This is a genomic window from Parabacteroides chinchillae (assembly GCF_900108035.1).
In the GTDB taxonomy this organism is placed as follows: Bacteria; Bacteroidota; Bacteroidia; order Bacteroidales; family Tannerellaceae; genus Parabacteroides; species Parabacteroides chinchillae.
Genome location: NZ_FNVS01000007.1, coordinates 1 through 189,916, shown reverse-complemented (window position 1 = coordinate 189,916; position 189,916 = coordinate 1). Strand labels below are relative to the sequence as shown.

The window sequence follows — 189,916 nt, the reverse complement described above, 5'->3', positions numbered from 1 at the left end:
CGAATCATTTGTAGAGTTGATACTACAAAGGTAACTTCAGCTTAACTATTTTCATTCTCTTTGGCGAGTTTTTTTTATCTCATGGGGATTTCATAATGGAATACTTTTCAAAGCATTTAATATCATTTTATTCTCTTCCGGCGTACCAACCGTAATGCGTAAACAGCCCCGGCACATGGTTACATTATTGCGATTACGTACAACTATGCCTTGTTTTACTAAATAATTATATGCATTATTGGCATTTCCTACTTCCACCAATAAAAAGTTGGCATCCGAAGGATAAACCTTAAACATATAAGGAGGTTCTACCAAAGCTTTCTCCAAGCGTGCACGTTCATAAAGAATCACCCGCAATTCCTCACGCATGTTTTTCTCATTTTCCAACACGGCCAATGCTGCTTCCTGTGAAGGTTTACTCACGTTATACGGATACTTTATTTTATTAAAGACACCTATAATTTCAGGAGAAGCAAATGCCATACCCAAACGAATTGCAGCCGCTCCCCAAGCTTTTGATAAGGTCTGCAGAACAATTAAATTGGGATATTTATCTAATTCCGAAAGAAACGAAGGCTGGGAAGAAAAATCTATATATGCTTCATCTATCACAACAAGTCCCTGAAACCTATCCAGTATTTTACATATTTCATTCCGGTTTAAACTATTTCCGGTAGGATTATTCGGAGAACACAGAAAAACAACTTTAGTCCAATTGTCATCCAACTCTATTATTTTATCCGCATCCAGATCAAAGTTGCTATTTAATAAGACCTTTTTACATTCCACATTATTCAAATTGGCACATACTTCATACATGCCATACGAAGGATCGATCATAATTGCACAATCCATCCCGGGTTCGCAAAACGCCCTGAATATTAAATCGATAGCCTCATCACTTCCGTTTCCCAAAAATATAGAAGATGTCTCAACACCTTTTAGTTTCGAAATACGTTCTTTCAATTGTATTTGCAAAGGATCCGGATAACGGTTATATGCTGTATTCCATGGATTCTCGTTTGCATCCAGAAATACGGAAGCTTCCCCATGAAATTCATTTCTTGCAGACGAATATGGCTTCATGTTCCATACATTTCGCCTTACCAATTTTTCCAAACTAATCATAATGTCTTCAGTCTAACAGTTACAGCATTACGGTGTGCATCCAGCAACTCATTTGCAGCCATCGTCTGAATTGCGCCACCTAAGTTACGTATTCCCTCGGAAGTAATCTCCTGGAAAGTGATCTTTTTGATGAAACTATCCAGATTCACGCCACTATAAGCTTTTGCATAACCATTAGTAGGCAATGTATGATTTGTCCCCGAAGCATAGTCGCCGGCACTTTCCGGCGTATAAGCACCCATGAAAACACTTCCCGCATTCTCTACTTTTTCGGCTACATCAGAATAGTTTTCCATTTGAATGATCAAATGTTCCGGGGCATATTGGTTCGTAAAATCAATCACTTCCTGTTCATTGTCCAAAACAATAATACGGCTATGGGATAACGATTTCTCTGTAATTTCTTTACGACTCAGCTTTTCCAACTGACCTTCGATAGCCCGTACGACTTTGTCTACAATATACTCCGATGTTGTAACCAATATGGCCTGGCTATCCACACCATGTTCTGCCTGCGATAAAAAATCGGCAGCAATAAAATCGGGATTAGCTTTTTCATCAGCAATCACTTCCACCTCAGATGGACCGGCAGGCATATCTATTGCCACATCTTTCAAACTTACAAGTTGTTTCGCAGCCGTCACATATTGATTTCCCGGACCAAATATCTTATACACCTTTGGTACAGACTCCGTACCATAAGCCATTGCAGCAATAGCTTGTATTCCTCCTATCTTAAATATTTTATTCACACCCGCAACTTCTGCCGCAAATAATATGGCAGGATGTACTCTACCGTCTTTATCCGGCGGCGTACATAATACTACCTCTTTACATCCGGCAATACGCGCCGGAACAGCCAACATTAATACTGTGGAAAACAATGGCGCCGTTCCTCCCGGAATATACAAACCGACTTTCTCTATGGCAACTGCTTTTTGCCAACATGTCACGCCAGTAGTCGTTTCCACCTTCTGGCCTGTAAAACGCTGTGAAGCATGGAATTTCTCTATATTTCCCTTTGCCGTACGGATTGCCTGTTGCAATTCGTCTGACACCAGATTCTTAGCTTCGTTAATTTCTTCTTCGGAAACCTGTAAATCAGAAAGCGTTACATTGTCAAACTTTTCTTCGTATCGTCTTACTGCCGCATCACCTTCTGCGCGTACTTCATTCAAAACCGGACGAACCGTATCAAATAACATACTTACATTCAATGCCGGTCTGGTCAATAATAAAGGCCATTCTTCCCTTGACGGATATTTAATGATTTCCATAGCTATAATATCATTTTCTCAATAGGGATAACCAAAATGCCTTCTGCCCCCAATGATTTAAGTTTACCAATAATTTCCCAAAAATGTTTCTCTGCTATAACAGATTGAACAGAAACCCAATCTCCATTAGCTAAAGGAGTCACCGTCGGACTTTTCATTCCCGGTAATACTTCTATAATCTCATTCAGTTTTTCCTTTGGAGCATTTAATAATACGTATTTCTTGCCTTCCGCTACTTGAATTGCCTCAAAACGGAACAATAGTTCATCCAAAATAGCTTGCTTTTCTTCCGACAATTCATTATTTGCAATCAGCAAAGCTTCGCTCTGCATAATTACTTCAACTTCTTTCAATTGGTTGCTCACCAAAGTACTGCCAGAACTTACAATATCAAAAATGGCATCTGCCAGACCAATGCCCGGAGCTATTTCTACCGAACCGCTGATAACATGAAATTCGGCTTTTACTTTTTTTTCGGCCAGATAAGCTTTCAAAATCTCCGGATATGATGTAGCAATCGTTTTTCCTTCAAACCATTCGATGCCCTTATATTCTTCCTCTTTCGGAATAGCCAGAGATAAACGGCACTTACTGAATCCCAGACGTTTTATCAGTTTGGCTTCCCCACCCTTTTCTACGTATTCATTTTCTCCAACGATGCCTATATCTGCCACGCCATTGGCTACAGACTGTGGTATATCGTCGTCACGCAGAAATAATACTTCTACAGGAAAGCCTTTTGCCGATAAAAGCAGAATACGTTTCCCCCGGTTCAACTTGATGCCGGCTTCTTCCAGCAATAACATGGTTTCGTCGTATAAACGACCTTTTGATTGTACTGCAATTCGTAACATAAGTATTTTGTTTTAAAATTATCATCTTAAAAACAAAATAAGGCTTACCGTATAAACGGCAAGCCTTACTTGTTTATTGCGAATCTTTACTATCACACAGCCCACCGAACTATTGCCCGTTGTAATGATGATGGCGATGATGTAAAGCTATTCTTTTCATTTATTTCATTATTTACGTCACAAAGTTACAATAATTATTCATTTAACAAATAAATCTGTCAAAATATTATCTATTCCAGCTTAATTTTTCACGATGCTAATTTCAAACCTATTATTCCGGCAATAATTAAGAAGGCCGATAGCAAACGCCAAATACTTGCCGAGTCATGAAAAAAGAAAATACCGATCAACAAAGTTCCTACGGCACCAATGCCTGTCCACACAACATAAGCCGTACCAATAGGGATCGTTCGTTGAGCCATATACAAAAAATAACCGCTCAGTCCCATCGATACAACGGCTAAGGCTAGATACAGAAAACGCAATCCCGTTGTCTGTGCCAGTTTCATACCAACCGGCCATCCTATTTCAAAGAAGCCTCCCAGCAATAAATAAATCCATCCCATTTCCTTACTTATTATTTATACCATTAAGTGTGGCTATAAATCTCATTTTATATTAATCAATATTAGTTTACGCGGACAGTCACACTTGTGTAAACATTGCCCAAACGAATATAGACCTCATATGTACCCGATATACCGTTAAATTCAGTAGATGTTCTATTTAAAGTCATTCGCAATACACCATCACCGGCAGAAATATCGAATACTTCAGAAACGCCGCCATACCAAAAACATTCCGTATTTTTAGGCAATTCCATTGAAACCGTTTCACCAACATAAGTTACCGTTCCGAGAGATTTTCCATACTCAGGCAGACCTTGTGCATCAGGATAAACAGAAACATATTTCACAATAGCTCCGGTTTGAACATCATCAACTGCAATCGGAGCTACGACATAAAAACGATAATAGGCAGCCCCGGCCATTATCGCCCTGGTTCCCGAAGGAAAATCAAAGACAGTTTCCGCATCAAAAACCTGATACATATTTCCTGTTGCCACAGCAACCTCACGTACAAGGTTATTTAATCTTGGTTCAACCTCTTTTCCTATTCCGCCAACATTACCAATTTCGGAAATCAGACACGAATTGGTATAGAAATTATTCGCTTTATTTATATAAACATCAGATGTTCCAAGTCGTGTCTTTCCGTTTTGCTCGTTAAGCATATTAAGAGAAACCGTTCCTTCCGGATCATCTGGCACATCATCTTTAGAACAAGATGTTCCTAAAAACAAAACTCCAGCAAACAAAAGCTGGAACAACACATTTTTCTTCATTTTTATTATTTTGTAGTTATAATAGACAAAAGTACGACAAAAACCTTTACTCTCTCAGATACTCAGCAATCTTCATAAAATTTCTTTCTAATAAATACATCTGGCGCGACATAAAAGAAAAGAATTCGCCCCAATGCTCCCGACGATGAAAGTCTATACCTTCTTTTGCCGTATAAATACGTGCTACTTCATTTCCGGCTTCACGTGTATAACAAATATCCCAGATAAGTCCGTTTGGAAAATCTTTTTCCAGAACTTCTTTGTACCAGGTCAGTTTTTCAAACATCTCAAGACGTTGGTCTTCCTGACGATGAGCAACCTCCAATATCACATAAGCACCGTTTCGTGTAGCGTCGAACTTCAACTCCACTCCTTTTACTTTCGTATTCAACGTCCAAACTTTTTTCCTTCCGCGTAGATAAGGCTGAACTTCACAAAAAGCAGCAAAACTTTCCCAAAACTCTACTTTCAGGTTCTTTAATTCGTCTTTACTATACATTTATTATTTATAGATGTCTTTTCTTTTTACTTTGACGATCGTTCCGAACGATGCCAGTTTTTTCATATCAATATGCTTAGAACTTCCTACAATAGCATATACAACCGGACGTCCTGCCACATGTTTTTCATAGAAACCGGAAATATCTTTCATGTGCATATTCTCAATATCCGCCAATAACTCCCGGTTCGGATCTGTATTATATCCATTACGCAAAGCGGTATATATTTTAGGAGAAATCTGTCTGAATGAAGGATATTCATTATTCACAGAGTTTAATATCGATTGCTTAACTGCATCGACACGCGCTTCCGGACGTTCGGGCATTTTCTTTATCAACGAATCGAGTACAGTCATTGCATCCAATGTTTTGTCTCCCTGCGTAGAAAGCATAGTAACAAATGTAGCAGGCTTGTCCGGCAACTTAGCCGACGGTTGATTAATACGGGCATTTACACGATATGCAAATGAACGGAATTCCCTTATCTCCTGAAACATCAACGAAGACATATCTCCACCAAAATATCCGGTAAAGAGTTTTGCAGCATGACGCGTCTCCTCATCCTTCAACGCATCTCCCGGTATATATCCGTAAACTATACTTTGCGACACATCCGGCATATCGAAAAAGTAGACAACCGGTTCGTCATAAGACAATGTTTCCCGATAATACGGATAAGCAGAAGGAACATTAATTTCCTGAACCGGCAAATTCTCTTTTAACAAAGAAATCACCTCATCCATAGAATGTGAACCGCAATAATGGATAGAGCATTCTACTTTACGAGCCTCGTTAAAAGCGTCTACCAACTCCTGGCCTTTCAATTTCTTTATCCGGGACAACGGCAATTTCGTCCAGAAACGGGACTGTTCACCATACATCACTTTTTCCAACAATGCTTTTGCCAAACTTTCACTGGATTTCGCAAACGCTTTATTGCTTACCTTCGCATCGTCAACAATTTGGCCTAGCTTTTTATTATCAGCTTTAGCATGACGCATAAAATCACCTACTAAAGTAAGTGTTTCTTGTAAATTTGCCTCAAAACCACTCACCTTAACATCAAAATCCGTATCGCTCACCTCAAAAGCCAACGTACTTCCCAATGTCTGCAAACGATTACGAAAATCATTGAAAGACAAAGAATCCGTACCGATAAAATGCAAATAACCGGCTGTCTGGTTCAATATAGGCCGTTCCAATGCACCTATACCAAAAACCAAATGCAAAGAAAATATATCATTTACCGGATTAGGAGAAGCATACAGAGTTGCCAATGAAGTAACCGGCCGTATTTTTATATCTTTCTCGAAATCAAGCAAACGTGGTTCCAGCTCTTTTTCCGGCATTTCCTGTAATTGCTTCACATAATTGGAAGTAGCATCTTTATTCCTCGGTACTACCGGAGTATAATCCGGCTTAGGAAGATTATCCTTCGGATATTTACCCGTTTTCTTCGTTACATATAAATAGTTTTCATTGAAATATTTACGCGCCACGTCCATAACATCTTCTTTTGAAAGATCATCAATGCGGGCAACTTCATCCAAATAATCGTTCCAGCTTTTCCCTTGTGAAAAGATACGCATCATAGCTTGTGCACGCACACTTATATCTTCTAATCCGGAATCATATTCACGCTTTTGTTCAAGTTTCAGGCTCTGGAAAGTCTCTTCACTAAAATCTCCGGTTTTAATACGGTTTATTTCCTTCCAAACCAATTTTTCGGCAGCCGAATAAGATTGGACAAACAATTTCGGGACAACAAGAATTCCCAGAATGCCTGCCTCGTTCATACTCTCATTCACAGCCATAGAAGCCATAACTTTATGCTCCACTGTCAGTTTATCCAGGTAGCCGGTTCCGTTTGAATTGTTCAGAAGCGCCATTGCTATATTCAAAGCCACCTTATCTTTATGATTGGCCGGTACGCCTCTGAACCCCAATGCCATTGCTTTCACAAATGGTATCGGAACCTTTATTTTCATCTTTTCCTTACCTTTAAAAGGAGGGATCTCTACAATCTCCCTCTGAGGTGCTTCACCTTTACGGATACGCGAAAAGGCAGATTCTAAAATAGGTAAAACGGTTTTGGCATCAAAGTCGCCACTTAATATCAATCCCATATTAGATCCCACATAATACGTTTCAAAGAATTTCTGCATTTCGGATAAACGAGGATTCTTCAAACTTTCGGTACTCCCTATAATCGGATAAGCATACGGATGCGGATAAAAATAGCGCTCAGTCAATTTTTCAATTGCCTGGCTACCGATCATATCGCTATACATGTTCTTCTCTTCATATACTGTTTCCAGTTCACTCTGAAAAAGACGAAAAACCGGATTCAACAAACGTTCGCTGTTTATTTCTGCCCATTGCGTAATATATTGCGGAGAGAAAGTATTGAAATAAACAGTAAAATCGTAAGAAGTCCCGGCATTTAATTTAGTGCCGCCATATCTGGAAATCAAACGGTCGAACTCATTCGGGATAACATATTCTGCGGCCCGGACACTCATTTCATTAATCTCTTTTTGAATAGACGAGCGTAATTTGCTGTCTTGAGTAGCAGCCAATTCATCATATTTTGCGGCAATAGAATCCAATACTACCTTTTCGGCATCATAATCTGTCGTGCCGATTTTATCGGTACCTTTAAACATCATATGCTCAAAATAATGGGCAATGCCCGTATTCGGACAATCTTTAGAACCGGCTTTCACCACAACAGCACCAAAGACTTTGGGTTGTGTATGATCTTCATTCAGCCAAACGGTTAAACCATTGCTCAACGTATGCTCATAAACTTTGAGCGATTCCGGTATCTGAGCAGATAGGATATTTGTATAACATGTAAGTGCCATGATTTGCAATAGATGTTTCATCAGAACTTCATAAGTTCGTAAATATTGCAACAAATATACAATTTTCCGGACGAACAAAATAAACTAAATAGCGATTCGTATGTTATCTCATTAAGATGAAAACGATTATTATGATAAATTTAGGAACTTGGATGAACAAACTGCTTATCGGATGGGGAATAGATCCCAAAATTGCCAACACATTCGATGAGTCGATTATTGCTGTCTTAATGGTAGCCGTTGCAATAGGTTTAGATTATATTTTCCAGGCTATTTTCGTAGGTAGTGTACGAAAAATAGCCCAGAAAACCCACTATACATGGGACACTTTGATGATTAAACGGAAAGTTGTACATAATCTGGTACACGCAATTCCCGCATTCTTAGTGTACAATTTATTACCAATGGCATTTGTTAACGGCAAAGAATTATTAGTCATTTCCCAAAAAATATGTTCAATTTATATTGTCATTTCCCTACTATTAGCAATTAACGGTCTTTTGCTAATGATGCTGGATATGTCCACACTCAAGAAATCCATGAAGAACCGCCCGATGAAAGGATTTATACAAGTGCTTCAGGTATTGGTATTTTTTATTGGAGGTATTATTATTATAGCCATTATAGTCAACAAATCGCCGGCAACTTTATTTGCAGGATTAGGCGCCTCTGCCGCTATCTTAATGTTAGTATTTAAAGATACGATTCTGGGATTTGTTGCCGGAATCCAATTATCGGCCAATGATATGCTCAGGCCCGGAGACTGGATAACCATACCAGCAGCCAATGCGAACGGAATTGTGCAGGAAATTACGTTGAATACAGTAAAAATTCAGAACTTCGACAATACAATTTCGACGGTTCCTCCTTATACATTGGTCAACAATTCCTTCCAGAACTGGCGTGGTATGACAGAATCGGGAGGCCGGCGAGTAATGAAATCTATTTTTCTGGACTTGAATACGATCAAATTTTGCACACCGGAAATGCTGGATTCCTTAAAAAAAGATGTTCCTCTTTTATCCGATTATAACCCGGCCGAAGGTGTTATTCCTACAAACTCACAGGTATTTCGCGTATACATAGAACGTTATTTAACCAGTTTACCAATAGTTAACACCGAGCTGGATTTAATAATCAGCCAGCTGCAATCCACCGAATATGGTGTTCCTATCCAAATTTATTTCTTTTCACGTAACAAAGTATGGAAAGATTATGAACGCATCCAGTCAGACATCTTTGACCACTTTTTTGCTATGGTTCCCAAATTCGAACTGAAGGTATATCAATATTCAGACTAATACTCTTATAAAAAACATCAGGATCATTTTCTAAAAAGATACCGATGTTTTTAGAAAATGATCCTGATGTTTTAGTAAAATGTAAAACTCTCTACATTTATTATTATCTTTGATAACCGGAATAGACAATCAAATAAAATAACCAGATATGCACACAATTCAAGAATGGATAACCGAACGTCTGACAGACCTAGGTCTTGTTAATGATGCAGCCAGCCAATTAGACAATACTATTGTACTCTTGTTTATCATTCTTATTACAATAGCTATCGATTACACTTGCCGCTATATTTTCCTCGGCATGTTTAAAAAGCTGGCCAAAAGGACAAAAAACCAATGGGATGATCTGATTGTGGAACGGAAAATCATTAATAAAATGATGCATATCATTCCGGCCATACTGGTATATATACTGGTTCCCTTTGCTTTTCCTCCCGAAGAATTTCCTAAACTATTAATTTTCCTACAAAAAGTATGTGCTATTTATATCATAGCCGTATCTCTCCGTTTCATCAGTGCATCACTGAACGTTATTCATGAAATTTACAATCAGAAAGAAACATTTAAGGATAAGCCTTTAAAAGGATTCATACAGATTATTCAGGTAACTATATTCTTTATCGGATTCATCTTCATTATCAGTATTCTGATTAATAAATCCCCTGTTACATTATTTGCCGGTTTAGGAGCCTCGGCTGCTATCCTGATGCTAGTATTCAAAGATACAATATTAGGTTTTGTTGCCGGCATACAATTGTCGGCAAACGATATGCTACGCGCAGGGGATTGGATTACCATGGATAAATACGGTGCAAACGGAACAGTAATAGAAGTTACCCTAAATGCCGTAAAAGTAAAAAACTTCGACAATACCATTACAACAATTCCTCCTTATGCTCTCGTTACAGATGCTTTCCAAAACTGGCGAGGTATGAGTGAATCTCCCGGACGCCGTATCAAACGCTCCATAAATATAGATATGAACAGTGTATGTTTCTGTAATCAGGAAATGCTTGATAAATTCCGTAAAATATCTCTAATAACAGATTATATCGATGGGAAAGAAGAAGAATTGCACCGTTATAATGAAGAACATCACATAGATAATTCCATATGGGTAAACGGCAGAAGACAAACTAACTTAGGAGTCTTCCGGGCTTATCTTGTACGTTACCTGCAAAGTCTGCCTGATGTAAACAAAGAACTTACTTACATGGTACGTCATTTACAACCTACTGAAACAGGAATACCTATTGAACTCTATTTCTTTTCATCTATCAAAGATTGGGTTCCTTATGAGGGTGTACAAGCCGACGTCTTCGATCATATCTTAGCCGTCATTCCGGAATTCGGTCTAAGTGTATTCCAGAATGTATCAGGATCGGATCTGCGGAACTTAACCTTTAGAATTGGAAATAAATAAACGGCTGTACTCCCGCACTTTTAAATTGTACCACAATAAAAATAGCAGTAGCTAAAATAGCAGCCTGGAGTAACAAAGGAGAACGGGTAACAACTCCCTGCAACCAGTTTTCCGTTTTTTTCGGCATGAAATGCAGTATATATCCAATTACCATAAGTATAAATACACCTTTATATCCCATAACAAACTGCATAAATACTTCGGGATGAAAGTTTGTAAAAATCTGGGTAAGTACCTCTCCTACTACTTTCATCGAGCTTGCACGGAATAATATCCACCCGAAACATACCAGGTGAAAAGTAATCAATATACCTGCTATCCTATTCAGGGGCTTCATTTCGGCACCCAGTTGTTTGAAACCAAAATTACCGATAAAAAATTTATCGACCGCTAATGCAATCCCATGCAATGCGCCCCATAATATAAAGCTAACGGATGCCCCATGCCATAGACCGCCCAAAAGCATCGTAATAAGCAAATTAATATAAGTCCGCACCCTTCCTTTACGGTTTCCACCCAACGATATGTACAAATAATCCTTCAACCAAGAAGATAATGAAATATGCCAACGCCTCCAAAACTCGGTAATAGAAGCCGACTGATACGGAGAATCAAAGTTCATATTAAAACGGAAACCCAATAGCAAAGCTATACCGATTGCCATATCCGAATATCCTGAAAAATCGCAATAGATCTGTAAAGCATAACCATATACACCCATCAGATTTTCCAAGCCGGTATAAAGCAACGGAGCATCGAATATACGGTCTACAAAATTCATGCTGATATAATCGGATATAACTGTCTTCTTAAATAATCCGCATAAAACAAGGAAAAGGCCTTCGCCAAACTCTGAACGGGTAACCTGCGGAGTTTTATAAATCTGAGGGATAAAGTCGCGTGCACGCACGATAGGACCAGCTACCAACTGAGGAAAGAACGAAACATAAAACACATAATCGATCCATCGGTTAAGAGGTTGTATGCGTCCTCTGTAGACATCCATAACATAGCTGATGCTCTGGAACGTAAAAAACGAAATGCCTACCGGCAAGAAAATATCCAACGGTTGGTAGTTTATACTCTGCATAGCTGTATTTCCCAAATGATAACCCAATTCATGGCCGATAGAAGCTATCACTTCCCGTAAAAAGTTGAAATACTTAAAATAGCCCAGCATTCCCAGATTAACACATAAACTTAATGTCACAAATAATTTCTTCCTCAACTTCGATGAAGTATGGAAAATTCCCTGTGCTATACAAAAATCGGAAGTTGCAGTAAAAACTAATAACCCGAACCACAATCCACTACTTTTATAATAAAAATAAAGGGAGAACAGAGTAACATAAATTATACGTGCCAACAAATGTTTCCTGAGAGACATGTAAACTATCAGGAATCCTATAAACAAGAAAAAGAATAAACCGCTACTAAACAGTATCGGCGCATTATGATGGTAAACAAACAGTTCTCCTAACTTTTCCAATGAAAACATACTATCCATTGCATTTACAATTTTCAATTCTCACTTTTATTCTCTCTCGTTTGATTATATGTATCCATCAAAGCACGGAATAAAAGTATTCCTTGTTCCTGATAACCTTCTTTTGTAAAATGAATCCGGTCACGTCCGAACATCTGCTTTTCTTGCCACTTACGTGACGATTTTTTACCTCCTGTAGCACTAAACAAATCCCAACAAGCAATTCCTTCCTTACGGGCTACATCAACCAAAGCTTTTGCGGCACGTTGGGTATTGTCATTACGGACAAAAGTACGTTTCTTATTCACCCTAACCCGTTTATAACATTCGGGAGGCGTAGTAAGCAGTATGCAAACATCCGGCATATACTTTTTTACAAGCCGGATAAAATCTTTTGCCTGTCCTTCAAATTCCTGTGACGTAAAATTACGTCCGAAAGTCTCATTCGTTCCCAAGGAAATAATGAGCAACGAAGGATTAAGTAACGCCAGCTGGCGTACATAATTCTCATCTGTATAATTTACAAACATAGCTCCGTTTACTCCTATTGAATGGTAAAGAATACCCGGTTTACCGTTCGTCAGGTTAAATCCGTAATATACGGAATTAAAAGAAGAAGCAGGCAGCAACGTATCTGTCCCCTGTTTACGACGCGTACTATGCAATTGCAGAGTATCTGTCAAAAAAGAAATATGGAATGTATCGGCAAGTATTCCGGGAATGTGAATCCCCTTATCAAAAGATACATGAGCAGATTCTTTTGACTTCCCGGCAGGAAGCATCGGCATGGATTTATCGCCTCTGTATAAAACAGCTTGGTTAAAGGAATATCCGGCTCCATTATTAGGAGCAATACTAATATCAAAGTTTACAGAAGGTGATTCTGTCTGAATTCCTATTCCACCAATGCCAAGAGACGTTTTCTTCACCTTTTGTATGCATCTCCCTGCAATCCATTCTTTAACGACTGACGAAATAAAATAGTCATCCGGTTCGTTTGTCTTGCTCAGCTTCAATGGTGAAATCCACCCTCGTCCCGCATTACCGAACTGTTGCTGTAAAAGGCGCATTGCCTGTCCGCTATAGTGCCCCGCCTGAATATGCGAATCGCCTAAATGCACGACCGAGATAACAGTATCCTTTCCGGCCCGCAAAGAATCCAATGCTACAAAAAACGATTCTATAGAATGGGTATCATCCGTAATACGACATAAAGAATCTGTAACAGGTATTGTCGTTGCCGGCCAGGAAACAGGGACAAAAGAAGTTGTCAGTGTATCTCCTTCTGATAATGGTAGCATATTATCATCTATAACTCCTTTCGTAAAACGGGGAGTAAGTAATGCCGATATCCATATCAGTAAAAGAATGCCAATACTAGTATATTGTTTTTTCTGCTTCATCATAAAATTCTTTTTCCAACAATATGGCTTCATATAGAAAAGAAGCTATCTCTTTTCCTCCTCTGAAACTAAGGTGTGTATAATCCTTGCTTGCCCAGTTTTTTTCTACATAACGAACCATGCTATTCTCTCCTCCCATTGCTCCAAACACATTCCAGAATGGAACACCTGCCCGTTTTGCTGCCTGACGTTGTGCATGCAACAAAGCTAAAACAGCCGGCATCGTCTCAAATTCGCCATCTTCTTGTTTACTCCGGTCCGAAACACCCAACATTAATATATCTGCCTGGGGAAAGCACAACTGCAAATGGCGAATAACACCTACCATTCGTTGCGTATACCAGCCATATTGTAAAACATCTTCGCTCACTACGTTCAGACCATATTGCAGTATAATCAAATCATACGGACGTATTTTATTCAATGCCTGGCAACGGGGAATATCCATACGCTCCAATATCAGTCCAGAATTACCCCGTAAAGAAAAATTATCTACCACAACACCGGTATTATCTTCCAAAGCTACACCCAAAGCCCGTAAATCCGATGCATCCGTAAACACAAAATCGGCCTTATTAAATGCACCTGTCAATTCATACTGAGTGACAATAGCAGTAGGCGGCAACACCACATGCAAGGTATCAGTTTCTCCATTACAAACAACACTCATTTTTGTATTTTTGCTTTGTTCATAAATGAACTTTAATGAAGATACATTCTGAAGCTCCGGATAACGGTTGGTTGTTTTCATCGAAACAGAAGCTTTTTCTCCCCGGGATTCAAACATCATACCGGAAAGGGTATATGCGTGTTCATGGTCTGTAAGCATCGACCACATTGTCCAACCATCACTATGTTGTTCAATCGTCGGACGGAATTGTGCAGCAACAGAATTTACAGGAACAAAACCTACACCTCTTCCACCGAATCGTTTCTGCATATTCGAACGAAAATCTGCAACCATAATATCGCCTTCGATAAAAGAGTCACCCAAGAAAGCGATCCTCACAGGACGCTTGGTTTGTTGCCGGTTATTCAATGCTGCAAAAAAACGTTTTAAACCGATATGGCCGGCCGAATAATCTTCAATATGCATACCTAACGAATCTGCACCTTGTACTGCATAAACGGCTTTATATAAGGAATCACGTATTACCAAAGCCATCGAATCAATATTAGCAACTTTCAATATAGAATCGCGAAAAGCAGCCGAGTCTACCGGCACCATCTTCTCTGCTTCCAATTGCTGCCTCAATGAGTCGAGAGAAAGCGACCGTGGTTTTACACGTATATCGGCCAGCAAATCAACCTTCTTTATTTTATACCCAAACAACCGATCCGGCAACCGGTACATGCCAAGACACATTACAAATGTGATCAGGAGCAGTATCAGTAATCTACCGAAATTATTATCTTTATCCATCTGCTTTTTCTTTCGGAGCTGCAAAGGTAAGGATTACAATCCAAAGTGTGAAAGAAACATATTCAGCAATGAAGGTTCCAGTAACATCGGAAAAACAAAACCGTAAACTGCTCCATAGAAATGGGCATTATGATTAATATTATCTCCGGCCTTTCTTGCCATATACTGGCAATATATCAAATAGAGCACTCCAAATAAAATACCCGGTATCGGTAAGATTGCAAAAAACAGGATTTTACCCCACGGATCAAAAAATATAGAAGAAAACAGAACTGCAGAAACTGCACCCGAAGCACCTATAGATATATAATACGGATCATTACGATGCTTAATAAGGTCATAAACCGAAGCAATAATCATCCCTCCAAAATATAAAGCCAGGTAAGCTCCGTTTCCAAAGCCCATATACTTGAATGTTTGCTCCATATATACGCCAAAAGACCAGAAGGTAAACATGTTTACCAATAAATGTGTCATATCTGCATGTATGAAGCCATGAGTAACCAACCGATACCATTCATGGTTCTTAACCGTACGGTAAGGGATAAATGCCAATTTCATAAACAACTCCCTGTTTCCGAAACATATAAAGGAGAGAACAACTGTTATGCCAATAATTATGTATGTAATCATATCTATCTCAAATTAAGGGTGCAAAGTTATATAAAATAATGATACGAAAAAGCCGGTTGAAGAATAACTTCACGCCGGCCTTTTTATAACATAACATGTATATAACTGACTATCTTAAAATAGCTTTTAATTGCTCCATATGATAACATAATGTATTCATATAAGGTTTAACCGTATTGTGATACATAATAGCTTTCGCATGCATATCTTCCAGCTCGTTCAATTTGCGATTGGCTTTACGCATTTCGCAAGCATTGTAACGAATACCGGAAATATGCCCTTTAATATTTTCAATAACCCGGTTGCCTTCGTTAAAGACCTTTTCAGCTTCTTCCGGAGCATATACTGAATAAGCTTGCAACGAATTATCAAGCAGACTTTGTTGGTAAACTCCAGCCATAGGTAAAAGTTGGTGAATAGCATGGTGGCACAATGAATGTACTTCTTCCTGAAGCTTCCGCAATTCTGTTTCCCATTTCGACTCACTCAATCCGTCTTTATCAGATTCCACGCGGCTGTTAAAGATGCCGGACATAACCTTTTCCCATACTTCTGCTACTACCGATTTAGTAGCGATCGTTACCAAACTAAATCTTACTGTTGACATAATACCCAATCTTACATAAATTATACTTCTATCATCATCCCAATCGCCTCATCTTTCTTTTTATCACACAAAGACGATTTATTATTTCTTTTTAATATCATCACGACACAAAATTAAACAAATTATCACATACACAACAACAGGACAGCAATTTTATAATTCTTTAATACTAAAACAATCAAAATGTATCATTTTTGCCAACTCCAGTAAGCAAAAAGACTTATTTATGACACATAAACCTATCAACATAAAGTCAAATTAATCAATTTTATTACCACAAATCCAAAATAAAAGATAAAAACATTCTATCTACCGATAACAAACCTTATCATCTATCTTTTTGTTATTAAATTAAAAATCACTTATTTTGTTTACATTTTAAACTGACATTACACATGAAATCGGACATTGAAATTGCACGGGAAGTTTCTCTGTGCAAAATAAAAGAGGTTGCTTCAGGACTTGGTATTCCCCGGGAGGAAGTACAAAACTACGGCAGATATATTGCCAAAATTCCCAATCATCTCATCAATGAGCAAAAAATAAAGGAACACAACCTTATTTTAGTAACAGCCATCACTCCCAATAAAGCAGGTGTCGGTAAAACAACAGTCTCAATCGGCCTTGCCCTTGGATTGAATAAAATAGGTAAAAAAGCGATTGTGGCATTACGTGAGCCATCTTTAGGCCCGTGTTTCGGGATGAAAGGCGGAGCGGCCGGCGGAGGCTATTCGCAAGTGCTGCCTATGGAAAACATCAACCTTCACTTCACCGGAGATTTCCATGCTATTACTTCAGCCCACAACATGATAACGGCTTTACTGGATAATTACATTTATCAAACCCGCAATAGCTGTGAAGGGCTTAAAGAGATTAAATGGAAACGTGTATTGGATGTTAACGACCGTAGCCTGCGAAATATAGTATCCGGACTGGGTGGTTCGGCAAACGGAATACCGACTGAAACCGGATTCGACATTACTCCCGCATCTGAAATAATGGCAATTCTTTGTCTGGCAACAGACCTGGAAGACCTGAAACGCCGCATAGGCAATATATTATTGGGCTATACTTATGACGACAAACCCTTTACTGTAAGAGATTTGGGAGTAGCCGGAGCCATCACTGTCCTGCTGAAAGACGCGTTACTGCCAAACTTGGTGCAAACAACCGAAAATACAGCAGCATTCGTTCATGGCGGCCCGTTTGCCAATATTGCCCATGGTTGCAACTCCATCCTTGCAACAAAAATGGCTTTGACCTACGGAGATTATGTAATTACAGAAGCCGGATTCGGCGCTGATTTAGGAGCCGAAAAGTTTTTCAATATCAAATGCCGTAAAGCCGGGCTAAACCCCAAGCTAACTGTTATCGTAGCAACAGCACAAAGCCTGAAACTGCACGGCGGTGTGCCAGAAGACAAAATAAAAGAACAAAACATAGAAGGATTAAAAAACGGCCTAGCCAATTTAGACAAACACATCCGGAACATACAAGGTTTCGGCCAGCAAGTAATCGTCACTTTTAACCGTTTTGCTTCTGATACGGACGAAGAAATTGAACTTGTCTCACAGCATTGTAAACAAATGGGTGTAGGATTTGCCATGAATACGGTCTTTGCCGAAGGAGGTGAAGGAGGTATTGAACTTGCCAAGCTGGTAGCAGATACAATAGAAAACTATCCATCCGAACCTTTGAAATATACTTACGAAGAAACAGACAGTGTACGTACAAAAGTGAAAAAAGTAGCTGAAAATATATACGGAGCTTCTTCAGTTGTATATACTACGTTGGCCGACAAAAAGATAAAACAGATAGAAAGCCTGGGAATTTCCCACTATCCTATCTGTATTGCCAAAACGCAATACTCTTTCTCATCCGACCCAAAAGCCTATGGTGTCGCCAAAGATTTTGAGTTAAAGGTTCGCGACATTATCATCAACAACGGAGCTGAAATGATCGTCGTTATAATGGGTGAGATTATGCGTATGCCGGGGTTGCCCAAAGAACCCCAAGCCAAAAATATAGATATTGTTAATGGTATGGTTGAAGGGCTAAGTTAAAATCCGAACCTATAAAACAGACAAAAAAACAGCCGCTGAAACATTTCAACGGCTGTTTTTTATATACATTCATTTTTTCTTGTTCCTGTCAAAAAAGTTCTTGAAGAATAATATCTGGTAGCCAATAGCATTCTTCCAGTATTCGTTGGTATGACCTCCGGGACGGACAATAAAATCATGACCAATTTTATATTTTAAAAGTTTCTTATGAAAATCATTGTTCACTTCAAAAAAGAAATCGTCATAGCCACAATCAAAAATTAAAGCTAAATCGCCGCTTCGCAAACGATCAATCTGATTGATTGCAGTGTGAGCTTCCCATATTTCACGATTTTCGGATTCTGTTCCTAACTTCTCCGCCATTTCCCAGTTATTAGGGAACGGACGGATATCCAACCCTCCACTTGTACTGCCTGCAGCGCCAAACACGTCTTTATGGCGCAAAGAAAGCCACATAGCTCCATGTCCACCCATACTCAGGCCGGTAATGGCACGAGCCGAACGATCTTCGATTGTAGAATAATGAGAATCTATGTACTTTATCAATTCGCCGGAAACAAAAGTTTCATACCGTAAAGAAGGATCTTTCGGGCTATCCCAATACCAGCTATTGCGGTTACCGTCGGGGCAAACAAACATAATTCCATACTGATCGGCCAACTGGGGCAAATCCGGCCGTATTGTAACCCACGTTTTTGCATTACCACCATGACCATGCAGCAAATAAACAACCGGAACGGGAGTTTTACTCTTTTCAGGAATAACAACAACAACCTGAATATCTTTTTTCATTGAAGGGCTGTAAACTTTTATCGTATCTACAACTCCTGCCCTTACTGAAAAAGCGATTAATAACAGCAATACAAACAAAATACTTTTGGTCTTTCTCATAACGTTATTTGATATTAATAAGCTCTTGCAAACAATACGCGACGGGCCGAAGGCTTTCCTGTTACCATACATTTGCCGGGGGTCATGTCACCTTCCAAAGGCAGGCAGCGTATCGTGGCTTTCGTTTCATTCTTTATCTGCTCTTCCGTTTCGGGTGTACCGTCCCAATGAGCAAGAATGAAGTTGCCATCTTCAATCTTTTCTTTGAACTCGTCATACGTATCAACCGTAATGGTATTGGCCGTACGATGATCCAGCGCTTTCTTAAAGATATTCTGCTGGATTTCTTCCAAGAGGTTCTTTACATATTCTTCTATGCCGTCGCAAGTGATGGTTTCCTTTTCCAACGTATCACGGCGCATAATTTCTATCGTGTTGTTTTCAAGATCGCGGCCACCCATAGCCAGACGTACCGGAACACCTTTCAGTTCATATTCGGCAAACTTCCATCCCGGCTTTTTGTTATCGGAATCGTCATACTTAACAGAGATGCCCATCGATTTCAATGTAGCCATAATACCGTTTACCTTTTCACTGATCTGAGCCAATTGTTCTTCACTGCGATAGATAGGAACAATCACCACCTGAATAGGAGCCAGATGCGGAGGCAATACCAAACCGTTGTCATCCGAATGCGACATGATAAGCGCACCTATCAGACGGGTCGAAACCCCCCACGAAGTAGCCCAGGCATAATCCGTCTTACCATTTTTATCAATAAAGGTTACATCAAATGCCTTACCAAAATTCTGTCCGAGGAAGTGGGAAGTACCGGCCTGAAGGGCTTTTCCGTCTTGCATCATTGCTTCAATCGTATAAGTATCGAGTGCACCTGCAAAACGTTCGCTTTCAGACTTCACCCCTTTGATAACCGGCATAGCCATATAGTTTTCGGCAAAGTTGGCATACACATCCTGCATCTTCTTTGCTTCAATTTCTGCTTCTTCGCGCGTAGCATGGGCCGTATGCCCTTCCTGCCACAAGAACTCGGCTGTACGAAGGAACAAACGGGTACGCATCTCCCAACGCATAACGTTAGCCCACTGGTTACACAGGATAGGCAGATCGCGATAAGACTGAATCCAGTTCTTATACGTATTCCAGATGATAGTTTCCGAAGTAGGACGGATAATCAGTTCTTCTTCCAGTTTGGCAGCCGGGTCTACAACCACACCTGTCCCATCGTGATTTGTTTTCAGACGATAATGCGTCACAACGGCACATTCCTTAGCAAATCCTTCTACGTGTTCGGCTTCTCTGCTCAAGAACGACTTGGGGATTAAGAGCGGGAAGTAAGCATTTACGTGACCGGTTTCCTTGAACATATCGTCCAATATACGTTGCATCTTTTCCCAGATTGCATAACCGTATGGTTTGATCACCATACAACCGCGTACGGCAGAGTTTTCCGCCAAGTCCGCTTTAATTACCAAATCCTGATACCACTGTGAATAGTTCACACTTCTAGGAGTAAGTTCCTTCAGCTCTTTTGCCATTTCTTTATAATTATAGTATTCTTAATTTTTATATTTTATAACGGGAGGCAAAGGTATAAAATTATCGTTTATCATTGTACACCATAACAGAAATACTATAACACAAAACAGCACTCTTTTACTCACATCCTTTTACTCTCTCGGACAAAACGGAGAACCTTTGCGACTGGCAGTTGCCGGTGTATCGCCTCCCCCTCCCCCTTTGCCTTAGCCTCCTGCCTTGTCCGGCGTCCCGATCTCTCCTGTCAGACCAATCTCCCTACTTAGGGAGATTGGTCTGACAGGAGAGTGTCAATGGTTCCGCCAGGGGAGTGTCAATGCCTCCTGCAGTCGGTAGCGGGCCGCCGCCGCTTTTGGTTGAAAGAGATAGCCTCCCCCCCCCGAATTTGTGTTACCGGACGCAGAACGCGCAGACGAACCTTTAGAACACTTCTTTCCAATGCTTTAAATTTGTCTCTATCGTATCGCGCACTTCCTGCGAACGGCCTTCCATCATTAACTTGTACATTGTCTGGGCAAAACCAAACATCTGATTAAACTCAATCTTAGGAGGCATAGCCAATGCGTTCGGGTCTGTCATGATATTAACAAGAACCGGAGCTTTAAGTATCTGAGATAGTTCAACTAATTCCTTATGAGCTTCTTGTGCTCCTATTCCGCAGTAAATAGTTACCTTATCCGCTTTATTCAGCAAACCGGCCAATTCTTCAATTTCTTTTTGAGAAGGGCAAACACGCTGGCGTGTAGCAAATGGTTGTGAAGAAGAAAGAGGAGCTTGTGCATCCTCTGCTGCCAAATCGCCAGGCAGACCGATTACACCTACACCACGTGAAGAAATAGCCGCCTGAATAGCACCCTGCAACATACGGGGAAACTGGTCTGCTGTTGTAGCTACCTGATTATAATAGCTGCAATCGTCAAATAACTTTATGGTATTCGTTTCCTGAAAATATTGCGTACCGAATTCATAAGAAGGTAATGTAGAAGCTATAGCCAGAACCGGAGCACCGGAACGGTGAGCATCATATAATCCATTAATCAGATGAACATGTCCGGGTCCGCTACTTCTACCAATTGATCCGCAACTTTCTTTGCCATGATAATTCGCTTTTTGTTTTCGTTATTATGTTTTATAAAAACTATATCCGAAACAAAAAAGTTTTGCGGAAGCCGGTAAAGATTTCCAGTTGCTCTAGTCAGTTTGATAACCGTCTGTCAATGTCTTCATAAAAGCAACGATAGCTGCTTCTTCTTCAACTGTAAGACCCAGATTTCCAAGTTCATCTTTATTAACCGTAGCCGGATATTCGGCAGGAGGAAAATCTTCGATATCACGCACATTATAAAAATGCACTATTTCTTCCAGCGTTCTGAAATATCCGTTATGTCCGTACGGAGCAGTCAATGCTATATTCCGTAAAGTAGGAACACGGAATTTACCATATTGGGCACTATCTTTCAGGAAAGACCCCAATCCTAAATCAATCGTATCACGGCCATGAACGTTATAAGGTTCTGATATCATATAAAATGGATTCTCAGGGTTACAAGGTATTCCCAGGTTATCATATGTATGATCGGTAAACAATATACGGCCGGCACGTTCGTCTTTATCCAATATATGGCATTCGGCACAAAGGCCTTTATCTTTAAATAATTTATACCCTTTTTTTTCTTGCTTGGTAAGTTTACATTTTCCCTCTTTCCATGCATCAAATTTAGATGTAAACGGACTTACTTCAGCAGAACGCTCATAAACAGATAAAGCATTATTAATACATTTGTAAATCGAATCATCAGATAATGGCTCTCCATAAATTTTTACAAACTGCGGATAATAGGGTGCTTTTTTCACTTTCTCCACAACCACCAGATAATCTTTATTCGCCATTTCCAAAGGGTTAACAAATGGTTGAGCAGCCTGTTCTTCCAGTGTATTAACGCGGCCGTCCCAGAAAAGGCCACCTATATATGTATCTTCCTCTTCATCATAATACAACGGAGGAACGAAGGATGAATAAGCGCAAGTCATTGAATTCCGGTTACTGAACCGTCCTTTAACAGCGCCTTCGGAAGTAATACGTGAATACTTATCAGCAAAACCAACTTCGGGAGTATGGCAAGTTGCACACGATTCCCCTGCCGGTTCCGATAAATTCTCATCGAAAAAGATCGCTTTACCAAGCAATTCTTTTTCATTCAAAACCGCTTCTTGTTTCAAAGAACAAGAAACAAGCCCAGACACAACAAAAACAGTTAAAACAACGAATCGCATCTTATATCCAAAATAGTATTACAAACTTTTGCTACATATATCAGGCGAAGATACGATTTATTTATTTATCCTCTGCTTCCCAGGCTATCTTTATCAGGATTTACCTCTTTAACAGCTTCTTCAATCTCCTTGTCTGTTACTTTATGAGCATTTTCAGTAGCAAATTGCTCTACAGGATATTTATTTTCCAAACGCTCTATGTTTTCATTTTCTTTTGTATCCTTTGCTTTCATAATCTCTACAGTTTAATCGGTTTATATGGCCTCTAACAGGGCTAATTGCTATATGGTTCACACATTAAACCCGAAAGCTGCAACATTCAATAATTTTTTCAATTTATTATTGAGCTTTATAGCGTTTTTTCTGTTTATCCAAAATACGAATAACCTATTAAAGTAACAGCAGAAAAAGACTTTACAATTTGGGGAATCGTTACATATTCCATAAAGAATCACATTCAAAAGAAACGGTAAGCATAAAATAATAAATGATGTATATGGTTGCCCAGTTTAAAGAAAACTTTTTTGACAATTATTCTACGGAAGATGTCCGGATAGAAGCAACGCTGCGTGCCATCGCCATAGAAAACGAATCAAAAAAGGTAAAAATTAACTGGAATTGCTAAGAGTTATTGTAAATTTTTCAACTTACTGAAATAAGGTTGTCTCAACCAAATCGCCCCATCTCCCACAGCCACAAACCGTTGCTTGGCACGTGTTAAGGCCACATTTAATAAGTTAGGTTTGGATGAAGCCCAGGAAGCAGCCCCTTTAGACTTCTCATCCAGCCCCAGACATAAAATTACACCTGCTGCTTGCTTACCTTGAAACGTATGGACTGTTCCGATGTGGGCGTCCAACCACTTTTTTAGTTCGTTGTCTTCTATTGATTTATAAGTAGCCAGTGCTTGCTTAATAGGCTGACGTAATTCTTTTTTCAAGATGGATGGTATTTCCGAGAATGGAGAGATCACGAACAAATCGGGCAGATCCTGTTGGTGGCATATCTCATCAATGATCATTTGCCTGATCAGAGCACCTTGTTCCGGTACGTAATGCCGTCCACTCACCTTGCCCTCCACCTGCACAAATCCATTCTGCATAAACAGTAGAGAACTATCTGCCAAAGTAGAGTTATACATCATGCCATTATATGCGATCTCATTGGCTATGGAAAACATCGGGTCGACACAGCGGCGATGCACCCGTAGCGGAGAGCCGGTCCAAATATCATTCGTTATCCAACCATACGGATTGGCACGATCGACCATTGACTGAACAGAAAGAGAAGTCTGTATCTGTGTTTTATCCAATCCGAAATGACGGCTGATATTATTGACAATCTGCTCAGGTATTGTAACAACGGGTTCTATCTGAAAAGGATCTCCTACGATAACAGCCCGTTTAGAGCGCCAGATAGCTCCTGCCGCCGCTTGTGGAACAGCCTGCCCTGCCTCGTCTACAAATAGCCAGGGGATTGTTCCTGTTCCCATTTGACTAAACATGCGTTGAATGGAAGCAAATGTGGAAGAAATAACAGGGACTATCAGCCAAAATGTATTCCACATCGCCTGTATTTCTTTTTCCGTAAGATCTCCTCCTGTTTTAAGAAAACTGAAGAAACCCTCCAGCGTTGTTTTTATGCGGCTCGACATGACATTGGCTCGCAGTATAAACAACTCGTTCACTTTCATTGCTTCAATGAACAACTCGGATTGCAATTGTTTAAGTCTCTTCGAATACCAAGGAGAGGTTTCCTGTACCTCCTTTGATTCGATCCGTTGCCAGTATGAAGCATCGGCGTAGGCTCCTTTCAATTCCTGACGGGCGGCTTCAATCGATTTCGACAACTGGGCATAGTCGCCATTTAGTCTGTTATATTCCTTTTGGCTTTGTTCTTGTATTTTTCTTTGTTTTTCTGTACGTAAGCCAAGTGTTTGCAACAAGGCTTTCTGCTTGGTTATCTCTTCAGATAATTGATTATATTCCGAGAAAGCAGCAGTTAAGACCTTTTTATATTGGGTTCGCACCGCCTTATTAAACCAATAGATAAAAAAGCCAGGGCGATTAGATTGCAATAGTTTCAATTCCACCATAGCATCTTCTTTTTGTTGTTTACCTCTTTCTATCTCAGCAGACAATAAACCTTTCTCCTCAAGCAGTCCATCCAGTTCCTCACTGACATGAGATAAATAGCTTTCAGCTTCTTCAAGCCGAATACGAAGTTTTTCTAAGTTTTCCGCATCTTTCATAAAACCAGTTAGACGGAATTTCTCAGTCTCCACCTCTTCAAGTTTATTTTTAAAAGACGCGACAATATTCAGCCATTCTTCTTTTGTTGGTTTATGGTTCTTCAGATGCTGTTTTAAAGTATAGGTTTCCTTCTCCGAGTCACCATCCCAAATGCTGTATATCAATTTTCGTTGATTCTCTTTATTGCCCATTACAGCGGCAATTAGTCCCCAACTCTCTTCACCCAAGCATTCCTCACTCACTTGCCGGAAATAGCCAACCTGATCCGAATAGCCTTTTGCCTCTTTTTTTAAAGGAAGCTCTTTCGATATATTTTCTACCGCACCGTTATTGGATGAAGCGACAACTATACCTCCGTCACAAATTGATGAATCCGGCGCATAAATAAACGCCCGATATGTTCCACTACTCACTTGCACTTCACCTATCTTGCGGAATGCTTTTGCCGGATCAATAAAGTTTACCATCTTTTTGGCTCGTTTCACCAGAATAGCGGCGATGATATCTCTTAGTAAAGTAGTCTTTCCAGTGCCCGGAGGTCCGTTTACCGAGAATATACCCTCCTGTTTTTCCCCTGATAACTCTTTACAGACAGTATTCACGGCAAACTGTTGCATCAAACTCGCTGCATAGGGAGATGGCCAACAACCATCTGGATAATTCTCCGGGATCAAGCATTCTCTTAATATCTCTGGATGAAGCGACAGATCGGAATGAACAAAGTCTTTATTCAAGCAGGCATTCAGATAATTACGGAAAGCGGTATTGTAACTTCCTTTTTCGGATGAAGTAATTATTCGCTCCAAATCATCGATGTAGAAACTGTTTAATAGGTCTGCATTCGCTTCTTCCTTATCTGAAGTATTGTTTTTCTTGTATATTTCTTCTATTCGAACATATATTTCAGTATCTGGCGAAGTGCTCCACTTTAAGTCTTGTATGATTAAAGTTTGTATCTGTTGAAGATTTTCCAACGTCTGGATCTTCGACAAATAACTTGAGTAATCTTCCGCAAGTTCCTTCCTATTCTCGCCCAATCGCTCTAACAAGTTCTTTCTCAATTTATCAAAATCTTCCGACCAGGAATCGGTATTCACTTTACCTGCCTCCAACTGTCTCAAAGCCCATGGCATAGTAGAAAATCCTAATGTGCTTTGTATATATACTCCTTGATTATCCAATTTAAGAGAAGCATAGCATACTTTGGCATTTGTTACGTTCGGATTATTACTTTCATCTTTAAAGAAATCTTTCACGAAATCAGAAACAGACATTTGAGAAAACACCCCTATATAGATAGTGTATTGAATTGTTTTTTTCGGGTCTTTGGATTCCAAAGGGAGCATCCAAGGAAGTTCCTTCAGTGGCTTTATACTTTTATCTTTGGGTAAAAGAGCTGGAGAAAAATGTTCTAACTTATGCCAGCAAGAGAGTATCTGCATATAATCCATATTATTTTTATCTTATTGACTTTTTATTCATCTATGATGTAACTTATTACAAATCAATACATCTTCGATAAAATACAACAGTAGCCATTGATTTATACATAAACAAATTGTATCAGATCTATTTTTCCATCACCTTACCATTCAAAATCTCATTAGCAGGCATTATACATCCAACTCAGATGGCAGTAAATGTCACTTTTGGGCAATTATTCAACAGTTGATTAACCAATGGCCTCATAATTATATTTTGATTTCTATTTTGTTTCTTGAGTGTTTGTTGTATAGAATCTTCTTCTGTTTTATTAGAATTAACATGCGTGTAAATTTAGGTGGTTACAATACTGCTATGCCTTAGTAGACTTTGAATATACTTGATATCGACATCTTCTTCTAATAAACAATATGGCATAGCTATGACGGCTCACATAAGTAATATTTAGAAATGCAATAAAAAACAGAATGACGATAATTAAACGTAAAACGTTTATAATTAAGTATTTTGCAAGAATTGCAGAACAGACAGACCTGCAAAAGAAAACAAAATATTGCAGCGTTTCAGTTACCAGACTGTTAGCCGCCTGTTTCGGAAACAACGGCAGGTAACCGAATTTTTACCGATAGGAACAAAGCGGATTTGTATTCACTGTTTATCAATGTTTTGCATGCCAAAGGACGCTTTTCAAAGGAGTATTTTTACAACCTAAAAAAGAGCGTTATGAAAGTAGAAAAATTCAAGGTGCTGCTCTACCTGAAAAAGAGCGAGCCGGACAAGACCGGCAAGGCCCCGATCATGGGACGGATCACCCTCAACCGCACGATGGTGCAGTTCAGCTGCAAGCTCTCCTGTACCCCTGGGCTATGGAACGCGCGTGAGAGCCGATTGAATGGCAAGAGCCGGGAAGCGGTGGAGACCAATGAAAAGATAGAGAGGCTGCTGCTTGCCGTACACTCGGCCTTCAATTCCCTCATGGAAAGGAAAAAGGATTTCGATGCCGCCGCGGTCAGGGACATGTTCCAGGGTAACGCGGGCATGCAGATGACCCTGCTCAAACTTCTCGACCGGCACAACGAGGAGATGAAGACCCGTGTCGGCGTGGACCGTGCGCCGACGACAATGTCGACCTACGTGTACACCCGGCGCACCCTTGCCGAATTCATCAAAACGGAATTCAAGGTCTCGGACCTCGCCTTCGGACAGCTCAACGAGCAGTTCATCCGTGACTATCAGGACTTCTGCCTGGAAAGGAAGAAACTGGCTATGGAGACGGTGCGCCATTACCTGTCCATCCTAAAAAAGATCTGCCGCATCGCCTACAAGGAAGGGCACTCGGAGAAATACCATTTCTGCCACTTCAAGCTGCCCAAGCAGAAGGAGACAACACCGAAAGCACTCAGCCGTGAGAATTTCGAGAAGCTGCGTGATCTGGAGATACCGGAAAAACGCAGGTCACATGTCATCACCCGAGACCTCTTCCTCTTTGCCTGTTACACCGGCACTGCCTATGCCGATGCGGTAAGCATCACCCGGGAGAACCTCTTCACGGATGACGAGGGCAGCCTCTGGCTGAAATACCGGCGAAAGAAGACCGACTACCTCGGACGCGTCAAGCTGCTGCCGGAAGCACTCGCGTTGATCGAGAAGTACCGTGACAATACCCGCACCACCCTCTTCCCGCCGCAGGACTACCACACGCTCAGGGCAAACATGAAATCCCTGCGCCTGATGGCGGGGCTGAGCCAGGACCTTGTCTACCACATGGGAAGGCATTCTTTCGCCTCATTGGTCACGCTCGAGGAGGGAGTGCCGATCGAGACCATCAGCAAAATGCTGGGACACTCCAACATAAAGACTACCCAGATATATGCCCGTGTAACCCCGAAGCGACTGTTCGAGGACATGGACAGGTTCGTCGAGGCAACCCGCGATTTGAAACTTATTCTTTAATCCTTAAACAATTATTATCATGCGCAGTACATTCAAGCTTTTATTCTACATCAACCGTAACAAGGTAAAATCGGACGGCACGACCGCCGTCCTCTGCCGGATCAGCATCGACGGAAAGAAATCGGCTGTCACGACAGGCATCTATTGCAAACCCGGAGACTGGGACAGCAAGAAGTGTGAAATCAAAACAGCCAGGGAGAACAACCGCCTTGCCGCCTTCCGAAGCCGGCTGGAAGAGGCGTACGGGAACCTGCTGAGGAACCAGGGAGTGGTCACGGCCGAGCTGCTCAAGACCACCGTATCCGGTGCCAATTCCGTGCCGGAATACCTCCTGCAGGCCGGAGAGGTGGAACGCGAACGGCTTAGGGTCCGCTCCAAGGAGATCAATTCCACCTCCACCTACCGCCAGTCGAAGACCACGCAGCTTAACCTCAGGCAGTTCATCGAATCCCGCGGGATGAAGGACATCGCCTTTTCGGATATCACCGAAGAGTTCGCCGAATCGTTCAAGGTCTTTCTCAAGAAGGAGCTGGGACACAGGAACGGACACGTGAACCACTGCCTGTGCTGGCTCAACCGGCTCATCTACATCGCCGTGGACCGGGAAGTATTGCGTGCCAACCCGATAGAGGACGTGGCATACGAGAGGAAAGAAGCACCTAAACTAAGGCATATCAGCCGCAGTGAACTGAAGCGGATGATGGAAACCCCGCTGCCCGACCCGATGATGGAGCTGGCGCGCAGGACGTTCATCTTCTCCTCGCTGACCGGTCTGGCCTACGCGGATACGAGGGCTCTCCATCCCCGTCACATCGGAACGACCTCGGAAGGAAGAAGGTATATCCGCATCCGCCGCGCCAAAACGGACGTGGAGGCGTTCATCCCGCTGCATCCCATAGCCGGACAGATACTGGATCTTTACAACACCACGGATGACGACAGGCCGGTATTCCCGCTGCCGGTCCGCGATGTCCTCTGGTACGAGGTACATGGAATGGGCGTGGCATTAGGCATGAAAGAGAACCTGTCCTACCACATGGCCCGGCATTCGTTCGGGACCCTGACACTGACCGCGGGCATTCCGATAGAGAGCATCGCCAGGATAATGGGCCATACGAATATCGACAGCACGCAGGTCTACGCCCAGGTCACCGACCGGAAGATATCCTCGGACATGGACCGGCTGATGGAAAGAAGAAAGCCTGCGGCCGGCAAGGAAGCCGCAGGCTAAATAAAAAAATTGCCGCCGGAATTGTATTTACGATTCCGGCGGCAATCCTTAAACTTGAATACGATATTATACCAATGCTGCGTGATAGTTCTCCTCCAACAGCTTCTCGATGTCCGACTGCCTGTACAGGATCTTCCCGCCAAGCTGGATATAGGGAATCCGCCCTTGGTCCCTGTAATCCTGCAGGCACCTGCGGCTGATCCTCAACGTTCCGGAAAGCTCCCTGTCAGTCAGGAACCGTTCCCCGTTGAAGGGAGGACGGTTGTCACGGGCAAGACGCTCCACTTTTTCTCCATGTTGTCCAGCAGGGCAAAGAACCTGCGGACACGTTCGTTCTCCTTGTCGATAATGCCTTCCATCTCTTCCGCTCTTTAAAGGTTTCCGTTCTTCCTTCCTTCTCTCATTGCCTTCTCCTTGCGTCTGATGCCGACGTAGGCCATCAGCTTCTCCACATCCTCTGGCTTGTAATAGAACTTGCGCTGGAGGCGGGTGAACGCCAGCCGTCCGGTATCGCGGAGTGTCTGCAGGGTACGTGGCGAGATGTCAAGGCGCAGGCAGACATCCTGGCCGTCCAGTCACTCTCCGGGTTCCTTACAGCGGTTTCTCTCATACAGTCTGTCCACATGTGCGGACAGGTTCTCGGCGCGTGCCAGCATCCTCTCAAGGACACAGACTTCAATGTAGTATATTTCCATACGCTCAATTTTTAATGTTCGTTGATGCGAATGTAAAGAAAGAAACGATATCTGCCAAACAGAACCAGTCCGTTGGCAGGAATAGTCATGGATATTCAGTTTTTGTCATATGGAGCGTGAGAGGAAAAAGATTTTGCAAGCAGGTCGGTATTCCCGTCCCCCTCATGGAAAGTCGGCAGGACGGGAATACTACGGTAGTGAAAAGAAAAATCCCTGCCGATCCATATGAAACCGGCAGGGAGAATAACAATTGGAGGAGGCACCCCTGATGTAACTGTACTTTTTCAAGTCTGCCATGAACTACTCGGTGGTATCGATCTTGACCGTCCCCCGTACAGTTTTCCCTGTGCTGCCCGGAAAAATTCACCATGCTCATCAGTCATGATTGAAACAACGATCCTTGCACAGGATATATGCACAAACTCACCAGTGTTAACAGCGGCTATCAGGTCACGTCTGACAATTCATATCTCTTTTCGATTCATACGGTTAATAATTTAGTTCTTAATTTATGGAATGACTTTAGTTTTTCGTCCAGGAACGGAAGGTTGTTCGGAGTCGGATACTCTGTGAAGTTCCGGGCTATCAGTTCATGGGGGGGGGACAGCGCCAAAGATTTCTTTTGACCGAACGACGTGTTTGATATTCATTGTGATAAAAAAAGTCATCGAATGGGTACATGGGCAGGCTGATGGTTACAATAAAGACTTGAAAATTATATCCGACTGTTTGATGCAAAAAGATTCAAAAGTAGGACAAATGAAGGGTAGCAATAAAAAAAGTAAGGTCAATGATATGTATAAAACGATTGATACGGTCTTCATAGACATGATTATGCTATAATAATATACTTATAAAGAAAGATTCTTGCTAACATTTTGTTCGTTCTCATAGGTAATCACTACCTTTGCAAATATCATCAATCTATTATCGCATACTTGCAATACAAACTGAATATGGGAACAGAAAAGATAAACAGGCTAAAAATTGTATTGGTAGAACAAGCTAAAACAGGAAAGTGGTTAGCCGGACAGTTGGGAAAGAACGAGTATTCCGGTCGAAGCTTACGAATATGCGGCAAGCGAAAAATCGGCTGTTGAGTGGATTATGGAACATTATACTGTAACCACAGATAGGAAAAGTGACATCACCAATGCTCCGAATGATTGGGCGCGTAAACATAAAGACGAGAAATATATCTTCAATCTGCAGCCTCAAATGATCAGTGTGTTGGTGCAAACAGCGGATATTGTGAAAAAATTACCTAAATTAAAGTTTAAAGAATAATATGAAAGAGAACCAGTTTTTTGAACAGCAAACCATGTCTTCAAGAATTAAGGCTAGTATTGTTTCTGAGTATTTTCCTAAGTATTGTAATATTATAATTAATAAACATAAACCAAAAGAATTAAGATATATAGACCTATTCGCTGGTCCTGGAAAGTACGAAGACGGAAACGAATCAACCCCTTTATTAGTTGCACGAAACTGCTTGAAAAATAGTTTTTTGCAACAACACGTTCGATTCATATTTAATGATAATACTTATAAAGAACAATTAGAGACAAATTTCATGACGGAATTTCCACTAGGAACTTTTACTATTAATCCATTTTTTTCTAACCGTACAGTCGGAGAATGGAAACCAATAACGCAATATTTGATTAAAAGTACTCACGTGGGGCGTTGCAATGAATCTCCCGCACTACTCTTTATAGACCCTTTTGGATATAAAGGTATTGAAACAAATGTACTTGCTCAATTTTTGCAAAATTGGGGGAATGAAATTTTTTTATTCATAAATACTAAAAGAATACATCCTGCATTAGAAAATGAAAAATTTGAGCCCTTAATGCGTGATTTGTTCCCAACAACCTATGAAACAATTAAATCAGATCGAAAGTTTAAACAATCCGTATCTGAAAGGCTTCAACTTATTATAGATAACTTAGGTTTAGAATATCAAAAGATATTAGGTACAAGAGTATATTACACTGCATTTCGTTTTCAAGAAGAAGATATAGATACCGCCAGTCATTATATTGTACATCTAACAAAAGGTAAAAGAGGATTTGATTTGATAAAAACGATCTACAATGATTTCGCTAATGTTGGTACTATTTTCGATGGCATAAATACTTATACTTTTGATGTAAAGAAAATAATCAATCCTATCACTGAATTGTTCGATATAGGAGAGCAAAATATAGACAATTTAAAGCAAGCCATTTATACCTCATATTGCGGAAAAAGCATTTCAGCTTTTAATCTATTTGAGGAACATCAAATAACAGGTAACTATTGTAGGTCTCATTATTCTAAAGCTTTAAGAAAATTAGTATCTGAAGGATTATTAGAGGCTTCATTTACTGATAACAAGAATCATCTTGTTTCTGTTCTTATTTCAAAAGATTGTATATTGAAATTCAAATAATGGCAACAACATCAATAGAATGGACTGATAAAACTTGGAATCCTATTACAGGATGTACCAAGATTTCCGAAGGGTGTAAGCATTGCTATGCCAATGTTATGACAAACCGCTTACGAGGAATGAATAATCCTAAATACAGTCAAGGTTTTAAGGTAACTCTGCATCCTAATGACTTACTTGAACCAACAAAATGGAGAAAGCCCTCTATGGTTTTTGTATGTTCGATGAGTGATCTTTTTCATAAAGATATACCTTTTGACTTCATTGATAGCGTCTTTAATGTTATTCGAGATACTCCTCAGCATATATATCAAATTTTAACAAAAAGAGCTGAACGTATGAATTTATATTTCAAGGAACGAGCAATACCATCAAACGCATGGGTTGGAGTTACAGTAGAAAATAAAAAAACAAAATACAGAATGAATTATATCAGAGATTTAGGTGCTGAAGTAAAGTTTATTTCTTGCGAGCCTTTGTTAGAAGATTTAGGTGCAATGAATCTTACTGGAATAAATTGGATTATAGTTGGAGGAGAAAGTGGTGTTCAGGCTCGACCTATGAAAGAAGAATGGGTTCTGAATATTAAAGAGCAGGCTAAAACTAATCATATTCCATTTTTCTTCAAGCAATGGGGAACTTGGGGGATTGACGGAATTAGGAGAAACAAAAAAGCAAATGGTAAATTATTGGATGGCATAATCATCCAGGAAATGCCTGTACAAAATAATAAAAAGCTTATAATATAGAGTGCTATGAGTAAATGGTGGAATAGAATACACAATTTTATTATAGACCAAGAAAGACTCGATTCTGAATTGAATTGGATTAAAAAGGTTTGGTATATTATCCTTGTAATAACTACAAGCATATACGTTTTTTATAATTTCTCAGATTTGGTTTCTTTTACTTTTTTTGAGAAGTTCAATGGTAAGAATCTCATATTTATTGTATGGATTGTTTTACTACTTTTGCCCCTATTTGATAATTTTGAAGGATTTGGAATTCGCTTTACTAGGCACGCACAAAAAGTATCTAGAGCCTCTAAAGAAATAGCAGACGAATTATTAAATAATCCAAACAAAGATATTGAAGAATTAAAGAAAGAATTAGAAAATATTTCAAAAAATATCGAACAATGAGTGGTTTTTATAATAGAGATTTAGCTTTTAAATACATAAAGGAAACTATAGACGATGGATTATCTAAGATGGGAGATATCAAATTGGATAACTCGATTTGTGATAGTTGGATTACATATTCGCAAAAAATTCTTGAATTAACAACAAAGGATTATAATCCTTCTATACTATTAAACTATTTAAGAATTATTGCTAGTTTTGGAATATCAACAAATCCTCATCAAAAAATAAGCACATGTCTTGAATATCTTATAGGAGTTTTAAAACTTTTATAATATAGTATTTGATGCTTTGTTTCGTAAGCTAAGAAAAGTCTGGACAGGCGTACTTAGATCTTATTTGAAAGTTAAGAGGACGTGCTACGGTTTCGTAAATATGCGAAACTAAGTGGATGAATGGAGAGATGGACTTGATGGATAATAATCACGGACTGTCGGAAAATTTCGATTTTACGATAAGAGTTTTCTGAAATATGGTACGATCTTGTTGTTCCATTTTGATTTAGAAATATCTGTGAGTGGAATTTTCATGAAAGTGGGTTTCTTCCGTGAAGGTATGGATTAGGTCTACTAGGATAAGATGTACGGTAGCTCATTCTAACAAATGGTCAATTTAATTGATAAATCAAAGATATTTGGCTACTTGTATGTGTAGTTCGATTCCTAGTAGCAGATCTCCATTCCTGATTTTAGGTTGAATTCCTAAATGTTTTCGCAATATTTTAAATTCTCATATACAGTCATTTTGTTTCACTCTACAAAGTAAAGCTATATTCCGCCCTTTCATAATGATATGCTCTTGTTAAGGCTTCTAAAGGCTGGTTATCGAAATGATACGTCCCATCTGTACAGATGTCTCCGGTTCCCCAGTGACAAAACTATTCCCCAAGAACAATTCATACTGTTTCTTGATTACGGAGTCGACTGACCATCGATAATGCTCGAAGTCAAGCTTTGACATCCAGTTGGTGATACGGCAACGGTGGCTTTTTTGCTGCTGATATGCAGCGTCACACATATATGTTTTTTGCATCCGTCCAAAAAGAGACTGGCAAATGCTTCACGCTACTCGTCCGTAACTCCTTGTCCTTATAATATACCTCCTTCCTAGTATAAGGTGCAAGTAGGTGTCCTACCCATCCAGTCATTTATAGGATTTGTTATAACAATTTCTCTCATATAATCTGTCTCCACACGTTGACAGATTTTTGACACACGTCAGTATTCTTTCGAACCATGAGAGGCAAGCGCGACCGGCACACAGGCAGGAATAGTCATGGATAGTCAGCTCTTGTCATATGGGAAGGAAAAAGAAAGCCGAAGCGGGTCTGGATTCACTACCCCCTTTGGGTATGTGAAAAGAATGTTGCGATGAAAGAAAAAATTCCTCTTCACGCATGGATGAAACCATGCCGGAAGTCCGGCAATAAAAAGATGTGGCTTCTCTACCCGGGTAAATGCCATGATTACGGATTTCTTCTTGTTCCTATACTATCAGGCCGATTACCTTCAGGTTAAATATTTATCCAAAATATCCGAATCCAACCCATGACAGACGCGGATGGGAAAGATGATATACCACCGGATATGCGTATAGCCATATAACCGGACATGAAGATACGACGATAACGATACGTCCTTCTATCGGAATAAGGATATAGCGGGATGCACGGATAACCATATATGATTATCGGAACAGCGGTATGGCATGACAGCACCCGTATACCTGGTTTATCGGTATTTCAAATGTTTCAAAAACCTCTTTGACAGGTTACCATCCGGGATGATCGCCTGAATTCGCATGTACCGGACTTTCTATTTACCTGATTAGCAAACAGCCGGATTACATTCGGTTATTTGTCGGAATCTGTCATTCCGTAACGGTTCCTGCCATCCGTTTTTTCTCTGTGGCTATCGCTCTTTTTCTCGTGGCATCATGGTCTGTTACCGGATGGGCAGAGTCACTCCATCACAAGCATGAATTATAGCGTAACCATATTTGTATATAGCCGTTGATACGCTATCCGGATAATGCTATCACAGAATTGCGATATAGCCGGATATCTTTATTTTGATATCCGGAAGGGTGCGTGCTCCCTTCCGGATACAGATATCTTAAAATCTCCATTTGCAGATGTGTATAAGTAGCAATCCGTTAATGGAGACGATGAAAAAACAATAAGGCATATACGGTTACATGTCCATTTCTCCATTTGCAGAAGTGTAGAAGTATCAATCCATTAATGGAGATAATGAAGAAAAACCATGAAACATATACGGCTCACTGCCGCTCTCCATTTGTAGATGTGTAGAAGTAACAATTCATTAATGGACAATAGGGCATGTAAAGGGCAGATTTTCCATATATTCGTCTCCTTATTCCCGAATTATGGGCGTAAGTCACATGGTTATGGAGAGATATCCGTCCTTTTATAGGGAGAGCAACCAGCAAGTACCTGATAGAAATGCCTCGCAAACCACAGGGGAATAGCCATACAATGGATTGATACACAATAATTATTGGATAAACGTGGTCCGCTCCTGCGGACAGCAAGTTGTGTTTTCGTTAAACGAAAACAGGACGGTTTAACGGCAGGTATGCCGCTAAACCCTCTGTTAATCAGGCTCCGAAGTTGCCTAATTTTTTATGAAAACATTTTTTCTATCTTAAATACTGATGAGAAAATAATGTAGTATACGACCTGATATACATTTATCTTCAGCAAACTAAATGTCGATAAACCGATCATCCCTACGTAAATGGTTGATAATAGCGCCCAAATTATCCAAAAACGCCACCTTTTCTTTTATGAATCCCAACAAAATATAGAAATATACAAAAACAATCGCAAGCTTATTCGTGGGACTTTATCTTTCAGACAAAAAGTCCATTTTTTATATTATTTTTTCTTGTCTCTTTTATGAAATTAAAAAAACAAGAAAAAAAATGCTAATCCAATTTTACTTTAATTCGTCTGCAAGGTCTTTTATACAGAACGTCCATTTAAATGAGCTCATGAAAAGGTATGTAAGATAAAATTGTCTAATAAAAAATAGTAACTATGTATACAACTATAAAAGAAAAGGTAGGAATGCTAATTTTGGTGATGTTGTTGATTTGCGGAGCTGTAAACGCCCAACATTGGCGTCACTATTGTTACTATCCTTCTAATCGGATTGTTACCGTTGTGGTTAAATCGGACATGCTCCATTATATCAGCAACCGATTCAATCGAAAGGAAAGATTGGCAATGGCTATGGCTTACTTGAAAACGAACAAATATCTGACGATTAAACAATATGCCAAGATGACGCAACTCAGTAGAGCTGCGGCAGAAGCTGAACTGGATGCTTTTGCCATGGATAAGAAAAATCCCATACAACTCGTAATTAGAGGGAAAAAGAAAATATATACCAAAAGATAATAGGATATGAAAAAGATTTGGAAACTACTGATGCTGGGAGTGACAGTCTTGTTTTTGCTGCAATCCTGTGTGACTGTACGCAAGTCTCGTCATCCCCATCACCACAGGCATTGTATGGTCATTAACTCACAGATTACGGATATGACTAAGTTAAATACACCTTCCATCTATATGGCAAGTGAATCCCCGACTGTTTATGAGCATAAAGGATGACAAGGAACTGGTGGAGCTAACGGCTAAGGAACCGGAGAAAGGTTTCCGCTATCTGATGACAAAATATAAGGAAGCGGTTTACTGGCATATCCGAAGGTTGGTTGTAACCCATGAAGATGCACAGGATGCAACGCAAGAAACTTTTATAAGGGTATTCAGGTCATTATCCGATTTTAAAGGCGAATGCACTTTACGTTCCTGGGTATACCGTATTGCCACCAACGAAGCTTTGCGCCTGTTGGATCGGTATAAAAAAGAGGAACGGGTGTCATTGGATGATTCTTCGAGTGAGCTAAGCAATCTGATGGCTGATGAATTTGTCGATTACAATGATTTGGAAGCTGTAAAGTTGCAAAAAGCCATTTTATCCTTGCCTACCAAGCAACAGCTGGCTTTTAACTTACGATACTATAATGATTTGGGATATGATGAGATTGCCGGAATTATCGGTTCAACAACTGATGGTGTAAAGTCCAGCTATCATATTGCCAAAGATAAGATTGTCAAATACATGAATGCTAACAATTAGATGTATGAAAGAAGATTTTGATTTCGACCGCGTAGGTAAACGGCTGCCTTATACTGCGCCGGACGGTTTCTTGGATGATATGGAAAACAATGTATGGGAAACTGTAAAATTGGAGATACTTCCTTCCAAGCCCAAACGCAACTTTCGCCTTTGGTATTCTGTGACGGGAGGACTTGTGGCGGCAAGTATTGCATTATTGGTTGTCTTCAACTTATTACCCCATGATTCAAGTAATAGTTTTGAAGATGTGGAAAAGGCTTTTGCCAATCTGAGCAGCAGCGATCAGGATTACCTGTTTGCGACTTATCAGTATGATCTGTTTATGAACGAATAATAACAAAGGAAATGAAGAATATCACTAAAGTAGTTGTACTTGCCTTGGTCATGATTGTGTTCCATGTAAATACGTATGCCCAAAAGAGTGAGCAGCAGCGTATGACCCGTGAACAACTGGCCGAGACACAGGCTCAGTTTATAGCTAATGAAATGGCGATGGATAACAAAACGTCCCGGCAGTTTGTGGAAACTTTCTGCCAGTTCCAAAAAGAAATCTGGGCATTAGGTCCCCGACCGAAAAGAGAGAAAGCCCATCTTTCGGATAAAGAGGCTGAACAAGCCATGAACGAAAGGTTTGCCCATAGTCAGAAGATACTTGACCTACGTAAGAAGTATTATTTGAAGTACAGCAAATTTCTGACTCCCACGCAAATAGAGAAAGTATATGTATTGGAAAGAAGAATGATGAACCGGCTGTTTCAACGTTCTCAAAATAAAGATAAACGTAAATAAACAATGAAAATTATGAAATTAAAAGCTTTTGGCATATTTTGTTTGTCGTTCTTCATGACGACAGCTATGTCTTCTTGTGACAGTGATGAGATTACAGACCAACCGGGAGAAGTATCCGGCAGCGGAAATCCAACCTTGACAGTTCTTGCCGAACAAGTGGCTGGAAGCGACGGATATGATGAAAATGGGGTTACTGCGTTGAATCTACCAAGTTCGCAGGATGTAAGTAATATTTACAGTGGCTTGAAACTGAATTTCTCGCTGTCTGGAATCACTAGAATAGAGTTGGAAAGTGTAGACGGCTATGCCTTGGCCGGAACAACAGGCATTCAATGGGGAGATTCAGGGGAAGCGTTGACCGGGGAAGTGGAAAACGCCAACTCCATCCTGGTGTTCAATGCCCCGGATGAAAACGGATTGACTCCCGGAAAAGACTACTCCATTTTTACCTTGCCTTGCAACCTTTATGGAGGTTATCGCCTGTCTATCTATCGGGAAGGCCTCGTGGCACATTATTTCGGTGTGCATCAAACGGTGGAAATGGGCTCATTCATCACACCCGCTGACCTGATTGAAAGTGAATTGGAGTTTGACGACCCGGATGCGCCGCTTGTAGAAGAAGAACGACCGGAACTGGATGCTACGACTACGGCACTTCTCCGTCAATATCAGCAGAACCCTACAGAGGAAAACAAGCAGGCTTTGCTGGATCAAATGGGTGTTCGTTATGATAAAGTGGTAGCCCGTAAAAAAGCGAAGCTCCGCGAATTGGAAAGAGAAGCCCTCACCTTGGATGTGGTGGAAGAAATGCAGGAGATTGTGGACGAGATGGTAGATAACCGTGACATCCGGCTCGAACAGCAGTTCCTGCGTCTTATCGACCCCCGAAATGATGAAAATCCGAATGATGCGTGGATGGTGCTGAGAGGGGCTTCCGCTCCCAATGCCTACATCGGTTATGCTCCCGTTACCAATGCGGAATATGCAGCATTCAAGTCAGACTTTACATATGAAGACGGACAGGATAATTATCCGGTGGTGAATGTCACCGTAGAGGAAGCCACAGCCTATTGCGATTGGCTGGCGCAGAATGACCCGACGCACAGCTACCGTCTGCCGACCGATGAAGAATGGATCTTAGGTGCCGGACACATGCCCAAAGATGTTTTGATGAATGCGGGTCATGTGGAGACGGGTCTGACAGCGGTAGATGCTTACAGCCAGACAACCGGTGCTTGCGGAGGTATTGACTTCTGGGGCAATTGCTGGGAATGGACTATTTCAACGGATGCTGAGGGACAGTATATCATCAAAGGCGGCAGCTGGGATTCGGAACGCGATGATTGCCGCAGCGAAAAATCAGACGTCGTTCGTTCCGGAGGCCAAGGCTATGCCAACGTCGGTTTCAGAGTCGTAAGAACAGATCTCATCTAATTATCTAATCACATTACATGATGAAAAAAATATTTTTAGCAATGGCTGTTGCCATTGTGACGGCCACTGCTGTGTCCGCACAGAAGGATGACAGCGACTCAAAAATAACAGTATCGATTCATCAGACCGACCAGGAAGACGGGTATGAAGGGAGTGCCGAACAGCGTTGTGGCATCCGATTTAACCTTCCGATGGCAGGTGTGGTGAAGATAGAAGTGGAAAGTGTGGACGGTCTTCCGCTGGCTGGTACGGCAATCACCCGCCAGGATGCTTTTGGGAAAACCGTAGTCGGTGATATGGCGCATACCAGCACCATCATTACCTACATCTCCAGTGAGAAGTCCGGGTTCATCCCCGGAAAGGACTACTACATTTCCACCCTCCCCTGCAATCTGTATGGAGGATACAGGTTCTCCATTTACAAGGACGGTCTGGTGGCACACTATTTCGGAGTACATCAGAAAGTAGAGTTGGGTGAGTTCATCAGTCCTGATGATTTGGTGGAAAGTGAACTGGAGTTTGACAAGCCCGGTGCACCGCTGGTGGAAAAAGGGCGGCCTAAAATGGATTCCAAGACACATAAGCTCTTTGTCCTATACCGGAAGAATCCGACGGAAGCCAACAGACAGGCGTTACTCGACCAGATGGGGGTACGCTACGACAAAGTAGTGGCCAGAAAGAAGAACAAGCTGCGCGAACTGGAACGCGAAGCCCGTACTTACAGTATTGTGGAACACATGCAGGGTATCGTTGATGAGATGGTGGAGAACCGTGAAACACGAATCCGGCAACAGTTCCTCCGTTTCATCGACCCCCGAAGGGACGATAATCCGAAGGATGCGTGGATGGTGTTGCGTGGGGCTTCTGATGCAACGGCTTATATCGGGTATGCTCCCGTCACCAATGCCGAGTATGCTGCCTTTAAACCCGGTTTCACTTACAAATCAGGGCAGGACAATTATCCGGTAGTGAACATTTCCCTCCAGGATGCCCAAGCCTACTGCCAATGGCTGACGGCTCAGGATAGCAAGCATATCTATCGATTGCCCAGTGAAGAAGAATGGATCTTGGGTGCCGGACACATGCCTAAAGATGTAGCCATGAATGCCAATCATGTGGAGTCGGGGCTGACTGCCGTAGATGCCTACAAGCAATCTACCGGTGCCTGCGGAGGGATTGACTTTTGGGGCAACTGCTGGGAGTGGACCACTTCAACGGACGTCGACGGACAGTATCTTGTAAAAGGGGGCAGTTGGGATGCCAAACGTGACGACTGCCGCAGCGAGAAATCGGACGATGTGCGATCCGGAAACAAAGGCTATGCCAATGTGGGGTTCCGGGTTGTCAGAACAGATACTCCCCAATCCAAATAGACAGAGATTATTATCTACTTTTTATCAACTCATAATAGAAATTTAGTATGAAAAGAATGTTTTTAATGATGGCCATTGCCATCGCTACCACCTTGCAGGTGTCTGCACAGGAAAGTAAAACCAAGCTCACTACGCAACAGCGGACTGAACAGCGCATCAAGGAAATGGATGAAAAGCTGACCCTGAGCGATGAGCAGAAAACGAAAATCCGTGAATTGTATGCGGATTTCAACAAGCAGAAATATCCCCGTGAAAAGCGCAGGGAAGCCCTCGAAAAACTGACGGCGGACATCTGCCTTCTGCTGACAGCCGAACAGCAAACGGTCTACAAGCAGATGATAGAACAGTCAATCGCTGACATGAAGAAAGGAAAGCGTGGTCAGTCGAAAGAATGATTTACTGCGAATACAGCGGCAGCGCATGATAATCATAACTATTCTTTTGTACATGAGCATTTGGGCATCAGCTACACCATGCAGATATACAGATTCAGACTTCAGTTTCAATGTATGGTCATATAATAACATCACACTTCCTTACAGGGAAACGGTGATAACAGCCGGTGGCACACAACAGAAACCGATATTGGTAATCTATTTGCATGGCGGACTAAAGCGTGGAAGTGATAATGTCAGACAAATGAATGAAGATGCAATCTATACGATTGCCGATTACCTTTGCAGAAACCGTATTAATGCCTTTATGATTGTACCTCAATGTCCGGACTCCCTTACGTGGGGAGTCCAGACAAATGAGATTATAAAAAATCTTGTTGATGAATACATGAACAAGGGAAAAGTGGATCCAGACCGTATCTATCTAATGGGCGGTTCTATGGGAGGAACAGGGGTTTGGAAAATGGCATCTGCCTATCCTTACTTGTTTGCCGCCGTTATGCCGGTAGCCGGAAATCCGGACACGGTAGATGCTGCTCTGCTCGCCAATACTCCGGTCTACACGGTGATGGGGACTGGCGATAACCTAATGGACATTGCTCCAGTCACTTCTTTTATGGAACGGTTAAAGGAGCTGAATAGGGAAACTATACTTGACGTGGAAAACGGCTGGTCACATATTAAGACTTGTACAGAGAGCTATACGGACAAACGTCTCAATTGGATTTTCAATCATATACGCTCAAGCGAATAGCCGGTATATATAATCCCCCAATGTTCTTTGCGATAAAAGAGTCATCGGTAGCCGCTTTTATTGAAAAAATAAGATTCCGGCTTCCTTTGGAGGTGAATGATCAATTTCTTCTTTTAATCAAAGCTGTTTTTATGGTAAGAATACTTTTACTTGTGGCATGTCTATGCCTGTCACTGTCCGTTTCGGCTCAAAGCCTAAGTGGTGTCGTAAAAGACAAGGCTTCGGATGAGGTCTTAATTTCTGCAACAGTCAAATTGGTTCCGGAAAATGGGAGTGCCTTATTTACAACTACCGATTTGAGCGGGCAATTCTATTTCAATAAGCTTAAATCAGGTACTTATGTCCTGAATATTTCTTATGTAGGCTATAAAGCTTTTATGGAAACTGTTAAAATAGCAAATACTTCCAACAAAATCAATGTATATATGCAGGAAAACTCACAGTTGCTGGGAGAAGTTGCAGTTACGGGACGTGCTACCCGAGCCGAACAACGTGGTGACAGTCTCATGTACAATGCGGAGGCGTTCAAGGTAATGCAGGGAAGCTCGGCTGAGGATTTGCTGGCAAAGATGCCCGGTGTTGTTGTCGAGGGCGGTACTGTTCAGGCTCAGGGAGAGCAAGTGGAAAAGATTTTAGTGGATGGCAAGGAATTCTTTGAAGGGGATGTCAGTCTGGCTGTCAAGAACCTGCCTTCGGACATTATTGCCAGTATCGAAATTTTTGACAAGAAAAGTGACCAGTCTGAGTTCACTGGATTTGACGATGGCGAAGAAGTTAAAACTATAAATATCGTCACGAAAACGGGATTCCGACAAGGAACTTTTGGAGAGATGACTGCGGGATATGGTACTGATGAACGTTATAAGGTAAATGGGAATCTGAATTTCTTTAATGAAAATCAACGTATATCAGTATTAGGCATGTCCAACAATGTAAATCAGCAGAATTTTTCACAAGAAGATTTGACAGGAATCCTATCTTCAAATTCTGGAAACAAAAGAAAAGGATTCCGGAATGGAGGCGGGAAAAAAGGTTACCAAAGTGGAAGTTCCGTAGCAGACTTCATGATTGGCAGCATGGACGGACTTACATCCACCAATGGGCTGGGAATGAATTATGTAGACCAATGGGGGAAAAAGTTAAAAATAACTTCGAGCTATTTTTTCAATAAATCAGACAATCAGACTCTTCAACAAACAAACCGTAATTATTTGGATGCAGCATTGGCTGGAATGTCTTATGAAGAATATAAAGAGAATTACCTGACCAACTGGAATCATCGGTTCAATTTCAAGCTGGATTACCAGATAAACGAACGGAGTTCGTTGCTTTTTCGCCCATCTTTGAGCTTTCAAAATATGGACAGCAACAATTCATTGCAAGGGACAAACAAAACCGACGGGGCCTTGAGCAATGAAACAAGTACCACGGCAGTTGGAGAAAACAAAGCCTATAATATTGGTGCGGATCTGCTGTTCCGTCATCGTTTCACAAAACCGGGACGAACATTATCATGGATGCTGAGCGGACGCATGAGCAATACGGATGGCAGTAACCGTTCAGATTTTACAGACTTATTGTACAGTTCTTTGGAACAGAACATTCCTGAAGAACATAGCCAATTGAAGAATAACATCAAAAAACAATACAGTTTCCGTTCCAACCTGACTTTTACGGAAAAAATATCCGATGAGTTTCAGTTGCAATTGGGATATAAGCTCAATTATTCTGATTCGGAGAACGGACAAAAGACTTTTGTGTCACGACCGGACGAGGAATCCTACGAGCAACTGGATGAAAATCTTTCCAGCATATATCGGTCGGATTATCTGACCCAATCCGGGAATGTAGGTATTCGTTATCAGAGCGACAGATGGAATGCCATGTTGAGACTGGAAACCCAATGGGCAAACTTGAAGGGAGATTTAACCTATCCTCAATCCGAGCAGCACTCCCGCAGTTACTTTTCAGTCCTTCCCTCACTGATGTTCCACTATGTCTTAGACCAAACCAATTCGTTGCAGTTCCGTTACCGTAGCATCACATCTTCGCCGTCCATAACGGATTTGCAATCTGTGGTCAACAATTCAAATCCCCTGTTTCTGTTTGCCGGGAACCCTTATCTGGATCAGGAATTATCGCATATAGCCAATCTTCGCTATATACATACGACAAAGTCCGGACATACTTTTATCGCCATGCTGGGAGCCACCTATAAGCAGAAGTACATTGGAGACAGCACGTTTGTAGCCAATGAGAATATAGAGTTGATGCCTTCTGTTACACTCAACAAGGGGGCACAGTTTACCCGACCGATAAACTTGAATGGCTACTATTCACTGCAATCCATGTTGACTTACGGATTTCCTCTTGATTTGATCCGCAGCAATATCAATGTCAGCGTAGCTGCCAATTACACCAATACCCCCACTGTCTTTAATGGGGTGACAAGCGACACACGTGAACTGAACTTAATACCTAAAATAATTATCGGAAGCAATATCAATAAGAATATAGATTTTACAACCTCTTACTCTGCTGCCATCAACAATATATTCAGTTCATCTGATGAAGCTACAAGCAACGATTACATCACTCATACCGCTTCTGTCAAACTGGGTTGTATGTTCTTTTGGGGGCTTACTTTGCGCAGTACGTTTAACTATGTAGGTTACACAGGTCTGGATACGGGTACGGAAGATTATTGTCTATGGAATCTGTCTTTAGGTAAGAAATTCCTGAAAAACAATGCTGCAGAAATCAAACTGGAAGCTTTTGATGTACTCAAACAGAACCGGAATTTTACACATCGGCTGGAAAGCAACTACTGTGATTATATATCAAGCAATGTGCTGGAACCATATATGATGCTCAGTCTTACCTACACGATACGTTAGTATAATGATCCAGCAAACGTGGTATAATATACAATCAAAGAATAATATTTAAGCAACTTATAAACAATTTACTATGTGTACATTTTCTATGACTATTAAAACCTTCTTGCTTTGTCTGTGTCTGACAGCTTGCAATGGCAACGAGGAGGTAACCGAAGCTGAGACTTCCTCCGGCTATCCCTCGCTCTTGAACAAGACCGTACCTGTTCCAGCCGAATATCTGGAGGAAACCGCTTCCCAAGGAAGCGTGGTGCAAATTGACTATGACACCCGCAACTATGTGGATGGGAACGGTGAAATGCGCTCAAATACGGCCTATGTCTACCTGCCGTATGGGTATAAGGAATCATCCGATGAATGCTATGATGTGTTCTATTTCGTACATGGGCATGGAGAAACAGCTGCCTCCTTCTTTCAGAACGAGAACGGCATGATGCGGAACTTGCTTGACCACCTGATCGAAAAGGGAGACATGTCTCCGGTTATCGTGGTATCCACAAGTTATGTATATGGCACTCCTGTCGATTACTATCCTGATGCTGACCCCTATTGCAAGGCTCTTCCTCAAGAACTGGTCAACGACCTGATTCCATTGGTAGAGAGCCGTTACCGTACATACACTCTGCAAACGGACTTAGAGGGGCTGCAGGCTTCCAGGAATCATCGGGCCATCGGAGGTTTTTCTATGGGAGCAGTAACCACCTGGTATGCACTGGAATATACACTGGACTATTTCAAGTATTTCCTGCCGATCAGTTCCGACGGATGGTCATTGGGACGTTTTGCCGGAATGAATTATCCCGATGAAACAGCGGCTCATCTGGCCAATATCGTTCGTTCTTCATCATCATTGGAAAATAATTTCTACATTTGGGCATGCAGCGGGACAGATGATGTAGCTTACGACAGGATATGGACGCAAGTACAAGCCATGGCCAAATTTACGGATGTGTTTGATGTAAATCATCTGACTTTTCATGAACAAGAAGGGGCTCAGCATGAGTTTCGAGCTATTGCAGAATATTTGTACAATGCTTTACCATCATTGTTTTCTAATTGACAGAAGACAATACTACATTCAGTAGCTTTTCCATTTTATTCTTCAAAACGTAGAATCCATTTTTTCGGCTAATGCATCATTAATATAAAAGATGATTTAATATGAAAGTTCCATTACACACTAATCAGGTTGTATTGTGACTTTCCAAATTTTATACTCTATTAGGCATGGATATTATATAAAATTTTACAGTTGATATTACTATGTGGTTAAAATTAAAAATATTTTTCGGCTATACAATTTTAATCTTACTATTAGTCTTCATTGTTTATCAGTTCCGTCAGGAGCAAATGTTAAGACACATGCTACGCAAGGAGGAGAAGAAACTGGTAACGATACATCGTCTGGCCGAAAAGAGCTACATCGGTCTATTGGATCTCTCCACCCACGCTGAGATTGCTGTCACATGGGATGATGACGACCTGAGGGAATACAGCCGCAAACGCCGTGGGGTTTGTGACAGCCTGCAGCTTCTGAAGGAATATGTCCATACCCCGTTACAGAAAAGCCATATCGATTCGTTGTGTCTCCTTCTTTGGAACAAGGAACTCCTTCTTGCCAAGGCGATGCATACCTTCAATGAGCTGCAAGGTATAGGTGACATTGTGCAGGAAAGCATCCCGGCCATTGTATCGACAGCCCGGAAACAGGCTGCGCGGCAAAAGGAAAATACGGTTTCTCCGGGAGCCGGTGAGCAAGATACTCCCAAAAAGAAAAGAAGCATTTGGGATATCTTCCGTAGAAAAGAAAACAAATCCGCTTACCTGCAACAGAGGGAAGAGACCGAACGTAAACGGCAGTCATTGTCCGCCACCCCTCCAACCGGGACGACAACACGCATGCTCCGCTCCCTGAATGAGAGGGTCGCCCTGGAACAGGCCGAAAGGCAGGCCCGGCTACTGGCACAGATGGACAGCCTGTACACCGGCAGTGTGGAGCTGAACGGGAGGATGAACAATATGATCTCCGAATTTGAGCGGGAGAACAACGAGCGTTTTACCGCACGCTACAAGGCCTTTGTCCTTGAACGTGACAACTCCTACTATATGGTAGCCGGCCTCGCCCTGTCCGTCTCCCTGCTGGCGATCATGCTGTATACCATCATCCACCGGGACCTGAACCGTCGTCTCCGGTACGAAAGGAAGCTTGAACAGTCCGACAGGAGGAATCGGGAACTGCTCCGCTCACGCAAGGAACTGATGGCCTCGGTGGCCCACGACCTGCGCGCCCCGCTGGCGGCCGTCAAAGGCTGCGCGGAGCTGTTGCCCTCGGAAAGCGACGTCAGCCGCAGGACCGGCTATCTGGACAACATCCTGCACTCGTCCGATTACATGCTCGGCCTGGTAAACACGCTGATGGAATACCACCGGATGGATGAAGGCGGGGTCCGTTCCAATGACACGCTCTTCAGCCTGAAAGTCCTGTTCGAGGAAATAGCGGACGGCTATCGGCTTGCCGCCAGGCAGAAGAACCTAATGTTCACCGTATCCTTCTCCGGTCTGGACACCATCGTCTGCTGTGACGGCTCGCATATCCGGCAAATAGCCGACAACCTGCTGTCCAACGCCCTGAAGTTTACGCCCCACGGGGAGGTGCGCCTTGAGGCGGAATACCTGTATGGGGAACTTTGCATCTCTGTCCGGGATACCGGCGTGGGAATAAGCGCAGAAGAGAAAGAACTGATATTCGGGGCGTTCGAAAGGCTGGACAACGCGCGTGACATTCCAGGGTTCGGACTGGGGCTGGCGATCACGACCCGGCTCGTGTCTGAAATGCGGGGCCGTGTGGAGGTAAAGAGCGTCCCCGGTGAAGGCAGCCGCTTCTCCGTTTTCCTTCCCGTGCCCTCGGCCGGACAGTCCGCCCCTCTGGAAGAGAAGGTGTTTCCGGTCTGTGAACCGCCCGGCGGCATCCGTGTGCTGGTCATGGATGACGACCGCATCCAGCTGGAGATCACCCGGGAGATGCTCTCCCACAGCCGGATTCACTGTGACTGCTGCATGGATGTCCGGGAACTGATGGACTGCCTGAAAAGGCAGGAGTATGATCTTCTGCTGACCGACATACAAATGCCCGGTGCGGACGGCTTCTCGGTCCTTGAATTGCTGAGGGACTCGAACATCCCCCAGGCGAGGGAGATTCCGGCCATAGCCGTCACGGCACATTCCGGTAGGGAAGAGGAATATCTCTCCGCAGGTTTCGCCGGATGTATCCATAAGCCTTTCTCTGCAGAAAGGCTGGTAACCGCCATCATGGGGGGCATAAAAGGGAATGGGAAAGAATGGAGGCCGGACTTCTCCCTCCTGCTTGCCGGAGAGGACAACCGGCAGGAAATGCTGGGGCTGTTTGTCAGTGAGAGCCGTAAGGACATCGACAGGCTGTCAGCCGCCGTGAAAGAAAAGGACAGCCGGGAAATCATTTCCATCCTCCACAGGAACCTGCCGTTGTGGGAGACGGTACGTCTGGACTATCCGGTGGCGGTTCTGAGAGTGCTGGTCAAATCCGACGCGGGCCAATGGGAGGATAAGGAATATGTGAAAATAATCGGTGCCGTCAGGGAACTGATATCCTATGCGGAACTGATGCGGAAAGAGAGACAGGAATGAAAACGATACTTATTTTGGAAGATGACGTGATTTTTAGCCGCAGCATCGGCAACTGGCTGAAGAAGAAGGGGATGGCGACCGAACATGCTACGACGCTGTCAGCTGCCCGCAAGGCCCTTTCCGCAAGGGAATTCGACCTTGTCCTTGCAGATCTCCGCCTGCCGGACGGGAACAGCACCTCCCTGCTGGAATGGATGAACGAGAGGTTCTACGCCACCCCATTCCTTATCATGACCAACTACGGGCAGGTGGAGAACGCGGTGGAAGCCATGCAGCTGGGGGCGGCCAACTACCTGTGCAAGCCCGTCCAGCCGGACAAGTTGCTGGAAGCTATCGGAAAGATATTCAGCCGTTCTCGGAATGACGGGAGTGAGTTCTACCGCGGGGAGAGTGCCAAAGCGCGGGAAATGTACCGGTTAGTGGGGCTGGTGGCACGTTCCGACATTTCCGTGCTCATTTGGGGAGCCTCCGGTACGGGAAAGGAGCATATCGCCCGCGAACTGCATGAACAAAGCCACCGTAGGAACAAGCCTTTTGTCCCGGTGGACTGCGGAACCATTACCGGCGATCTTGCCAAATCTGAATTTTTTGGGCACCGCAAGGGGACGTTCACCGGAGCCTACGGTGACAGGTGCGGACTGTTCCAGACGGCTGATAGGGGTACGCTGTTCTTGGATGAGATCGGCAACCTTTCCCCCGAGACACAGATGCTCCTGTTGCGTGCCCTACAGGAAAGACGCTACAAGCCCGTCGGCTCTACCCGGGAATACGCCTTTGATGTCCGTCTGGTAGCCGCCACGAATGAAAACCTGGAGAGGGCGATATCCGAAGGGCGTTTCCGGGAGGACCTGTTCCATCGCCTGAACGAGTTCACCATCAATGTCCCCCCTCTCTCGGAATGCGGGGAGGACATACTTCCGTTGGCGGAGTTCTTTATGAAGCATTTTTCTGAAAAGCACCGTAAGCCCATACGCGGTTTCAACAGTCTGGCTGCGGTCTCATTACAAAAATATCCCTGGCCCGGTAACATACGCGAACTGAAAAACTGCATCCAACGTGCTGTCCTGCTCTCTGCAGACGGATGGATCTCACTGGAGGAGCTGAATCTGGACCTCACTGTTGGACGGGAGGAAACCGCTTCTCTCTCAGAAGAGGAGAAAGAAAAACGGCTGCTTCTCAAGACCCTTGAAGAGGCAGAGGGCAACCGTGCCCGTACGGCTAGGATGCTCGGTATCAGCCGGACCTCCTTGTACGAGAAATTAAAAAAATACCGGATTATATGAGCGGGCCAGCATTCTTCCAAAAGGAGGAAGTGAAATCAGATACTCTCTTTAAGGTTGATTGTAAGTCAATTAAAAATAGAAAATGATTGTTTTTTTAGACAATAAAGTGTATATTTGCATTGAAAGAATCGTTCTTTGACTGGTGCAAAGGAAAACAGAATATTGTAATTTGCTCGTTTCTAAATCGTTACCTACTTAGTGATAAGTAGAGTATAACTGTTTAATATTCAACTATATAGAGAATGTACAATGTTTTCCACAATGTGTCGTCAACTTTTTAGTAATTCCACACACATCGGCAATTTCTTTCAAATAACTGTTCATCCGTTGATTACAAGGTACAGGAAGCACCATGTTCTTTTGTACACAGATCGGATTGTTCTTGTATTTTTCAGCTATTAATGCGGGAATGTCAAGTAACAGTATGTGACACATGTTATTTATCTTTTCACGAGGCTTTCGAATCCAATTTTCCCCATTAGGATCTTTTGTAATATGCTCGGGACGTAAATGTTTTATATCCGTGAATGCTAATCCGGACAGACAACAAAAAACAAAAATGTCGCGTACTATTTCTAAACGAGGTATATTAAACTCTTTTTCCATAATAATATGTAATTCTTCCTCGCTGAGAAATTCCCGGTTAGATTGGGTTTGTTTGAACCTGACTCCGGAGAATGGATTACCCGTTATCCATTTATTTGTAAGTGCCAATGTGATAATTTTCTTTAGGTTCTTTAAATACTTAACTGTTGCATTCTGAGCGCAACTTTTTTCTGTTTTGATAAAGAATTCAAAATTGGATATGAACTCATGGTTGATATTGCAAAGAGGCATATCGTTTAATTGATATTCTTTTTTCAAAAACTCCTCAAGATATCGTACGGTTCTCTCATAGCGGAGTACCGTAGCTTTCACCACACCTTTCCCTATTAACTCACGATACTTTGTGTTATGTTCTTTGAAAACTTCCAATAACATCTTGGGAGTCTGGCTTTCACCATAGAATAAATTCTTCAGAATTTCAGCCGTGATAGGTTTATCATCCTGCTCCAACTCACGATGAATACGAAGTACGCGGGTACGTACTGTTTCCAGATAGTGATTAAGTTCCAGATACTTTCTGTCCTTACCAATCGCACATTCCCTTTGGGCATTCCACTTGCCAATCTCCACACTACACTTGATTTGAATTTCCGCACGTTTCCCATTTACGGTTATTCTCAGACAGATAGGAGCCTCTCCGTTTTTCAATAATTTGGCCTTCTTGATGTAAAAAAGGACCGAAAAATAATTTCTCTGCATACTCATACACTTTAAAAGTTTAATAGTTCAAAGTTACTTTTAGAAGCGATGAATAGTATCACGTAAAATACAGACAATCAATGAATAAAACACCAATTCGGAGGACTTGAATTCCTCCGATTTCACCTGAATTAGGTGCTTCAATTCGCGGTAAAATGCAGGTTTGATATAAAAGAAAAAGCTCTGATAAGTTTGATTATCAGAGCTTTATGCAATTTTGCTGTTTTAAAAAGTGATCCGCCTGGGATTCTTTTGACAGAGTTACCACGCTGATATTTAAAACTTTACATTCTTAGCTTCAAGCATATCCCATGAATTATCCCACTAATTTGCTACGTGCTTTTGCGGTAGTTTGCTCATGGAGAATACTAGAGGCAAAGATATATCATTCTCTTGAATTAGCAAACTAGAAAATAGTTTTGTATAACAGTTATGAAGAATAAAATCAAGAACTCAACTTTGAAGTGTTGTATGAAGTTCAATGAAATACTGCACTATTTTAATGATTAATCGTGCCTGATGTGTAGTTTTCGATACAGACTAAGATATGATTCACCTCATGTTCGAAATATCTATTACTTAATAAGTGGGAAATAATGAATTTTATTCGCTAACTTCACAGAGGGCAGGAGAAGTTGTTATTCTCTACAAAAACAAGCATTTTTATATGAGTATAAATAAATCTTTAGTAAGATAGATTTATTAAAGCAAAACTTATATCTTTGCTTAAAATGATATTTCACCTTTTAGAAATGGATATTTGGAGCAAAAAGAAGCGTTCCGCCGTTATGGCAAAAATAAGAAGCAAGGATACAAAGCCAGAGTGGTTGGTACGGCGTTACTTGTTTTCAAGGGGGTACCGCTATCGCAAAAACGTGAAAGGATTGCCTGGCACGCCCGATATAGTATTGCGCAAGTATGGCATTGTAATATTTATCCATGGATGTTTTTGGCATGGCCATGAGGTAGACGGGCATATTCCACACTCCAATAGTGATTATTGGCGTAGGAAAATAGAGCATAACCAACAAAGGGATGAAAAGAACAAAGAGGCTTTAAAAAAAATGGGTTGGAAAATTATGACTATTTGGGAGTGCCAGTTGAAACCTGCCATAAGAGAACAAACTTTATACGAAATGGAGTACTGGATAAACCATAGTTTTTTGGAACATTATCGGCAGAAATCTCCTAATACTTATGAGATAATAGAAAATCCTCCTTGCATTGTGGCTGATAATATGGTGGAGTATGGGAAAAAGAAGGAATGAGAATCTTGTTTTTACAGGAATTTAAGTAATTTCGCATCTAAATAAACACCATATATAATATGAGTAGTAAAAGTAATGACCAAGGAAGGGCTTATGAGTTCGTTTGCTTGCTTACCCTTGAAGAGGAAATCAAGAAGCTCCGTCCTATCAATATAGTAAAAAATAGTAGTTACTCTGCTGCAGAACGTGCATGGAACACTCTATCCTATGAAATGCAGGAGACTTACAGGGCAAGCTCTTATGTTGCCGTTGCTAAGGTTTTTGAATTAGAACCCCGTATCGTTGAGAACAACAATGACGTTCTAGAGTTGTTGATACAAACAGATGCTAAAGGGAAAAAGGGTGATGTACGAGATATATTAATAATCCGGCACAATATCCAATGGGAGATTGGGCTAAGCCTCAAGCATAACCATTTTGCAGTAAAACATAGCCGCCTTAGTAAAAGATTGGACTTTGGAAAAGAATGGTATGGAATTTCTTGTTCACAGGATTATTGGAATGGAGTAAAGCCTATATTTGACTATCTAATTGCCGAAAAAAGCAAGCATACAAAATTTAATGAACTGACGGATAAAGAGAATGATGTTTATATTCCCTTACTAACAGCTTTTATAAATGAAATCAACCGGCAATACGAGGTCCATAAAGACATTCCCGGCAAATTGGTAGAATATCTTTTAGGGAAACATGATTTCTATAAAATAATTAGCATAGATAGAGAGCGGACCACTCAAATTCAATCCTACAATTTGCATGGCACGCTCAATCAAAACAGCGCATCTGAACAAGCATCCATTCAAATACCAGTAGCGTCCTTGCCAACACGTATTGTGAGTTTGGGCTTTGTTCCGGAAAAAACAAATACAGTTGAGCTTTATATGGATGGTGGTTGGCAATTCTCTTTCCGCATACATAATGCAGAAACCTATGCTGCGCCAACTTTGAAGTTTGATATTCAATTAGTAGGTATGCCTACTGCTATAATCACAATAAATTGCCTTTGGAAATAAATATGATGAACTTGATTAGCCTTTTCTCCGGTGCAGGAGGTTTGGATTTGGGCTTTCATAAAGCCGGTTTTAAAACAGTTACAGCAAATGAATTTGATGCAAAAATTTGCCCGACCTTTCGTGCAAATTTTCCAGATACCAACCTGATTGAAGGGGATATCCGTGATATACCATCATCTGAGTTCCCTGATAATATTGCTGGTATAATAGGCGGACCTCCATGCCAATCGTGGAGCGAAGCAGGTTCTTTAAAGGGCATTGAAGATGCCCGAGGACAGTTGTTTTACGAATATATTCGTATTTTGCAGGACAAGCGTCCTCTGTTTTTTGTTGCCGAAAATGTATCCGGCATGTTAGCCAAGCGCCATACAGATGCTGTGCGTGGCTTCATGGAATTATTTGACGAAGCTGGCTATGATGTAAATTTGAAAATGCTTAACGCTAATGATTATGATGTTCCCGAAGACCGTGACCGCGTTTTCTATATTGGCTTCCGCAAAGATTTGAATATTCATAACTTTGAATATCCTGCACCACAGAAGCACAAGCCGACGTTGCGTGAAAGTATCTGGGACTTACAGGATACGGCCATTCCAGCTCTCGAAAAGAACAAGACCAATGGAAAGGCTTGTAAAATACCTAACAACGAATACTTTATTGGTGCATATTCGCCTATATTCTTGTCCCGAAATCGAGTTCGTTCATGGGATGAGCCAGGCTTTACGGTTCAAGCAAGCGGTCGCCAATGCCAACTGCACCCGCAAGCACCAAAGATGATTAAGGTTGAAAAAAATCTGCAGAAGTTTGTTGAAGGGTATGAGCACCTTTATCGCAGGATGACAGTCCGCGAGGTGGCCCGTGTGCAAAGTTTTCCCGATGAATTCCAGTTCATATACGACGATGTGAATTATGGTTATAAAATGATTGGCAATGCCGTACCAGTAAATTTGGCTTATCATGTAGCAATGCAGATAAAGAAAACCTTGATTAAAAAGGGAGGGATTATTGATTTGGAATGAAAGTAGCATCTTTTTTTGCAGGATGCGGCGGATTAGACCTTGGCTTTGAACAGGCTGGCTATGACGTTATTTGGGCGAATGAATTTGATGAGGCTATACACGAAACCTATCAGTTCAATCACCCAAATACTTATCTGTGTAAATCCGATATCCGCACGTTAAAGGCAGCTAATATCCCCGATTGCGATGGATTTATAGGAGGTCCCCCATGCCAATCGTGGAGCGAAGGAGGCAAACAGTTAGGGTTAAATGATGAACGGGGTCGGTTATTTCTTGACTATATCCAATTGATAAAAGAAAAACGCCCCCAATTTTTCATAATAGAGAATGTGCAAGGGATTATCAGTGACAAACATTTCAAAACCTTCCTGTCATTCCTTTCCAACCTTGAATGTGCCGGTTACGTGGTGAGCTACTCGTTGTTGAATGCTGCTGACTATCGCATACCGCAGGACCGCTTCCGCGTATTTATTGTTGGCTTCATCAAAGAATTGGATAGTGCATTTAGATTTCCAGAACCATTACCTAAACCTTTTGTGACACTGCAAAAAGCAATTGGTGACATTACTGAAAAGCCGCGTTTTTATAATAATGAACGCGTAAACCAAGAATATGGGAAATGGATTAACCATGACACTTTTGCCGGTCCATTCGATGCAAAGTTTATGGCCCGTAATCGCATACGAGCCTGGAATGAAGTATCATTTACCATACAAGCACAGGCTAAAAACTGTCCTTTGCATCCACAGGCGCCAACTATGAAGTACATTTCACCAAATCAACGTGCCTTTCTTCCTGGCTGCGAACATCTCTACCGCCGGTTAAGCGTGAGGGAGTGTGCTAGAATACAGACATTCCCTGACAAATTCCGTTTTTTCTATACAGACATAAAGGAAGGTTATAAGATGGTAGGAAATGCCGTACCACCTCGGTTGGCCAGAAGTTTAGCTTTGAGCATTAAAGATGCCCTGAACTCTATGGGCAGGAAAAAGGAGGCAGATGTTCTTGTTGCTTATTATAAAGACGAGCACCAATTACGCATGACATTAAAGAATAAACTTTACTATGTACGTACAGGGTTTCGCAGAGGAGCATTGCAGATGCCAGTAGGGGTTACATCTCCTAAATACCTGTTGCTACACAATCAAAATAACCGTTTTTTGTATGCAATGGTCGAAGAACATCCTAAAATAATGTCTGCATCAGAACTTTTTCACCTAGGTTTTGCCCCTTCCGGCAATGAATATCTGACTTTTAAGCTGGAAGATGTAGAATGTATAAATATTGAAGGCTTAAATTTAGCAGATGTGAAACTCCGAGGAAAAAAAAGAGATATTGCAATCCCTTATATTGCCAGCATTCAAGAGCTTTTCTCTTAAAAGTAACACGTAAGTAAAAAATGCAAATAATGGAGGGCTGTAAAATTAACGAAATACTTCTCTCTCTAAAGAACTATTCACTCAACTTATTAAGTATAATTTAGACTTTGCGAAGTAATTTTTCTATCTAAAAGATATATACCTCATTACTCAACTACCTCAACTTTGGATATATCTCCTAGATACTCTTTTATTATATTTATTGCCTGTACAATATTAAATCTGACTTTCCTATCTCCAATATTTCAGTTTCTTGCTTTTGCATATAGTGAAAAAATTTGCCTCTTCATTTATTTTAATGTATTTAAGTTACTTGTGAAAATACTGTATATATACCATTTCTCAATTATGAATTTGTTAAATTGTAGACAATAGTCCGTTGCACAATTGTCTGGAAATGAGGACTTTTGTAAAATGATGAGTATCAATGAGATTTTCGGTTTAAAGGTGAGAGAAAAACGCATAGCATTGAATCTTTCACAAGAGAAGTTAGCTAATATGGCTGATATAGATAGAACGTATCTTCCTGATATTGAAAATGGAAGGCGTAATGTTTCACTAGCTATAGCAGAAAAAATAGCAAAAGCTTTAAATGTTCCATTAACAAAACTATTAGAAGATATATGAGTAAATTTGGAGATACCGAGCGAAAAATAAAGGACTTGTTTTTGCAGGCAAAGAATTTCAGTTATGAATGTAGAGAGTATGCGGTGCTAAAGTGTGGTAAACCTGTAGTATCTAAAGGAGAATGCAAAACTGATATATACGTATTAGCTCAAGATGAAATTGGCTGTCAAAAAGAGTTTAAAATATCGATTAAACAAAATGATGCCGATTTTCTGGAAAATAAAATTAGTTTGAATAGAGCTGTTGAGATTTTAGGAAATGATGCTCAAACTATTATTGAAAAAAGTATTGCTAAAATCAAAAAGTCTTTTGAGGATGACTATCTTGTATACTTTAATCCTTATAAAAGGACTGAAGCTTTATGCCTAAAAATAGGATGGAAGTTTGAGTTCATAAATAAGATAGGAGGAGAAAGGTCTGGTATTATAGATTTGACAGAGCAACAAAAAATAGATATATATGCAGGTACTAACCTTAGTTCAGATAAAAAAAACTCTAGCGTAAATGGTCAAACCATTGTAAATTCAGGGGTTGCAAATTATATAATAACAGTTGATGCAGAAGATCAGAACCTAGATTATTATCTAGCAAAGATGCAGCCAATTGAAAATTTTGCAAAGGTTCAAAAAATATATTTCGCTTGTAAAGCTTTAAACTATAGAGTAAATAAGAATAAGTGGGATGGGGATAGACCTCTGTCTGTATATGTTGATTGGTCTTTAGATGAAAATAGAAAGCTTCAAGGTAAACTTAATTTTGAAAAACCATTATCAGTAAAAGGAAATATTATAGGTACTAATATAAAGAAAATATTAACGACACTCGGGATTGACAAAAATAATTTCAACGAATTAAAAACATATCTACATGATAATGTGAGGCGTATTTGAAGTTTTAGTAAGGGACATAAACATTAAAATTGCACTAATATATTTTCTGTAAAAGGAGCATAAATTAAAATATGTCTTTCATCTCTACATTTAAATAACAGGCTATATAAATTTTGGTTACAATCTGGTTTTTGATCTTTGGAATGTTATTGCCTCTAAATGGCTGTTTTTTGGTCGGTGATAACATTTCTGTTGCTAGATGAAAGTGTCCACGATACCTGAAACGCTCCTCAGATAGCGGTCTATATTACTTCTTAGTCCCTCATTTTCAATCATCTCCTTATTCCTTCCTTCTTTTTCTTTTTGAGTTTATTTGCCTGTATATCCTCTGACAATGTTGAATCATTATTACTATCTCCTAATGAGGATATGGACAAAAGAGATTCACTATTACTATTATTTCGCTGATTGTAAGAGCGCCTGTCTTCTTGTCTGCTATCAAGATTGCAAGAAATCTTGTTTTCTTTTTCACTGGATTGGAATACTTCTGTTTTCTTTTCGTTAGTAAAATATTGCATTGGCTCTTTCAACTCCTGCTCCTGCATTTTCAGTTTATCGTCAATACTTCCATTCTTCATCGTGTTGGAATACTTAAAGGATTCTGATAATTTGTGGTTGTAGCTGAATAGCTTATCAAACCCTTGTTCTGCTTGTTGGAATAGGTTCACTCGGTCAAAACCTCCTTTGATTATTCCGTTTTTGGTATTCTTGTGGTTAGTAAGCGGTGATAGCTTCTTTTTATTGGTTTGATCTTTCCGGCTTACTATCAAATGGCAGTGCATATTCAGTTTATTATCGGAACGGCTACGATCAAAATGAATCTTACCGTAAAATTTTATATCCGAAGCGGATAGTTCTTTGTTGAAGTTCTTTGCATATTCAGGAATAAAAACCTCACGGATATAACGTTTCATTGCTTCGGCTTGTTCCTGTTCTGTGTTACCCATCGTTCGGAGTTCTTTTTCCGATGGACTAACATGGATAGCGTAAAACTTAGCATCCGTTTTTAGGAGTTGCCCGATATTACGATCTATATCTTTTATAACCTTTGATTTATAGATATTATCATCTGTCAGATTGAAAAAGCCTTCACTATAGATACCCTTCTCCATTCGTTCTAAATCTTCATGTTCCATGTAATTAGCTAGCTGACGGCAGCTTCCAGCATTATTATATGTTCCGTTTGATGGCGGGGCAAAGTCTATGTGCATAATCCTACGTATTTATCAAATTACTGATTTCTGATTTCTGCTTTCAGATTCTCTTTCCTTTTGCTATCCATCACACCGCAAGCAGATAGTTCTGAATAGAGTTGTATCAGTTGAAGTAGCTTCTTATAATTCCGTTGGTGTATCTGGTAGAGTGCATTAATCTGTTTGGACTGGTTGTTTATCACATCTGCATGATTACAGAACTGTTCACTTAACTTTTTCAGCACGGCTGTTTGTCTCTCCTGACTGGCTTCCAGTTGAGAGAGAATAAGAGTTTCCAAAGTTTTACCGATAGCGTCGAAACGCAAAGCGATAGAATTTGTTGCCCGTATCATGGGATTTAGTTGTTCTTCCTCATAGTGACGGATGAACCGGATAATATCATCCTGTCTCTTATTTATTTTCGCCAGTTCTGATTTTACGGATTCAGGGGCTTCGGATGGGTTGATATGTGCCTTATCTATATACCCGAACGCCAACTTTACAACTTCACTCTTTTTCAGTGAATAGCGTTTGCATATCTTCTCTACCAAAGCTGCCGTTTCCTTGTCTATGGAAATGGTAGTGAATATCGTTTTTCTACTACTATTTGGCATGGTAATTACTTTTTTATAGAAATATGAATAGATAAATACCTGATAATAAGTATTGCAAAGAAAATGATTATTACAGGTGTCATTACAGCGTGTTCTTGTAACACGCTAAAGCCGAAGGCTTTGCCTCGCAGAGCAAGAGGGAAGAACAGGACTTGTCCAGTTCCCTCTTGCTCGATTTAGCGAAACGGGCTGAACCGATAGGTGAGGCAGTTTGTGCTAAATCGGGGTGACGGCACAAAGGAATAGTCTGAACACAGGCTTCTTTCCTCTGCTACTTTTTGCTATCAAGGTTGATTATCCAACTGATTGGCTTTTTCAAACTGCTTGTAGGCTTGAGAATCGGCACGTTCACGAACAAAAGCTCGAATATCTACAGCCCGATAATAGGTTTCCTTCCGATAGTGAAATAGGGAAGTTGTTTATTTACTCTGTAGCGTTGAAGAGTTCGGAAAGATACTTTTAGGAGAAAAGCTAAATCTTGATTATCGAGAATCTTCTCATTATCATCTAGTACCGTATCAGTATTGATGAGTGATTTCAAGTCTTGCCCGATTTCGGTGAGTTTCTTGGATAGCTTCTCCATCCACTTCTCGAAGTTTTCGTTGTCTATATACATTTTGCTTCAATTTTTAGTTCAACATTATTGTTTTCAATCGATTGATGAAGCAAAGTTCTGCAAAACAAGGTTGCAGAAAAAGAGGAGTAGGTAACTACTCCCCGAAAAATGGTTTATAAACTGCTATAAATAAACAATTTGCAGAATCATCTTTTCTAATCTTTATTTATTCTTCCGTTTACGGTCTTCTCTACCAATAGCATTTCGTAAAGCGTCCAATGTTTTAGTAAGATTGTACGGTTTACGAGTAAACACTTCACCAATCTTATCATAGATACTACCGAATTTAAGATTGAAAAGCTGCTCAAAGCCACGAGCTAAACAAGCCTCTGAAACAGGTTTTCCATTCTTTCCGGTAATCTCTCCTTGAAGAAACAAACCAAGTACAATTTCAGCAATACCAATAATCCCCAAGTCTTTAGACTTAGGAATTACATACAGGTCTGACTTGAACTCTGTAGATACAGGCGAATTAAACTGTTCGGGATGGGTAATTTTCAGGTTGAGTAGCTCTAATTCTGCATCAATTAGGGATAATGCTTTATGAATGTATAGATTTTTAAGCGCATTTCCCCCCCCCCTGCCCATCTTGATACAACCCCTTTAAAGGGGCTATCTCAATACGGGTGAGATTAAGCATCCGGAAGATATGAGTATAATCTTCCGAATTGCTAATTGTTACTATTTGCTTCACAAAATCTTCATAAGCATCTTGCATTTCTGTGTTAATAACTTCTTGTGAGGTATCAGCTAGTAAGATGAAAAACCTCGTTCTCAATAAATCATTCATAGGCATAAAATTTAATTGTGAATAAATTATATATATCAAAGCATTTGCTTTGTATGCTGAATGATTTCTTGTTTTGTTTGTAGTTCCTCTGCTAATCAGAATGATTCAAGGGGTATTCAGCCTTATTGGTCGCAATTTTAGAAATGTTGAACCTCAAATTCCTGCTTCTTACAAATATAATTCACTGGCATGAGTTCTAAAATAGCGAAATGTAGCTATGCAGAAGAACTGCGATCTGCATCAATCCTTGTTAATGATTTCTTTATATAGTTCATATTTTATTCTTTCATTATGGCTAGTAATTCATTCAATTTTCCCTCTGCAATATATGGCAAACACTGACGTATTTCATCAGTAGACCAATCCCACCATTTCAGCATGAGTAATTGTTGAATTACCTCTGCGTCAAAGCATTTTCGTATTTCTTTGGCAGGAGTACCGCCCACAATGGTATAAGGTGGAACATCTTTGGTCACTACTGCACGTGCGGCAATAATTGCTCCATCACCGATATGGACACCCGCCATAATCACAGCTTCGTAGCCGATCCATACATCATTGCCGATCACAATATCGCCTTTGTTATCCCATGCGGTAGTAATATTCGATTTCTCCAATTCCCATTCTTCATAGAATAGAGGGAAGGTATAGGTAGACAGAGATTTCAATGTATGATTGGCGCAATTAAACAAGAACTTCGTGCCACAGGCAATAGAACAGAACTTGCCAATGATTAACTTCTCCCGGTGGATGGGGTAATGATAAAGCACATTGTTCTTCTCAAACAGCAAGGGATCAGCTACAAAATCATTGTAAATAGTATAATCGCCAACCTCAATTTGAGGATCTTTAATCACGGCATTCAGATAGACTGTTTGCTTATCTCCGGTGCGTGGATATATTTTTGTCATCATAACTTGATTCGTTTTTAATAGTGTTTACTTTTCAGATAAATAATAGATTGCAGTGCCAGCAGGATCACAAATAGATATTCTGCCGTCAAGTAGAGGGGTAAAGATGCATCTATACAGAAGCTCAACCAATAGAGATATACTAAATACACACAGGTGGTTGTCACCTGGAACAGAAAGGTGATTTTGGTTTTTCCCGTTCCTCCGACCGCATTGAGATATACATAGCCGGGTAGTGCAAACGTGTAATTCAGAAGCATCACCACGAAAGGGGCAAATGCTAATTCTATCAATAGCTCATTATCGGTGTAGAAACTGACAATCCAACGATTACAGAGCAAAGCTACTACTACGAATGGGATGCCAATAGCATAGCCTAATTTCAGAACCTTGTGACAGATCGGGAAAAGCTCGTTTCTCGCCCCAGCTCCAATAGCATTGCTCACTAATGAACCTGTAGTGACGGCAAAGGAATTGGCGATTACGAAAAAAATAGCCGATACGCTTCGGGTGATATTGGAAATAGCTAACTCCGTTTTCCCTAAATGTTCGATTGCCACGAAAAATAGAAACCAAGGGGCTACGCTAATAAAAGCATGGAGCATACTCCACACAGACAGATTCAGGACTTTGATAAGTAACCGTCCATCATACACGGGCTTCAATCCGTATTTTTCTTTGTCAATCTTCGCTCCTGTGTAGATACAAAGCACAATCAAAGAACCCATTTCCGCTAAAGATGAAGCGATGGCTGCTCCCGAAATACCTAATTCCAGTGTGAATATTAAGAAGTAGTTCAGCGGGATATTAATCGCTACCGCAGTAACAGCCGACCACGATAAGGCTTTTGTGTGCGTTATTCCAACGAAGAAAGACCGGATAGCCAGAAAAGGAAATGAGAACAACAGCCCGAAGCTGCGCCAGTCCAAATAGCGGACTACCGCCTGATAAATCTCCGGTGAGGAAATTAACCGTTTCAATAGATAAGGAGAAACGGCATGAATCAGCAGGCAAAGCAAGACAGCTAATCCCGATAAAAAGAATAGCCCTTGAAAGAAAGTCTTTCCGGTTGCCTTATAATTCTGCTCCCCGTTTCTCCGGGCAATCATTACTTGCAATCCAATACTGAACCCGAAGCCCAGCATATAGACCGCCAGATAATAAATTCCGGCAATAGCGGATGCTCCCAATTCCATCTCGCCTACGTGACCTAAAAAGACAGCATCCGTTATATTGATTAACTGCTCCATGAGGATGCTCATCATGACCGGAAAGTTGATAAGCCAGATTTGTTTATATGTATAATTCATTGCTCAACTGCAAAATAGCACGATACGAACAGACCTGCATAACATGGTCTGTCTGCTCGTAAATTCATAAATAAAAGGATGTAAAATCTCTGTGGCAAATAAATCCTTATTTGTCAAATAGCTGAATAGCTTTCTTGAAGGGGGCTATTCGCAGGAGCGTAGCTATATACAGAGTTTCATAATAAGTGAATACTATTTGTTAGTTGATATAGCGCAAATGTATGGAAAATTAAGAAATTCAATCTATCAATTCATGGATTTCTTTTATATGCAGGTGCAAATGTCCCAAATATCCCTCTATCATTTCTCTTAATGTAACCTTTGCTCCTGTAAAGTCGCACCAGTAACTATCCAGCCTGTTCTTATCTACCGAATTAATTACTTGGATGATGTGCAGATTGTAGCACTTCCACAACTGGATTAAGTTAGACCAGTCTGCATTTTGATAATCTTGCAGAGCTATCCACAAGTCATTATCCTGTGTATAATCAGGGAAGAAAAGCAGGTCTTTACTATATTGCAACCGAACCATGCGTTGGTGATTATTGGATGCCGAATCAATCAAATGACCGAGAATCTGCTTGATGGTGCGATTCTGCGTATTTCGTCTTTGTGTGATAGCCTCTACGGGCAAACTACTTAACAATTTCTCTTCTGTTTCAATAACCTGTGCAATGCCAGTGGTTATATGTATAAAATTACTTTCTTGCATAACTTTCTAATTTTAAATCTTTCTGCAAAAGTAAGTTCTTTGCCTATCATCCACTTGTAAAAAACTGACTTTATCACAAATGACTACGCACGACTATGCGATTTAATAACATTCAGCCTACAATCTTCGGAAAAGAATGTAGAATATGGAGAACGGGAAGATAGATATTGAGTAGGCGAACAGCCTGTAAACTCTTTAAAGTCTTTCACCAAGTGCGAAGAATCATAAAAGCCACACGAATAAGCCAAGTCTACGAACTCCATTCCCGGATGATTCTGCAACAGATACAGTGCTCGCTGAAAACGAACTACCCGATAATATTCTTTAGGGCTCATTCCTACATAGTTGGTAAATACTCGCTTGAATTGCCTATATCCCAAACAAGTACTTTCAGCAAGGGTATTCACATCAATTTGCGGTTGATTGATTATTTGGCAGATAGCATGATGCGTTCTTTGGTAGTTACAATTTGCATCGACCAACCGTTGTATGAAAAAGCGTTCAATCAACCGGATGCAGGTTTCAACGGCTGGTTCGGCAGAAATATTTCGTTTCAGGTGATTCAATTCGATGTCTTCCAAATCTTCTACATCTATATAATGGTTGTAAAGTTCACTCATAGAACACCGCACAAATGGATTTAGCCCCAGAGGATGAAATATAACGGCAATCATATCAATATTACCTTCTGAAATCAAACTCCCATACGTTGAGAACTGTCCCCGGATAAAATTCTTTGGTTGTAAACCTTTTGATTGGATATTCAGATTCTCACCCCGATGGAAAACAAGGTGTACGCAACCCGATGGAATAGTCTGTACCATTACTGGCTCTACTTCATCGGTTTTTAGCACCCAATAGTATTTAATGTATTGGGAAAGTATAGGTGACGGATATAGAACTTTGCTTTCTCTCATCGCTATTTCGTTAATCTGCTGTGCGCATGGCGGTAAATATAGAGGTTAATCCCCGCATGACAATAGAGTAAGCCGAAAATTTAGATGAATGGCGTGTGTTTTGTTCCGCTATATGTCAGTGTTAAACGGTGCATTGCCCTCGTTACCGCCACATATAGCATACTCCGGTCTATTTCCGAATGATAATTCCTATCATCCACCTGTGGGATAATCACCTCATCGAATTCCAAACTCTTTGCCATGTGTGCAGAGGTGATAACGATACCTTGTACAAAAGCCGAACTTTGGCTCGATAAGAAATGAATATCGGGAATTTGTAATTTATCTGCCATCTCATGGGCTTGCGATTCGGTTTTGCAGACAATCCCCAGTGATTTATAGGCGGATGCCTGATAGGTGGCAATTAATTCTTTAATAGCAGATAGTTCTTCTTTCTCATTATTATATTGTAGTACTCGTGGTTTCTCTCCGTGCCGTGCGACTGGTTCAAGATCGGTATTTGTCCGTATTTTCTGTGCAAAATCTGTGATCTCGCAAGTAGAGCGGTAACTTTTGCACAGCTTCATCACTTCACCCATGACAAGAGCTTTCTGAATCATATACGCAGTAGACGAGCCATAAGGATTGACCGACTGGCTGGCATCGCCCAACACCGTTTTCCGACAAGGGAATAGCTTTTGTATTACCTTATACTGGATTGGAGAATAATCTTGCATTTCATCTACCAGCAAATGTTTAACATCGTTCTTTGTACCACCACCTAAAGCGATATGCAGATACGCCAATGGTGCTAAGTCGGCATATTCAAGTGTGCGGTTCTTTCGCATTTTAAACAGTTCCGGCTTACCCAGCCACGCAAAGAAATCTTTATAGACTTGTAGATCATTGTTTCCGACAAACATTCGCTTAATCTCTTTCTTTAGAAAATTCCGTTCGGTAGTCGTCACTGTGAAAGCGTACTGTACTTTCATCATATCAAGAATATAATCCGTCATTGCCTCGAACCGTTGGCGCATGGGGTAGCGGTTGAAACGGTGGAATTGCTCTTCGATAAATTCAGCCGGGACGGTGATATGTTTGGTTAGCTTCACATCCTCTGCTCTAAAGTAGTGGTTTTCACACCGAAAAATAAAGCGATCCAGACTGGCGATGAAATCGAAAGAGGATTTATATTCGATGCGCTCGATAAAGTCCGGTGTTGGTTTTGTCAGCAATTCATTCACTTGCTCAAAGAAGCTCAGGTATTTGTATTTGTGATTCAGCACTTCGGAAAGTATCTGTTCCATGCTGGTTTCGGGTACGGTTTCTTCGCCCAGTTCGGGCAGGACGTTGGAAATGTAATCGGCAAACACCTTATTCGGAGAAACGATCAATATGTCTTTTGAAGAGATACTGCCCTGAAAAGCATACAGCAAATAGGCGATGCGATGTAGGGCAATAGAAGTTTTGCCCGAACCTGCCACACCCTGAATGATGAGCGTTCGGGCTTCCTCATTACGGATAATTCGGTTTTGTTCTCGCTGGATGGTGGCAACAATATTCTTCATCTTATCATCCGCATTAGCACTAAGCTCCTTTTGCAGAATATCATCGTGAACGGTCAGCGCACTTTCGATCATGAATTCCATCTTTCCAGCCCGGATTCGGTATTGCCGTTTCAATGAAATATCCCCTTTTATCTCTCCCGATGGGGATTGATAAGATGCTTCACCCAGTTCGTAATCGTAGAACATACTCGAAATAGGTGCTCGCCAATCATAAATCATCGTTGTCCGGCTTTCAGTGTCGTGAAAGGTATGAATGCCGATATAAACAGGGATTATCGGACGGTTCTCGCTCTTCTCGTGAAAGTCGATTCGTCCGAAGTAGGGAATATCCACTGTTTTAGCAAGCCATCGGCGTTTGTCAATTACATTTTCGCCTATGGCAAAATGATTCAGGATGCTTTCACGCATGGAGCGTATCTCATGCGGATCAATATCTTTATTATTCCAAAGGTAGTCTTTGTACTCTGCCAATGTATCTACATGGTCTTTCACGGATACATCGGTATGGCTGATTATCAGTTTCAGACGATTGATTATTTGCTGCAAATAGCTTCTTTCTTGCTTCTCTGTTTGATTGAATACCATAGTAATTTATTGCTAAAGGATGAAAATAGAGTCAAAACGGTGCGCAAAATTACTGCAATCCAATAGGATAGGAAATGGCTATTTATAGCTATATATCCATAAGTTTTGTATCTTTGCACGCTCAAAATGAACGATATGGATATTCTTGAACTTGCCCTACATAATCAGCAAACCGCTTGGAAAATACTGGAACATACCGGTATTATTCCGGCATGGGAACGTATTGGGGCAACCGTTCATCTGGTAGGCTCACTCAAATCTGGTCTGCTGGCAAAGAGTAGGGATATAGACCTGCATATATATACCGATACATTGGATATTGCAGCCAGCTTTTCTGTGATTCAAGAACTTGCCGAACGGCTCTCTTTAAAGGAAATCCAATTTAAGAATCTGATTCAGACGGAAGAAGAGTGCATCGAATGGCACTCCATCTACGAAGATGAGGACAGGAACACGTGGAAGTTCGACATGATTCATATTCGTAAAGGCTCAAAATATGATGGTGTGGTTGAAAAAGTAACTGCTGCCATAACGAACCGACTTACCCCTGAAATCAAGAATACTATTCTTCAAATTAAATTCGATGTGCCGGACGGTGTGCAGATTCCCGGCATAGAAATCTATCATGCTGTTTTCGTGGGTGGAGTTCGTAGTTACGAAGAACTTGAACAATGGAGAAAAACCAATCCGCTGACAAATAGCTTGGATTGGCTACCGTAATGGAAATACGTTTAAAGCAGCCCTACGAATAACCATAAGTGAGTAACCTTGCATATATCGTATGTGATAAATATTAAAAATGGAAAAGATTAGAATAACAGCTATAAGAAAGGTGCAGCATAGTGATGTGTCGGCTATGTACGAAAATCCTATTGAACACACTTGTGATATTGAAGATGGTACAACTTTTATTTCAGTCGATGGGCAGAAACCGGAAGGACTGTGTGAAAGCGCATGGAGTTCAATGAGTTATTTTGTTACGGAATTAGCCAATGGGGGCGGCAACTTCTATGATGGGTGGATGAAAAATCCGCACTCAGCAATGATTTCATGTAACGATGGTTTTCGTCCTGTTAGTTTTTATATTGAAGTGATTGAATAATGATGTACATTAAGATAAAACGCCAGTGCTTAGTTAATAGAGAATACCGAAACTTTCTGCTCGGTTGATGGCTTCGATCACATTATCGACATTCAGTTTTGCCAATATATTCTTGCGGTGATTGTTCACCGTGTAAATACTAAGGTTCAGTTTATAAGCAATCTCCTTGCTCAAAAAGCCCTGTCGGATTAATAAGAGTATTTCCTTTTCCCGCTTGGTTAATTGTTGGTCTGCCGGAACAACTGCCGATGCAAGTATCTCACCCGTTTCCCGATTTATAACCGTCCGCTTGATTCGCTCCATAGGTGTTTGATCGGGTGAAAGATCCATCACTCCCATAATCATCCACGCCTTTCCATTTTTATCTTTCTGAATCACTTGGTGGCGACTGATTACATTCACATATTCCTGCCGGGCATTCAGCATACGAATCTGGAATATCTGCTGATAATTATTTCTTTGTTCTTGCGGAAGTGAATAGATGAACTGTCCGTGTTCAATCTGGTGTTCGATGAGTTGTGCCCGGTCGTCTGGGTGAATCGGTTCCTCCAATAAATCCCCCTGCTTCCGAATCGTCTTTATCCATGTAGGATTATATCCAAAGATAGTAGCAAAATTATCGGACGCAAAATCGTATCGCTCTTTGAAAACATCTACCGTAAAGATGCAACTTTGGCTCATTTGTGAGAATGTCTGTATAGATGCTCTGCGTTCATTCCACAAATCATAGTCCACATCCAGCGGGCTGATCTGCTGTCTTGCCCATAATTCTTCGGGAGTTATCTTATTGGTAGTCATGCGGCAAAGATAAGCGATAAATCTTTTCGTATCTCTATTTCCATTTGACTTTCTATGTAAATGCGTTCAAAAAATGAATATCCCATTAGTATATTCCAAATGAATTGAGCCAGAGATAGACAGAATATACCACTTTCAGACAGTTTTGAAAACGGCTCTTGATTCTTCTTTCATTTGCTGATGAAAATAGAATCAACACGTTTTATAAACCATTAAAAATTAAAAGTATGGAAGTAGTAACCATTGAAAAGAGAACCTTTTCGTATGTGTGCGAACAGTTCACCGAGTTTGCCAAACGAATAGAAAGTTTGTGCAGCGCTCATATCCAGAAAGTAGAAAACTGGCTGGATAGTCAAGAAGTGTGTCTATTGTTAGGTTTTAGCAAACGAACACTGCAATATTACCGAAGTAGTGGACGGCTGGCTTATTCTCAAATCGGCAGCAAGATTTATTATAAGTCTTCCGATATTGAAAGAATTATTGCGGACAGTGAAACACAAAATCAATCACCCAAACAAGCCACGTCTTATGAAAAGAACTAGAGAAGATTACCCGTCCTTCAACCTGTTTTCCATTGTCGGCACATGGGAAAGCGTTAATCTGAATCCTACGGTTATCATCTACCGGAACGATAAAGAGTATCTCTTATCTCTTATCTATTATATATGTATCAGAAACCACTAAACAGGCTTCGCCCGCTACTTATGAGATACAGCAGGATGGTAGCCAGTATTTTATTGCCATTGTATCCAAACGGCTCTATGTAGACTATGATTTGGCAAAAGATGTACTTAGCATTTCATCGCTGGGTGACTATCTGCGTAACTAACCAGCCATTTAGCCATCTTGGAATCAATATTTCAATAAATCAATCTTTCAATCATGGAACTAATAAATAAAGATACCCCACAAGTCCAAGAATTTATTTCTTCGCTCGATTCGATGCTGAAAGGTATTGAATCTATTGTTAAGCATTACAAACCTCACCTGAACGGGGAACGCTTTCTTTCTAACAATGAAGTTTCCAAGAAACTGAATGTCAGTCTGCGAACCCTGCAAGAGTGGCGAGATACAGGGCTAATCCCCTTTATCCAGATAAAAGGTAAAATCATCTATCGCCAAAGCGATATTGATAAACTGCTCCAAAAGCACTACTTTGAAAGCTGGAAAGAATAACTATCTAAAAGGGTATGATTTCCACTATCTTAAAAGGAAAGCTCTTTTATTAAGGCGGGAATTATACCTTTGCATCCCAAACAGTTGAAATTATGAAATTTGTAATAGAATCCGGTACACCTGCCGACATTGACGAATTAGAAAAGTTGTATGATGATCTGAATGATTACCTATCAGCTACAACCAATTATCCCGGATGGATAAAAGGCATTTATCCTATTCGTGAAGATGCAGTTGCTGGCATAGAAAATAATACTCTTTTTGTTGTCAGGCATCAAGGAAAGATAGCTGGCTCTATCATCTTAGACCATCATCCCGATGAAGCCTATAATAATGTAAGGTGGAAAATAGAAGCTGACTATAGTCATATCTTTGTGATACGTACTTTTGTGGTGCATCCCTCATTCTTGAAAATGGGTATCGGTCGTGCTTTGATGGACTATTCGTTTGAACTGGCTCAACAATCAGGTATAAAATCCATCCGTTTGGATGTGTATGAAAATAATCTTCCGGCAATCTCCCTCTATGAGAAATGCGGTTTTGAATACATTGATACCGTAGATTTAGGCTTTGGCAACTATGGGCTGGATTGGTTCAAACTGTATGAGAAACTTGTTTAAACTCTAATCAAGTGGAAAGTGCTTTCCTCATGCCAGCCCCGAAAACATTGTTTTTCGGAATTTAATTTGAATCATTGACTTTTCCAGTGAAGTATTTAGTCTGTGCAAGTCTTTGGATAAAAATACGCTCGGAATGAAATGAAGAGGAAGATTTTTATTCAAACCGAAGGCTCGGACTTGAACAGGCTAAATACGGAACTTACCTTTGTCTATGTTTCATATTGAGTTCTGGAAAACTTACGATAAAAGAAAAAGGATTGAGAAAATGAAATTCATTCTTCCCAATCCTTTTTCAATATTAGCTACTATCTTTATTATATAGCCAATTCCGACAGGCAGCTATTTACTTTTTGCATATCCTTGAAAATATTCTGATCCAATACCCTTGCATAGTGTTTTGTTACGCTTGTATCTGCATGACCTAACATCTTAGCAACATTCTCCATACTCACGCCATTTGCAAGGCAAATGCTTGTGGCATAGCTATGACGGGCGGTATGAGTGCTAAGATTTTTGTGAATTTCGCACACATCGGCAATTTCTTTCAAATAACTGTTCATGCGCTGATTACTCAATACAGGCAATAGTTTTCCGGTACATTCTGCCACATTTTTATACTTTTCCAGTATAGAAGCTGCCATAGGTAACACAGGAATATTACACATGATTTTGGTCTTTTGGCGGTTCTTTCTTATCCAAAGTTCCCCTTTGTTGTCTTTTACCAAGTGTTCAGGTGATAAGTCTTTCACATCGCTGAACGCCAAACCTGTAAAAACGCAAAATACAAAAATATCCCGTACCTGTTCTACTCGCTTAATGGTGAACTCTTTGGCAAGAATAATTTTAATTTCGTCCATTGTCAGAAATTCAGGATCAGTTTCTTCCAGTTTGAAGCGGTAGTAGGCAAACGGATCTTTCTTTATCCAGTCGTTTTCCAAAGCAATGCGGATAATCTTCTTTAAGTTCTTCAATCGGGTGATAGCTGAATTCTGCGCACAACCTTTTTCGATCTTCAAAAAAGCATCGAACTTAGAAATGAAGTTGGCTTCCAAGTTGTTCAGAGCAATATCCGATAGTTGGTATTCTTTCTTAATGAATTCTTCCAAATATCGGGTAGTGGTTTCATACCGTTGAACAGTTTTGCTTACGAAATCTTTGCCGATCAGCTTACGGCTTTGTTCGTTATGTTCCCTGAATACCTGTAACAGCGTTTTGTTATCTTCATCCACACCATAAAACAGTTTTCTCACAAGATCAACTGTGATAACCTTGCCGGAAGTTTCCAGTTCTCTATAAATTTGGTGTACGTGCGAGCGTGTGATTTCCAAGTAGTGGTTCAGTTCCACCGACATGCGGTCTTTGCCTTTTGAATTCTCTTTTGCCTGATTCCATAGATTTACGGGACAGCTTCTTTTGATAGAAATATCTACCATACAGCCGTTTACGGTGATTCTCATGCACACGGGTGCTTCTCCGTTCTTTAATAATTTGCCTTTCTTGATGAAGAACAATACAGAAAATGATTTTCGAGCCATTTTACATCGTTTTTAAAGTTACAAAACTATGTATTCTCTTCCAAAGTAAGTCTATGCAAAAGACTATGAATCAGTGAGAAAGATGCAAATTCGTGGGACTTTTTTCGACTAAATTTTAGTTCCACGATTTATCCACCGATAATATGCTTGAAACGGCTATTTTCTGCTACCTGCCAGAAAAAAGAAATCCCTAATAATGCTTGATTATCAGGGATTTGCTTGATTTTTCTTTTGTTTTCAGTGATCCGCCTGGGTTATGAACCAAACGTTATTTCTTCCTCAATATCAGTACTTTCAGAAATTTTGGCTTTGCATCCGTCACGCTTTAGTCCTTAAAAACTGTCTGCTGTTGTCCGGTGTCTGTCTGCCAACATCTTGGGTTCAAATGTACGCATTATTTTTGAATTATGCAAGTGGTTGATTATGAATATATATAGTTCAAGTGCAAGGTGCAAGCGTATATATATATACGCACTTGCACCTTGCACTGAAAAAAATATGATGAAATTTGCTATCTCGAATATTGTTCGTATATTTGCGAACAATATTCGAGATATGGAAGAAAAGAAAGATTATACTGTTACGCAGGAACAGTTGGCAAGATTTGCCAAAGCATTGGGACATCCTGCCCGAATTGCTATTATGCACTTTTTGGCAAAGCAGAAGACGTGTTATTTTGGGGATATTCACGAAGAACTTCCCATTGCCAAAGCAACCGTATCACAGCACTTGAAAGAGTTGAAAGATGCAGGACTTATACAAGGAGAGGTTGAAACGCCTAAAGTGAAATACTGTATCAACCGAGAGAATTGGCAATTGGCTCGTGAACTTTTTAAGGAGTTTTTCGGGCAATGTATCTGTAAATCGGGGGAGTGTTGCTGATAATCCCCTTTTTTTAATATTAATGTTCGTTGTTTTGCGAATTACGTTTAATGTAATAAATTTATAAATTATGGAAATTAAAGTATTAGGAACAGGTTGTGCAGGCTGTAAAGCTCTGTATACAACAGTTGAACAAGTAGTAAAAGAATTGGCTTTGGATGCGGTAGTAACCAAAGAAGAAGATTTGATGAAGATTATGGAATACAATGTAATGACGCTTCCTGCTCTCGTTGTTGACGGTAAGGTTGTGGCAAAGGGCAAACTTTCTGCCAAAGAAGTAAAAGATGTATTAACCAAGTAAATCAGATTATGATGAAACGCTTTTTATTCCTTACCATTGCTTGTTTGTTTTCTATTTGGGGAATGGCTCAGATTGCCGCAGATACCTATGTGGAAGTTCTTTATTTTCATGGGAAACAACGTTGTGTAACTTGCAAAGCCATTGAGAAATATACGAAAGAAGTGGTCAATGCAGATTTGGCAGAGTTGGTTAAAAATGGTAAACTACGTTTCAAAGAAGTAGATATTTCAACTCCCGAAGGCGAGAAGTTGGCAGAGAAATATCGTGTAAGTTGGTCTTCTCTTTATGTTAATAAATGGAAGAACGGTAAAGAAGAACGTAACGACATGACACGCTTTGGTTTTCAGAATGCCCGAAACAATACATCGGCTTTCAAGAAAGAATTAAAACAGAAAATCAATCAGTTGCTAAAATAAATACAGTTTTATGGAATACTTGCAAACATGGTTGGATAATAGTGAGATACCTATTATTACTGCTTTTCTGCTCGGTCTGTTGACTGCTGTAAGTCCTTGCCCATTGGCTACCAACATTACCGCTATTGGATTTATCAGTAAGGATATAAATAACCGTAACCGGATATTTACAAATGGTGTTCTATATACTTTAGGGCGTGTATTGGCTTATTCTGCATTAGGCGCAATACTTATCGCAATACTCCGAAAGGGTGCAGATATGTTTGCCATACAAAAAGGTATCAGCGAATGGGGGGAACTGCTGCTTGCTCCTGCTTTGATGTTGATAGGGCTGTTTATGCTATTCGGAGATAAATTGCAATTACCTAAGTTCGGATTTTCCGCTACTGAAAAGACAGAAAAACTAAAAGGCTCATGGGGTAGTTTGTTGTTGGGGATATTGTTTGCCATGGCGTTTTGTCCGACCAGTGGTCTATTTTATTTTGGCATGCTTATTCCCATGTCAGCTATGGAAAGTGAGGGGTATTTGCTACCTGTCATTTTTGCATTGGCAACAGGGCTTCCAGTTATGCTTGTCGCTTGGATTTTGGCATACAGTATAGCAGGGATAGGAAAGTTTTATAACCGTGTGCAGACTTTTCAGAAGTGGTTTAATAACATGGTAGCTATACTGTTTATTTTGGTTGGCATTTATTATGGATTGATAAATTTGGGTATAATATGAAAATTTTAATTTTATGTACAGGAAATAGCTGTCGCAGCCAAATGGCGCATGGTTTCCTGCAATCGTTTGATAAGAATATACAAGTGTATTCCGCTGGTACGCATCCGGCTGAGAAAGTTAATCCTTTGGCTGTTAAGACAATGGCAGAAGTTGGCATTGATATAAGTAAGCATATTCCTACCAATGTAACTGCTTATTTAAGTGATACATGGGATTATGTGATAACAGTATGCGGTAGTGCTAACGAAACGTGTCCGGCTTTTGAGGGCAATGTAGGGAAACGGTTGCATATTGGTTTTGATGACCCCTCGGAAGTAATAGGGACAACGGACTTCATCAGAAGCGAATTTGAAAGAGTGCGTAATGAAATCAAGAATGAATTTGCCAAGTTCTACATTACAGAGATAAAAAAACAAGAACTGCCTAAATGTGCTTGTAACCGCTAATTTTTTAGGTAATATGTTCGTATTATTACAAACAATAATAGGATTATGATACAAAGGTTTGCAGATTGGCTGGTGTATGACATCTTCGGTTTGGATGCTTCAACAGCTTTAGGAGAAGCTATAAACTTCTTCTTTTACGATACGATAAAGATTTTGATATTATTATTTTTTATCAGCGTGATAATGGGAATTATAAATGCTTATTTCCCGATAGAACGTTTGCGCAATTATTTGACCTCTCGTAAACTATATGGATTGCAATATTTCTTTGCAGCCTTATTTGGTGCTATTACCCCGTTCTGTTCCTGTTCTTCCATACCGCTGTTTATCGGATTTGTGAAAGGGGGTATTCCTTTGGGGGTAACATTCGCCTATTTGATAACCTCGCCTTTGGTGAATGAGGTTGCTGTTGCCATGTTTATCGGCACTTTTGGGTTGCGTATTACTTCTATTTATGTGATTAGCGGTATTCTGTTAGGTATGGTAGGTGGATTTATTTTGGGCAAGATGAAATTGGAGCCTTATTTGAGTGATTGGGTAAAACAAATTCAGCAAAACTCAACTTCCGACTCCGGAACATGGGAAAAAGAGCATACTCCGTTCTTTAGACGATTGCCCATTATCATGCAAGAAGCATGGGGCATTGTCAAAGGTGTACTTCTGTATATCCTTATCGGCATCGGTATCGGTGCATTTATGCACGGCTATGTACCGGAAGGATTTTTTGAGCAGTATATGTCTAAGGATAATTGGTTTGCAGTTCCTTTATCAGTAGTGTTGGCAGTTCCAATGTATGCCAATGCTGCTGGAATAGTACCGGTAATTGAAGTTTTTGTAACTAAGGGTATCCCCATAGGAACTGCGCTTGCTTTTATGATGGCAGTTGTTGGGCTGTCATTGCCCGAAGCTACGCTGTTGAAAAAAGTAATGACTTGGCGGCTGATAGGGATATTCTTTGGATTGATAACCTTATTTATTATTGTATTAGGTTATCTTTATAACATTGTGTTATAGCGCAATATGTTGTGAGTATGGAATATGCAGCAATTAAAAGCTACGTTAGTAAATTACTCTTTCAGATACAGACCGAAATAAACATTTCTAATTCTGACGAATGTATAGGGATTGATAGGGCGTTACACATGATGCGTTTTATTAGACCTTTGTGTGATGAACTTAGGAAGTATACAGTAAATTATCAGTTTAGGGACGAGGCGGAAGAAATCTATTTCTTTAAAGAACTAAAACCGGAAGTATTAAGTAAATATATGTACTACAACAAAATTTATGTTATAGAAAGCAAATTCCCAACAGGTAGTGATGTTGCGCAAAAAGAATATCTGTACAATGAACTAAATAGTTTAACATTCTATTTCAGTAGGAATTTGGACTTTTACCAGTATTACCGTTCTAAATCTACTTATTTGGATAGATACTATTTTACCCGAAATCAAAATGATTTACGAATATGTACAGATAGTTCCCATATTGATAAAGACCCTCTATATTCAACCGGATATGATTTTAAAGTGGCTAAAATTATTACTAACGAACTGTTGAAAATCTATTTGACTAACAGATTGCAGGAATTGGAGCGTATTGTACAGCGCAAAGCGGATAACGGACAGGTTGTAGAAAGTATTTTGCGTTGGACTGGCTCTAAAAGGGCATTGGTAGAACTGATTTATGCTTTAGAAGCGAATGGGGATTTTAATAAAGGAACGGCTACTTTAAAAGAGATTGCAGGATATTTTGAAAATGTGTTCAGTATAGATATTGGTGATTTATATCATTCTTATTTGGAAATGCGAAGCCGTAAAATAAATAGAACTCGGTATTTGGAGACATTGCAAAAAAGTCTGCTCCGAAGAATGGATGAAAACGATACATGATGCGAGTTTTATTTTCTTTTCGCAAGTAATTATATTCTTGCAAATAAATAAACCATTCAGTATTTCAATCAATATTGAATGGTTTATTGTTTTCAATCAATCCAGTTTTCTTGAAATCTTGCTTTCAATCAATCAGGCTATCAATATTTCAATAAAACAAGATTGCAGAATTACAAAAATAAACTCATCGGTCGGGGAACGCCCAGCGGCAAGGGGCGGGACCACCCGTCCCGACGAGCGAAAAAATCTTTAGTTAGGGAATGTCTTTCTTTCATTGGCAACACGACTTCGGAGTGAATTTGCCCAAGGTGTTTTGCGGCACGGAAAACAGATTTGTGTGCCACAAATCACACCTTGCTGTTATCTGACGATAACACGAATTCAACGGCTGGCAGTACGATTTGGAACGTCCAGTTTTTGAGCCAACATTTCCATGTCGCCACTTACTTTCAAATCGGTAATCCTCGCATAAATTTGAGTAGTCCGGATATTGGTATGACCTAAAATTTTAGATACTGTCTCGATAGGTACACCATTGGCGAGCAGTACCGAAGTTGCACACGAATGGCGGGCAACATGGTAGGTCAAGGTCTTTTCAATTCCGCAAATGGCTGCGATTTCTTTTAAGTAATCATTCATTTTCTGATTGCTGATAACTGGTAAAATCTTACCGTTTGGCAATTTGTCCTTGTACTTTTCCAATATGGCTTTTGGTATATCCAGCAATCGAACGGTAGATGTAACATTTGTTTTGTGTCTTTTCCGTATAATCCACAAATTACCGTCAAATCCGGTGCGAATGTCCTCCTGCTTTAACTCGCATACATCAATGTAGGAAAGTGCCGTGTAACAACTGAAAATAAACAAATCACGTACCTGCTCCAACCGTTTAGAGCTAAACTCGTGGTTGTAAATGGTGGTAATTTCTTCCATAGTCAGATAATCCCTATCGGTACGTTCAAACCTTACCCGATAACTCCCGAAAGGGTCGGCAGTCACTAAACCCGTATTCTTGGCAAAGTTTACTACCGTGCGAAAACGTTGTACGAACTTCATAGCCGTATTATGGCTGCAACCATAGTTATTCTTGATATACAACAGGAAATCTTCAATGAATACCACATTTATATCTTTAATGAGCATATCGGAAACGGAGTATTTAAACTTCATAAACTCCATAAGCCGTTTCTTTGTCAGTTCATAACGTGAGTAGGTTTTGTCTGCGGTATTCATTTTAACCTTTTGCAAATACTGTTCGTTGTGCTGTTTGAAGAACTCTATCAAAGTCCGTTCCCTTGCTATCTTGCCTAAAAAAGCGTTCTTTACCAGTTCTGCGGTTACATATCCGTCTTGCGCCATTAACGCATGGTAATGTTGATGAACTGTGCTACGAATACTTTCCAGCATGGAATTGATGTGTACGGCTTCTGCGGTTCTGCCGGAAGCCTTGCCTAATTCCACGCTCCAGTGAGCCGGATTTATTTCCAACTTGGTGTTAAACTGGGCTACAACTTGGTCAATAGTGATACGTGCGATAATCGGTGCGTTACCATTTTTCTTTACTGCATTTCGTTTGACGAAATAGAGTAGCTTAAAAGTACTTCTCATAATCTCTTTTTTTAGTTACAAACTTAAATTGATAAACTGAAAATGAGATATTTGCAGTACGGACAAATCAAGACAACAAACCGCCAATTTTGGACATTCCGTGACCTAAAATCTTAAAGGGTGGACAGGTCACGAATTGGTCACGAAAGTGTGTCTTTTTGTGACCTTTTCGTGTCTTAGGTCACAGACATTATACAAAGAAAAACTCCTACAATACCTTGATATTGTAGGAGTTGTACATTTACTGTCCATTTCTGTCCAGCGTTTTTGTGATCCGAGCGGGCTTTGTGAGAGTGGTATTATCTTATTGATAATCAATTTGTTGCTTGATGTAATTGAGAAGCAATGTACCACGGTTTGTACCACATTTTCCGCTCTATTTTGGAGGACAAAATTGCCCTTATTTTCTGCTTTTGGCGAGTATGCCACAAATTTAACACTTATTATCCGAATATTTACCTATTAAACAATATTTAACTATTAAAATTTGTGTCTCTCATATTTGAACGCCTGTTTTCAGGCAAAAGTTCGGAGCTGTGGACGGGTGACATGGAGCCTCAAAAAAGGTGGCGAAAAAGGTGGCGCACACTGACCGAAAAAGTGGCGGAAAAGGTGTCTGTAAAAGTGTCCCCAAAGGTGTCCCCATAAGTGTCCGAAAGAGTGTCCCCAAGAGTGTATGTAAATGTGTCTGTATCAGTGGCGGTAAATGTGTCGGAACGGGTGTCTGAAATGGTGGCGGCAGAAGTGGCGGATAAGGTGTCGGTCAAGGTGACGGCAAAGGTGGCGCACATCAGCCGAAATCCGTACTGTTTTTCTCTCTTGCTTCCCAGCCTGAAAAACCCCACCGCAGGGAGAAGATTATGCCTGCCCTCCTGATTTTCTCCCTTAAAGAAAATTTCACGGAGCAGTCCTGTGTCGATACAATCTCCACAACGACCGCAACCCTCTCCATCCGAGCAGAAGCAGCCAGCAAACCATACGCCATACCAGAGACACAATCCGGCAGGCAAGACGTATAATCATTACAAGCGACCATCGGATAAAGCGGAGCAACAATCCTGCAATTATCGCAACAGGCAATAGATATATCATCAATAGAAGTCCGAACATGGTGAGATATTATGATATTAAGATAGTCCGATAATGCCATTCCAACATCATCAAACTATCGCCCGAAGTAATGCTCCGAGTATGTAAATATACTAAATTTCAACGACTTATGCAAGTTTTTAAGCCATTATTTTAGTACATATTCATCTGATTTTCACCTCATTTCATGCTCTGACACAAGCCATACCACAGTATATGATAATGCGATTGTCAAGGCAACGACGGCAGTCATTATCGGATAAAAGCGGTATGTGATAATAAGAGTATATGATACATATGGCAAATCATTATCCTATGATTGAATACCGGTGTTCCAAGTTGTCAGATAAAAAGATTATGTTCGGAATTTGTGCATGGTCAATCGGAGTGAGCTAACTTCGCCGTGCGAAGCGAGGTCGGGAGTGCATCGGGGCACTCGTGCCAATGGTGCAGAATTTGTTAAGCAAGTTGTACTTTTCCCCGGATAAAACGGAGTTTTACCGAAGAAAAGTAACTTGCCTCCCTGCCGGGCGGAGAAAATCAGCTCGCAACTCGCCGATTTTTAATCACTGGAAAATATGGAAAAGAGAACCAACAGAATAGAGATTCTATTTACCGATACCGAACTTGAACGGCTCAAAGTCCGCTCAAAGGAGTTCAGGAGCATAAGCTCGTATATCCGTGCCGCACTTGTGGAGTTTTCCGACAAGGACGCGAAAGACCGTATGCAAGCCGTGGAAGAGATGGCCTCGCTCTGCCGGAGATTCAAGGACGAGCTTGGCTGGGCCGGCGGCAATCTCAACCAGGCAATGAAACGCGCCAACGAACTTTCCGTAGCCGGATTGTTGAGCGAGACATATTATAAAGAGGTATTGATACCTTCCATAGATAGCTTGAAGGAGACTATGGATAAAATCATATCCGAACACTCCGATGTCGTAAGCAAGATAATACGCGGTGTACTGAAGAACGGAAATCCGAACACCTGATGCAACTATAACCGAATTATCATATATCCCCGGTTCCTTATACTCACATAATCCTAAACCGTGTTTTATCTTAATCATATATTCACATGATAGATCATATATTCACATGATAGCGACAATACTTCCTTCAAGCACTTGCTTCCATGCGGTCGGATATAATGAACGCAAGGTAGCCAAAGGCTCGGCACATCTGCTGGAAATGAAAAATTTTGATGCGGTCGAAATGATGGGACACCATACTCCCGACGACCTTGTGGCCTATCTTGAAAATTACTCTTCCAAAAATCCGAGAATCAAGAAAGCGCAGTTCCACATGGCGTTTTCATGCCGGGGACACGAAAAGACGGAACAGGAGCTTCTGGACTTCGCCCACGAATATCTCCGGGAGATGGGATATGGCGAAGAAGGACAGCCCCTGCTGGTTTACGGACATACCGATACTGACAACACCCATATACATATAATAACATCGCGTGTGGCACCGGACGGTCGCAAGATAGACCATAACCATGAACGGGTAAGGTCGCAACGTGTGGTCGAGCGGTTGCTTGGAAACGACATTAACGAGAAAGCACGCAGGGATATGGAAGAAGCCCTGTCTTATAAATTCACATCCATCACACAGTTCAAGGCTCTTATGAACTCGCTCGGTTATGAGTGCTACGACAATGAGGGAGTGGTATCCATAAAACGTGGCGGTGCGGTGTGTCTTAAAATACCGCTGGAGGAAATCAGCTCACATTACCGTTCAACGACATTCGACCGTCAGCGCAGGAGACAGCTCCGCGCCATATTCGCCAAATACCGAGACCTGACCGCCAACAAGAAAGAACTCGCCGATGAACTGAAAAGAAAATTCGGTATCGAGCTTGTGTTTTTCGGAAAGAAAGATTCTCCATACGGTTATATGATAATCGACCATAACAAGAAAGCTGTCATCAACGGAGGCAAGATATATCCGATAAAGGAGCTGCTGGATTTTGCGACACCTGATGAACGGTTCGCAAGAATAGACTCACAAATCGACGCCCTGTTAGCCAATGATCCAAAAATCACCATCGGCGAGCTTAACGACATACTGAGCCGCCAGTACAAGGCCTATGTGAAACAGGGGCAGATATGGCGAGGCAGAGACAGCCGACCTCTCCGCCCCCATATGTGGGAGGCTCTGAGACACAACAACCGTATTCAATGGGTGGAGTGCTTCGCTCCGGCAACGGAAGCGGAGCGGGACTTCCTCTGTTCAATCGGCAAGGTGACTGTGCCCCACATGGTGGAAATCAATGGGACAAGGACAACTCAGTACAATAACCGGCTGTCAGATCTGAGGAGCATATTTGACAGCAGCACAGGTTATATACGCCGTCAGACACTCCGCAGTGCAGGATTTACAATCCGGGATATTGAGGGAGAAATGTATGCCTTTGACATGAAAGCCCGCGTCCTTATAAATCTTGAAAACGAGGGCTTCGATATAAGACGGCTCCAGTTTGTCAAGAATCCCGTCGAGAACAAAAAACAAAACGCGGCCGTCAGACGAAAGCCCGGTTCCGGAATAAGGAAGCCGCATGACGTGGAGTCAGGTCAAGGTCAGAACAGGGAATGGGAAGTAGGCTACAAAGGGGACTATGACAGGATAGATGATGAGTCCTCGATAAGACGATAGCCTGTTTCCGTGACTTCTATCCGGTGACACTGTGTGCGTGATAGCCACTATATTACACGCTCAGATAGCCATTTCAACACAATATCGCATTATCCGATGATGAAAACTGTTCGGAATTTCGGGTTTAGCAATCGGCCCATGATAATTTTGCTCAAAAACCAACCGACAGTTTCTATCAATGGAATCAACCTGTATAATCACATTCGCCAATCAGAAAGGCGGTGTAGGCAAGACAACGCTGTGCGCCCTTTTCGCAAGCTACCTTGTGTCAAGAGGGCACAGTGTGACCGTGTTCGACACCGATCCGCAGCAGTCCATCGTCAAGAAACGCACAGCGGACACCGCCACCTATGCCGGAGTGCCGCTGCCTTATAACGTATATCCTTTCAGCATGAGCAACGAGCCGGCTCTTATCGCGTTGATCGAGAACCTGCACAACTCAGCCGCCGTGGACTTCGCTCTGTTTGACTCGGCAGGCAGTCTCAACGACCAGGCGTTGCTGGCACTTTTCGCCAATACGGATTATTTGCTGACTCCGTTCCACTATGACAACCTGACCGTACCCTCAACCGCTGTATTTGTCGCCATGATAGTCGAATTGAGGCGAAGCATCGGAAATGCCATGAAAACGGTACACTATGTAATACCCAATCTTGAAGAACAGGGTGTCGGCACCAAAGAGGAAAAGGAGTTATGGAAGCTCGTGAACAAGAAGCTGAGCGAACACGTGCGTATAGCACCGACCGTTTATAAACGCCAGACACTACGCCGTTTCAGCACAATCTCCGGCATGGACGACCAGATGCTCGTAGTTTCACCGGCCTTCGACCATATTTACAATGACATATTCGGCATACCAAATACAGAAGAAGAATGAACCAGGACACCCCATACCCCAAACTGAACGACCTGCTCGGAGGACTCGGCAACCTTGTTCCCGGAGCGGAGACCATGCCACCGGCACCGGAACAGCATACTGTTCCCGAACCTGAGCCGTCGCCCGACAATGACGATGACTGGGAGCTTTTCAGAAAGAATCTTGCCCTGTATAATTTCAGGGAGAAAAAAGATGACCGCATGATATGCAAGCTCGACCGCGACCTTGCGGACTCCCTCGATGCCTGCGACATCGACCGCAAATGCCGCTCCGATATTGTGAACGCAATAGTCAGGACTTTTGTAAACCGGTATCTTGACAGGCTGCGGCAATTCAGGAAAAACAACAGGTCATTACTCGGCAACACATAAAAACTTACTGGATATGAGAACAATCAAATGGTCTTATGATATGCTCCGCACACTGCGTGAGATGTATCCGCACGACACGAATACACGGATAGCAGCCGCTATCGGTGTGGGTACGAGGTGTGTGGTGGCGAAAGCAGCCGAACTCGGACTTGAAAAGGAACGTGACATCAGACGCAAGGAGGCTGAGAGAATCCTGATGGAGAATTACCGCACTCATTCCCAGTCCGAACTGTCACGCCTGACAGGATTGAGTCTCCGTACCGTCAAACGCATGGCCGGACGTTTGGGACTGAAACGCGATGCCGATGATGCCTCACGGTTCATTTCCTCCAGACGCAAGGAGATAATACGTCGTGAGAGGCTGCGCCTGAGGATAGGACTTGCCCCGATAACTAATGTCAAGGTCACAGGCAACCGCCGACGGGCAATCTTACGCAACCGGCTCAAACAATACGGATATGTGGTCATGCGTGGCAACGACACCGTATTTTTCAGTCCTGACATGGCACGCTGTTCAAGACACGAGGACAGAGGCGTATCCCTCGGCCTTACTTTTCTTCCCTTGCCGCAACAACAATTATTCACAACAAAAATAATCTGATAATCATGTTCGGAACTATTTTTACCTGCCTGACAGCCGTACTCATATTATATTATGCAGTCCTTGTCTGTATGGATCTTTTCATAAAGCCTACGGGAGCCGCCGATGAATCCGGCACACCTGATGAAGCTGAGATCGACATATCCGATGAAGCAAACTCATTCAAGGCTATCGAAATCAAGCGTGGTCAACAGAGTGCCAAGAAGCCGGTCAAGGCTCCGGCCGAGAAACCTACCCTCTCCAAGCCGCTGATGACAAATTATCTTCCGGTTGAACAGCTTGCAAGAAAAGCCCGCAACATCACCAGTTCTGAAGATGCCTCCCTCGCCGGCCTCGGAGAAATCATCATCAAATGTGAGTCCGCTGCCTGAAATAACCTGACTTATTGCTAACCATTTTGTATCACCTAATACCTCTCTCCCCGAACCGATGCCTTTATTGAACTAAGTTGTCTTTATTGCCCGACACTGCCTTTAACGCCCTGCATTGCCTTTAACGCCCGATAACCTTTTCAAGAACTTATCAATCAGCGTATATGCAGAAAATCAAATCAAAGTGTCAGCGTGCTATCTCACGCCTCGGCAACTCAGCCTTCGCCCGTAAGGGTATGCTTGCTATGGGCGCGGTGATGCTCACCGTGTCCGACATGATGGCCGCCAGCAAGGGTGCGGCAGGCTTCACCAAAGCCACACAGGAGGTAAGCTCCTACCAGACCCCTGTCTCCAATCTCATGAAGGCGATCGCCGCAGTGATTGTCCTCGTGGGTGCCTTCAATGTCTATTTCAAGATGCAGAACGGCGACCAGGACGTCAAGAAGACCATCATGCTCACCATCGGCGGCTGTATAGCCTTCATCGCACTGAGCGAGGCTCTTCCGCTCTTCTTCAAGTAAGCAACCGCAGATCCATACAGTCATGGCGATATACAACGACGGCTATCCGGTTTACAAAGGGTTACAGAAACCATTGGAGTTCATGGGAATACGCGGACGTTTCCTGACATTGGCGGCTGCCGCCATAGGAGTGTCCTTCGTGGGGTTCATAGTGTTCTCCATCGCATTGGGAAAGCTCGCGGGGTTTATCGCCATGCTTGTAATGGCTGCCGCAGGGCTGGTTACAATATATGTCAAGCAGCGCGGCGGACTGCACAACAAACGGCGTGACCGTGGAATCTTTATTTATCACAATTTATTCAAGCATTGAATGGCAAAGGAAAATAAAAAAGTCTTCGACGGGATATACGCCCAGTTGGAGGAAACGGACGGTAATGTCGTGCTGTTCGACGCAAAGGGGGCCCCCTCTGTCATCTTTGAAATGACAAACCCTGTTCTCCGGCTGTGTACCGACTCGGAGCGGTACATGGTATTTCAGGACGTGCTGGCCAACATCGTCCAAACGCTCGGCGAAGGCTATGCCTTGCAGAAGCAGGACATATTCTGCCGCCAGCGTTACCACCGCGACGTACCCGAAGACGCCGAGTTCCTGACCCGGAGCTATTTCAATTACTTCGAGGGCCGTGAGTTCACTGAAATCACCACCTATCTGATAGTGACACAGGAGGCGCAGCGCGGACAGTTCGTGCAATACGACCCCAAGAAATGGCTCGACTTCCATTCAAAGGTCGCCAAAGTTGACGACATTCTCACCGAGAAAGGGATAAGCCACCGCAAGCTGACGAAGCCGGAGGTCAACGAGTACCTGCACCGCTTCATGGCGTTCCATTTCCAGCACGGGCCATTCTCCATGACAAATTTCAAGGCTTCGGACGAATACCTGCGGACAGGCAACCGCATTATCCGCTCATATCCCCTTGTGGATATTGACGAGATAAATCTCCCCTCGGTAGTGAAGCCATATACCGAGATGAGTGTCAACGGTTATCCTGTGGCTACCGATGTGTTCTCATTCCTTGCCGAAGTGCCTCACGCCGACTGCGTGGTGTTCAATCAGGTGGTGCAGATACCGGGACAGAGAAAGCTGCTACGTAAATTGCAAGGAAAGGCGAAGCGTCACGGCTCCATGCCCGATCCGAGCAACAAGATAGCAAAGGCCGACATCGAGGAAGTTCTCAATATCCTCGCCGTTGACTCTTCCCTTCTTGTAAACACCAATTTCAACATCATAGTGAGCTGTCCTCCCGGCAAGGTCACTCCTGTCACCTCATATCTTGAGACCAAACTCTACGAGTGCGGTATAATGCCGTCACGCACAGCCTACAACCAGCTTGAGCTGTTCATCAACTCCTTTCCGGGCTGCGCCTACGGCTTTAATCCCGACTATGACCTGTTCCTCACGCTGTCGGACTCGGCACTGTGCCTGTTCTTCAAGGAACACCTCAAAGGGTGCGAGGACACGCCTCTCACCACATTCTACACCGACCGTCAGGGACTCCCGGTGTGCATCGACATAACCGGCAAGGAGGGCAAGGTGAAGATGACCGACAACGCCAACTTCTTCTGCATCGGGCCTTCCGGTTCCGGCAAGTCCTTCCACATGGAGTTTCGGAGGGCAAAACGGCGACAAACAGCTGCAAAAATTGATGTTATAATACCTTGATTTTCAGCTAATAGATTTTAACAAACGAGATTTTCGCCTATTGGCGATTCGTCCTTTTCGGAGTATTTTTGTACCGCGATTGTACCACGCGAGAGGGGTCACACGGCACGACTTCCTTTCAGCAGCGTGCAACAGCTTTCAAGAGCGTGCAACAAATTTCTTCGATAATGGACCGTCAAATTAAACATAATTTAACAGGTCAGCCCGGCTATGACTGGGGCATGACCGACAAGCCTTTCCTCACCATCGGGGAAGTGGCGGACATCCTGCAAGTGAGCAGCCGGACAGTGTATAACCTCATTTATAAAGGCACTCTCCGGGCTTGCAGACTGACATACCACATCACAATCATCACCAAGGAGGATTTCTTTCTGATGATTAGAGAGACAACCTACTGCAAGCGGAGCGTGTCAATCTTCGCCAAGCAGGGTAAAAAGACAAAAAAGAAGATGAACGAAGATACACCGAACACTGAAAAAGACCTTTCCCAAAAGGAGGGAAAGAAGAAAGCGAAGGGTAGCCCGAAACGGCAGCTCATTCCGGCGGCTAACTACAAGCAGTCCGTGCGCGACACGTTCACGGACAGGGAGAGTGCCGGAGGCGACCTTTATACGATGGCTGAGATATGCCAGAAATTCAATTATACCTACGGGCGATTTTACAATCTCCGTATGCGATACTCGATACCCTGTGTCAAAGCCAACGCCACCAAGTGCTTCCCGAAAGCCGAGGTTGACAAGGCTATGGCTGAGGAAGCTGAACGGCTGGGAAGCAACCTGTCGGAGCACTGGTATTCCTGTTTCGACATCATGCGCCTGTTCGGTCTGGGCAAGACCCAAGTCCGCAGGTTCGCGCTCACCCACGGGGTAAGGACAAAGCGCATACACGGCAACCGCTTGTACTATCTCAAGGCTGACTGGGACGAGGCACGGAAGGTGTCGGAACGCAAGAGTGCAAGCACGAAAGCCAAGCGAGAGCCGGACAATGAATCAGACAACAATTAAAAATCTCAACTGATATGACAAACATCTGCACGAAAGTGACTGTAAGGAAGCGACCCATCAAGAACGGTCAGGTGTCGCTTTACCTTGACTTCTACCCGGCTATACGGCATCCAAAGACAGGAAAGCCGACAAGACGGGAGTATCTGGGAATATACATCTATGCCGACCCGAAAGACAAATTCGAGGCTGAGTTCAACAAGACCATGCTCCGCAATGCCGAGCTTGTCAAATGTCGCAGAACCGAAGCCATCATCAACGAGGAATACGGATTTCTCGACCGCAATCGCGGCAAGGAGAGTTTTCTTGAGTATTTCCGATCCAAGATGGCGGACGATGACAATTACCGCAACTGGAACACCGCTTACAAGCACTTCGAGAAGTATTGCGGCGGAAGCTGCACCTTCGACAATCTGACGCTTGACTTCTGCCAGGGATTTCTCACCTACCTGCTGTCGCTCACCACTCCAACCAAGGGCAAGATGATGGCTTCCACCGCCAACAACAACCTCAACAAGCTGAAATGCGTCCTCCGCATCGCATACGAGGAGAAACGCATCAAGGAGAACATCGCTCCACGGTTGAAGCACGCCAAGGAGTCAAGCACGAAACGCGAGTTCCTGACGCTTGAAGAGGTGAGGATGCTTGCCGCCACTCCCTGCGAAAAACCTGTTATACGGAGTGCCGCACTGTTCTCCTGCCTTACGGGTCTGCGCATCAGCGACATCATCCGTCTGCAATGGGAGAACATCATAAGAGGAGCTGACGGCGGCTGGTGCATGCACATCGTCACCAAGAAAACCAAGACGGAAGCCGTGCTGCCGCTGTCGGATGAAGCACTCGCGCTATGCGGCGAGCGTGGCGAGGGGCAGGTGTTCAAGGGGCTGACACAGACCATCCTTCCCCTCTATCTCAAGGACTGGATTAAGTCTGCCGGGATAACGAAGCACATCACGTTCCACGGGTTCAGGCACACCTACGCGACCCTGCAACTCGCCGCTGGAACTGACCTCTACACCATTTCAAAGATGCTTACGCACAGCAACGTGGGAACGACACAGATTTATGTCGATGTCGTGAGCGATCTGAAGCGCAAGGCATCCGAACAGATTACACTCAAATGACAACCAATCCGAACAGTATATGAACAACATAACATTTGAACAACTGCCGCAGGCGGTTTCCATGCTGATTGAAAAGGTGGGGTTGCTCACCGACAAGGTGGAGAAAGTGCTCGGCATGACACCGCAGCAGAATGGCGAGTGTCGCACCCTTCTCTCCCTTAATGAAGTCGCGGCGCTTCTCGGCAAATCGGCTTCCACCATCTATGCCATGACTTCCGATAAGCGGATCCCTTACCACAAGCGGGGCAACAAGCTCTACTTCTTCCAGAATGAAATCATCGCATGGATTGAACAGGGCGGCACATCGGGAGTAGCCAGCGAGAGCGAGATTGAAAGACGGCTTGAGGAACTGCGCAACGGCAAGAAACGCAAGCCGGGAGCGTTGACGGACGGCAACAGCCGGATGTCCGCAGTAGCACTATAATGTCACAGACCATGAGCAAGGAGATACAGACCATACACTACTGCACTATACTTTCAGCCGTACAGTGGGATTTTCTTTTGGAAGGCAGGTTTTTCCCTCTCAGGCAGAAGTGCCTCCACCGACTGATGAACGGTGCTGTGCGGACAAGAACCGCCTATAAAATCAAGGGCGTTGATATTGTGCTGGAGGTGGGACAGGTGGCGGCATCCGATGTGGAACTGGCAGAGTTTTTGGGCTGCAACCGTAAGACGGTCGGCAAGCTCATCGACAGCTTCAACCGCTTCGGTATGCTGACCACTCGGACCAACAACCGCACTTCCGTCCACTCCCTGCATTTTCTCACGGGCTGGTATGTCGGAGGTGTCCTTGTCACCAATCCCCATTATGTCAGACCTTCGGCTGCCGCCAAAGGACAGACGGGCGATGTGCGGACACCTGTTTCCGACAGTCTGTCATCAGAAGAAGAACCGGGAGGCGCAGCGGTGGACTGCCACACAAGAGGGAAGGAAACGGACAGCTTGGCGACAGGCGCGGCATCCCTTTCCTCTTCCCTTCTTTTGCCGGACAGTTCCAATCCGTCAGCCTATGTGCATGACGGCGACAGTCATAATCCGCCGCCCGATATGTTCATGGCGGACACAACCGCAAATCGGCATATCATAGACAGCGGTAACGTAGCCTCCGGCGAGAACGGCGCAGGAAGCCACAGCGAGGCGCAGGACGGCACGGATGGCGGCAAGGGTAATCCTGCATAGGCACGAGAACCGAAAGTGCGGAAAACGGCTCAAATCGGGATTTCGTTGGTCGGGAACGGGAACAAGGGCTTGCCCTGTATAGCCCACTATAACTTCTCCGCTGCGCTCCCGAAGTTGTGGGCTCTCCCGAGGGGCTGGGCTTTGCCCCGTCCCACTCATGGCTCTGCCCTGAGAACCCGGTCGGATGGCTGTCAGCCCCCGACGCCCCTGACCAAAGAGTGACCCTCTCTTTGGAAACTCCGCTCAGTGGTCTCGACCCCTGAGAACCCCGAGCAGGAAGTGACCCTCTCCCTGCACCCTCCGATTAAGGCTCCGCCCTAATGACCCTTTCCCTATTGTAAATCTGTAAACATCATCATGCCTATGGCACAGAAGACATCAGTCAACATCAAGCCCTGCAACATCGGAAGCAGCGAGGAACACAACAGGCGGAAAGCCGAATACCTCGCCCGTGTCAATAAGGAAAAGCTCTACATCCGTACCGAGCTCATGACCCGAAACGAGGCATGGGTAGCACCTGAATTTGAAAACTCGACACTGACCGACCGCTATAATCAGATAGCCGCGATGGTAAAGGAGAAGACAGGTCGGGCGATGCAGACCAAAGACCGTGAGCGTGTGAACAAGAAGACGGGAAAGGTGACCGTCGTGCGCGGCAGCACTCCGCTCAAGGAGGGTGTCGTGGTAATCAAGGATGATACCACGATGGAGCAGTTGCGACATTTCTGCGAGGTGTGTAAGCAGCGTTGGGGAATCACAGCTTTGCAAATCTTCATCCACCGTGACGAGGGGCATTACGTCACTCCCGGAGAGACCGCCACATGGAAGCCCAACCTTCATGCCCATATCGTATGGGACTGGATGAACCACGACACCGGGAAGTCCTGCAAGCTGGACGATAAAGCCATGAGCGAGATGCAGACGCTGTTGGCTGAGTGTCTTGACATGGAAAGGGGCACCTCAAAGGAGGTGACGGGGAAGGAGCATCTTGAACGCGCTGACTTCATCATCGCCAAGCAAAAGCAGGAAGCGGAACAGGTAAAGGCGGAAAAGGAAGCAGCCGAAGCCGACAGGGATGCCGCGATCCGTGAAACGGACAATGCCAAATCTGAACATGAAAAGCTCCAAACCTTAAACGAGGAGAAGCAGCGGCGCAGCGAGGAACTTGACAGCAAGATTGCCGAAAAGGAGGAACGCGCGAGAGAGGTTGACCGTGAGAACACGGACAGCATAAAGTCCGGCATCGCCAATCTTTTCGGCAAGGGCAAGTACGCAGCCATCGAGCAGGAGAACGAGAGACTGAAAGCCGAGAACGAGCATATCAAAGAATCGTTCCCCGATACCGTCAGGAAAGAGGTGGCGAAGCGGACAAAGGCACTGACCGATGCGAAGCGGACGGTCGAACTGGAGCGTGACAGTGCCATGGCAATCGCTGACACTTATGAATCCGAGAGGGACACGGCACTGCGGCAGCTCCGGGAACAGAAGACCGGGGAGCAGCACCGTATCAGCATGGCGGTGAACCGGGCAACAGCGGAGAAGGACAAGACCATCGAGCGGTTGCAGGCTACGCTGAAATCGAGCCGGGATATTCTGAATATCATCGCCGATATTCTCTACAAGGCAAGCGAGGTATTCAGGCGAGCTATTGAAGCGATTATCCATTTCGCCACGGAACGGCATAAGTCAATCTTCTCTCCCTCCGAAGCCGCCGACATCAAGAGCGTGATGCAGAGCTACGGAGAGACCACTGAGCAGCAGAAAGCGGTCGGCGCATGGCTCTGTGACTATGCGGAACACCGGCAGCCCTTTGATGAAATAAAACATCGCCACACACTCAATGAGGTTGGCGATGTCGCGGAAGGAGCTTATGATTGGAGGATTGACAGAGGGCGAGGTGGAGTCAGCTTATGATTTTATTCAATGGGCAAACAAATGATTGATCGTTTTTAACGAAAACTCAGAAAGGTTGTAAGACACATGATATTTTACAGTTATTGAAAGAATCTGTCATAATCATGGTTATACGTTTCATCGGAAGACCTCTTGAAGCAATACTATTATCCCAGCCATATTCAAAGTACTTATCGAACATACTGAGATATTCTCCGTCTCCACCGAGTGTATAACTGAACCCTTCAAATTCTTCACCATGATGGGAATGAAGCGTCATATTAAGAGTGAAAATGTTTGTAGTGCTGCGTTCAATGTCAAAATACCCGGTAGCGATACACTTCATCTCATATGTCAGATTATCCTGATACATAATCTTTATTTGCTTGGTATTCTCTTCATCTCTGATAAACCGAATTTCATTTCTTTCGTTCAGATATGGGTTGGTATTATCTCCACTTATTTCCGTAACCATAAATGAAAGATAAAAATCTTCAACTGTGAATTTCAAAGTGACCGGAGTGTTTGTTTTCACATCGGTAATAGTCAGATTAGATTCACCTTTGGCTGTAGGGATTACTATCAATGTTTGCGTATCATCATCTATATAGTATTTTCCCAAAACATCCGGATTACTTGCAGTCAACTCATATACACCCCCTCCATCAACAAAACTGATGGAAGAACCAACTCCAACACGAATAGTATAATCCGTCTGTCCAAACCTAATTGGATAAATTTCAGGCTCATCATTTTCACTGCAAGCTGCTGTAAAAATGCTCACTATTAAAAGAAACGCAAGTTTGAGATAATGTGATTTCATATATACATATTGTTTTTTATTCATAGGTTCCTCCATAGTGATACACGAGCTGTTGGAATGGCTCGTATTTTTTATCTCCTACCCATAACTCCTTCGGAGAGAGATTGAACATTATGCTATGGTAAAAGTAATCGGCATGGCCGCCAAAACTTTGGTCGAAAACGATTTTGACTGTTTCAGGAGCACCATATCCACCAGGACAAATCACATTCTCTGGAAGTAATACAAAATGATACATTTGCTCATCCATTTGATAAAATTCATAAGGAGCTTTGACCTGAACCGTGCCTATGTCACGAAGCCGGGATGCAATTTTTTCATCAGTAATAGAGAGTGCCATTAGAGACAAGTCCATGTTGACTGTCAAGGAATCCTTTGAGATCGCCTTGCACGCATTACCTTCTGATATTGTTTCCCCATGATAATAAGAAACCCTCATTTCTCCATGATAAGTGCCTTTCATTTCAAAAAGTGCTCTTTGGATTTCCGATGATGAAAACTTTGGCTCATCATTATTGCAGCTTGAAATGAATACCAAGGCGATGAACAGAATAATTGTGGTTATTTGTTTCATGCTATTTTCTTTTTCTCGTATGGCTCAATGGAGAGATTAATTTATAATGCAGAAACGTGAGCCAACTATGCCACGTCTAAGTGAAGGTCGTAGGAAACCATTAGTGCAGATGTAACAATAGCAGCCCACGCTATATGCGTGAGAACCACTATGCTATCTCTTGCACCGAATGAAAAGTTCCTACGTTTTCACTTACAAGATAAGCATAACGCTTCTTATTATTTCAAAATGTCGTGGAAAGAGTTGCCTCAATCCACATGCAAAGATAATACAAATCCCGTAAAGACTCCTCGTTAACAAGTAAAAATCAGCGTTTCAAGGCTCATTTTTCCCCTTTTTGTACCGCTATTGGTTCTCCAAGCGTCCAAAACCCTGTTTTATAGCAGCAAAATATAATTCCTTGACAACTATCTACGACACTTAATCGAGACATCTGCTAACGGGAAAAACACAATAATCAGAGAACATTCATTGTTATGCAATAACCCCCTTCTATAATCTATCATCCAATAATTGCTTTCCCCATTCGGCTATATCTCTTACAATAGGCAATATTGATTGTCCTATTGGAGTGAGTGAATATTCTACGCGAGGAGGAACAACTGGATATACCTCTCGTTTTATTATACCGTCATATTCCAATTCTCGTGCAGTTTGGGTAAACATCTTATTTGACACCCCCGACATTTTACGTTGCAAATCTGATGAACGTAAAGCTCCATTTTGCAACATATAAATCATTATGATTTTCCACTTGCCGCCTATTTTATCAAGAGCAAGGTCAAGCGTACAAAAATATTCTTTTCCATGAAAAAATATTTTATCCGTATTGTTTTGTTTTTCCATAATTTACTCCTTTTAGTTACTATATAACTTATTGGTGTGTACTTGCAAAGATAAGAATAATGGACTTACTTTGCAAGCAAATTCGACAATATATGAGTTCAGTAATCATCATCAACGGAAGCCCTCGCAAGGACGGGAACACGGCAAAAATGTGTCGTGCTTTTGCTGAGGGTGTTAAATCACAGTTGCAAGACGCAACTGTTGAAACCGTCAATCTGTATGACTTCGATTTCAAAGGCTGCCGCAGTTGCTTCGCCTGTAAACTCAAAGGCTCAAAGAGCTACGGTCATTGTTCTGTCAAAGACCCAATAATGCCAGTTCTTGAAAAGGCAGCTCAGGCGGATATTCTGGTACTCGGTTCTCCAATTTTTCTGATGGATGTATCCGCGCAGATGAAAGCCTTTCTTGAAAGACTCATCTTCCCGTTTGCCACTTATGAAGCTGGCTATAAAACGATTGCGCCAAAACGATGTGATGTGGTAACCATATATACCATGAATGTTCCAAAAGAAATGTTCCCCGAGGCTGTCATTGCTAACATAGAATCTTTCATCGGACACGTTTTCAATCAACCTAACCGAATCTGTGCGTTCAACACATATCAGTTCTCGGATTATTCCAAGTATGCTGTGGAGGTATTTGACGAGGAAAGCAAGAGAAAATATCGGGATGATATGTTCCCTGTTGAATTAGAATCAGCCTTTACTTTAGGCATGAAAATGGCTGAGAACATCAGATAAGCGTCACTTCGCTTTGCATACTTGCTCCATAATTTCGTGGCACAACCCACAAGATTATGGAGCATTTCTTTTCTATTCAAGGATTGTTTTGTATTTATCCTCATTCCGAACCGCTATTATCGTTCTGTAAAAAACCTTATCAACTGTTAATATTTAGTTAAATCTTTCATTCAAAATACACGATTTTTCTAATCCTTTCACTCCCTCAAAGCAACTTTTTTATTCCCTCTTTTCCCTAACTGATAGTTGTACCGTTATTTTCTTATATGGTTGATTTTCAGTAACAAAAGTCCTCTCATATGAATTCCACATGAACAGTGTGGTAAGACAGTTGCTGGAGCAGAACACCGATGTCGTGATGGTCGATACCGGCGACTCCTATGAGGGTATATGCGGTTATTTCGGCGGCACATACATCTCATACTCAAAGGAGAAGCCTATATCCATGAACCCGTTTAAGGTTACACGCGAGGAATACGAGCAGAACTTCGGGGAGAAGAAGAATTTTCTCAAATCGCTGATATTCCTGATTTTCAAAGGCAACGAGGCTCCATCCAAGATTGAGGATATGCTTGTCAACCAGACTATCGTGGAATATTACGAGGCGTATTTCAATCCGTTCACATCTTTCTCCGACACGGAGCGTGAGGGCTTGCGCCAGAAATTGCTCGTGGCGGCCAAAATGGAGGACGACTACGAGAAGTTCGCCACCGATATGCGTGACATCGAGGAGCAGATAAACTCCCCTGAGCCGGAGACAAAGACAACCGTCCGCGCCCTCATACTCCCTTCGGAGGAACGGCGCAACAAGATAATCCGCCAGTGCCGGGCACTGCGGGCCATGATTGTTGACCGCGCCACTACCGAGGCGGAGAAAGAGAAAGCTGCCTCAAAGATTGAGGTGTATAAGAAAGAGCTGCACGAGACCTCTATGCTGATGAAGATTGACAAGCAGATAGACCACATGGAGGAGCAGAAACGCCGCCTCAAAGTGCCGTCGCTATCTTTCAACACCTACTACGAGTTCGCCCTTGAACGGATACCGCAGATCACATCGCTGGAAAAGATACATTTCGACATACGCGACTTCGCCGCTATCCTCAAACAGTTCTACCGTGGTGGAGAGCTGGAGGTGACGCTCAACTCCGACCTTGACACCAATCTTTTCGACGAGCGGTTCATTGTCTTTGAAATCGACAAGATAAAGGATGACCCGGTGCTTTTCCCTATCGTTGTGCTGATAATCATGGACGTGTTTCTCCAGAAAATGCGTATCAAGAAGGGTCGCAAGGCCCTGATAATCGAGGAGGCATGGAAAGCGATAGCCTCGCCCACTATGGCGGAATACATAAAGTTCCTGTATAAGACCGTCCGCAAGTTCCACGGCATAGCCGGTGTGGTGACACAGGAGCTTAACGATGTCATAGACTCTCCCATCGTAAAGGAGGCGATAATCAACAACTCCGATGTGAAGATATTGCTCGACCAGTCGAAGTTCAAGGACAGGTACAGCGACATAGCGGCCATACTCGGACTGACGCCCATTCAGAAACAGCAGATATTCACAGTCAACGCCCTCAATAACAAGGAGGGACGCAACTACTTCAAAGAGGTGTGGATATGTCGCGGCCAGAACTCCGATGTCTATGGCGTCGAGGAGCCGCCGGAGTGTTACTGGGCCTACACAACCGAGCGGGCCGAGAAAGAGGCTCTGAAAATATACCTTCGTCATTACGGCACCATGCAGGAGGCGATAACCAACATCGAGGCCGACCGCAAGAGAGCCGGAATATCCAAATATCTTGATTTTGCCCGAAAGGTCAACCAACAACAGAAAGTAATGTCGCTATGGTAAATCCAAAACATAATTCACAATACGCCATGCGTAACCTCATGCTGATTATCTGCGTGACGTGCTTTTTCGGCACAGCCTCGGCATGGAAAGTGGTGATTGACCCGTACTGCCTGAAAGCGGTGACAACCAATCTCGCATCGCAGAAAGCCATCGAGGATCAGCACAACAAAAGGCTCGACTCCATATCCGCCAAGCAGAACAAGCTGGAGCAATACACCGTGAGCATGGCTACCATCACCGAACTCTACAAGGTGACTATGGAGAATATCTCAGGCTTCGGCACGGAGAGCAAATATTATGTGGAGATAGGACTGTGCGCCTTCGACATAGTGAAGAGTGTGCCGGAGCTGGTAAAGACCGTAAGCAAGGCCAAGTTCACCAACAAGGCTCTCTGCCTTAACGAACTCGGCAACCTCACGGCTCAGACACAGCAGCTTGTGGCCGACTTCATCAATATAGTCAACAACGGCAAGGTTCAGAATCCCCTCAAAGGCCAGGCTACTGCCGAGACCAAGAGCGACGGATACAATCTCCTTGACCGTTACGACCGGCTGACGGTAGCCAACAAAATCTACACCGACCTTCTCGAAATCCGCTACAAGGTTCAGGCTATGATGGCTATGGCTCAGTACGCCACAAAGGACGACCTGTTTTTCGCCATAGACCCGGAGGGCTGGGCCAATATGAAAGTCATGCAGAATCAGGTAGGTATGCTGATACTCAACTGGAACGGACTGCGGATTATAAAATGACGGAGCCATGATAATACGGAAACTTACAATCATGGCTCTGGTGGCTTTGCTTCTTCCCTTTAAGTCATTTGCCTTCGACTTTCCGAAAGACCTGCCGACTTTCGAGGCTCTTATGGCTCTGCACAAGGCTGTCAAGAAAGATGAAGACCAGGCGTTGGCACGCATAGCCACGAGCTTCGGGGAGCAATCGCTTGTCACCAAAGGGGCGGAGAAGTTCAATGATGTACGCTCGACACTCGACACCAAGCTCAACAACGCATACTCATACGTGGTACTCGCCGCAGCCATATCCTCGACCACCAGCTCACTCTATCTGCTGACAAAGGAATACAAGGACTTTACGGTAAACACTTACAAGTATGTGACAAAGAAGCCTTTTGTCGCGTGGTACTATGCCGACGCCAACCTTGCCATAGCACGCGAGATAAAGCACGCCCAGAAACTATACGCTACCGTGGCCGCCTCCGGCATAAACCTCATGAAAGCCTCGATGGACGAGAAGATGAACCTTGTCATGTCGCTGAAGGACACCATAGAGAACGCCCGGCGGATTATCGACAACGCCAACCTGTGGTGCTACCTCATGACAAACTGCGGCTGGAAGCCTGACTACATCTGGGAGATACTTACCTCCGATGTCAAGGACGAGATTGTGGGAGCGGTAATCAACAAGTGGAACCAATAAACATATACCGATCATGAAATTCAGAACTATCACCGCATTATCGCTCGCCCTGCTCATCGCGGCACTCCCGGCGGCGGTGTCGGCCAAGACACCCAAAATCCATGACGACCAGAAGGAGAAGCAATGGCAGTCTATGGAGAACGGGCCGTGGGGCTTCGCTCCCGACTGGTATTATTATTTCCTGCACAAGAATTATTCCGGCGCGGAAATGTACTGGAAGTGGGCCGGCTTCAAATCCGGCTACCGCGTCCGCTTCAAGGAGGAGAAATCGAATGTCAAACGCATCATGCCCGTGCGCGTCACGGCGGAAGAGACCCAGCGGCAGAAACTCTCGAAAGTGGAGAAAGAGCGTGCATACGTCGAATCTCTCTACAAGGAGGAACTGGCACGTGAGGCTGACCGGGCTGTCGATGTCACCTATTCGATCTACAAGGACGAGTTCAGCCGTATGCAGGACTGTATCGCCGACGGGCTTCTCTACTGCCTTAACAAGAGCAAGGGGAAGATGAAGTATCAGGTTGACGAGCTGTCACGGCAGAACGAGATCATCTGCGCCAATATCGCCTATATCCATAAACAGGGTGTCGGCTACGGGCTGGAGAACGCAAAGCGGCAACAGGCATACGAGGAAGCAAAGACCGAGATGGGAAAACTGGTGTCGCGCACCGCCCGTCTCGCGGCAGTGGCCGCCACCCATTACTAACATTAACCTGACTAATTGAAAACTATATGACTTTATTATCAATACTCTGCACAATGGGGCTTCCGGCTATCGACCAGAGCCTCGACAAGCTGCTTGTGGCGATGGAGGCGTTTCCGAATGTGGCGATTTTGGGCGACACCATCAGCTTCGCCCGTATGCTCGGACTGTTGCTCGCCCTGTGCGTAGGCTCTTACGAGTGCTGGATGATGATGCTCGGACGGCGAGGAATGGACGTGATGAAGCTGCTCCGCATCATAGGCATATCAATGTGCATATCATCTTCATCATGGATATGCTCGGCTCTCCAGATGCCCGGCAAGTCTTTGGAAGCCACCACTAAGTCAATGGCTATGGCGAAGAACAAGGAGGTCGCGGCACTGGAACTGAAAGTGGCCCAGAAGCAAGGCGAGTACCTTGAACGCCTCCGTGCAGTGCAGGATTCAATATCCACGGCAAAACAGGTGGCGTCCATAGGCGAGGACGCGAACTGGTGGGACAAACTCGTGTATAACGTGGAAAACCTCGGCGAGACCATCAACAACTACGCCCAGCGTGCGGCGGTGGCCGCTGAGACAAAGGTAAGCGAATGGATAAACGACGTGATACGCTTTGTAGGGGAGCTGATTTTCCAGATGTCCTACTACGGCATACTTGTGGCGCAGAGGATATTCATAGCGATAATGATTGTGTTCTGCCCCATAATGTTCGCCCTGTCCCTCGCTCCGCCGTGGAACTCGGCATGGAGCCAATGGATGTCAAAATTCCTCTCCCTCACATTATGGGGCTTCGTGACCTATATGTGCCTGTACTACATAGACTTCATACTGATGTATAATCTTCAGGAGGATCTGGTGGCCTACAACCACCTGTTGCACGGTGCTGTCAACTCATGGGAGCAGATAGGCGCGCTCGGTTTGCAGGGCATTGGCTCCAACTGTATGTACGCTATGGGTATGCTTGTCGGGGCCTATATCATACGATTTGTCCCTGAGGTCTCATCATGGCTCATACCCGGCGGTGTCAGCAGCGGTGCCGCATCTCCCTCAGGCAGTGTCGCTATGGGCGCGGCTATGATGGGCGGTTCGGCGGCTCTCAAAGCTACCAACGTGACCCGGAACGTGGCCGGTTCAATCGGCGCACAGGCAGGAAGAAATCTGAAACACACCCCTTAATCAGACAAACAAGATTATCATGCTGATAAAATCCCTTGAACAGAAAACACGGCTCGCAATGATGACGGTAATGGCAACCATAATAGGTTGCGCCGCCATCTGCGGGTTCACCGTGTGGCGTTGCGTGTCGCTCGTGACCGAGGAGCGCAAGCAGATATATATTCTTGACGGCGACATTCCGTTCCTTGCCGAGCGTGCCGGACTTGAAGCCAATTTCATCATGGAGGCGAAAGCGCATATCCAGCTCTTCCACCAGTATTTTTTCAATCTCCCTCCCGACAACGACTATATCAAATGGACTGTCGGCAAGGCCATGTATATGGCTGACGGCACCGCCCTGAAGCAGAAGCAGGCCCTTGACGAGAACGGCTTTTACTCCGACATAATATCATCCTCGGCTGTCTGCACCATAATCTGTGACTCTATCCAGTTCGACGAGCATACACGCAAGTTCAGCTACTACGGGACGCAGATTATCAAGAGGCGCACGCGCGACCTCAAACGTACCATGCTCACCACCGGCTATGTGGAGAATGTGCCACGCACTCAGAACAATCCCCACGGACTGATGATAACCAACTGGCGTACTCTTGAAAACAAAGACCTTGACTATTGACAAATCTCTCAAATCCCGATATGAAATCCCTCAAACAAACTTTCAGCGACAACCGGAGGAAAGCACATGGCGCGGTGCGCTCATGGCTCCGCCCTAAGATGGGTGCCATAGGCACACGCTACCGTCTGGCCGCCCGGATCAGAAAGGCCAATTCATGGGCCACGCGACACCCTCGCCGGACTTTCGGCTATGTCGTCGGCTCTCTGTTGATGATACTCGTGTGCGACATCATAGTGACCGGGGCAAGGATGGAATCACAGGAGCCGGAACTGCAATCCATCGCCAAAGTCGAGCCTATCTTCAGCGGCTTCCGCACCATTCAGGCCAACAAGGAGGCGCAACGCCGACGGCTCATGGAGATAACCGGAGACGGTCAGGCGGTCAAGCATGAACTTGACTCCCTTATCGCCATTCCACGCAAGAGCCATGCCGACTCAATAGGCATAATACGCCGGTACAGGCAGCTTGAACAGATTGTAAAATCCCTCAAACATAACGATAACAATGAAAAGAATTAATTTCAGACAACCGAAGTATATCTTCCCTGCGGTGATTTTCGTGCCGCTGTGTGCGCTGATATATTTCGCTATGGAGACTTTCGGCGGCGGTGGCGACGACCCTCATGCCGTGGCGACAGACCGTATCAACTCCACTCTGCCGGAGGCCAACGCCGAGGCTCCCGGTGACAAGATGTTCGAGATGTCACGCCGCTTCGGTGACGAGGACGCCTTTACCGCCGTGGGTGCGCTCGGCGAGGAACAGGAGGAACGCGAGGCTCTTGAACACGGCTACACCGAAGACGAGCTGAACCGTCTCGACGCGGCCGAGGCCGAGCGTATCCGTCAGCAGCAGGAGCTGGAGGAACTGGAGCGTTCCCTTGCTGAATCGCGCCGCCATATCAACTCATACGCCTACGGCGACGGCTATAATCCTGCCGACCATGAGCCTGCCGTTGACCCCCGGAGCGAATATGCACGCGACCTTGAGGCGATACAGCAACGCAGCTACGAGCGTCAGAAAGCTATCGAGGCCGGACTTGGCATAGGACAGCCCGACCCGGAGGAAGCCATGCGCAAGCACAGGGCCGACTCCATAGCAAGGGCGCGGGAGATAGAGCGTGAGAAGAACCGCCCATTGCTGGTGCTCAAATCACGGGAGACCAATGCCGACAAGTTCAATACTGTGGGAAGTTCGGCCGATAATGTCGATGCTCCGCTTATCCGTGCCATGATCGACAAGACAACAAAGGCGCACGAGGGCACGAGGCTACGCTTCAAGTTGCTCGACGATGTGACAATACATGATGTGAGGCTTGCAAAAGGCACATATCTGTACGGCACTGTCACAGGCTTCGGCCAACAGCGTGTCCGCGCCGCCATCACTTCCATTCTTGTAGGAGGAAAGTTCCTGAAAGTGAACCTGTCGGTGTTCGACAACGACGGCATGGAGGGCTTCTATGTCCCGGAGTCCGCTTTCCGCGACTTTATGAAAGAGGCGGGTGCCAGCACAGTGCAGCAGAATATCAGCTTTGAGTCGGAGAGCGGCTACGGCTCCGGAATATCCGGCGAGGCCATCGCTTTGCAGGCTCTCCAGAATATGTATAACTCGGCGACCTCCGCTGTGTCGGCCAATATCCGCAAGAACAAGGCGAAAATCAAATACAACACTATCGTTTACCTTATCAATTCAGACGAAGCATATTAACCGGTAATCAACCAACCCATTATGAAAGATAGAATAATTGCAGCGACCCTCGCGCTATGCGCCGTCGCAATCCCGGCGACAGCCAAAGAGAAGATCCTTGTCAACTCGGAGGTGACAACACATATCGTCATGCCTGAGAATATCAAGATGGTGGACTTATCCACCACAAAGATTATCGGCAACCAGTGTGCCGACAACATCGTGCGTATCAAGCCGTTCATCGAGGCTGACTCAGTACCCACACTTTACCGCGAGGGTGAGCTGATGGGTACTCTCACACTCATCGGCGAGCGGCATCTGGCACAGTACGATGTGGTATATACCTCCGCACCCTCGCGTGCCGCCTCTATCCACCGTGTGCCATACGCCCGTTTGGACTCCTACATCAATCCGGAGGTATCCATGCCACAGTCCGAAATGACACGTTACGCCTGGGCCGTATATGGCAGCGGCCGAAAATATAATCAGGTGGTCTCCAGAGCCAACGGCATGAAGGCGATTGTCAACAACATCTATTCGATAGGCGATTATTTCTTCATCGACTACTCCCTTCAGAACAGCACGAAGATAGCATACGACATCGCCGAGGTGCGTGTGAAGCTCACTGACAAGAAGGAGGTCAAGGCCACAAACTCGCAGACGGTGGAACTGTCGCCGGTATATTCGCTGAACCTTGCCAGGAAGTTCAAGAAGAACTACCGCAACGTGCTTGTGCTTGACAAGCTGACTTTCCCGGACGAGAAGGTGCTCCGCATCGAAATATCGGAGAACCAGATAAGCGGACGTGTCATAACCCTTACCGTGGAGTATGACGATATTCTCAACGCCGACGGCTTCGACTCCGACATACTCAAAAATCTGCCGTTCAACTATTCACCCCATATCTACAAATAATCCGGCACTATGAAAAAGATACTTTTCGCAATCATTTGTGCGGTGGCTTCTCTCACGGCCACCGCGCAGGAAAACAAGATAGCCGTCAACGCCGGCTTCCTGTTCCCGTCAACTCTCAACGCCACCGTTGGCTACGAGAGGTCGTTCACCTACGGCAACGCCGTGGAGGTCTATGGCGAGATTGGCAATCACTGGAAATCGGGCGAGGGTCAGTTCTGGAAAGGTTATTACTGGGACGGGGGTATAATCTACAAACACCGACTTCACCGTTACAAGAACGGCAGCTTCCGTGTCCGCTTCGGCCCTCAGTTCGGAGCTGTGGAGAGAAAGTTTTTCATCGGTATCGAGGGGGGCTTTGAATACAATTATGTGTTTCAGAACGGATGCGAGTTCTCGATCATACAAAAGAATAATGTGAATTTCCTGCATGGCGACACGTTCCGCAACGGCCTCATGCTCGGATTCAAGATACCTTTCTGAAATCAGCCGAACAATTCCGAATGGGAGCCGAGACGCAAAACGCCTATCTGATTTTCCGTTTCGTCAATCCAGATCAGTAGAAAATCTCCTTCTACATGACATTCCATGCACCCCTTGTAGTCCCCTTTCAACATATGGGGACTATATTCCGGGGGTATGGGAATCTCATCACGGAGCATACCCAATATTTTCACAACCTTTTCCATTTTCTTCGGCTGGTTGCGGAATCTCTTGGCGTCTTTTTTGTACTGGCTGGAAAAGCGCAGGATTTTCATAAGCCCATTGACTTATACATCGCCTCTACGCTTGAGACATCAAGCGGACCCTGAAGTTTGCCGGAACGGGCCTCTTCCAATGCCGCTCTGGTCTCCGCATTAGGCTCGGAATATGCAAGGTCAATCAACGCGCACTCCACGAAGTTGTTGAGACTGCGGTTTTGCTGACGTGCAAGTTTTTTCAGCCGTTCTATGAGATCGACCGGCAGACGGAAACTCTGGGCTTTTTTCTGAATTGCTATATCCATAATTGCATCTTTTGTGTGCAAAGTTAATTCATTTGTATTACATAAACAAATCCAAACAACAAATAGTTCCTCATGGCTTTTGAAGAAACAAAGGAACAGCAACAGATGTATAACTACTTCCGCTGCTGTATCTACATATTCCTGATTATCGAGATCGTGATGAACCTGCCTATCACGGCTGACAACCGCGTGACGCAGTTCATACTCGACCTGCTCGGACGCTTCAAGGTGTTCAACTCCGTGGCCGGGTGCAAGGTTGCCGAGCTTGTCTGCATCTGTGTGGTTTGTATCGGCACCAAAGCGAAAAAGGCGTTGAAGTTCAACCTGAAGACTATGGTGGTATATCCGGTGCTTGCAGGTCTCACTCTCGTAGGACTGTGCTTCATCTTCCATCACGGCACATGGGGTATGTCGCTCTTCGGCTTCCCTGCAAGCCGTGTCCTGTATGCCTTCTGCTCGGTGGTCGGCACCATGCTCGTCCACCAGGGACTTGACGGTATCGCCAAGTATTACAACCACAAGGTCGGCGAGGACAGGTTTAATTTTGAGAATGAATCTTTTGAACAGTCCCGTCAGGAGGTCAATACCCCTTATTCAGTGAATATCCCGATGATATTCTACTGGAAAAAGCGTATGCACAACGGCTACATCAACATTATCAATCCGTTCCGAGGCACGATTGTGTTGGGTACTCCCGGCTCCGGCAAGTCTTTCGGCATCATAGATCCGTTCATAAGGCAGCACGCAAGAAAGGGCTTCGCCATGATGGTATATGATTATAAGTTCCCGACGCTTGCCAAGACGCTTTTCTATCAGTATTGCAAGAATTTGCACTATGGCAACCTGCCGAATGGCTGCGGTTTCCGCATAGTCAATTTTACCGATGTGGAGTATTCAAACCGTATCAACCCCATTCAGCGTAAATACATTCCCGACCTCGCGGCGGCTTCGGAGACGGCTGCCACGCTTCTTGCCTCGCTCAACAAGGGCGGTGGCGAGAAAAAGGGCGGCTCGGAGGCTTTCTTCACCAACTCGGCAGAGAATTTCCTCGCGGCGATCATCTATTTCTTTGTGAATTTCCACCCGACAGGTTTTCTGAAAGGGAAAAAACTGAAACGCTATATATCGCACGAGGGCAAGAAATTGGAGCTTGTGATACGCAACTGGGACGATTTCAACGCTCTGGACGAGAACGGCGAGGTCATGCTTGACTTCGTGAACGAGAACGGACGCGACGTATCCACCGACGAGGACAAGATGTTCGTTGACCTTAACGGCTTCTCCTACATCGACCGCATGGGTAAGCTGATACTGATTGACCGCTGCTGGTATGAGGACGAGAACGGAAACGAGGTTGAGCCGGACACTATCACAGGTGAGTTTTCGGATATGCCCCATGTGCTGTCGTTCCTCGGACGCAAGTATTCGGAGGTGTTCGACATTCTGATGATGGACGATAAGATAGCCTCGCTGATGGCTCCCTTCAAATCCGCATACGAGAACAAAGCCAACGACCAGCTTGAAGGTATGGTGGGTACTCTCCGCGTAAATGCCGCACGCCTTGTATCCCCTGAAGCCTATTGGGTGTTCACCGGCGATGATTTTGACTTGAAGATTTCCGACCCGGTGAATCCGAGCTATCTTGTGATTGCCAACGACCCCGAAAAGGAACAGGTCATAGGCTCTCTGAACGCTCTTGTGCTTAACCGTCTGATAACCCGTGTCAATTCCAAAGGCAACATACCTGTCAGTATCATCGTTGACGAGCTTCCCACGCTGTACTTCCACAAGATTGACCGACTTATCGGCACGGCGCGAAGCAACAAGGTTGCCGTGACTCTCGGTTTTCAGGAGCTTCCGCAGTTGGAGGCTGACTACGGCAAGGTGGGTATGCAGAAGATTATCACGACTTGCGGCAACATATTCATGGGCGCGGCACGAAACAAGGAGACACTTGAATGGGCGCAGAATGATGTTTTCGGCAAGGCGAAGCAGACATCGACCTCAATCACCATAAACGACCAGAAGATCTCAACCTCCATTTCCGAGAAGATGGACTATCTTGTTCCGGCGGCGAAAATCGCTGATATGGCTACCGGCTGGCTTGCAGGTCAGGCGGCACGTGACTTCACGGCCACCGATGAAAAGATGCTGTCGCATTTCAACATCGAGGACTCCGAGGAGTTCAAGACAACCAAGTATTTCTGCAAGACACACTTCGATATGGCACGTATCAAGGAGGAGGAATCCAACTATGTGGAGCTGCCTAAAATCTATTCTTTCGACAGTGAGCGTGAGAAGGAGATTATGCTCAACCGCAATTTCAAGCGTGTCAACCAGGAGGTTGCTGATATGGTGAAGGAACTTCTCGGCACTGAATAATAAATTGCTTATCATGGAAACTACTGCCACAATATCCGTTCCCCTCTCGCTCCGCTTATCCGAAAGTGCGTTGAAGATTATCGCCATTCTCTCGATGGTGGCCGACCATTGCGCCTACTTCCTTATGGAGCCGGACACTCCCATGTATGACTTGTTGCGATGTTTCGGCAGGATAGCGTTCCCTGTGTTCGCTTTCCTTGTCGCCGAGGGGTTCGCGCATAGCCGCGACCGCATGAGATATTTTCTTATACTGTTGCTTGCCGGTGCAGTCAGTGAATTGCCGTGGTATCTGCTCAACGGATCGGACGGCACGCATAACGTAATGTTCACTCTCGCCCTCGGAGTTGTGGCACTCGCCATATTCGACCGTATGTGTGAACATGGACCGCTGTCGTTCATCGGTGTGGCAGGTATCGCTGTTCTGGCATGGTGGCTCGGAACGGATTATGACTGGCGCGGTATTCTGATGATAGCGGTGTTCTATATACTCCGGCACCAGACTATGCGTCCGTGGCGGGAGCGTTCATCGACACATTTTCCCTCTCAGGCTATTCTTCAGATTATATTCACTTTTCCCCTGATGGCTCACTACGGCATAGCCGGTGCGTTGCTCGCCTCTGGAATAATCTTCCTGTATGACGGCACCCGTGGCTTCATACGAAGCAAACCTGCCAAATACAGTTTCTATGCCATATACCCGGCACATCTGATGTTGCTATCGTTATTCAGTTGATTTGATGAGAATAATCTTTACCGACAATAAAGAATCCGCAGTTCAATTTTTGGAACAGCCTCTTGTACTTATTTCACCACCTCCATATACGGAATTATGAATATGCGAGATAATGCGATTGTACTCTGACGGGACGAGCAACTTTTGCCATAAGCAACATTGGTAGAACTTCACCATCATGACGATATGACGGTTGGAAATAATCACATTCCAATATTTTGAAATTATCTTCCATGAAACGATATTCCCGATTTCGGATATTTTTTATTCGTCTGATGTTCAGTATATCACTACTGTTTGAGGGGTTGTTGCAATTCGGTAATCCACAATGGTTCCGGATTATGACCTCCGAGCACATATATCTCACGATATTGGCCTCGGGGCTTCACTTTCTGCGTTTTCATCCATCTGCCAAGTTCGCGCCATGTCTTGCCGCATGATTTCAAAGCCCCACGATGAACCGTTACAGCGGCAGCCTCCACCTCAGGCAGTTCCATTACATCGTAACCGTTTCCTGCTTTAACTTCCGGCGCAACGGGGTATGCCGTTATTACCTCCAACTCCGAGCCTTTCTGTTCATAAATTGCCATGCCGATTGCTCCTATCGTCACGCCTTCGTTGTTTAGTGTCGCATACAACTCGTCAAGTCCGCGTTCTATTACCGGAGTAAGTTCTTTTTCACTGAAACATTTGGCTGAATGACGTGTGTAGGCTATATGTTGGGAAGGAAGCGGTTTAAGCTCCGCCTCAAAGTCGTTGTCAATAGGTGGATAACACATGATTTCACGCTTTGTCCGTTTCCCGGACTTAGGCAGAAGAAATTTCACGGCTGTGAGTGCATGGGTAGTCGCAATATGAAATATTTCATCAATAGATACATGCTCATCTGCGGCACTGCATAGAAAACTGTCCGGCCCATACCAATATGCCGGAATACCACGATAACGCCAATAACGGCAGTCGCTTATGGCGATGTCAGGTGTCATTACAGGGCGTTTGCCACACAATTCCTCTGCCGTATCCTGTATCAGTCCGGCTATCTCTGTAAAAGGAGAGCAGATGTCGGCTGAGTCTATACCGTCCCAATACAATGATGCCTCGGGATAGCGGCTGACAATCTCCTCCACTTTCTTATAGACGGAATATGGATCCGCGCCCACAGGAATTACTGTGGAGGCTGAAAACTCGCAGTCAGGGGCTATGACACACAATAGACTTCCTCCATTGACGGTACAGATGTCTGTCGTTATTTTGGCAAGTTGCTCGGCGTGACCGTTGCCACGGATCACTGTGTGGTAACTCACCCATTCGGGGTCGTCAAGCATTGCGCGGAGCACTTCAGGCAATCTTACCTCAATGTTCCCCACTGCATCAAGGTCACGGATTATGTCGGCGGCTATGCGTATGGCACTTTTTGAATCATTTGAATATCCGGCGATGGCTCCGGGTGTGGAAATTCTTACCGAGAACTGGACGTAGCCCTTTGACGCGAAACTGACAGCATCGACACCTGACGGTTCAGCGGTCAGGACGGCGTCAGCCACCATTTCGTCCGGTATGCTCTCAAAAAGGAACCCTGTTCCACGGCCATATCCCGTTTCTTCGTCTGACACAAGCGACAATGACACCTTTCCCGAAAGGTAGTCTTTCAGTTTGGTGACATATTTGTAAGCGAACATAAGGGCTGTCACACCGCCTTTCATATCACCGGCACCACGTCCCCATACCTTTCCATCTGCAATTTTACCACTCCACGGGTCATCGCTCCAGCCCGGTTCTTCTCCGGCAGGCATTGTGTCAAGATGTCCGTTGAACATCAGATGCCGGCCTTTGTCGGAAAATTGTACAGACGACACCATATTCGGCATAATATCATTCACACCCAATATCTTGTACTGCAAGGACTCATCCCGCATAAAGCGTTCAACTACCTCCATTGCAGAACGGGTATCCCCGGGCGGATCAGGAGTTTTGCAACGCACGAGGTCAGAACATAGTTGCGCCATCCGCACCTTGTCCTCCTCTGCCCACTGCATGATTATAGATTTGATTTCGTTATAAACTCTGTCTATTTTCATTGTTTAATTTATTATTTATCAGATTATTATCATATTCAAGTGCAAAGGTAGTCATCATATTTGGAAGATAAATTTTATAAAAAATCTTTCTTTCGGATATTGACAATCTTTAACTACTCAATAAGGAAAACAAAACTGATTAATACCTGGTTGAATAATGGTAAAGAAATAGGAGTTTACTGAGATGGTGATTTAATATGTTCGTTTTGGCCTGTTCATTTCGGACAGGCTTTTTTATAGGCAATTTCCTCAAAAATCAGTAAATTTGCAGTCTAAATCAGATAAGTACGCAAAATGACTAAGGCAGAAATTGTAAATGAGATAGCGAAGACCACAGGAATTGACAAGGCAAGTGTTCTTGCAGTGGTTGAGCAATTTATGGTTGTAGTAAAAGACAGCCTCGCACATGGAGAGGACGTATATCTCCGTGGCTTCGGCACATTCCAAGTTAAGGAACGTGCTGAAAAAACAGCACGCAACATTTCAAAGAATACCACTATCGTAATTCCGGCTCATAATATACCTTTCTTCAAACCATCGGCCGAGTTCAAGAAGGAGGTGGCTCAGTGATATGGAACAGGAAAACCAATATGGCGAAAGCACGGTTGAAGAACTGACACCCGATTGTAGCTGTCATTGTGAGGACGAATGTCATTGCCACAAGAGACAGCCGGAGGTTTTCGATGAAAGTGACATCGACCTTATAATCGCCAATCTTAATGACTGGGATTGAGATATGAAGTATAAGTATTGTCCCGAATGTGGCGCAAAACTCAACGGACGGCAAGCCGGTGATGATGGGCTTGTGCCGTACTGTGATAACTGCAAGCGGTATTGGTTCGATTCGTTTTCAAGTTGCGTGATTGTCATGGTCGTTAACGAGCTGCATGAGATAGCACTTCTCAAGCAGTCGTATATCTCCGACCAGTATGAGACATTTGTCGCAGGTTATATCACACCGGGCGAAAATGCCGAGGAAGCTGCAACACGCGAAGTCAAGGAAGAACTTGGACTGACGGTAGAGAATCTGATATATGAGGGCACCCACTGGTTTGACAAGCGAGAGCAGTTGATGCACGCCTATATCGGCATTGTCAAGAAAGCAGACTTCTCTACATCGTCAGAGGTTGACGGCGTTTCATGGGTGCCTTTGGAGGAAGCCCCAACAAGAATGTTCCCGGATCGTCCCGGCAACACACAGCATATCCTTTACCGCAAGTATTTGGAGTTGCTGAGAGCCAAATAATATTCCGATTGAAAAATTTAGATTAAAAGGCGAGGCCAAGCAGATGCTTGACCTCTTAATCCTTTTATAGTGCGGGTACTGAGCCTAAAATCAATATCGGCACTTTTGAGAGAGCAAAGTTAGCTCTTGATTATTGAACGTGCAAAAAAAGTTACGAGCCTGACCCGTGGAGCCAGACTCGATTTAATCTTGTTTATAGTGCAGTTGGCAGCATCGGGGCCATCCAAATACACTTTCGTATCGCAAAGGTAGTAATACTTTTCCAATACAACAAATCGTCAGCGTTTTTTCCTCACAAATTTAACAATCTTTTTGAGTAATGACCTTAATAGGTGCAGAAAACATCTGTTTTTTTGTGGTATTATACCTGTTTGGGATTCTATTACAGTACGAATGGTTGGTGTCTTTTTATAAAGGCGCGAGGTAGCAGACCACAACTCATTCCACATATCATTTGCTCTGTTAACTGATACTTGTCTCAGCATATAGTCAACAACACGCAACGCCCCTTTGAACGACTGTTGCTCATTCGCACTAAAAGACGGACAGGCTTGGCCGGCTCTGATACCTTTGGATAGTGTCATTCCAAATACCACATTGCCGTGCGCACAGGCATTGCGGACTTCTCGAATTGCGGTCAGATAACTTTTGAATGTTTCGATAGCAAATTCTCTGAAGTGAGAACTGATAAGACTTTTATCTCTATCCCAAATCAGACTGTCATAAAGAACTTCCAAATTACCGAATGTCATAAATTCCATAGTCTTCCATGCCGGGGCATATTGTCCGAGGTACTTGGCATGATGCCGTTGTATTGGTAATTTATTCTTTATTGACCGATATGCCTCATTCGGGAACTTCCTTATAAAATCACTTGATACAACATTCGGATCGACGAACCAGGTAGGGTTTGAATTATATTTATTGGAAAGTTCATAGATGATGGTTGTTCGGATAGCGACCTCAATCCTTGACAAATATTTGTTCAGGATATTCCTCAAATCCATATCGAAATAGTACAACGCCACAACGTCCTCAATCCTTGTTCCGGGATTTACCAAGTGCTGGCGTCGATGATCGAGGTGCGGATAAGTTTGTTCAAAAGGATATAAATAGAAGCCAAGCCGGTAATAACCAATATCGGCAAGGTATTCTTTAGCCTTAGATTCATCGGATATGATGACTCCATGTCGTCTAAGTTTTCCTAATTGTTCATCGAGCGTAGTGGCTCTTTTTGTATATGGTATTTTCCGTCTGGGCATATTGTTCGGTCGATTGAACTACAAAATTACAAAATTTAATCGAGCCTTGCTATATTTTTATTGAGGGTCAACGCTTTTAGCACATTATAGCATTTTCAATACACTTATCACTGCGCGGATATAGCCCGGATCTTCGGCATAGCCAATCTTTTTCAGCCACAGTAGATAATTCCCTCCCTTATATCGGTATTGTACTTTTGAATAATATGCCCGGACACTTTCGGTCCAGTGGTTGAACTCATAGTATTTGCCTGTGCGTGGATTGGTAAGCCCGAAAAGGTTGTGCTTGTTGCGGCAGACCGGGGATTTGAACCAGCCTGTTTCAAGTATCGCCTGTGCCAATACTATCTTCGGATATTTTATGCCGTTCTTTTCAATCTCGGCAATCAGATTTGGAATGGTCAGATCCGGGAGTCCGGAACTGACCGGTACCTGCCTGAAGTGTGACTTTGATGTGGTGACAGTGCTTGCAGATAGCGTTTGTGGCATATTTTTTACGCCAATAACCGTCTCCGGGATTGATGATATTTGAGGTAGTATGCTATCACTCTTATTGTCAGTGTTATAAACTTCTCTCTTGTGCATTTCAACCGTCACGGGAGAATCTTTTGTGACGGTGTAAAACTGGGCGGCGGCATACTGTGAACAGAAAACTGCACAGGCCATCGCAACAAAAATGTTCGGAATTTCAAATTTAGCAATCATGTGGGGATAATTTTGAGGCCGACAAGCGGTTACGCCGCAAATTTATAACCTCTAATTCATTGACATGGAAATTCCGAACAAAAATCAGCAGGACACGCTCCCTTATGAAAAACTCGCCCTTTTGGGTATCGACAGGGAGAAAGCTGATATGCTTCCGCAGGACGTGAAGCAAAAACTGATGCAGGGGGAGGTCACGCCTCTTTTGCAGGTGTCTATCGACACCGGGAATGGCATGGTTATCTCATTACCCCTAAAACTTCAGCTCGCCGCCGACAAGGACTGCAACCCCACGCTGATCGCATATCCCGTGCAGCGTGAACTGTCGGTTGACAGAAACAACGAGCTTCGCCTGTCGCAACAGGAACTTGACGCACTGCGCCGTGGCGACGTGTTGCAGAAAGCCATCGACATCAACGGCGAGAAGACTCAGCAGTATCTCCAGCTCGACCCGGAAACGAAGTCAATCATCCACCGCCGCATAACCGAGGTGCAGATTGAGCAGAAGCTGAAGGACATGGAAAAGGTCAACGACATCGAGCTTGGCTCCCAGCAGAAACAGCAGGCACGCGAGGGCAAGCCGGTGGAACTGTCGGTAGGCGGCGAAAAGGTATCGGTCGGCATAGACCTCAAAGAGCCTCAGGGCTTCAAGGTCGTAAAAGGCGACCTCAAGGAATGGGAGCGACAGCAGAAACTCCGCTATGACGAGCAGCACCCAGAATATCTCGGACTGGTAATGACCGACAAGAACCGCTGGGAATATCAGAAAGTTGTCGAGAATGATTCTAAGGAACGTGCCATCAGCCTCGACCCCACGCAGAAAGAGGAACGGAAATCCGGACTAAAGAGATGATTGAATGATCTCACAAAAGACAAAGATGGAACGGATGTCAACCGAGTACAACAGATTGAAAGCAATACATCCCGATTCTATCATACTATTCGATACAGAAAAAGGCTATGAACTGTTCGGGCAAGATATTGAGGTCGGCAAGAAAATACTGAACCTTGATACTAACCATTTTGCTCCTGAGCTTATGGAAGATTATCTGTTCATGCTTGTCAAGAGCGGTAAACATATAATTATCAACGATGAAATAGATGTGTATGAAACAAAACTGAATAACAAACAAGAAGCACATAACCCCATAGATAATACCGATATGCCAAGAAAAAAGAAAGAGAAGACTCCCCAGGAGGAGCCAGTAAAGACCACAAAGAGCGCGGTCGATGAAACGACCCCGAAAGAGAAGAAATCAGAATCACAATCCGCCACCCAGGGCGAAGCCGCCGAGCGCAAGCCTCGTGAGCCTCAGATGGTGACGGTCAACGGTGACAAGGTGACACACGGCCACGCCTACCAGAGCAAGACCAACCCGGAGGACTGGTATTTCACCGCCAAGATCAACGGCGAACAGTTGAAGCCGCAGAAGATGGATCCGGCTGACCTCGCCGCCTATCAGCAGAAGGAACTCACAGTGCCGCAGCTCATGGAACGCTACTATCCCACCAAACTCATGCCGAGGGTACCCGATGTCTCCTATCAGGTGGCGAATGTGCTGCCCGGTCCCGAGGGCAACCTGACTATCGACAAGTTCAATGTCTATAAGGAGACCGACGAGACCCGCGCCGACTACGGCAAATATAAGTTCTACGCACAGGTGGGAGACAAGAAGATGTCAACAACCGCCTCACGCGAGGACCTGAACGCATACTTTGACCGTGTGGCAACTCCCGGACAGCTTGTGGAGCGCAACTTCGGCGACCGTCTGCACCTGCAATCCCACTACGAGCAGTTCAGGCTCCCGGAGGGCATCGACCCTAAGGGTATCCGTGTCGCAAAGGATAAGGAGGACAACAAGTGGAAAGTGTCGGTTGACCTCGGCGAAGGACGCGGACGCTCTTCCCGTCAGGAAATCTCCTTCGATGACGGCTATTCGCTCTTCAAGACCAAGACCGCCACACGTGAGCAGATAGCCGCAAAATACCTTAACGATGAAATAGGCACAAAACTCGCCGCTCCGCTCTCTATGGAGAAATCAGCCTCCATGAAAATGTAAAACCGTTTCCCAACAACACTTAAAAGAATACCACTATGGCAAAATTAGAATATGACGAGCTTGTGCAGCTCCTTCAGGAAGGCAACATCGGCTTCCTCCGCTTCATGCTCGAAAGCGACAATGCGGAGTCTTATCTCGAATGGTGCGAGCTTCACGGCATCGAACCCTCGGAGGAATCCGCCGAGTTCTATTACGATGAGACCGAGATCGACATGCTGGAACGTCAGCTGATAGACGACGAGGATTATGGCATCTGGAACTAACGGTGCGTCCAACAGTTCAGGCCAGCAGGCTCTCGACCGCTTCGCCCAGATGATGATCGAGCGTATGGAGCAGATGAAGGGCTCGGACTGGGAGAAGGGCTGGATTGGCGGAACCTCCTCCGCCGGGTTGCCCCAGAACATCATGGGGCGCAACTACTCCGGCTCAAACTCCTTCTTTCTCCAGTTGCACACTGCGGCGCAAGGCTACGAGCTACCCGTGTTCCTCACGTTCAAGCAGGCACACAACTTCAAGGCCCATGTCCTCAAAGGAGAGAAAGCCTTTCCGGTGATATACTGGGACATGATGGTACGAGACAAGGACGGAAAGAGAATATCCTCCGATGAGTACCGCGCCATGAGCCGTGATGAGCGGAAAAATCTTGACGTGATACCATTTGTCAAGGCGTTCCCGGTTTACAACATCGACCAGACCAATTTCCGTGAGGCACAGCCTGAGAGGGTGCAGAAATTACTCGACCGCTTCAAGGTGCCTGAAATGCGCGACACTCAGGGTATGTACGCCCACGGCGCACTCGACCGAATGGTTGCCGAGCAGACATGGCTCTGCCCCATACAGGCCGACCGCAAGGAGAAAGGCGCGTACTATTCCCCCTCGCGTGATATTGTCGTGCTTCCCATGAAGCAGCAGTTCAACAAAGGCGCGACTCCGGAGGACATATACCGCGACGGCATGGAGTTCTACTCGACAATGCTACACGAAATGACGCACTCCACCATGACACCCGAAAGGCTCAACCGAGAGGCGGGCGCGAAGTTCGGCGACCCGAAATATGCGAAAGAGGAACTGGTGGCCGAGCTTACAGCGGCCATGATAAGCCACTCTATGGGCTTCGACTCCAGAGTCACCGACAACTCGGCGGCCTACCTCGATTCATGGATAGGCGCGCTCCGACAGGAGCCGAAGTTCATCGTGTCGGTGATGGCCGATGTCAACAAGGCTTCGGAAATGATACTTGACCGGGTGGACGCACAGCGCATATCGCTCGGTGAACAGCCTTATCTGGCAAAGAACGACCCTCTGATGGCACCTTTGGAGGACGAGATATGCCCGTTCAGTAACGCTGCCATCATCAAGACCCGCTCCGGCGACTTTGCCCTGCGTGCCTCATACAACGGTGTCGATCTCGGCATGAAGCCTATCGAGCGTTCAACCGCGAGAATGTATTTCCAGCTCACCAACCAACGCGAGAAAAATATATTCCTCGGAAGCGCGATACGCAAGAATTATGAATCGGAGATAGCAGGCATCGACCGCCGCGCCTCCAAATCACTCTCAATCGTCTGAAGCTATGGCACCGGCTGATTATAAGGTCAAGTTCAAGGAACTTAAATCGCGTGTGGGTATTGATGATGTCGCCTATTCACTCGGCTACCGCCTCGACCGCAAGGCAGGTGTGGGACGGTACATCGAGCTTGTGCTGGGCGAGGGACGCGACAAGCGCGACACAATCATCGTCAGCAACCGCCGCGACAAGGCTTCGCAGACTTTCTTCCGGCGAGACGGCTCAAAAGGTGACGTGGTATCGTTCATACGCGAGAACCTTTCATCGTTCAATGTCATCGGGCTTACCGAATGGCAGAAGATAGCGAAAGTGATGGCGCAGTTCGCCAATATGCCGGAGCCGGATTATGACCGCGACAGGGATTATGTACGCTCGGCATCCGCGCCTCAGGTGTTCGACCCTTCGCGCTACCGTGTCAAGGAGCTGGACGCGGCCAATATCCCCCGGCTGTTCGCACAGCGCGGACTGTCGGCAGATACGGTCAAGGCTCTCGCCCCGTTCATTTCCCTTGTGTCTGACAGGCGCAACGAGAATTTCAACGGCTACAACATAGGCTTCCCCTACACGGAAGCCGGGAGTGACAAGACTGTGGGATATGAGATTCGCGGCGTGAGCGGCTACAAGTCAAAGGCCGCCGGCACCAATTCCTCCACGGCGGCGTGGGTGGCCGACCTGTCGCACGGCAACAACGGCCTCGTGCGTCATGTGTTCTTCTGTGAATCCGCCTTTGACGCTATGGCTTTTTTCCAGCTGAACCGGCCCCGGTTAGGCGAGGACATCGCCCTTGTCTCCCTCGGCGGCACGTTCTCCGACCGTCAGGTACTGGGTGTGATGGAGCGTTTTCCAAACGCACGTGCCTACGACTGCTTCGACAACGACCTTGCCGGACGCATCAACGGACTCCGCCTCATGGCTCTTGTCGAGGAGATACCGCTGAAAATCACCAAGACGCCGGAGGGCTTGATGGTGGAGGCCAAAGGCAAGAGTTTTCCGGTGTCGCCCGACCGCTCCGCCTACACCCAGTTTGAACCTCATATCTCCGTGCGTTACCGCATGGGGCAGTGGCAGCCGCCTAAGGACTTCAAGGACTGGAACGACTGCCTGCTGGGTAAACGCTCATCAATCAAGATACTCCCTACCAAACATGACCGTGACGATAACCTCGCCGAGCAACGCGCCTCCGGCTTAAAAATATGACTGACCGATGAAGACTATCAAACCGAAAACAGCCCTGCTCGCTCTATCCCTCCTTGTCATTCCGGGAGCGGACATGATGGCGCAACAGACCGACCCGACGCTCACGGCGGCGGTGATAGCGCAGACTGTGGAACTCAACAATATCCACAAGAAGCGCAAGTCAACCCAGGAGAAGATCATCGCGGCTGAAGCTGCCGTGACAGTAGCACTCGACCGCGTTCACTCCGTGGAGAACAAGATGCTTGAGTATCTTTCCAACGCCCAGGGTGCCATGCAGAATCTCTATCAGATAAAGCGTGCCGGTGAACTGGTGCTTACGGAGATACCCAAGAACTGCGACCTATTGCGTAAATCGGTGCCGGGGCATCTTAAAGGCACGGCCATAGCGGTGCTGGTGTCCGACGAGCTGACTGACGCGGCCGCGCAGATGGCGGCTCTCTATCCCTTCATGCAACAGCTTGTCACTTCGGGGAGCTACACTGTGACTGGTGCGGACGGTAACAAGGAGAAGCATAAGGTCAATCTTCTCAACTCCGCCGAGCGGTACTATGTGGCAAACGAGGTGGTGACACGTCTGGAGACAATCAACACCGACCTGTGGCTGCTGGCGTGGCAGATACGCACACTCTCATGGAACGACCTGTGGTTCTCGCTCGACCCCGACGGCTGGGCCTCGGTGATGTCGGGAAAGGCTATCGCGGAGACCCTTGTGTGGGAGTGGAACACGATAAAATACAGATAAACGAACTATCAACAACATTTTTTACATGGATACAGAAACAAAGATTATCGGCCGTTGCCCTGTGTGCGGCGGCAATGTGGTGAAGACCTGCAAGGGCTACCGCTGTGAGAACAACACCGGGGAGGACGGCAAGTGCGGACTCTTCATCAACGGGGTTATCGGCAACCGCAAGATGGCTGACTCCGAGGTCGCGGAACTGCTGGAGAAGCGGAGCCTACTGCTCGATGGCTTCGCCACAAAGGAATGGAAGACTTTTCCGACCGTGCTTGTCATGGCAGCTGACGGCTCTATCACAATGGAGTCGGTGGTGGCACGCTGCCCCCGTTGCGGCGGCGAGATCCGCGTGGGCGCAAAGGCGTTCAACTGCTCAAATTACCGGCAGGAGGGAAGCCCCTGCGACTTCGTGATATGGCGAAATATCGCCGGACACCTCATGACGCTCGATGAAGTGCGCGAGATATGCTCCGATGGTGTCACCTCTCACGAGGTCGAGATGTTCGGCGAGAACGGCTCTGTCTATCGCCGCAAACTCGGCTTATCACCCGACAAACTAAAGGTCATAAAGGTATGAAGCCGGGAATGAAACTTGCCATACTGCTCATAAGTTGTGTGGCTATGTGGGGCGGCATAGGTTATGCCTTCCACTATTTCGGCCAGCCGTCGAAACGTGCGCAGTCAGTGGCGGAGAAAGCACTGATGGCCTCGGTGGATAATCCGGAGTCGGTAAAGGTCATAGCGGTCAGCAAGCCTGACAGCGTGTTCGGCCGCAACTACATCAACAACGACGAGAAAATGGCGATAGCCATGTCGATGATGAAAGTCAACGAACAGGTCATGTCCCGGACAGACGGGCTTCAGAAACTCGATTTTGAGGACAATGCCGTTTCCGAGCTTGTCGGCCGCCAGATGTCGGCGATGTCCGCCCTACGCTCGATGGTGGGCTTCGAGACTCCTGACGCTCCACGCAAGCCATTCTCAGGCTGGAAAGTGAAGATAGAGTATGAGGCTCTGTCGGAAAGCGGCTCTCCCTACCGCTCGGAATACTGGTTTATCCTCGACCGCGACGCACAATGTGTCGTAAACTCTTTTGAAATACCTCTTTTATAAATCCCAAAACTGAATACAACGATGAAAGAACTACTTGATCAGATCGAAAAACTCACATCTACATTCCAGAAAGACGCCGCCTCCCAGCTCGACAAGGGCAACAAGGCCGCCGGACTCCGCGCTCGTCGTGCTTCCCTCGAACTGGAGCCGTTGCTCAAACGCTTCCGCAAACTCTCGCTGGAAGCCGCCAATAACAAGGCTGAATAATCCGCCCTCGATAGGACAATTTCTTTGCTGTCAAAAACCGGGACTCCCTGTGCGTGAGCATGGGGATTTTCACTTTTGGAACATGAAATATGGTTTTAATCGTTTACCTTCTGCAATAAACAATTCTCGTGCCTTTTCCAGCCTCAACTCTTGAGGAATAAGAGGATTAGGGGGCATAATTTTATCTACAACAGAATTGAAATGCTTTATATCTCTATCAGGATTAAACACTTCGTCAAAAGTATGTGAAGCAGACATAATAAAAAATTCTGTCTTTTTTACACCTGGTTCAATCTCCTCTGTAAAATCGATTGATCCATTTAGCCTTAAAAGAGCCTCATGAAAATCTAACGGAGTTCTATAATCTTTATAAAACAGAGGAAAACCATTTCGTGCATCTTTAATTAAAACTGATCGTGTGTTGGCTATAAATGCCATATAAGGAGCTCTTTTTTCCGGTTCAATGTATGAGAGTATCCCTCCTCCAACACAAGACGAAAGAACAAGTAATAATGTATTTTGCAGAATTATATTAAGTTGTCTCGTGTACGAGAATAATTCTTTCCAATCCACAAAATTACCCAAATCTGTACCTAAGCCATCTTCACACCCATGTGCAACTATATGTAATGTAAGAAGTGTTCCCTCCTTTATAGAATCAATTATTTTCTGAAGGGTATTTGTAAACTCAACCTTATTCGATACTGAATACAATGTTACAAAATAACTGCCGTCTTCAGTTTCTTTGTATTTTATATCGTTATACAATTCTTGTCCCAGTTTGGGATCTTCTGGTCTGAGCCATTCTATAATAACAATTCCTGTCCTTTCAATTTCAACATCTTTCATAGGAGTATTTTTTGCAAAATTAACACAAGGGATTCATTAATGCAACTTATTCTTTTCTTATTCTTTGATTACTTGCGGCTTCTGCGTCCGTTGGTTTTTCGCTACGAAGTAACGGCGGGCGGTGGTGCCGGCAAGCGACCGCCTTCGGCTTGGCTGCATGAAAAAATCCGGCAGCCTTCCACGATTTGTGCCAAATCGGGTATTCCGTATTTTTTCACTTGCCACACTTGCCTTGCGCTCCCTGTGCCCTCCGTCTTGATTGTATCGAAAAAATCCCCCGGACGCGAGAAGCCACAAGGCTTCAAACAAAAGGGAAAAACAAAAAACTCAAACATCTAAAAACTCTCAAATTATGGAAGCAACAGCAATTCAGACCAACACCGCCAACGTACAGGAAGCCACAATCTCCCTCGCTCTCATTCAGCCGAGCCACTACAACCCCCGTAAGAATTTCGACGAGCAAAGCCTCACCGAACTCGCTGACTCTATCAGCCGTCAAGGTATTCTCCACGCGATAGGTGTGCGACCAATCGCCGGCACCGACCGCTACGAAATCGTGTATGGCGAGCGAAGATACCGCGCCTCCCTCATAGCAGGGAAAGAGGACATCAAGGCAACCGTCTATACTGACCTTTCCGATGATGAAGCTGAGGAAAAGGCTATTGCGGAGAACCTGCACCGCCAAGACATCACGCCCATGGAAGAAGCCGAGACGTTAAAGGCTGCAATCGACAGCGGACGCTACGACTATGCTACACTCGCCACGCAAATAGGCAAGAGCGAGACCTATATCCGCACCCGAATAAAGCTCACGAACCTCATACCCGAAATCGCACGGCTGATTGACACCGAGGAAATCACGGTGGCGGTGGCTACCGAGATAAGCCGTTACGGAGTTGACATACAGACCGATGTTTACAACTCCCACCTCAAAGACGGAGTGACCTACAATAATTGGCGAGGAATGAACGCCTCCAATGTGGCACGGCTCATAGAGCAAAACTACACTACCGACCTCAGCCGTTACCGCTTCGACAAATCGGCGTGTGCCTCATGCCCTTTCAACACCATAAATCTTCTGCTGTTCTGCGAGGACGGCTGTGAGGGCAACTGTTCCAATCCCTCTTGTCTCCGTGAGAAACACATCGGCTATCTTACCGACAAGGCGGTTGAAATGCTGAACGAACACCCCACCGCCAATTTCTGCCACTCCGAATATGACCTAAACGAGAGGGTAAACGCACTGCTCACTGAAATGGGCTATGACATTGAAAAACTAAGTGGCTATCTGACACCATACCCCTGCGAACCTATCGCACCCCAATCCGACCGCTTCGACACCGAGGACGAATATGCCGAGGCTGTAAAGGCATACGAGGGCAGAGTGGAAGCACATAGGGAAAAGTGTGCCGACATCACGGCAAAAGCCGAGGCAGGAGAAATCTCCCTATACATCACAATCGGGCGCAATGATGTGTCGCTCGGATATATGGCTGTAACTGCCAAACCGAGCGAGAACGGCAATAATCCAAAAGCCGAAATCGCCAAGTTGGAGGCAAAGGACAAACGCAACAAGGAGATAGCCGTGGAGCGTACAATCGAGGACACAAAGAAGAAAATCCTCGAAGCCGACATCACCGAGACAAAGTTCTCGCAGGACGAGGACAAAATGATATATTTCTTCCTGCTCTCATCGCTCCGCAAAGAGCATTACGAAGCCGTCGGACTGACCGACCGCAAGTCTCACAGCGCACTCAACGACAGCGAGAAAATGTCAATCCTCGCCAATCTCAACGCCAAGACAAAGGCGATAATCCGCAGGGATTTTCTGATTGACAATTTCAAGGGTGCGTATCGTGATAACGCTATTGCCGACCTCCTGCTCTCTTTCGCCAAGAAGCATATGCCGGAAGAACTCGCCAACATCGAAGCCGAGTACAACGATGTTTATGAGAAGCGACACCAACGTATCGAGGAACGCAAGGCTCTACTCGCCAAAGATACCGAACCCGAACCAACCGAGCCGGAAGCCGAGGACACACCACAAGAACCTATGCCGGAAGCTGAACCTACCACGGAAGAAGCTACTCCCGACATTTCCGAGGCAGAGACCGAGGCTATCCAATACGAACCAACGGAAGAAGAAGCCGAAGCGATTTTGACCGAAGAAGAAGAAAGGTACTGCGAAGAAGCTGTTGCATAAAGCGACAAGCCCCTATGTTTGAGCAAGCCACCCCATGCCGAGAGGCGCGGGGCGGCTTTTGCACGTCACCGTCCAAAAGCCGCTTATCGAATATTATAAACAAAAACTACAATTCAAAAACTAAGAGATGGACTACCGAGGGGTAAGTTGTAATTATTAAACAAAAAAATAAAATTTGGATATCCAAGAGCTTGTATGCAGATATAACATTTTAATCAAATTATATTACATAGTGAATAGACTGGTAGAAAAGCTACATTAGATACCGTATATGATTCAATATTATTTCTTTTTATGCAAATTTGAAAGAAGAGGCTGTCTAACAATGTTAGACAGCCTCTTCTTTGAATATGAATTAAAAGGGTTGATATTAAAATATTTTTTTTAAATTACCAGCTCTTATGAGAAAATAAAATCCCAACAACATAAATGGCACACTTAATATTTGCCCCATGTCAAAAGTCATATCCGCTTCAAATTCGACTTGGCGTTCTTTAATAAATTCTATAAAAAAACGGAATGTAAAAATCAAAAATATGCATAATCCAAAATAAAATCCTGGTTTAACTGCATTTTTTTTATGATAACGATAGAGTGTCCAAATTAGCACAAAAAAGAAAAAATATGCGATGGCCTCATATAATTGAGCTGGATGTCGAACGACATTATCAACCTGAACAAAAACAGTGCCCCACGGTAAAGTTGTCTCTGTCCCTATTATTTCAGAATTCATAAAATTGGCAATTCTTATGAATCCAGCAGCTAACGGAGCCGCGACTGCGATTATATCCAAAATATTTAAGAATTTTATTTTGGTCCTTTTGCAAAATAGGTATAATGCAAATAGTAATCCAAGTGTTCCTCCATGACTTGCTAAACCTGCATATCCCACAAATTTCCAATTATTATCAGGATAAAATTTAATTGGCAAGATTGCTTCCAATGGATGTTCTATGTAATAAGAAGCATCATAGAAAACACAATGTCCTAATCGCGCACCTATAAATATTCCTAAAAAGGAATAAATAAATAGTCGAGAAAAATCTTCTTCAGAATAGTTCTTCTCCTTAAATATCCTACTAACTACCAAAGTAGCGCAGACTATTGCCACAACCCAAAAGAAACTATACCACCTTACTGGATAGGAACCTAAGTTAAAAATAACCGGATCCGGATTCCATATGATAGATAAATCAATCATTTGAATATTATTTTTTAATAAGGGTTATATTTCGCTCTCAAACAAAACTCGAAGGTTTGATTGGTTAAGTGTTCTATCCATTTTATTGTTTAACTTCAACGCTATGTTAAAGTTAGGTCTTGTTTGACAATTATCCTTTAACAAGCAATCTTCACAATTTGGACAATTTGGCAACGTTATATTTGAAAAAATATTTTTTGTACTTGAAAAATCTTGTAAAATCTCATCAGGGATTTCATTCAGTATTTTTTCGTTATCTCCTTTTTCAAGGAGATTGAAGTATGACAATATCTTAAGATAATAGTCATCTTCTTCATTGCCAGTCTCTTCTATATATAACTTCAAATACTTTTTAGCATTCGTATATTCTTCTAACACAAAGCAAAATAATGTCAAAAAGAAACTGACGGGTATTTTTGACCAATAAAAACTTGGATCAAATTTTAACTTCAGAACCTCCTGCATCATTACATCTTTGAAAGTATCCTCTCTGTTAGGAGCAATAGCATTTAATAATTTACGGATGATACTCTTATCATCAATAAATTTAGAAGTAGGGAAAAATAAGTCTTCTATAGCATCTTGCTCAATCGTATCTAATAGAGTCATTGTATTAGAAGCATCTTCATATGTTTTTCTCCCAAATATCGAGACGTTGGGAATAAATACGTAATATGAGGGAAAGCCAAGAACCGATACATCTCTTATGAATACTTCGTGCCCCATATTGGTAAACAATTTTACTAAATTGTCTACCGATTCTTTTACCGAAGCTGCGAGGATGCTGGCATTGAGCTTCAGGGGAGGTCAATAGGACCAACAGTTCACTCTCTCAGACATACATCCGCGACTCATGCACTTGCTAAAATGTCGGATGAAGGTATTGACATCTATACGGCCCTTCCCATCCTTTCATCAAGTCTGGGACATATGAAACCTTCTTCAACAGAATATTATGTCAGGCTGACCTTGTCAATGTTCCCGGATATAGAAGACCGTGTCTCTTCTATAAATGAGTTTGTCTTCCCTAAAACCAGCAGATTATGAAGACAACCACAGACTTCGCATTCCACATAACCCGGTATTTCTCACAGTATCTCCCTCACGAGCGCAATGTAAGCCCAAATACTGTAGCTTCTTACAGGAAAGCTTTCATTGACTTCATCAGATACATGGACGAGAAGAAACATATCCCGGTGGAAAAATTGAAGCTTAAGCATCTTGTAAAAGAGAATGTCGTAAGCTTCCTGAGATGGCTGATCGAGGAGCGGTCCGTCTCGCCCCAGACAAGGAACCAAAGGCTCGCAGCCATATGTTCCTTCTGCAAATACCTCCAAGTCCCTGCGGTGGAATCCCTTGACAAATGGCAGACCATATGCTCCATCCCGAAATTGAATCAGGAGAAAAAAGCTATCGAGTATCTTACGATAGAGGGAATCAAACTTCTTCTTTCTCAACCGGAAACATCCACCCGACAGGGACGGCGCCATCAGGCACTTTTGTCCCTGATGTATGATACAGGTGCGCGTGTTCAAGAAATGGCTGACTTGACGCTCGGAAGCCTTAGAATAGAATCAAAACCTTATACTGTAAAAATTGTCGGGAAAGGCCGTAAGGCCCGGATCGTCCCGCTTTCAGAACAGCAGGTCGAACTTTTGAAGGAGTACCTGAAAGAGAACCATTATCCAACAGCACCTCTTGATGTTCCCCTTTTCAGAAACAGTCAGGGAAGAAAACTTACAAGGGAAGGTATAAGCTTTATCGTGAAAACTTATGCAAATCACGCCCGAATGATAGACCCCGGACTAATACCGGAAAGAGTGAGTCCACATTCTTTTCGGCATTCAAGAGCCATGCACTTGCTTCAAGAAGGGGTAAACATAGTTTATCTCAGGGATATACTCGGACATGTCTCAATCCAGACTACTGAAATCTATGCAAGAGCTGATTCCAAAGCTAAAAGAGAGGCTTTGGAAAAGGCATATAGAGGAACAACGCCAGTACCCGAGAGAATATGGGACAAGGATAAGAACCTTCTTTCGTGGCTTCAGTCTTTAGGGAAATAAAAATATTATGAGCAGTGGAACGGAGAAGTATTTTACCCAATGATGGTGTTTGCAATGATTTCCATGTTCCACTACTCATAATTTATCGCTTCTCATAACATCTTTTATGAGAATCTTTGCATAAGCGTTGTGGCAACTACATCTACAACGTGACATCCGAACCCTCAATCTACAATCAGGCAACAATCTAAAACAAATGCACTATGGAAAATTATAACGGAATAGCAATATCCAAGAACGACAAGGAATTTGTCGTGGCGTTTGACAACTTTGTCAACGGCAAAATGCAATCCGCAATCAACACAGGAAAGGCACTCGCCACAATGCACCGCTATTTGCAGTCGCAGGCTTTCAAGGTGTGCGTGGCATATATCCGTCAGCTTGCTGTCAACTATCGCACCGGCTATTATGACGAGCGAAACGAAACGGCAGCCCGGAGAGCGGCGATGATGTACGACACGCTGATGAACGGCGATGAAATCTATGACCCCGAATATAAGGAACTAAAGGATAAAAGCGTATGAACGACACCGATTTTCCCGAATACGGACGCCAGTGCGAGTTGCTGACACCGTGGCGAGGCTACCACCGTGGCACAATCGTAGGACTGAACGGCTACCGCTTCATCATCGAGGTAAGCAGTGGCGCGAGGATTGAACTTTACGAAGATGAAATTGAATTTGACTGACTATGAACAGACTGTTGACACCGAAATTTGAGGAAGCCATAAATGACTATCCTCTGTACTCGCAGGACGGCAAGGCGAGAGACGCAGTGTGCGTGGCGATATTCACTATCGGAAATATCCGTTGGTTTGTGCTTGAAGGAGGCAAAGAGGGGGACGATACAATCCTTTACTGCATAGTGGTCGGGCTCGGCGAAGATGAATACGGCTATGTGTCGCTCAACGAACTTGCCGATGTCGAACTTGACTATCGCAAACAAGGCTTCGGCATTATCCGAGTGATACAAATGCCGTATTTCACCCCATGCCCCATAGGGCAGATAAGCGACCCGAGGCTTCAAGACTTCTTGAACCGCCTCTATGATTGACCGAACACGTCAGCCGTGGTGTTGTGCCACGGCTGACATTACACCGTAAGAATATGGATATACAAGATATAATCGACAAGATAACCGAATGTGCCGAAGCTAACGGCTGGCACGTCCATACTGAAAAATACCGCGACACTGATTTATGGCTGTTTGAGTTCTCGCAATACACAAAGGCAGGGCAGGATTTTAATTTCTCGGCTGAAATGAGATATGCCGACCCCGATACTTTGATAAAGTCAGTGAGAGAATATTACGAGAACTATGACCCCGATGAGGAAGCATATCTCTGGATTGGCGATGACGGACACGGCAAGAACGGTGCGCCATACCATATCTCGGATATTGTAGCCGACATGGAGGACGCGGAGTCCATGGTCGGCACTCTGCTTGAAGCCTTTGAGGGACTTGACTTTGACCCATGCGGTGAATAGAGCCTTACTTTTCAAAATTCGGTCTGCCACCTCCATGCCGGACGTGGCAGACATAAACGTGTACTGACATGATTTTACAAACCATAATCCAAGTTGCCGCACAATGCGGCTGGAGCGTGACCGCCAATGTGAGAGACGGAAACATCACCTCTTTCGATTTCCGGCGGAATACCGAGAGCGGACTGCCGTTCTGCTTCTCAGCCGACATGACCGGTAGCAAACCGACTTCGCTGGTGGACGACATACTATCGTTCATCGACGCTTTCCAACCCGACATCTTCGCGCGGCAGTGGTGCCGGGTTTCGGGTGCCGGAGAGAGCCGATATGCCCAGACACTCTCCGACATGGACGGCATACGCACCCAGGCATGGCTACTCGCCATCGACCTCTCCGAAGCCTTCTCCGCTCCGCGCCCTTCACCGTGGTATCTCTGGAACTGACAGTGCCGTTTTATCGGTTCTTCCGTTTTCTTCCCCGCTTGACCTGCGGGTGGTCGAGCAGAAAAATTATGTCGCTTCCGAGTATCAGCCTGTGCCAGCCGTTTTCCGAGCGGCGGTATGGGAGTACCGGGGGCGATTGCCTCATGTATTCGTAAATCGTTGTATGGCTTATGCCGAGCAATTTTCTTGCCGCCATCACCGAATATAGCAAGTCGGGGACTATCCTGTGAAAATCAGGGCGCATGGCTTTTCTCCCCACTTTCCATCACCGCCTGCCGGCGGTATTCGTTTATGAAAACTTCGGCGGCTTCCACTGCCATCTCTGCGGAGATGCTGATATGCGTGGGCCACCGTGCAAGACGGTTCTCCGGCGTGACTATATCCGACAGCCGTATGTCGTGATAATACAGCGCGACTGCAAGGTCATATTTCCGCTGTTCCCAATCTATGGGTGTGTTTTGTACGTTGTCTTTCATTTTTCCATGTTCTTTTGAGTGTTTATCCTGAATGTCTTTCCTCGCAAGGCGACGAAATTGAACATCTCCTTGAAGCGGTCATATATCCTCTCGCCATAGGCCTCCTGTATCTGGTCGATTGTGAAGTTGGTGGTGGCATGGGTGAACTGGTGGTAGCGGTTGTCGTAGCGTGACTGGAAGATGTACTGCATAACATTCTCGAAGTTGCCGTACCTTCCTGTCGGCAATGTCTCGCTGCCAAGTTCGTCAAACGCCTGCCTCGGACTGTCGATATACTGCCTGATGCCACGGTAGCCTCCGTATATTGACTCATCGGCGTAAGCAGCGCATACATCAATCACGTTGTCTATCCGGAAATAATATCGGTTGCCGTCGATACGCGGTCTCACAAGTGAGCAGAACTCCCTGATGATTTTCAGCATGGTGGATTTGCCCGTACCTATGTCGCCCCAGATAAGCAGCCCCTTGTCAGGGTCAAGGTTGCCGTCATAGTCCATCACCGCCCAGTGAACGATGTCGTTGTAGGCAGGTTTCATTTCTTCCCTCACTGTGAAGCCGGGGCAGACTGCAACGGCACACTGCATGAAAAGCGTCTTGTATCCGCTAATCCTCGATAAGTCCACAGTTCGGTTTGATCGGCGTTCTGCGGCCTCTCTGATTTCCCTGACGGCTTCCGCCGGGTTTATTTTCTTTGGGTATGCCATTGTTCCGTTCTCGTTCTAATCGGGCGCGGGCCCAGTTGAAAAAATGATCCTTGCACTCCTGCACGGTCTGATGATTCTTTTTCTTGATCCTGCACTCCTGAAAAAAGTCAGGAAGCATATTTTCAAGAATTTTCCTTTCGCAGTGCAAGGCACTGGCTATTTCGTCGAGCGAAGCCGTATCCTTTGAAAAAATTTCAAAAACTTCTCCTTCACGCGCGGGGGAGAGAGAATTTTTATTTATATTATTATCTATATAATATATGTCCCCAAAGGTGTCCCCAACAGTGTCGGAAGAAGTGTCCCCATTTGTGGGGGATTGAGCTTCTGAAGAAGCCCCGACAGCCGCTGTATCCTGTGGAGCCATGATTGAAAAGCCGGGTATCTGATCCATGACAAGCACCGTGTATAAAGTCGCGTTGCCTATTTCAAGTCGCCGTATCCACTTCTGCGCTTCAAAAATCCTCATGTATCTTCCTACTGTATCTTTGTCCGCTCCGATCGAGGCGGCCAGTTTTCGTGTCGAGGCCACGAACTGACCGGGCAGGATGTCTATTGTCGTGCCTTTTATGGGATATGTGCCTTTGGCTCTCTGCACACGGAAAAGTATCTCCAGCCAGAGATGTACCATCCGGCTCTCGGAGTAGAGCCATTCCACGTCGCGGAGATAGTGCATTACGGGTATCCATGAACGGTTCATTTCGGCTGTTTATATTCTTGGGGTACATATATATGGGAGTTGTGCGTATGCCTCAGGCTTTTCCGCTTGGAGTGTCAACATCGCGGTCTGTCACATAGAGTTCCTTCGGGAACACCACACATCCGGCAATCCTCTCTATCTCTTTCTTGCAGAAGGAGGGTATGCAGCAGCATCCGGCTTTCCAGTTATAGAATGTCTTGCGTTTGATGCCTTCTCCGCAGGCTCTTACTACCGCTGTCACGAAAAATCGGTGGTCAGTATGGGGTAGCGTGGCGAGATAGTCGTTAAGACACTTGGAGTCAATCTCCTTTATCTGTTGTGTAGTCATAATTTCGTCCTTTAAGATTAAATGAATCAGGTCTGCCGTTTTTTTTCAAGTGTTGCGTATCCGGCACGCGCCCTCACATCGTAAAGAGAGAGGAAAAAACGCCGCCCGTTACGCTCCGCTTTCAGGGAGCCGTCATGTATCGCGTCGCGTACACGCTGGTCTGAACAGTGCATGATCTCCGCCGCCTCACGCACGGTTATCTTTCTGTCGGGAGGCACAGGTGCGGTGATGTTCCGCTTTATCTCTTCAAGGGTGTTCTCAATCCTTGTGAGCCTCATTGTTATGCGTCTGTCTTCACTCATAGTCGTATCCGTTTTATAAGCTGTTTGACATTTTTTCTTTTAGCAACCATTAGCTATGTTTAGAAAAATGATTATCTTTGCAATTAGAAATAATTAATCTAAATTAGGTAGTTGCATTAACACTAACAAACTAATTGTACTAAATGATTGTTTGAAGTGTTATTATTGGAAATACCTAATCAAATTTATTAGAAAATATAAACACGAGTTTATGGACAGCATAAGAGAAAGGGTAAGACAGGCGATGGAATGGCTTAAAGACAACAAGCTGTTCAACTCCAACCGTGCCATAGCGGAGAAAATGGGTTACAATCCCAGCGTCGTGTCGCAGGTGATAACCGGCAAATCGAATGTATCGGAACGCTTCGTCAAGAGTCTGTGCGGCGTTTATCCGCCATTGAGTTTTGAATGGATATGGAGCGGCGAGGGCCGCATGATAAAAGAAACCGCGCCGCGTCAGCAAGAGCCGGTTCCGGAACCTCCGCAGATGGACCGTTTTTCATATATCCTCGCTGACATGGCGGAGATTATAAAGAACATGACAGCCTTCATGGGGCCGATGAATAACAGGCTTGAACGTATGGAAAAGAGGATTGATGAACAGGCCAAAGAGATAGAGCGGCTACGTTCCGAACTGTCTGTAAAAGAGAAAGCCGCCACCTCCCGGAAGAAGTGACGGCTGCACCAATGTTAATGTAGAGATTATTTAAGTTTACCGAAGCCCTGTATGACACTCGTCTGAAGCACATGGGCGTATTTCTCGGTCATTGTCACGTTGGAATGGGCGAGCATCTTGCTCACAGTCTCGATGCCCACGCCTTTTGTCAACGCCCACGTTGCAAACGTGTGGCGGCCTACGTGCATTGTCAGGTTGATGTGCAGACTGGCAAGGTTGGCGATTATCTTCAGCTGGTCGTTGCATTTCTGGTTGCTCATCAGATTGAGGTTGTAGTTGTACTTTTTCAGTATGGCTATCGCCTTAGGCAACAGCACGATCGTATAGGGCATACCGGTTTTCATACGCTTGTCGCGTATGCAGTAGTCCTCGCCCTGTCTGAACACATCCGTCTTCTTGATCTTCACAAGGTCGGAGTACGCCAGCCCCGTGTAGCATGAGAAGATAAACATATCGCGCACTTTCTCGGTCATGCCGTAGAGTTCGAGGGCTTCCACACGGTCACGTTCCTCTTCGGTAAGGAATTTTATGCCCTCCGATTTTCCACGCGAAATCCTCATGCCGTCATATGGGTTGGACTCCAGCTTCTCAAACTGTATCGCCTCCACAATATAGGGTTTGAGGCGTTTGTGATAGCCATGAACCGAGGCCTGGGCTGTCACACGCTTGCGTATGAAATCGTCCCATAGTCTGATGTTCTTTGGGGTGAGGTCGCTGAAGAAGCGTATCAGCCCGAAGTCGCGCAGGCATTTGAGCATCACCTTGTGCTGCTTGCGGGTTGACTCCGTGACCGGGCGCATGTCGATACGTTCCTCCAGCCAGTCGAGGAAACTTGCCGACGAACCCTGCAACTTCGTTTTCTTGACCTTTTTGAGAAGCGACAGGTCGTATTCGCCCTTTGTCGAGGCTATAGACGACATCTTCTCATGGAGACCGTCATAGACACGGCGTATCTGCTCGTTCAGATGGTCAGCCTGAGGGTGGTTGACCACCTCCTTGCCGTTCCACTGCTGCTTGAGTACAGCCACGCCGGTGGAGAGACGGACGCGCTCACGGTTGTACGACACCTCGATCTCCACGGTGCCGGGGTTGACGGCCGATGCCTTCTTGCGGCGGTCGAAAACAATCTTGATCTGTGGTATTCCTGCCATAAGTAAAAGATTTTAAGAATGATACATTAAAATTTCTCGTGATGTGGTACACGAAAAAGCGTGTACCACAAATTCCGGGAAATGTACCACACGTGTACCACATACCATTCCAACGCATCCGGCAACGAGGCTGTTGCACGCCCCGAATCTTTTGGAAACATTTAGCACAAAATAGCAAATATCAGAGAGTTGGCACTCTAAACAGACTCCGGTCGCTATGGCAAGACTGGGGCAGGAGACAACGGCTGATATTTGTTGGAAAAGCTGGTACATTTGTGGTACTTTTTTGTGGTACATTCACGAAATCTGTACCAAAGATAATGTGCTAATTCCGAACTAACAAATGCTAACTTTGGCTATCGGCAGGAAACGCGGTTTGTGCTAAATCTTTCTAAACCAAGATTTTATAAAATTGCTAACATTTGCACATCAGTCACTTACGGACATGAAAAAAGGGCCACTGAAAAGTGACCCTTGTGTGATCCGCCTGGGGTTCGAACCCAGGACCCCATCCTTAAAAGGGATGTGCTCTACCTACTGAGCTAGCGAATCATCCTAATGCGTTACTTCTGTAATGCGGGTGCAAAGATAAAGTATAGAGTTTAATTATACAAATTTTGAGAGATTTTTTTTAGAATACAGGAAAAGTTTTAGAGTATACCAAAATAATCATGTACTTTTGTCTACAAACAAACTATTTATAATTATATATCTAACAATATGGCAGACGATAAGAAAATTATTTTCTCTATGGTGGGCGTAAGCAAGATGTTCCCGCCTCAAAAACAGGTACTAAAAGATATATATCTTTCTTTCTTTTATGGAGCTAAGATTGGTATTATCGGTTTAAATGGTTCTGGTAAATCTACCCTGTTGAAAATTATCGCCGGCATTGAAAAAGAGTATCAGGGAGATGTGATTTTCTCACCTGGTTATTCAATTGGCTATCTGGAACAAGATCCGAAATTGCAATCGGGAAAGACTGTGAAGGAAATCGTACAGGAAGGTGTACAGGATATTGTTGACACACTAAAAGAGTACGAAGAGGTGAACGAAAAATTTGGCGATCCCGAAGTATTGGAAAATCCTGACAAGATGGATGCTTTGATTACCCGTCAAGCTGAATTACAGGACAAGATAGATGCAACGGATGCCTGGAACCTGGACAGCCGTCTGGAACGTGCCATGGACGCTCTTCGCTGTCCACCCGAAGATCAGGTAGTTGACACGTTATCAGGAGGCGAACGCCGTCGAGTTGCCTTATGCCGCTTATTGCTTCAACAACCCGACGTATTGTTACTGGACGAACCAACCAATCATTTGGATGCCGAATCCATAGACTGGCTGGAACAGCATCTACAACAATATCCAGGCACAGTTATCTGCATCACACACGACCGATACTTCCTGGATCATGTGGCCGGATGGATTCTTGAATTAGACCGTGGAGAAGGTATTCCGTGGAAAGGCAACTATTCGTCATGGCTGGATCAAAAGACAAAACGTATGGCTCAGGAAGAAAAACAGGTGAGCAAACGTCGTAAAACGTTGGAACGTGAGCTGGAATGGATCAATATGGCTCCGAAAGCACGTCAGGCCAAAGGCAAAGCCCGTTTGAACTCGTATGAGGCTCTTTTGAATGAAGACCAGAAAGAACGCGAAGCCAAACTGGAAATCTTTATTCCGAACGGACCGCGTCTCGGTAATAAAGTAATAGAAGCGCAACACGTAGCAAAAGCCTTTGGCGACAAATTGTTATTCGACAATCTGAACTTTATGCTCCCTCCCAATGGAATTGTTGGCGTTATTGGCCCTAATGGTGCTGGAAAAACGACATTATTCAAGATGATTATGGGAATGGAAAGCATTGACAAAGGCTCTTTTGAAGTGGGCGAAACGGTTCAGATTGGCTATGCAGACCAGACCCACAAAGATATTGACCCGAAGAAAACCGTTTACCAGGTTGTTTCCGGAGGACAAGAGTTTATACGCGTCGGAGGCAAAGAAGTCAACTCTCGCGCTTATCTTTCCAAATTCAATTTTGCAGGAGCCGACCAGGAAAAGCTTTGTGGCGTATTATCCGGCGGCGAGAGAAACCGGCTACATTTGGCTCTTACCCTAAAAGCGGAAGCAAACGTATTATTGCTGGACGAACCTACCAACGATATAGACGTAAATACGCTCCGTGCACTGGAAGAAGGATTGGAAAACTTTGCCGGTTGTGCCGTTGTTGTTTCACACGACCGCTGGTTCCTTGATCGCATCTGTACGCATATCCTTTCGTTTGAAGGGGATTCGAACGTTGTATTCTACGAAGGTACATATTCCGACTATGAAGAATACAAACGCAAACAGTTGGGTGATGTAGAGCCCAAACGTGTGCGTTATCGTAAACTCATTGCAGACTAATTATATAATATTAATACCATGAAGAAAAGACTAATCTCTCTGGCAGCCATAGCTGTTGCCCTTTTATGCTCTGGAAGTGAAGTTGTTGCACAGAAAACTATCAAGTTGTTTAACGGCAAAGACCTTTCCAACTGGAATTTTGTAGTAGACAAAAACTCTGTTCCCGCCGATCAGGTATATTCCGTAAAAGACGGCATAATAAACATCACCGGCCAGCCTTTCGGCTATATGTACACGAAAGAAAAGTATGGCGACTACAAATTGCATTTGGAATACCGCTGGCCAAACGGTAAAGAAAAAGCAAACAGTGGCATTTTTTTACTGATCACCGATCCGACAAATCCCTTCCCGAATGGTATCGAATGCAACCTGATGCTTGACAATGCAGGCGACTTTGTTGCCCTTAACGGTGCCGATTTGGCCGAATATCAGGGCAAGCCCGGCGAGCCCCGTCCGATGTTTCCCGTTGTAAAGAAATCGGGGGAAGACACAGAAAAACCTGCAGGAGAATGGAACGAAGTAAACATCTTCGTGAAGAATGGTGTAATTACCGTTTATGTTAACGGCGCACTTAAGAATATAGGAACAAGCAACCAAAAGAGCGGTTATATCGGTCTGCAAAGCGAAGGAAAGGAAGTACAGTTCCGCAACGTAACGCTTACTCCGTGGGAATGATCTGAATAAACCATGCAACTCATCTAAACAGTGTGATGCGGCGATCAGACAAAGAACAACGATACGCCGCACACACTGATTATCGCTCCAATAATTTCCTTCAAAATAACCTTCTGCTTAAAGAAAAACCAAGCGGGTGCCAGAATGATTATCGGCGTAAGCGCCATCAATGTGGAGGCAATGCCAGCCCCCGTATATTGCACAGCCATTAACGAGAAAGAGACACCCAGAAACGGGCCGAATATGGTTCCCCCCGGTTGCCGCCGTCATTGCTTTGCAGTCGCCAAAGGAACGGACAAAGGCTTTGCCTTGCCGCATAGACAGCATTACGATCAAAAAGCCGCTCACTCCCACTATGGCACGTATCAACGTAGAGGCAAATGGAATCATTTGTACAACGACTGTATTGGCAGGATCGGCACTTTCCATATAACAGGACATTCCTAATTTACTGAACGCCAAGCCTACGCCCTGCCCTACTCCGGCACCTATGCCAAATAAGATGCCTTTGGCAAGAAGTGTAAAATGCCATTTTTCGGGCCCGCCACCACCCCGGCCCACAATGGAAAGACCGATACCAAACAGGGTAACCACCATTCCGGCAAGCGGATTATATTAAGTGGCAACGCCCCTATCCGCTTTCCGGCATACTCAAAACATAATGCGGTTATTGTCCACGAAGCCGCCACACCTAAAGATATAATTTCTCCCGTATAAACCTGCAAGGAGGAAAGACTGCCTATCGCCATAATGTATTTTATCCGCTAAAACGGTACCTCGTTGCTGCTTCCCTGATTCAGGAAATCGGCACCTGCCGGAGGTATAGGAGGCAAAGGTTCCGGCGCACTGTTCATATTAGAAGAGAACTCGCGGATCGGGATGTCTTCTTCTATGTTCATAAACTTGGCAAACTCGTTTTTGAACCGGAGTCTCACATCTCCTGTTGCACCGTTACGGTGTTTGGCAATGATGATTTCGGCAAGGCCTATCAATGAGTTTCCACGTTCATCTTCTGTAATCTTATAATATTCGGGACGATGAATAAAGCAAACCATATCGGCATCCTGCTCAATTGCACCTGATTCACGCAAATCGGCCAACTGGGGGCGCTTCCCTTCTACTCCTTGGCGGCTTTCAACACCACGGTTCAACTGTGACAGGGCAATAATAGGAATATTCAACTCCTTAGCCAGGCCTTTCAGAGATCGCGAAATGGTACTTACTTCCTGTTCACGGCTACCGAAGTTCATACCGCTGGCATTCATCAACTGCAGGTAGTCAATAATAATACATTTGATGCCATGTTCGCGCACCAGACGGCGCGCTTTGGTACGCAATTCAAAGACTGACAAACTGGGCGTATCATCCACATAAATAGGCGCATCATAAAGTTCCTTGATTTTAAAGTCCAGCTGCTCCCATTCGTAGCTCTCCAGGCGTCCGCTCTTAATCTTTTCGCCCGGAATCTCACATACGTTCACAATCAAACGGTTCACCAACTGCACATTGCTCATTTCAAGCGAAAACAAAGCTACCGGAGTATTGAAGTTAACCGCCATATTCTTAGCCATAGAAAGCACAAACGCAGTCTTACCCATCGCAGGACGGGCGGCTATAATGATAAGGTCGGAATTCTGCCAACCCGAAGTAATCTTGTCAAGCCCTTCGAAACCGGTTCGCAGACCGCTCAAGCCTTCCTTCTGGTTGGCTGCTTTCTGCAACATCTCCATTGCATCCTTGATTACGGGATTGATCTGGGTAACGTCTTTCTTTACATTACGTTGGGATATTTCGAACAGTTTGCCTTCGGCTTCCTGCATCAGATCGTCTACGTCAATGGTTTCGTCAAATGCTTTGCCCTGAACCATAGCTGTGAAAGAAATCAGTTCGCGTGCCAGATATTTCTGGGCAATAATGCGGGCATGGTATTCTATATGGGCGCTACTGGCCACTTTACTGGTTAGCTGGGAAATATAAAAAGGTCCTCCCACTTCTTCCAGCTCGCCTCTGCGTTTCAACTGCTCGGTCACAGTCAGCATATCTACCGGACGTTGGCTGATAGCCAGGTCTACAATAGCAGAATAAATCTTCTCATGCGACTTTTCGTAAAAACACTCTGGCTTCAATATTTCACTTACTATTGAATATGCGTCTTTCTCGAGCATCAATGCCCCCAGCACAGCTTCTTCCAGTTCGCGAGCCTGTGGTTGCAAACGTCCCATATCGGGCACTACCACTGTCTTCTGTCTTCCTCTTCCTGTATTCTTGGTTCCTTCTGCCATTGTTCATTACTTAATTGGGGAATCAAAGGTAACATTTTTTGCCAAAGTATACAGAAAAAAGACTATCTTTGCGACCGTAAAAAGTAATTATCAATTATGGACGACAGTATTCCGCGAGAACAGACAGACAAGTACAAATTAATGTAGCGCGGAGGATATACCACCTCATTATCCTCTGCACTCAACAATGATGAAAGGAGGCAATAATGAGAAGTTTTCTTTATTGTGAAGCCGGCTTTGTAGAAAAAAAGCAATGGCTTCCTAACTGCTGGGTTAATGTAGAATGCCCCACTACGGACGATATCCGATATCTTATTAACGAATTCCAGGTTCCCGAATCTTTTCTTAGCGACATTGCCGACACCGACGAGCGTGCCCGCATTGAATATGAGGGAAAATGGTTGCTTACGATCCTGCGTATTCCGGTACAAAGCAAAGAGCAAGGGATTCTTTTTACTACCGTACCTATCGGAATCATCACAAATAATGAAATTATAGTAACGGTTTGCTATTATAAAACAGAACTGATCTCTGACTTTATCCGGTACACACGCCGCAAGGAAGTGGTAGTACGGCATAAATATGATTTGATATTACGTCTTATTCATTCGTCTGCCGTTTGGTATCTGAAATACCTGAAACAAATAAATTATGCCGTTTCGCAGGCAGAGAAGGCATTAGAGAAAAGCATCCGCAATGAAGATTTGCTTACGCTGATGAAGTTGGAAAAGAGTATGGTTTTCTTTAATACCTCTATCCGCGGCAACGAAGTGATGCTTACCAAACTGCAAAGTATTTTCCAGGACCCGATTTATATGGACAAAGAATTAGTAGAGGATGTAGAAACCGAGTTGAAGCAGGCTCACCTGACAGTAAACATATACAGCGACATTCTTACCGGTACGATGGATGCCTTTGCCTCTATTATATCCAATAATGTGAATACAATTATGAAACGCATGACGTCTTTATCCATTATCCTGATGGTGCCTACGTTAATTGCCAGCTTTTATGGTATGAATGTTCCAATTTATATGGAAGACATGCCACACGGGTTTATTCTCATTGTTTTATGCTCCATTTTTCTATCTGCTACAGCATTCTTCATATTCAGAAAGATCAAGTGGTTCTAATAAGCCCAGACTTTCCCAAGCCCGGATATACCGCCGCCTGTACACCCTCTTTGTCTTAGCCTCATTCGGCTTCCCGCCCTTCCCTGGTTGAACCATCCCCCTAGGTAGGGAGAAACAATCTCCCTAGGTAAGGGGAAACAATCTCCCTAGCTAGGGGGAAATAATCTCCCTAAGTAGGGGGATGCTTCAATCAGGGGAGTGTCAATGATTCCTGCAGCCGGCAGTGGGCAGCCGACGCTTTTGGTTGAAAGAGATGCCCCTCCCCCCCCCGGATTTGTATTACCGGATGTAGAACACGCAGAAGAACGCAGACCCTATTGATTATTAATAAAATCAATAGGGTCTGCGTTCCTTAATTCCGGCTTTTGACAGCCTCTTCTTAATTACTTATGTGTATCTTCCAGAATATATTTAAGTACGCCTGCATTTACAAGTTCTTCCTGTGAAATGGTATAACCTCTCAGTTTCTTATCACCGGCATATACGTCCTTGATATAAATATCTTCCGGCTTATTGTGTACAGACTCTATTACCAACCGGCCTTTGGGATAGAACTTCTTATCCAGTTGGATCGTTATCTTGTCAAACGTTGGCGAAGTTACTACATAGTTCACATCTCCGGGGCAGGCCGGATAGAATCCCATCATGGAGAAAATAGCCCAGGCAGACATCGTTCCCGTATCCTCGTTGCCCGGCACACCATTCGGCGCATTATGATAGGAGTCTTTCAACAATTGACGGACAATCTTCTGCGTACGCCAGGCCTCGCCTTTAAAGTAGCTGAACAGATAAGGATATGCAATATCGGGTTCATTGGCCGGATCATAATACCCTTTATCGAACACCATCTGAAGTTTGTCTACAAACTTCTTATCACCGCCCATCAACTTTGCCAACCCTTTAATATCGTGCGGCACATAGAAGGTGTAGTTCCATGAATTGCCTTCATGGAAGCCCGGACTTGGTTCAAAGTTCTCGCCTTGCTTCGGATCGAAAGGGGAATAGAACGTCCCGTCCGGCAAAATAGGGCGAAGCGTGCCGAACTCTTTACTATAATAGTGTTTATAGCCCAAAGAGCGGTCGCGGAATAGCTTGGCATCTTCTTTCTTGCCCAAAGCTCCGGCAAAGTTGGCCAGGTTCCAATCGGCAATATAATATTCTAAAGCATGGGAGACTGAGTTGTCGTATTGTTCGCGCAGTGGCACATAGCCTTTGCTGAAATAATCGTTTGCATCCGGACGGAGCAGGTTAAATTCGCCCGGAGTAGTTGCTCCTTTGCGCATAGCTTCGTAAGCTGTTTCCACGTCGAAATCGCGTAAACCGCGCATCCATGCATCTACGATATAAGGTATGGAAGGATCACCTTCCATGGTGAGTGTCTCCCGTCCGTAAAGCTCCCATTTGGGCAACCAGCCGCTTTCCTTGTACATATCGATCATGGTACGGATTATATCGAGCTGACGTTCGGGGTAAAGTAGTGTCATCAACGTGCTGACATTGCGATAGGTGTCCCATAAAGAGTAAACTGTATAACGGTTGCCTGTTGTATGGCCAACTTTCAGGCTTTCCATCATCGGATATTCTCCGTTCACATCCTGAATAATGTTCGGATGGATCAGCAGATGATACATGCCGGTATAAAAGATTGCTTTCTCGTCATTTGTGCCTCCTTCTACCTTCACCCGCGAAAGATCGTTGTTCCACATCGCGCTGGCTGCTGCACGTACTTTATCGAATTCGAAGTTGGGTTGCTCCGTATTCATATTCAGACGGGCATTCTCGATGCTGACGAAAGAAACGCCGACTTTCACCTCTATAACTTCGTTTTCGTCTGTATCATAAGTAAACCAGACGCCAACATCGTCGCCACTCATTTCGCGGGTATACTTGGTATACAGTTTATATTTGCCGGAATAGGCATCCCATTCGGCCTCTACGCCTTTCATCTCGCGTTGTTTCTTCCAATACCCCATTTGCTTGGGAGCTTTGCTCACCTTCATTACAAAATAGATAGGAAACACGGCTTGCGGATTATAGCAGAAAGTTCCCAGTAATTTGCTTCCTTCTATCTCTGTATCGTTCACGATGCGAACGGTTGCTCCCGATTCGTTTGTCAGGCCTTCACCCAGATTCATCAGGATATTGCCCTGCCCTTTCGGAAAAGTAAAGCGGCTAAGTCCGGTACGCATGCTTGCTGTGGCCTCGGTCTTGATTCCATATTTAGTCAGCGTATTGCTATAGTAGCCGGGATGAGCCGTTTCATCTTTATACTGGCTGCCGTATTCTTTATAATCTACATTAAGTTCGCCGCTTGTAGGCATCAAAAGCAAACTGCCCAAATCCGGGCACCCTACACCACTAAGGTTTACATGAGAATAACCGGTAAAGAAGTTGTTGTCCGACGTATACGGCGTAGACCACCATTGGGCATCTTTGTCGAACTTATTCGTTGCGGAACCCATTACATTAAAAGGAACAACGCTCATCATTCCTTGCGGGCATATAGCGCCGGGATTAGTTGTCCCGTAATTGCTCGTCCCTATGAAAGGATTCACATAATCTACCGGTTGTTGTGCCGATGCCATAAGGCCGCCACACAAGAGAAAGGTCATTAATTGCTTCTTCATTTATCTATTAATTTTAGTATTATTACCGAGTTATAAGTAAAAAGACTTCCCATGCGTAAGTAGAAAGTCTTCCTCCGATCTACCAGATTACTATCTCGTCTGCAAAGATGAAACCGTTGTTTACTTCTGTTGCTTTCAGGCGGATATACCGGGCTTTCCAATCGCCGGAGAACGTATATTCCTGGAAAGAAAGATCTTTATCCGTATTGGATATCGTTGTAGGAACAACTCCCCGGGATATGAAGTTTTCGCCATCTTCGGAAGTTAACAGTTCCACTTCACCCGGTTGAAAGACGCCTGGGCCAATCAGTTGCATAAAACGAATAGAAACTTTATGTATATCTGTTTCTTCTTCCATATCCACCACGCAGTCGAGGTCATTCAGATACCCTTGCCAACGTCCGTCCAAATAGGTAAGACCGCCACGATAGCCATCCAGCAGGGCATTCATTCCGCCGGCCATATATCCGCTATAGAGTTTACTGTTATAATGTATAGGTTTGTTGATGCTCCGGTGATAGTCTACTTTCTTTTCAGTAGGCGTTCCCTGCAATTTGCCGTCACGGAAAATGGCAGCTTTGATATAAGCGGAGTCTTTCACAACAATAGCTCCTTTATATAATGTTGAAGAAGCTGTAGGTACAGATCCATCGGTTGTATAGCGGATCTCGGCCGGATATTTCTCGGCATCAAGCACAACTTCTATCAGCTTCTTTACTGTGTCTACTTTCATCACAGTTTCTATTTCGTCCGACAAGGTAAAAGTATTTATACCCATCTTTTGCAATACCGGAATATTGGCATTCATACGAGGCTTAAAGTCTTCCCAGCTACGCAAGTCTTGCGGTGTCCAGGCAATTTCGGCCAGCGCAAGAGCACGGGGAAACATCATATATTCTAAATGATCGGTTGTCTGGATATACTCAGTCCACGTATTAGCTTGCACGCCTATAATATGTTTGCTCTCTTCCGCAGTCAATGAATCAACGGGAACAGGGTTATAGCCATATACATGCTTAACCGGCGTATAACCGCCAATTGCATACGGCTGTGTTTTAGGATCGGCCTGATAAAAATCAAAATACATATAACCTCCGGGAGTCATAATCACATCGTGTCCCATGCGGGCAGCTTTAATACCTCCGTTTTCGCCGCGCCACGACATCACGGTTGCTTCCGGCGCCAGACCGCCTTCAAGTATCTCGTCCCAGCCTATCAGTTTACGGCCTTTAGAAATCAAGAACTCTTCGGCGCGGTGTATCATATAGCTTTGCAGTTCGTCTACGCTTTTCATGCCTTCTCTGGCCATCAAAGCTTGACATTTAGGGCACTTCTTCCAGGCGCCTTTCCCGGCTTCATCACCTCCGATATGGATGTATTCGGAGGGGAAAAGGTCTGTTACTTCCGTCAGTATATCTTCCATAAAGGCAAAGCTCTTTGGGTTGCCAATACAGAAATCGCCGTTCTGATAGGGCTTGCCTGAGCAGGACAATTCCGGATAGGCAAACAACACTTCATCCGAATGGCCCGGGAATTCGATTTCGGGGATAATGTTAATGTGGCGTTCGGTAGCGTAGGCTACCATTTGCCTGATATCCTCTTTGGTATAATATCCTCCATAAGCACCGGGAGTGCCCTCAGGAAGGTATTGGCGGTCTTTGCCGTCCCACCATTTCTGCCAGTCGGATTCTGTACGGAAAGCTCCTTTGGTAGTCAGTTTAGGGTATTTATCGCTTTGAAAACGCCAACCTCCAGCATCGGTAAGATGGAAATGAAGAGTATTCAGTTTATAGTAAGCCATAGCATCAAGTAGCTTAAATACCTCCTCTTTGGGGAAGAAATGGCGAGACACGTCTAGATGCAACCCACGGTAAGGAAAACGAGGAGTGTCATAGATATCGACATAAGGAATACCTTCGGGGGTGCCTAACTGACGAAGCGTCTGTTTGGCATAAAACAAGCCGGCGTCGGTAGCCGCTTCCGCTTCAATTCCTTTCGAAGTGACTTTGAGCCGGTAGGCTTCGGGATTTCCACCATCAAAATTTTCATGGAGGATATACCGGATAGTACCGGATTGCCCCTCTCCCATCAGCAGGTTGGTATCGGCTTGGAAATAGCCAGTGCCAACTACCATTTCGGCAGGTTTGGGAATAAGGTTTACCCGCATGGTTTGTTTGGGTGTACAAGCTCCCATGAGGAACGCCGAAGCGACCATACAAAGAGCAACATGTTTAAATGACTGTTTTGGCAGTTGCATAGAATCGGTTATTATTTAAGTGTTTCTTTCTTGGCGGGTAAATATACGAAGATTAGTTATCTTCCCCAAGATACAGATACTAAAAAGTCGCTAAAGGAGGCCGCCTTTATACTTCCGGAAATACAAGAAACGAATGTTTTGCAGGTATTATACAAATGCATACTTTTACAAAAATAGAAGGATAATGCAAAATAAAGAACTTTGCAAACAAGAAAAGCTCAAATCGTTTCCTATTTTATTGTCCAATTCTGTTATGGATGCCGTAATGCGAGTTCATATCCAATAAAAAAGGGAAAACCTCATTTGAGATTTTCCCTTCCGTATTGAAAAAGCCGCACCGTAGATATGAACAAACTCCGTATGACAGGATTTGAGTGCTTTGTCACCTTTGTAATCCGCCGTGCTAAGCATACCCCGAAGGGCGCGGCCCGCCATTAGCAACAAGAGCTATGTCTCGGAATTGAATAAACTGATGAGTTTCCCAATCGAACAAGTGCGGCTTAACTCATCTTTCTTTTCACAAAGATATGTAATAGGATTGATAATTCCAAACATTTTCCTTGAAAAAAGTATGTTTTTATTCTCCATAAAATAAAAAAAGGCCTTTCTTCCGAAAGACCTTTTCATTCATGTATAGCATAAATTTACTTTACTTTTGCTACGATAGCTTTGAAAGCTTCAGGATGGTTCATGGCTAAGTCGGCCAAAACCTTACGGTTCATCTCGATGCCGGCAGCATGCAAAGCTCCCATTAAACGAGAGTAAGACAAACCTTCCAAACGTGCTGCAGCATTAATACGTTGAATCCACAATGCGCGGAAATTACGTTTTTTGTTACGACGGTCACGGAAAGCATAAGTCAAACCTTTTTCCCATGTGTTTTTAGCTACAGTCCAAACGTTCTTGCGTGCACCATAATAACCACGGGTAAGTTTTAAAATCCGTTTTCTTTTTGCTCTTGAAGCAACATGATTTACTGATCTAGGCATAATTCTAATCTGTTTTGAATGTTAGCGTCATCCTTTTCAGATGATCTTAATTTGCTAAATGCATTCGGTTAATAAAAATCGTTTAAAACTCGCTTAATTAAAAAGATTACTTCAAGCCAAGCAATTGCTTAACATTGCTTACATCTACACTAGCTACTAAACCTGTGTGAGTAAGATTTCTCTTCTGCTTCGTAGTCTTCTTTGTCAGAATGTGACTCTTAAAAGCGTGTTTTCTTTTGATTTTACCTGATCCGGTAAGGGCGAACCTCTTTTTGGCACCGGAATTAGTCTTCATCTTAGGCATTTTCCAATTATATTTAATTATTAAACTTGACTGCCTTTAATCGGCAGATTATTAATCTTCTTTTTCTTCTTTACCGCTGGCAGAATCAGTCTGCGGTTTAGGAGATACTACAACTTTCTTAACTACCGGCTTAGATATCTCCACCTTTTTAGGAGACGGGACACTATTTGCAGCCTTCTTTGGAGTAAGCATGATAATCATTCGCTTTCCTTCCAACACAGGCAATTGCTCCACTTTTCCATACTCTTCCAAATCGTTTGCAAAACGAAGTAACAATACTTCTCCTTGCTCCTTAAAAAGAATAGAACGGCCTTTAAAGAACACATACGCCTTCACCTTTGAGCCTTCTTCCAAGAAACCTTTAGCATGTTTCAATTTAAAGTTATAATCATGATCGTCAGTCTGAGGTCCGAAACGAATCTCCTTTACAACGACCTTAACAGACTTAGCTTTCTGCTCTTTCTGACGTTTTTTCTGTTGATAGAGGAATTTCTGATAATCAATCACTCTACAAACGGGGGGCGCAGCATTTGGTGAAATTTCAACCAGGTCTAATCCTTGGTCTTCAGCCATCTTTAGAGCCTGAGATGTTGGATATACTCCCTGTTCTACATTATCACCTACTAAACGAACTTCACGAACACGAATACGTTCGTTAATTCTATACTGTTCTTTCTGATTGTCATTCTTCATTCAAAAATGATTTATTCTCCTCGTTATTAGTTATTTAATCTTTACTTTTTTTGCCAGCGATTCATCATATCCTCTACCTCGCCATTTAAAAGCGCTGCAAAGGTAGTAATTTTCATCGAACCTTTATCACCTTCGCCTTGTTTTCTTACAGAAACTTCATTATTTTCCGCTTCCTTCTCTCCGACGATAAGCATGTAAGGAATTCGCTTCAATTCATTATCACGAATTTTACGACCTATTTTTTCGTTTCTATCATCTACAAGAACACGAATATCTTGTTCTTCCAGCTGACGGGCAATACTCCATGCATACTCATTGAATTTTTCACTGATAGGCATAATACATACCTGATCAGGAGTAAGCCACAACGGGAACTTTCCACCTGTATGTTCGATCAATACAGCCACAAAACGTTCCATTGATCCAAATGGTGCACGATGAATCATTACCGGACGATGCTTCTTATTGTCTTCACCGGTGTATTCCAATTCGAAACGTTCCGGTAAATTATAATCAACCTGAATTGTACCCAACTGCCAACGACGGCCAATAGCATCTTTCACCATAAAATCCAATTTCGGACCATAGAAAGCAGCCTCACCATACTCTATCTTTGCTTTCAAGCCTTTTTCCTGACATGCTTCGATAATAGCAGTCTCTGCTTTTTCCCAATTTTCTTCGGAACCGATATATTTCTCACGATTTACTTTATCCCGCAAAGAAATCTGAGCTTCAAAATTTTCGAAATCCAACGCTTTAAAAATAATGAAAATAATATCCATTACTTTCAGGAATTCATCTTTTAACTGATCAGGACGGCAGAACAAGTGAGCATCATCTTGCGTAAAACCACGTACCCTGGTTAAACCATGCAATTCGCCACTTTGTTCATAACGATAAACCGTACCAAACTCTGCAAAACGCAAAGGCAGGTCTTTATATGAGCGCGGGAATGATTTATAAATTTCACAATGATGAGGGCAGTTCATCGGTTTTAACAAGAACTCTTCACCTTCTTGCGGAGTATGTATCGGCTGGAAAGAATCTTTGCCGTACTTGGCATAATGGCCTGAAGTTACATAAAGTTGTTTTCCTCCGATATGTGGAGTCATTACTTGTTGGTAACCATATTTCTTTTGAATACGTTTCAGGAAATCTTCCAATTTCAAACGCAATTGCGTACCACGTGGCAACCATAACGGAAGCCCTGCTCCTACTGCTGTAGAGAAAGTAAACAATTCCAGTTCTTTACCGATTTTACGATGATCCCGTTTCTTGGCTTCTTCCATCAATGCCAGATATTCATCCAACATTTTTTTCTTTGGGAAAGTAATACCATACAAACGAACCAGCTGTTTACGCTTCTCATCACCACGCCAATATGCACCGGCAACACTCAGAATCTTAACAGCTTTCAAATAAGATGTATTCGGCAAGTGCGGACCACGACACAAATCAGTGAATGCACCTTGTGTATAGGTTGTAATCCTACCATCTTCCAATTCACTGATAAGTTCCGTTTTATACTCTTCGCCCCTATCACCAAACATTTTCAAAGCATCCGCCTTGGAAATGTCCTGACGTTTGATTTCTTCTTTTCTGGCAACCAACTCCTGCATTTTTGCTTCGATAGCAGGAAAATCGCCTTCTTTAATAACTGCTTCACCCGGATCTACATCATAGTAGAATCCATTTTCGATAGCCGGTCCTATACCGAATTTAATGCCCGGATACAATTCCTGTAATGCTTCTGCCATCAAGTGTGCACTGGAATGCCAGAATGCATGTTTACCTTCTTCGTCTTCCCACTTGAAAAGCTTAACTGAGGCGTCTTGAGAAATGGGGCGGTTTAAATCCCATATTTCACCGTTTACACCTGCAGCCAGAACATCCTGAGCCAGACGAGGACTGATGCTTTCTGCTATCTGCATTGCAGTCGTTCCTTCGGCATATTCTTTTACAGAATTATCCGGAAATGTAATCTTTATCATAATCTGTTTACTAAAATTCTTTTACTAATCTGCAAAGGTAGTATTCTTTTTTTAATTATTGCTCATCATACGTTTAATTATACTGTATGCATTAATGATTCCGAGCTCTCCCGCCTTACTCAAATCAGCAACACCCCGATTAGCGTCTCCTAACGACAAACGGGCAAGCCCACGGTTAAAATAAGCCTCGGCAAATTCAGGATCTCTTTGAATCGCTTCAGTATAATCCTGAATAGCTGCACGGAAATCACGTTGGACACAACGCAAATTGCCCCGGTTAAAGTAAGCATATACAAATTCCGGATTCAACTTAATTACCATGTCATAATCACGCATTATCATCTCATGCTCATAAGCCCGTTTATTATCTTTCAACATGGCTGTCGATGCATCCGTGTTATTATTTTGAAGCTGCGTTTTTTTCCCCACATTAAAACTCATACTCATTGTCGAAAAATCATCATCCGATGAAGCAGACTGCGATTGGTTATAGTCCAGTTGTTTATAACGTACTACAGCCCGGTTAAAATAAGCCATCGCGAAAGAAGGATCCAATTCAACAACTTTATCATAATCTTTAATTGCTTCTGTAAAGTCCTGTACCAACATAAAATCCAAGGCTCGCCCCAAAAAAGCATTAGGGTCTATTGGATTCTGAGCGATCTTAGCCGAATATTCATCTATCGACGCAAAATGCTGGGCGATCTGATCTTCATTTAGAGCTGCTTCTTCATTAGTTAAACGAAGTTTACGCTGCAAAATCATTTTTTTGTTAAATTCTTCCAGTTTTTTATCATAATAGACTAGCTTTTTAACTGGATCGGGTTTCTCATAATATGTCAACACAAACTGCGGCTCCAAATCTACACGGACATTCCGATCCTGTACACGGCCACGCACTTCGCTCTGATATTTACTCTTACGCTCTTGTTCTTTATCGTAAACAACAAGACGATTGAATTTATCAATATTCTTATCAGACTGCTCACGTGTATTTTCCTTCTTTCCGCCATTGTTACTATTCGTCTTAGAATTGGAAGATGCATCTGCTGTTGCCGTGCCGGTTTTGCCTTCTTCCCGTTCTTTCTTCATTTTTTGTTCCAACTCGTAAGCCGTCCAGTTATCACGATCGGCACCAGCAAAATCACGCATCTTGCGTTTTGCTTCCGCACGATTATAATATCCCGGCAAGAAGTTAGGATATTGCCTTATAACAAAATCAAAATCATTAACAGCTCCGGCATAATCGCCTGTTTCCACACGCAATAAAGCCCGGTTATAATAAGCCATGTAGTTATCCGGTTCTTCTTCTATAACAACATCGAAGTCTTCAATAGCGCGATTATTATCTCCAACCTGAAAACGTAATAAACCCCGGTTAAATCGAGCTATCAGGTTACGTTTATCCATACTGATAACTTGATCGTAATCGGCCATAGCTCCACGCAAATCATTCAACTGATAACGCACAAGGCCACGGTTAATATAATAGCCTCCTTCACGAGTGTCCAAACGAATAGCTTCATTCAAATCAGTCAAGGCTTTTTTCAGATCATTTGTCTGATAATATAATATTGCTCGATTTCCATAAGCAGGAGCATAGTACGGGTCCATCTCTATTGCTTTGTTATAATCGGCCAAAGCTTTTACGCTATCTCCTTTTTCAAGATACATTGCTCCACGGGTAAGATAATTCATGGAATACTTCGGATGAGCTTCCATCAATACTTTAAACACCTTTTCCGCCCCATCATAGTCCTTCTTTTGTATATACGCAACCGCTTCATTCACGAGCATCTGCCGATCTTCACGTTTAAACTCAAGCCCTTTCTGATAGTCTGCAATTGCTTCATCATACTTTTCCTGACTTTGGCGGGCGATTCCACGTGCATAATATGCCTGAACTAAAAACGGATTGCGCTGAAGACATAAAGAACAATCTTCTTCTGCTCCTTTATAATCATCCAAATTGATCTTTGCTACAGCACGATAAAAATAGGGTTCAGCCAACCAGGGTTTTGCCTTAATTACCTGATTAAAATACTGTATAGATAAAACATAATCTTCAAAATATAATGCGTTTCGCCCGATTGCTAACACTCGATCCGTATTAATCTGTGCACACAACGAAAATGTACATATTTGTATTATTAAACAGAGTATTGCCTTTTTCATTCTAAATTAATTGTATAGGTGAAAGACGATTCACCCGAATAGGAGGCAAAAATAAGTAATTTATCTTATTCACACTCCATCTTAATAATAAAAAACTCCCGTACAACATATAGTTACACGGGAGTCTGCTTTATTACCTTATTATTTTATTTAGGTTCTATCTTTACCATCAAATGATTCTTTCCAATCTTTTCTCCCTCCTGAACACCGATCTCTGCAATTACACCTGAAACAGGAGCTACTACACGATTCAGCATTTTCATCGCTTGATGAATAAGCAATAATTGACCGGCTTCTACTGTTTCTCCTTCTTTCACTTCAATCTTAATAATAGTTCCGGGTAAATTAGAAATCACATCACCAAGAAACGGCTTGTGCCATACCTGGCGGTTCTTGTACTTCTCGGTAAGCAACGTTTTATATTTACGTGCTGTTACGATGAAGTCTACAAATTCTTTGTCTTCTTTATTTTCCATACCTATAACTAATTAGAACGGAGGCAAACCATGCTTTTTAGCCGGACGATATTCTTCTTTCTGGACAGAAAGTTTCAACGCATGCAACAACAATGAACGTGTTTCTTTTGGCTCGATTACAGAATCAATAAATCCTTTAGATGCTGCAACAAACGGATTTGCAAACTTCTCAATATACTCTTTTACTTTAGCCTGACGCATTGCATGCTGATCTTCGGCTTCCATGATTTCCTTACGGAAAATAATATTAGCCGCACCTTCCGGTCCCATAACTGCAATTTCAGCACTTGGCCAAGCAAACATAAAGTCTGCACCTAAATGACGGGAGTTCATAGCAATATAACCACCGCCATAAGCTTTACGCAAAATAACTGTAATCTTAGGAACAGTAGCTTCAGAATATGCATACAACACCTTTGCCCCGTGACGAATTACACCTGCATGTTCCTGATCTACACCAGGTAAATAACCCGGCATATCTTCCAATGTAATAATAGGTATATTGAATGAATCGCAGAAACGGATGAAACGTGCAGCCTTGTCTGCACTGTCACAATCCAATACACCTGCTAGATACATAGGCTGATTAGCTACGAATCCAACTGTTTCACCACCCATACGCCCAAAGCCAATCACAATGTTTGCTGCCCATAATTCCTGGATTTCAAGAAAATCCGAATCATCAACAATACATTTGATAACATCACGTACATCATACGGCTGTTTCGGGTCTGCAGGAACAACCTGTTCAATATTCAACATAGCAGATGGCTCTTTCGGCTCTACAGCTTTTGCACGCTCCTGGTTGTTCCAAGGAATAAAGCTGACCAAACGTTTCACCTGCTCAAAACATTCCTGTTCACTCATTGCGTAGAAATGAGCATTACCCGTAATTTCTGCATGTACACGGGCTCCTCCCAAATCTTCCATTGAGATATCTTCTCCCAAAACGGTTTTGATTACATTCGGACCTGTAATAAACATCTTGGAAATGTTTTCCACTACAAAAACGAAGTCTGTCAACGCCGGAGAATAAACAGCGCCCCCCGCACAAGGTCCCAATATCAATGAAAGCTGCGGAATTACTCCCGAAGCAATTGTATTACGATAGAATATTTCACCATATCCAGCCAAAGCTCCAACACCTTCCTGAATACGTGCACCACCCGAGTCATTAATGCCAATAATCGGACATTTCATCTTTAGTGCATGATCCATGATCTTTGTAATTTTACGGGCGTGCTGCAAACCTAATGAACCTCCGGCAACTGTAAAATCCTGCGCATAGATACAAACAGGAGCACCAAAAATCGTACCAGTACCGGTAACAACACCGTCACCAGGCAGATCCTTCTTTTCCATACCAAAGTCACGACCATCGTGCTTTACAAACAAATCGTACTCGTGGAAAGAATTCTTATCCAACAAAGAGAGAATACGGTCACGGGCAGTTAATTTACCCATTGCGATCTGCTTTTCGATAGCAGCCTCACCTCCACCCATCTCAACGACGGCTTTCTTTTCCCTCAGGGTCTGAATGTTTTTACTTAAATCTGTCATATTTATTTTTTTACTTACCTACAGCCTTAATGCGATATGAGCAGCGGGCTGTCCCTTTTATTATATTATTTAGTTTGCCTTTATTCAATTGACGGCGAATTGCCGAAATATTATCTATAAAAACATGTCCGGTCAGATGCTCACATTCATGTTGCACCACACGTGCTGCAAAATCTTCAACAACTTCATCATGTTCTTCCCAATTCTCATCAAAATATTTTACACGGATTTTTTTTGAACGGGATACTTTTTCATGTATTCCGGGAAGACTGAGGCAACCTTCTTCCATCGCAACTTCTTCTTCGCTACGTTCTACAATCTCGGGGTTAATCATTGCACGTTTAAACCCTTTACATTCAGGACAATCATCACCCAACACATCGGCATCTATCACTAATACGCGTATTGACAGTCCTACTTGCGGGGCGGCCAAACCTACACCATCCGCATTATACATGGTTTCATACATGTTTGCCACCAGTTGCTTTAATTCGGGATACTCTTTTGATATGTTCTCAGCCTCTTTCCGCAATACGGGCTGGCCATATAAATATACAGGTAAAATCATAAATTATTATATTTTTTACTTTCCAAATATGCTTGCAGGATAATTACCGCACTAATCTCATCTACCAGACCTTTTTCCTGCCGCTTCTTCTTCTTTAAACCACCTTCAAGCATAGCTTGATGAGCCATTACAGACGTAAAGCGTTCATCATAATATTCTACCGGGATATCAGGGATTGTTCGTTTAAGATGAGTCACAAAAGCCTGGATATATTTCATATTTTCGGACAACTCATTATTCATTTGCTTCGGAAGACCTACAACAAAAAGATCGACAGATTCACGCGAAATATATTCCGACAGATACTTCACAAGCTCTCCGCTTGGAACCGTAGTAAGACCATTTGCAATCATTTGCAATGTATCTGTAACTGCCAAACCGGTACGTTTCCGACCGTAATCTATTGCAATTATTCTTCCCATCGGCTGCAAAGATAGCACAATTATAATTACAGATTACACAAATTCGGAAAAAGTGTGCAACCTATATCATCAATAAGCATTCTTCTCTCCTTTGAACATATTTAAAATTGTTACGACTATAATTTTCAAGTCCAGGAAAAAAGTCCAGTTTTCGATATACCAAACGTCTCTTTTAACACGGCCTTCCATTTGTTCAAGTGTTTTGGTTTCTCCTCGATAGCCAGTCACCTGAGCCCAACCGGTCACACCCGGTTTTACCAAATGTCTAACCATGTATTTATCTATAAGTGCAGAATATTGTTCCGTATGTCTCAACATATGTGGACGTGGTCCGACAACCGACATTTCTCCTTTTATTACATTAATAAACTGGGGAAATTCGTCCAGATTTGTCTTTCGTAAAATATCGCCAATACGTGTTTTACGAGGATCATCTTTCACAGCTTGCAATGTATCGGCTTCCCGGTTTACTTTCATTGTCCGGAATTTATAACACTCAAATTCCTGACCGTATAATCCGGTTCTTTTTTGTTTAAACAAAACAGGACCGGGCGAACTCATTTTGATTAAAACACCTATTACAACATATAATACAGGATATATAGTAACCAATATAATAAAAGAAAAAACAACATCAAAAGAGCGCTTCAATGCTCTGTTATAAGCGGCTTGCAATGGTTCTCTACGTACTGTCAGCAATGGAATAGACTCCATCACTTCCATCACCAGGCTCTTCTTTATATTTCTGTAAAATTCCGGAACAATATAAAAACGAACCATATGCTTTTCCGCAAAGTTCAGTATCCTTAATATCTTCTCATCATTCGTTCCAGGCAACGTACAGTAAATCTCGTCAACATCATGAGCTAAAACGTAATTTTCCACCTCATTCGTCATTCCCAAGTAATTGGGTAATGCACTTTTCAATGATAAATTATCATCAAAAAACCCCATTACACTAAAACCATAAGAAAGATCATCTTTCATTACGCGATAAAGTTCCATTCCATTTTTTCCTGCACCAACGATAATAATCTTCTTAAAGTTATATCCTTTCTTACGGTAGATTTTCAATGATACGCGTACAATAACGCGCCATAGTGAAAATATAACTATCGCAGAAAAATAATAAACAAATAAAAAGGTCGCTAAGATATCACCAACATTTAAGAAAATGAGACAGGTTGCAAACAGAAATATCAAGAAAGTAACCAACACAAATGCCCGTTGCACAATTTTATCAATATAGACAACAGGCATGTGCAACTGCATCGGCACAAAATACAAAGAAAAGAAGTAACAGAAATTCAACAACAAAAGAATTTCCCTGAAATTATGAGCTATAGCATTTGTATAATGTTCACCCAATATATAAAATACCAACACAAAAAGGGCATTCAGAACAATTAAATCCCCTACTCCGACCAGCCATTGAATCAGATAGCTATGTTTTTTATTTAGTTCCATACAAACTTGCTAAAATCTCACAAAAGTAATCAATATTTTCGAGCAAAAAAAAAGGCCACACGGATTGTGTAGCCTTTTTGTCATATAATTTCTGACAAATTAATTATTTGCACTCATAATAACAACACGGTTCCAGTTATTTACACCATAAGGCTGAACATCAGAGCCTCTCCATTCAATGGAAATCTGTTCAGATGGTATACCGTATTTATCGATCAATTCTTTAGCAACGGCTTTAGCACGTTTTTCTGAAAGGCTCATATTGTATTTAGAAGTACCGGTATCTTTATCTGCATAACCAATGACTTTAATCGGAGTCTTGTTATTCTTCATAAATTCAGCAGTATTGTAAATATTGATCTGTTGGTTCTTGTCAATCTTGGCACTGTTCAGACGGAAATAAACTATATTGTCTACATAGTTATTTACAACCTCAGTTACCACTTCTTCACATTCAGGACAAGAAACCGGGCGTTTGCTCAATTCATCATTAGCTGCACGCAAAGAGTTGATCTGATTATTCAAGTCATTCAACAAGTTATAATCCATCGGCTGAAGAACTTCAAAATCTGTCTTACCTAACTTGAATGTCAAACCGGCACTTACCTGGGCAATACCGTCAGACAAATGATTCATTTCAACACGGTTAAATTGTTCGTTCAACAAAGAACCCTGTGCTTCAATGTTAATATCTACACGTTTGCTAACACGGAATGCCATCAAAATACCTGCATTTAAAGAAGGAGATTCTGATCTTGCAAATTCAGCAGCTTCTGTTGTTTTGAAACGCTGGGCATAACCAAAACCGACCCAAGGAATAAAATGGAACACTCTTGATTCATTATAAACACCCCAGAAATTAGTTACATCCCACAACAAATCCACATGACCTGCTACATATTTATTATGCTGCATAAGTTGGGCATTGTCACCTACAAATCCGTGAAGAATACCACCGTTGAACTGAGTACGGAATGCCAAATACGGATTAAACCATTTACCAAAAGAAAATTGAGGTGCAAAATTCAAACGGTTCCCAAAATCAGCTTTGTTGTTCTGGTCTCCCAACAAAATGCTAGCACCACCAGCAACAGAAATAAACCAATTATCTCTCGCTCTGTTCTTTTTAAAATTTGTTTTATAGCCTTTCTCAGTACTGAAACCTACCTGAGGTTGAAATTCCTGCGCGGAGACAGAAAATACAAATCCTGATAATAAAGCTAAAAGTAAAATCTTAGTCTTCATATTTATAACATTTAAATTAAACAATCAATTCACCTAAAAAAAACGTTTAAAGACAACGCAAAATTAACTCATTTTTCAATTATAACAAATAAAAGTTGTATTTTGTTTTCTGCTACTCAAAATAATTCAAAATTTTATATCCCCCTTCTCTCAGGTAGGATTCTTTCTTCATCAATTTCACATCAGATAACACCATATCCTCTATTAATGTTTTAAGAGAATACTGGGGTTCCCATCCCAAACGTTCACGTGCTTTAGTCGCATCGCCAATTAAAAGCTCAACTTCCGTAGGACGGAAATACTGAGGATCAACCCCCACAACTTCCTCCCCTATACGTTTATTAGCATTTTCAAAATAAACTTCACCTACTTTTTCTTTAAATATTTTTTCATTTATAGAACGCAAAACGGCAACTTCATTAACACCTTCACCATGGAAACTTACCTCCATGCCAACTTCTTCGAAAGTCATTTTTATAAAATCCCGGATTGTCGTTGTAATACCCGTTGCAATTACGTAATCAGAAGGTTCATCCTGTTGTAAAATGGCATACATGGCACGAACATAATCTTTGGCATGCCCCCAGTCCCGTTTAGATGACAAGTTTCCCATATAAACTTTCTCTTGCATATTCAAGGCAATACGGGATATTGCGCGTGTCACTTTACGAGTCACAAATGTTTCTCCGCGTAATGGTGATTCATGATTAAACAAAATACCATTTGATGCATGCATTTTATAAGCTTCACGATAGTTAACAGTAATCCAGTAACCATAAAGCTTAGCTACTGCATAAGGACTTCTCGGATAAAACGGAGTTGTTTCTTTCTGAGGAACTTCCTGTACCAAACCATACAATTCCGAGGTCGAAGCCTGGTATATACGTGTTTTAGGAATCAAATTCAGCAAACGCACTGCTTCCAATATACGCAACACGCCTAATCCGTCAGCATTGGCTGTATATTCCGGGGTATCAAAACTGACCTTTACATGGCTCATAGCTGCCAGATTATAAATCTCATCCGGTTGAACTTCCCCTATTATACGGGTAAGGTTCAAGCTGTCTGTCAAATCACCGTAATGCAATATAAGATTACGGTTTTCAATATGCGGATCCTGGTATAAATGGTCTATCCTATCCGTATTAAACATAGACGAACGGCGTTTGATACCGTGTACCGTATAGCCCTTCTTTATTAAATACTCAGCCAGATAAGCACCATCTTGTCCTGTTATTCCTGTAATTAACGCAACTTTATTCATATTTTATTTCAAATTATCATTCACCAACCATTAATTATAAATTCTCCAGATACCATTTATATAAACGCTCAACGCCTTCATTTATTTCGACTGAATGGTGCCAACCCAGAGAATGCAGCTTCGTTACATCCGTCAGCTTTCGGAGCGTGCCATCCGGTTTTGAGGAATTAAACTTTAAATCGCCCTTATACCCGATCTTTTCTTTAATTAATGTAGCAACATCTTTTATACTAAGTTCAATACCGGTACCTATATTTATATGGGTATTACGGACTTCGCCTTCTTTCTGGCGGACATCTGCAAAATCTATATGTTCCATTATATAAACTGAAGCATCGGCCATTTCTTCACTCCATAAAAACTCACGCAAAGGTTTCCCCGTTCCCCACAGTTCAACTTCACCCTCCCGTATTCCATATTTATCCAAAACGGCAATTATTTCATTTTCCGATGCAGAGCCGGAAATCGTTTCTACCGGGCGAAAATCCAAATCCTTCCGGATGAAATCAAAATTTCTCTCGAACAAACATTTTCCGAGATGTATTTTACGAATCATTGCAGGAAGCACATGTGAAGTCTCCAAATTAAAATTATCATTAGGGCCGTATAAATTTGTCGGCATAACGGCAATATAATTCGTACCATATTGCAAATTATAGCTCTCACACATTTTAATACCTGCAATTTTTGCAATAGCATAAGGCTCATTTGTATATTCCAATGGAGAAGTCAGCAAACAATCTTCAGGCATCGGCTGAGGAGCTTCACAAGGATATATACATGTACTTCCTAAAAACAAGAGTTTCTTAACTCCATTTTTATAAGATGCATGTATAACATTATTCTGAATCATCAAATTAATGTAAATAAAATCTGCACGATAACGGCTATTTGCCATTATACCTCCGACATGCGCTGCCGATAAAAATACATATTCAGGTTTTTCCGCTTCAAAAAAAGCATTAACAGCTTGTTGGTCTGTCAGATCTAATTCTGTATGTGTACGAAAGACAAAATTAGTATATCCTTTGTCCTGAAGATTCTTTAATATAGCCGATCCGACTAATCCACGATGGCCGGCTACAAATATTTTACTCTCTTTATTCATCTCTGATTCAAATCTTTTCACCTCAATAAATTAAGCAAATACTGCCCATACTGATTCTTAACCATAGGTCGAGCAATTTCAGTCAATTTTTTTGCACCGATCCATCCGGCCCGATAAGCGATTTCTTCCAAACAAGCAACTTTCAACCCTTGTCTCTTTTCTATTACCTCTACAAAAGTAGATGCTTCCGAAAGAGAATCATGCGTCCCTGTATCCAGCCAGGCAAACCCGCGTCCCAACAATTTGACTTTCAATTCTCCATCTTTCAGAAATTCCTGGTTAACCGTTGTTATTTCCAATTCACCCCTTGCCGAAGGTCTTATCCGGCTTGCCACCTGAAGAACCTTATTCGGATAGAAATAAAGGCCGACTACAGCATAATTTGATTTCGGCTCTTCCGGTTTTTCTTCAATACTCAAAACATTTCCTTCCGAATCAAACTCGGCTACTCCATAACGCTCCGGGTCATTTACATAATACCCAAAAACGGTAGCTTTCTTCTCTTTTTCAGCATTGGAAACAGCTTCTTTCAGCATAGAAGTAAAACTCTGTCCGTAAAAAATATTATCACCCAACACTAAACATGCCGAATCATTTCCCACAAAATCGGCTCCTATGATAAACGCTTGGGCCAATCCGTCCGGAGAAGGTTGTTCTGCATATTCAAAATGAACGCCATAATCCGAACCGTCACCCAATAAACGGCGAAAACCAGGCAAATCCTGAGGTGTCGAAATAATCAGGATTTCACGTATGCCGGCCAACATAAGAACCGACACCGGATAATATATCATTGGTTTATCATATATAGGCAAAAGCTGCTTGGAAACACCTTTCGTAATCGGATATAATCGTGTACCCGAGCCACCTGCTAAAACGATACCTTTCATGCGTGTACAATCTGTTAAATTTAGGGCAAATATATGTAAAATATTCTACAAGAGAGGAGTTTCGGAACTTTTCTTTGGGACGGTTTGTTACATGAGAAAATTAAAATTAAAAAACAGATTCAATATGAAGACTTTTATCGATCAAATTAATTATGCCGTAAAAAACTGGTGGATGTCATTGTTAATAGGCATTTTGTATATCATCATTGCTATTTATTTAATGTTTGCTCCTTTGGCTAGTTATATTGTTTTAAGTATACTGTTCAGTATATCGATGTTTGTCAGTGGGATGTTTGAAATTGCATTTGCAATCAGTAATAAAAACAATATTTCCAGTTGGGGATGGTACCTTACCGGCGGTATCGTCGATTTGATTCTGGGTATTCTTCTTATGGCTAATCCGGGCTTAAGCATGAGTGTCTTACCATTCATTTTAGCTTTCTGGTTAATGTTCAGAGGATTTTCAGCAACCGGTTATTCTCTTGATTTAAAAAGATATGGTACACGTAATTGGGGCTGGTATATGGCTTTTGGCATATTGGCTATCATTTGTTCTATCGGTATAATATGGCAACCGGGAGCCGGGGCATTTACTCTTGTCTACCTAATAGCCTATGCTTTACTTATCATTGGAATATTCAGGGTAATGTTAGGCTTCGAATTGAAAAGTCTGCATAAAAGAAATAAAGAGGTACAAAGCGAAGAATAGCCCTCAAACTATTTTAATCATAAATCATTGTCTCACTATGCGAATCAGTAGTCAAGTAGAAATAGCATTTTATTCTCAACCACTTAACTTCTAACGAATGAAATGAATAATAGCTTCTTTAACTATTAACTCGCATAATCCTCAGATTCTGTTATTAACAAAAGAAAGTATTTTTTGTTCTAAAACACCTATTCAGCAAAAAAACCATCCCGATGATTTTTTAATTTCATCGGGATGGTTTTGAAAAAAGATCGGGATGGTTTTAGAAAATGCCAGCCTGAAAAAATTTCTATTAAATTCCTGTATTTTTTTATAGGGTTTTTATATCCTGAGCGATCCTATTAGTACAAAGAGGTTCTAATATTCACTTTAAATTAATACGGATATGAAAACGTTGTGTAAACAAATAGTAGAATGTATTATTATTCTCCTGATACTTTCAGGTACATCTTCGCTAAATGCACAAGATAACAATGGAGAATATATTACCATCAGTGGTGTTGTGAAAGATAAAAGCACAAAGAAACGACTGGAATATGTCAATGTAACTATTCCGGGCAGTAATATCGGGACAGTTACCAACGGTGACGGGGAATTTCTGGTCAAAGTTAATAATTTTGTCGTATCCAAAAATGTGGAAATTTCCCACATCGGATACAACAACTACATTATTCCTGTAAAAAACCAGAGCATTTCCGATGTTACGGTATGGCTGTCGCCTAATGCAAATGTATTGCGGGAAGTGATCATCCATGCACAAGACCCCCGTTCCTTAGTAGAAGCCGCTATTAGCAAAATTTCATCTAATTACAGTCCTAAAAGTAATCTATTTACCGGCTTTTACCGGGAAACTGCCCAAAAAGGGCGCCGCTACATCAATATATCGGAAGCAATCATAGACATCTACAAAACATCTTATGGGGAAAGGGTTGATAAGGATCGCGTACAAATATTCAAAGGACGCAAATTATTGAGTCAGAAACAAAGCGACACTTTAGTGGTCAAGTTACTTGGTGGCCCTAATCTATCAGTATATGCCGATGTTGCAAAAAATCCGGACATTTTACTTGATCTTGAATCACTGCCCTATTATTCTTTCCGAATGGAAGAAAGCACTACAATAGATAATCGCCCTCATTATGTAATTAATTTCCAACCACAAGCCATATTGCCATACGCTTTATATTACGGCAAGCTTTATATCGATAAAGAAAACCTGGCATTCAGCCGGGCGGAATTCAACCTTAGTATGGATGACAGAAATAAGGCCACCCGCGCCATTCTAAAGAAAAAGCCGTTCGGGCTTCGTTTCAAACCGCTGGAAGTTTCTTTCCTCGTTACATACAAGCAAAGAAACAACATCAGCTATCTAAGCTATATCCGGAATGAAGTGCGGTTTAAATGCGATTGGAAACGGAAATTATTCTCTACCAATTATACTATTTTATCCGAAATGGTAGTAACCGACGGCAAAGAACAAAAAGAAGGCATTCCTTACAAAGTAGCATTCAAGTCCAACCAATCGCTATCCGACAAAGTAGAAGATTTTATGGATGAAGACTTTTGGGGAGCTTACAACATCATAGAACCAACAGAATCATTAGAATCGGCAGTTTATAAGCTGAAAAAACAACATGATTAATATCTTGCTATCTTTTTCGTATATTTGAAAAAGTTTACCACTAAAAATGCGGTTATGCTGAACGACTTACTTGTACTTGCCAAGATTAAAGAAGGAAACATTAAAGCTTTCGAAAGTATTTTCAGGCTTTACTATTCGCCCCTCTGCCTGTACGCCGCCAGCATAACCGGACAAACAGATACCGCGGAAGAGATAGTACAGGATTTATTTTATACATTTTGGAAAGAACGGGAAAAGCTCCAGCTATTCCACTCGGTCAAAAGTTATTTATATGGTGCCGTGCGAAACCGTTCCTTGCAAGTGCTGGAACATCAAGAGGTAAGAAACCGGTATAAAGAAGTTCTCTTGTCGAAAGAAGAAAACAGTACGTCTTCCCCACAAGAATTGTTAGAATACAAAGAACTCCAAGATTTAATCGACCGGACACTCTATCAATTACCTGAACGCAGGCTGCAGATTTTCAGGATGCATCGTTTTGGCGGTATGAAATACACGGAAATAGCAACAGCTCTTTCCATCTCTATAAAAACAGTTGAAGCGGAAATGACAAAAGCGCTTCATGCACTTCGTAAAGAAATTGAAAGTTATACAACATGAAACAACAAACAAATAAAAATATCAGTAAAACAGATAAAGCCTGGAACCAGCTATATTCAAGGCTCCAACAAGACGGACTGCTTACGGATACTGCCGGGAAGAAACGGAGTGTTATCTTTTCAGTAAGGAATACAGGATGGGCGGCAGCTATTTTACTACTTTTCATATCCGCAACCGTTGCGCTATTGACAAATCGTCCTGTCAGCCCGGAGCCTGCGTTATTTACTTTGCAAAACAAACAAGATGCAACGGTTTTAGTTAAAACACTGGAAGACGGTTCTGTTATCTATCTGGCAGACAATTCCCAGATACAATACCCGGAACATTTCGCTACCGACAAAAGAACCGTATCTTTAAAAGGTAACGCTCTTTTCAACGTAAGCGGTAATAAAGAACGTCCTTTCCTGATCGAAACCGAAGATATGCAAATAGAAGTAATAGGTACTGCTTTCAACGTAAAAAACAGCAATAATAAGTTATTTGAATTATCTGTCCAGCACGGCACGGTAAAAGTAACTTACAGGCAGAATAACGAAAGTGTGTTTGTAAATGCCGGAGAAACAGCGACCCTCCTTTCGCGCCGTTTACAAATAAGTAAAACACAAGACCTGGGACAGTTTGCCCGATATACAAAACAAATGCAATTCAAAGACGAGCGGCTGGCAGACATCCTGCAAGTTGTCAATCAGGCAAATCCGGGAATATCCATAGAGACAACCCCGTCGATGAAAGAGCATCGCCTGACTGTCCGTTTCATAAACAACTCTCCGGAAGAAATTGCCCAACTGATATGTGCAGCTTTAAATCTAAAATATACACGTGAAAAGAATATAGTATTCATTTCCGAACCCTAATTTTACGATCATGATAAAATGGGAAGCATCATACATTATTTGCTTCTTCCTGCTATTTATATCATTACCTATGCAGGCAGACGGAAATGATATGCTTGACCGGAAAATAGTCCTTTCAAAACAAAAAGGTACAATATACCAATTACTGGAAGATGTTTCAGAACGTTCGGAATTCTTATTCATATACGATAGCAAAATTATAGATAATGAAAAGAGGATAAAATTAAAAAAGAAAGAATATACAATCAGGGAAGCTATTTATGCCATTACAGGAAACAATAAAATCCAAATGCAAATTATCGGCAATCATATTCTACTATCCCTTCCGTCAAAAACAAACACGACTACTTCCATACCCATAGTTACACCGGTAATTAAAGACAGCACTTATTTCGACATTGGAGGAGTTTTACAAGACCATTATTCCAAAGAACCTATTTCTTTCGGAACTATAAGCGTAAAAGAAAATCCTATCGGAACAATAAGCAATCAGAATGGGGAATTCAGGCTCCGGCTCCCCGACTCACTCCGGCAATCGACAATTCATTTTTCACATATAGGCTACGAACCTCAGGAAGTAAGAAGTGAAATTCTTATAGATAAATACAACACGCTGGCACTCGAACCGAAAGTTATTCCAATACAAGAGGTTGTCATCCGTTTGGTAAATCCGGTCAAATTAATCCAGGAAATGCTGGATAGAAGGAAATCTAATTATACGGATCAGCCCGTTTATTTAACAACATTCTATAGAGAAGGTGTAGAGCATAAAAAGAAACTGGCCAATCTTACGGAAGCTATATTTAAAGTGTACAAAACACCATATAATAATATACAGCATAGCGACCAGGTCAAATTATTAAAAATGCACAGGATCAGTAATGAGCAAGACCATGATTCTCTTATCGCCAAAATAAAATCGGGTATCAATGCGTGCCTCACATTGGATGTTGTTAAAAACCTGCCCGACTTTCTCACTTTAGACGAAGAAAACCTGTACACATACGCGCACACTGATATTACCGTTATTGATAACAGATTGGCAAATGTCATTTCTTTCGAACAAAAAAATAACATAAGCGGACCTTTATACAAAGGTGAAATTTATATCGATGCGGAAAACTATGCCCTGCTCCGTGTGTTTTTCGAATATAATCCCAAATACATCAAAGATGCAGCCAACATGTTTATACGAAAAAAAAGTAAAGGACTTAAAATCATACCTCAAAAAGTTTCGTATACGATAACTTATAAATCATGGAATGAAACATATTATATCAATCATGTAAAAGGCGATTTATACTTTAAAATTAAGAAAAGAAAATCACTTTTTAACACAAATAATCTTCATACATGGTTCGAAATGGTGACTTGTAAAACGGACACTTCCGACGTAAAACGTTTTGTAAAGAACGAAATACTCCCTACCCGCACCATTTTTGGGGAAACAAATTTCATATATGATGAAAACTTTTGGGGAAATTTTAATATTATCTTACCCGAAGAAAAGTTATATGAAGCCATAAGTAAAATATCGTCAAAGATAGAAGAGACAGGCTATTAACTCTAATAAATCATAAAGCGAGCCTTTTCTCAAAGGCTCGCTTTATAGGTTTTTAATAGGTATTAGTCTTTAAGGCAAAAAGATTGTTTAGGTTATCTGCATGCAAAGATGCGCCATTTAATAAAACTGAGCAAATAAAAAAAGATATTATACAACACATTTTTAAAATTATCGAAACATCTTCACTGCTAATGCAATATTTTAACATTTAGACAGGGCAAAGATAAAATAAAAAGAGATTACCTCAAACAAAGGCAATCTCTTTTCAATATCCATTTAAACCAAAATTTACTGCAAACGGCGCAGTCCTATTGCTTTATTATATTGCGCTAAAGAAGCCTTTTGCTGATACCAGGTCTGGATCAAACTGCTATAAGACTGAATCCACGATAATTGGGCAGAAAGCACATCCAAAATAGGAAGTTTACCTTCATTATAGCTAAATGTATTCAAATCCAGGTTTTCTTCGGCAATCTTGCATGCTTCTTCCGCTACAGTTATTTGCTTCGTATTCTCCTTCAAACTGGTCCAGGCATTAGCCACTTCATTTGCTATCTGATCGCGTGTATTATCCATTGCATATTCCTTGCTGCGAAGAAGTGCCTTTTGAGAGTTTACCTCTTTAAAACGTGCTCCCCAATGAAACAATGGAATCTTCAATGAGGCAAACACTGCCGGAGTCCAAAGTAAGTCGGAACCTTTCACATTCAACATAGGTGTTCCCCAGCTACCTTGGAATCCTATTGCCAGTGTCGGATTATATTTAGCCTTCGACAAATTAATCTGACGTTTTTGATACTCAATATCCAATTGGGTAATTGTATATTCCGGACGGTTACGCAAAGCAACATCCTCGCCCACCTGCAAAGGCAGCATCTGATACATTGTAATGGAATCCGTCACTATTATCGGAGCCATAGGAGAAACCCCCATTAAAGAATTCATATTCTGCAACGCAATCTGATAATCCTTATATGCCGAACTCTTATTAAGCTCCGCTTCCTTCAGCCGCGACTCTACCTGCAATAAATCCGTTTTACTGATCTGGCCGTCATTAAAACGGATAGTCAGCACATTTGCCAATTCCTGAACTATATCCACATATTGGCACATAACCTCATACATTCCTTTGCGGGCAGCTGCCGACCAATAATTCAGGTCGGCTGTATAGATTATATTATCCGTAGTTAATTCTTCCGCCTGTGATGCAATCTCGCCCTGTACCTGTGCAGCTTTATAGTTATTATAAATCTGCCCGCCTGCATAGATAGGCTGGTTTACGGTTGCACCCAGACTATAGGTATTATGATCCATTTCTATTCCGGGTATTCCGTCTCCCATTCCCAGTTCATATTTATTGATACGATACTGGTAGTTACCGGAAAAATCCACTGCTGGAAAAAATGCCGTCTTAGCAGCTTTTACAGCATGCTGCATAGCTATTCTTTCTTCCGCACTTTGCTTTATCTGACGGCTGTATTCAAGAACACGCTGTTTATACTCTTCTATCGAAAACCGGCCATCCTGTGCTTTTACAGACAAAGCTCCCAATAGTAAACAAGCTATTATTATTTTATTTCTCATATTACTTATTCAGATTTAATCTTAAAGAATATACAATAGGTAACTGGAAGTACGAATATTGTCAGGACAGTAGATATAAATAAACCGCCCATGATCGTAGCAGCCATACCGGCAAACATAGCATCACCCAACAAAGGCAACATACCAAGAATTGTAGTTCCCGAAGCCATCGTTACCGGAACAATACGCGTTTTTGTAGCTTCAATAACAGCATTTACCGGAGCCAGTCCGCTATTCATCTGCAAGCCTATTTCATCAACCAATACGATAGCATTCTTTATATTCATACCTATCAGTCCCAGCAAACCTAACATGGCAAAGAAGTCCAAAGATTTACCAAATACCAATAAACCTAATACAACCCCGATAAAGATCAACGGCAACATACACATAATCAGAATCGGTTTACGATAAAATTTCGGGAACAAGAATAACAATGTTATATAAATCAATCCGAACATTAAAGGTATATTTGCAGCAATTGCACTATTACCTTTATCTTGTTCTGACTGTTCTCCGAAATATTGCAATTTATACCCTTCCGGCACCTGGACTTTTTGCTGTATTTCCGTCCACAAATTATTAAATGCAGCCATTGTATTAGCTCCACGTTTAGGTTCGCACTGCATCATCATATAACGCTGACGGTTATAACGCTTCACTACGCTATATTCATAATCCAACGAAAAATCATCAATAACCTGCTCGACCTTAACGGAGCGGCCTTTTGCACTATAAACCGGCAAAGTCTTTATATCATTCAGGTTCATCGAATCGCGGTCGGCATCTTTCATTAAGATAGGCATAAATACATCGCCTTCGCGATATTCGCCCAACGGGACTCCATTCGTTGCCGAGCGAAGTGAATAAGCCACCTGCTGGCGAGTGATACCCAGTCTTAAACCTTTTTCCTGGGAATACAGCGGCTTCCATACCGGCACCTTGTTTCCCCAGCTATTTCGGACTTCCATTACCATATCATTCGAACGGGCAATATCCTGGGCACGCCCGGTTAATGCAACCAATGTATCTATATTATCACCAATGAAGCCAATTTCAATTGCTGCATCCGGAACCGGAGACAATGCAAATAGTGCCGAACGAGTCAAAATCTCAGGATAATTGGCAACCATATAATCATAAAACTTGCCCTCTTCCCCTTTTGCATCTTTAGCATCTTTGGTTTCAATCAACACATTTGCAAAATTAGGTTTCGGTCCTACCGACGAACTAGCCAGATAATAACGAACCGGAGAACCGCCCATTGTAAATGAATAAGACTTAATATTCTCATTCGTCTTCAAATAATTTTCAATATTCTTTACATTCCGTTCCACATCCTCAATACCATATCCTTCAGGGAAAATCAAATCTGCACGGAAGTAAGGCTTATTCATGATCGGGAAGAAACTCTGCGGCATAATACCCATAATAAACAGAGAGAGGAACAAGGTTGCAATAACAGATACCAATGTCACATATCTGCGTTTGATCAAACGAGCCAGCACCTTCTCAAATTTATGATACAACTTGGTATCGTAGGGATCTTTAGCTTCGCCCGGCTTAGCCTCTTTCAATATAAAGTTACCAAATGTAGTTGTCTGCGTTAATGCCAATATCCAGCTTAATCCCAAAGATACGGCTAATACAATAAACAAAGGTTTTACAATTTCGGCAACGGCAGCCGGAGCCAGATACATCGGCAAAAACGAACAAACTGCAATAAATGTTGCACCAAGTAAAGCCCATTGAGGTTTGGTTGCTCCATCTATCAAAGCCTGATAACGCGACAATCCACGCTTAATACCCACCTGGGCATTATCTGTCACCACGATGGCATTATCCACAAGCATACCCATTGCAATAATAAATGCAGCCAATGACGTACGGTTCAGCCCGACACCCCAGATAAGCATGATCAGCAATGTACCTCCCACAGAGAATAATAACGAGCTCCCCACCAACATACCGGCACGGGAACCCATCACCAGGAAGATAATAACAATTACAATCAACAACGATTCGATCAGGTTCAGAATAAAACCATTATTCGCTTCATCCGCAATCTTGTTTTCCGGATAAATCGTTTTCAGTTCCATGCCGATAGGGAAAAGCTGCTCCATCTCTTTCAGGTGATCTGATACGGCATTTCCTACAGCAACAACATCATCCTTTGCCCCTGTAGCCACACCTATACCGATTGCACGCTTACCATCTACACGCATTAAGTTAGAAGGCGGATCCATATAGCCGCGTTCTATAATAGCAATGTCTCCTAAACGAACCTCACTCCCGCTCTTCGTTACAATCAACTGATCGCGGATATCTTCAATACTTTTGTAAGTTCCTTCGGCATTTACACGTAGCTGATATGTCCCGGTGCCTAATTCCCCAGTATTTACAAGTAAATTCTGCGTTTGCAATACCTGTTGTATAGAATTGGGATCTATACCCAAGTTGGCCAGCTTAGGAACCGATATACGAATATTTACAACCTGTGTTTGTTCGCCATACAAATAAACTTTCTGAACACCGGGTATGGGGGTCAACTCGGTTTTTATCTTCTGCGCCCAGTCACGCATATCCTTATAAGTAAAACCTTCATCCGCAGAAAGGGCATAATAAATACCGAAAACATCCCCAAAGTCATCGCTCACATTAATAGCAGACGTTCCGGTAGGAAGTTGCGGCTGAATATTAGCTACCTTACGACGTAACTCATCCCACTTAACCGGCATATAATTCGGATCCAGTGTGGGTTGAAGTTCTATCGAGATTTTAGACATACCGAAATATGATTCCGATTTAATCTGATATACGTCAGCCATTGACTGTATCTCACGTTCAATAGGCTCTGTCACCAACTTTTCAACCTCTAAAGGGGTTGCGCCCGGATATTGCGTAACCAAGACGGCCTGCTTAATCACAAAGGGCGAATCTTCCTTCTTTGGCAATTTAAAAAAAGAGTATACACCTCCTATCAGCAGAACTGCCAAAAAGAAATATATAATCTTCTTATTTTCTAAAGAATATTTTGGTATATTCATTGTTTATCTGCTTAATCTGTTAATACTTTTACCTGTTGACCGTCAACTAATCGGGTGGCACCGGCTGTTACAATCTTCTCGCCAGCCTGCAAACCTTCCGTAACAACGACACGGTCTTTTCCCAGCAGTTCTTCTTCCTTAATCTGACGGCGTTCAACTTTTTGGCTCTGGCTATTGTAAACAAATACATACATATTATTATTTCCTTCGCCTGCCACAATTGAGGAAATCGGAATCATGACTGCTCCCTCATTAAAACTTCCTGTTTCCACATGCAGGATCACGCGGCAAGAAAAGCCAACAGCGACCTTATATTTATCCAAATTAAACTCAGGATCATCTATATACAAAAAAACAGGAACGCCGGAACCATCGGGCGACGCTTCCACATATTCCTTCACTTTTGCCTTAAACCGAATGCCCTTGTAATTGTCAAACTCCACATAAAGGCTGTATGGGTTGGAAAAATAATTAATGCTCGATTCAGGCATTGTGTACTGTATCTGAAGTTTGTTCGGGTTAATCAAACAAACAATGCCTTGTCCAGCCTGCACTTTCTGATAGTTTTCAACATATTTTTTCTGAATAAAGCCATCAAACGGAGCACGCAATTTTGTTTGAGTCAACTGATTCTGTGCATATTCAAATGCTGCTTTCGCATTAGAATATGCAGCTTCGGTCGATTCATACTCCTGCTTAGAAATGGCTTGCTTGGACAACAGTTTCTCGGCACGCTGCAACTGAGCTTCCGCCGTTTGATATGATGCTTTCTTGGCTTCAAACTCCCATTTGAAATCCTGAGGATCTATTTCGGCCACCACTTGTCCTGTACGAATCTTCTGACCTTCTTCTACATTCAATGAGATGAGCGGTCCCGACATCTTAAATGCCAGGTCACTAAACTGATCAGGAGATACCACTCCACTGAATGACTTTTCCACCCTATTCAGAGAAACCACTTCCGCCAATTTTACAGGGCGAGGACCTTGCTCTTTCACAGGAGGTTGGCTACAAGATGATATCAGTGCTGCCAATGCTAAAACGGGGATTAATTTTCCACTCATTGTAAATCGCTTTTTATTATTTATTTTAATCTGTTTCTATAAAATACAACACAATGTATTGTGCTATTGTTTCGGCTAAAAAAACCATACATTCCAATTGATCCCAGCTTCCATCCTGCTCTCGTGATCGTCAGGAAAAGATGGAAAAAAGTCAATACCGGTTACCTTTTCTACACTATCAATCGGGATAGCGACCGACTCTAATGAAATATCCCTATAATCTCTATTTTCAAATAAAAATGCAATACCTTCGGGTTTATTGTTTACAATAGTACAAATTACCTTATAAAATAACGCAGGAACAGCTACCTTATTTTTCCCCATCCGTTTCAAATCGTCAGAAATTACAGGTCCGGTCACTATCAACAGCATTCTGTTATCCATTGCCCATAACCGACATTGCTCTTCAAGATCTTTCCAGATGCCTCTGTTCAGTCCTGGTTTCTGAGGACAGATATTACTAAAATAAAAAGATTCCCGCATTGCTTTTGCCGACCATTTCATATCGCCTGCCGGTGCCAAATGTCCTCTATCGTAGCCGGTTCGGGTATAATCTTCATTTGTAGCCGAGGCTCCTTTCACCATCGGATCGGGAACAAATTTATTAGAACGATTCGTTTTTTTGCTCTTTGCCTCTGCAGCAGTCAGCTCATAAGCTACCCAGTTGGCAATCCTGTAATCCGAATTATAAGAAACAGTATATCCTTCGTGCTTGACAACCTGTTCTTTCTGCTTAACCTGTAAACGGGGAATTTCGGCATTAACCGGAAGTTTAAATGATTTTGAGGAAGTTCCGGACGGTACAGCCTTTGTAATCTTCTTCTCAGGTATTTCCGGAATTTCTTGCCGATTTTCAGAAACCGGAACCGTCTTCTTTACCGGAAATAAATAATTATATACAAACAACGACGCAATTGCACATGCAACTACCACACTTATCCAAATAAACGAACGCTTCACCACAGATATAAACAGAGAAGCATGGTTTTGTTTTTTTGTTTTTTTTCGCGTCTGTGTTTTTTTTCTAGCTTTTGCCATTCACCTATTGCCACGTTGATGATCGGGCACAAAAGTAGACAAAATCTATATGTTGCACAACAGACAAAGCCGAATGTATTGGTTTATATTATGATAAAACGCGTCATTATTATGACAACAAGACAGCTTTGTTAAGGGGGTGAATTATAAATCATAGGAAAAAACGTTCGTTTATGCTATCGTAAAGTTTACTTATTTAGTTTATGTACGCCGGGGTAAAGTATTTCTGTCTTTTTACCGGGTAATAATAATTCAGCTACAGTACCTTCGGGAACTTTGATTCTAAACGCCTGTGTACGACCATTCTTCCGTATCTTTACCTCTATATTCCCATAATGCGTAGGAATCACCGCTTCTGCTTCGTGCAAAGAACCCAACTGAGGAGCGATCTTAAAGGTCTTGAATCCTGGAGATGTAGGTTCCACACCACAAACCTGCTGGCTCAATATTGTCAACGGCCCCCCGCTCCATGCATGGTTAATAGTTCCTCCGCCGAAACCATCTGCTCCTATTCCCCAACCTTCAAATAAGGTTGAATAAGGATATTCGAGCATTTTTTTATAACGTTGTTTCATCCGCAAAATAGCAAAATCGGGTTGATTCATTCTGAATAATGCTTCGAGAACATACTTCTCCATATAAGGACTTGCATTGTATTGTTCTTTAAATATCTTCAAAAGCGGTTTATATTTTTCGGGAGAAGCAAGCCCTGAAACAACAGCCATTGCCTGCGCACGATCATCTGTTGCTCCACGATAACCGGGAGCCCTATATTCTGTTCCTGTCCAGAATTTAGTATTAAAACATTTCTCGATCGTATTCATCATACGACAGATTTCTTTTGCATCCGATATTTTTCCCAACTGCACAGCAAAGGCATGCTCTGCTTTCAATGCCAAATAGTACCAACAGTTTGTAAGTACACCCATATCAACATTTTCGCCCCAGTCGCCCCAACTCCATCCACCATTACGTTCAATAGGAAGTCCACTGTCATCCGTCTTCCAAACTTCGTGCAAATAACGATGCAGGCCATCGTATATGGCAGAAACAAAAGAGCTGTCTCCACTATAATAATATTGGGTATAGAAACCATACCATCCAACCGAAGCCAACATTTGTAAAGGAAGTTCTTTTGCCCAATTTCCGGCAGGGACAGGAGAATAAAGCGTTCCGTCTGCACGCTGCCAATTTATTAACTCATAGATTCCTTTCAATGCCAGTTTCTGACCTTCGGGAGAAAGTGCGTAAAAAGCTTCTCCAAGTTCATTCACTTCATCGCCCCACCACTGAGCACGTTCACGGTCAGGACAGTCCATATAATTGTCGCGCATTGTTATGTACAATGTACGGGCACTACGCTTCCAAAGCTCATTCAGGAAAGGATCGTCACAACGAAATGCACCGTCCAGACCGGCATTATAACCTGTCTCACGATATTTGACATCCAACACCTTCACACCTTCGGGAATGATATAAAGAACCTCATGCCCGTTCATCCAGCCTAAACTTTCATATTCTTGCAGTCCGTTAGTTGTAATATACTCGGCACGAACATTCAATTCGCTACCTCCTCCATAATTATCGGTTAAAATATGAATTGTTTTTCCTTCGCCTGCCTCTACTTTCAGGTATGGCGTGACTTGCGCATTGTAAGGCAAACTACAGAAAAGAGTATCGCCTGCTTTAGAATACCTGACTTTAGGATAAGCTATCAACCCGCTATTCTTCCATTGAGGAATAGGACGTTCCACAAGTGTTCCGAATGTTTCTGTAGCAGCAACAACAAGTTGTGCACCCGGAAAAGAACCTTCAAAATCCGGTTTATACCAATCTGCTATCATCCGGCGGGCATCAAAACGGATATTGCTTTCCGCCAAACGATGATTGGGATAAGGTGCTCCGGTATTCTGATAAGCATCATAAAGTGTGCACTGCCAGCTTTCATCAGACAACAAAGTAACGTCTTCGCCTATGGCTTCAAACAGCAACCCTGCCTTTCCGCTGTTTACATGTGCAAAACCATCTTTTCCAAAATGCCAGACAAGTACGGCTATTGTATTCTCGTTCTCCCAAAGGTATGGTGCAATATCCACCACATCATAATAGGTACTATGCGGAGACCGACCACGTTTCAATCCGCCTTCAAAGACAACCATTTTTCCATTAATCCAAAGCCAATATTTAGTATCTGCGGCAATTTTAGCCAGAAGTTTATCCGGTACATGATGAATTGTGCATGTTTTACGATAAGCAAGCCATGTATTTGATGCACTCTGGCATCTTTCCGTTGTAATCCATTGAGCTTGCCCTTGTCCGGCTAGTTCCTGCCCAATTAAAAGCAGGAACACAAAACAGGTTAAAAGGAAAATAGATTTCTTCATATGTAATATATTATTATCAGAAAGTAAGTGTATGTGTTCCACTACCCAATGATTGGGTTTTACCGTCTACAATCACGTCGGCAGTACAACCGGCCGGTATAGTTACATCAAGTATCACATGATTGCCATCACGCTTCCATTCGCTCATGATACGTCCACGCACCGAATGATAATCTCCCCTGACCCAATCCAGTTCCTTCACAAAATGAGGAGTGATCAGTATATGCCCGAATCCCGGAGAAGACGGGTCATAATTAATACCGGCTAATGTATTCATCATCCAGGCAGAGACATCACCCATAAAAACGTGGTTGAGAGAAGCATCTGCAAATTTATCATTCATTTTCCAAGTTTCGGGTAAAGTAGTATATCCCATTGTTTCCACCCAATAGCCCCAGGATGGAGCTTCGGTTTTTAATATCATCTTCATTGCATCCTTAATATATCCATACTTTGTAAGCATGGCAGGGACAGTTTTACTACCAAGCAGCCCGAAATCAAGAAAACAATCATTTGCAACAATCTTGTCACGTAAAGTTTTCGCCACCAATTCCTCTTTACCTTCGGGAACAAGCCCCAGATATAATGCCACACCTTGAGCAGCTTGTGTACCTCCGGCATATTCGCCCGTTTCGGCATTGAAGAATTTTTTGTTGATGATTGCCTTTAACTCCCCGGCTTTCTGCTGATAAGGAGTTGCATCCTTCTTCAACAAACCTGCAAAACGCGCCATAAGTACATTATCCAAATAATAATATGCCGTAGAAGTATATTCCGTATTAGTAGAGGTTTTCCAGAATACCCAATCACCAATTCCATTCGCCAGTGTACCTTCCGGTGTTTCCTTCGTTTTAAGATATTCCAGATAACGTTCCATGGTTGGATACAGCTGCTCTATGCTATGCTGTGTACCATAATAATTATAAAGGGCATTCGGAATAATAAACATAGCCGCATCCCAAACCGGGCCCGGCCAATCACCATATCCCCAGGTTGCAGTAGGAATAATACCAGAAATATCGCCAATACTGTCGCGTTGGTTATCAATAAAGTCATTCATCCACTTTTCGTAGAATGTAATGCCATCGAAACCTAACAGACCAAGATCAACAGCGACATGTGCATCAGCCGTCCAGCCATTCTTTTCGCGTTGCGGGCAATCTGTGGGAATACTGTGTAAATTATTCACATAAGCCTGCATTGTAGCATCCCATATTTTAGTCAACATCGGATTACTGCATTCAAAACGCCCTACCGGTTTTACGTCCGTATGCACACTTAATGCAGTAAGACTCTGATTAGTAAGGACAACTGGTTTATCACTTTCCACTTCCACATACTGGAATCCATGATAAGTAAAAGCAGGTATAAATACCTCTTCCGTACCATCGCCCCGCAGTGTATATACGTCGGTCTGAAACATTTCGTAAGGTTTAACCGGATGGTAATAAATATTAATATTTCCCTGTTCCAGACGACCATCTTTTTTCAGCAGTTCACCATGTTTCAAAGTAATACGCGTACCACGTTCTCCTTTAACTTTGAGACGGCAGAAGCCTGCAATATTCTTCGGAAAAGAATAAACGTAAAGTTTATTGCCAAATGCTTTCATATCTGCCGGAGCATATTCTTGCGTAATACGGATAGGCGGCATTTGCTGAGCGACAACCTTAGAAGCCGGAGAGGCCGTAACTGTAACAGGCTTCCATTGGCTATCATCAAAACCTGTATTGTTCCAACCTTTTTCTTCCAATGTCGCATCATACATATCGCCACTATAAAGATCATTATAAATATACGGGCCAACGGCCGTACGCCAGCTTTCATCAGTCACAATACTGTCTGTGGAACCATCGTCATAGACTAAGCGAAGTTCGCAATACATACGGGGACGATCTCGCCAACGTGCTTTTTCGAAATCCCATACAGCAACAGACTGTACATTATACCAGCCATTACCTAACACGGCAGCTATTGCATTATCCCCTTCCTTCACCATACCGGTTACATCATGGGTAACATACAGAATACGTTTATCAAAATGTGTATATCCCGGATCAAGATAATGACCTCCTACCCTTTCTCCATTGATAAACATTTCGTTATATCCGGCAGAAGCCACATAAAGACGTGCATCCCGTACAGTCTTGCCTACAGTAAAAGTTTTACGGAACATAGGTGCAGGTTCAAAATCTTTATTATTGCCATCTGTTATCCATTTTGAAGAAAAGACAGGAAAAGAAAAATAGCCGGTTTCGAATGATGCCACTTCAGAAGTACGGCATTCGCGTCCATCGGCATCCCAAACCGTAACAGTCCAATAATAATGCGTAGCCGGTTGAAGCGACAGTTTACTTATTTCAGACATACGGTTTTCCGGTTTACTATTCTGCCAGTTCAACACTTTTTTGTTTTGTTTCATATCAGGGGAAGTAGAAACGGTGACTTCCGTATGTGTAGGTACAAAACTGTCATCAGTACTCTGATATTCCCATGTAAAGCGTGGTGAGGCAGTATCAATTCCAATCGGATCCGTCAGATATTCGGTACGCAAATTAACCGGAACAGTTCCTTCGTTCTTCCGGTCACAGCCCGTTATTATAAGTAAGGAAACGAGTAGCGAGACTAAAATAAGTTGTCTTTTCATGTATTAATATGTTTATGATTATTCTTTGATAATTACAATTTCCTCCGGTGCATCAATTGAACTTTTTACTTTTCCGTTTGCATCACGTTCATGGCGTATTTTTATTACTCCATGAGGTGTGGGAAAGGTTCCTTCCACCCATTGCAAATCACCCAATTCGGGTATAATGCGTACAACCCGGCAACCAGGTTCCACTACATGAACACCAAGTATAAATTCACTAAGCCATGCTGTCGGACCTGAAGCCCAGCCATGACAAAAACTATGTCTATACCCCTGATAACAAAATTTACCGTAATCACGATGAATGTCCTTCTTTCCTACAGGAACAAGGCTATCGATACGTGCCGCATCAGGCAACCAGTCCATATCAAAATCCTCCCAAAAGGTAGTAGCCCCCAAATCGAGCATGGCGCCCCAATAGGTACGGATAATATCTAAAGCACCTTTATAATTTCCGGCCAGTGCCATTGCACGAAGCATGTAATAACCATAAAAGGTTGAGAAGCCTTTAGCACCACCGACAGATATATACATATCATTTACTTTTCCGGGAACCATCAAGCCTGATATAGCCATAAGAGCCGCGGCTTGTTTAGTTCCGGCCGGATTCAAATACTGACCGGCTTTACGTGATAGTTGAGCCGCAGACTTACATCGAGCAGCAAGTGCTTCTTCATCCAGAATTGAACACAATTCCACTCCCGCATCAAAAGCTTGCACCATAAGTGATTGTAATCCTGCATGAACAGCTTCAGCATTCTCGCTGGACGGCCAGTCCAGAAAACGAAAACCATCCAATTGCTCTACACCCTTTTCATTTATTTTAGTAAGAAGTAGTTCTAACAACCCGGTAAGATATTTCTGCTGAGCTTTCAGATAATTGAAATCTCCCTGGTACTTATACCAGTCACGTTGAATAAGAAGCCACCAAAGAGAATAAGAACTGATTCCGTTCATCCATTGAGGTAATGGTGTAATATCACGAATCAGATCAAGGCTTTTAGGAACTACTTCGTTATAACCAAACACACTGCTCACCGTCATAACTTCAGGATGCAGATCACCAACCCACACAAGACGGTCGCGCTTAATGCCATCCCAAAGATATTCCTGCATATTAAGATGTACCGTATATGCTCCGGTCTTCCATATTTCATTCAGTCGTTCGTCGTTACAACTAAAAGAGCCCTTATATTCCAAATCACGATATATGGAGATAGCGCGGATTTCTTTCAAGTGCAGTTCCGCAGATTTATCAAGTAAATCAATACGGGCAAACCGGAAACCGGAGTTACCAGCTTCTGCCACCCCGAGCCAGGGCAGCTGAAGTGTGAAATCACGCATTGCATGATCATTAGATGCTCCATTATGACCATCAATATCACACATAGCCTCGCTGGCAGATTCGCCAAAGCGAACACGGACAGCTACAGGCTGATGTGACGGCGACATTCCTGTCACAAACTGGATTCCACCTTGAATCTCTCTACCGAAATCCAATAACACAGATGCCTGTTCCTTTTCCGTACTCTTTAGTATACAAAGATCACCGATTGCTAACTCAGATTGTCCGTTTCCCTGTTGTAACAAATTATTTATTCCTGGAATATCACAAGACTGCCACAGTATCTTTACAGGAGGAAGATACTCGCGTATACGGCTGTCACGCTGCTGAGCCCAACCGACAACAACACAAAACAAAGAAACCAGAGTAAAGTAATATTTCATGGTACGGTACACTATTCTTTTTACTCAATATAATTACAAATTGAATGCACCTACAAGATCATCGACCTGCTTGTCTGTCATTCCCTCAGGTTCATATCCGGCCATACGGGCGCTGAAATAGATTTGAGCTGCTTTACTAAGCGTATCAATAGCATCAAAACATTCTATTATATCTTCTCCTACAGCCAAAATTCCATGTTTCTCCCAAAAGACAACATCATGCTTCTCCAATTGCTTTATAGTTGCATGAGCTAACTCCAATGTGCCGGGAATCTCATATGGAACAATACCCACCCCCTTAGGCACAATAATACGGCATTCCGGTATCATACTCCACAGCGTACGCGTAATCACACCCGAATCTGTAAATGGTTTGCAATGTGTCATTCCGATAAGATCTGTCGGATGCGTATGAAGGACTACCCGGCTATCACGTCCCGACTTTCTGAGAAAATTATGCATCATCAAATGAGATGGTAATTCGGAAGTAGGTGATATAGGCTGTTCCGCTATTATTTCATATGCTTTTCCGTCAGCAGAAATACGTATTATAGCCCCATTAGCAAAAGGATCCTGAGCTATATAACGCATACGTTTTCCGGTTCCGGTCACGTAAAAAACATGTCCACACAATCCGGTCATAGACTCCGCCAGAGGAGTTAAAGAAGAGATAGAAGGCAATTGTCTTTCATCATCGCCCATCAACGAAGTAACATTTACAGAAATGTTACCTCCGTTACGTTCGGCCCAACCTTTAGCCCATAAATAGCCGGCAACTTCTGCAATACGATCTATTTCCGCCATCAGCGGTTTATTACTTCTAAGTTCATCCATATCTGTTTCTTTATTCATTTTGGTAGTTTTTGCTATCGTTTTCCGGTTACTTCTTTCTCATAACGCTCAACCTCATTTATATATGACTCTCCTACCGGTACATCATTCTGCAAACAGAACATATCCCAGACGGCTCCCCAAGGTAAACTTTTGGCCTCTTCCTGCAAAGCCAGCCGTTCAAAATATTTACTTTCATCTTCATATTGGCAAAGTAAACGGATAGGATCCAGTAAAGCCTGCATAAATGCTTTTTGCGTTGCCCGGCTACCGATGACATAAGCCCCGATACGATTAATCGTAGCATCAAAATAATCCAAGCCGATATGTACCCGATCCAGAGCATTACAACGAATAATCTCACGAGCCAAATCTAAAAGATCATCGGTCAAAGTCACTACATGATCACTATCCCAGCGAACCGGACGACTCACGTGCAACATTATCTCCGGCGTAAAAAGAAGTAAAGATGATACTTTGTCTGCAATACTTTCTGTTAAATGGAAATGACCTGTATCCAGTGTAACGATCTTATTTTTTTTCACCCCATAACCTAAATAGAAATCGTATGAACCCACTGTATAATTCTCCAAGCCGATACCAAACAGCTTGGCTTCTATACAATCTTTCATATTTTTATAATCAGCAGAATATATATCATCCAACGACTGTTCCAAAATGCAACGATATCTCAAACGATTAGCCGGCACTTCTTTACTTCCGTCATGAATCCACAAATTCATCATACAAGGATCATTCTGATATTTTCCCATCTCTTCACTGATCAGGCGACAACGTTTCGTATGTTCAATCCAGAAATTACGTATTTCATCATTCGGATTTGCCAACGTCAAATCCCCGCTTTTCGGATGAGAAAAAGAGGTACTGTTGAAATCCAATTTAAAGTCATTCACTTTCGCCCACTGCATCCAACTTTCAAAATGTTTCGGTTCTACGGCATCACGATCAACTTTTTTCCCCTGAAAATCGCCATATATCTCGTGTAAATTCAATCGATGCCGTCCCGGAATATATGACTTAGCTTTCAATATATCAGCGCGTAATTGATCTATTGTACGTGCGCGTCCGGGATAATTGCCGGTTACCTGAATACCTCCGGATAAAGAATTACCCTGATTCTCAAAACCGGATACATCATCAGCCTGCCAACAATGCAGAGATAAAGAAATCTTCTGCATATCATTTAAAGCTTTATGCACGTCCACTCCTACCGCAGCATATCGTTCGACTGCCACTTCAAATGCCTGATGAATCAAACTTTCTTTTATCATGGTACTATTTTACTATTATAAATTAATTGTTTTCCGGATAAAAAATTTCGACAGGAAGTGATGAAGCTATAATACGCCGCATCTCCCATCTATCAGCAACAACACCCAGAGCTTTTGCCTGTACCATACAATTGCCAACAGCAGTTGCCTCATAAGGTCCGGCAATCACGGGACGCTTTATGGCATTTGCCGTAAGCTGATTCAAAAAATAATTTTTTGCGCCACCACCTATAACATGTAATTTATCTATATCAAAAGATGTCATTTCAGATAAAAGTTCAAGAACCTGCCGATATCGATCTACTAAACTTATAAAAATACAACGTACAAATTCTGCATTTTCCCGAGGAGGAATTTGACCAGTTTCGTCACAATATGTTTTAATTGCAGCAGTCATACTTACAGGATTAGTAAAACAAGGGTTATCCGGATCGACAAGAGAATAAAAAGAAGTCTTATGCTTTGCCATCTCCATAATTTGCTGATAAGAATAAAAACATCCTTCTTTATTCCACTCTTTCCGGCATTGTTCAAGCAACCACATGCCAGTAATATTCTTTAGAAAACGGATCGTCCCTTCTATTCCTCCTTCATTTGTAAAATTATGTTTGTATGAAACATCGTTAATAACAGGTTGATCTGTTTCTATTCCCATCAAACTCCATGTTCCGCTACTCAAATAAGCAAAACGAGAATCGGAAGCCGGAACAGCTACAACGGCAGAAGCAGTATCATGTCCAGCCACCGCTACAACAGGAATTTTTCCTATTCCTGTACTACGTGCAAGTTCATCAGTAAGAGAGTCTATTATTGTTCCGGGCATAACAACCGGACCAACTATGTCTGATGGCAGACCTGCCACATCAAACAATGCGGTCTCAAACTGTTTTGACCTGGCATTTAATAATTGAGAAGTAGAAGCATCCGTATATTCGCAGATTCTTCGCCCGGTTAATAAATATGATAACAAATCAGGTATGAATAATATTTGATCCGCATGTTCCAAATACGAGCACTTTTCTTTTTTTGCCCTGAAAAGCTGGAACAAACTATTAAATTCCATAATTTGAATACCTGTATAATCATATACTTCCCGCCGGGAAATACACTTGAAAAACTCATCAGGAGCACCTTTTGTATATGGATCACGATAAGCGCGCGGAAGTCCGAGTAATGAGCCGTCTTTACCAACATAACCGAAATCTACTCCCCATGTATCAATACCGATAGAATCTATATGTATTCCTTTTCCGGCACAAAGAGCCAGTGTCTCTTTCAATGAATCATACAAACGATATATATTCCAATACAATTTACCATGAATTTCAATTAATGTATTCGGAAAACGATTTACCTCCTGAATGGAAAAATGGTTTTCTTCCAAAGTTCCTACCATAGCACGACCGCTAGTGGCTCCTATATCAAAAGCTAAAAAGTGGTATTTTTTCATCATCAGATCAAGTATATCTTTTATTGATAGCAAAAATAAATAATCAAATCCTTATATTATTTATGAAAATGATATTAAACCTTTCAATTCTGACAGTCTTTTATACTCATTACAACATATTTTTGTATGTTTGCTTCCAGAACCATCCCCCGTCTTAAAATGAGTGGAATAAAAAAAGATCAGCTACATTATCTCTCTATCAGCCCAACAGACGAAGACTGGGGTATTGTCGTAACGACCATCGGTTACCAATTTATTCCCCCCAAAGGACAATATCCATTATCACGCCATCCTGAAAATTATGATTTCAAACCCCAAAACGGGCGAGTACTCAACGAATACCAGCTTGTTTATATCACTAAGGGCAGTGGATATTTTTCGTCACAATCCTGCAAGAAAAAAAAGGTTAGTGCAGGAACCATGTTACTTCTCTTTCCCGGCGAATGGCATAGTTATTATCCGGATACAGAATCCGGTTGGGATGAATATTGGGTTGGCTTCCGTGGCATCCATGTAGACAAATGTATTAAAAACAAATTCTTTAACAAAGGCGAACCCATGCTTCATATAGGAATAAGTGCTACCATAGTAGGCTTGTATGAAGATATCTTAAAAATCGCCTCTCAGGAAAAATCAGGCTATCAGCAGATGATCTCCAGTATCGTTCTACATATACTGGGGACTGTTTACTACAAAGAGAAAAACAATTCCTTTACGAATACATATATCGTCGATAAGATTAATGAAGCACGTATATTAATGAAAGAACATATCGAAAATCCGCTAACACCAGAAGAAATTGCATTTCGATTAGGGCTTGGCTACTCATGGTTTCGCAGAATGTTCAAAGAATATACCGGAGTTTCACCCGCTCAATACCAATCACAACAGAAACTCCTGAAAGCCAAAGAATTGCTAACGGCTTCTTTTTTGAATATATCGGAAATAGCCTTCATACTAAAATTTGAAACTATCGGACAGTTTTCAACTTTTTTCAAGAAAAAAGAAGGGCTAACTCCTAAAGAATTCCGTGAAAGGAATCATTATTAAGTATCATAATACTTACATTAACATAATCTACAGCATTTAATATACAAATTTAAAAATTAACCAGTACTTTTGCCCGGAACAAATGGAAAACCCATATTAGTCAAAATGAATACATCCCCTGGCAGTTTAATAAATATATCCAATAATGAAGTTGATTACAAAGGAGACAATTTCCTTGAAAATTTAATTTCGTTAAGAGAGATTATGTCGAAAATCCTGAAAATTCTAATCAATTTTGAACAGGGGGCAGCTATAGATCATGCATTGCTTAAAGTTTTAGAATTTTTCGATGTAGACCGTGTCTATATCGGCATTTTAGATGAAAAAGAACGTATGGTAGACTTTACAAACGAAGTTACCTGTGATGGAATCCTATCTATGCGCGAAGACCTACTTCGTCGGCTACATACAGAAGATGTACCCTGGTGGATAAAAAAGATAAGTAACGGAGAAGATATTATACTCAACGACATAGAATCAATGCCTGTAGAAGCATGTGCAGAGCATGAACTTCTTAAAATACAAAACGTACAATCATTAATATCCATTCCTGTATTCTACGAAGGCAAAGTACGTGGTTTCATTGGCTTGGATTCAGTCAAATTAAAACGATTCTGGACAGCTTTCGACCTGGAAAACCTGCGCGTATTTGCCGACATCCTTTCCATTGCTATCGAAAGAACCCATGCCAAAGGTATAGCAAAATATACAGAAGCAGAAAAACTAAAGAGTGAATCCAAATTTCAAATCATATTCGATAAGTTACCTTGGGGCGTGGAATTGTATGACGAAAACGGAAACTTGTTAGATTTGAACCAAGCAGACTTAAACATTTTCCAAACCTCTAAAAACCTAGTACTAGGTGTCAACATGTTTAAAAACCCGAATATACCTAAATGGGTGAATAAAAAGCTAAAAAAAGGAGAAGACGTAGAATTCCGACTCGATTATAACTTCAATACTGTAAACGAGAGTGGCTATTATAATTCGGATAATTTTAAAGGCATAAAACATTTACAAGTAAAAGGTGTTCCTTTAAAAGATATAGACAACAGCATATTCGGCTACTTGTATATGGTATTTGATGATACCGAAAACCAAATGAAAAGGGAAGAAATGTGGCAAAAAGAGCTTGAACTTGCAAAAGTAAAAGAAGCAGATGTCTTAAAATCTGCATTCCTCGCAAATATGAGTCACGAAATACGAACGCCATTAAATGCAATAGTCGGCTTCTCCGATATTATTGCTGAAACATACGATCAGGAAGAAAGACAAACTTATCTGGATATTATCCATAAAAACAATGATCTTCTACTTCAATTAATCAACGACGTCCTTGACTTCTCCAAGATTGAAGCAGGTACACTGGATTATCATATCGAAAAACTGGACATAAAGGAGATATGCGGAGAAATAGTTATTGCCAACTCTATTAAAATGAAACCGGGCGTAAACCTTATATTCAGCAACAATTTACCTTCCATTTCGTTAATGACTGACGAAAAACGTATCATACAAGTTATATCAAACTTCATAAACAATGCTATCAAATTCACTAATGAAGGAAGTATAACTCTTTATTACGAAAAAATAGACGACACTATAAAAGTCTGCGTGAAAGATACAGGTATCGGTATTAATGAAACGGATCAAAAACACATTTTCGAACGTTTTGTAAAAGCTAACACATTCAAACAAGGTACAGGCCTAGGATTAACCATCAGCAAAACAATTATAGAATATCTGGGAGGTAATATCGGTGTGGACTCCGAAGTAGGAAAAGGGTCTACTTTCTGGTTTACTTTGCCATTAAACAACCCGAAAAAAACAGCATAATATAAGCCGTCTCAAAATGAAAGCGGGTGTTACGATCAACGTAACACCCGCTTTCATTTTACCATCGATCAAAACCTATTTATCAATTGGCATCGGAGCAGCCGAAGGAGGAGGCGTTGCTATCCCCCATTCTTTATTGGCTTTTGGCCCCATTTCAAATTCCAATAAACCACCGGAAGCAATGTCACTGTGATTAAACCAAGGTTGATTCAAAGCAACGCCGTTTAATTTGGCCGATTGAATATATTTATTCTCTTCAGATGCATTATAAGCCCTTATTTCAAAGGTGTTTCCGCCACCCATATCTATTTTAACGTCTGTAAATACCGGACTACCTATATTATAAGTAGGCGAACCTGGAGTAACTGGGTAAAAGCCCATCTGGCTAAACACAACAAAAGCAGACATTCCACCACCATCTTCATCACCCGGAACTCCCATCAAATCATTGCGAAACCACTGATTAAGCAACGTACGGATACGTTTCTGAGTCTTCCAAGGCTGACCTGCATAGTTATATAAATAAGGTATATGCAAACTTGGTTCGTTTGCCATGGAGAACATACCTACATTGCCTGTATGATCGGGCAAGAATGAATAAAATTGCCATTTAGACATACCGAGCGGCGTATTGAACATCGAATCGAGAGCCGATATAAAAGCCTCATTACCGCCTATTAAGGAAATCAAATCGGCAATATTATGCTGCACGTCCCAACGATAAATATAACCATTATTCTCTCCATAATAATTGCGGGCGCCTAATCCGCCGTCATAACGGTAATCCAATGGTTCTATAAACTTACCGTCTTTATCCTTCGGATGGAAAAATTTGGTAACCGGATTAAACAGATTACGATAATTATACGCCTTCGATAAATAATAATCAGCTTCATCCGTCTTACCTAATTCCCGGGCAATCTGCGACAAGCACCATTCATCGTAAGCCGTACCCAGAGTAACAGCCACCGGCTGACGTTTCTCCCAAATAGAAACATTAGGAACAGTTTCCTTTTCTCCCGGCTTCAAAGCAGGGATATAACCATGCTCCTTGTAAAATTCATCCAGCCAACCGGCAGGAGCAGCCGACCATGGTATCAAGGTCTTCTCTTCTATTCCTTTTTTTGCCGCAATATATGCTTTTTCCAGCTCAAAACCACGTGAGCCTTTACGGTAAGCATCAATAACGGTAGCTACAGCATGATTAGAATTCATACGACGGGAGTCTCCTGTTACTTCCGGGAAAGTAGGCATCCAACCCGTACCCATCTGCTCAGCCATCAAAAGATATGAATTAATAACATCATCCTCTTTCTCATTATCTATCAGGATGCGCAACGGATGAGTAGCACGGTAAGTGTCCCATATCCAATCGTCGGTATAAAACGGACGACCGTCATCTTCATGTATCTTTCCGTCAAAAGCACTATAATAGCGTCCATCTTCACTTAATGCGACAGGCCGTTCATAGCAACGATACAAAGAAGTATAAAATACAACTTTATCATCCTCGCTACCGCCGGTTACCTGGATCTTGCCTAAGGCATCATTCCAGTCATTACGTGCAATCTTGGCAACTACATCAACGTCATAAGCAGCTATCTCACGTTCAAGGTTTTTCTTAGCTTGCGCTTCATCGATAAAAGAAATACCATAACGGACGCCCAGGTTCTTTACGCCATCGCCAAAGGCCAGAACTAAAGCCGCATTTTCTCCTTCCACCGTATTATCACCGAACTTAACGGTTCTGCCTGCCAGTGCACCACAGTTTTCGGGTTTCTTATCTGTTTCGGCATACAGATATACTTTTGTCTTCTTGTCTACATATTGATAACCGCTTACTGCATTTCCTTCGGCTTTCAATTGTCCGTTACGACTGTTAAAGACAAGATAAGCAGGGCCATCTTTCTCAAAAGTAATCTTGTAAACAGCGCTTTGGTGCGACGGAGCAAAATCCACATCAATATTGTTGTCATCCAGATATACCTGATAGCGATACGGCATGATCTTCTCGCGGTCATAACTATAGTCGATAACCGGTTGCAGCCCGGCTTCGTCACCTTGATACGGACTCAGATTAAAGGCAGAACTACCTCTATGGCTGGTTACTATAATTGGCAAGCCTCCCAAACGGTCGCCCGTAAAGTCTGCCCGTTCAGGATATACACGAAGCATGCTGTTTGGCAAATGCACGGTAGGATACGTAGGAACCAGCAAATGGCTGATATTCCCCATATACGGATTTACGTAATCTACCGGGGCTTTCCGGTTTGCCGGATCATGTCCTCCTCCGGGAGCACACGAAGCCAGCACTAATGCCGAAGCCGCCACAAAACACACTTTGCCCATATGTGTTAGTGCTTTTGTCTTAAAACAACTATTCATACTGTCTACTTTTTCTTCTTTGATTTAGGTGCCGTAACCGGAGATAGTTTACTGATTCCTTCCTCGTTTACAGAGAATGAATACGGCATATCTTCCGGATTAATGCCCCGGGTATAATTAGGCTTATCACCCATCTTATAGTCGATAACGCCACCTTTGAACAGATCGTTATGATCCAGATAGTTCTTCGTATAATTCTTACCGTCGAACGTCATAGACTCGATATAGATATTCTTCTCACTATTAGCCGGAGCATTGATAACCAGGCTGTTTCCATTCTCAAAATGCAACGTAGCCTTCTTAAACAAAGGAGCACCCAACACATATTGTGTTGTTCCGGGAGCAACAGGATAGAAACCCAAGGCCGTAAACACATACCAGGCAGAAGTCTGTCCGTTATCCTCATCACCGCAATAACCATCAGGACCCGGTGTATACATGCGGTTCATTACCTGACGCAACCAATACTGCGCCTTCCAGGGCTGACCGGCATAGTTATATAAATAGATCATGTGCTGGATAGGCTGATTGCCATGCGCATAGTTACCCATATTCATAACCGTCATTTCGCGTATTTCATGGATCACCTGGCCATAATAACTATCGTCAAACAAGGGCGGGACATTGAATACGGAGTCGAGCATCATCACAAAGTTTTCCTTGCCACCCATCAGGTCGATCAATCCCTGCGGATCATGGAACACAGACCATGAATAATGCCAGCTGTTACCCTCAGTAAAGGCATCGCCCCATTTCAACGGAGAGAACGGAGCCATAAATTCGCCGTTTTCCTTCTTGCCACGCATCAACATAGTTTCCTTGTCATACAAGTTCTTATAATTCAATGCACGACGGGCATACAGCTCTACTTCCTTCTTAGGGCGTCCCAAGTCTTTTGCTAACTTCCAGATACACCAGTCGTTGTAAGCATACTCTAATGTACGGGCTGCATTTTCATTAATATTTACGTCATAAGGGACATAGCCCAGTTTATTGTAGTATTCGTGTCCTAAACGGCCTGTAGAAGACACTTCCGGATGTACATTCTCTGTTCCATGGATCAACCCTTTATACAAGGTTTCCAGGTCATCCACCTTAATGCCCTTCATATAAGCATCCACCAGAACAGAAGCCGAATTGTTCCCGACCATACATCCACGATGTCCCGGGCTGGCCCATTCGGGGAAGAACCCGCTTTCTTTATATGTATTGATCAAACCTTCCTGCATCTCCTTGCTCATCGAAGGATACATCAGGTTAAGGAACGGGAACAGACACCGGAATGTATCCCAGAACCCTGTATCGGTAAACATATAACCCGGCAATACTTCGCCGTTAAACGGGCTGTAATGAACCACCTTTCCGGCTGCATCTATTTCATAAAACTTACGGGGGAAAAGCAACGAACGGTACATGCAGGAATAGAACGTACGGAACTGGTCTAACGAACCGCCTTCTACTTCAATACGTTCCAACACATCATTCCAAGTCTTCTTTCCTTCGGACACCAGTGTTTCAAAGCTATCGTTACCCAACTCCTTCATGTTGACAGCCGCCTGGTCGAAGCTGATAAACGAAGAAGCCACACGGGCATGAACCACTTCGCCCTTCTTCGTCTTAAAGCCGATTACAGAACCAACATGGTCCGAAGTCTGTTCCTTCACCCCTTCCTTCAAAGTTGCATCGGCAAAAGTAGCTTCATAAGTAAACGGTTTATCGAACTCGATAATGAAATAGTTCTTGAAGTTACCAGGCACACCACCGCTGTTTTTCGTACTGTAACCCATTATCTTATTCTCCTCCGGAATCACCTTAATATACGAACCTTTGTCAAAAGCATCGACAACGACATACGAATTATCCGATTCGGGGAAAGTAAAACGGAAAAGGGCGGCACGGTCTGTCGGCGTAAACTCCGTCACCACGTCATACTCTGCCAGATAGACCTTATAATAGTAAGGCTTGGCAACCTCTCCTTTATGCGAAAACCAGCTGGCACGCTTATCCTGGTCAAACTCGGGCTTGCCTACAACAGGCATAATAGCAAACTGCCCGTAATCATTGATCCACGGGCTTGGCTGGTGTGTCTGTTTGAATCCACGGATTTTGTTAGCCGTATATACATACTGCCATCCGTCGCCCATCTTGCCCGTTTGCGGTGTCCAGAAGTTCATACCCCATGGACGGGCAATGGCAGGATAGGTATTCCCTGTCGAAAGTTCAAAACTGGATTGTGTCCCCATCAAGGGGTTAACATACTCTACCGGGTCGAAAGCTTCATCTTCAGTAGCTGCTACGGCTGGTTTGCTATTACAAACTAAAATGGTTGCTAAAGCGAGAACCAAAACATACTTTTTCTTCATTGTGCGTTTAATTTGCAGTATAAACTTAAGTTTCGGACGGCAAGATACAACATTTATTTCACATGTCACGTATTTCACCGAAAAACATAGGCCAACACTTGTTTATTGTAAAACAAGCTCTATATTTGTAAAAATTACTAATTATTAATCATTAACCTTCTGTAAAATCGAAGTCGAATACATGGGGTAAATCCGGTGTTGCAGCTTTAAACTGCTCCTTATAATTTGCTTTTTTGCCATTATGCTCAACGGAGAAGAAAGTATTGTTTCCCCATGAAGAAAGAACAACGCCATACTTTATATGAGGCGACAATTCCCTGGCTGTCCGTTCCAACGGACGGGAAGAAACGGCTGAAGATCCGCCCCATCCGGATCTGTCCATGCGGAAGATGGAAGCGGCATTGGGCTGGCACGAATCGAAATGATTATCGTACGATACCTGCATCATAATGATCATAAAAGCAGCGTAAGCGATACTCAGACCAAACACATTCAGCAACATCGCCATCTTGAAGCGCCACAAGACAAATATGAAATTTCGTATAATAGTCTTCATCTATTTATCCATTAAATAAACTCACTAACCGAAGATACAATACTACCGTCAAACAAATTGATAACACGGTGGGCAAAGCTCGCATCATGCTTGGAGTGGGTCACCATTAC

The 189,916-nt window shown here is 43.0% G+C and carries 182 protein-coding genes, 1 tRNA gene and 8 pseudogenes; 103 read left to right on the top strand and 88 right to left on the bottom strand.

Annotation, left to right across the window (positions count from 1 at the left end; genetic code table 11):
• Positions 1-90 precede the first annotated feature (90 nt).
• The 7 genes from hisC to C4S38_RS07530 all read right to left on the bottom strand — a co-directional run bounded on the left by hisC (position 91) and on the right by C4S38_RS07530 (position 7,971).
• Entirely contained in the window at positions 91-1,128 is a 1,038-nt protein-coding gene (gene hisC / locus C4S38_RS07560) for a histidinol-phosphate transaminase (protein WP_103983200.1), read from the bottom strand.
• Complete coding sequence (gene hisD, locus C4S38_RS07555) at positions 1,125-2,405, bottom strand: histidinol dehydrogenase (RefSeq protein ID WP_103983199.1); 1,281 nt, start codon at positions 2,403-2,405, stop codon at positions 1,125-1,127. Before hisD ends, hisC begins: the two co-directional genes overlap by 4 nt.
• A gap of 2 nt (positions 2,406-2,407) precedes the next feature.
• Entirely contained in the window at positions 2,408-3,259 is an 852-nt protein-coding gene (gene hisG, locus C4S38_RS07550; RefSeq protein ID WP_099462862.1) for an ATP phosphoribosyltransferase, read from the bottom strand.
• 248 nt (positions 3,260-3,507) lie between these two features.
• Positions 3,508-3,825, bottom strand: coding sequence for a DMT family transporter (locus C4S38_RS07545; protein ID WP_099462863.1), 318 nt, complete (start codon positions 3,823-3,825; stop codon positions 3,508-3,510).
• 62 nt (positions 3,826-3,887) lie between these two features.
• Positions 3,888-4,604, bottom strand: a complete 717-nt coding sequence (locus tag C4S38_RS07540; RefSeq protein WP_103983198.1) for a DUF5036 family protein — start codon at positions 4,602-4,604, stop codon at positions 3,888-3,890.
• 46 nt (positions 4,605-4,650) lie between these two features.
• A complete protein-coding gene (locus C4S38_RS07535; RefSeq protein WP_099462865.1) occupies positions 4,651-5,103 on the bottom strand; it encodes a DUF4268 domain-containing protein in 453 nt (150 codons plus the stop codon).
• A gap of 3 nt (positions 5,104-5,106) precedes the next feature.
• Positions 5,107-7,971, bottom strand: coding sequence for a M16 family metallopeptidase (locus C4S38_RS07530; RefSeq protein ID WP_103983197.1), 2,865 nt, complete (start codon positions 7,969-7,971; stop codon positions 5,107-5,109).
• 131 nt (positions 7,972-8,102) lie between these two features.
• Between C4S38_RS07530 and C4S38_RS07525 the strand changes: the two genes are divergently transcribed.
• Positions 8,103-9,272 carry a mechanosensitive ion channel family protein gene (locus tag C4S38_RS07525; RefSeq protein ID WP_103983217.1) on the top strand — a complete coding sequence of 390 codons (1,170 nt, stop codon included), beginning with the start codon at positions 8,103-8,105 and terminating at the stop codon, positions 9,270-9,272.
• A 148-nt stretch (positions 9,273-9,420) separates the two neighbouring features.
• The gene (locus tag C4S38_RS07520) at positions 9,421-10,695 is read left to right on the top strand and encodes a mechanosensitive ion channel family protein (protein ID WP_103983196.1); all 1,275 of its coding nucleotides are present in this window, start codon (positions 9,421-9,423) and stop codon (positions 10,693-10,695) included.
• Here C4S38_RS07520 and C4S38_RS07515 read toward each other — a convergent pair.
• The 5 genes from C4S38_RS07515 to C4S38_RS07495 form a co-directional block, all read right to left on the bottom strand.
• A complete protein-coding gene (locus C4S38_RS07515) occupies positions 10,676-12,202 on the bottom strand; it encodes an MBOAT family O-acyltransferase (RefSeq protein WP_103983216.1) in 1,527 nt (508 codons plus the stop codon). The genes C4S38_RS07520 and C4S38_RS07515 overlap by 20 nt on opposite strands.
• Positions 12,203-12,216: 14 nt before the next feature.
• Complete coding sequence (locus C4S38_RS07510; RefSeq protein ID WP_103983195.1) at positions 12,217-13,587, bottom strand: GDSL-type esterase/lipase family protein; 1,371 nt, start codon at positions 13,585-13,587, stop codon at positions 12,217-12,219.
• A complete protein-coding gene (locus C4S38_RS07505; RefSeq protein ID WP_103983194.1) occupies positions 13,559-15,007 on the bottom strand; it encodes an SGNH/GDSL hydrolase family protein in 1,449 nt (482 codons plus the stop codon). The genes C4S38_RS07510 and C4S38_RS07505 overlap by 29 nt, the downstream gene beginning before the upstream one ends.
• Before the next feature lie 33 nt (positions 15,008-15,040).
• The gene (locus C4S38_RS07500) at positions 15,041-15,640 is read right to left on the bottom strand and encodes a rhomboid family intramembrane serine protease (protein WP_103983193.1); all 600 of its coding nucleotides are present in this window, start codon (positions 15,638-15,640) and stop codon (positions 15,041-15,043) included.
• A 109-nt stretch (positions 15,641-15,749) separates the two neighbouring features.
• Entirely contained in the window at positions 15,750-16,247 is a 498-nt protein-coding gene (locus C4S38_RS07495) for a glutamine synthetase (RefSeq protein ID WP_103983192.1), read from the bottom strand.
• 395 nt (positions 16,248-16,642) lie between these two features.
• Between C4S38_RS07495 and C4S38_RS07490 the strand changes: the two genes are divergently transcribed.
• Positions 16,643-18,310, top strand: a complete 1,668-nt coding sequence (locus C4S38_RS07490) for a formate--tetrahydrofolate ligase (RefSeq protein WP_103983191.1) — start codon at positions 16,643-16,645, stop codon at positions 18,308-18,310.
• Positions 18,311-18,379: 69 nt separating this feature from the next.
• Here the strand turns inward: C4S38_RS07490 and C4S38_RS07485 are convergent, their stop codons facing one another.
• From C4S38_RS07485 to C4S38_RS15920, 5 genes and pseudogenes are all read right to left on the bottom strand, one after another.
• Positions 18,380-19,201 (bottom strand): alpha/beta hydrolase, encoded by an 822-nt coding sequence (locus tag C4S38_RS07485; RefSeq protein WP_103983190.1) that lies wholly within the window; start codon positions 19,199-19,201, stop codon positions 18,380-18,382.
• Positions 19,202-19,215: 14 nt separating this feature from the next.
• Positions 19,216-20,697, bottom strand: a complete 1,482-nt coding sequence (gene proS / locus C4S38_RS07480; RefSeq protein WP_103983189.1) for a proline--tRNA ligase — start codon at positions 20,695-20,697, stop codon at positions 19,216-19,218.
• Between the two features lie 592 nt (positions 20,698-21,289).
• Positions 21,290-21,778: pseudogene (locus tag C4S38_RS07475) on the bottom strand (thiamine pyrophosphate-binding protein); the annotation flags it as partial.
• A 111-nt stretch (positions 21,779-21,889) separates the two neighbouring features.
• Positions 21,890-22,972 carry a cytochrome-c peroxidase gene (locus tag C4S38_RS07470; RefSeq protein WP_103983188.1) on the bottom strand — a complete coding sequence of 361 codons (1,083 nt, stop codon included), beginning with the start codon at positions 22,970-22,972 and terminating at the stop codon, positions 21,890-21,892.
• 65 nt (positions 22,973-23,037) lie between these two features.
• Complete coding sequence (locus C4S38_RS15920; protein ID WP_200817947.1) at positions 23,038-23,205, bottom strand: hypothetical protein; 168 nt, start codon at positions 23,203-23,205, stop codon at positions 23,038-23,040.
• Positions 23,206-23,468: 263 nt separating this feature from the next.
• Between C4S38_RS15920 and C4S38_RS16225 the strand changes: the two genes are divergently transcribed.
• Positions 23,469-23,597, top strand: a complete 129-nt coding sequence (locus C4S38_RS16225; protein WP_262497700.1) for a hypothetical protein — start codon at positions 23,469-23,471, stop codon at positions 23,595-23,597.
• A gap of 3 nt (positions 23,598-23,600) precedes the next feature.
• On the opposite strand, the gene C4S38_RS07465 is transcribed toward C4S38_RS16225, so the two are convergent.
• Entirely contained in the window at positions 23,601-26,666 is a 3,066-nt protein-coding gene (locus tag C4S38_RS07465) for a DEAD/DEAH box helicase (protein ID WP_234999315.1), read from the bottom strand.
• A 724-nt stretch (positions 26,667-27,390) separates the two neighbouring features.
• Here C4S38_RS07465 and C4S38_RS07455 point away from each other — a divergent pair.
• Both C4S38_RS07455 and C4S38_RS07450 read left to right on the top strand, forming a co-directional pair.
• On the top strand, positions 27,391-28,620 hold the full coding sequence (locus C4S38_RS07455; RefSeq protein WP_103983186.1) for a site-specific integrase: 1,230 nt from the start codon (positions 27,391-27,393) through the stop codon (positions 28,618-28,620).
• A gap of 19 nt (positions 28,621-28,639) precedes the next feature.
• Positions 28,640-29,851, top strand: a complete 1,212-nt coding sequence (locus C4S38_RS07450; RefSeq protein WP_005825818.1) for a site-specific integrase — start codon at positions 28,640-28,642, stop codon at positions 29,849-29,851.
• 66 nt (positions 29,852-29,917) lie between these two features.
• Here C4S38_RS07450 and C4S38_RS07445 read toward each other — a convergent pair.
• Positions 29,918-30,210: pseudogene (locus C4S38_RS07445) on the bottom strand (helix-turn-helix domain-containing protein).
• Positions 30,211-30,222: 12 nt separating this feature from the next.
• Positions 30,223-30,426 (bottom strand): helix-turn-helix domain-containing protein, encoded by a 204-nt coding sequence (locus C4S38_RS07440; RefSeq protein WP_074668675.1) that lies wholly within the window; start codon positions 30,424-30,426, stop codon positions 30,223-30,225.
• A 771-nt stretch (positions 30,427-31,197) separates the two neighbouring features.
• Here C4S38_RS07440 and C4S38_RS07430 point away from each other — a divergent pair.
• The 7 genes and pseudogenes from C4S38_RS07430 to C4S38_RS07400 all read left to right on the top strand — a co-directional run bounded on the left by C4S38_RS07430 (position 31,198) and on the right by C4S38_RS07400 (position 34,397).
• Positions 31,198-31,389: a hypothetical protein gene (locus C4S38_RS07430; RefSeq protein ID WP_103983184.1), complete on the top strand. Its 192-nt coding sequence runs from the start codon at positions 31,198-31,200 to the stop codon at positions 31,387-31,389.
• Between the two features lie 113 nt (positions 31,390-31,502).
• Positions 31,503-31,595: pseudogene (locus C4S38_RS16035) on the top strand (transcriptional regulator); the annotation flags it as partial.
• 1 nt (position 31,596) lies between these two features.
• Positions 31,597-31,833 carry a type ISP restriction/modification enzyme gene (locus tag C4S38_RS07420; protein ID WP_158236883.1) on the top strand — a complete coding sequence of 79 codons (237 nt, stop codon included), beginning with the start codon at positions 31,597-31,599 and terminating at the stop codon, positions 31,831-31,833.
• Position 31,834: 1 nt separating this feature from the next.
• A complete protein-coding gene (gene tcmP, locus C4S38_RS07415; protein WP_100738628.1) occupies positions 31,835-32,980 on the top strand; it encodes a three-Cys-motif partner protein TcmP in 1,146 nt (381 codons plus the stop codon).
• Complete coding sequence (locus C4S38_RS07410; RefSeq protein WP_100738626.1) at positions 32,980-33,729, top strand: phage Gp37/Gp68 family protein; 750 nt, start codon at positions 32,980-32,982, stop codon at positions 33,727-33,729. The genes tcmP and C4S38_RS07410 overlap by 1 nt, the downstream gene beginning before the upstream one ends.
• A gap of 6 nt (positions 33,730-33,735) precedes the next feature.
• Complete coding sequence (locus tag C4S38_RS07405) at positions 33,736-34,122, top strand: hypothetical protein (RefSeq protein ID WP_100738624.1); 387 nt, start codon at positions 33,736-33,738, stop codon at positions 34,120-34,122.
• Positions 34,119-34,397 carry a hypothetical protein gene (locus C4S38_RS07400; RefSeq protein ID WP_100738622.1) on the top strand — a complete coding sequence of 93 codons (279 nt, stop codon included), beginning with the start codon at positions 34,119-34,121 and terminating at the stop codon, positions 34,395-34,397. Before C4S38_RS07405 ends, C4S38_RS07400 begins: the two co-directional genes overlap by 4 nt.
• A 535-nt stretch (positions 34,398-34,932) precedes the next feature.
• Here the strand turns inward: C4S38_RS07400 and C4S38_RS07395 are convergent.
• Together C4S38_RS07395 and C4S38_RS15810 are read right to left on the bottom strand one after the other, a co-directional pair.
• Positions 34,933-35,139 (bottom strand): hypothetical protein, encoded by a 207-nt coding sequence (locus tag C4S38_RS07395; protein ID WP_100738620.1) that lies wholly within the window; start codon positions 35,137-35,139, stop codon positions 34,933-34,935.
• A gap of 504 nt (positions 35,140-35,643) precedes the next feature.
• Entirely contained in the window at positions 35,644-35,802 is a 159-nt protein-coding gene (locus C4S38_RS15810; RefSeq protein ID WP_160034664.1) for a hypothetical protein, read from the bottom strand.
• 1,381 nt (positions 35,803-37,183) lie between these two features.
• On the opposite strand from C4S38_RS15810, the gene C4S38_RS07380 reads away from it, so the two are divergent.
• From C4S38_RS07380 to C4S38_RS07325, 13 genes are all read left to right on the top strand, one after another.
• On the top strand, positions 37,184-37,546 hold the full coding sequence (locus C4S38_RS07380; RefSeq protein WP_103983183.1) for a hypothetical protein: 363 nt from the start codon (positions 37,184-37,186) through the stop codon (positions 37,544-37,546).
• A 6-nt stretch (positions 37,547-37,552) separates the two neighbouring features.
• The gene (locus C4S38_RS15720; RefSeq protein WP_129942979.1) at positions 37,553-37,759 is read left to right on the top strand and encodes a hypothetical protein; all 207 of its coding nucleotides are present in this window, start codon (positions 37,553-37,555) and stop codon (positions 37,757-37,759) included.
• The gene (locus tag C4S38_RS07375) at positions 37,743-38,288 is read left to right on the top strand and encodes an RNA polymerase sigma factor (RefSeq protein WP_103983182.1); all 546 of its coding nucleotides are present in this window, start codon (positions 37,743-37,745) and stop codon (positions 38,286-38,288) included. The genes C4S38_RS15720 and C4S38_RS07375 overlap by 17 nt, the downstream gene beginning before the upstream one ends.
• A 4-nt stretch (positions 38,289-38,292) precedes the next feature.
• The gene (locus tag C4S38_RS07370; RefSeq protein ID WP_103983181.1) at positions 38,293-38,622 is read left to right on the top strand and encodes a hypothetical protein; all 330 of its coding nucleotides are present in this window, start codon (positions 38,293-38,295) and stop codon (positions 38,620-38,622) included.
• An 11-nt stretch (positions 38,623-38,633) separates the two neighbouring features.
• Positions 38,634-39,077, top strand: coding sequence for a hypothetical protein (locus C4S38_RS07365; RefSeq protein WP_103983180.1), 444 nt, complete (start codon positions 38,634-38,636; stop codon positions 39,075-39,077).
• A 12-nt stretch (positions 39,078-39,089) separates the two neighbouring features.
• Positions 39,090-40,511: a formylglycine-generating enzyme family protein gene (locus tag C4S38_RS07360; protein ID WP_234999314.1), complete on the top strand. Its 1,422-nt coding sequence runs from the start codon at positions 39,090-39,092 to the stop codon at positions 40,509-40,511.
• Between the two features lie 434 nt (positions 40,512-40,945).
• On the top strand, positions 40,946-41,884 hold the full coding sequence (locus tag C4S38_RS07355) for a formylglycine-generating enzyme family protein (RefSeq protein WP_234999313.1): 939 nt from the start codon (positions 40,946-40,948) through the stop codon (positions 41,882-41,884).
• A 47-nt stretch (positions 41,885-41,931) separates the two neighbouring features.
• Positions 41,932-42,279: a Spy/CpxP family protein refolding chaperone gene (locus C4S38_RS07350; protein WP_103983179.1), complete on the top strand. Its 348-nt coding sequence runs from the start codon at positions 41,932-41,934 to the stop codon at positions 42,277-42,279.
• A gap of 25 nt (positions 42,280-42,304) precedes the next feature.
• Positions 42,305-43,033, top strand: a complete 729-nt coding sequence (locus C4S38_RS07345; RefSeq protein WP_103983178.1) for a carboxylesterase family protein — start codon at positions 42,305-42,307, stop codon at positions 43,031-43,033.
• A gap of 131 nt (positions 43,034-43,164) precedes the next feature.
• A complete protein-coding gene (locus C4S38_RS07340; RefSeq protein ID WP_103983213.1) occupies positions 43,165-45,930 on the top strand; it encodes an outer membrane beta-barrel protein in 2,766 nt (921 codons plus the stop codon).
• A gap of 73 nt (positions 45,931-46,003) precedes the next feature.
• Positions 46,004-46,990 carry an alpha/beta hydrolase gene (locus C4S38_RS07335; RefSeq protein ID WP_103983177.1) on the top strand — a complete coding sequence of 329 codons (987 nt, stop codon included), beginning with the start codon at positions 46,004-46,006 and terminating at the stop codon, positions 46,988-46,990.
• A gap of 203 nt (positions 46,991-47,193) precedes the next feature.
• Positions 47,194-49,593: a hybrid sensor histidine kinase/response regulator gene (locus C4S38_RS07330; RefSeq protein ID WP_103983176.1), complete on the top strand. Its 2,400-nt coding sequence runs from the start codon at positions 47,194-47,196 to the stop codon at positions 49,591-49,593.
• Positions 49,590-50,876 carry a sigma-54-dependent transcriptional regulator gene (locus tag C4S38_RS07325; RefSeq protein WP_103983175.1) on the top strand — a complete coding sequence of 429 codons (1,287 nt, stop codon included), beginning with the start codon at positions 49,590-49,592 and terminating at the stop codon, positions 50,874-50,876. The genes C4S38_RS07330 and C4S38_RS07325 overlap by 4 nt, the downstream gene beginning before the upstream one ends.
• Positions 50,877-51,107: 231 nt before the next feature.
• On the opposite strand, the gene C4S38_RS07320 is transcribed toward C4S38_RS07325, so the two are convergent.
• Entirely contained in the window at positions 51,108-52,187 is a 1,080-nt protein-coding gene (locus tag C4S38_RS07320; RefSeq protein ID WP_103983174.1) for a site-specific integrase, read from the bottom strand.
• A 746-nt stretch (positions 52,188-52,933) separates the two neighbouring features.
• Between C4S38_RS07320 and C4S38_RS07315 the strand changes: the two genes are divergently transcribed.
• From C4S38_RS07315 to C4S38_RS07290, 6 genes are all read left to right on the top strand, one after another.
• Positions 52,934-53,449 (top strand): very short patch repair endonuclease, encoded by a 516-nt coding sequence (locus C4S38_RS07315; protein WP_103983212.1) that lies wholly within the window; start codon positions 52,934-52,936, stop codon positions 53,447-53,449.
• A 59-nt stretch (positions 53,450-53,508) separates the two neighbouring features.
• Entirely contained in the window at positions 53,509-54,462 is a 954-nt protein-coding gene (locus C4S38_RS07310) for a HaeIII family restriction endonuclease (protein ID WP_103983173.1), read from the top strand.
• Between the two features lie 5 nt (positions 54,463-54,467).
• Positions 54,468-55,481 carry a DNA cytosine methyltransferase gene (locus C4S38_RS07305; protein ID WP_103983211.1) on the top strand — a complete coding sequence of 338 codons (1,014 nt, stop codon included), beginning with the start codon at positions 54,468-54,470 and terminating at the stop codon, positions 55,479-55,481.
• Entirely contained in the window at positions 55,478-56,860 is a 1,383-nt protein-coding gene (locus C4S38_RS07300; protein WP_103983172.1) for a DNA cytosine methyltransferase, read from the top strand. The genes C4S38_RS07305 and C4S38_RS07300 overlap by 4 nt, the downstream gene beginning before the upstream one ends.
• A gap of 417 nt (positions 56,861-57,277) precedes the next feature.
• Positions 57,278-57,487: a helix-turn-helix domain-containing protein gene (locus C4S38_RS07295; protein ID WP_103983210.1), complete on the top strand. Its 210-nt coding sequence runs from the start codon at positions 57,278-57,280 to the stop codon at positions 57,485-57,487.
• Positions 57,484-58,377: a hypothetical protein gene (locus tag C4S38_RS07290; protein WP_103983171.1), complete on the top strand. Its 894-nt coding sequence runs from the start codon at positions 57,484-57,486 to the stop codon at positions 58,375-58,377. Before C4S38_RS07295 ends, C4S38_RS07290 begins: the two co-directional genes overlap by 4 nt.
• A gap of 272 nt (positions 58,378-58,649) precedes the next feature.
• Here C4S38_RS07290 and C4S38_RS07285 read toward each other — a convergent pair whose 3' ends face one another.
• The 10 genes and pseudogenes from C4S38_RS07285 to C4S38_RS07235 form a co-directional block, all read right to left on the bottom strand.
• On the bottom strand, positions 58,650-59,588 hold the full coding sequence (locus tag C4S38_RS07285) for a DUF5712 family protein (protein WP_103983170.1): 939 nt from the start codon (positions 59,586-59,588) through the stop codon (positions 58,650-58,652).
• Positions 59,589-59,608: 20 nt separating this feature from the next.
• The gene (locus C4S38_RS07280; RefSeq protein WP_103983169.1) at positions 59,609-60,184 is read right to left on the bottom strand and encodes a BfmA/BtgA family mobilization protein; all 576 of its coding nucleotides are present in this window, start codon (positions 60,182-60,184) and stop codon (positions 59,609-59,611) included.
• A 284-nt stretch (positions 60,185-60,468) separates the two neighbouring features.
• A pseudogene (locus tag C4S38_RS07270) lies at positions 60,469-60,800 on the bottom strand (helix-turn-helix domain-containing protein).
• Between the two features lie 162 nt (positions 60,801-60,962).
• Positions 60,963-61,388: a hypothetical protein gene (locus tag C4S38_RS07265; protein ID WP_103983167.1), complete on the bottom strand. Its 426-nt coding sequence runs from the start codon at positions 61,386-61,388 to the stop codon at positions 60,963-60,965.
• The gene (locus C4S38_RS07260; protein WP_103983166.1) at positions 61,360-61,596 is read right to left on the bottom strand and encodes a hypothetical protein; all 237 of its coding nucleotides are present in this window, start codon (positions 61,594-61,596) and stop codon (positions 61,360-61,362) included. Before C4S38_RS07260 ends, C4S38_RS07265 begins: the two co-directional genes overlap by 29 nt.
• A gap of 272 nt (positions 61,597-61,868) precedes the next feature.
• Positions 61,869-62,504, bottom strand: coding sequence for a CatB-related O-acetyltransferase (locus C4S38_RS07255; protein ID WP_103983165.1), 636 nt, complete (start codon positions 62,502-62,504; stop codon positions 61,869-61,871).
• Between the two features lie 14 nt (positions 62,505-62,518).
• Positions 62,519-63,811 (bottom strand): MATE family efflux transporter, encoded by a 1,293-nt coding sequence (locus tag C4S38_RS07250; protein ID WP_103983164.1) that lies wholly within the window; start codon positions 63,809-63,811, stop codon positions 62,519-62,521.
• 238 nt (positions 63,812-64,049) lie between these two features.
• Positions 64,050-64,523, bottom strand: a complete 474-nt coding sequence (locus C4S38_RS07245; protein WP_103983163.1) for a DinB family protein — start codon at positions 64,521-64,523, stop codon at positions 64,050-64,052.
• A gap of 83 nt (positions 64,524-64,606) precedes the next feature.
• Positions 64,607-65,440: an AraC family transcriptional regulator gene (locus tag C4S38_RS07240; RefSeq protein ID WP_103983162.1), complete on the bottom strand. Its 834-nt coding sequence runs from the start codon at positions 65,438-65,440 to the stop codon at positions 64,607-64,609.
• An 80-nt stretch (positions 65,441-65,520) separates the two neighbouring features.
• Positions 65,521-67,572: a HelD family protein gene (locus C4S38_RS07235; RefSeq protein ID WP_103983161.1), complete on the bottom strand. Its 2,052-nt coding sequence runs from the start codon at positions 67,570-67,572 to the stop codon at positions 65,521-65,523.
• Positions 67,573-67,698: 126 nt separating this feature from the next.
• On the opposite strand from C4S38_RS07235, the gene C4S38_RS07230 reads away from it, so the two are divergent.
• Together C4S38_RS07230 and C4S38_RS07225 are read left to right on the top strand one after the other, a co-directional pair.
• Positions 67,699-68,292: a hypothetical protein gene (locus C4S38_RS07230; RefSeq protein ID WP_103983160.1), complete on the top strand. Its 594-nt coding sequence runs from the start codon at positions 67,699-67,701 to the stop codon at positions 68,290-68,292.
• Between the two features lie 79 nt (positions 68,293-68,371).
• Positions 68,372-68,674, top strand: a complete 303-nt coding sequence (locus tag C4S38_RS07225; protein ID WP_103983159.1) for a TIGR04076 family protein — start codon at positions 68,372-68,374, stop codon at positions 68,672-68,674.
• A 33-nt stretch (positions 68,675-68,707) separates the two neighbouring features.
• Here the strand turns inward: C4S38_RS07225 and C4S38_RS07220 are convergent, their stop codons facing one another.
• Positions 68,708-69,472 (bottom strand): LuxR C-terminal-related transcriptional regulator, encoded by a 765-nt coding sequence (locus tag C4S38_RS07220; RefSeq protein WP_103983158.1) that lies wholly within the window; start codon positions 69,470-69,472, stop codon positions 68,708-68,710.
• 227 nt (positions 69,473-69,699) lie between these two features.
• On the opposite strand from C4S38_RS07220, the gene C4S38_RS07215 reads away from it, so the two are divergent.
• From C4S38_RS07215 to C4S38_RS07200, 4 genes and pseudogenes are all read left to right on the top strand, one after another.
• On the top strand, positions 69,700-70,014 hold the full coding sequence (locus C4S38_RS07215) for a helix-turn-helix domain-containing protein (protein WP_103983157.1): 315 nt from the start codon (positions 69,700-69,702) through the stop codon (positions 70,012-70,014).
• Positions 70,001-70,301 (top strand): annotated as a pseudogene (locus C4S38_RS07210) (DUF3876 domain-containing protein). Before C4S38_RS07215 ends, C4S38_RS07210 begins: the two are co-directional and overlap by 14 nt.
• 53 nt (positions 70,302-70,354) lie before the next feature.
• Positions 70,355-70,648 carry a helix-turn-helix domain-containing protein gene (locus C4S38_RS07205; RefSeq protein WP_103983156.1) on the top strand — a complete coding sequence of 98 codons (294 nt, stop codon included), beginning with the start codon at positions 70,355-70,357 and terminating at the stop codon, positions 70,646-70,648.
• A gap of 92 nt (positions 70,649-70,740) precedes the next feature.
• Complete coding sequence (locus tag C4S38_RS07200; protein ID WP_103983155.1) at positions 70,741-71,268, top strand: GNAT family N-acetyltransferase; 528 nt, start codon at positions 70,741-70,743, stop codon at positions 71,266-71,268.
• A 314-nt stretch (positions 71,269-71,582) separates the two neighbouring features.
• Here the strand turns inward: C4S38_RS07200 and C4S38_RS07195 are convergent, their stop codons facing one another.
• On the bottom strand, positions 71,583-72,803 hold the full coding sequence (locus tag C4S38_RS07195) for a site-specific integrase (protein ID WP_103983154.1): 1,221 nt from the start codon (positions 72,801-72,803) through the stop codon (positions 71,583-71,585).
• 501 nt (positions 72,804-73,304) lie between these two features.
• On the opposite strand from C4S38_RS07195, the gene C4S38_RS07190 reads away from it, so the two are divergent.
• The 7 genes from C4S38_RS07190 (at position 73,305) to C4S38_RS07160 (ending at position 77,464) form a co-directional block, all read left to right on the top strand.
• Entirely contained in the window at positions 73,305-73,685 is a 381-nt protein-coding gene (locus tag C4S38_RS07190) for an ArsR/SmtB family transcription factor (protein ID WP_005943269.1), read from the top strand.
• Between the two features lie 70 nt (positions 73,686-73,755).
• The gene (locus C4S38_RS07185; RefSeq protein WP_057097471.1) at positions 73,756-73,986 is read left to right on the top strand and encodes a thioredoxin family protein; all 231 of its coding nucleotides are present in this window, start codon (positions 73,756-73,758) and stop codon (positions 73,984-73,986) included.
• 11 nt (positions 73,987-73,997) lie between these two features.
• The gene (locus C4S38_RS07180) at positions 73,998-74,402 is read left to right on the top strand and encodes a nitrophenyl compound nitroreductase subunit ArsF family protein (RefSeq protein WP_005943272.1); all 405 of its coding nucleotides are present in this window, start codon (positions 73,998-74,000) and stop codon (positions 74,400-74,402) included.
• Between the two features lie 10 nt (positions 74,403-74,412).
• A complete protein-coding gene (locus C4S38_RS07175) occupies positions 74,413-75,126 on the top strand; it encodes an aromatic aminobenezylarsenical efflux permease ArsG family transporter (protein ID WP_103983153.1) in 714 nt (237 codons plus the stop codon).
• Complete coding sequence (locus C4S38_RS07170) at positions 75,123-75,572, top strand: arsenate reductase ArsC (protein ID WP_103983152.1); 450 nt, start codon at positions 75,123-75,125, stop codon at positions 75,570-75,572. Before C4S38_RS07175 ends, C4S38_RS07170 begins: the two co-directional genes overlap by 4 nt.
• 45 nt (positions 75,573-75,617) lie before the next feature.
• Positions 75,618-76,586, top strand: a complete 969-nt coding sequence (locus C4S38_RS07165) for a permease (protein ID WP_103983151.1) — start codon at positions 75,618-75,620, stop codon at positions 76,584-76,586.
• A 17-nt stretch (positions 76,587-76,603) separates the two neighbouring features.
• On the top strand, positions 76,604-77,464 hold the full coding sequence (locus tag C4S38_RS07160; protein ID WP_103983150.1) for an RteC domain-containing protein: 861 nt from the start codon (positions 76,604-76,606) through the stop codon (positions 77,462-77,464).
• 381 nt (positions 77,465-77,845) lie between these two features.
• Here the strand turns inward: C4S38_RS07160 and C4S38_RS07150 are convergent, their stop codons facing one another.
• Positions 77,846-79,072: a site-specific integrase gene (locus C4S38_RS07150; protein WP_103983148.1), complete on the bottom strand. Its 1,227-nt coding sequence runs from the start codon at positions 79,070-79,072 to the stop codon at positions 77,846-77,848.
• 790 nt (positions 79,073-79,862) lie between these two features.
• Positions 79,863-80,222: a hypothetical protein gene (locus C4S38_RS07145; protein WP_103983147.1), complete on the bottom strand. Its 360-nt coding sequence runs from the start codon at positions 80,220-80,222 to the stop codon at positions 79,863-79,865.
• Positions 80,223-80,739: 517 nt separating this feature from the next.
• Here C4S38_RS07145 and C4S38_RS07140 point away from each other — a divergent pair.
• The 14 genes and pseudogenes from C4S38_RS07140 to C4S38_RS07075 all read left to right on the top strand — a co-directional run bounded on the left by C4S38_RS07140 (position 80,740) and on the right by C4S38_RS07075 (position 92,438).
• Positions 80,740-81,150 (top strand): hypothetical protein, encoded by a 411-nt coding sequence (locus tag C4S38_RS07140; RefSeq protein ID WP_103983146.1) that lies wholly within the window; start codon positions 80,740-80,742, stop codon positions 81,148-81,150.
• A gap of 106 nt (positions 81,151-81,256) precedes the next feature.
• Positions 81,257-82,816: a relaxase/mobilization nuclease domain-containing protein gene (locus C4S38_RS07135; RefSeq protein ID WP_103983145.1), complete on the top strand. Its 1,560-nt coding sequence runs from the start codon at positions 81,257-81,259 to the stop codon at positions 82,814-82,816.
• A gap of 178 nt (positions 82,817-82,994) precedes the next feature.
• On the top strand, positions 82,995-83,693 hold the full coding sequence (locus C4S38_RS07130) for a ParA family protein (RefSeq protein ID WP_103983144.1): 699 nt from the start codon (positions 82,995-82,997) through the stop codon (positions 83,691-83,693).
• Positions 83,690-84,064 (top strand): hypothetical protein, encoded by a 375-nt coding sequence (locus C4S38_RS07125; RefSeq protein ID WP_016277693.1) that lies wholly within the window; start codon positions 83,690-83,692, stop codon positions 84,062-84,064. The genes C4S38_RS07130 and C4S38_RS07125 overlap by 4 nt, the downstream gene beginning before the upstream one ends.
• A gap of 13 nt (positions 84,065-84,077) precedes the next feature.
• The gene (locus C4S38_RS07120; protein WP_103983143.1) at positions 84,078-84,665 is read left to right on the top strand and encodes a DNA-binding protein; all 588 of its coding nucleotides are present in this window, start codon (positions 84,078-84,080) and stop codon (positions 84,663-84,665) included.
• A 5-nt stretch (positions 84,666-84,670) separates the two neighbouring features.
• Positions 84,671-85,036 carry a hypothetical protein gene (locus C4S38_RS07115; RefSeq protein ID WP_016277691.1) on the top strand — a complete coding sequence of 122 codons (366 nt, stop codon included), beginning with the start codon at positions 84,671-84,673 and terminating at the stop codon, positions 85,034-85,036.
• A 164-nt stretch (positions 85,037-85,200) separates the two neighbouring features.
• Positions 85,201-85,557 carry a DUF4134 domain-containing protein gene (locus tag C4S38_RS07110; protein ID WP_016277690.1) on the top strand — a complete coding sequence of 119 codons (357 nt, stop codon included), beginning with the start codon at positions 85,201-85,203 and terminating at the stop codon, positions 85,555-85,557.
• Positions 85,558-85,579: 22 nt separating this feature from the next.
• The gene (locus C4S38_RS07105; RefSeq protein WP_103983142.1) at positions 85,580-85,867 is read left to right on the top strand and encodes a DUF4133 domain-containing protein; all 288 of its coding nucleotides are present in this window, start codon (positions 85,580-85,582) and stop codon (positions 85,865-85,867) included.
• Positions 85,868-87,160: pseudogene (locus C4S38_RS07100) on the top strand (TraG family conjugative transposon ATPase); the annotation flags it as partial.
• 227 nt (positions 87,161-87,387) lie between these two features.
• A complete protein-coding gene (locus tag C4S38_RS07095) occupies positions 87,388-88,224 on the top strand; it encodes a helix-turn-helix domain-containing protein (RefSeq protein WP_103983141.1) in 837 nt (278 codons plus the stop codon).
• A 14-nt stretch (positions 88,225-88,238) separates the two neighbouring features.
• Positions 88,239-89,345: a site-specific integrase gene (locus C4S38_RS07090; RefSeq protein WP_103983140.1), complete on the top strand. Its 1,107-nt coding sequence runs from the start codon at positions 88,239-88,241 to the stop codon at positions 89,343-89,345.
• Between the two features lie 19 nt (positions 89,346-89,364).
• A complete protein-coding gene (locus C4S38_RS07085; protein WP_103983139.1) occupies positions 89,365-89,769 on the top strand; it encodes a helix-turn-helix domain-containing protein in 405 nt (134 codons plus the stop codon).
• Positions 89,770-89,780: 11 nt separating this feature from the next.
• Positions 89,781-90,524: a hypothetical protein gene (locus C4S38_RS07080; RefSeq protein ID WP_103983209.1), complete on the top strand. Its 744-nt coding sequence runs from the start codon at positions 89,781-89,783 to the stop codon at positions 90,522-90,524.
• A 363-nt stretch (positions 90,525-90,887) separates the two neighbouring features.
• Complete coding sequence (locus C4S38_RS07075) at positions 90,888-92,438, top strand: coiled-coil domain-containing protein (RefSeq protein ID WP_103983138.1); 1,551 nt, start codon at positions 90,888-90,890, stop codon at positions 92,436-92,438.
• A 46-nt stretch (positions 92,439-92,484) separates the two neighbouring features.
• Here C4S38_RS07075 and C4S38_RS07070 read toward each other — a convergent pair whose 3' ends face one another.
• From C4S38_RS07070 to C4S38_RS07055, 3 genes are all read right to left on the bottom strand, one after another.
• Positions 92,485-93,240, bottom strand: a complete 756-nt coding sequence (locus C4S38_RS07070) for a hypothetical protein (RefSeq protein WP_146059457.1) — start codon at positions 93,238-93,240, stop codon at positions 92,485-92,487.
• 16 nt (positions 93,241-93,256) lie between these two features.
• Positions 93,257-93,814 carry a DUF4840 domain-containing protein gene (locus C4S38_RS07065; RefSeq protein WP_103983136.1) on the bottom strand — a complete coding sequence of 186 codons (558 nt, stop codon included), beginning with the start codon at positions 93,812-93,814 and terminating at the stop codon, positions 93,257-93,259.
• 492 nt (positions 93,815-94,306) lie between these two features.
• A complete protein-coding gene (locus tag C4S38_RS07055; RefSeq protein ID WP_103983135.1) occupies positions 94,307-94,660 on the bottom strand; it encodes a winged helix-turn-helix transcriptional regulator in 354 nt (117 codons plus the stop codon).
• Between the two features lie 92 nt (positions 94,661-94,752).
• Between C4S38_RS07055 and C4S38_RS07050 the strand changes: the two genes are divergently transcribed.
• The 11 genes and pseudogenes from C4S38_RS07050 (at position 94,753) to C4S38_RS07000 (ending at position 104,261) form a co-directional block, all read left to right on the top strand.
• Positions 94,753-95,400 (top strand): flavodoxin family protein, encoded by a 648-nt coding sequence (locus tag C4S38_RS07050; protein WP_160034661.1) that lies wholly within the window; start codon positions 94,753-94,755, stop codon positions 95,398-95,400.
• Positions 95,401-95,704: 304 nt separating this feature from the next.
• Positions 95,705-97,255 (top strand): annotated as a pseudogene (locus tag C4S38_RS07045) (TraG family conjugative transposon ATPase); the annotation flags it as partial.
• Between the two features lie 26 nt (positions 97,256-97,281).
• Entirely contained in the window at positions 97,282-98,007 is a 726-nt protein-coding gene (locus C4S38_RS07040) for a hypothetical protein (protein WP_103983208.1), read from the top strand.
• Positions 98,008-98,014: 7 nt separating this feature from the next.
• A complete protein-coding gene (locus C4S38_RS07035) occupies positions 98,015-98,692 on the top strand; it encodes a hypothetical protein (protein ID WP_200817946.1) in 678 nt (225 codons plus the stop codon).
• A 13-nt stretch (positions 98,693-98,705) separates the two neighbouring features.
• Positions 98,706-99,395 (top strand): DUF5045 domain-containing protein, encoded by a 690-nt coding sequence (locus tag C4S38_RS07030; RefSeq protein ID WP_103983133.1) that lies wholly within the window; start codon positions 98,706-98,708, stop codon positions 99,393-99,395.
• 26 nt (positions 99,396-99,421) lie between these two features.
• Positions 99,422-100,567, top strand: coding sequence for a hypothetical protein (locus C4S38_RS07025; protein WP_103983132.1), 1,146 nt, complete (start codon positions 99,422-99,424; stop codon positions 100,565-100,567).
• A 19-nt stretch (positions 100,568-100,586) separates the two neighbouring features.
• On the top strand, positions 100,587-101,183 hold the full coding sequence (gene traK / locus C4S38_RS07020; protein WP_103983131.1) for a conjugative transposon protein TraK: 597 nt from the start codon (positions 100,587-100,589) through the stop codon (positions 101,181-101,183).
• A 20-nt stretch (positions 101,184-101,203) separates the two neighbouring features.
• Positions 101,204-101,701, top strand: a complete 498-nt coding sequence (locus C4S38_RS07015) for a hypothetical protein (RefSeq protein ID WP_103983206.1) — start codon at positions 101,204-101,206, stop codon at positions 101,699-101,701.
• A complete protein-coding gene (locus C4S38_RS07010) occupies positions 101,688-102,887 on the top strand; it encodes a conjugative transposon protein TraM (RefSeq protein WP_103983130.1) in 1,200 nt (399 codons plus the stop codon). Before C4S38_RS07015 ends, C4S38_RS07010 begins: the two co-directional genes overlap by 14 nt.
• A gap of 21 nt (positions 102,888-102,908) precedes the next feature.
• Positions 102,909-103,781 (top strand): conjugative transposon protein TraN, encoded by an 873-nt coding sequence (gene traN / locus C4S38_RS07005; RefSeq protein WP_103983129.1) that lies wholly within the window; start codon positions 102,909-102,911, stop codon positions 103,779-103,781.
• A gap of 9 nt (positions 103,782-103,790) precedes the next feature.
• Positions 103,791-104,261 carry a hypothetical protein gene (locus C4S38_RS07000; protein ID WP_103983128.1) on the top strand — a complete coding sequence of 157 codons (471 nt, stop codon included), beginning with the start codon at positions 103,791-103,793 and terminating at the stop codon, positions 104,259-104,261.
• 2 nt (positions 104,262-104,263) lie between these two features.
• Here the strand turns inward: C4S38_RS07000 and C4S38_RS06995 are convergent, their stop codons facing one another.
• On the bottom strand, positions 104,264-104,536 hold the full coding sequence (locus C4S38_RS06995) for a type II toxin-antitoxin system YafQ family toxin (RefSeq protein ID WP_103983127.1): 273 nt from the start codon (positions 104,534-104,536) through the stop codon (positions 104,264-104,266).
• The gene (locus C4S38_RS06990; protein ID WP_103983126.1) at positions 104,533-104,784 is read right to left on the bottom strand and encodes a ribbon-helix-helix protein, CopG family; all 252 of its coding nucleotides are present in this window, start codon (positions 104,782-104,784) and stop codon (positions 104,533-104,535) included. The genes C4S38_RS06995 and C4S38_RS06990 overlap by 4 nt, the downstream gene beginning before the upstream one ends.
• 72 nt (positions 104,785-104,856) lie before the next feature.
• Between C4S38_RS06990 and C4S38_RS06985 the strand changes: the two genes are divergently transcribed.
• On the top strand, positions 104,857-107,166 hold the full coding sequence (locus tag C4S38_RS06985; protein ID WP_103983125.1) for a type IV secretory system conjugative DNA transfer family protein: 2,310 nt from the start codon (positions 104,857-104,859) through the stop codon (positions 107,164-107,166).
• A gap of 13 nt (positions 107,167-107,179) precedes the next feature.
• Complete coding sequence (locus C4S38_RS06980; RefSeq protein ID WP_103983124.1) at positions 107,180-107,899, top strand: TraX family protein; 720 nt, start codon at positions 107,180-107,182, stop codon at positions 107,897-107,899.
• 290 nt (positions 107,900-108,189) lie between these two features.
• On the opposite strand, the gene C4S38_RS06975 is transcribed toward C4S38_RS06980, so the two are convergent.
• Positions 108,190-109,977, bottom strand: coding sequence for a M20/M25/M40 family metallo-hydrolase (locus C4S38_RS06975; RefSeq protein ID WP_103983123.1), 1,788 nt, complete (start codon positions 109,975-109,977; stop codon positions 108,190-108,192).
• Positions 109,978-110,271: 294 nt separating this feature from the next.
• On the opposite strand from C4S38_RS06975, the gene C4S38_RS06970 reads away from it, so the two are divergent.
• From C4S38_RS06970 to C4S38_RS06965, 3 genes are all read left to right on the top strand, one after another.
• Complete coding sequence (locus C4S38_RS06970) at positions 110,272-110,547, top strand: HU family DNA-binding protein (protein WP_103983122.1); 276 nt, start codon at positions 110,272-110,274, stop codon at positions 110,545-110,547.
• 1 nt (position 110,548) lies between these two features.
• Positions 110,549-110,710, top strand: coding sequence for a hypothetical protein (locus C4S38_RS15805; RefSeq protein WP_160034656.1), 162 nt, complete (start codon positions 110,549-110,551; stop codon positions 110,708-110,710).
• Positions 110,711-110,845: 135 nt separating this feature from the next.
• The gene (locus C4S38_RS06965) at positions 110,846-111,223 is read left to right on the top strand and encodes an NAD(+) diphosphatase (RefSeq protein ID WP_234999312.1); all 378 of its coding nucleotides are present in this window, start codon (positions 110,846-110,848) and stop codon (positions 111,221-111,223) included.
• Positions 111,224-111,501: 278 nt separating this feature from the next.
• Here C4S38_RS06965 and C4S38_RS06960 read toward each other — a convergent pair whose 3' ends face one another.
• Together C4S38_RS06960 and C4S38_RS06955 are read right to left on the bottom strand one after the other, a co-directional pair.
• On the bottom strand, positions 111,502-112,485 hold the full coding sequence (locus tag C4S38_RS06960; protein WP_103983120.1) for an Abi family protein: 984 nt from the start codon (positions 112,483-112,485) through the stop codon (positions 111,502-111,504).
• Between the two features lie 84 nt (positions 112,486-112,569).
• Positions 112,570-113,190: a glucosaminidase domain-containing protein gene (locus tag C4S38_RS06955; RefSeq protein ID WP_103983119.1), complete on the bottom strand. Its 621-nt coding sequence runs from the start codon at positions 113,188-113,190 to the stop codon at positions 112,570-112,572.
• 64 nt (positions 113,191-113,254) lie between these two features.
• Here C4S38_RS06955 and C4S38_RS06950 point away from each other — a divergent pair, with 64 nt between their 5' ends.
• Genes C4S38_RS06950 through C4S38_RS06910 form a run of 9 tightly spaced genes read left to right on the top strand, consistent with a single transcriptional unit; the run spans position 113,255 to position 120,067 of the window.
• The gene (locus C4S38_RS06950) at positions 113,255-114,040 is read left to right on the top strand and encodes a DUF4099 domain-containing protein (RefSeq protein WP_103983118.1); all 786 of its coding nucleotides are present in this window, start codon (positions 113,255-113,257) and stop codon (positions 114,038-114,040) included.
• A gap of 4 nt (positions 114,041-114,044) precedes the next feature.
• On the top strand, positions 114,045-115,247 hold the full coding sequence (locus tag C4S38_RS06945) for a MutS N-terminal domain-containing protein (protein ID WP_103983117.1): 1,203 nt from the start codon (positions 114,045-114,047) through the stop codon (positions 115,245-115,247).
• 35 nt (positions 115,248-115,282) lie between these two features.
• Positions 115,283-115,510, top strand: coding sequence for a hypothetical protein (locus C4S38_RS06940; protein ID WP_103983116.1), 228 nt, complete (start codon positions 115,283-115,285; stop codon positions 115,508-115,510).
• Positions 115,494-116,816 (top strand): ArdC family protein, encoded by a 1,323-nt coding sequence (locus tag C4S38_RS06935; RefSeq protein WP_103983115.1) that lies wholly within the window; start codon positions 115,494-115,496, stop codon positions 116,814-116,816. Before C4S38_RS06940 ends, C4S38_RS06935 begins: the two co-directional genes overlap by 17 nt.
• Positions 116,817-116,820: 4 nt before the next feature.
• Positions 116,821-118,011, top strand: a complete 1,191-nt coding sequence (locus C4S38_RS06930; protein ID WP_103983114.1) for a toprim domain-containing protein — start codon at positions 116,821-116,823, stop codon at positions 118,009-118,011.
• Between the two features lie 7 nt (positions 118,012-118,018).
• A complete protein-coding gene (locus C4S38_RS06925; protein WP_103983113.1) occupies positions 118,019-118,753 on the top strand; it encodes a hypothetical protein in 735 nt (244 codons plus the stop codon).
• 25 nt (positions 118,754-118,778) lie between these two features.
• On the top strand, positions 118,779-119,324 hold the full coding sequence (locus C4S38_RS06920) for a topoisomerase C-terminal repeat-containing protein (RefSeq protein ID WP_103983112.1): 546 nt from the start codon (positions 118,779-118,781) through the stop codon (positions 119,322-119,324).
• The gene (locus C4S38_RS06915; protein WP_103983111.1) at positions 119,321-119,860 is read left to right on the top strand and encodes a hypothetical protein; all 540 of its coding nucleotides are present in this window, start codon (positions 119,321-119,323) and stop codon (positions 119,858-119,860) included. Before C4S38_RS06920 ends, C4S38_RS06915 begins: the two co-directional genes overlap by 4 nt.
• A 21-nt stretch (positions 119,861-119,881) precedes the next feature.
• Positions 119,882-120,067, top strand: coding sequence for a histone H1 (locus C4S38_RS06910; protein ID WP_103983110.1), 186 nt, complete (start codon positions 119,882-119,884; stop codon positions 120,065-120,067).
• Positions 120,068-120,136: 69 nt separating this feature from the next.
• Here the strand turns inward: C4S38_RS06910 and C4S38_RS06905 are convergent, their stop codons facing one another.
• The gene (locus tag C4S38_RS06905) at positions 120,137-120,916 is read right to left on the bottom strand and encodes a hypothetical protein (protein WP_103983109.1); all 780 of its coding nucleotides are present in this window, start codon (positions 120,914-120,916) and stop codon (positions 120,137-120,139) included.
• A gap of 39 nt (positions 120,917-120,955) precedes the next feature.
• On the opposite strand from C4S38_RS06905, the gene C4S38_RS06900 reads away from it, so the two are divergent.
• Positions 120,956-121,255, top strand: a complete 300-nt coding sequence (locus C4S38_RS06900) for a hypothetical protein (RefSeq protein WP_103983108.1) — start codon at positions 120,956-120,958, stop codon at positions 121,253-121,255.
• Positions 121,256-121,268: 13 nt separating this feature from the next.
• Positions 121,269-123,119, top strand: coding sequence for a ParB/RepB/Spo0J family partition protein (locus tag C4S38_RS06895; RefSeq protein ID WP_103983107.1), 1,851 nt, complete (start codon positions 121,269-121,271; stop codon positions 123,117-123,119).
• Positions 123,120-123,489: 370 nt separating this feature from the next.
• Here the strand turns inward: C4S38_RS06895 and lgt are convergent, their stop codons facing one another.
• Together lgt and C4S38_RS06885 are read right to left on the bottom strand one after the other, a co-directional pair.
• Positions 123,490-124,326 (bottom strand): prolipoprotein diacylglyceryl transferase, encoded by an 837-nt coding sequence (gene lgt / locus C4S38_RS06890; RefSeq protein ID WP_103983106.1) that lies wholly within the window; start codon positions 124,324-124,326, stop codon positions 123,490-123,492.
• Positions 124,327-124,344: 18 nt separating this feature from the next.
• The gene (locus C4S38_RS06885; protein ID WP_103983105.1) at positions 124,345-125,046 is read right to left on the bottom strand and encodes a hypothetical protein; all 702 of its coding nucleotides are present in this window, start codon (positions 125,044-125,046) and stop codon (positions 124,345-124,347) included.
• Between the two features lie 317 nt (positions 125,047-125,363).
• On the opposite strand from C4S38_RS06885, the gene C4S38_RS06875 reads away from it, so the two are divergent.
• The 6 genes from C4S38_RS06875 (at position 125,364) to C4S38_RS06850 (ending at position 128,313) form a co-directional block, all read left to right on the top strand.
• Entirely contained in the window at positions 125,364-126,386 is a 1,023-nt protein-coding gene (locus tag C4S38_RS06875) for a site-specific integrase (RefSeq protein ID WP_073312724.1), read from the top strand.
• A 203-nt stretch (positions 126,387-126,589) separates the two neighbouring features.
• Positions 126,590-126,910: a sulfide:quinone reductase gene (locus C4S38_RS06870; RefSeq protein ID WP_103983103.1), complete on the top strand. Its 321-nt coding sequence runs from the start codon at positions 126,590-126,592 to the stop codon at positions 126,908-126,910.
• Complete coding sequence (locus C4S38_RS06865) at positions 126,907-127,074, top strand: hypothetical protein (protein WP_016278663.1); 168 nt, start codon at positions 126,907-126,909, stop codon at positions 127,072-127,074. Before C4S38_RS06870 ends, C4S38_RS06865 begins: the two co-directional genes overlap by 4 nt.
• Before the next feature lie 2 nt (positions 127,075-127,076).
• Complete coding sequence (locus tag C4S38_RS06860) at positions 127,077-127,439, top strand: DUF2958 domain-containing protein (protein ID WP_103983102.1); 363 nt, start codon at positions 127,077-127,079, stop codon at positions 127,437-127,439.
• A 53-nt stretch (positions 127,440-127,492) separates the two neighbouring features.
• Positions 127,493-127,873, top strand: a complete 381-nt coding sequence (locus C4S38_RS06855) for a hypothetical protein (RefSeq protein WP_103983101.1) — start codon at positions 127,493-127,495, stop codon at positions 127,871-127,873.
• Between the two features lie 68 nt (positions 127,874-127,941).
• Positions 127,942-128,313, top strand: a complete 372-nt coding sequence (locus C4S38_RS06850; RefSeq protein WP_103983100.1) for a hypothetical protein — start codon at positions 127,942-127,944, stop codon at positions 128,311-128,313.
• A 233-nt stretch (positions 128,314-128,546) separates the two neighbouring features.
• Here the strand turns inward: C4S38_RS06850 and C4S38_RS06845 are convergent, their stop codons facing one another.
• The 5 genes from C4S38_RS06845 to C4S38_RS06825 are packed head-to-tail and all read right to left on the bottom strand — an operon-like array spanning position 128,547 to position 130,820.
• Entirely contained in the window at positions 128,547-128,789 is a 243-nt protein-coding gene (locus C4S38_RS06845; protein WP_103983099.1) for a hypothetical protein, read from the bottom strand.
• Positions 128,786-129,373 (bottom strand): P-loop NTPase family protein, encoded by a 588-nt coding sequence (locus tag C4S38_RS06840; protein WP_103983098.1) that lies wholly within the window; start codon positions 129,371-129,373, stop codon positions 128,786-128,788. Before C4S38_RS06840 ends, C4S38_RS06845 begins: the two co-directional genes overlap by 4 nt.
• Before the next feature lie 19 nt (positions 129,374-129,392).
• Positions 129,393-130,190 (bottom strand): DUF7833 domain-containing protein, encoded by a 798-nt coding sequence (locus C4S38_RS06835; RefSeq protein WP_146059455.1) that lies wholly within the window; start codon positions 130,188-130,190, stop codon positions 129,393-129,395.
• 52 nt (positions 130,191-130,242) lie between these two features.
• On the bottom strand, positions 130,243-130,518 hold the full coding sequence (locus tag C4S38_RS06830) for a hypothetical protein (protein WP_016278657.1): 276 nt from the start codon (positions 130,516-130,518) through the stop codon (positions 130,243-130,245).
• A 26-nt stretch (positions 130,519-130,544) separates the two neighbouring features.
• The gene (locus C4S38_RS06825; protein WP_103983096.1) at positions 130,545-130,820 is read right to left on the bottom strand and encodes an excisionase family DNA-binding protein; all 276 of its coding nucleotides are present in this window, start codon (positions 130,818-130,820) and stop codon (positions 130,545-130,547) included.
• Positions 130,821-131,031: 211 nt separating this feature from the next.
• Here C4S38_RS06825 and C4S38_RS06820 point away from each other — a divergent pair, with 211 nt between their 5' ends.
• The gene (locus C4S38_RS06820) at positions 131,032-131,496 is read left to right on the top strand and encodes a hypothetical protein (RefSeq protein WP_103983095.1); all 465 of its coding nucleotides are present in this window, start codon (positions 131,032-131,034) and stop codon (positions 131,494-131,496) included.
• A 26-nt stretch (positions 131,497-131,522) separates the two neighbouring features.
• Here C4S38_RS06820 and C4S38_RS06815 read toward each other — a convergent pair whose 3' ends face one another.
• On the bottom strand, positions 131,523-132,647 hold the full coding sequence (locus C4S38_RS06815) for a site-specific integrase (protein ID WP_103983094.1): 1,125 nt from the start codon (positions 132,645-132,647) through the stop codon (positions 131,523-131,525).
• Between the two features lie 479 nt (positions 132,648-133,126).
• Positions 133,127-133,199: transfer RNA gene (locus tag C4S38_RS06810), tRNA-Lys, on the bottom strand.
• A 168-nt stretch (positions 133,200-133,367) separates the two neighbouring features.
• Here C4S38_RS06810 and ettA point away from each other — a divergent pair.
• Together ettA and C4S38_RS06800 are read left to right on the top strand one after the other, a co-directional pair.
• Positions 133,368-135,056 (top strand): energy-dependent translational throttle protein EttA, encoded by a 1,689-nt coding sequence (gene ettA, locus C4S38_RS06805; RefSeq protein WP_103983093.1) that lies wholly within the window; start codon positions 133,368-133,370, stop codon positions 135,054-135,056.
• Between the two features lie 18 nt (positions 135,057-135,074).
• Positions 135,075-135,731, top strand: coding sequence for a 3-keto-disaccharide hydrolase (locus C4S38_RS06800; RefSeq protein ID WP_103983092.1), 657 nt, complete (start codon positions 135,075-135,077; stop codon positions 135,729-135,731).
• A 44-nt stretch (positions 135,732-135,775) separates the two neighbouring features.
• Here the strand turns inward: C4S38_RS06800 and C4S38_RS16030 are convergent, their stop codons facing one another.
• The 3 genes from C4S38_RS16030 to dnaB all read right to left on the bottom strand — a co-directional run bounded on the left by C4S38_RS16030 (position 135,776) and on the right by dnaB (position 138,013).
• On the bottom strand, positions 135,776-135,976 hold the full coding sequence (locus C4S38_RS16030; RefSeq protein WP_262497701.1) for a DMT family transporter: 201 nt from the start codon (positions 135,974-135,976) through the stop codon (positions 135,776-135,778).
• Between the two features lie 243 nt (positions 135,977-136,219).
• Positions 136,220-136,480 (bottom strand): hypothetical protein, encoded by a 261-nt coding sequence (locus C4S38_RS16025; RefSeq protein WP_233202054.1) that lies wholly within the window; start codon positions 136,478-136,480, stop codon positions 136,220-136,222.
• Positions 136,481-136,495: 15 nt separating this feature from the next.
• Positions 136,496-138,013, bottom strand: a complete 1,518-nt coding sequence (dnaB, locus tag C4S38_RS06790; RefSeq protein WP_103983091.1) for a replicative DNA helicase — start codon at positions 138,011-138,013, stop codon at positions 136,496-136,498.
• A 206-nt stretch (positions 138,014-138,219) separates the two neighbouring features.
• Here dnaB and C4S38_RS06785 point away from each other — a divergent pair, with 206 nt between their 5' ends.
• The gene (locus C4S38_RS06785; RefSeq protein WP_099462896.1) at positions 138,220-139,146 is read left to right on the top strand and encodes a magnesium transporter CorA family protein; all 927 of its coding nucleotides are present in this window, start codon (positions 138,220-138,222) and stop codon (positions 139,144-139,146) included.
• 383 nt (positions 139,147-139,529) lie between these two features.
• Here the strand turns inward: C4S38_RS06785 and C4S38_RS06780 are convergent, their stop codons facing one another.
• The 16 genes from C4S38_RS06780 to rfbA form a co-directional block, all read right to left on the bottom strand.
• Positions 139,530-141,773 (bottom strand): GH92 family glycosyl hydrolase, encoded by a 2,244-nt coding sequence (locus tag C4S38_RS06780; protein WP_103983090.1) that lies wholly within the window; start codon positions 141,771-141,773, stop codon positions 139,530-139,532.
• 79 nt (positions 141,774-141,852) lie between these two features.
• Complete coding sequence (locus tag C4S38_RS06775; protein ID WP_103983089.1) at positions 141,853-144,030, bottom strand: glycoside hydrolase family 20 protein; 2,178 nt, start codon at positions 144,028-144,030, stop codon at positions 141,853-141,855.
• A 644-nt stretch (positions 144,031-144,674) separates the two neighbouring features.
• On the bottom strand, positions 144,675-145,019 hold the full coding sequence (gene rplT, locus C4S38_RS06765; protein WP_099462899.1) for a 50S ribosomal protein L20: 345 nt from the start codon (positions 145,017-145,019) through the stop codon (positions 144,675-144,677).
• Between the two features lie 106 nt (positions 145,020-145,125).
• Positions 145,126-145,323, bottom strand: coding sequence for a 50S ribosomal protein L35 (gene rpmI, locus C4S38_RS06760; protein WP_103983088.1), 198 nt, complete (start codon positions 145,321-145,323; stop codon positions 145,126-145,128).
• A gap of 51 nt (positions 145,324-145,374) precedes the next feature.
• Positions 145,375-146,016: a translation initiation factor IF-3 gene (gene infC, locus C4S38_RS06755; protein ID WP_103983087.1), complete on the bottom strand. Its 642-nt coding sequence runs from the start codon at positions 146,014-146,016 to the stop codon at positions 145,375-145,377.
• Positions 146,017-146,057: 41 nt separating this feature from the next.
• A complete protein-coding gene (thrS, locus tag C4S38_RS06750; protein ID WP_103983086.1) occupies positions 146,058-148,007 on the bottom strand; it encodes a threonine--tRNA ligase in 1,950 nt (649 codons plus the stop codon).
• Between the two features lie 51 nt (positions 148,008-148,058).
• Positions 148,059-150,182, bottom strand: a complete 2,124-nt coding sequence (locus C4S38_RS06745) for a tetratricopeptide repeat protein (RefSeq protein ID WP_103983085.1) — start codon at positions 150,180-150,182, stop codon at positions 148,059-148,061.
• 146 nt (positions 150,183-150,328) lie between these two features.
• On the bottom strand, positions 150,329-150,658 hold the full coding sequence (locus tag C4S38_RS06740) for an acetyl-CoA carboxylase biotin carboxyl carrier protein subunit (RefSeq protein WP_099462904.1): 330 nt from the start codon (positions 150,656-150,658) through the stop codon (positions 150,329-150,331).
• 12 nt (positions 150,659-150,670) lie between these two features.
• Complete coding sequence (locus C4S38_RS06735; RefSeq protein WP_099462905.1) at positions 150,671-152,218, bottom strand: acyl-CoA carboxylase subunit beta; 1,548 nt, start codon at positions 152,216-152,218, stop codon at positions 150,671-150,673.
• A 10-nt stretch (positions 152,219-152,228) separates the two neighbouring features.
• On the bottom strand, positions 152,229-152,786 hold the full coding sequence (def, locus tag C4S38_RS06730) for a peptide deformylase (protein WP_099462906.1): 558 nt from the start codon (positions 152,784-152,786) through the stop codon (positions 152,229-152,231).
• The gene (ruvX, locus tag C4S38_RS06725; RefSeq protein ID WP_103983084.1) at positions 152,783-153,208 is read right to left on the bottom strand and encodes a Holliday junction resolvase RuvX; all 426 of its coding nucleotides are present in this window, start codon (positions 153,206-153,208) and stop codon (positions 152,783-152,785) included. Before ruvX ends, def begins: the two co-directional genes overlap by 4 nt.
• Before the next feature lie 69 nt (positions 153,209-153,277).
• Complete coding sequence (locus tag C4S38_RS06720) at positions 153,278-154,675, bottom strand: undecaprenyl-phosphate glucose phosphotransferase (protein ID WP_103983083.1); 1,398 nt, start codon at positions 154,673-154,675, stop codon at positions 153,278-153,280.
• Positions 154,676-154,774: 99 nt separating this feature from the next.
• A complete protein-coding gene (locus C4S38_RS06715) occupies positions 154,775-155,920 on the bottom strand; it encodes an OmpA family protein (protein ID WP_103983082.1) in 1,146 nt (381 codons plus the stop codon).
• 112 nt (positions 155,921-156,032) lie between these two features.
• A complete protein-coding gene (gmd, locus tag C4S38_RS06710) occupies positions 156,033-157,184 on the bottom strand; it encodes a GDP-mannose 4,6-dehydratase (RefSeq protein ID WP_103983081.1) in 1,152 nt (383 codons plus the stop codon).
• 34 nt (positions 157,185-157,218) lie between these two features.
• A complete protein-coding gene (locus tag C4S38_RS06705; RefSeq protein WP_103983080.1) occupies positions 157,219-158,292 on the bottom strand; it encodes a GDP-L-fucose synthase family protein in 1,074 nt (357 codons plus the stop codon).
• 17 nt (positions 158,293-158,309) lie between these two features.
• Entirely contained in the window at positions 158,310-159,182 is an 873-nt protein-coding gene (rfbA, locus tag C4S38_RS06700; protein WP_103983079.1) for a glucose-1-phosphate thymidylyltransferase RfbA, read from the bottom strand.
• Between the two features lie 124 nt (positions 159,183-159,306).
• On the opposite strand from rfbA, the gene C4S38_RS06695 reads away from it, so the two are divergent.
• From C4S38_RS06695 to C4S38_RS06675, 5 genes are all read left to right on the top strand, one after another.
• Positions 159,307-159,891: an HdeD family acid-resistance protein gene (locus C4S38_RS06695; RefSeq protein WP_099464010.1), complete on the top strand. Its 585-nt coding sequence runs from the start codon at positions 159,307-159,309 to the stop codon at positions 159,889-159,891.
• Between the two features lie 385 nt (positions 159,892-160,276).
• A complete protein-coding gene (locus tag C4S38_RS06690; RefSeq protein WP_103983078.1) occupies positions 160,277-161,533 on the top strand; it encodes a carboxypeptidase-like regulatory domain-containing protein in 1,257 nt (418 codons plus the stop codon).
• Between the two features lie 54 nt (positions 161,534-161,587).
• Entirely contained in the window at positions 161,588-162,130 is a 543-nt protein-coding gene (locus tag C4S38_RS06685) for an RNA polymerase sigma-70 factor (protein WP_103983077.1), read from the top strand.
• Complete coding sequence (locus C4S38_RS06680) at positions 162,127-162,984, top strand: FecR family protein (protein ID WP_103983076.1); 858 nt, start codon at positions 162,127-162,129, stop codon at positions 162,982-162,984. Before C4S38_RS06685 ends, C4S38_RS06680 begins: the two co-directional genes overlap by 4 nt.
• Positions 162,985-162,994: 10 nt before the next feature.
• On the top strand, positions 162,995-164,548 hold the full coding sequence (locus C4S38_RS06675) for an STN and carboxypeptidase regulatory-like domain-containing protein (protein WP_103983075.1): 1,554 nt from the start codon (positions 162,995-162,997) through the stop codon (positions 164,546-164,548).
• Between the two features lie 288 nt (positions 164,549-164,836).
• On the opposite strand, the gene C4S38_RS06670 is transcribed toward C4S38_RS06675, so the two are convergent.
• From C4S38_RS06670 to C4S38_RS06625, 10 genes are all read right to left on the bottom strand, one after another.
• The gene (locus C4S38_RS06670) at positions 164,837-166,132 is read right to left on the bottom strand and encodes a TolC family protein (RefSeq protein ID WP_103983074.1); all 1,296 of its coding nucleotides are present in this window, start codon (positions 166,130-166,132) and stop codon (positions 164,837-164,839) included.
• Positions 166,133-166,137: 5 nt separating this feature from the next.
• Positions 166,138-169,179: an efflux RND transporter permease subunit gene (locus C4S38_RS06665; RefSeq protein ID WP_103983073.1), complete on the bottom strand. Its 3,042-nt coding sequence runs from the start codon at positions 169,177-169,179 to the stop codon at positions 166,138-166,140.
• Positions 169,180-169,190: 11 nt separating this feature from the next.
• A complete protein-coding gene (locus tag C4S38_RS06660; RefSeq protein WP_103983072.1) occupies positions 169,191-170,243 on the bottom strand; it encodes an efflux RND transporter periplasmic adaptor subunit in 1,053 nt (350 codons plus the stop codon).
• A gap of 75 nt (positions 170,244-170,318) precedes the next feature.
• Complete coding sequence (locus tag C4S38_RS06655) at positions 170,319-171,281, bottom strand: DNA/RNA non-specific endonuclease (protein WP_103983071.1); 963 nt, start codon at positions 171,279-171,281, stop codon at positions 170,319-170,321.
• Between the two features lie 188 nt (positions 171,282-171,469).
• Positions 171,470-173,665: an alpha-L-rhamnosidase-related protein gene (locus tag C4S38_RS06650; protein WP_103983070.1), complete on the bottom strand. Its 2,196-nt coding sequence runs from the start codon at positions 173,663-173,665 to the stop codon at positions 171,470-171,472.
• A gap of 16 nt (positions 173,666-173,681) precedes the next feature.
• Positions 173,682-176,312: a family 78 glycoside hydrolase catalytic domain gene (locus C4S38_RS06645; RefSeq protein ID WP_103983069.1), complete on the bottom strand. Its 2,631-nt coding sequence runs from the start codon at positions 176,310-176,312 to the stop codon at positions 173,682-173,684.
• A gap of 18 nt (positions 176,313-176,330) precedes the next feature.
• Positions 176,331-178,043: an alpha-L-rhamnosidase-related protein gene (locus tag C4S38_RS06640; protein ID WP_103983068.1), complete on the bottom strand. Its 1,713-nt coding sequence runs from the start codon at positions 178,041-178,043 to the stop codon at positions 176,331-176,333.
• A gap of 33 nt (positions 178,044-178,076) precedes the next feature.
• Positions 178,077-178,877 (bottom strand): rhamnulose-1-phosphate aldolase, encoded by an 801-nt coding sequence (rhaD, locus tag C4S38_RS06635; RefSeq protein WP_103983205.1) that lies wholly within the window; start codon positions 178,875-178,877, stop codon positions 178,077-178,079.
• 32 nt (positions 178,878-178,909) lie between these two features.
• Entirely contained in the window at positions 178,910-180,166 is a 1,257-nt protein-coding gene (locus tag C4S38_RS06630) for an L-rhamnose isomerase (RefSeq protein WP_103983067.1), read from the bottom strand.
• A gap of 22 nt (positions 180,167-180,188) precedes the next feature.
• A complete protein-coding gene (locus tag C4S38_RS06625; RefSeq protein WP_103983204.1) occupies positions 180,189-181,616 on the bottom strand; it encodes a rhamnulokinase in 1,428 nt (475 codons plus the stop codon).
• Positions 181,617-181,742: 126 nt separating this feature from the next.
• Between C4S38_RS06625 and C4S38_RS06620 the strand changes: the two genes are divergently transcribed.
• Complete coding sequence (locus tag C4S38_RS06620; RefSeq protein WP_394340843.1) at positions 181,743-182,666, top strand: AraC family transcriptional regulator; 924 nt, start codon at positions 181,743-181,745, stop codon at positions 182,664-182,666.
• Positions 182,667-182,771: 105 nt separating this feature from the next.
• Positions 182,772-184,502, top strand: a complete 1,731-nt coding sequence (locus tag C4S38_RS06615; RefSeq protein WP_103983066.1) for a GAF domain-containing sensor histidine kinase — start codon at positions 182,772-182,774, stop codon at positions 184,500-184,502.
• A 75-nt stretch (positions 184,503-184,577) separates the two neighbouring features.
• Here C4S38_RS06615 and C4S38_RS06610 read toward each other — a convergent pair whose 3' ends face one another.
• The 4 genes and pseudogenes from C4S38_RS06610 to C4S38_RS06595 all read right to left on the bottom strand — a co-directional run.
• The gene (locus C4S38_RS06610) at positions 184,578-186,887 is read right to left on the bottom strand and encodes a GH92 family glycosyl hydrolase (protein ID WP_234999310.1); all 2,310 of its coding nucleotides are present in this window, start codon (positions 186,885-186,887) and stop codon (positions 184,578-184,580) included.
• 5 nt (positions 186,888-186,892) lie between these two features.
• Positions 186,893-189,250, bottom strand: a complete 2,358-nt coding sequence (locus C4S38_RS06605; protein ID WP_103983201.1) for a GH92 family glycosyl hydrolase — start codon at positions 189,248-189,250, stop codon at positions 186,893-186,895.
• Between the two features lie 151 nt (positions 189,251-189,401).
• Positions 189,402-189,806, bottom strand: coding sequence for a hypothetical protein (locus tag C4S38_RS06600; RefSeq protein ID WP_103983065.1), 405 nt, complete (start codon positions 189,804-189,806; stop codon positions 189,402-189,404).
• Between the two features lie 11 nt (positions 189,807-189,817).
• Positions 189,818-189,916: pseudogene (locus C4S38_RS06595) on the bottom strand (ABC transporter ATP-binding protein); the annotation flags it as partial.

Bases quoted from the DNA above. Each gene is read 5' to 3' on its own strand.
- C4S38_RS07490 (WP_103983191.1), top strand. From the start codon at position 16,643: ATGAAATCGGACATTGAAATTGCACGGGAAGTTTCTCTGTGCAAAATA.
- C4S38_RS07090 (WP_103983140.1), top strand. From the start codon at position 88,239: ATGACAAACATCTGCACGAAAGTGACTGTAAGGAAGCGACCCATCAAG.
- C4S38_RS07295 (WP_103983210.1), top strand. From the start codon at position 57,278: ATGAGTATCAATGAGATTTTCGGTTTAAAGGTGAGAGAAAAACGCATA.
- C4S38_RS07360 (WP_234999314.1), top strand. From the start codon at position 39,090: ATGAAATTAAAAGCTTTTGGCATATTTTGTTTGTCGTTCTTCATGACG.
- C4S38_RS07350 (WP_103983179.1), top strand. From the start codon at position 41,932: ATGAAAAGAATGTTTTTAATGATGGCCATTGCCATCGCTACCACCTTG.
- C4S38_RS06885 (WP_103983105.1), bottom strand. From the start codon at position 125,046: ATGGGGCACGAAGTATTCATAAGAGATGTATCGGTTCTTGGCTTTCCC.
- C4S38_RS15805 (WP_160034656.1), top strand. From the start codon at position 110,549: ATGGAACAGGAAAACCAATATGGCGAAAGCACGGTTGAAGAACTGACA.
- C4S38_RS07165 (WP_103983151.1), top strand. From the start codon at position 75,618: ATGATACAAAGGTTTGCAGATTGGCTGGTGTATGACATCTTCGGTTTG.
- C4S38_RS07395 (WP_100738620.1), bottom strand. From the start codon at position 35,139: ATGTGTGACGCTGCATATCAGCAGCAAAAAAGCCACCGTTGCCGTATC.
- C4S38_RS06900 (WP_103983108.1), top strand. From the start codon at position 120,956: ATGCAACTTATTCTTTTCTTATTCTTTGATTACTTGCGGCTTCTGCGT.
- C4S38_RS07120 (WP_103983143.1), top strand. From the start codon at position 84,078: ATGAGAACAATCAAATGGTCTTATGATATGCTCCGCACACTGCGTGAG.
- C4S38_RS06940 (WP_103983116.1), top strand. From the start codon at position 115,283: ATGGCAAAATTAGAATATGACGAGCTTGTGCAGCTCCTTCAGGAAGGC.
- C4S38_RS06855 (WP_103983101.1), top strand. From the start codon at position 127,493: ATGGATATACAAGATATAATCGACAAGATAACCGAATGTGCCGAAGCT.
- C4S38_RS06985 (WP_103983125.1), top strand. From the start codon at position 104,857: ATGGCTTTTGAAGAAACAAAGGAACAGCAACAGATGTATAACTACTTC.
- C4S38_RS06660 (WP_103983072.1), bottom strand. From the start codon at position 170,243: ATGAGTGGAAAATTAATCCCCGTTTTAGCATTGGCAGCACTGATATCA.
- C4S38_RS06800 (WP_103983092.1), top strand. From the start codon at position 135,075: ATGAAGAAAAGACTAATCTCTCTGGCAGCCATAGCTGTTGCCCTTTTA.
- C4S38_RS06950 (WP_103983118.1), top strand. From the start codon at position 113,255: ATGGAAATTCCGAACAAAAATCAGCAGGACACGCTCCCTTATGAAAAA.
- C4S38_RS07050 (WP_160034661.1), top strand. From the start codon at position 94,753: ATGAGTTCAGTAATCATCATCAACGGAAGCCCTCGCAAGGACGGGAAC.
- C4S38_RS06775 (WP_103983089.1), bottom strand. From the start codon at position 144,030: ATGCAACTGCCAAAACAGTCATTTAAACATGTTGCTCTTTGTATGGTC.
- C4S38_RS06920 (WP_103983112.1), top strand. From the start codon at position 118,779: ATGGATACAGAAACAAAGATTATCGGCCGTTGCCCTGTGTGCGGCGGC.
- C4S38_RS07540 (WP_103983198.1), bottom strand. From the start codon at position 4,604: ATGAAGAAAAATGTGTTGTTCCAGCTTTTGTTTGCTGGAGTTTTGTTT.
- C4S38_RS07030 (WP_103983133.1), top strand. From the start codon at position 98,706: ATGAAATTCAGAACTATCACCGCATTATCGCTCGCCCTGCTCATCGCG.
- C4S38_RS16225 (WP_262497700.1), top strand. From the start codon at position 23,469: ATGGTTGCCCAGTTTAAAGAAAACTTTTTTGACAATTATTCTACGGAA.
- C4S38_RS06905 (WP_103983109.1), bottom strand. From the start codon at position 120,916: ATGAAAGATGTTGAAATTGAAAGGACAGGAATTGTTATTATAGAATGG.
- C4S38_RS06610 (WP_234999310.1), bottom strand. From the start codon at position 186,887: ATGAATAGTTGTTTTAAGACAAAAGCACTAACACATATGGGCAAAGTG.
- C4S38_RS07140 (WP_103983146.1), top strand. From the start codon at position 80,740: ATGGAAAAGAGAACCAACAGAATAGAGATTCTATTTACCGATACCGAA.
- C4S38_RS06945 (WP_103983117.1), top strand. From the start codon at position 114,045: ATGATCTCACAAAAGACAAAGATGGAACGGATGTCAACCGAGTACAAC.
- C4S38_RS07525 (WP_103983217.1), top strand. From the start codon at position 8,103: ATGATAAATTTAGGAACTTGGATGAACAAACTGCTTATCGGATGGGGA.
- C4S38_RS06670 (WP_103983074.1), bottom strand. From the start codon at position 166,132: ATGAGAAATAAAATAATAATAGCTTGTTTACTATTGGGAGCTTTGTCT.
- C4S38_RS07485 (WP_103983190.1), bottom strand. From the start codon at position 19,201: ATGAGAAAGACCAAAAGTATTTTGTTTGTATTGCTGTTATTAATCGCT.
- C4S38_RS07375 (WP_103983182.1), top strand. From the start codon at position 37,743: ATGAGCATAAAGGATGACAAGGAACTGGTGGAGCTAACGGCTAAGGAA.
- C4S38_RS06935 (WP_103983115.1), top strand. From the start codon at position 115,494: ATGGCATCTGGAACTAACGGTGCGTCCAACAGTTCAGGCCAGCAGGCT.
- C4S38_RS07505 (WP_103983194.1), bottom strand. From the start codon at position 15,007: ATGGATAAAGATAATAATTTCGGTAGATTACTGATACTGCTCCTGATC.
- C4S38_RS07500 (WP_103983193.1), bottom strand. From the start codon at position 15,640: ATGATTACATACATAATTATTGGCATAACAGTTGTTCTCTCCTTTATA.
- C4S38_RS07495 (WP_103983192.1), bottom strand. From the start codon at position 16,247: ATGTCAACAGTAAGATTTAGTTTGGTAACGATCGCTACTAAATCGGTA.
- C4S38_RS07250 (WP_103983164.1), bottom strand. From the start codon at position 63,811: ATGAATTATACATATAAACAAATCTGGCTTATCAACTTTCCGGTCATG.
- C4S38_RS06840 (WP_103983098.1), bottom strand. From the start codon at position 129,373: ATGCAGTGTGCCGTTGCAGTCTGCCCCGGCTTCACAGTGAGGGAAGAA.
- traN (WP_103983129.1), top strand. From the start codon at position 102,909: ATGAAAGATAGAATAATTGCAGCGACCCTCGCGCTATGCGCCGTCGCA.
- C4S38_RS07315 (WP_103983212.1), top strand. From the start codon at position 52,934: ATGGATATTTGGAGCAAAAAGAAGCGTTCCGCCGTTATGGCAAAAATA.
- C4S38_RS07135 (WP_103983145.1), top strand. From the start codon at position 81,257: ATGATAGCGACAATACTTCCTTCAAGCACTTGCTTCCATGCGGTCGGA.
- C4S38_RS07345 (WP_103983178.1), top strand. From the start codon at position 42,305: ATGATAATCATAACTATTCTTTTGTACATGAGCATTTGGGCATCAGCT.
- C4S38_RS07130 (WP_103983144.1), top strand. From the start codon at position 82,995: ATGGAATCAACCTGTATAATCACATTCGCCAATCAGAAAGGCGGTGTA.
- C4S38_RS06675 (WP_103983075.1), top strand. From the start codon at position 162,995: ATGATAAAATGGGAAGCATCATACATTATTTGCTTCTTCCTGCTATTT.
- C4S38_RS07110 (WP_016277690.1), top strand. From the start codon at position 85,201: ATGCAGAAAATCAAATCAAAGTGTCAGCGTGCTATCTCACGCCTCGGC.
- C4S38_RS06650 (WP_103983070.1), bottom strand. From the start codon at position 173,665: ATGAAGAAATCTATTTTCCTTTTAACCTGTTTTGTGTTCCTGCTTTTA.
- C4S38_RS07330 (WP_103983176.1), top strand. From the start codon at position 47,194: ATGTGGTTAAAATTAAAAATATTTTTCGGCTATACAATTTTAATCTTA.
- C4S38_RS07200 (WP_103983155.1), top strand. From the start codon at position 70,741: ATGAAATTTGTAATAGAATCCGGTACACCTGCCGACATTGACGAATTA.
- C4S38_RS07160 (WP_103983150.1), top strand. From the start codon at position 76,604: ATGGAATATGCAGCAATTAAAAGCTACGTTAGTAAATTACTCTTTCAG.
- C4S38_RS06975 (WP_103983123.1), bottom strand. From the start codon at position 109,977: ATGAAAATAGACAGAGTTTATAACGAAATCAAATCTATAATCATGCAG.
- C4S38_RS06600 (WP_103983065.1), bottom strand. From the start codon at position 189,806: ATGAAGACTATTATACGAAATTTCATATTTGTCTTGTGGCGCTTCAAG.
- C4S38_RS06695 (WP_099464010.1), top strand. From the start codon at position 159,307: ATGAAGACTTTTATCGATCAAATTAATTATGCCGTAAAAAACTGGTGG.
- C4S38_RS06915 (WP_103983111.1), top strand. From the start codon at position 119,321: ATGAAGCCGGGAATGAAACTTGCCATACTGCTCATAAGTTGTGTGGCT.
- C4S38_RS07195 (WP_103983154.1), bottom strand. From the start codon at position 72,803: ATGGCTCGAAAATCATTTTCTGTATTGTTCTTCATCAAGAAAGGCAAA.
- C4S38_RS07000 (WP_103983128.1), top strand. From the start codon at position 103,791: ATGAAAAAGATACTTTTCGCAATCATTTGTGCGGTGGCTTCTCTCACG.
- dnaB (WP_103983091.1), bottom strand. From the start codon at position 138,013: ATGGCAGAAGGAACCAAGAATACAGGAAGAGGAAGACAGAAGACAGTG.
- C4S38_RS06970 (WP_103983122.1), top strand. From the start codon at position 110,272: ATGACTAAGGCAGAAATTGTAAATGAGATAGCGAAGACCACAGGAATT.
- C4S38_RS07450 (WP_005825818.1), top strand. From the start codon at position 28,640: ATGCGCAGTACATTCAAGCTTTTATTCTACATCAACCGTAACAAGGTA.
- C4S38_RS07530 (WP_103983197.1), bottom strand. From the start codon at position 7,971: ATGGCACTTACATGTTATACAAATATCCTATCTGCTCAGATACCGGAA.
- C4S38_RS07470 (WP_103983188.1), bottom strand. From the start codon at position 22,972: ATGCGATTCGTTGTTTTAACTGTTTTTGTTGTGTCTGGGCTTGTTTCT.
- C4S38_RS07205 (WP_103983156.1), top strand. From the start codon at position 70,355: ATGGAACTAATAAATAAAGATACCCCACAAGTCCAAGAATTTATTTCT.
- C4S38_RS07215 (WP_103983157.1), top strand. From the start codon at position 69,700: ATGGAAGTAGTAACCATTGAAAAGAGAACCTTTTCGTATGTGTGCGAA.
- C4S38_RS06620 (WP_394340843.1), top strand. From the start codon at position 181,743: ATGTTTGCTTCCAGAACCATCCCCCGTCTTAAAATGAGTGGAATAAAA.
- C4S38_RS07075 (WP_103983138.1), top strand. From the start codon at position 90,888: ATGGCACAGAAGACATCAGTCAACATCAAGCCCTGCAACATCGGAAGC.
- C4S38_RS07095 (WP_103983141.1), top strand. From the start codon at position 87,388: ATGGACCGTCAAATTAAACATAATTTAACAGGTCAGCCCGGCTATGAC.
- C4S38_RS07035 (WP_200817946.1), top strand. From the start codon at position 98,015: ATGATAATACGGAAACTTACAATCATGGCTCTGGTGGCTTTGCTTCTT.
- C4S38_RS07515 (WP_103983216.1), bottom strand. From the start codon at position 12,202: ATGGATAGTATGTTTTCATTGGAAAAGTTAGGAGAACTGTTTGTTTAC.
- gmd (WP_103983081.1), bottom strand. From the start codon at position 157,184: ATGAATAAAGTTGCGTTAATTACAGGAATAACAGGACAAGATGGTGCT.
- C4S38_RS07335 (WP_103983177.1), top strand. From the start codon at position 46,004: ATGTGTACATTTTCTATGACTATTAAAACCTTCTTGCTTTGTCTGTGT.
- C4S38_RS07365 (WP_103983180.1), top strand. From the start codon at position 38,634: ATGAAGAATATCACTAAAGTAGTTGTACTTGCCTTGGTCATGATTGTG.
- C4S38_RS06995 (WP_103983127.1), bottom strand. From the start codon at position 104,536: ATGAAAATCCTGCGCTTTTCCAGCCAGTACAAAAAAGACGCCAAGAGA.
- rfbA (WP_103983079.1), bottom strand. From the start codon at position 159,182: ATGAAAGGTATCGTTTTAGCAGGTGGCTCGGGTACACGATTATATCCG.
- C4S38_RS06960 (WP_103983120.1), bottom strand. From the start codon at position 112,485: ATGCCCAGACGGAAAATACCATATACAAAAAGAGCCACTACGCTCGAT.
- C4S38_RS07015 (WP_103983206.1), top strand. From the start codon at position 101,204: ATGAAATCCCTCAAACAAACTTTCAGCGACAACCGGAGGAAAGCACAT.
- C4S38_RS15720 (WP_129942979.1), top strand. From the start codon at position 37,553: ATGAAAAAGATTTGGAAACTACTGATGCTGGGAGTGACAGTCTTGTTT.
- C4S38_RS07325 (WP_103983175.1), top strand. From the start codon at position 49,590: ATGAAAACGATACTTATTTTGGAAGATGACGTGATTTTTAGCCGCAGC.
- C4S38_RS07260 (WP_103983166.1), bottom strand. From the start codon at position 61,596: ATGCCTATGAATGATTTATTGAGAACGAGGTTTTTCATCTTACTAGCT.
- C4S38_RS07520 (WP_103983196.1), top strand. From the start codon at position 9,421: ATGCACACAATTCAAGAATGGATAACCGAACGTCTGACAGACCTAGGT.
- C4S38_RS06955 (WP_103983119.1), bottom strand. From the start codon at position 113,190: ATGATTGCTAAATTTGAAATTCCGAACATTTTTGTTGCGATGGCCTGT.
- C4S38_RS07080 (WP_103983209.1), top strand. From the start codon at position 89,781: ATGAGCAAGGAGATACAGACCATACACTACTGCACTATACTTTCAGCC.
- traK (WP_103983131.1), top strand. From the start codon at position 100,587: ATGCTGATAAAATCCCTTGAACAGAAAACACGGCTCGCAATGATGACG.
- C4S38_RS06735 (WP_099462905.1), bottom strand. From the start codon at position 152,218: ATGACAGATTTAAGTAAAAACATTCAGACCCTGAGGGAAAAGAAAGCC.
- C4S38_RS07230 (WP_103983160.1), top strand. From the start codon at position 67,699: ATGAACGATATGGATATTCTTGAACTTGCCCTACATAATCAGCAAACC.
- C4S38_RS06605 (WP_103983201.1), bottom strand. From the start codon at position 189,250: ATGAAGAAAAAGTATGTTTTGGTTCTCGCTTTAGCAACCATTTTAGTT.
- C4S38_RS06740 (WP_099462904.1), bottom strand. From the start codon at position 150,658: ATGGAAAATAAAGAAGACAAAGAATTTGTAGACTTCATCGTAACAGCA.
- C4S38_RS07220 (WP_103983158.1), bottom strand. From the start codon at position 69,472: ATGACTACCAATAAGATAACTCCCGAAGAATTATGGGCAAGACAGCAG.
- C4S38_RS07400 (WP_100738622.1), top strand. From the start codon at position 34,119: ATGAGTGGTTTTTATAATAGAGATTTAGCTTTTAAATACATAAAGGAA.
- ruvX (WP_103983084.1), bottom strand. From the start codon at position 153,208: ATGGGAAGAATAATTGCAATAGATTACGGTCGGAAACGTACCGGTTTG.
- C4S38_RS06825 (WP_103983096.1), bottom strand. From the start codon at position 130,820: ATGAGTGAAGACAGACGCATAACAATGAGGCTCACAAGGATTGAGAAC.
- C4S38_RS06830 (WP_016278657.1), bottom strand. From the start codon at position 130,518: ATGACTACACAACAGATAAAGGAGATTGACTCCAAGTGTCTTAACGAC.
- C4S38_RS06745 (WP_103983085.1), bottom strand. From the start codon at position 150,182: ATGAAAAAGGCAATACTCTGTTTAATAATACAAATATGTACATTTTCG.
- C4S38_RS07405 (WP_100738624.1), top strand. From the start codon at position 33,736: ATGAGTAAATGGTGGAATAGAATACACAATTTTATTATAGACCAAGAA.
- infC (WP_103983087.1), bottom strand. From the start codon at position 146,016: ATGAAGAATGACAATCAGAAAGAACAGTATAGAATTAACGAACGTATT.
- C4S38_RS06845 (WP_103983099.1), bottom strand. From the start codon at position 128,789: ATGAAAGACAACGTACAAAACACACCCATAGATTGGGAACAGCGGAAA.
- C4S38_RS06930 (WP_103983114.1), top strand. From the start codon at position 116,821: ATGGCACCGGCTGATTATAAGGTCAAGTTCAAGGAACTTAAATCGCGT.
- C4S38_RS07105 (WP_103983142.1), top strand. From the start codon at position 85,580: ATGGCGATATACAACGACGGCTATCCGGTTTACAAAGGGTTACAGAAA.
- C4S38_RS07170 (WP_103983152.1), top strand. From the start codon at position 75,123: ATGAAAATTTTAATTTTATGTACAGGAAATAGCTGTCGCAGCCAAATG.
- hisC (WP_103983200.1), bottom strand. From the start codon at position 1,128: ATGATTAGTTTGGAAAAATTGGTAAGGCGAAATGTATGGAACATGAAG.
- C4S38_RS06780 (WP_103983090.1), bottom strand. From the start codon at position 141,773: ATGAAGAAGCAATTAATGACCTTTCTCTTGTGTGGCGGCCTTATGGCA.
- C4S38_RS06645 (WP_103983069.1), bottom strand. From the start codon at position 176,312: ATGAAAAGACAACTTATTTTAGTCTCGCTACTCGTTTCCTTACTTATA.
- C4S38_RS15810 (WP_160034664.1), bottom strand. From the start codon at position 35,802: ATGGTTATCCGTGCATCCCGCTATATCCTTATTCCGATAGAAGGACGT.
- C4S38_RS06965 (WP_234999312.1), top strand. From the start codon at position 110,846: ATGGTCGTTAACGAGCTGCATGAGATAGCACTTCTCAAGCAGTCGTAT.
- C4S38_RS06990 (WP_103983126.1), bottom strand. From the start codon at position 104,784: ATGGATATAGCAATTCAGAAAAAAGCCCAGAGTTTCCGTCTGCCGGTC.
- C4S38_RS07180 (WP_005943272.1), top strand. From the start codon at position 73,998: ATGAAACGCTTTTTATTCCTTACCATTGCTTGTTTGTTTTCTATTTGG.
- tcmP (WP_100738628.1), top strand. From the start codon at position 31,835: ATGAAAGAGAACCAGTTTTTTGAACAGCAAACCATGTCTTCAAGAATT.
- C4S38_RS06680 (WP_103983076.1), top strand. From the start codon at position 162,127: ATGAAACAACAAACAAATAAAAATATCAGTAAAACAGATAAAGCCTGG.
- C4S38_RS07255 (WP_103983165.1), bottom strand. From the start codon at position 62,504: ATGATGACAAAAATATATCCACGCACCGGAGATAAGCAAACAGTCTAT.
- C4S38_RS07245 (WP_103983163.1), bottom strand. From the start codon at position 64,523: ATGCAAGAAAGTAATTTTATACATATAACCACTGGCATTGCACAGGTT.
- C4S38_RS06870 (WP_103983103.1), top strand. From the start codon at position 126,590: ATGGAAAATTATAACGGAATAGCAATATCCAAGAACGACAAGGAATTT.
- C4S38_RS06820 (WP_103983095.1), top strand. From the start codon at position 131,032: ATGGACAGCATAAGAGAAAGGGTAAGACAGGCGATGGAATGGCTTAAA.
- C4S38_RS06640 (WP_103983068.1), bottom strand. From the start codon at position 178,043: ATGAAATATTACTTTACTCTGGTTTCTTTGTTTTGTGTTGTTGTCGGT.
- C4S38_RS06705 (WP_103983080.1), bottom strand. From the start codon at position 158,292: ATGAATAAAGAGAGTAAAATATTTGTAGCCGGCCATCGTGGATTAGTC.
- C4S38_RS07285 (WP_103983170.1), bottom strand. From the start codon at position 59,588: ATGCACATAGACTTTGCCCCGCCATCAAACGGAACATATAATAATGCT.
- C4S38_RS06615 (WP_103983066.1), top strand. From the start codon at position 182,772: ATGAATACATCCCCTGGCAGTTTAATAAATATATCCAATAATGAAGTT.
- C4S38_RS07370 (WP_103983181.1), top strand. From the start codon at position 38,293: ATGAAAGAAGATTTTGATTTCGACCGCGTAGGTAAACGGCTGCCTTAT.
- C4S38_RS06860 (WP_103983102.1), top strand. From the start codon at position 127,077: ATGAACAGACTGTTGACACCGAAATTTGAGGAAGCCATAAATGACTAT.
- C4S38_RS06685 (WP_103983077.1), top strand. From the start codon at position 161,588: ATGCTGAACGACTTACTTGTACTTGCCAAGATTAAAGAAGGAAACATT.
- C4S38_RS06875 (WP_073312724.1), top strand. From the start codon at position 125,364: ATGAAGACAACCACAGACTTCGCATTCCACATAACCCGGTATTTCTCA.
- hisG (WP_099462862.1), bottom strand. From the start codon at position 3,259: ATGTTACGAATTGCAGTACAATCAAAAGGTCGTTTATACGACGAAACC.
- rhaD (WP_103983205.1), bottom strand. From the start codon at position 178,877: ATGGATGAACTTAGAAGTAATAAACCGCTGATGGCGGAAATAGATCGT.
- C4S38_RS06630 (WP_103983067.1), bottom strand. From the start codon at position 180,166: ATGATAAAAGAAAGTTTGATTCATCAGGCATTTGAAGTGGCAGTCGAA.
- C4S38_RS06925 (WP_103983113.1), top strand. From the start codon at position 118,019: ATGAAGACTATCAAACCGAAAACAGCCCTGCTCGCTCTATCCCTCCTT.
- C4S38_RS06980 (WP_103983124.1), top strand. From the start codon at position 107,180: ATGGAAACTACTGCCACAATATCCGTTCCCCTCTCGCTCCGCTTATCC.
- C4S38_RS06715 (WP_103983082.1), bottom strand. From the start codon at position 155,920: ATGAAGACTAAGATTTTACTTTTAGCTTTATTATCAGGATTTGTATTT.
- C4S38_RS06835 (WP_146059455.1), bottom strand. From the start codon at position 130,190: ATGAACCGTTCATGGATACCCGTAATGCACTATCTCCGCGACGTGGAA.
- C4S38_RS07545 (WP_099462863.1), bottom strand. From the start codon at position 3,825: ATGGGATGGATTTATTTATTGCTGGGAGGCTTCTTTGAAATAGGATGG.
- hisD (WP_103983199.1), bottom strand. From the start codon at position 2,405: ATGGAAATCATTAAATATCCGTCAAGGGAAGAATGGCCTTTATTATTG.
- rpmI (WP_103983088.1), bottom strand. From the start codon at position 145,323: ATGCCTAAGATGAAGACTAATTCCGGTGCCAAAAAGAGGTTCGCCCTT.
- C4S38_RS07305 (WP_103983211.1), top strand. From the start codon at position 54,468: ATGAACTTGATTAGCCTTTTCTCCGGTGCAGGAGGTTTGGATTTGGGC.
- C4S38_RS06785 (WP_099462896.1), top strand. From the start codon at position 138,220: ATGAGAAGTTTTCTTTATTGTGAAGCCGGCTTTGTAGAAAAAAAGCAA.
- def (WP_099462906.1), bottom strand. From the start codon at position 152,786: ATGATTTTACCTGTATATTTATATGGCCAGCCCGTATTGCGGAAAGAG.
- C4S38_RS07025 (WP_103983132.1), top strand. From the start codon at position 99,422: ATGACTTTATTATCAATACTCTGCACAATGGGGCTTCCGGCTATCGAC.
- C4S38_RS07040 (WP_103983208.1), top strand. From the start codon at position 97,282: ATGCGTAACCTCATGCTGATTATCTGCGTGACGTGCTTTTTCGGCACA.
- C4S38_RS06655 (WP_103983071.1), bottom strand. From the start codon at position 171,281: ATGGCAAAAGCTAGAAAAAAAACACAGACGCGAAAAAAAACAAAAAAA.
- C4S38_RS06910 (WP_103983110.1), top strand. From the start codon at position 119,882: ATGAAAGAACTACTTGATCAGATCGAAAAACTCACATCTACATTCCAG.
- C4S38_RS07340 (WP_103983213.1), top strand. From the start codon at position 43,165: ATGGTAAGAATACTTTTACTTGTGGCATGTCTATGCCTGTCACTGTCC.
- C4S38_RS07175 (WP_103983153.1), top strand. From the start codon at position 74,413: ATGGAATACTTGCAAACATGGTTGGATAATAGTGAGATACCTATTATT.
- C4S38_RS07240 (WP_103983162.1), bottom strand. From the start codon at position 65,440: ATGAGAGAAAGCAAAGTTCTATATCCGTCACCTATACTTTCCCAATAC.
- C4S38_RS07455 (WP_103983186.1), top strand. From the start codon at position 27,391: ATGAAAGTAGAAAAATTCAAGGTGCTGCTCTACCTGAAAAAGAGCGAG.
- C4S38_RS07125 (WP_016277693.1), top strand. From the start codon at position 83,690: ATGAACCAGGACACCCCATACCCCAAACTGAACGACCTGCTCGGAGGA.
- C4S38_RS07280 (WP_103983169.1), bottom strand. From the start codon at position 60,184: ATGCCAAATAGTAGTAGAAAAACGATATTCACTACCATTTCCATAGAC.
- C4S38_RS07235 (WP_103983161.1), bottom strand. From the start codon at position 67,572: ATGGTATTCAATCAAACAGAGAAGCAAGAAAGAAGCTATTTGCAGCAA.
- C4S38_RS07300 (WP_103983172.1), top strand. From the start codon at position 55,478: ATGAAAGTAGCATCTTTTTTTGCAGGATGCGGCGGATTAGACCTTGGC.
- C4S38_RS06690 (WP_103983078.1), top strand. From the start codon at position 160,277: ATGAAAACGTTGTGTAAACAAATAGTAGAATGTATTATTATTCTCCTG.
- C4S38_RS07510 (WP_103983195.1), bottom strand. From the start codon at position 13,587: ATGATGAAGCAGAAAAAACAATATACTAGTATTGGCATTCTTTTACTG.
- C4S38_RS07225 (WP_103983159.1), top strand. From the start codon at position 68,372: ATGGAAAAGATTAGAATAACAGCTATAAGAAAGGTGCAGCATAGTGAT.
- C4S38_RS07010 (WP_103983130.1), top strand. From the start codon at position 101,688: ATGAAAAGAATTAATTTCAGACAACCGAAGTATATCTTCCCTGCGGTG.
- C4S38_RS06625 (WP_103983204.1), bottom strand. From the start codon at position 181,616: ATGAAAAAATACCACTTTTTAGCTTTTGATATAGGAGCCACTAGCGGT.
- C4S38_RS15920 (WP_200817947.1), bottom strand. From the start codon at position 23,205: ATGAAAGCAAAGGATACAAAAGAAAATGAAAACATAGAGCGTTTGGAA.
- rplT (WP_099462899.1), bottom strand. From the start codon at position 145,019: ATGCCTAGATCAGTAAATCATGTTGCTTCAAGAGCAAAAAGAAAACGG.
- C4S38_RS07380 (WP_103983183.1), top strand. From the start codon at position 37,184: ATGTATACAACTATAAAAGAAAAGGTAGGAATGCTAATTTTGGTGATG.
- C4S38_RS07410 (WP_100738626.1), top strand. From the start codon at position 32,980: ATGGCAACAACATCAATAGAATGGACTGATAAAACTTGGAATCCTATT.
- C4S38_RS07535 (WP_099462865.1), bottom strand. From the start codon at position 5,103: ATGTATAGTAAAGACGAATTAAAGAACCTGAAAGTAGAGTTTTGGGAA.
- C4S38_RS06720 (WP_103983083.1), bottom strand. From the start codon at position 154,675: ATGGAACTAAATAAAAAACATAGCTATCTGATTCAATGGCTGGTCGGA.
- C4S38_RS07065 (WP_103983136.1), bottom strand. From the start codon at position 93,814: ATGAAACAAATAACCACAATTATTCTGTTCATCGCCTTGGTATTCATT.
- C4S38_RS06850 (WP_103983100.1), top strand. From the start codon at position 127,942: ATGATTTTACAAACCATAATCCAAGTTGCCGCACAATGCGGCTGGAGC.
- C4S38_RS07145 (WP_103983147.1), bottom strand. From the start codon at position 80,222: ATGGCATTATCGGACTATCTTAATATCATAATATCTCACCATGTTCGG.
- C4S38_RS07290 (WP_103983171.1), top strand. From the start codon at position 57,484: ATGAGTAAATTTGGAGATACCGAGCGAAAAATAAAGGACTTGTTTTTG.
- thrS (WP_103983086.1), bottom strand. From the start codon at position 148,007: ATGATAAAGATTACATTTCCGGATAATTCTGTAAAAGAATATGCCGAA.
- ettA (WP_103983093.1), top strand. From the start codon at position 133,368: ATGGCAGACGATAAGAAAATTATTTTCTCTATGGTGGGCGTAAGCAAG.
- C4S38_RS07190 (WP_005943269.1), top strand. From the start codon at position 73,305: ATGAAATTTGCTATCTCGAATATTGTTCGTATATTTGCGAACAATATT.
- C4S38_RS07465 (WP_234999315.1), bottom strand. From the start codon at position 26,666: ATGCAGATACTCTCTTGCTGGCATAAGTTAGAACATTTTTCTCCAGCT.
- proS (WP_103983189.1), bottom strand. From the start codon at position 20,697: ATGGCAAAAGAGCTGAAGGAACTTACTCCTAGAAGTGTGAACTATTCA.
- C4S38_RS07115 (WP_016277691.1), top strand. From the start codon at position 84,671: ATGTTCGGAACTATTTTTACCTGCCTGACAGCCGTACTCATATTATAT.
- C4S38_RS07185 (WP_057097471.1), top strand. From the start codon at position 73,756: ATGGAAATTAAAGTATTAGGAACAGGTTGTGCAGGCTGTAAAGCTCTG.
- C4S38_RS07085 (WP_103983139.1), top strand. From the start codon at position 89,365: ATGAACAACATAACATTTGAACAACTGCCGCAGGCGGTTTCCATGCTG.
- C4S38_RS06895 (WP_103983107.1), top strand. From the start codon at position 121,269: ATGGAAGCAACAGCAATTCAGACCAACACCGCCAACGTACAGGAAGCC.
- C4S38_RS16025 (WP_233202054.1), bottom strand. From the start codon at position 136,480: ATGGCGATAGGCAGTCTTTCCTCCTTGCAGGTTTATACGGGAGAAATT.
- C4S38_RS07310 (WP_103983173.1), top strand. From the start codon at position 53,509: ATGAGTAGTAAAAGTAATGACCAAGGAAGGGCTTATGAGTTCGTTTGC.
- C4S38_RS06665 (WP_103983073.1), bottom strand. From the start codon at position 169,179: ATGAATATACCAAAATATTCTTTAGAAAATAAGAAGATTATATATTTC.
- C4S38_RS07055 (WP_103983135.1), bottom strand. From the start codon at position 94,660: ATGGAAAAACAAAACAATACGGATAAAATATTTTTTCATGGAAAAGAA.
- C4S38_RS06815 (WP_103983094.1), bottom strand. From the start codon at position 132,647: ATGGCAGGAATACCACAGATCAAGATTGTTTTCGACCGCCGCAAGAAG.
- C4S38_RS06865 (WP_016278663.1), top strand. From the start codon at position 126,907: ATGAACGACACCGATTTTCCCGAATACGGACGCCAGTGCGAGTTGCTG.
- C4S38_RS07070 (WP_146059457.1), bottom strand. From the start codon at position 93,240: ATGAAATCACATTATCTCAAACTTGCGTTTCTTTTAATAGTGAGCATT.
- C4S38_RS07265 (WP_103983167.1), bottom strand. From the start codon at position 61,388: ATGGGCAGGGGGGGGGGAAATGCGCTTAAAAATCTATACATTCATAAA.
- C4S38_RS07320 (WP_103983174.1), bottom strand. From the start codon at position 52,187: ATGAGTATGCAGAGAAATTATTTTTCGGTCCTTTTTTACATCAAGAAG.
- C4S38_RS07150 (WP_103983148.1), bottom strand. From the start codon at position 79,072: ATGAGAAGTACTTTTAAGCTACTCTATTTCGTCAAACGAAATGCAGTA.